This window comes from Prevotella mikamonis, from assembly GCF_055381405.1.
The window spans coordinates 1411374-1642059 of the sequence record NZ_AP035785.1 but is presented as its reverse complement, the minus strand read 5'-3'; the positions used below and the strand labels follow the sequence as shown (position 1 = coordinate 1642059).

183 protein-coding genes, 3 tRNA genes, 1 pseudogene, 1 CRISPR repeat array and 1 riboswitch (2 of these 189 only partly in view) are annotated in these 230686 nt (G+C 47.6%); of the genes and pseudogenes, 103 read left to right on the top strand and 84 right to left on the bottom strand.

Annotated features, from left to right (window positions below):
- The 4 genes from ACZ42L_RS06990 to ACZ42L_RS06975 form a co-directional block, all read left to right on the top strand.
- Positions 1 to 1034 carry the 3' portion of a RagB/SusD family nutrient uptake outer membrane protein gene (locus tag ACZ42L_RS06990; protein WP_464697676.1) on the top strand. It extends 529 nt beyond the left edge of the window, so 1034 of the gene's 1563 nt are visible here — the last part of the coding sequence; its start codon lies off the left edge, out of view; its stop codon occupies positions 1032 to 1034.
- Between the two features lie 77 nt (positions 1035 to 1111).
- Positions 1112 to 2617, top strand: coding sequence for an aryl-sulfate sulfotransferase (locus tag ACZ42L_RS06985; RefSeq protein ID WP_464715660.1), 1506 nt, complete (start codon positions 1112 to 1114; stop codon positions 2615 to 2617).
- Between the two features lie 65 nt (positions 2618 to 2682).
- The gene (locus ACZ42L_RS06980; protein WP_464715659.1) at positions 2683 to 5484 is read left to right on the top strand and encodes a SusC/RagA family TonB-linked outer membrane protein; all 2802 of its coding nucleotides are present in this window, start codon (positions 2683 to 2685) and stop codon (positions 5482 to 5484) included.
- Between the two features lie 11 nt (positions 5485 to 5495).
- Entirely contained in the window at positions 5496 to 6971 is a 1476-nt protein-coding gene (locus ACZ42L_RS06975) for a RagB/SusD family nutrient uptake outer membrane protein (protein WP_464715658.1), read from the top strand.
- A 147-nt stretch (positions 6972 to 7118) separates the two neighbouring features.
- On the opposite strand, the gene ACZ42L_RS06970 is transcribed toward ACZ42L_RS06975, so the two are convergent.
- Genes ACZ42L_RS06970 through ACZ42L_RS06950 form a run of 5 tightly spaced genes read right to left on the bottom strand, consistent with a single transcriptional unit; the run spans position 7119 to position 15454 of the window.
- Positions 7119 to 8465, bottom strand: a complete 1347-nt coding sequence (locus ACZ42L_RS06970) for a discoidin domain-containing protein (RefSeq protein WP_464697669.1) — start codon at positions 8463 to 8465, stop codon at positions 7119 to 7121.
- A gap of 16 nt (positions 8466 to 8481) precedes the next feature.
- Positions 8482 to 9606, bottom strand: a complete 1125-nt coding sequence (locus ACZ42L_RS06965; RefSeq protein WP_464715657.1) for a DUF1735 and LamG domain-containing protein — start codon at positions 9604 to 9606, stop codon at positions 8482 to 8484.
- A gap of 20 nt (positions 9607 to 9626) precedes the next feature.
- Complete coding sequence (locus ACZ42L_RS06960) at positions 9627 to 10730, bottom strand: glycoside hydrolase family 18 (protein ID WP_464715656.1); 1104 nt, start codon at positions 10728 to 10730, stop codon at positions 9627 to 9629.
- A gap of 18 nt (positions 10731 to 10748) precedes the next feature.
- Positions 10749 to 12350 (bottom strand): SusD/RagB family nutrient-binding outer membrane lipoprotein, encoded by a 1602-nt coding sequence (locus ACZ42L_RS06955; protein WP_464715655.1) that lies wholly within the window; start codon positions 12348 to 12350, stop codon positions 10749 to 10751.
- A 14-nt stretch (positions 12351 to 12364) separates the two neighbouring features.
- On the bottom strand, positions 12365 to 15454 hold the full coding sequence (locus ACZ42L_RS06950) for a SusC/RagA family TonB-linked outer membrane protein (protein ID WP_464715654.1): 3090 nt from the start codon (positions 15452 to 15454) through the stop codon (positions 12365 to 12367).
- A gap of 1241 nt (positions 15455 to 16695) precedes the next feature.
- Between ACZ42L_RS06950 and ACZ42L_RS06945 the strand changes: the two genes are divergently transcribed.
- Positions 16696 to 18102, top strand: coding sequence for a leucine-rich repeat protein (locus ACZ42L_RS06945; protein WP_464715653.1), 1407 nt, complete (start codon positions 16696 to 16698; stop codon positions 18100 to 18102).
- 4 nt (positions 18103 to 18106) lie between these two features.
- Complete coding sequence (locus ACZ42L_RS06940; protein ID WP_464702105.1) at positions 18107 to 18265, top strand: hypothetical protein; 159 nt, start codon at positions 18107 to 18109, stop codon at positions 18263 to 18265.
- Between the two features lie 400 nt (positions 18266 to 18665).
- Here the strand turns inward: ACZ42L_RS06940 and ACZ42L_RS06935 are convergent, their stop codons facing one another.
- Complete coding sequence (locus tag ACZ42L_RS06935; protein WP_464697657.1) at positions 18666 to 19082, bottom strand: putative toxin-antitoxin system toxin component, PIN family; 417 nt, start codon at positions 19080 to 19082, stop codon at positions 18666 to 18668.
- Positions 19079 to 19303: a hypothetical protein gene (locus ACZ42L_RS06930; RefSeq protein ID WP_464715652.1), complete on the bottom strand. Its 225-nt coding sequence runs from the start codon at positions 19301 to 19303 to the stop codon at positions 19079 to 19081. Before ACZ42L_RS06930 ends, ACZ42L_RS06935 begins: the two co-directional genes overlap by 4 nt.
- A gap of 844 nt (positions 19304 to 20147) precedes the next feature.
- Between ACZ42L_RS06930 and ACZ42L_RS06925 the strand changes: the two genes are divergently transcribed.
- The 11 genes from ACZ42L_RS06925 to ACZ42L_RS06875 all read left to right on the top strand — a co-directional run bounded on the left by ACZ42L_RS06925 (position 20148) and on the right by ACZ42L_RS06875 (position 35366).
- A complete protein-coding gene (locus ACZ42L_RS06925) occupies positions 20148 to 23309 on the top strand; it encodes a SusC/RagA family TonB-linked outer membrane protein (protein WP_464715651.1) in 3162 nt (1053 codons plus the stop codon).
- A gap of 13 nt (positions 23310 to 23322) precedes the next feature.
- Positions 23323 to 24948, top strand: a complete 1626-nt coding sequence (locus tag ACZ42L_RS06920; RefSeq protein ID WP_464715650.1) for a RagB/SusD family nutrient uptake outer membrane protein — start codon at positions 23323 to 23325, stop codon at positions 24946 to 24948.
- Positions 24949 to 25136: 188 nt separating this feature from the next.
- Positions 25137 to 27038 carry an LptF/LptG family permease gene (locus tag ACZ42L_RS06915; RefSeq protein WP_464715649.1) on the top strand — a complete coding sequence of 634 codons (1902 nt, stop codon included), beginning with the start codon at positions 25137 to 25139 and terminating at the stop codon, positions 27036 to 27038.
- A gap of 22 nt (positions 27039 to 27060) precedes the next feature.
- Entirely contained in the window at positions 27061 to 28272 is a 1212-nt protein-coding gene (locus tag ACZ42L_RS06910) for a bifunctional 3,4-dihydroxy-2-butanone-4-phosphate synthase/GTP cyclohydrolase II (protein WP_464697649.1), read from the top strand.
- 111 nt (positions 28273 to 28383) lie between these two features.
- Positions 28384 to 29577, top strand: coding sequence for a pyridoxal phosphate-dependent aminotransferase (locus ACZ42L_RS06905; RefSeq protein ID WP_464715648.1), 1194 nt, complete (start codon positions 28384 to 28386; stop codon positions 29575 to 29577).
- A gap of 304 nt (positions 29578 to 29881) precedes the next feature.
- Positions 29882 to 30718, top strand: coding sequence for a MotA/TolQ/ExbB proton channel family protein (locus ACZ42L_RS06900; protein WP_464697646.1), 837 nt, complete (start codon positions 29882 to 29884; stop codon positions 30716 to 30718).
- A gap of 30 nt (positions 30719 to 30748) precedes the next feature.
- Positions 30749 to 31360: an ExbD/TolR family protein gene (locus tag ACZ42L_RS06895; protein WP_464697644.1), complete on the top strand. Its 612-nt coding sequence runs from the start codon at positions 30749 to 30751 to the stop codon at positions 31358 to 31360.
- Between the two features lie 2 nt (positions 31361 to 31362).
- Positions 31363 to 32028 (top strand): ExbD/TolR family protein, encoded by a 666-nt coding sequence (locus ACZ42L_RS06890; protein WP_464697642.1) that lies wholly within the window; start codon positions 31363 to 31365, stop codon positions 32026 to 32028.
- 34 nt (positions 32029 to 32062) lie between these two features.
- Positions 32063 to 32896: an energy transducer TonB gene (locus tag ACZ42L_RS06885; protein ID WP_464697641.1), complete on the top strand. Its 834-nt coding sequence runs from the start codon at positions 32063 to 32065 to the stop codon at positions 32894 to 32896.
- A 7-nt stretch (positions 32897 to 32903) separates the two neighbouring features.
- Positions 32904 to 33866 carry a PstS family phosphate ABC transporter substrate-binding protein gene (locus ACZ42L_RS06880; protein WP_464715647.1) on the top strand — a complete coding sequence of 321 codons (963 nt, stop codon included), beginning with the start codon at positions 32904 to 32906 and terminating at the stop codon, positions 33864 to 33866.
- 87 nt (positions 33867 to 33953) lie between these two features.
- Positions 33954 to 35366, top strand: a complete 1413-nt coding sequence (locus ACZ42L_RS06875; protein WP_464702098.1) for a tetratricopeptide repeat protein — start codon at positions 33954 to 33956, stop codon at positions 35364 to 35366.
- A gap of 758 nt (positions 35367 to 36124) precedes the next feature.
- Here the strand turns inward: ACZ42L_RS06875 and ACZ42L_RS06870 are convergent.
- Both ACZ42L_RS06870 and ACZ42L_RS06865 read right to left on the bottom strand, forming a co-directional pair.
- The gene (locus tag ACZ42L_RS06870) at positions 36125 to 38293 is read right to left on the bottom strand and encodes a hypothetical protein (protein ID WP_464715646.1); all 2169 of its coding nucleotides are present in this window, start codon (positions 38291 to 38293) and stop codon (positions 36125 to 36127) included.
- On the bottom strand, positions 38268 to 39233 hold the full coding sequence (locus ACZ42L_RS06865; RefSeq protein ID WP_464715645.1) for a hypothetical protein: 966 nt from the start codon (positions 39231 to 39233) through the stop codon (positions 38268 to 38270). Before ACZ42L_RS06865 ends, ACZ42L_RS06870 begins: the two co-directional genes overlap by 26 nt.
- A 483-nt stretch (positions 39234 to 39716) precedes the next feature.
- On the opposite strand from ACZ42L_RS06865, the gene ACZ42L_RS06860 reads away from it, so the two are divergent.
- From ACZ42L_RS06860 to priA, 4 genes are all read left to right on the top strand, one after another.
- Positions 39717 to 42287: a zinc-dependent metalloprotease gene (locus tag ACZ42L_RS06860; protein WP_464715644.1), complete on the top strand. Its 2571-nt coding sequence runs from the start codon at positions 39717 to 39719 to the stop codon at positions 42285 to 42287.
- Between the two features lie 4 nt (positions 42288 to 42291).
- Positions 42292 to 45378, top strand: a complete 3087-nt coding sequence (locus ACZ42L_RS06855; RefSeq protein ID WP_464715643.1) for a SusC/RagA family TonB-linked outer membrane protein — start codon at positions 42292 to 42294, stop codon at positions 45376 to 45378.
- 28 nt (positions 45379 to 45406) lie between these two features.
- Positions 45407 to 47167: a RagB/SusD family nutrient uptake outer membrane protein gene (locus ACZ42L_RS06850; RefSeq protein ID WP_464715642.1), complete on the top strand. Its 1761-nt coding sequence runs from the start codon at positions 45407 to 45409 to the stop codon at positions 47165 to 47167.
- 328 nt (positions 47168 to 47495) lie between these two features.
- Positions 47496 to 49763, top strand: coding sequence for a replication restart helicase PriA (gene priA / locus ACZ42L_RS06845; RefSeq protein ID WP_464716988.1), 2268 nt, complete (start codon positions 47496 to 47498; stop codon positions 49761 to 49763).
- Between the two features lie 88 nt (positions 49764 to 49851).
- On the opposite strand, the gene ACZ42L_RS06840 is transcribed toward priA, so the two are convergent.
- Entirely contained in the window at positions 49852 to 51528 is a 1677-nt protein-coding gene (locus tag ACZ42L_RS06840) for an OmpP1/FadL family transporter (protein WP_464715641.1), read from the bottom strand.
- Between the two features lie 210 nt (positions 51529 to 51738).
- Positions 51739 to 53841, bottom strand: a complete 2103-nt coding sequence (locus ACZ42L_RS06835) for an HD family phosphohydrolase (RefSeq protein ID WP_464715640.1) — start codon at positions 53839 to 53841, stop codon at positions 51739 to 51741.
- 115 nt (positions 53842 to 53956) lie between these two features.
- On the opposite strand from ACZ42L_RS06835, the gene gltX reads away from it, so the two are divergent.
- From gltX to ACZ42L_RS06770, 13 genes are all read left to right on the top strand, one after another.
- Positions 53957 to 55474: a glutamate--tRNA ligase gene (gltX, locus tag ACZ42L_RS06830; RefSeq protein ID WP_464697625.1), complete on the top strand. Its 1518-nt coding sequence runs from the start codon at positions 53957 to 53959 to the stop codon at positions 55472 to 55474.
- 35 nt (positions 55475 to 55509) lie between these two features.
- Positions 55510 to 56718 (top strand): 3-deoxy-D-manno-octulosonic acid transferase, encoded by a 1209-nt coding sequence (locus ACZ42L_RS06825; protein ID WP_464715639.1) that lies wholly within the window; start codon positions 55510 to 55512, stop codon positions 56716 to 56718.
- Between the two features lie 52 nt (positions 56719 to 56770).
- Complete coding sequence (locus ACZ42L_RS06820) at positions 56771 to 59008, top strand: family 20 glycosylhydrolase (RefSeq protein ID WP_464715638.1); 2238 nt, start codon at positions 56771 to 56773, stop codon at positions 59006 to 59008.
- 377 nt (positions 59009 to 59385) lie between these two features.
- Positions 59386 to 60594: an L-serine ammonia-lyase gene (locus tag ACZ42L_RS06815; RefSeq protein WP_464697618.1), complete on the top strand. Its 1209-nt coding sequence runs from the start codon at positions 59386 to 59388 to the stop codon at positions 60592 to 60594.
- Positions 60595 to 60711: 117 nt separating this feature from the next.
- Positions 60712 to 61437 (top strand): nitroreductase family protein, encoded by a 726-nt coding sequence (locus tag ACZ42L_RS06810; RefSeq protein ID WP_464697616.1) that lies wholly within the window; start codon positions 60712 to 60714, stop codon positions 61435 to 61437.
- A 304-nt stretch (positions 61438 to 61741) separates the two neighbouring features.
- Complete coding sequence (locus tag ACZ42L_RS06805; protein WP_464715637.1) at positions 61742 to 62659, top strand: helix-turn-helix domain-containing protein; 918 nt, start codon at positions 61742 to 61744, stop codon at positions 62657 to 62659.
- A 175-nt stretch (positions 62660 to 62834) separates the two neighbouring features.
- Positions 62835 to 62909, top strand: a tRNA-Val gene (locus ACZ42L_RS06800).
- Between the two features lie 161 nt (positions 62910 to 63070).
- Positions 63071 to 63643, top strand: a complete 573-nt coding sequence (locus ACZ42L_RS06795; protein WP_464701607.1) for an RNA polymerase sigma-70 factor — start codon at positions 63071 to 63073, stop codon at positions 63641 to 63643.
- A 66-nt stretch (positions 63644 to 63709) separates the two neighbouring features.
- Positions 63710 to 64717 carry a FecR family protein gene (locus ACZ42L_RS06790; RefSeq protein ID WP_464715636.1) on the top strand — a complete coding sequence of 336 codons (1008 nt, stop codon included), beginning with the start codon at positions 63710 to 63712 and terminating at the stop codon, positions 64715 to 64717.
- 80 nt (positions 64718 to 64797) lie between these two features.
- Complete coding sequence (locus ACZ42L_RS06785; RefSeq protein ID WP_464715635.1) at positions 64798 to 68124, top strand: TonB-dependent receptor; 3327 nt, start codon at positions 64798 to 64800, stop codon at positions 68122 to 68124.
- 5 nt (positions 68125 to 68129) lie between these two features.
- On the top strand, positions 68130 to 69758 hold the full coding sequence (locus ACZ42L_RS06780; protein WP_464701604.1) for a RagB/SusD family nutrient uptake outer membrane protein: 1629 nt from the start codon (positions 68130 to 68132) through the stop codon (positions 69756 to 69758).
- Between the two features lie 12 nt (positions 69759 to 69770).
- Positions 69771 to 70898, top strand: a complete 1128-nt coding sequence (locus ACZ42L_RS06775; protein ID WP_464702081.1) for a glycoside hydrolase family 18 — start codon at positions 69771 to 69773, stop codon at positions 70896 to 70898.
- A 48-nt stretch (positions 70899 to 70946) separates the two neighbouring features.
- Positions 70947 to 72083 (top strand): DUF1735 and LamG domain-containing protein, encoded by a 1137-nt coding sequence (locus ACZ42L_RS06770; protein ID WP_464701602.1) that lies wholly within the window; start codon positions 70947 to 70949, stop codon positions 72081 to 72083.
- 70 nt (positions 72084 to 72153) lie between these two features.
- Here ACZ42L_RS06770 and ACZ42L_RS06765 read toward each other — a convergent pair whose 3' ends face one another.
- Positions 72154 to 73359 carry a S1 family peptidase gene (locus tag ACZ42L_RS06765; protein WP_464715634.1) on the bottom strand — a complete coding sequence of 402 codons (1206 nt, stop codon included), beginning with the start codon at positions 73357 to 73359 and terminating at the stop codon, positions 72154 to 72156.
- Between the two features lie 198 nt (positions 73360 to 73557).
- Here ACZ42L_RS06765 and ACZ42L_RS06760 point away from each other — a divergent pair, with 198 nt between their 5' ends.
- From ACZ42L_RS06760 to asnS, 6 genes are all read left to right on the top strand, one after another.
- Positions 73558 to 74901, top strand: a complete 1344-nt coding sequence (locus ACZ42L_RS06760) for an FAD-dependent oxidoreductase (protein WP_464715633.1) — start codon at positions 73558 to 73560, stop codon at positions 74899 to 74901.
- Between the two features lie 59 nt (positions 74902 to 74960).
- Positions 74961 to 75176 carry a hypothetical protein gene (locus ACZ42L_RS06755; RefSeq protein WP_464705557.1) on the top strand — a complete coding sequence of 72 codons (216 nt, stop codon included), beginning with the start codon at positions 74961 to 74963 and terminating at the stop codon, positions 75174 to 75176.
- A gap of 133 nt (positions 75177 to 75309) precedes the next feature.
- Positions 75310 to 75384: transfer RNA gene (locus ACZ42L_RS06750), tRNA-Val, on the top strand.
- Between the two features lie 136 nt (positions 75385 to 75520).
- Entirely contained in the window at positions 75521 to 76867 is a 1347-nt protein-coding gene (purB, locus tag ACZ42L_RS06745; protein WP_464715632.1) for an adenylosuccinate lyase, read from the top strand.
- Positions 76868 to 76962: 95 nt separating this feature from the next.
- The gene (locus ACZ42L_RS06740) at positions 76963 to 78447 is read left to right on the top strand and encodes a pseudouridine synthase (RefSeq protein ID WP_464702075.1); all 1485 of its coding nucleotides are present in this window, start codon (positions 76963 to 76965) and stop codon (positions 78445 to 78447) included.
- A gap of 30 nt (positions 78448 to 78477) precedes the next feature.
- A complete protein-coding gene (gene asnS, locus ACZ42L_RS06735) occupies positions 78478 to 79872 on the top strand; it encodes an asparagine--tRNA ligase (RefSeq protein WP_464701596.1) in 1395 nt (464 codons plus the stop codon).
- 270 nt (positions 79873 to 80142) lie between these two features.
- Here the strand turns inward: asnS and ACZ42L_RS06730 are convergent, their stop codons facing one another.
- The 6 genes from ACZ42L_RS06730 to ACZ42L_RS06705 form a co-directional block, all read right to left on the bottom strand.
- A complete protein-coding gene (locus tag ACZ42L_RS06730; RefSeq protein WP_464715631.1) occupies positions 80143 to 82794 on the bottom strand; it encodes a DUF6493 family protein in 2652 nt (883 codons plus the stop codon).
- The gene (locus ACZ42L_RS06725; RefSeq protein WP_464715630.1) at positions 82773 to 84119 is read right to left on the bottom strand and encodes an SWIM zinc finger family protein; all 1347 of its coding nucleotides are present in this window, start codon (positions 84117 to 84119) and stop codon (positions 82773 to 82775) included. The genes ACZ42L_RS06730 and ACZ42L_RS06725 overlap by 22 nt, the downstream gene beginning before the upstream one ends.
- A gap of 75 nt (positions 84120 to 84194) precedes the next feature.
- Positions 84195 to 85946 (bottom strand): DUF4091 domain-containing protein, encoded by a 1752-nt coding sequence (locus ACZ42L_RS06720; RefSeq protein ID WP_464715629.1) that lies wholly within the window; start codon positions 85944 to 85946, stop codon positions 84195 to 84197.
- 71 nt (positions 85947 to 86017) lie between these two features.
- The gene (locus ACZ42L_RS06715) at positions 86018 to 86854 is read right to left on the bottom strand and encodes a CvfB family protein (protein WP_464702071.1); all 837 of its coding nucleotides are present in this window, start codon (positions 86852 to 86854) and stop codon (positions 86018 to 86020) included.
- Positions 86847 to 87554, bottom strand: a complete 708-nt coding sequence (locus ACZ42L_RS06710) for an ABC transporter ATP-binding protein (protein WP_464716987.1) — start codon at positions 87552 to 87554, stop codon at positions 86847 to 86849. The genes ACZ42L_RS06715 and ACZ42L_RS06710 overlap by 8 nt, the downstream gene beginning before the upstream one ends.
- 11 nt (positions 87555 to 87565) lie before the next feature.
- Positions 87566 to 89695: a cation:proton antiporter domain-containing protein gene (locus ACZ42L_RS06705; protein WP_464715628.1), complete on the bottom strand. Its 2130-nt coding sequence runs from the start codon at positions 89693 to 89695 to the stop codon at positions 87566 to 87568.
- Positions 89696 to 89920: 225 nt separating this feature from the next.
- Here ACZ42L_RS06705 and ACZ42L_RS06700 point away from each other — a divergent pair, with 225 nt between their 5' ends.
- Together ACZ42L_RS06700 and ACZ42L_RS06695 are read left to right on the top strand one after the other, a co-directional pair.
- Complete coding sequence (locus tag ACZ42L_RS06700) at positions 89921 to 90835, top strand: hypothetical protein (protein WP_464715627.1); 915 nt, start codon at positions 89921 to 89923, stop codon at positions 90833 to 90835.
- Positions 90836 to 91205: 370 nt separating this feature from the next.
- A complete protein-coding gene (locus tag ACZ42L_RS06695) occupies positions 91206 to 92219 on the top strand; it encodes an aspartate-semialdehyde dehydrogenase (protein ID WP_464705549.1) in 1014 nt (337 codons plus the stop codon).
- Between the two features lie 87 nt (positions 92220 to 92306).
- On the opposite strand, the gene ACZ42L_RS06690 is transcribed toward ACZ42L_RS06695, so the two are convergent.
- Both ACZ42L_RS06690 and ilvA read right to left on the bottom strand, forming a co-directional pair.
- Positions 92307 to 92681 carry a RidA family protein gene (locus ACZ42L_RS06690; protein ID WP_464715626.1) on the bottom strand — a complete coding sequence of 125 codons (375 nt, stop codon included), beginning with the start codon at positions 92679 to 92681 and terminating at the stop codon, positions 92307 to 92309.
- A gap of 31 nt (positions 92682 to 92712) precedes the next feature.
- Positions 92713 to 93906 carry a threonine ammonia-lyase gene (ilvA, locus tag ACZ42L_RS06685; protein WP_464705548.1) on the bottom strand — a complete coding sequence of 398 codons (1194 nt, stop codon included), beginning with the start codon at positions 93904 to 93906 and terminating at the stop codon, positions 92713 to 92715.
- A gap of 715 nt (positions 93907 to 94621) precedes the next feature.
- Here ilvA and ACZ42L_RS06680 point away from each other — a divergent pair.
- Complete coding sequence (locus ACZ42L_RS06680; protein WP_464715625.1) at positions 94622 to 96436, top strand: alpha-L-fucosidase; 1815 nt, start codon at positions 94622 to 94624, stop codon at positions 96434 to 96436.
- 506 nt (positions 96437 to 96942) lie between these two features.
- Here ACZ42L_RS06680 and ACZ42L_RS06675 read toward each other — a convergent pair.
- The 5 genes from ACZ42L_RS06675 to ACZ42L_RS06655 all read right to left on the bottom strand — a co-directional run bounded on the left by ACZ42L_RS06675 (position 96943) and on the right by ACZ42L_RS06655 (position 102093).
- Entirely contained in the window at positions 96943 to 97824 is an 882-nt protein-coding gene (locus ACZ42L_RS06675; RefSeq protein ID WP_464698445.1) for an IS3 family transposase, read from the bottom strand.
- 8 nt (positions 97825 to 97832) lie between these two features.
- Positions 97833 to 98201, bottom strand: a complete 369-nt coding sequence (locus ACZ42L_RS06670) for a transposase (protein ID WP_464698446.1) — start codon at positions 98199 to 98201, stop codon at positions 97833 to 97835.
- A 109-nt stretch (positions 98202 to 98310) separates the two neighbouring features.
- Positions 98311 to 99777, bottom strand: coding sequence for an oligosaccharide flippase family protein (locus ACZ42L_RS06665; RefSeq protein ID WP_464715624.1), 1467 nt, complete (start codon positions 99775 to 99777; stop codon positions 98311 to 98313).
- A 101-nt stretch (positions 99778 to 99878) separates the two neighbouring features.
- Positions 99879 to 100547, bottom strand: coding sequence for an FKBP-type peptidyl-prolyl cis-trans isomerase (locus ACZ42L_RS06660; protein ID WP_464702064.1), 669 nt, complete (start codon positions 100545 to 100547; stop codon positions 99879 to 99881).
- 4 nt (positions 100548 to 100551) lie between these two features.
- Positions 100552 to 102093, bottom strand: a complete 1542-nt coding sequence (locus ACZ42L_RS06655; RefSeq protein ID WP_464715623.1) for a glycine--tRNA ligase — start codon at positions 102091 to 102093, stop codon at positions 100552 to 100554.
- Between the two features lie 111 nt (positions 102094 to 102204).
- Here ACZ42L_RS06655 and ACZ42L_RS06650 point away from each other — a divergent pair, with 111 nt between their 5' ends.
- Both ACZ42L_RS06650 and ACZ42L_RS06645 read left to right on the top strand, forming a co-directional pair.
- A complete protein-coding gene (locus ACZ42L_RS06650) occupies positions 102205 to 103020 on the top strand; it encodes a YaaA family protein (RefSeq protein ID WP_464715622.1) in 816 nt (271 codons plus the stop codon).
- 577 nt (positions 103021 to 103597) lie between these two features.
- Entirely contained in the window at positions 103598 to 104977 is a 1380-nt protein-coding gene (locus ACZ42L_RS06645; RefSeq protein WP_464715621.1) for an MATE family efflux transporter, read from the top strand.
- A 13-nt stretch (positions 104978 to 104990) separates the two neighbouring features.
- On the opposite strand, the gene ACZ42L_RS06640 is transcribed toward ACZ42L_RS06645, so the two are convergent.
- From ACZ42L_RS06640 to ACZ42L_RS06630, 3 genes are all read right to left on the bottom strand, one after another.
- On the bottom strand, positions 104991 to 105236 hold the full coding sequence (locus ACZ42L_RS06640) for a hypothetical protein (protein WP_464715620.1): 246 nt from the start codon (positions 105234 to 105236) through the stop codon (positions 104991 to 104993).
- Positions 105237 to 105255: 19 nt separating this feature from the next.
- Entirely contained in the window at positions 105256 to 105441 is a 186-nt protein-coding gene (locus tag ACZ42L_RS06635; RefSeq protein WP_464701579.1) for a DUF4250 domain-containing protein, read from the bottom strand.
- 152 nt (positions 105442 to 105593) lie between these two features.
- The gene (locus tag ACZ42L_RS06630; protein WP_464701578.1) at positions 105594 to 106454 is read right to left on the bottom strand and encodes an enoyl-ACP reductase FabI; all 861 of its coding nucleotides are present in this window, start codon (positions 106452 to 106454) and stop codon (positions 105594 to 105596) included.
- A 363-nt stretch (positions 106455 to 106817) separates the two neighbouring features.
- Between ACZ42L_RS06630 and ACZ42L_RS06625 the strand changes: the two genes are divergently transcribed.
- The 4 genes from ACZ42L_RS06625 to ACZ42L_RS06610 all read left to right on the top strand — a co-directional run bounded on the left by ACZ42L_RS06625 (position 106818) and on the right by ACZ42L_RS06610 (position 110948).
- Positions 106818 to 107681 (top strand): ATP-binding cassette domain-containing protein, encoded by an 864-nt coding sequence (locus ACZ42L_RS06625; RefSeq protein WP_464716986.1) that lies wholly within the window; start codon positions 106818 to 106820, stop codon positions 107679 to 107681.
- Entirely contained in the window at positions 107678 to 108403 is a 726-nt protein-coding gene (locus tag ACZ42L_RS06620) for a hypothetical protein (protein ID WP_464715619.1), read from the top strand. The genes ACZ42L_RS06625 and ACZ42L_RS06620 overlap by 4 nt, the downstream gene beginning before the upstream one ends.
- Positions 108400 to 108735 carry a GntR family transcriptional regulator gene (locus ACZ42L_RS06615; RefSeq protein ID WP_464715618.1) on the top strand — a complete coding sequence of 112 codons (336 nt, stop codon included), beginning with the start codon at positions 108400 to 108402 and terminating at the stop codon, positions 108733 to 108735. The genes ACZ42L_RS06620 and ACZ42L_RS06615 overlap by 4 nt, the downstream gene beginning before the upstream one ends.
- Positions 108736 to 108923: 188 nt before the next feature.
- On the top strand, positions 108924 to 110948 hold the full coding sequence (locus ACZ42L_RS06610; RefSeq protein WP_464715617.1) for a M13 family metallopeptidase: 2025 nt from the start codon (positions 108924 to 108926) through the stop codon (positions 110946 to 110948).
- Positions 110949 to 111094: 146 nt separating this feature from the next.
- On the opposite strand, the gene bcp is transcribed toward ACZ42L_RS06610, so the two are convergent.
- A complete protein-coding gene (gene bcp / locus ACZ42L_RS06605; RefSeq protein WP_464715616.1) occupies positions 111095 to 111544 on the bottom strand; it encodes a thioredoxin-dependent thiol peroxidase in 450 nt (149 codons plus the stop codon).
- A gap of 272 nt (positions 111545 to 111816) precedes the next feature.
- Between bcp and cas6 the strand changes: the two genes are divergently transcribed.
- From cas6 to ACZ42L_RS06555, 10 genes are all read left to right on the top strand, one after another.
- Entirely contained in the window at positions 111817 to 112584 is a 768-nt protein-coding gene (gene cas6 / locus ACZ42L_RS06600; protein WP_464715615.1) for a CRISPR-associated endoribonuclease Cas6, read from the top strand.
- 11 nt (positions 112585 to 112595) lie between these two features.
- Positions 112596 to 113168 (top strand): hypothetical protein, encoded by a 573-nt coding sequence (locus tag ACZ42L_RS06595; protein ID WP_464715614.1) that lies wholly within the window; start codon positions 112596 to 112598, stop codon positions 113166 to 113168.
- The gene (gene cas3, locus ACZ42L_RS06590) at positions 113165 to 115300 is read left to right on the top strand and encodes a CRISPR-associated helicase Cas3' (protein WP_464715613.1); all 2136 of its coding nucleotides are present in this window, start codon (positions 113165 to 113167) and stop codon (positions 115298 to 115300) included. The genes ACZ42L_RS06595 and cas3 overlap by 4 nt, the downstream gene beginning before the upstream one ends.
- Positions 115297 to 116586, top strand: coding sequence for a hypothetical protein (locus ACZ42L_RS06585; RefSeq protein ID WP_464715612.1), 1290 nt, complete (start codon positions 115297 to 115299; stop codon positions 116584 to 116586). The genes cas3 and ACZ42L_RS06585 overlap by 4 nt, the downstream gene beginning before the upstream one ends.
- Before the next feature lie 2 nt (positions 116587 to 116588).
- Positions 116589 to 117647: a CRISPR-associated protein Cas7 gene (locus ACZ42L_RS06580; RefSeq protein WP_464715611.1), complete on the top strand. Its 1059-nt coding sequence runs from the start codon at positions 116589 to 116591 to the stop codon at positions 117645 to 117647.
- A gap of 57 nt (positions 117648 to 117704) precedes the next feature.
- On the top strand, positions 117705 to 118214 hold the full coding sequence (gene cas4, locus ACZ42L_RS06575) for a CRISPR-associated protein Cas4 (protein ID WP_464715610.1): 510 nt from the start codon (positions 117705 to 117707) through the stop codon (positions 118212 to 118214).
- 2 nt (positions 118215 to 118216) lie between these two features.
- Positions 118217 to 119233, top strand: a complete 1017-nt coding sequence (gene cas1b, locus ACZ42L_RS06570; protein WP_464715609.1) for a type I-B CRISPR-associated endonuclease Cas1b — start codon at positions 118217 to 118219, stop codon at positions 119231 to 119233.
- Between the two features lie 40 nt (positions 119234 to 119273).
- On the top strand, positions 119274 to 119537 hold the full coding sequence (cas2, locus tag ACZ42L_RS06565; RefSeq protein WP_464701565.1) for a CRISPR-associated endonuclease Cas2: 264 nt from the start codon (positions 119274 to 119276) through the stop codon (positions 119535 to 119537).
- A gap of 215 nt (positions 119538 to 119752) precedes the next feature.
- Positions 119753 to 121270: a CRISPR direct-repeat array (repeat unit 30 nt; unit sequence GATGTAATTGAACCATAGAGGTATTGAAAT).
- Positions 121271 to 121385: 115 nt separating this feature from the next.
- Positions 121386 to 121559 carry a hypothetical protein gene (locus ACZ42L_RS06560; RefSeq protein WP_464715608.1) on the top strand — a complete coding sequence of 58 codons (174 nt, stop codon included), beginning with the start codon at positions 121386 to 121388 and terminating at the stop codon, positions 121557 to 121559.
- 369 nt (positions 121560 to 121928) lie between these two features.
- A complete protein-coding gene (locus tag ACZ42L_RS06555) occupies positions 121929 to 122612 on the top strand; it encodes a response regulator transcription factor (protein ID WP_464715607.1) in 684 nt (227 codons plus the stop codon).
- A gap of 79 nt (positions 122613 to 122691) precedes the next feature.
- Here the strand turns inward: ACZ42L_RS06555 and ACZ42L_RS06550 are convergent, their stop codons facing one another.
- The 3 genes from ACZ42L_RS06550 to ACZ42L_RS06540 all read right to left on the bottom strand — a co-directional run bounded on the left by ACZ42L_RS06550 (position 122692) and on the right by ACZ42L_RS06540 (position 128284).
- Entirely contained in the window at positions 122692 to 124230 is a 1539-nt protein-coding gene (locus ACZ42L_RS06550) for a hypothetical protein (protein ID WP_464715606.1), read from the bottom strand.
- Between the two features lie 32 nt (positions 124231 to 124262).
- The gene (locus ACZ42L_RS06545) at positions 124263 to 127001 is read right to left on the bottom strand and encodes a TonB-dependent receptor (RefSeq protein ID WP_464715605.1); all 2739 of its coding nucleotides are present in this window, start codon (positions 126999 to 127001) and stop codon (positions 124263 to 124265) included.
- Between the two features lie 254 nt (positions 127002 to 127255).
- Positions 127256 to 128284, bottom strand: coding sequence for a porin (locus ACZ42L_RS06540; protein WP_464715604.1), 1029 nt, complete (start codon positions 128282 to 128284; stop codon positions 127256 to 127258).
- Between the two features lie 248 nt (positions 128285 to 128532).
- On the opposite strand from ACZ42L_RS06540, the gene ACZ42L_RS06535 reads away from it, so the two are divergent.
- Complete coding sequence (locus tag ACZ42L_RS06535; protein WP_464715603.1) at positions 128533 to 128811, top strand: DUF4298 domain-containing protein; 279 nt, start codon at positions 128533 to 128535, stop codon at positions 128809 to 128811.
- Between the two features lie 205 nt (positions 128812 to 129016).
- On the opposite strand, the gene ACZ42L_RS06530 is transcribed toward ACZ42L_RS06535, so the two are convergent.
- The 14 genes and pseudogenes from ACZ42L_RS06530 to ACZ42L_RS06465 form a co-directional block, all read right to left on the bottom strand.
- Positions 129017 to 130540, bottom strand: a complete 1524-nt coding sequence (locus ACZ42L_RS06530) for an RNA-directed DNA polymerase (protein WP_464715602.1) — start codon at positions 130538 to 130540, stop codon at positions 129017 to 129019.
- Positions 130541 to 130544: 4 nt separating this feature from the next.
- The gene (locus ACZ42L_RS06525) at positions 130545 to 130904 is read right to left on the bottom strand and encodes a hypothetical protein (RefSeq protein ID WP_464715601.1); all 360 of its coding nucleotides are present in this window, start codon (positions 130902 to 130904) and stop codon (positions 130545 to 130547) included.
- A gap of 207 nt (positions 130905 to 131111) precedes the next feature.
- Positions 131112 to 131195: pseudogene (locus ACZ42L_RS06520) on the bottom strand (cell filamentation protein Fic); the annotation flags it as partial.
- A gap of 149 nt (positions 131196 to 131344) precedes the next feature.
- The gene (locus ACZ42L_RS06515; RefSeq protein WP_464715600.1) at positions 131345 to 131557 is read right to left on the bottom strand and encodes a hypothetical protein; all 213 of its coding nucleotides are present in this window, start codon (positions 131555 to 131557) and stop codon (positions 131345 to 131347) included.
- Positions 131555 to 131662, bottom strand: a riboswitch (SAM-I-IV-variant riboswitch). Its footprint overlaps the gene before it by 3 nt.
- A 164-nt stretch (positions 131663 to 131826) precedes the next feature.
- The gene (gene dnaK, locus ACZ42L_RS06510; RefSeq protein WP_464715599.1) at positions 131827 to 133752 is read right to left on the bottom strand and encodes a molecular chaperone DnaK; all 1926 of its coding nucleotides are present in this window, start codon (positions 133750 to 133752) and stop codon (positions 131827 to 131829) included.
- 372 nt (positions 133753 to 134124) lie between these two features.
- The gene (locus ACZ42L_RS06505; protein WP_464707104.1) at positions 134125 to 134880 is read right to left on the bottom strand and encodes a glycerophosphodiester phosphodiesterase family protein; all 756 of its coding nucleotides are present in this window, start codon (positions 134878 to 134880) and stop codon (positions 134125 to 134127) included.
- Positions 134881 to 135098: 218 nt separating this feature from the next.
- A tRNA-Leu gene (locus ACZ42L_RS06500) sits at positions 135099 to 135180 on the bottom strand.
- 55 nt (positions 135181 to 135235) lie between these two features.
- Positions 135236 to 136249 carry a S41 family peptidase gene (locus ACZ42L_RS06495; RefSeq protein ID WP_464715598.1) on the bottom strand — a complete coding sequence of 338 codons (1014 nt, stop codon included), beginning with the start codon at positions 136247 to 136249 and terminating at the stop codon, positions 135236 to 135238.
- The gene (locus ACZ42L_RS06490; protein ID WP_464715597.1) at positions 136246 to 137070 is read right to left on the bottom strand and encodes a DUF3316 domain-containing protein; all 825 of its coding nucleotides are present in this window, start codon (positions 137068 to 137070) and stop codon (positions 136246 to 136248) included. The genes ACZ42L_RS06495 and ACZ42L_RS06490 overlap by 4 nt, the downstream gene beginning before the upstream one ends.
- Complete coding sequence (locus tag ACZ42L_RS06485; protein ID WP_464715596.1) at positions 137054 to 139762, bottom strand: DNA gyrase/topoisomerase IV subunit A; 2709 nt, start codon at positions 139760 to 139762, stop codon at positions 137054 to 137056. Before ACZ42L_RS06485 ends, ACZ42L_RS06490 begins: the two co-directional genes overlap by 17 nt.
- Positions 139763 to 139955: 193 nt before the next feature.
- Positions 139956 to 140300 (bottom strand): HigA family addiction module antitoxin, encoded by a 345-nt coding sequence (locus tag ACZ42L_RS06480; protein WP_464701541.1) that lies wholly within the window; start codon positions 140298 to 140300, stop codon positions 139956 to 139958.
- Between the two features lie 6 nt (positions 140301 to 140306).
- Positions 140307 to 140624: a type II toxin-antitoxin system RelE/ParE family toxin gene (locus tag ACZ42L_RS06475; protein ID WP_464715595.1), complete on the bottom strand. Its 318-nt coding sequence runs from the start codon at positions 140622 to 140624 to the stop codon at positions 140307 to 140309.
- A 411-nt stretch (positions 140625 to 141035) separates the two neighbouring features.
- The gene (locus ACZ42L_RS06470; protein WP_464701664.1) at positions 141036 to 142085 is read right to left on the bottom strand and encodes a ribonucleotide-diphosphate reductase subunit beta; all 1050 of its coding nucleotides are present in this window, start codon (positions 142083 to 142085) and stop codon (positions 141036 to 141038) included.
- A 47-nt stretch (positions 142086 to 142132) separates the two neighbouring features.
- Complete coding sequence (locus ACZ42L_RS06465; protein WP_464715594.1) at positions 142133 to 144652, bottom strand: ribonucleoside-diphosphate reductase subunit alpha; 2520 nt, start codon at positions 144650 to 144652, stop codon at positions 142133 to 142135.
- A gap of 358 nt (positions 144653 to 145010) precedes the next feature.
- Between ACZ42L_RS06465 and ACZ42L_RS06460 the strand changes: the two genes are divergently transcribed.
- From ACZ42L_RS06460 to ACZ42L_RS06450, 3 genes are read left to right on the top strand one after another with little or no spacing between them, the layout of a single operon-like run.
- Positions 145011 to 145475, top strand: coding sequence for a radical SAM-associated putative lipoprotein (locus ACZ42L_RS06460; protein WP_464715593.1), 465 nt, complete (start codon positions 145011 to 145013; stop codon positions 145473 to 145475).
- A gap of 27 nt (positions 145476 to 145502) precedes the next feature.
- On the top strand, positions 145503 to 145982 hold the full coding sequence (locus tag ACZ42L_RS06455; protein ID WP_464715592.1) for a radical SAM-associated putative lipoprotein: 480 nt from the start codon (positions 145503 to 145505) through the stop codon (positions 145980 to 145982).
- Positions 145983 to 147062 carry a TIGR04133 family radical SAM/SPASM protein gene (locus tag ACZ42L_RS06450; RefSeq protein ID WP_464715591.1) on the top strand — a complete coding sequence of 360 codons (1080 nt, stop codon included), beginning with the start codon at positions 145983 to 145985 and terminating at the stop codon, positions 147060 to 147062.
- A 211-nt stretch (positions 147063 to 147273) separates the two neighbouring features.
- Here ACZ42L_RS06450 and recA read toward each other — a convergent pair whose 3' ends face one another.
- The 4 genes from recA to ACZ42L_RS06430 are packed head-to-tail and all read right to left on the bottom strand — an operon-like array spanning position 147274 to position 150541.
- Positions 147274 to 148296: a recombinase RecA gene (gene recA, locus ACZ42L_RS06445; protein WP_464715590.1), complete on the bottom strand. Its 1023-nt coding sequence runs from the start codon at positions 148294 to 148296 to the stop codon at positions 147274 to 147276.
- A 9-nt stretch (positions 148297 to 148305) separates the two neighbouring features.
- Entirely contained in the window at positions 148306 to 148629 is a 324-nt protein-coding gene (locus ACZ42L_RS06440) for a transcriptional regulator (protein WP_464701992.1), read from the bottom strand.
- Between the two features lie 19 nt (positions 148630 to 148648).
- Positions 148649 to 149887 carry a saccharopine dehydrogenase family protein gene (locus tag ACZ42L_RS06435; protein ID WP_464701533.1) on the bottom strand — a complete coding sequence of 413 codons (1239 nt, stop codon included), beginning with the start codon at positions 149885 to 149887 and terminating at the stop codon, positions 148649 to 148651.
- Positions 149888 to 149932: 45 nt separating this feature from the next.
- Positions 149933 to 150541, bottom strand: coding sequence for a DUF6621 family protein (locus ACZ42L_RS06430; RefSeq protein WP_464715589.1), 609 nt, complete (start codon positions 150539 to 150541; stop codon positions 149933 to 149935).
- Between the two features lie 487 nt (positions 150542 to 151028).
- Between ACZ42L_RS06430 and ACZ42L_RS06425 the strand changes: the two genes are divergently transcribed.
- On the top strand, positions 151029 to 151316 hold the full coding sequence (locus tag ACZ42L_RS06425; protein ID WP_464701990.1) for an RNA recognition motif domain-containing protein: 288 nt from the start codon (positions 151029 to 151031) through the stop codon (positions 151314 to 151316).
- 111 nt (positions 151317 to 151427) lie between these two features.
- On the top strand, positions 151428 to 152537 hold the full coding sequence (locus ACZ42L_RS06420) for a DEAD/DEAH box helicase (protein ID WP_464701529.1): 1110 nt from the start codon (positions 151428 to 151430) through the stop codon (positions 152535 to 152537).
- A gap of 32 nt (positions 152538 to 152569) precedes the next feature.
- Here the strand turns inward: ACZ42L_RS06420 and ACZ42L_RS06415 are convergent, their stop codons facing one another.
- Positions 152570 to 153682 carry a metallophosphoesterase gene (locus ACZ42L_RS06415; protein ID WP_464715588.1) on the bottom strand — a complete coding sequence of 371 codons (1113 nt, stop codon included), beginning with the start codon at positions 153680 to 153682 and terminating at the stop codon, positions 152570 to 152572.
- A 214-nt stretch (positions 153683 to 153896) separates the two neighbouring features.
- On the opposite strand from ACZ42L_RS06415, the gene ACZ42L_RS06410 reads away from it, so the two are divergent.
- Both ACZ42L_RS06410 and ACZ42L_RS06405 read left to right on the top strand, forming a co-directional pair.
- Positions 153897 to 154298 (top strand): FMN-binding protein, encoded by a 402-nt coding sequence (locus ACZ42L_RS06410; RefSeq protein WP_464701527.1) that lies wholly within the window; start codon positions 153897 to 153899, stop codon positions 154296 to 154298.
- A 497-nt stretch (positions 154299 to 154795) separates the two neighbouring features.
- Entirely contained in the window at positions 154796 to 156226 is a 1431-nt protein-coding gene (locus tag ACZ42L_RS06405) for a tetratricopeptide repeat protein (protein ID WP_464715587.1), read from the top strand.
- 85 nt (positions 156227 to 156311) lie between these two features.
- Here ACZ42L_RS06405 and aspA read toward each other — a convergent pair whose 3' ends face one another.
- From aspA to ACZ42L_RS06385, 4 genes are read right to left on the bottom strand one after another with little or no spacing between them, the layout of a single operon-like run.
- A complete protein-coding gene (gene aspA / locus ACZ42L_RS06400) occupies positions 156312 to 157730 on the bottom strand; it encodes an aspartate ammonia-lyase (protein WP_464701985.1) in 1419 nt (472 codons plus the stop codon).
- A 34-nt stretch (positions 157731 to 157764) separates the two neighbouring features.
- Entirely contained in the window at positions 157765 to 158976 is a 1212-nt protein-coding gene (locus ACZ42L_RS06395) for a porin (protein ID WP_464701984.1), read from the bottom strand.
- An 11-nt stretch (positions 158977 to 158987) separates the two neighbouring features.
- Positions 158988 to 160040 (bottom strand): L-asparaginase 2, encoded by a 1053-nt coding sequence (gene ansB / locus ACZ42L_RS06390; RefSeq protein WP_464701983.1) that lies wholly within the window; start codon positions 160038 to 160040, stop codon positions 158988 to 158990.
- A 52-nt stretch (positions 160041 to 160092) separates the two neighbouring features.
- Positions 160093 to 161436, bottom strand: coding sequence for an anaerobic C4-dicarboxylate transporter family protein (locus ACZ42L_RS06385; RefSeq protein ID WP_464701982.1), 1344 nt, complete (start codon positions 161434 to 161436; stop codon positions 160093 to 160095).
- Between the two features lie 155 nt (positions 161437 to 161591).
- Between ACZ42L_RS06385 and ACZ42L_RS06380 the strand changes: the two genes are divergently transcribed.
- Complete coding sequence (locus tag ACZ42L_RS06380) at positions 161592 to 162485, top strand: helix-turn-helix domain-containing protein (protein ID WP_464701521.1); 894 nt, start codon at positions 161592 to 161594, stop codon at positions 162483 to 162485.
- A gap of 18 nt (positions 162486 to 162503) precedes the next feature.
- On the top strand, positions 162504 to 164012 hold the full coding sequence (locus tag ACZ42L_RS06375; protein ID WP_464715586.1) for a ComEC/Rec2 family competence protein: 1509 nt from the start codon (positions 162504 to 162506) through the stop codon (positions 164010 to 164012).
- Positions 164013 to 164066: 54 nt separating this feature from the next.
- Here the strand turns inward: ACZ42L_RS06375 and ACZ42L_RS06370 are convergent, their stop codons facing one another.
- The gene (locus tag ACZ42L_RS06370) at positions 164067 to 164552 is read right to left on the bottom strand and encodes a hypothetical protein (RefSeq protein WP_464701519.1); all 486 of its coding nucleotides are present in this window, start codon (positions 164550 to 164552) and stop codon (positions 164067 to 164069) included.
- 466 nt (positions 164553 to 165018) lie between these two features.
- Here ACZ42L_RS06370 and ACZ42L_RS06365 point away from each other — a divergent pair, with 466 nt between their 5' ends.
- Complete coding sequence (locus ACZ42L_RS06365) at positions 165019 to 167484, top strand: transglutaminase-like domain-containing protein (protein WP_464715585.1); 2466 nt, start codon at positions 165019 to 165021, stop codon at positions 167482 to 167484.
- Between the two features lie 126 nt (positions 167485 to 167610).
- Here ACZ42L_RS06365 and ACZ42L_RS06360 read toward each other — a convergent pair whose 3' ends face one another.
- From ACZ42L_RS06360 to ACZ42L_RS06325, 8 genes are all read right to left on the bottom strand, one after another.
- Entirely contained in the window at positions 167611 to 168285 is a 675-nt protein-coding gene (locus ACZ42L_RS06360; RefSeq protein WP_464716957.1) for a copper homeostasis protein CutC, read from the bottom strand.
- A complete protein-coding gene (locus ACZ42L_RS06355; RefSeq protein ID WP_464701516.1) occupies positions 168282 to 169580 on the bottom strand; it encodes an alpha-L-fucosidase in 1299 nt (432 codons plus the stop codon). Before ACZ42L_RS06355 ends, ACZ42L_RS06360 begins: the two co-directional genes overlap by 4 nt.
- 98 nt (positions 169581 to 169678) lie before the next feature.
- Positions 169679 to 171442 carry a DUF349 domain-containing protein gene (locus ACZ42L_RS06350; protein ID WP_464716985.1) on the bottom strand — a complete coding sequence of 588 codons (1764 nt, stop codon included), beginning with the start codon at positions 171440 to 171442 and terminating at the stop codon, positions 169679 to 169681.
- 123 nt (positions 171443 to 171565) lie between these two features.
- Positions 171566 to 172492, bottom strand: a complete 927-nt coding sequence (locus ACZ42L_RS06345; RefSeq protein WP_464701662.1) for a magnesium transporter CorA family protein — start codon at positions 172490 to 172492, stop codon at positions 171566 to 171568.
- Positions 172493 to 172815: 323 nt separating this feature from the next.
- Positions 172816 to 173838 carry a helix-turn-helix transcriptional regulator gene (locus ACZ42L_RS06340; RefSeq protein ID WP_464716956.1) on the bottom strand — a complete coding sequence of 341 codons (1023 nt, stop codon included), beginning with the start codon at positions 173836 to 173838 and terminating at the stop codon, positions 172816 to 172818.
- A gap of 471 nt (positions 173839 to 174309) precedes the next feature.
- Positions 174310 to 175767: an aminoacyl-histidine dipeptidase gene (locus tag ACZ42L_RS06335; protein ID WP_464701978.1), complete on the bottom strand. Its 1458-nt coding sequence runs from the start codon at positions 175765 to 175767 to the stop codon at positions 174310 to 174312.
- A gap of 31 nt (positions 175768 to 175798) precedes the next feature.
- Complete coding sequence (locus ACZ42L_RS06330) at positions 175799 to 176788, bottom strand: lysylphosphatidylglycerol synthase transmembrane domain-containing protein (RefSeq protein WP_464701977.1); 990 nt, start codon at positions 176786 to 176788, stop codon at positions 175799 to 175801.
- A 431-nt stretch (positions 176789 to 177219) separates the two neighbouring features.
- Positions 177220 to 178089: a DMT family transporter gene (locus ACZ42L_RS06325; RefSeq protein WP_464716955.1), complete on the bottom strand. Its 870-nt coding sequence runs from the start codon at positions 178087 to 178089 to the stop codon at positions 177220 to 177222.
- A gap of 140 nt (positions 178090 to 178229) precedes the next feature.
- On the opposite strand from ACZ42L_RS06325, the gene rsmA reads away from it, so the two are divergent.
- From rsmA to ACZ42L_RS06300, 5 genes are all read left to right on the top strand, one after another.
- Positions 178230 to 179021 carry a 16S rRNA (adenine(1518)-N(6)/adenine(1519)-N(6))-dimethyltransferase RsmA gene (gene rsmA, locus ACZ42L_RS06320; RefSeq protein ID WP_464701511.1) on the top strand — a complete coding sequence of 264 codons (792 nt, stop codon included), beginning with the start codon at positions 178230 to 178232 and terminating at the stop codon, positions 179019 to 179021.
- 51 nt (positions 179022 to 179072) lie between these two features.
- Complete coding sequence (locus ACZ42L_RS06315) at positions 179073 to 179543, top strand: GAF domain-containing protein (protein WP_464716954.1); 471 nt, start codon at positions 179073 to 179075, stop codon at positions 179541 to 179543.
- Positions 179544 to 179621: 78 nt separating this feature from the next.
- Complete coding sequence (gene frr, locus ACZ42L_RS06310; protein WP_464701509.1) at positions 179622 to 180182, top strand: ribosome recycling factor; 561 nt, start codon at positions 179622 to 179624, stop codon at positions 180180 to 180182.
- An 81-nt stretch (positions 180183 to 180263) separates the two neighbouring features.
- A complete protein-coding gene (gene rsgA / locus ACZ42L_RS06305; RefSeq protein ID WP_464716953.1) occupies positions 180264 to 181196 on the top strand; it encodes a ribosome small subunit-dependent GTPase A in 933 nt (310 codons plus the stop codon).
- 43 nt (positions 181197 to 181239) lie between these two features.
- Positions 181240 to 181668: a DoxX family protein gene (locus ACZ42L_RS06300; RefSeq protein ID WP_464707079.1), complete on the top strand. Its 429-nt coding sequence runs from the start codon at positions 181240 to 181242 to the stop codon at positions 181666 to 181668.
- A gap of 20 nt (positions 181669 to 181688) precedes the next feature.
- On the opposite strand, the gene ACZ42L_RS06295 is transcribed toward ACZ42L_RS06300, so the two are convergent.
- Complete coding sequence (locus tag ACZ42L_RS06295) at positions 181689 to 182615, bottom strand: hydrogen peroxide-inducible genes activator (RefSeq protein WP_464701506.1); 927 nt, start codon at positions 182613 to 182615, stop codon at positions 181689 to 181691.
- Between the two features lie 232 nt (positions 182616 to 182847).
- Between ACZ42L_RS06295 and ahpC the strand changes: the two genes are divergently transcribed.
- On the top strand, positions 182848 to 183414 hold the full coding sequence (gene ahpC, locus ACZ42L_RS06290) for an alkyl hydroperoxide reductase subunit C (RefSeq protein ID WP_464716952.1): 567 nt from the start codon (positions 182848 to 182850) through the stop codon (positions 183412 to 183414).
- A 105-nt stretch (positions 183415 to 183519) separates the two neighbouring features.
- On the opposite strand, the gene ACZ42L_RS06285 is transcribed toward ahpC, so the two are convergent.
- The 4 genes from ACZ42L_RS06285 to ACZ42L_RS06270 form a co-directional block, all read right to left on the bottom strand.
- On the bottom strand, positions 183520 to 184533 hold the full coding sequence (locus tag ACZ42L_RS06285; protein ID WP_464716951.1) for a hypothetical protein: 1014 nt from the start codon (positions 184531 to 184533) through the stop codon (positions 183520 to 183522).
- Positions 184534 to 184539: 6 nt separating this feature from the next.
- Complete coding sequence (locus ACZ42L_RS06280) at positions 184540 to 185913, bottom strand: MBOAT family O-acyltransferase (protein ID WP_464716950.1); 1374 nt, start codon at positions 185911 to 185913, stop codon at positions 184540 to 184542.
- Between the two features lie 9 nt (positions 185914 to 185922).
- Positions 185923 to 186162 carry an acyl carrier protein gene (locus ACZ42L_RS06275; protein WP_464701502.1) on the bottom strand — a complete coding sequence of 80 codons (240 nt, stop codon included), beginning with the start codon at positions 186160 to 186162 and terminating at the stop codon, positions 185923 to 185925.
- Positions 186163 to 186232: 70 nt separating this feature from the next.
- Positions 186233 to 187705: an amino acid adenylation domain-containing protein gene (locus tag ACZ42L_RS06270; protein WP_464716949.1), complete on the bottom strand. Its 1473-nt coding sequence runs from the start codon at positions 187703 to 187705 to the stop codon at positions 186233 to 186235.
- 364 nt (positions 187706 to 188069) lie between these two features.
- Here ACZ42L_RS06270 and ACZ42L_RS06265 point away from each other — a divergent pair, with 364 nt between their 5' ends.
- Positions 188070 to 188639 carry a hypothetical protein gene (locus ACZ42L_RS06265; protein ID WP_464701500.1) on the top strand — a complete coding sequence of 190 codons (570 nt, stop codon included), beginning with the start codon at positions 188070 to 188072 and terminating at the stop codon, positions 188637 to 188639.
- A gap of 103 nt (positions 188640 to 188742) precedes the next feature.
- Here the strand turns inward: ACZ42L_RS06265 and ACZ42L_RS06260 are convergent, their stop codons facing one another.
- The 3 genes from ACZ42L_RS06260 to ACZ42L_RS06250 all read right to left on the bottom strand — a co-directional run bounded on the left by ACZ42L_RS06260 (position 188743) and on the right by ACZ42L_RS06250 (position 193034).
- Positions 188743 to 189294 carry an outer membrane beta-barrel protein gene (locus ACZ42L_RS06260; protein ID WP_464716948.1) on the bottom strand — a complete coding sequence of 184 codons (552 nt, stop codon included), beginning with the start codon at positions 189292 to 189294 and terminating at the stop codon, positions 188743 to 188745.
- Between the two features lie 224 nt (positions 189295 to 189518).
- Positions 189519 to 191912: a glycosyl hydrolase family 95 catalytic domain-containing protein gene (locus ACZ42L_RS06255; RefSeq protein ID WP_464716947.1), complete on the bottom strand. Its 2394-nt coding sequence runs from the start codon at positions 191910 to 191912 to the stop codon at positions 189519 to 189521.
- A gap of 147 nt (positions 191913 to 192059) precedes the next feature.
- Complete coding sequence (locus tag ACZ42L_RS06250) at positions 192060 to 193034, bottom strand: hypothetical protein (protein ID WP_464716946.1); 975 nt, start codon at positions 193032 to 193034, stop codon at positions 192060 to 192062.
- 161 nt (positions 193035 to 193195) lie between these two features.
- Here ACZ42L_RS06250 and ACZ42L_RS06245 point away from each other — a divergent pair, with 161 nt between their 5' ends.
- The 7 genes from ACZ42L_RS06245 (at position 193196) to porE (ending at position 203614) form a co-directional block, all read left to right on the top strand.
- The gene (locus ACZ42L_RS06245; protein ID WP_464716945.1) at positions 193196 to 194539 is read left to right on the top strand and encodes a DUF389 domain-containing protein; all 1344 of its coding nucleotides are present in this window, start codon (positions 193196 to 193198) and stop codon (positions 194537 to 194539) included.
- Between the two features lie 91 nt (positions 194540 to 194630).
- Entirely contained in the window at positions 194631 to 195707 is a 1077-nt protein-coding gene (gene mnmA / locus ACZ42L_RS06240; protein ID WP_464716944.1) for a tRNA 2-thiouridine(34) synthase MnmA, read from the top strand.
- Positions 195708 to 195874: 167 nt separating this feature from the next.
- Positions 195875 to 197614: an SGNH/GDSL hydrolase family protein gene (locus tag ACZ42L_RS06235; RefSeq protein ID WP_464716943.1), complete on the top strand. Its 1740-nt coding sequence runs from the start codon at positions 195875 to 195877 to the stop codon at positions 197612 to 197614.
- A gap of 14 nt (positions 197615 to 197628) precedes the next feature.
- Complete coding sequence (locus ACZ42L_RS06230) at positions 197629 to 198426, top strand: Cof-type HAD-IIB family hydrolase (RefSeq protein WP_464716942.1); 798 nt, start codon at positions 197629 to 197631, stop codon at positions 198424 to 198426.
- Between the two features lie 318 nt (positions 198427 to 198744).
- Positions 198745 to 199380, top strand: a complete 636-nt coding sequence (locus tag ACZ42L_RS06225; protein WP_464707065.1) for a lactate utilization protein — start codon at positions 198745 to 198747, stop codon at positions 199378 to 199380.
- A gap of 73 nt (positions 199381 to 199453) precedes the next feature.
- Entirely contained in the window at positions 199454 to 201520 is a 2067-nt protein-coding gene (locus ACZ42L_RS06220; RefSeq protein ID WP_464716941.1) for a DNA topoisomerase 3, read from the top strand.
- 36 nt (positions 201521 to 201556) lie between these two features.
- Positions 201557 to 203614, top strand: coding sequence for a PorE family type IX secretion system protein (porE, locus tag ACZ42L_RS06215; RefSeq protein ID WP_464716940.1), 2058 nt, complete (start codon positions 201557 to 201559; stop codon positions 203612 to 203614).
- Here the strand turns inward: porE and ACZ42L_RS06210 are convergent.
- Genes ACZ42L_RS06210 through ACZ42L_RS06200 form a run of 3 tightly spaced genes read right to left on the bottom strand, consistent with a single transcriptional unit; the run spans position 203611 to position 205134 of the window.
- A complete protein-coding gene (locus tag ACZ42L_RS06210; protein WP_464716939.1) occupies positions 203611 to 203961 on the bottom strand; it encodes a DUF5056 domain-containing protein in 351 nt (116 codons plus the stop codon). The two genes, porE and ACZ42L_RS06210, sit on opposite strands and share 4 nt — an antisense overlap.
- The gene (locus tag ACZ42L_RS06205; RefSeq protein ID WP_464701485.1) at positions 203942 to 204484 is read right to left on the bottom strand and encodes an RNA polymerase sigma factor; all 543 of its coding nucleotides are present in this window, start codon (positions 204482 to 204484) and stop codon (positions 203942 to 203944) included. The genes ACZ42L_RS06210 and ACZ42L_RS06205 overlap by 20 nt, the downstream gene beginning before the upstream one ends.
- Before the next feature lie 5 nt (positions 204485 to 204489).
- On the bottom strand, positions 204490 to 205134 hold the full coding sequence (locus ACZ42L_RS06200) for a DUF6249 domain-containing protein (RefSeq protein ID WP_464716938.1): 645 nt from the start codon (positions 205132 to 205134) through the stop codon (positions 204490 to 204492).
- Positions 205135 to 205257: 123 nt separating this feature from the next.
- Between ACZ42L_RS06200 and ACZ42L_RS06195 the strand changes: the two genes are divergently transcribed.
- Positions 205258 to 206652, top strand: coding sequence for a methyltransferase RsmF C-terminal domain-like protein (locus ACZ42L_RS06195; protein WP_464716937.1), 1395 nt, complete (start codon positions 205258 to 205260; stop codon positions 206650 to 206652).
- Positions 206645 to 207127, top strand: coding sequence for a dihydrofolate reductase (locus ACZ42L_RS06190; protein ID WP_464716936.1), 483 nt, complete (start codon positions 206645 to 206647; stop codon positions 207125 to 207127). Before ACZ42L_RS06195 ends, ACZ42L_RS06190 begins: the two co-directional genes overlap by 8 nt.
- A 3-nt stretch (positions 207128 to 207130) precedes the next feature.
- Here ACZ42L_RS06190 and ACZ42L_RS06185 read toward each other — a convergent pair whose 3' ends face one another.
- The 5 genes from ACZ42L_RS06185 to ACZ42L_RS06165 form a co-directional block, all read right to left on the bottom strand.
- Entirely contained in the window at positions 207131 to 207631 is a 501-nt protein-coding gene (locus ACZ42L_RS06185) for an Lrp/AsnC family transcriptional regulator (protein WP_464701481.1), read from the bottom strand.
- A gap of 93 nt (positions 207632 to 207724) precedes the next feature.
- Positions 207725 to 208189 (bottom strand): ExbD/TolR family protein, encoded by a 465-nt coding sequence (locus ACZ42L_RS06180; RefSeq protein ID WP_464716935.1) that lies wholly within the window; start codon positions 208187 to 208189, stop codon positions 207725 to 207727.
- Positions 208186 to 208719, bottom strand: a complete 534-nt coding sequence (locus ACZ42L_RS06175; RefSeq protein ID WP_464701479.1) for an ExbD/TolR family protein — start codon at positions 208717 to 208719, stop codon at positions 208186 to 208188. Before ACZ42L_RS06175 ends, ACZ42L_RS06180 begins: the two co-directional genes overlap by 4 nt.
- 2 nt (positions 208720 to 208721) lie before the next feature.
- A complete protein-coding gene (locus ACZ42L_RS06170; protein ID WP_464716934.1) occupies positions 208722 to 209243 on the bottom strand; it encodes a hypothetical protein in 522 nt (173 codons plus the stop codon).
- Positions 209240 to 210079, bottom strand: a complete 840-nt coding sequence (locus tag ACZ42L_RS06165; protein ID WP_464716933.1) for a MotA/TolQ/ExbB proton channel family protein — start codon at positions 210077 to 210079, stop codon at positions 209240 to 209242. Before ACZ42L_RS06165 ends, ACZ42L_RS06170 begins: the two co-directional genes overlap by 4 nt.
- Before the next feature lie 305 nt (positions 210080 to 210384).
- Here ACZ42L_RS06165 and ACZ42L_RS06160 point away from each other — a divergent pair, with 305 nt between their 5' ends.
- The 8 genes from ACZ42L_RS06160 (at position 210385) to cls (ending at position 219180) form a co-directional block, all read left to right on the top strand.
- A complete protein-coding gene (locus tag ACZ42L_RS06160; protein WP_464716932.1) occupies positions 210385 to 210792 on the top strand; it encodes a DUF4332 domain-containing protein in 408 nt (135 codons plus the stop codon).
- A gap of 295 nt (positions 210793 to 211087) precedes the next feature.
- Positions 211088 to 212092: an A/G-specific adenine glycosylase gene (gene mutY / locus ACZ42L_RS06155; RefSeq protein ID WP_464716931.1), complete on the top strand. Its 1005-nt coding sequence runs from the start codon at positions 211088 to 211090 to the stop codon at positions 212090 to 212092.
- A gap of 64 nt (positions 212093 to 212156) precedes the next feature.
- Positions 212157 to 212639: a hypothetical protein gene (locus tag ACZ42L_RS06150; protein WP_464716930.1), complete on the top strand. Its 483-nt coding sequence runs from the start codon at positions 212157 to 212159 to the stop codon at positions 212637 to 212639.
- Positions 212620 to 213438 carry a DUF3822 family protein gene (locus tag ACZ42L_RS06145; RefSeq protein ID WP_464701943.1) on the top strand — a complete coding sequence of 273 codons (819 nt, stop codon included), beginning with the start codon at positions 212620 to 212622 and terminating at the stop codon, positions 213436 to 213438. The genes ACZ42L_RS06150 and ACZ42L_RS06145 overlap by 20 nt, the downstream gene beginning before the upstream one ends.
- Before the next feature lie 7 nt (positions 213439 to 213445).
- Positions 213446 to 213991 (top strand): RsmD family RNA methyltransferase, encoded by a 546-nt coding sequence (locus ACZ42L_RS06140; RefSeq protein ID WP_464716929.1) that lies wholly within the window; start codon positions 213446 to 213448, stop codon positions 213989 to 213991.
- 47 nt (positions 213992 to 214038) lie between these two features.
- Positions 214039 to 215982 (top strand): DNA primase, encoded by a 1944-nt coding sequence (gene dnaG / locus ACZ42L_RS06135; protein ID WP_464716928.1) that lies wholly within the window; start codon positions 214039 to 214041, stop codon positions 215980 to 215982.
- 58 nt (positions 215983 to 216040) lie between these two features.
- Positions 216041 to 217750 (top strand): hypothetical protein, encoded by a 1710-nt coding sequence (locus tag ACZ42L_RS06130; protein WP_464716927.1) that lies wholly within the window; start codon positions 216041 to 216043, stop codon positions 217748 to 217750.
- Between the two features lie 5 nt (positions 217751 to 217755).
- Complete coding sequence (gene cls, locus ACZ42L_RS06125; protein ID WP_464716926.1) at positions 217756 to 219180, top strand: cardiolipin synthase; 1425 nt, start codon at positions 217756 to 217758, stop codon at positions 219178 to 219180.
- Between the two features lie 7 nt (positions 219181 to 219187).
- On the opposite strand, the gene xseB is transcribed toward cls, so the two are convergent.
- From xseB to ACZ42L_RS06110, 3 genes are read right to left on the bottom strand one after another with little or no spacing between them, the layout of a single operon-like run.
- Positions 219188 to 219379 (bottom strand): exodeoxyribonuclease VII small subunit, encoded by a 192-nt coding sequence (xseB, locus tag ACZ42L_RS06120; protein ID WP_464701468.1) that lies wholly within the window; start codon positions 219377 to 219379, stop codon positions 219188 to 219190.
- The gene (gene xseA, locus ACZ42L_RS06115; RefSeq protein ID WP_464716925.1) at positions 219379 to 220674 is read right to left on the bottom strand and encodes an exodeoxyribonuclease VII large subunit; all 1296 of its coding nucleotides are present in this window, start codon (positions 220672 to 220674) and stop codon (positions 219379 to 219381) included. The genes xseB and xseA overlap by 1 nt, the downstream gene beginning before the upstream one ends.
- A gap of 19 nt (positions 220675 to 220693) precedes the next feature.
- Entirely contained in the window at positions 220694 to 222091 is a 1398-nt protein-coding gene (locus ACZ42L_RS06110) for a S8 family serine peptidase (RefSeq protein ID WP_464716924.1), read from the bottom strand.
- 132 nt (positions 222092 to 222223) lie between these two features.
- Here ACZ42L_RS06110 and ACZ42L_RS06105 point away from each other — a divergent pair, with 132 nt between their 5' ends.
- Genes ACZ42L_RS06105 through ACZ42L_RS06065 form a run of 9 tightly spaced genes read left to right on the top strand, consistent with a single transcriptional unit; the run spans position 222224 to position 229930 of the window.
- A complete protein-coding gene (locus ACZ42L_RS06105) occupies positions 222224 to 223606 on the top strand; it encodes an MATE family efflux transporter (RefSeq protein ID WP_464707047.1) in 1383 nt (460 codons plus the stop codon).
- Positions 223596 to 224234 (top strand): cytidylate kinase-like family protein, encoded by a 639-nt coding sequence (locus ACZ42L_RS06100; protein WP_464716923.1) that lies wholly within the window; start codon positions 223596 to 223598, stop codon positions 224232 to 224234. The genes ACZ42L_RS06105 and ACZ42L_RS06100 overlap by 11 nt, the downstream gene beginning before the upstream one ends.
- A gap of 1 nt (position 224235) precedes the next feature.
- Positions 224236 to 224733: a metallophosphoesterase family protein gene (locus tag ACZ42L_RS06095; protein WP_464701463.1), complete on the top strand. Its 498-nt coding sequence runs from the start codon at positions 224236 to 224238 to the stop codon at positions 224731 to 224733.
- Between the two features lie 47 nt (positions 224734 to 224780).
- A complete protein-coding gene (rfbB, locus tag ACZ42L_RS06090) occupies positions 224781 to 225929 on the top strand; it encodes a dTDP-glucose 4,6-dehydratase (protein ID WP_464701462.1) in 1149 nt (382 codons plus the stop codon).
- 2 nt (positions 225930 to 225931) lie between these two features.
- A complete protein-coding gene (locus tag ACZ42L_RS06085) occupies positions 225932 to 226255 on the top strand; it encodes a histidinol dehydrogenase (RefSeq protein ID WP_464701461.1) in 324 nt (107 codons plus the stop codon).
- Positions 226256 to 226276: 21 nt separating this feature from the next.
- Entirely contained in the window at positions 226277 to 227434 is a 1158-nt protein-coding gene (purT, locus tag ACZ42L_RS06080; RefSeq protein ID WP_464701660.1) for a formate-dependent phosphoribosylglycinamide formyltransferase, read from the top strand.
- A gap of 49 nt (positions 227435 to 227483) precedes the next feature.
- Positions 227484 to 227891: a sugar 3,4-ketoisomerase gene (locus ACZ42L_RS06075; protein ID WP_464701460.1), complete on the top strand. Its 408-nt coding sequence runs from the start codon at positions 227484 to 227486 to the stop codon at positions 227889 to 227891.
- Entirely contained in the window at positions 227879 to 228817 is a 939-nt protein-coding gene (locus ACZ42L_RS06070) for a GNAT family N-acetyltransferase (RefSeq protein ID WP_464701932.1), read from the top strand. Before ACZ42L_RS06075 ends, ACZ42L_RS06070 begins: the two co-directional genes overlap by 13 nt.
- Positions 228818 to 228829: 12 nt before the next feature.
- Positions 228830 to 229930, top strand: coding sequence for a DegT/DnrJ/EryC1/StrS family aminotransferase (locus ACZ42L_RS06065; RefSeq protein WP_464707043.1), 1101 nt, complete (start codon positions 228830 to 228832; stop codon positions 229928 to 229930).
- A 249-nt stretch (positions 229931 to 230179) separates the two neighbouring features.
- Here the strand turns inward: ACZ42L_RS06065 and ACZ42L_RS06060 are convergent, their stop codons facing one another.
- A protein-coding gene (locus ACZ42L_RS06060; protein ID WP_464707042.1) for a LutC/YkgG family protein crosses the window boundary here: on the bottom strand, positions 230180 to 230686 show its 3' portion. 75 nt of this gene lie beyond the right edge of the window; 507 of the gene's 582 nt are visible here — the last part of the coding sequence; the start codon falls outside the window, past its right edge; it ends in the stop codon at positions 230180 to 230182.

Genomic DNA, 230686 nt, shown 5'->3' with positions numbered 1-230686 from the left:
AGGATATGGAGCTGACTCCGGTGAAGGATATCGTGGCGTATATTGCTAACGATTTGAAGGAATGTATCAACACATTGCCTGAGAAATGGAGCGATGCCGACCTCTCGCGTGCCACCAAGGGAGCTGCCGCAACACTGCTTGGCAAGCTCTATATGCGCGACCACGACTATGCCAATGCCAAGACTTATATCGACATGGTGCTTGCTCTGCGCGACAAGGGTGTGTATAAGCTGAACCCGGACTTTAAGAATGTGTGGTCGGAATCCAACAAGCACGACATGGGTTCTATCTTCAGTATCTTGCACGAAGCAACATCTAATGGTGGCGAAATCACCAACCACTTCGGTCCGCAAGACCATCCCGATGTGCCTAACCGTTGGCAGTATTACGCTGTATCCATCCCGTTCTGGCGCAAGTATAGCGATGCCGACCCGCGCAAGCAGTTCTTCTATTATAATTATACGGGTGTGAACAAGCGCGACGACAAGAGTAAATACGGTTTCTACTACATGATGCCGGCTGTCGGTCAGACCACTCCGCCGAACGATACCACCAAGGTATTGCAGAACGTAGCTACCAAGAAGTACTCTTACGAGATGATTAGCGACACCTATTATGATGGTCGCACCATCTCTATTTTCCGTCTTTCCGACGTGATTCTCTGCAAGGCCGAGATAGAGAATAATCTCAATGGTCCTGCTGCGGCATTGAAATATCTGAACGAGATACGCCATCGTGCCGGTGCACCTGAATATGGTAAGGATGCCAAGTTCCCTGCTCCGACCACGAAGGATGCCATGAACCAGGCGATACTCGACGAGCGTGGCTTCGAATTGGTATTCGAGTTCCAGCGTCGTGCCGACCTTATCCGCTTCGGCAAGTATGAGTCTACGGTCAATGCTTACCTGAAGTCGCTGAATCTTCCCAGCCCGACTGTAGTCACCGAGAAGCAGCGTTACTTCCCATATCCATTGGTAGACGCCAACCTGAATAAGTTCATGCGTGACGTAAATCCCGAACGTATCCCTAAATAATCGGAATACTAACCATCTCACAAAGGCGCGGGTAACACCGTGCCTTTGTGTTGATAGCTTATCCTATCTATTGTCTTATGAAACGTAAGAATATCATCATCTCGGTCGTTGCAGCGATTCTTGTTGTTTTGTCGGCCGTTCTCGGCACTATCTATTACCAAGGTCGTAATCGGATAGTCTCTATCGTGTTGACCTCACCCAACAATACGGCGATGTATAGCCGGGTGGCTGTGCAGTTGGCTAAGCCCGCTCCCATCTATGTGGAGTATGAGGAAGTGGCCACGGGCAAGCGTTTTCGCACCCGTGTGTCGGCATCTGCCATCCGTCATCAGTTGGATTTGTTGTTGTTGAAGGCCAATACCGAGTATCGTTTTCGGGTGGTGATAGACAAGTTGTTTAAGCAAAAATCGGCTTCCGAAAGCTTTACCACGGCCAAACAGGCATCCTGGTTGGTCAATCATTGGCTGGGTGACAGCCGGCCACACGATGCCTCTGCCTTGGGCGATGGCATGGTATTGGTGTGCAATGCACGCCTTCCGGGCTATATCATGATGATTGATGGGCAGGGCGAAGTGCGTTGGTATTGGCAGATAGAAGGCATCGGCGTTCGCTCGGCCATCCTCACTCCGCGTGGAACTATCTTGGCTATGCTTCGTCCTTTCAGTCGGGATGTGCGCGATAGCACAACCCATGTGTCGGGCAATGTGGCCGACGAGGAACATAAGAAACCCACTCGCCGCGGTCCGATAGGGTTTGTTGGCGGTACACAACTATGCGAAATCTCACTTACTGGCAAGTTGCTATGGCGCTTAGACCTCAAGAAAGTGGAGCGCGACAAGCAATTCCAAGTCATCCATCACGATTTCTACATGGACAAGCAAGGCTTGATACATGCGCTATATCGGCCCGATACCGTCGTAACGGTGCGTAAGAACGGTGTCGCAGTGCGCGATACGCTCAACGGAGACGGCGTGATGGTCATCGACTCTTTAGGGAAAGTACATAAGACATGGTCTGCCTGGACTCGTTGGGATATGAAGAACGATCCCTATATGGCAGAGTATGGCCACGACCGTTTCCACATGAATGGCCTGATAGAAGCTTCTGATGGCAATTATCTGTTGTCGGTGGCCATCGAAGATCAGATATGGAAGGTAAACAAGGAGACGGGAGAAATCATGTGGAAGTTTGGAAAGAAGGGAGATTTCAAGATGTCTCCGCACGATTACTTCTCGTTCCAGCACACGCCCAACATCACAAAAGACGGCGAACTGTTACTGTTCGACAACGGCTTGTACACCAAGCGGTCGGCTGTTCGTGGTTTTAAGATAGACGAAAAGAATAAGACTGCCAAGACCTCCATCAGCATCTTGTTGCCTGGTGAATTTTATTCCTCGCGCATGGGTAGCGCCTATCTGTTGCCTAACGACAATCTGTTGATATCCTGTGCCAAGACCGGTGCTATCCTGGTAACCAATCGTAAGGGCGACATCTTGTGGCAGAGTATGCTCTATTTTGCTCCTTATCGTGCTGTATATGTACCCCAGAGCGCATGGAAATCGTATTTCGTTCCACTTAATTAAGCTTGATGATTCGCCTCAGACTATTGCACCTTCTCTTTGTTGCGACATGTGTTCCCATGTGTCTGATGGCTCAAAGTGTCTCTGACAGTACGTCGAAGTACAGGCTGGAGAACATGACAGGGCGGGTACGGCAGCTCGACGAGGTGGTAATAGTGGGCTACGGGCGACAGCGTAAGGGCGATGTGTCGGGCGCGGTGACCACCGTTCGTACCGATGATATGCGCCAGGTTGCCGACGCTTCGTTCAATCGTCAGTTGGAAGGATTGGCCGCCGGCCTTCAAGTCTCCACCACATCGGGCGAGCCTGGAGGTGGTGTGAGTCTCCGAATCCGTGGCGGAAGCAGCATCGAAGGGGGAAATGAACCACTCTATGTCATTGATGGTTTCCCTGTCTACAGCACTGTTGTCAGCGCGTCTGCGGTGAGTGGCGCTCCCCTGAATCCGCTTTCCATGCTTGCTTCGGGCGATATAGCCTCCGTCACGGTACTCAAGGATGCGGCTGCCACGGCCATCTATGGTTCTCGTGCGGCCAACGGCGTCATTATTATTACCACGAAGAGTGGACAATCGGGCAAACCCAAGATTACATATCAGGCTTCCGTAGGCGTACAGACATTGGCCAAGCGTATAGATTTGCTCGATGCCAGGCAGTTTGCAAGTCTTCGCAACGAAGCCCTTTACGATGCTAACCCTGCTTTGGGTACTCATCAATACCTCTCGGCTGACGAGATAGCAGCCTTAGGTGGGGGGACAGACTGGCAGAGAGAGGCCTTTCGGTCTGCTCTGACCACCGACCATCATTTTTCGGTGAGCGGTGGAACTCGACAAACCCGGTATCATGTTTCAGGCAATTACTATCTGCAAGAGGGTATTTTGCGGCATACCGACTTCAGCCGCCTGGCTACCCGTGTCAATTTGCAGAGCCAACTTAGCAGTCGGCTGAATACAGGCATCAACCTCTCTATGGCCCAGACTGGAGGCCGGTTAGCCCCTGAAGGCATCATTACCAGTCTGCTCTTGATGCCGCCCACGGCTACTGTCTACGATAAAGTGCGTGGTGGCTACACGCTTCGCAATCCTTTTGAGAATATATTTGCCAACCCTATAGCCTCGCTTTTGGAGCAGACTAATACTTCACGTAGTTTCAAACTGCTCGGTACGGCATTTGCCGAATATACCTTTCTGTCCCAACTCAAGTTGAAAGTAATGCTCGGTGTTGACTATCAGTCGGGCCACGAGCGACGCTATATACCCTCTACCATCTACGAGGGTAAGGCAGCCGGAGGGATAGCTTCCGTCGGAACGTCGGAGCATAGGTCGTGGCTGAACGAGAATACCCTCACCTATACTGCTACCGTAGCCCGTAAACACCGCTTAGAAGCGCTCTTGGGGCTTACCCAGCAAGAGACAAAAGTAGAGTGGGTACGTACGGGTGCATCTAATTTTGTATCCGATAAGCTGTCTTACAACAACCTGGAAAGCGGTGCGGTAGTTACCACTCCCTATTCCTATGCCACTCGCAATGCCCTCATTTCCACCTTTGCCCGCTTGAATTATCAGTTCGACCATCGTTATTTTCTGACAGCATCGCTGCGTGCCGACGGCTCTTCGCGCTTCGGGGCTAAGAACAAATGGGGGTGGTTTCCGTCGGTCGGGGCATCGTGGGATGCCAGTCGTGAATCGTTCTTCGGTCCGATTTCCCATATTGTCTGCCAGTTCAAACTACGCGCCAGCTATGGTGTGACGGGCAATCAGGAGATTGGCAACGAGCAGTCTTTGGCCACCCTCTCGGCCGTAGCCTACCAGTTTGGTGGCATCCATGTGAAAGGATTTGCCCCCGACCGTGTGGGCAATGGCAGATTGGGATGGGAATCAACCTCACAGTTTGACCTTGGTCTCGACATCGGCTTGTGGAATAACCGCTTCAGTCTTTCGCTCGACTACTATCACAAGCGCACCCGCGACCTGTTGCTCAACGTAGAAATTCCTTGGACTTCGGGCTTCCAAACCTCGCTACAGAACTATGGTACGGTGGTAAACCGAGGCTTCGAACTGGCCTTGCAGAGCCATAACGAGTGGGGGAAAATGCGTTGGGATGCCGATTTCAACTTCTCTCTGAACCGTAATAAAGTAGTGCAGTTGGGTGGCAATGCCCCCCGATACATCAGCGGATTGTACTATATTCTGCAAGTGGGACAGCCACTTGGCACGTTCTACGGAGCTGCTACCGACGGCATTTTGCAGCCAGGCGAGGAGCAGGGTAGGGGCGCACTGACCGGCAATGCCAATCCTAAAGCCGGTGACAGGCTGTACCGCGATGTCAACGGAGATGGTAAATTCACCGTTTCGGCCGACCGAACCATCATCGGAAGTGCACAGCCCGATTTCATCTGTTCGCTTTCCAACCGTCTGGCCTATGGCAGTTTCGATGTGAGTTTCATGCTGACTGCCAGTGTAGGCAACGACGTCCTCAATCTCAACCGACAGGCTTTAGAGGTTTTCAGTGGACAGCAGAATGCAGCCGCTTCGGCCGCAGAGCGGTGGACAACCAGCCATCCCAGTCTTACGATGCCTCGTGCTAAGCTCGACCCTGCACCGGTTTTCTCCGACCGTTCGGTGGAAGACGGGTCTTATCTTCGGGTGCGTACCGTGACGTTGGGCTATACACTGCCCGCTGGTTTTGCCCGGAAACTCCACATTGGTGGTCTGCGCTGGTATGTCTCGGCTACCAATCTGCTTACTTTTACAGGTTATTCGGGCTACGACCCAGCTGTCACAACGGCTGCCAATGCCGTAGACCAGGGTACTGACCAGGGCGTTTATCCCTCTTCGCGCACCTGTAGTATCGGCTTTTCTGTTCAGTTCTAATCCGCCAATCCATGAAATATCTATATCTGCTCGTTGTGTTTTTCTTTGTATCATGCGTCAGTCTCGACGAAGAACCAGCCTCGCGCCAAGTGGGCGAGCGTTTCTATCGCAATGAGGCTGAGGCTCTGTCGGCCGTCAATGCCGTGTACGAATCGTTACACAACAAGGACAGCTATCTGCCTATGTCGCTATACAACGGCTTGATACATATTACCACCGAAATGGCCACCGACGACTATATAGCTGGTCCGCGTGCCCGGAATGCCCATGTACGCGCTATGGCCTCATTGACTTATGATGCTTCCAACAACCGTGTAGATGAACTTTGGCGCGAGACCTATATCACCATCAATCGGGCCAATGCCGTCATCGACCGCACGGCTACGATTCCCGAAACAGAAATCTCGGACGGTATGCGCAGCCGAATCATTAACGAAGCCAAGTTTCTGCGTGCCCTCAGCTATTTCAATTTAGTCAGATGGTACGGTAGTGTACCCCTGATATTGCATGAGGTGAACGACCTCTCTTCGTCCAATCTCTATCCAGCTAAGAGCAGTGAGGATTCAGTCTATGTTCGGATTGTGGCCGATTTGGAGGATGCCTGCCAACTGCCCGCCCCTTCGGAGTATGCTGCCGAAGATGCCGGCCGGGCCACTTCGGGGGCTGCACAGGCTCTGTTGGCCAAAGTCTATCTTACCCGTGGGCGATGGCAGCAAGCTGCCGAGACGTGCGAAAAGCTCATGTCTACGCACTGGTATAGCCTGTTTCCCGACTTCTCATCAGTATTCGACGTAGCCCATAAGAATGGGAAAGAGCATATATTCTCGGTGCAATACCAGGGAAATGCCGGTTATGTGGGCAATATGCTGGGCAGTCTGTCGGCTGCCTATGAAGTTCCGGGCATCAATGGCGACTATGCGCACGCTGTCAATCCCAAGAGTGGGCTGTATGCTGCGTTTGTTCCTGCCGACAAGCGTAGGGCTGTCACGTTTGTAACAAGCATGGTGAGTCCTGCCGACCATCAGTCCTACACCCTTTCCCAGCCCCATCTTTTCAAGTATTACGACCCCTCTGCCGAGGGAAAGCCCGGCGAGTCGTCGCGTAATTTCCCCGTTTTGCGCTATGCCGACGTGCTGTTGATGTATGCCGAAGCACTGAACGAGTGGCACGGCAGTCCTACGGCTCAGGCCTATGCCGCACTCGACAGTGTGCGAGCCAGAGCCGGCTTGCCCTCTTTGTGGGGCTCTCACCCCTCTTTGTCGCAGTCGGCTTTTCGCGACAGTGTGTTCCTGGAGCGGCGCAAGGAGTTTGTCTACGAACATCAACGATGGTTCGATCTCGTGCGTCGTGGTGCTGATTACTATGTGCAAACCCTCCATCGGGCAGGAAAGAGCAATGCCGCTGCTCGGCATATCCATCTGCCAATACCGCAGCGCGAACTCGACTTGAATCCTCAACTCAAGCAGAATCCGGCGTGGGAGAAGTAGGGGACGAATTGATAATTGACAATTGAAAGTTGATAATTGGGGGGGGGTAGGGACATCGCAGACTACACTTGCTATCATCTACAAAATAAGAGAGGGGTATGCCACGATGGCATACCCCTCTTCTTGTATCAGAAACGACGTACCAGTCTATTTGTAAACCTTAACGCCTATCAGAATATCATATCTATCTGCCGTTACATCTATCTTCAGATAACGTGTTGATACCGATTTCAAAACCGAATAGCTATTCCACTGAGTCTTCGATACAGGAATATCTCCGGACAATACCTTCCAGTTCTTATTATCGTCACTACTATAGAAAGTTACTGAATTTGGATAGGAAAAATTATATCTGCCAGTACCCAGTTGCAGCCCCTTGACAGTCTCTTTCTGGCCCATATCTACAACGATGGAGCTGACACCGGCACCAAGGTACACACTGCTTGTCCATTTTCCATCAATGAGCGACGTAGCTTTTCCGTACGAGGGCGCAGGAGTCATTGTCACTGTCCATCCTGTTGAAGGTATCAATGTACCTGTAGGAACTTCGGAAGAAGCTGCAATATAGATATCCATCACCTTGACAGGAATGAGTACCTCGCCGTTCACGAGGTTGTGCTTGCCACCCTTTTCGTCGTAGTAGACCGCGCGCATCGGCAACACATAGTCGCCAAGGGCTGTGAACTTCTCAGGATGAGAAACCGATACGGAAACATCCAAAGATGTTTTACCCTCGCATTCCACTGCCTCGGCAGTGCTGATTCCTTCGGGCGCCAACTTGGTATTGCCATCGCTCTTGAAGAGGGAGTTGTCACGTTCCAGGCCAATCTTACCCTTGTAGGCGAAATCGTCTGCCGTACTAAGTTTCACCGTAACGGCAGTCTCACCCACATAGATAGTGGGGCTGCCCAAAGATGCAACGACTCCCGTTCCACCATATGTTACAGTCCAAAGGTCTTTCGGCGTAATGACAACATAGGCATAGTCTTGTTTTACCACTTCGGGGCTTTTCAATTCATCGCCCACCGGAGCTATCTTGACCGGCACGACCGTAGGCTTCAAGATTTTAGACAAGCCCTTCACGGTAACAGGGACATCAAAATGAGAGGTCTCCGTACCCACCTCTATCGCTCCGCCATCCTTGAATTCCACCTGTGCCGCAGTGGCTACGGTGTAATCCTTATAGGTGGTTTCGAGCAGAGGAGCGTCAGTAGCCAAAGCCACCTGTACCTTGCCGGCTGTTGTCAGGTTACGGCTGAGCGTCGCACTGAACGTAAATACTTGAGAATCCTCACCTAAATGCAAATCACCGACAAAGCTGCTTGTATGTTCCGCCACCGTCGTAGAGAAATACACGAGGTTGTTGCGAGGGTCGCTTCCGCTGAAATAGCCCTTGACATCGTACTCGCCATCGTAGTTATAATCATGGCTACATGAGGCGAAAGAAGCTGCCGTAAGTGCTAACGCTATGAAATAAATATATTTTTTCATCATTGTTTCTATTTAATCGTTATTCGGGGAACTTTTGATCTTGCCACGTAATCTTGCTATGATCATACTCTGTTTTATCGCCAGAGTCTTTCGCATAAGCATGAAGTTTATGTGCTTTCTTACTGATATCTTTTACACCATGCTCCTTGGTCAACGGTGCATAGAACAGCAGATTAGGATTCTCCGGATTCTCAATATAGAGATTGTCCATGACCTGGAAAGCGGTCTGTGCCTTGTTATAGAGACGAATTTCACGCACATTGCCTTTGAATGCACCCCAACTCATATTGATTTTGGTGAATGTCTCTACTTTTGGCACGTCGAATTCATTATCCAACACACCGTTGATGTAGCATTTCACGTGCTGGCGATTGTACACCCAAGCCACGTGATACCACTTCTTGGGCTGTATCTTTGTCTTGGCAAAGGCCTTCGGGTCGTCGGTCTCACCCACCTTCATCTGTAATCCACCATCCTCTGTCAGACGTGAATAGAAGTCGGGAGAAAGTACTGCCTGGTTGGCAAAGTTATTGTCTATCTTCATACCGTACGACAAAGTCCATTCCTGCAAGTCCTGATAAGCCGGTTCAAAGTTGACTTTCAGATAGAATCCATCCTGACGCATCACCGTCGTATTGAGTACACGGTCGAGCGCGAATATCTTGGTATCGCTCGATTTCAGGATGTCAGAACCGTTAGCAGACAGCAATTTTACGGGAATTGCATACTTCACAGACGCACTCAGCTTGTCGTCAAGCGGCTTGATAGTCACGTCTACTGACCCGTTGGAAATCTCATTGGCACCAATCGTCAATGATTCCTTAGACAAAGAGTAATACTGGGCCGGCAACATCTGATAGGTTGTTCCGTACGCTTCGTTGTAGGCAGCCAGTGCCTGTTCGTCGACTGCAAACTTGACATCGACATTGCCATTGAGCAGATTGGCAGCTCTGGCTGTCAATGTTCCATGACCTCCGGCCTCATCCACTGTTATCTTGGTTACCGGAGACTCTGCAGCTCCGTCGATATAAACCGCATTGGGCAAACCGTTCTCTTCATTTACCTTGTCGTAATCAACATTGGCACACGACCATGTGAAACAGGCTAAAGAAGCTATTCCTAAAGTTTGAAATATATGTTTCATTGTCATCTCGTTTTAAAGTGTTATTTTACGGCAGGGTTCATAATCTGGATACCTTCGCGCAAGTATTTGTAAACAGGACTTGCCGCATAGTCTTTCTCCATGTGATAACTGCCTATACCAGCTTTACGGGCACCATTGGGTTGCCACATAGCCATACCTATATAGGAAGGAACTTGCTTTCCATCGCGAGTGGTATGGGTGACACCACCACCAGCAGAATAAGCTTCGAAGTTCTCTGTAACTATCAACTTCTTGGCAACTTCAGCAAAAGTCTGTTTTGGCTTAAACTTCTGATATACTCTGTTAAGTCTTCCGTCAAGGTCTGTATATGACTTACAGTTATACGCTTGCAAGATGTAATAATCAAAATAGAGAGCCATCTCTGCCGAGAACCAATACGGCTCACCGTCAACTACCAGCCACTTCTTGCGTCCTTCCTCTGTTTCTGCCTTCGGACCGATGCGCTTACCCATCGTGCGGATAAAGAGATTCATACGATCCTTCTGCCACATTTCCTTATTTGTTTGGAAAGGTTGAGGGATGTTAGGCTCTGCATCCAAGTCGTAACCATCAAGGTTGTACTTATAGATGGTATCACAAATAGCATTCGCATACTTGACGATAGCCTTGCTGATAGCATCTTCATCACCGTCGACCCATCCCCAATAAGCATGATTATAGTCCGACCATGACTCCCCTTTGTCTTTAGAAGACTGCGGTTGTTCGGGAGTAATGTTCTTACCGATGTCAAACAACAAGCTACAAGCCAATACACGTAGGCCCTTTTCTTGCTGTGCACGCTTCAGGTCGGCTTGCCTAGCTGCCGACAAATTGGTAAAGCCATCCCAAAGAGACACGAAGTCTGTACTGTCGGGAAGATTGTAAAGACAGCGCGAAGCAGGGCTTTCACCTGTCCATCCACTGAACCAACCGAAGGTCAGTTGATGGTCGGTCTGCTTATATGCACGGAGGTTTGCCAAGTAATTCTGGTGTGCTATGGACAACGTAGAGTCGGCATCAACCAGCAATTTATCTATATTCTTGTTTTCCACTTCTGTCCAATCGCTGCATCCTACACTCAGCAAGGCCATCAGCAGAAAGCTGAAAATAATATATTTTTTCATATCAGTTTGGTCTTTAAATTATTTGTTAGACTTCTTGTCCCACCACACACGTGTAGCACCATTGTCTGGTCCACCGAGCAGTTTGACTGCCTTGGTAATGTTGTCGAGGTTCTTTGTATATTCGTCATTAGAGTAAGGAATACGTGTCGGACGGTTATCTCCATTCACATCGCAATCGGTAGATACCGACACAGCCTTGAAGATACGAGGATAACCCGTGCGACGGAATTCCGACCAAGCCTCTTGTCCGTCAGGATAGATGGCCAGATACTTCTGCGTGATGATACGCTCCAGGCTCTTCTCGAAGTCACCGTCCTGCCACTTGATTGTGATGTCAGATGGCGCATCCGCACTATACTGCGAATTGATAGGGTCAACGAAGTTTACCGGTTTAGCTGTAGCGTCAGCAGCATAAGTGGCAGCTTTGTCCGTACCCAGACCGTTTTCCTCGAACGAGGTAGCAATACCTTGCTCATAGAAAGTCTTGGCACTGTTAGCACCGCCCATGTTCCAACCACGCAATGCACCCTCGGCACGGAGGAAATAAACTTCCGAAGTCTTCATGATATATACCGGAGTACCGTCCTCAACTTTCAGGAGAGAGATTTTATCTCTGTCAAGATAGTCCGTCGTACTCGGCATATTGGTACGCAAACCATAGTAGTCAGATACATTCTTTACAGTACCTTTCTGGAAATAAGAAGCCAAACGGGGATCCTTGTAACCTTTCATGTAAGAAGCAATTTCTGCTCCCATACGGGCATCGTTATAACCTGCATCATTGATAATGACCAACGGATTCTTCAGCACGACGCCTGCACCCTTGCACAAAGTAGCGCCATCGCCCATAGCCTCGAACACTCCATGAGGATTGGTGATAGCCTTCTCGGCATACTGCTTGGCCAAAGCCTCGTTGGCATAGACCACACGCATAGCCAGACGGAGCATCAGAGAATTGGCTAACTTGCACCACTTCACATAATCACCCTCATAGATAACATCGTATTTGGGGAACACATCGTGAGCTTCCTTAGCCAGTGTCTGCACAGACTCGTCCAACTCTTTGAGCATAGCCTTGTAGACATCTTCCTGCGAATCGTACTCAGCCAGTGCCGTACCTTCTATACCTGCCTTGGAATAAGGGATAGGACCGAAGGTGTCGGTAGCCTTATGTACAGCAGCAACCTTGATAATCTGAGCCACGGCGAAACCTGCCGGATCGTCCGCGGTACGCTTTTTCATATCGAGCCAGTTGCGATATGCGTTTCCGGCCATCACATTATAAGTGTATTGACTCCAAGGTTTCAGGGTGAAAGTAGGGAATCCTCTGCCCACCCACTTGTTCTGCGGAGGAGCCATATACCCTATCCAGCAAGCACCACCGAGGGTATAAGGAATCTGATAGTCATTCACATAACCTGTACCCGATGACCCTACAGGGAAGATACTCATCTCGAAGGCCGTGGCAAAACCGCCCACGTTCAGGTTGTCCATCTTGAGTTCGTCCTCCGTAGGCTGACGGTGGTCGCGATTAATATCGGCAAAGTCAGTCTGGCAAGAGGTCAGCACGGTGGCAGACATGGCCGCCATGCAAAGTATTTGATTTATTTTATTTTTCATAAAAGCCTTGTTGTTTAGAATTGAAGTTTCAAACTAAAACCGATATTACGCAAGCTCGGAGCGCTGAAATAGTCGCTTCCCTGACCATAAGTACCAGTAGACGCTGCAATCTCAGGATCGAACGGAGCTTTGTTGTAAATCATCCAGAGGTTGTTGGCAATGACACCTACAGTGACGCCGGGCCATCCCTGACCGAGCAAAGTCTTAGGCAAGGTGTAGCTGAGGCTCACGTTCTGCAAGCGAACATTCGTTGCACTGTAATAGTAATAAGCCATCAACTGCTGGTTGGCTACTACTTCGTAATACTTCTGTGGGTCTACTTTCAATCCACCGGCTACCTCTACATAACCACGGTCGCGTGCCAAAGCCGAAGACTTAGAAACACCGAACTGGTCGAGTACGGCCTGTGTGGCAGAGGTCACAACGCCACCGAAGCGGGCATTGATGAGGAACGAAAGGTTCAGGCCTTTCCAAGAAACACTGTTTTTCCAACCCATCGTGAAGTCGGGATTGGTATTACCTATCTTGATGCGCTCACCCTTTGGCAGGTCCATAGACGACAGGCTGCCATCAGGACCTACGGCAATCTGGCCGGTAGCATCACGCTTCAACACCTTCGTTACGTATACATCGCCCATGCTATCGCCCTCGCGGATGAATCCACCACCGGCTGTTGTCTCAGTAAAGTTGATAATCTGTCCGTCGACACCGGTGTCATAGTCGTGTACCAACTTCTTCACCTTATTGACGTTGCGGCTGTAAACCAATCTTGAATCGAACTCTACCTCACCAATCTTGTCGCCGTAACCCAACGACATTTCGATACCGGAGTTGGCGATGTCACCGGCCTGGATATACATGCCTGAGTAAGGAGCAGTAGCCGAAAGCTCTGCCAAGAAAGTCTGGTTATATGTATTGGAGTGATACCATGTAAGGTCGAAGTTCAAACGACTTTCAAACATACGCAGGTTTAAACCGAATTCATAGGAACGTGTACGCTCTGCTTTGAAATCGAAGAAAGGCATGATGGTACGGGTAGAAGGCACACCGTTGGCGATAGGATAGGTCAACGTGCCACGGGTAACACCGCGATAGCGGTCGGGGATAGGCGAACCAACCTCGGTGAAAGAACCTCTCACCTTCATGAACGAAATCACTTCGGGCAATTTCACCATCTTCGAGATAATGGCCGAAAGACCTACAGACGGATAGAAGAACGACGGTTCTTTGGCATTGACCAGCAACGAACTCCAGTCATTACGGCCAGTCATGGTAAGATAGAGCATGTCTTTCCAAGAAAGTTCGGCACTGGCAAAGACAGCTGTACCACGCTTGCGGAACTCAGAATCGCTGGGAATGGCCTTCACGGGGTCGAGTGCTGCCGACGAGAAGAGGTTGGGTACTTTCAGGATAGGACCGCCGAAGCCTACTGTGCTGGAGCGATAGTCTTCCAAGCTCGCACCGACATTGGCAGTCAGGCGATAGTCCTGGCCGAAGCTCTTGTCGACATTGAACATCACGTCCATATAGGTCTGCTGGTCCGAACCCTGCGAATGGTTGTAGATACCATTGCCATGAGTGCCGGCATACAGGATACCCGTACCGCTGGCATGGAATCTGCTCTCGGCCTCGGTGTATGTATTGTCCACACGCACACGGCCCGTTACATTGAGCCAAGGCAGGATGTCGTACTTCAAGCTACCCATCAACATATAGCGTTTACGCTTGGTGGGGGTCAGCATGTCGTTGACAATGAAATAGGGATTCTGCAACTGCATACCCTGGTCGCCATAAGGCCAGTACTGCACGGCAAACTTGCGGGTAGCATCGTAGCGCTTATACAGCTGAACAGCCGACCAGTCTTCGCCACGAGGGAAGAGATATACGGCCGGAAGCGGATTGTAGTATTCACCCGGACGATACATATTGTCGGTATTCTGAATGATATAGCTACCGCTGAAGTCGAGATGCAGCCTGTCGTTCAGGAAGTCGCTCGTGTTGCGGGCCGTGAAGTTATAACGGTTATAGGCATTGTTCTCCAAGATACCTGTAGCATTGGTACTGGCCACCGACACGTATGTCTTGTTGGTCTTAGTACCCGTCGTCAGCGTCACGGAGTTGATATAGCTGTGACCCGTGTTGAAGAAATCTCTGGGATTGAAGTCCGACGGGCTGGCCAAACGGTCGCCCCAACTTTCAAACGAACCGGCCTTGTTGCCGTAAGTATTCTGGAATTCGGGCATGATAAACGGATTGGAGAACTCCATGCTGCTCGAAACAGCCACGCTCACCTTACCCTCTGCACCACGACGGGTGTTAATCATGATGACACCGTTGGCTGCTGCCGAACCATAGAGGGCTGCTGCCGAAGGACCTGTCAGCACGTTGATGCTCTCGATATCGTCGGGGTTGATATCGGCAATACCTTCACCGCTGGGCTGACTTGAATATCGTCCACCGCCGATATCGCCACCGCTCTTATTGAACATAGGCACACCGTCGATTACATAAAGTACGTTGTTGCCACCGGTGATTGACTTCGTACCACGCATAACCACACGTGTAGGGCCACCGACACCCGTCGTCGAGGCATTGATATTGACTCCGGCCACAGCTCCATTAAGGCTGTTGACAAAGTTGACGTTCTTCACCTTGGTCAAATCCTCGCTCGATACCTTCTGCACGTTGTAGCTCAACGCCTTCTCCGAGCGCTTGATACCGAGGGCCGTAACAACCACTTCGTTCAGCGTCTTGCTGTCTTCTTGCAGCACTACGTCTATCGCCTTGCGATTGTTCTGCTGGATAGTCTGTGTGGTATAACCCACATAAGAGAACACCAATTTAGGATTGCTCACCGAAGTAGTGATGGAGTAGCGGCCGTCCAAGTCGGTCACAGCCAGTTGCTTTGTTCCTTCTACCACAACGCTCACGCCTATCAAAGGCTCACCCGATGCGTCTTTCACGACACCGGTTATTGTCTGAGTGCTCTTGCTTACCTGCTGTGGTTGCTGCGCAAAAGCCCACTGGGCAGGTGCTGCGACCAAACATACGGAAAAGAGCGCCCTTACAAACATAGAATCAATGTTTAATAATTGCTTCTTCATAATTAATATTTAGGTGTATTGTTATTTATACTTGATTATCATTAGCCCACGAAAACTGCATCCATGAGCATTTTAAACTCTCTACAACCCTATTATATAAATAATAAGGTACGCGAAAAGAACGAGATGTTAAAAGTCTCCGTCTAAATTTAAATACATACAGATAAAGTCGTTAGGTTTATAAGTTATGTACTCGTTTTTGTTATAGATTTGGAACGATTTACATTCGTTTCGGATCAATTACCGCAACAAAATTAATATTTTTATCTTGATAATAAAAATATTTTTAAAAACTTTTTCAAAAAGAGTTGTTTTTTGGTGAATATTTCGCCAACAGCACATTGTTTAGAACGAAAACAATATGCTATTTACACACTTTATCATGCAACTGCAACTTAAAGACTCACTAAGTAAAAAACTTAAAAACTTAGAAAATTAGAAAACTGCAACGACTTTGGAGTAATTTAATGGAAAATAGATAAGGTTAGAATGTAGGGAACTGTCAATTATTAATTTTCAATTATCACTTCTCTATTCATTTTACTGCAAAGCCTCCGCAGCAGTGCTGCAAAGGCCTGACAGCAGTGCTGCAAAGCCACGGCAGTAACGCTGCTAAGGCCTTGCAGTTTTTTGAGTTCGTGAGTTCTTGAGTTATGGGGGAGAGAATTTTATTTGCCCCCTACCATTGCTACATGGTGTGGAGTACCTGTCGGCACTCATTATCTTGTACACATATTCTCCTGTGGTTTTCGCTTTGCTTCAACCGTAGGCTATTATAAACTGTAACCGCTTTGCGGTTGGGCAACTGTTATATTAGTAAATCCCAGCGGTGAAACCGCTACAGTTTATACTAGCCGACGGTTGTCGCATGACGACGACCGTCGGTAGAAGGTGACTATGATGAGTGTTGGTATCGGAACGTATTGATGTAGCCCTGTCGATATTCGTGGCAATGCCTGTGTTGGCATTCTTGTTCTGACTCTCTTGAATTCTTGGAATTTATATATTTTAAGTATATTTACATTTTATTACCCCCCCCTGCACTAACATACAGGATATTTGACTAATTTTGCCGACGTATTTGACAATCCTTTAATAAACTGAGGGACTGACTAAAAACAAGAGAGAGTTATAAGTAGTGGCTTCCCTTTTATTCTATATGCTTTTCAAAAGAATCTGACGGACATGGATGCGAAAGAGGGACTGGCTGTATTTACTATTAAATCAATTGACAAGAAACAATGAATCAAATTAAAAGAAATTTGTTGTGGGTGTGCCTGCTCCTGATTGGGATGTCGGTACATGCAGAAGATTTTGAGGCCATCATTGACGGGCATCCTTTCCATTTCAATGTGCGCGATGCGGTGAAGCATACCGTGGAGTTGACGCAAGACCCCTTTCACCATCATTACTCAGGTACGATTATCATCCCTGAGACGGTGGTAAATCCTAATAATGGTATTGCATATACCATCGACTATCTGAAAGACAGTGCGTTCAAGGGTGAAACGGATATCACTCGTCTGGAATTTTCTGACGCATTGAGAGACTTGGGACACAATGTGTTTGAAGGTTGTACGGGGTTGAAGACCGTCGTGTTCGGTGCGAACCTGGAACATCTTTGGAAGCGTAGTTTCCTTGGCTGTTCGTCGTTGGAGACATTGGTATTCGGTAAGAGCGACAAGTTCTTCGAGATGCGTAAGTATGCCGACGACGGTCCGTTGGGCGGTATTCCCCATGTGGATGCAGTCTATTGTACAGACCCCGACCCCAAGGATGTGGCTATGACGGATATAGGTGATCACGGCGAAGTTACACCGGGTGAAGAGCCTTTCGACGTGATAGGAAAGACCGCCACACTCTATGTGCCTTTAGGTACAGCAGACGCCTATAAGACCAAGATGGGCTGGCGACAATTTGAGAATATACAGGAGTATATCTTGCTCGACGAGAATAAGGAACTGAAGCTTACCGTGCCTGTTACGGGTAAGCGCGTGGTGTTCCAGCGTACGCTCAAGAAAGACAGGTGGAACTCTTATTGCGCTCCGCTGAATCTGGATGCGACTGAAATCGCAAATGTGTTCGGTGCGGGTACTGAGGTGCTGGAGTATGATCCCAGCAGTACCAAGTCGACACTGAAGTTCAGACATGTGACCGAAATCAAGGCCAACGTGCCTTACATGCTCAAGGTTACCAAGGAGTGGGATGGCTATACTTATATGTGGCCCGCACACGATGTGGCGAAGCCTGAAGCGGTGACGGCCACTGGTGGGGCGTTTGCGTTCACAGGCAGCTACACACCGGGTAATGTGCCGCAAGGCAGTTATTTCCTGAGTGGTAGCAAGTATTATAAGGCAAAGACCAGTACAAGCAACCCCATCCTCGGTTATCGTACCTATCTCTCTTACCTGGGCAACAGTTCCAGTGCGCCGGCTGCCCCGTTCTTCCAGTTCATGGTGATGCCGCTCTCGCTGGGTGGTATGCCGACGACCGAAGTTATTTCGCTGGTCGATGAGCAGGGTGAGCAGGACGGCGATGTCTATAATCTCCAGGGACAAATGGTTTGCAAAGCTGGACAGTCGAGAGAATCGCTGCCTCAGGGTGTATATGTGGTTAATGGAAAGAAAATACTGATTAACGGGAAGTAAGACGATGAAAAAGAAAGTTATATATATTGCTCCCACAGTAGAGGCTGTACGCATGAACATAGAAAATCCGCTGATGGAGTGGAGCGATCAGCAGATAGATGGTAATGATACCCCCGACTTCGATTATGGAGGTGAAGGTGACGAAGGTATACCGGCAGATTGATTTCGGATTTACTCGTGCAAGAATAATAGGAATGGCTATTGCGTGATGATTCACGACGGTGGCCATTCACTTTTTTTACCTATCTTCGGTCAGATGATAATTGAAAATTGAGAGGTGAAGGAACTGTAGGGACGCGGCATGCCGCGTCCGAAAAGGAAATGGCCTGATACCTACCGTAGGGGCGAATTGTATTCGCCCTTTCTGATGCTCTTAGACAGAAGATAATATTTCAAGAGGGTAACGACCTGAACATACGCCACTGTAGGGACGTGGCATGCCGCGTCCGCAGGTAAGGTGAAGAATGTGTATGGAGTTTAGTCAATGTAGAGACGGAGTGTACTCCGTCTCTACCCGATGCCATATTTTTGGTGCAATATAAAAAGAAATACAGGCTTATGACTTATGCGTTCTCCACTTCATGGAGGAATTCATCAATACCAATGACATCTACTTTGGGAAAATCAATCTGTCGAAGTACATCGAAATGACGATCCTCGGTAACGATATAGCGGGCATTGGAAGTAATGGCGCAATCCACGAACTTGTTATCGTCGGGGTCGGCGTCGATAAGTTTGTATTTGAAGAACGGATCCATGAAATACGTTGTCGTATTGTTGATTATGATATTCATCACGTAGTCGGCTATATCTTTACCCCAGAACCTACTGATGATTTCCTCGTATTCCTCCAGTATCTCATTGGATACACACAGCACATATTGCCCCCTTATGATAGCTTCCCATGTTTTGTGGTATCGGCTTTTGGGTGGTAGGCTCAGTATGAGGCAGTTGGTATCAAGAACGATACGTTCTTTCATTTGTCAGCGTGTTTTCTGAGGTGCATCGTTTTGATTTCCTCCAGTTTCTCGTCAGTAATTTCTCCCTTGTCCCATAGTTCGTTCAGCCGCTTGTCGAGTTTCTTCTGATAGAAATCCATCAAGGCAGTTTTCAGTTCGGCCAGTTCTTCCTCCGTCTCGTTGAAAGAAAAGAGTTTCAGCAGGTGGAGTTGTGTCGGGTTAAAAATGGTATTTGTGTTCATTGTCTTTCCTCCTTTGTTATATTCTTTTGATGGAGCAAAGATAATGTTTTCTTTTGATAAATGCAAGTGCTGAGATTTTTCTCTCCATTTGAGGGAGAGGTCGTAATCATAGGGCGAATGCCATTCGTCCCTACAGGTGTTTTTAGACATAAGAACAGAAGAGGCATATTTAGTTTTTGAGTTCATGAGTTGTAGTCCGCAGGTAAGGTGAAGAATGTATATGGAGTTTAGTTAATGTAGAGACGGAATGTACTCCGTCTCTACCCGATGCCATATTTCTGGTGCAATATAAAAAGAAATACAGGGCAGAATATGTCTGTCTGTTTTCTGACGCGGCATGCCGCGTCCCTACAGTTCCCTACATTCTCAATCATCCATTATCAATTCTCAATGTGGATTACCTGCCGGCACTCATTATCTTGTACACATATACTTCACATCATGTAGTAATGGTAGGGCGAATTCAATCCGTTCCTACGGGTGATAATTATAGTATTCGGGCTGACAAAGGGGTAGGGTAGATACGCTGTGTACACCGTCTCCATGTTTATCTCAGCTCATAATAGTTCTTGTTATTAATTTATTTTAAGTATATTTACATTTTATTACCCCCCCCTGTTGTGCCAAATATGGAATCTAATCATTATCTTTGCTACAATAATTTTACCATTTAGAAAAACCAGTCAGTCGAAGTGTGATGAATCATGAAATGCTTAGTTTGTTGTCGTAGGCTTATCAGGTTTCTATTATAGAGGTGTACACCTTATTATATATGTGTAGCATGCCTTATAGTTTGAAAAACGACAGAAGAGAATGTTTTTTTTATCCTAATCTTTATATTATCATGAGCAAAAACAAGAATGTCTTATTCATGTTTGCCTTATCCTGCGGTTTAGGCGGCTTATTGCCAATCCATGCACAGGAAGTAAGTCAAAATCGGGATTTAGCTTATGTTTCAAATGCTAAATCGTCGGCCGTTGCAGCATTGCAGCAGCAGAAAAAGAAAGTTCAAGGTCGAGTGGTCGATGGTGCGGGTGAGCCAATCATCGGTGCTACGGTCATGGCCAAAGGTTCTACCAACGGGACAGTGACCGATCTTGATGGTAACTTCACACTGGGCGGAGTGGCAGATAATGCCACACTGACCATATCGTTTCTGGGCTACAAGACACAGAGTGTAGCCGTGGGTGGCAAGTCGAACATCGTAGTGACGCTCTCTGAAGATGTGGCTACGCTGAATGAAGTGGTTGCCATTGGTTTCGGAAGCCAGAAGAAAGCCAACCTGACGGGTTCGGTAGCCGCAGTGACCGGTAAGGATATTGCGACGCGTCCGGTAGCCAACTCGGCTGTATTGTTGCAGGGTGTGATACCCGGATTGCGTGTCAACCAGAGTCTCGGACAGCCTGGCAACGAGTCTGTGTCTTTCCGTCTGCGTGGACAGGGTACGTTCTCCAGTGCAGGTTCAGACCCGTTGATACTGATTAACGGCGTTCCAGGCTCGCTCGAAAACCTCGATCCCAACACGATTGAGGGTGTGTCGGTGCTGAAAGACGCAGCTTCGGCAGCTATCTATGGTGCGCGTGCTGCCAACGGTGTGATACTTGTAACTACGAAAGCCGGTTCGGGCGTGATGGACAAGGTGGCCATCACCTATAACGGCAACGTGGGTTTCCACTCTCCTACAAGGATGTACGACCTGGTGAACGACTCACCCAACTACATGAAGTATGCCAACATGGCCTGGGCCAACTCCAATTCGGGCAAGGCATATACGGAGGAAATGATGTCGAAGTATCGCACGCCCTCCGCACAGTATCCCAGCTTCGATTGGCTCGACTATATGTTCAACACCGCTACGGTGTGGAATCACAATCTTTCGGTAGCCGGAACGGGTAGCCGTACGACGTATAACGTCTCGCTCAACTATGTGAGCCAGCCTGGTACGATGCGTGGTTTCAAGTACGACAAGTACAATGCAACCGTCGATGTGACGACCAAAATCAACAACTTTATTAAGGTGGGTACTTATACCAACTTGATGATGGGCGACTCCAGCAGTCCGCGCCAGGGTCAGGAAGACGCCTTCCTGTCGACTCTGTCTCAGGCACCTACCTATATGCCGTGGTTGCCGGAAGACGGTACGGGCGCACGACGCTATACCAATGCTGCCTACAACATCGAGGAGCATAACAAGAACATGGCAGCCATTATGGATGCAGGCGTGAAGCGCACGCAGCGCAATTTCGACCTTAACTCGCAGATTTGGGTACAGGTAGACTTGCTGAAAGGACTGTCGTGGTATACTAAGGGTGCTGTGCGCTTGCTGGATACCAAGCAGAAGGTGTTTGTGAGCGGCGTGTTCCCCATCTATGATTATCATACAGGTGTGGCCAACGGTTCGCTCGATACCGGTACACAGGGCTTGAGTGTGGACGACGGTCGCCGCTTCTACAAGAATCTCTATTCTTACCTGAAGTACGACTTCGCGCTCAACAACAATGCCCACCGTTTCAGTGCCATGCTGGGTTACAACCGCGAGGACGAGAAATACGAGACACTGGGTGCTTATAGAAAAGAGTATGCTTTCCCATTGCCGGTGATTGATGCCGGTTCTACAGCCAACTGGTCGAACAGCGGTGGCGAGGAAAACTGGGGTATTCAGTCTTTCTTCGGACGTTTCAACTACAACTTCAAAGACCGCTATCTGTTTGAGGCCGATGCCCGTTACGACGGTACGTCGCGCATAGCACAGGATAACCGCTGGGGCTTCTTCCCCTCGTTCTCGGCTGCATGGCGTGCTACCGAAGAAAAGTTTGTGAAGGACCTGAACTGGGGCTGGCTCGACGATTTCAAGCTGAGAGCTTCTTGGGGACAGTTGGGTAACCAGAATATCGGCTTGTATCCCTACCAGGCAATGATAGCCAGTGTGTCTGACTATCCTTTCACAAAGACGGCCGACGGCACGGTGGTAGGCTATATCCAGACTGCTTATGCCAATTCCGACATCAAATGGGAGACCACCACGATAACCGATATCGGTTTCGACTTGGTAGCTTTCCGCGGTTTGAGCGTTACGTTTGACTGGTACAACAAGACTACGAGCGACATCTTGCGTAGTTCTCAGGTATCGGGCTTGCTGGGTCTGTCTGCTCCTACGGTGAACATGGGTAAGGTGAGGAACACCGGTTTCGAGCTTTCCATGACTTATAATAATGTAGTGAAGGGTGGTTTCTTCCAGGGCCTGAGGTACAATATCGGCGGTAACATTGTGCGCAACAAGAACAAGCTCGTTACCTTCGGAGCGAAGGAAATCAGCGGTTACCATGTGTATGAAGAAGGACTGCCTTACGGACAGTATTACATGCTCGACTGCATCGGTGTGTTTGCCGACAAGAACGAAGTTGATAAGTCGCCGAAACAGTTTAATGACAACACGCAGCCAGGCGACTTGAAGTATCGCGATGCCAACGGTGATAATGTGATTAACAACGACGACCGCGTGATGATTGACGGTCAGTTCCCCGCTTTCGAGTATGCTATTACGGGTAGTGCAGCATGGAAAGGCTTCGACCTGTCGTTTATTACACAGGGTGTAGCCAATAAGAAGTATTATACAGACCTTTGGGGTGTAAGACCTTTCTTCCAGGGAAGTGCACCGACATGGGAATACATCAATAACATGTGGACCGAGGAGAATCCTAACGGTGCAAAATATCCGAGACTCTACTGGAGCAATATGGGTGGTAGCAAGAACACACGTTCCAGCACATTCTATCTGAGGAACGCAAGTTTCTTCCGTCTGAAGAATATCACACTGGGTTACACCTTGCCTAAGGAGCTGACCAGAAAGGCCAAGATAGAGCGTCTGCGCTTCTATATGTCGTGCGACAATATCCTCACTCTGACCGGATATAAGGGCTTGGATCCTGAGCGTGGCGGCGACGGAAGAGATGCTCAGTATCCTCAGAACAAGATAGTTTCTTTCGGTGTAAATGTAGAATTTTAATTGAACTTGCAATATGAAAAAAATATCATATATCTTTATAGGGATCTTGGCGCTGTCGAGTTTCACGTCGTGCAGCAGCGACTTTCTGAATCAAAACCCAACATCGCAGCCTTCGCAGAGTTCCTTCTGGCAACGAAAGAGCGATTTCCAATCTGCATTGGCAGCTTGTTTCTCCAGCTATTATACCTGGCCGGGCGTGATGTCGCAGATTATTCCCTGCTACGACGGACTGACAGATAATGCGAATACGGAATACGACGAGACTACCTATGGTAGTTCCAGGACCATCGCCGTGGGCGACCTGGACCCGAATACGGGTGGCTATGTGTCGGGCATCTATTCACACTGTTACACAGTTATCGGTCGTGTGCATCAGATTTTGGAGAATCTGGAAACTTATAAAGGCTCAGACATGAGCGACGCCGAGCGCAAGGAGATGGTAGCTCAGTGCAAGGCCATGAGGGCTTATGCCTATTCCTGGCTTTATCAGAACTACCGTGAAGTGCCGTTGGTACTCCAGTCTCTGACGATGGAGAACATGTACGAACAGCCGAAAGCTACACGCGAGGCCATCAAAGCCCAGATATTGAAAGACTACGACGAAGCGTATGCAGCCATGTCGGATGGTGTCTACAAAGACGCCGACAAGAGTGGTAAGTTTACCAAGGGTGCAATCCTGGGATTGAAAGCCCGTCTGTTGCTGTTTGATGCCTACGATGACAAAGGTAATGCCGTGAAGACAAAGATGCAGGAAATTATTCCTGTATTGGAAGCTATCAAGGGGTACGGCTTGGCTAAGAGCACGAGAGAGAACTTTGTATCGAGCAAGCAGTTGGCTTCTCCGGAGATTATGTATTCCGTGCGTTACCTGGGACCTAACTACACGAACGATATGGACCTCTATTACGGCAACTGGAACGTGATGATGCCTACCCGCGATTTGGTAGACGCCTTCGAGTGTACGGATGGTAAGGCATGGAAGGATTCTCCGCTGGCAGTGCATCCCGACGAGTCGAAACTGAAAGCGAAGGGAAATGCAAGTACGCCTGAAATACAGGCAGAACGCGAGAAACTTTTCAAGAACCGCGACAGACGCTTGGCAGAAAGCATTGCACATGGGGCTTTGGCATTCACCGAATTTGCCGATAACTCTGATGCACCGGCTATCACTGCAACGTTGACGGGATTCAATATGGTGAAGCTGGTACAGCCTACCAAGACAATGCCCGACTATTCTACGGTATGCGATGTTGATGTGGTGGTGTTGAGATATGCCCATGTACTCCTGATGTTGGCCGAAGCTGAAAACGAAGTGAATGGCGCGACAGCCAAGGCGTTGAAGGCTATCAACGAGGTGCGTACACGTTCAGGACAGCCGGAAATAGCAGCCGGTATCAGTCAGGCCGGTTTGCGCGAGCGCATCCGCAACGAGTGGCGTGTAGAGACCTGTTTTGAAGGCTTGCGCTACTATCAGTTGAAGCGTTGGCACTTGCTGGAGCAGAAAGTGAACGGATTTGAAGATCCTGCCAATCCGGGATATAAGAAGGTGGTGAAACCAGCGTTCTATTTCTTCCCGATTCCACAAGGCGAAATTGATAAGGCCGGCGGTAAGTTGGTACAAGATTCGAATTACAAGTAAGATAGTCGTATGATGATGGAGGGTGTGCATGAAACTATAGAATGCACACCCTCCTTTTTATTTGGCAGCATGCTGCAACGGCAGTTGAAGTGAGATGTGAGGAATAAAAAAACGAAAAAGACAGAGAATCTAACAAATTTATACTAATTTTGTAATCAAATCAATACGGTCACGACGAACAGTCAGTAATGTTTCGCATTAAGAAATTAGATATATTCATAGCCAAGCAGTTTGGTATGCTCTTTCTGGGTACGTTCTTTATCAGCCAGTTTGTGCTGATGATGCAGTTTCTCTGGAGGTATATCGACGAGCTGATTGGTAAGGGATTGTCTATGGAAGTGATGGCGCAATTCTTCTGGTACATGGGGTTGATGCTCGTGCCACAGGCGTTGCCCTTGGCTATCTTGCTGTCTTCGCTGATAGCTTTCGGCAATTTGGGAGAGAGCAGTGAGCTGACAGCCATCAAGGCAGCAGGAATCTCTCTGATGCAGGCGTTTCGTTCGTTGATTTTCATATCGGTGCTTATCTGTCTTGGCTCGTTTTATTTCCAAAACAATGTAGGTCCGACGGCCAACCTGAAGATAGCGCAGCTGCTGATTTCGATGAAGCAGAAGAGTCCGGAACTGGAGATTCCGGAAGGTGTATTCTACGACGGTATTCCTAATAGCAACCTATTTGTACAGAAAAAGGACTTGGAGACGGGCAAGCTCTATGGGATCATGATTTACCGCATGACGGGAAGCTATGAAGACCAGGCCATCATCTTGGCCGATTCCGGTATGTTGCAGGCCACGGCAGAGAAGAAACATTTGCTGCTGACGCTGTGGAGTGGGGAATGGTTTGAGAATATGCAGTCTGACGAGTTCGGCAATTCGGCGGCTGTTCCCTATCGTCGGGAGAGCTTTATACAGAAGCGCATCGTGATAGATTATGATGGCGACTTCAATATGACCGACGCTACTTCGCTGTCGAATAATGCTCGCGGAAAGAGTCTGGGAGAAATCAACAGGGCGATGGACTCGCTGAATGCCAGGTATGACAGCATCGGCAGGATGTATTATCAAGACGAGAAGCGGGGAGAATACAGCTTGACCACGCTGTCGAGGAAAGACTCGCTGGCAGCCGTGAAGCTGGCGACGACCCGTAGTGTGGATATAGATACAGTGTTCGGCCGGCTATCTCTGGACAAGAAGCAGCAGGCCGTGATGACGGCTTTGAGTAAGGTGCAGTCGAAGGTGAGCGATTTGAATTTCAAGAGTCTGGTAACGAGCGATGGAGATTACTTCATCAGGCAGCACGAGATAGAAGCTATCAACAAGTTTACGCTGGCTCTGTCATGCTTGATATTCTTCTTTATCGGTGCACCGCTCGGCGCGATTATCCGAAAGGGCGGATTGGGGATACCAGTCATTATATCGGTGCTGGTGTTTATTATCTACTACATTCTGGATAATTCGGGCTATCGCATGGCTCGTGGAGGTATGTGGGCAGTATGGTTTGGCAAGGGATTGGCACCGGCTGTATTATTGCCGGTGGCTGTGTTTGTAACTTACAAAGCCAACAAAGACTCGGTGGTATTCAATCTGGACCTGTACATAGACTTCTTCAGAAGGTTGTTGGGACTGCGTGTGAAGCGTCATGTGTTTGCCAAGGAGGTGATTATCACAGATCCCGATTACGGAAAAGATGAAGAGCAGCTGCGCCAAATCAGCAGGGAGGCATCGGGTTATTCCCTGAGCCACAACCTGCGTTCAGCGCCCCATGTGGCGAACGTGTTCTTCAAATATCAGCCCGACCATGAGATAGAACGTATCAGCGAAGAGTTGGAACGAGTGATAGACGACCTGTCTAATACGCGGGACAAGCATATCCTGAGTGCCATCGGTACTTATCCGGTACTCTCGGTGAAGGCGCATACACGCCCATTCGAGCGGAAATGGATGAATATAGTAGCTGCTGTCATCTTCCCGGTGGGTATTGTACTCTACCTGAGGATGTGGCGATTCCGTCTGCGTTTGTTGCGCGACCTGAAACTCATCATGCGGACCAACCAACTGGTGGTAAGCAGAATCAGGGATTTGAAAAAATAGAATCACATATATACATAATAATATGGAAGACTTCAAACTGAGTAGCATCCAAGATGCTGTACAAGATTTCAAGGATGGCAAATTTGTCATTGTTGTAGACGATGAAGATCGCGAGAACGAAGGCGACTTGATTATAGCTGCTGAAAAGATAACGCCTGAGAAGGTAAACTTCATGTTGAAGAATGCACGGGGTGTGCTGTGTGCGCCTATCACATTGCAGCGTTGTGACGAGCTGGACTTGCCGCGCCAGGTGACAGATAATACATCGGTGCTGGGAACACCGTTCACGGTGACGGTAGACAAGTTGGAAGGGTGCTCTACGGGTGTTTCTACGCACGACAGGGCAGAGACTATCAAGGCTTTGGCCGACCCGAATTCGACACCGCAGACGTTTGGCCGTCCGGGACATATCAATCCGCTGTATGCTCAGGACAATGGCGTGTTGCGCCGTAGTGGGCATACCGAGGCTGCCGTAGACCTCTGTAGGTTGGCCGGACTATACCCCGCAGGCGCGCTGATGGAAATCATGGAGGAAGACGGTAGCATGGCTCGTATGCCGAGTTTGCAGCAGAAGGCCAAGGAGTGGGGATTGAAGATTATCACCATCAAAGACCTGATAGCTTACCGACTGGAGAAAGAGTCCAGCATCGAAGTGGGGGAGGAGGTGGATATGCCCACCGTTCACGGTCATTTCCGCCTGATACCTTTCCGCCAGACCAGCAACGGACTCGAACACATGGCCCTGATTAAGGGCGAGTGGAAGGAAGATGAGGCCGTATTGGTGCGTGTTCACTCTTCCTGTGCTACGGGCGATATTCTAGGCAGCAGGCGTTGTGATTGTGGCGAACAACTGCACAAGGCTATGGAGATGATAGAAAAAGAAGGCAAGGGCGTAATCGTCTACATGCAGCAGGAAGGGCGTGGCATTGGGCTGATGAACAAGATGGCTGCCTATAAATTGCAGGAAGAAGGCTACGATACGGTAGATGCCAATATACATCTTGGATTTAAGCCCGATGAACGCGATTACGGTTGCGGTGCTCAGATGTTGCGCCATCTCGGTATCCATAAGATGAGACTGATGACGAACAATCCTACCAAGCGTGTAGGATTGGAGGCTTACGGTTTGGAAATCGTAGAGAATGTGCCTATTGAGGTAGAACCCAACGAGAACGATTTGAGATATTTGAAAACCAAACGTGACAGAATGGGACATACGCTCCATATAAAATAACAAATGAAGCTTTTCTGAAGGTAAAACTATAGAAAAGTGTCATGGAAACTTCGTTGGGACGAATAATATGCGTATTTTTGTAGCGTAATGACTAAACTCTAGAATTGAATTATGGCACAATTATCTAATCGTTTGAATCGCCTCGCGCCATCGGCAACGCTTGCCATGTCGCAAAAGAGCAGTGAGATGAAAGCTCAAGGCATTGATGTTATTAATATGAGCGTGGGAGAACCTGATTTCAACACGCCCGACCACATCAAGAATGCAGCCAAGAAAGCTATTGATGAGAACTACTCCAGATATTCTCCTGTTCCAGGTTATGCCGACTTGCGTAAGGCTATCGTGGCTAAGCTGAAGAATGAGAACGGATTGGATTATACGGTCAATGAGGTGTTGGTAAGCAACGGCGCGAAGCAGAGTGTTTGCAATACGCTGATGGCATTGATCAACGATGGGGATGAGGTGATTATCCCGGCCCCATATTGGGTGAGCTATCCCCAGATGGTGAAGTTGGCAGGTGGAGAGCCTGTAATCGTGAATGCCGGTTTTGACCAGAATTTCAAGATGATGCCTGAACAGTTGGAAGCAGCCATTACGCCTAAGACGCGTATGCTGATACTCTGTTCACCCAGCAATCCTACGGGTAGTGTGTACTCGCAGGAAGAGTTGGAGGCATTGGCGACTGTCATTAAGAGCCATGAAGACTTGTTCGTGTTGGCCGATGAAATCTATGAGCATATTAATTATATAGGTGAGCATGCGAGCATCGCTAAGGTTGAGGGCATGAAAGAGCGCACCATTGTTGTAAACGGGGTGTCGAAAGCTTATGCCATGACAGGTTGGCGTATAGGATATATTGCTGCTCCGGAGTGGATTGTCAAGGGCTGTAACAAGTTGCAGGGACAATATACTTCCGGTCCATGTTCGGTAAGCCAGAAGGCTGCTGAGGCTGCTTATACCTTGGAGCAAGGCTGTGTGGAAGAGATGCGTCAGGCATTTGAACGCCGTCGTGACTTGATAGTGGAATTGGCCAAAGATATTCCGGGGCTGGAGGTGAATGTGCCGCAAGGGGCTTTCTATCTGTTCCCGAAATGCAGTAGCTTCTATGGGAAGACCGATGGAGAGCGTACAATACAGAATTCTACAGACTTGGCCATGTACTTGCTCGAAGTGGGACATGTGGCAACGGTGGGTGGCGATGCCTTTGGAGACCCGGAATGTTTCCGTATGAGCTATGCTACCAGCGATGAAAAGATTCGTGAAGCCATGAGTAGAATCAAGGCTGTATTGGGCAGATTAAAGTAAAAATACATTCTGAGTTAAGAAATGTTATAACAAAGGCCTTTTATGGGTACTTCCCTAATATGTAAAGGTGATAAAGTCGCGGGATTTTGGGCTAAATTCTTGCCAACTTAGTGTGAATGGAAACATTTAATGTAGTATCTTGTTAAAACTTCTTAATTAGGTTTGTAGTTATTCATAAATGATTATCTTTGCGATGCGAAAAAGGGGTATTCCCACGTGTTTATCCGTAATTTGCTAACCATTGACAACTAAATCGAACAAACATTATAAATTTTCAATAACTAAAAATTAATTTTTAAAAATTATGGCAACTACACAAAAAACAGCCAGCCCTAAGAAAAGCCAGGGCTTCCAAGGTATCAGAGCAGCGTTCTGGATCATCGTAGCATGTTTCATTATCGCTATTTGTATCTTCAATTTCGTTCTCGGTAATCCTGCAAACTTCGTGAATAACGATCCAAGCGCAGAGGTTTTGAACGGTAACCTTCTTGGTACTATCTACAAGGGTGGTATGGTCGTGCCAATTATCCACACATTGTTGCTCACCGTTCTTGCTCTTTCTGTAGAGCGTTGGTTGGCTCTCCGCACCGCTTTCGGTAAGGGTTCTTTGACCAAGTTCGTTGCCAATATCAAGGCTGCTTTGAACGCTGGTGATTTTGCAAAGGCTCAGCAGGTATGCGACAAGCAGAAAGGTTCTGTAGCTAACGTTGTTGCTGCTTCTCTGAATGCTTACAAGGAAATGGAAGCTGCTTCTGGTTTGAAGAAAGAGCAGAAGGTTGCAAAGATTCAGCAGGCTCATGAAGAAGCAACTCAGTTGGAGATGCCTACTCTTCAGATGAACCTTCCTATGATTGCTACAATCGTAACATTGGGTACTCTGACAGGTCTTCTCGGTACTGTAACCGGTATGATCAAGTCGTTCGCCGCTCTTGCAGCAGGTGGTGGTGGTGACTCTCTTGCTTTGTCAACAGGTATTTCTGAGGCCTTGATTAATACCGCATTCGGTATTTTGACATCTTGGTTTGCAGTTATTTCTTACAACTTCTTCACAAACAAGATTGATAAGTTGACATACGCACTCGACGAAGTTGGTTACTCTATCGCTCAGACATACGAAGCAAACCACACAGAAGAGGCTTAATTTTTGCTAACCCTTTAAAAATTTATCGCTATGGGTAAAGTAAAAATTAAGAAGAGTGACGTCTGGATTGACATGACTCCTATGTCGGACGTGATGGTGCTTTTGCTGACATTCTTTATGTTGACATCAACATTTGTTAAGAATGAGCCAGTGAAAGTAGTAACACCAGGTTCGGTATCAGAGATAAAGGTTCCAGAGAAGGATGTACTCAATATCTTGGTCAATCCTGACGGAAAGGTATTTATGAGTATGGATAACCAGACACAAATGATGGATGTGCTTTCGGGCATGACCTCACAGTTTGGTGTGTCATTGAATGGAGTGCAGCAAAAGAATTTTCAACAAGATGCAATGTGGGGTGTTCCCATGGATAAGTTGGCTGCTTATCTGAGCTTGGAGACAAGTCAGATGGCTGCTGAGCTTCCTAAGTTAGGTATTCCTACAGACAGCATCGAAGGCAAGAAGAGCGAATTTCAAATGTGGGTAGAGCAGGCTCGTACTGCAAACTCAGATATTAAAATTGCAATTAAGGCCGACGAAAAGACACCTTATAAGGTTATCAAGAAGGTAATGTCTGAACTTCAAGATATGAGTGAGAACCGTTACTATTTAATCACATCGTATAAAAAAGTGGAGGATTAATAATGGACGTGGATTTGAGTTCAGGAAAGAAAGGCAGCAGCAAGCAGAAGAGAATGTCTACCCGTGTGGACTTTACACCTATGGTGGACATGATGATGTTGCTTATCACTTTCTTTATGCTATGTACGTCTTTGGCTAAGCCTCAGACGATGGAATTAAGTATGCCAAGTAACGATAAGAACATTCAAGATGAAGATAAATCGGTTACCAAGGCTTCTCAGACGATTACCATTTATGTGGGTAGCGGCGACAAAATCTACTATGTAGAGGGTATGCCTAACTACAGTGATCCCAATACGTTGAAAGAAACAACGTGGGGTGCAAAGGGTATTCGTAGCGTGCTCATCAATCATGAGACTGAAGATGGTAGTATTCCAGTTCAGGCTATTATGCGTGCCAAGGCTAAACTCGACGCTAAGAAGTTGAATGAGCCTAAGAAGTATACTCAGGAAGTTTATGACAAGGAACTTGCTAAGTTGAAAGCTGGTGAAATTGATGGTGAGAAGATTCCTACTTTGACCGTTATCATCCGTGCTACCGACGGTGCTTCTTATAAGAACTTGGTAGATGTTCTTGATGAAATGCAGATTTGCAGTATTGGTAAGTACGTAATAGACAAAATCAACCCCCAAGACAAGGAATTGCTTGACAAGAAGGGTGTGAAGTAAGTCTTTTACGCAAATGATTTAAAACAAAAAGAAAATGTCAAAAATAGATTTAATATCTGGTGAATGGACCGACTTGGTCTTCGCTGGTAGAAACCAGGCTTACGGTGCGTACAAGCTTCGTAAGGGTACTGCCAAGAGAAACCTTATCGCCATCACTGCCGTTTTCATTCTTGCCATCGTTGGATTCTCTGCTATTGCTATTAAGAATATCGTAGATGAGAATGCTCGCAAGGTGGCTGCTACGCAGGTCAATGAGCTTTCTGCTTTGAATCAGCCTAAAAAACAGGCCGAAGTAAAGAAGAAGAAAATTGAAGTTGAACCTGAAAAGGTAGTTGAGCGCGTTAAGAGTTCTATTAAGTTTACTCCTCCTGTGATTAAGAAAGACTCTGAGGTGAAACCCGAAGAGGAATTGAAGACTCAGGATCAGTTGATGCAGACTAAGACGGCCATCGGTTCGTTCGAGGTTAAAGGTAACGATGATGTGGGTGGAGAAGTCTTGAAGGCTAAGGAAGTAATTGCTCAGCCTGAACCTCCTAAGCAGGAAGAAGAGAAAGTCTTCGAAGTTGTAGAACAGATGCCTATGTTCCCTGGTGGACCTACCGCATTACTTCAGTACCTTAGCAGCAACGTGAAGTATCCCGTAGTTGCACAGGAGAATGGTGTTCAAGGACGTGTCGTTGTTTCTTTCGTTGTAGAGAGAGACGGTTCTATCACTGATGTACGTGTTGTACGTTCGGTAGACCCATCACTTGACAAGGAAGCACAGCGTGTTGTACGCAGTATGCCTCGTTGGACTCCTGGTAAGCAGAATGGTTCAGCTGTACGTGTGAAGTACAATGTTCCTGTATCGTTCAAGTTGCAGAACTAATAAGTAAATGAAGAAAAGAGTATCTTACATATTCGTAGGATTAACACTACTGTCTGTCAGCCTTCTTGCTTCTTGTGGACAAAAGAAGCATAAAGGCGGCAGAACAGACACATATTCGTCAGGGGTGATTAGCTTCGCCTCTGACGAAAGTTTTAGTCCCATTATCGAGGAAGAGCGACAGATATTTGAGACTATTTATAATCAGGCAAAGGTAAAGCCCATTTATACCAACGAGTCAGACGGTATAAATATGCTGCTGAAAAATAAGGTTTGTCTGGTTATCACAGCTCGCGACTATAAGAAGTTGGAATTAAAAAATCTAAGAGATCGCACTTTTATGCCTAAGGCTCTCAAGATAGCTTATGACGGATTGGCGTTGATAGTTAATAAGTCTAATCTTGATACCTGCATAACAGTGAAAGATATAGCCCGTATTTTAACTGGTAAGGTGACACAATGGAATCAGATTCATCCTGGTTCTAAGAATGGACAGATTACTCTTGTCTTTGACAATCGTAAGTCCAGTGCAGTACACTTTGCCGAAGACTCCATCTTAGGTGGTAAGCCCATTGCTAGTCCGAATGTGTTTGCAACACAGAAAACAGCAGATGTTATCAGCTATGTGGAGAAGACTCCCGGTGCCATTGGTATCATCGGAAGTAATTGGCTGAATGATAGCCGAGACACTACCAATCTCACTTTTAACAAGAATATTCGTTTAATGTCGGTAAGTCGCAAAGACAAGGCTACTCCTATGAATAGCTGGAAACCTTACCAATATTATATATATAACGGAAACTATCCCCTTATCCGTACCGTTTATGCTTTGTTGAACGACCCTATTAACGGACTGCCGTGGGGATTCGCCCATTTCTTGGCATCTCCCAAAGGGCAGATGATTATTTTGAAATCGGGCTTGTTGCCTGTGCAAGGAAACATTACGATAAGAGATGTTAATGTAAGCGAATAATGATAGAATTGATGTTACATTTAGTATTGTTACACGTCTAATAGATAGTATTCAGCACTTAGATTTATAACAATTAAAGTAGAAATTATGAAAGCAATTAAATACTTATTGGTTGGAGCATTGATGATAGGCACTGGTGCTCCTGTGATGGCTCAGAATGAGAAAGCTGCCATTGAGCAAGTGAACAAACTTCTTCAGTCTAACAGCCCTGATAAGGCTAAGCAGTTGAAGGATATTGTAAAGACGTACAAGAAGAATCCGGAGGTTCTTGTAGGTATTGGTCGTGCATATCTTGACATTCAGGATACTGCCAATGCCCAAGTCTATGCTGATATGGCTCTGAAGCGTGACATGAAATATGGTCCAGCTTTCATCTTGTGTGGTGATATCCAAGTGCTCAAGGACAATGGTGGTGCTGCTTCTTCTTGGTATGAGCAGGCAACATTCGTAGACCCCAAGAATCCGGAAGGTTATCGTAAGTATGCACAGATCAACAGCAAGGTAAGTCCTTCTTCTTCTGTGGCGATGTTGAACAAGTTGCATGAAAATTTGCCGGATTATCCTGTAGATCTTATTTCTGCACAGATTTACGATAAAGCCGGAAACCTTAGCAAAGCTATTGAGTATTATGATAAGGTCGATAAGAGCAAGATGGAAGCTACCGATCTGGTGAGCTATTCTTTGAATAATTTCCTGAAGGGTGATTTCGAGAAGAGTTTGTCTATTTCTCAGTTCGGTAACAATAAGTTCCCACGCCATCCGGCTTTGAACCGTATCTCTTTCTTCAATCTTACCAACCTGAAGCGTTACCCAGAGGCTCTTACTTATGCAGATCGTCTGTTCAATCAGAGCGACTCTACCAAGATTACAGAGAGCGATTACCTCTACTATGGCTATGCTTATCAAGGCAATAAGGAATATCAGAAAGCTATTGATATGTTCAAGCAGTCTTTGGCTAACAACAAAGACAACGATGCTGACAAGTCTGATGCTTTGAAGAATATTGCCAGTGCTTACTCAGAAATGGGCGATATAGCCAATGCTACCAAGACTTATGATGAATATCTGAAGAGTTTGAAGCAGATTACAGCTATCGACTATAATACTTTGGCTAATATGTATATGAGTCAGGCTAGCAAGACTACTGGCGCAGAGCAGAAGGAAGCCTATGCCAATGCCGACCGTGTATTCGGAGAGATGGCTGAGAAGTTTGCCAGTGCAGCAGACTTTGCTACCTATCAGCGTGCTCACATCGGTTATGCTCTTGACCCTGAAACTAAGACGGGTGCAGCTAAACCTCACTATGAGAAGCTGATTGAAATCATTAAAAGCCATACCGAGAAGGGTGACCGTGACGATGCTCGTCTGTTGGAAGCTTACCAGTATTTAGGCTATTACTACACGTTGAAGAGCGATAAGGCTACTGCTGATACTTATTGGAGCAAGATGTTGGAGATTGATCCTAACAACGAAACAGCCAAGCAAGCTCTTGGTAAGTAATTGAATTTATTTAGAAAAGACAGATATGTCCTCAAAGGCAGCAATGCTTTTGAGGACTTTTTTTATGCTGCCGATGAGGTTAGTGAATTTCCTTACTCTGCAATAAAATGAGAGCTACACGTGTGTGTATTGGGGATTAGTCTGATGATGCTATTAGTGGACAGCAGCCATCCCAGTGCAGAGTAAATCATCCTCTGCACGAAAGTGGGGAATAGCTGATAGGAAAGAAGGTAATCAGGTTTGACTTGTTTGCTTCTTTCTTTATGATAGTTCGATGTTTTCCCGTAATAAATAGAGTAGCTTTGCGTTATTCGTGTATGGCAATCGTGGAATGTATTTGATGATACATGATGATAATATTATATTCAGACTTTATGTACCGATAGGCATTATGATTCTATTGGTGGGCATGCTGCATTTTCACAGGCGACATGTTTTCAGATACTTATACCTTACCAATATTTTTTGCTTGCTGACGGGCGTGTGTTCCTATTTTGTTTTAATAAATTATCCGGTAGGAGAAGAATCCGTCAGCTCTTGGATGAATACCATTCCATTCGTATGGCTATTTGGAATCTTTGGAGGCTATTTCCTTTCTATATTGTCTGTTTCAGCTTTTGTGATAGAATATGCGCAGAGAGAATTATGGGCAAGACTGATTATTAGAATTGCCGGTGTGATACTTGCTTTACTATGTATATGGTGGGGCTATCTTTTTGTATTGGGAATTCTGTCACTGAAGAGTGGATAATATTCTATTACGGTTCTTGCATGAATTGACGTAACACATCGCAGCGTGTGATGGTCGGGTCTAGGAAGAGCGTACTTTGCCGCCAGAAATCAGCTAATTGTGTATAGACATCACGCAAGTCGGGATATTTGAAAATATCATCTTTGTCAATCCAAAATAAGCTGGGCGACTTTGCATGCACGTTCAGCAATACGAAAGCCTTGGCATAGAGTGCCTGCTGTTTCATTTGGAAATCGTCGTGGGCATAATGTAGACACACATCGAGCCACCGAAGCGTCTCCTGTGCAAAGTCTTTCTCGTAAGTTTTGGCACTGTCATAGGCACTCCAAGTGTCACGTGTAAGATACCAACAATCCCCATACGCCGATGCCTGGAAATACCGTTTGGCCAGTTCGTAACTCTGCTTGCAGCGGTCGGCATCAGTTCCGGCGAGTCTGTATCGGCTTTGCAGTTGCAACATGTCTTCGCAATATGCCACCTTGTAATTCTTGGCCAAGGCCGGAATCTCGTAATATTCAAACTGGTTGCCGTCTCGTTGGCGCACAAACCAGCGTGGGGCAGCGAAGTCGCGATGCCATAACAGATAGTTGCTCTGTGGGCTATTGATGTAGAGCATGGACAGTTTTCTTAGATAAGGCAGTGCTTCGGCAAACCGTCCTTCGCGTAAAAACTTGCTTCCAATCAAGTCGTTATAGTATTCCCGATCGTGTGTAGCATTGTTTACAGCATACTGTCCCAGTGCATCTTTGGGATGCGAATACACAAACTTGGCATAAGATATTGCCTCGCTGGCTGTCAGAGAGTCTATTTGATTTTTTTCTTCTATCCACGGCGTATGTGGTGAATTGTATGTATAGGCTATAGGTTCAAACACAGATTTCTCCTTGTAGGGTATTCCCATCAGTGCAGTCTGCATATTCTTGTTGCCCATCGCTTTGTATCGCGGCACCAGTATGGTATAAATCAATCGGTCTTTCACCCTCTGGAAGTAGTCATCCCAGCGGTTATAGCTTCCCACCAGCTCTGATTTTCTATCCAGCCATTTGATTTCCTGGGCTATAAATTCTGTTCCATCGCCATGCAGAGGCAACAGCCTTGCTCTGGCCATGAGTCTGATGGAGCGCGCCACATCGTGCGACCGTGGCATGCCACGAAGCATCATAGCCCGCTCGGCTACATCGCCGGCTCGCCGATAGTTGCCCATGATGTAGTGCAGCATGGCATTGGCCGCTTGCCAGAGACATGGGGCTTTCACCTTGCCTTCGCGCAAAACGCGGTTTGACAGCTCGATGAACTGCTCCATTTCCGACGTGTATGTAGGCACGTAGCCTACCCATTCCACCGCATCTTTGTCTCCTTCGCTGTCGGCGGTCTCCTGTGCTCCGTTCACAAACTCCTGTATCAGATAGATGAGCGAGGGTGAGTTAGGCGTCTCGCTATATATTTTTCGGATGCCGGCCACGTTTCGATATTGCTGCAATCGCCATGTCATGCTCTGTAAATCACCCTGTTCGGCATAGATGTCGAGCGCCATCTGCATGTGCTTGGCAGCCTGTTTGTCGTTTGGCAGATTGTATAATGCGTTGGCGTAGATGTTCCGACAGAAGTCGCGATATACCCCTTTGGGCAGTCCATTGCCCGTCTCCTCCCATATGCGTATATTGTCGGCATACCGCTTCATGGTCATGTTGGCCCGCATCAGTAGCAGGCAATACTGCGCTTTCAGTCGTCCGTGCAGCCGTTGGGTTGCCGTGTTGACCATGCGCGTAAGCGTTTGGTTGGTGTGTTCTATGGTCTCCTGTGTGGGATACGACCACTGGTTATATAGGTCGCCACTTACTTTGCTGTATTCGGCTATGAGGCGAATGTAAGCCATCATGTCTTTGTCGCCCTTCTTGCGTGCTGCCTCCATGAGGAAAGCGCAGTCTTCGTCGAAGAAAAGATCGCTATACGAATATTTGTTGGGGTAATGGTTGTATAGTTCGTTTTCCTCGTACGCCACTCCCGTATACTGCTTCCAGTATTCAAAAAGTTGGTCGTCGAACGAGAAATAGCTGTATTTTGCAGCGTACACGTCGAACAGGTAGTAGTTGTGCACAGGCATCATCGGACCGCAAGCCGTGACTCTCCCGACGGCGAATAGCAATAGACTAATGAGTATAAATTTCTTCATCATGGCGGTTGTTGCGTTTTAAGTCGAAGATAATGATTTCGTCGTTGATGTCGCTGCGTTTCTGCTCCAGTGCATGCTTGGTCTTCAGCACTTGTTCGAGCGCCGACTGGCGCACAATGATGGTGTCGCCTGCCAACATCGGGTATTCGTTGTCGTGATGCACGATGCCCACGTATTTCTTTCCACGAAACAGGAGGTGGTAGGCAAAGTTGGGATAAGCAGCCGAGAGAGGCAGCTTGTAGCCGGCTATATAGCGCAGATATGGCTTCACGTCCTGATAGTTCAGGATGGGGTGTTGGTTGTGTATATCGGTGAAATCGCCCGTGTTGTATACCATCAGTACACCGCGGTCGGCCGGTGGCGGAGTCTGTGCCAGTTGGTGCAGTCGGATGGTCGACGAGAGTCGGATGCCTTGTCCGTTCAGTATTTTCCTGAGTTTCTCCATGAAACCATAGTATGCCTTGCGCGTGGTCTTGGTCCAGTCGCAGTCTATCTGTATCTCTCTGGCAGCTGCAATCCCATTGGTCTTGTTCATTTGCAAGATGCGCTGTGCTATATTCTCAGCCAGTCCATCCACATTGTTCCTCATCACATCGTTGACAATGAACACCACCGGCACTACTTCCACCGTCTTGGGTGGTGTCTGTCTGAAACTGATGGTGGCGTTGGGCATGCCTTGTCCGTTGTCTGCTTTCACCACGTCGAAATAGCGGATGTATAGTTTGGCGATATGATGCCGGGCGATGTAAGCCGTGTCAACAGCAAAGGTGGTGCTCCAGTAGTAGGCCGAGCGCAGTTTGGCAGGCGCAGGATGTTGGCTACAGGCGGTCAATGCAAAATACGGGAATATCGACATGAATGTATACATGCACGCCTTATACAGTATCTCCTTTGTGCCATAAACATGAGGCGACCCTAATCTTGTGCGTGTGAATCTTCTCATAAGTCTTGGAATTAGATTTCGCGTTTCGAACTCCTACAAAGATACAATATTTTCTGAATATGCAATGTGTTTATGATTTTACACTTCAATATAGTGCTCACTCCGTCAACTTGTAATCTCGTCAACTTGTCTGCTGAAAACTGCAAGGCCTTGGCAGTATCGCTGCAAAGGCCGGACAGCAATGCTGCAAAGCCCGAACAGCAACGCTGCCGAAGCCTTGCAGTAATTCAATGAAAATTGGTAATGGACGACAGTTCATTGATAGGGTGGGATAAGAGTTTGGTGTGAGAGGACGAGTATATCGTGAGTCGTGATGATAAAGGGAGAGCCTGGTGGTATGGAAAATATTTGGTTTATGTAAAAAATAGTTTCATAAAAACTATTAAAATCGTTATTTTTTATTATATTTGCAAATTCATAGGTCATAATGCCATTTCTCCGGAAAGACGAAAAAACTTACATAACCATAATAAACATAACTGTATGAATAGAATTCTGTTCGTTTTGCTTTTGGCAGGTGCTGTGATTGCACAACCTGCAATGGCAAAGAAAAAGTCTAAAGTGAAAGTAGACTCATTGCTGACAGCCAAGGATAAGCCCGGCAAATCGTCTGTAGCCGATTTCAACAAGGCTGTGAAAGACGCCAAACTTGTCAAAGGTATGTTTGATACCTATCTTACCAAAGATGGAAAGTTGTATTTCAGCATTGCCGATTCGGCTTTCGCCCGCAATTATATCCTCTCCAACCGCGTGTCGTCTACCAGCAATACCAATGATTATGTGGCCGGACAGATGGTAGACGGGCCTCGCCTGATTCGCTTCTCTACCGACAGCGTGCGTGTATATCTGCATTTGGTGCAGAATACCAATGTGGTGAAAAAAGGCGATCCGATAACGGCTTCGTTCAAGACAAACTTTGCCGACCCCATCTTGAAAGCTTTCAAGATAGTGGGAAAGAAAGACCATAAGGTGCTCATCGACATGACTTCGTTTTTCGGAGGCAATGAGAAGAGCCTGAGTCCCATGAAACCCGATAATCCCCTGTCGGTGCTTTTCGGTGGCAGCCGCAATCTGAAAGGGTCGTTTATTTCCGATGCTTCGGGCGTAACCGAAGTAAAAGCATTCCCCCGCAACATCGAAATTATCAGTTCGTTGAGTTTCGACCTGTCTAAGGAAAACATGCCTTACACCGTGGTGATGCACCGCTCGCTCTTCATGGCGCCCGAAAATCCGATGCCTATGCGACTGCAAGACAATCGGGTGGGATTCTTCAGCACCGACAAGAAAATCTATTCTTCATCGGCTGACCGCGTGGAGAAGAAGACGTACATACACCGTTGGCGCTTAGAACCTAAGGACGAAGACCGCGAACGCTACTTCCGTGGCGAACTGGTAGAGCCAAAGAAACCTATCGTCTTTTACGTGGATTCGGCTTTCCCTGATAAGTGGCGCAGCACTGTGAAGCAGGGTATAGAAGACTGGAACAAGGCTTTCGAGGCAGCAGGATTCAAGAATGCCATCAAGGCGAAGGACTATCCGAAGAACGATTCGACGTTCGACCCTGCCGACATGCGCTATAATTGTATTAAATATGCCGTAACGGAGACTGCTAACGCGATGGGGCCAAGCTACGTTGACCCTCGGACGGGCGAGATACTGACGGCCGATGTCATTTGGTATCATAACGTTATATCATTGTTGCACAACTGGCGATTTGTTCAGACGGGTGCTGTCGATGCCCGAACTCATAAGGCTGTGTTCGACGACGACCTTATGAAAGAGTCCGTGCGCTATGTGGCTGCCCACGAAGTGGGTCATACATTGGGTTTGATGCACAATATGGGCGCTAGCTATTCGTTCCCTGTAGACTCGTTGCGCAGCCCCTCGTTCACACAGAAATATGGTACGACGCCGAGTATCATGGACTATGCCCGCAACAACTTCATTGCCCAGCCAGGCGACTTGGAGCGTGGTGTCAAACTTACTCCGCCTGTCCTGGGTGTGGAAGATATCTATGCCATCAACTGGGGCTATCGCCTTATCAAGGACGCTGATACTCCGGAGAAAGAGAAACCAACCCTCGACGCATGGATTAAGGCCAAGAGTGGCGACCCCATGTACGAATTCGGAGCACAGCAGTTCATGGGTACGATAGACCCTACTGACCAGTCGGAAGACTTGGGTAACGACCATATCAAGGCCGGCAACTATGCCATCAGCAATCTGAAGATTATCATGCGCAATCTGGAGAAGTGGGTTTATAAGCCCGGTGATACCTATGAGGCTGTGGAAGATATGTACAAGCAGGTCGTATCTCAATACACTCGCCATCTCTTCCATGTGATGCCTTACATCGGAGGTGTGCGTTTCGAAGAAATCAGACAGGGCGATAACAAGGGAGCTGCACGTCATTATATGGACCGTGCTACCCAGAAGCGTGCCATGCAATGGCTTATCGGGCAGGTTCGTAGTTACGATTCATGGTTGTCGCCACAGAGCCTTCTGAACAAACTCGACTTGCCTTCCAATGTCAACGAGAGGTTGCAGACATCGGTGGTGGGTGCGCTTTATGCCGGAACTCGCTTGTTCAGTATCAGCGAAGGCTACAAGATAGACCCTGTCAAGAATTACAGTCTTGACCAGTATATCAACGATGTGTTCAATACCTTGTTTGCGCCAACGATGCAGGGGCGTGCATTGAGCGAAGCCGACCTGAGATTGCAGTCGGGCGTCATCAATTTGTTCAAGCTCACCAGTGGCTTGCAACCCAAACCAGAAAAGAAGGGATTGTCACTGTTGACAGGCGAAGAGTCCGACAAGCTGATGGTTGAAACGACCGAATTGGCTTGCTGCAAGGCTCATCAGGGACAGTCGTTCATGCGTATTATCTATGGTTTGCCCTCATTGTCTACCGATGTTATGGCCCCATTGATGCTGAATCAGCTGAAGAAAGTGCGCAGTCTGTACGGTCAGAAGCGCGCTACAGGCGACAGTAAGACTCGCAATTTCTACGAGTATCAGATATTGATGATAGATAAACTCTTAAAGAAGTAAATGTATGAGGAGACTTAGTTGTTTATTGTTTTTGCTGTCTCTCTTCTTCTCCGGCAGTATTTCGGCTCAGGAATTGAAGGTCAGCGGAAAGGTGGTAGACTCCACCGGAGAGCCTGTTATCGGGGCAAATGTGAAAGTAGAAGGCGGTAAACTGGGTGTCATGACCGACAAAGATGGTAACTTCACCATCACTATGCCCAGCGGAAAGTCTAATTTGGTGGTTTCCTATATTGGATATAAGGCATCTATCGTGCGTGCTGTCTTGGGCAAATGGTTGAACGTTAAGCTCGATGAAGACGCCCAGAACCTCGACGAACTCGTGGTAGTAGGTTACGGTACGCAGAAGAAATCCAACCTCACCTCGTCTATCGAAGTGGTGAAGGGTACTGATTTGGCTCGCATCCCCACGCCTAATCTTGACGAGGCTTTGAATGGCCAAGTGGCTGGTTTGCAGGTGATGTCGATGTCGGGCGACCCCGGTACGGCTCGCGAAGCCAATCTTCGCATCCGCGCTGTCACCGGTGCTTCGTCGTCACCCTTGCTTGTTATCGACGGTGTTCCGCGTTTCTCGGAGAATACCAGTGATGGGGAGCAGCGCTTGTCCGACCTGAATCCCGATGATATTGAGAGCATCTCCATCCTCAAGGATGCTGCCGCAGCTGCCGTTTACGGTGTGCGTGCTGCCAACGGAGTCATTCTGGTGAAGACCAAGCGTTCGCAAGGCGATTCCAAACTACGTATTAACTATCGCGGCCAGTATAATATCCAGAAGGCAACGCAGTTCCCTAAATTCCTGAACGGCTATGAATTTGCCAAGCTTTACAACAAGGCTGTGGAGGGAGAAGCCAATGTCAATCCCTATACCGACGAAGAGTTGGAGATGATTCGTACCCAGTCGAATCCTAACAAGTTTGCCGATACCAATATCATTGACTACCTGAACAGTCATGGATATTCCACTACGCACAGTGTTTCGCTCTCTGGTGGAAATCACTTCCTGCGTTATTATATCTCCGGTTCGTACAGCAAGACATCCGGTTTGTACAGCGGAGTGGGGCGCGACCGCTTCAACTATGCTGCCAAACTGGATGCTACGCTGGCCAAGGGACTCGTTCTCTCGCTCGACTTCAATGGTGTTCGCTCCGGTTATAAGAACACCAGCTTCACTACGGTGGATGCTGCTTACAGCTATTCTCCCGTCCAACCATTCATTCTGACCAACGGAGAACTGGCCAGTATCAATGGCGGTAACCCGCTGATTAACATCCGAGGGCTTGGTGGCTATACCCGCAATCGCGTGAAGATGAATACCATCACAGCCAACCTGAACTGGGATATTCCTTGGGTAAAGGGACTGTCGGTATATGGTAAGGTGACGATGGACAACAACAATACAATCCGTAATGAGTTCGACTCGCCTGTTGCCCTTTACACTTACGACGATGCTACCAAGGACATCAAGGTAGACGAGACCACTGTCTATCCGAAAGCGAAGATTTCCATGTACCAGATGGACCAGTTTGTAGACAATACCTTGCTGGAGGCTGGTATCAACTATGCCCAGACCTTCAAGGAAAAGCATAGCGTGACAGGAATGGTGGTGGCCAATTATCAGATGTATAAGAACAAATACATGGATGGCCGAAACAGCGATTTGCCAGGTATATATCCTGAGTTTATCGGTTCTACGGAAGTAGGTTCTCTTCATGGGAAGGAAAGCGAGATACAGCGTGCGTCGTTGATAGGTCGTACCACCTATGCTTATGAGAATCGCTATTTCGCGGAGTTCAGCTTCCGTGTGGACGGTTCTGCCAAGTTTCATCCCGACCACAGATGGGGATTCTTCCCCACGGTGTCTGCTTCGTGGATGCTGTCTAACGAGAAGTTCTTCAAAAACTGGAAGCAACGCGTCATCAGTAATGTGAAGTTCCGTGCGTCGACCGGTATTCTCGGCCGTGACGGAGGTGTGCAGGACTACGCTTACCTGCTTACCTATATCTACTCACCTGTCAACGGTTACAACATCGGTGGGTTGTTGAAGCCCGGTGTGGTAGTCAATACCGGTAACTATCCTAATACGAAGCTGAAGTGGGAAAAGAGCCGTGACTATAACTTCGGTCTTGACCTTGGTTTCTGGAACAATCGGTTCGGCATCACTTACGAGTATTATCTGCGCTATAAGACCGACATGCTTTCAGACGCTCCCGACTATATGTATCCTCCTTCGACGGGTACAAACGGTGCTGTACCCTACATGAACTATGGTAAGGTAAAGGCTTGGGGATGGGATTTGACCCTCACTCATCGCAACTCGATTGGCAAGTTCCGCTACGATGCTTCGTTCATGTTGTCGCTTGGAAGAGACAAAGTGCTCGACTTCGGAGACGAAACCAATCAGTTGGAAAATCTCCGTCGTAAAGGCCATAGTGTCGGAACATCATGGATGTACGAATCGCTGGGCCTCTTCCAGACCCAGGAAGAAATTGACAACTGGAAGCTGAATCAGGATGGAAGCTACAATGGAAAGAACAAGACTGTGAAGCCCGGTGATATCAAGTATAAGGATCAGAACGATGACGGCGTACTCGATAAGAAGGATGAAGTGGCTTTCAAAAGCTCGGCTTATCCCGATTTCACGGGTAGTTTGAAACTGGGAGCCAGCTACAAGGGTGTGTTTGTCAATCTGATGTTCCAAGGAGTGGCCGGTTACAAGCAGTACATCACCGAGGCCTATACGCTCGAACGCAGCAGCTTGCAGCGTTTCCAGGACTATCATCTCACCGAAACCTGGACTCCGGAGAATCCCAATGCCGAGTATCCCCGTATCAAGTTGTCTACTTCCATTGATAACAACCGTCTGGCTTCTTCGTTCTGGTTGCGTGATAATAGTTTCATTCGTCTGAAGTCGCTCAACATCGGTTACAGTCTGCCGGCGTCTACCCTGAAGAGTCTGAAGCTCACTTCGCTCACGATTACCCTGATGGGTGGCAACCTGTTTACATGGAGCAAGCTGAAGCACATGGACCCCGAATCACGTCGCGGATACCCTATCCAGCGCACGTATGGTCTCAGTTGTAACATCGGTATTTAATCGTTTTACTCTAAATAATTGTACGACAATGAACAAAATACGAACATATTTACTGAATGCAGCCAGTCTGTTGACACTCGCAACGGGCTTTACCGGTTGCGACAACCTGTTTCACGACGCACCTGTAGACAAGTTGGCTGAGCCTAGTATATGGAAAAGTCCGTTGCTGCTCGATGAATATACGATGCCTTGGTATCGCAACATGCACACGGGCTTCAACATCTTCATGTCTACCAGTTGGCTGTTGCGTAGCATGTCACAGCCATTCCCGGCTTGGTACAGCGACCAGCTTACCTACTCAATGTCTACCTGGGGACGTACAGGATTTGCCGACGAGCAGGCTGGAAAAGAAACAGCCATCACCCGTACCGGCAGTAGTACGTGGGGCAGTTGCTACGAGATGATACAGCATATCAACCGTTTGCTGGCCAACCAGTCGGGGATAGTCGACGGAGCTTCCAAGCAACGCATCCTGGGTGAGGCTCATTTCTTCCGTGGCTACTATTATTATATGCTGTTGAGACGCTTCGGTGCGCCCATGCTTATCGACCATCTCTACGACCCACTTAATGATAACGAGAAGTTTCCTCGCTCGTCTTACGAGAAGATGGCAGAGTTTATTGCTTCCGAAGCACAACAGGCTGCCGACCTGTTACCCGCAAAGTACGAGTCGCAGGATGTGGGCCGTGTCACCAAGGGAGCTGCCATGATGCTCAAGGCTAAAGTCTATTTCTGGGTAGGTTCGCCGCAGTTCCAGAACAAGGACAAGGAATATTACGGATTTTCCGGCGACCGTTCCAAGGAAATGATGCAGAAGGCAGCCGCTGCCTACGAGCAGTTGGTGAAGTCGGGGCTTTACAGTCTCATGCCCGTCACAGGTAGTACGGAGACTGCTATTGCCGACAGCTACAACAAGATATTCCTGACCAAGAACAGCGCTGAGTCTATCATGGAAGTACACCACAGCGATGCCGGCATCGTAGAAGAGTTCGGGCATCGCCTGGATGAGGATGCCGCACCTCCTTTCCTCAATGGTACGCGTTGCGCCTATGTACCTACACAGAACCATGTCGACGAGTATGGCATGCGCGACGGGAAAACCTTAGACCCTCAACATCCTTTCGATAACCGCGACTATCGTTTTTATGCCAACATCTTGTACGATGGTTCGTCTTTCCGCAATCATGTGATGGATATCCATTACACGATGGATGGAAAGAAGAAAGTGGCAGGTGTCGACCTCACCAAGTACGGTACTGACCGCAATGCCGGCGTTACGCGCACAGGATATTACATGCGTAAGTTCCTCGACCCTACCACTTCGCTCTTCGGCGACAGCAAGTATGGCAGTAAGCAGAACTACATTATCTGGCGTTATGCAGAGGCATTGCTCGATTATGCCGAAGCATCCTTCCGCACAGGCAATACGACCTTGGCCCTCAATCTGGTCAATCAGGTGCGCAAGCGTGTACACATGTCCGAACTGACAGGTATCACGCTTGAGCAGATACTCAACGAGCGTCGTGTAGAGTTGGCTTTCGAGGAGACTACGTATTGGGATTATCTGCGTCTGGGTACAGCTGTTGACAAGCTCAACGGTGCGAATAATCCTTTGCGGGGTATGGAGATAGTAGAGGCTGCCGACGGCACAAAGACCTACAAGGTGTCCGACCTGAAGTCGCAAAAGACCGAGCGTGTGTTCAGGTCCAGCCAGAATTATTATCCTATTCCTTGGTCGGAAGTGCGCTATCATGGCTTCGACCAGAATGCCGACTGGAACGAGAAATAACCTGTTGGCTACATATTTACAATGCTTCCCCTTCTTGTCGATGACACAGGAAGGGGATTTTTTGTTGGGCGTCTTTCTGCCCTGTGTGTAGTGCAGAGGCTCGGCAGCATTGCTGCAGAGCCTTTTCAGCAGTCTTGCAGAGCCTAGGCAGCAATGCTGCCAAGGCCTTGCAGTTTTTTAAAGTTGATGAGTTTTTAGGTTTTCGAGTTTCCGGTTGTGTGCCAATAGTGGTTTTCCGCACATCATATAGAGAATGGAGTGGAGATAAAAGAGTGGGTTTTATTTTGAAATCAAGCCAACTTACATTAACTTTGTGTGCCGAATGCAGATGTATGTCGATGTGATATTGCCCCTGCCTCTGGAGGGATTTTTCACCTATTCCGTGCCTGAAGAATTAGCACAGCGAGTAGGTGAGGGAATACGTGTGCAAGTGCCGCTGGGCAAGAGCAAGCGATATACGGCGATGGTGGCGAAGGTCCACACGGTGAAACCCGACTTCGAGACGCGCCCTATCATAGCCGTTCTCGACGAATCAAGAATGCTGCTGCCACAACAGTTGAAGTTGTGGCAATGGATAGCCGACTATTATCTGTCACCGATAGGCGAAATTTACAAGGCTGCCCTGCCATCGGGGCTGAAAGCCGAAGATGGTTACCGGCCTAAGACAGAGGTATATGTGGGACTGGCCGAGAGTTATCGCTCGGAGCAAGCCCTGCATGTGGCCCTCAATATATTGGCTCGCGCCACCAAGCAGGCCCATGCCTTTGCGGTATTTCTGGCATTGAGTCACTGGGATTCGTTACAGGCTGAAACGCTTCGGCATCCGATAGTCGAGATTACGCGCGAAGAACTGATGAACGAGGCCCATGCCACGTTGGCCCATGTACGCGCACTCATAGACCGGAAGATACTCTATCTCTATGAGAAGGAAGTGGGCCGACTGAACAGCGGTGCTCGCCCTGCTCCGGAAAACATGAAGCCGCTCAACGAGACACAGACCGTGGCATACCGCGACATAGCCGCCCAGTTTGCAAAGCGACAGGTGGTCTTGCTGCATGGAGTGACGTCGAGCGGGAAGACCGAAATCTATATTCATCTGATACAAGAGGCCATCGACCGTGGCGAACAGGTGTTGTATCTGTTGCCGGAGATAGCTCTGACGGTGCAGATGACCGAAAGGCTGCAACGGGTTTTTGGTGGGCGATTGGGTATCTATCATAGTAAATACAGCGATGCCGAGCGTGTTGAGATTTGGCAGAAACAGCTTTCGGACCATCCCTATGACGTGGTTCTGGGAGCGCGTAGTGCCGTTTTCCTGCCGTTCCGGAGGTTGGGGCTTGTCATTATTGACGAAGAACACGAGACAAGTTTCAAACAGCAAGACCCTGCACCGCGCTACCATGCGCGCAGTGCAGCCATCGTCTTGGCACAGATGTACGGTGCGAAGACGCTGCTAGGCACTGCCACCCCCTCTATGGAGAGCTATTACAATGCCCAGATGGGCAAGTATGGGTTGGTAACGCTGCAAACACGCTATCAGGGAATACAGTTGCCTGAGATACAGGTGGTAGACGTGAAAGACCTACGACGGCGGAAAATCATGCGCGGCTCGTTCTCGCCCGCGCTGTTGAAGGCAATACGGGAGGCCCTGGAAGCCGACCAACAGGTGATACTGTTCCAAAACAGGCGTGGCTTTGCGCCGATGATAGAGTGCAAGGTGTGTGGATGGGTGCCTAAATGCAATAATTGTGACGTGTCGCTTACATTGCATAAGAACATGAACCAACTGACGTGCCACTATTGTGGATTTACCTATTCCGTACCCGATGCCTGTCCAAATTGCGGCAATACCGATTTGCATGGGCGCGGCTATGGCACAGAGAAGATAGAGAGTCTGATTAGTGAGGAGTTTCCGCAAGCCCGTGTGGCCCGTATGGACCTTGATACCACGCGCACGAAGAATGCCTACGAGCGCATCATACGCGAGTTTGCTGCGGGGCGCACCAATCTCCTGATAGGTACGCAGATGGTGACCAAGGGATTGGATTTCGACCGTGTCAGTGTGGTGGGAATTCTGGATGCCGACTCTATGCTGAACTATCCCGACTTCAGGGCCTACGAATATGCCTTCATGATGATGGCACAGGTGAGTGGAAGAGCGGGGCGCAAGGGAGCGCGTGGACGAGTGATTCTACAGACGAAGAATCCGGATTTGCCGGTCATCAATCAGGTGGTGCATCATGACTTTAACAGTTTCTATAAGGATTTGTTGGACGAGCGCCGTTTGTTCCGCTATCCTCCTTTCTTCCGTCTGGTGTATGTCTACCTGAAACATCGCAATGCCGATGTGGTGGAGTCGGCCGGACTGGAACTTGGTGGGCGCTTGCGCCAGTATTTCGGCGACCGGGTGTTAGGGCCTGATAAGCCGGCTGTAGCTCGCATCAAGCAACTTCATATTCGCAAGTTGATGCTGAAGCTGGAGAATGGTATCGACCAGAAGAAGGTGCGCGAGGTGTTGAGGTGGGTGCAAGGCGAACTGATGAAAGACAAACGCTATGCGCTCTTGCAGATATACTATGATGTAGACCCTATGTGAAAAGTCCATCGCTCAGACAGAGCAATGGACTTTTGCATAGTGAATAGTTGTGATATGATAGTTATAAATGATGAGAGTGCGAGGTTGGCTAGAAGTCTATATCTAGTCCGATACCGAATACCCGGTTGGTACGGGTGAAACTGTCAGTTCCGTAGAGCAAGCTCTGACCATTGCTTTGCGGTGTGGTGAGCAGAGCCTGGGTGGTCTGTAGAGCTGCTTTGACCTTTGTCTCGTCCATGCCCAGTGCACCGCCCAGCTTGCCAACGATGCCACCTGCCATATTTGAAAGGTTGTTGTAGTTGTTGGTGTTGCGCTTGTAGTGCTGGTAATTGGTTTGGAAGTAAGCAAGGTTCAGAGTCATCTTCTTATTGAGATGGATGCCCACGCCAAATCCGAAAGAGTAGCTGTTTACGTTGAAGCTGATATCTTCCATGTACGCATCTGTCATCTGATAGCGTGTCAGCTGCGTACCGCCACTTACGGTAAACGTCTTGTTGATGTCGTATTCTGCCCCGAAGAGATATTCGTTGGTATCGCCACCGAGCAATTTCTGCTTGTTGTTGTAGAGGTGGGCATTCTTATCGAAATAGTGATGCCAGCCTGCATTGAGACGCAGTGTGGGGATTACCGACCACTGAGCACCTACAGAGAGCAGCCCCGGAGTATCTTCTTCTACCGTATTGCCGTCTGCAAACTTGGCCAGCTGTGCCAGATTCTTGGCACTCTCGCTATTGGCCGATTTGTTCTTCAGGCGCATGCGGGTCTTGAATTCGTATTTGGCTGCAAAGTTGAAGTCGCCGGTCTTGTAGTCGATACCCAGGATAGGGGCGATTCCCCAGCCTGTTTGGTCGCAGTTGAGAGCCACGTCTTGTGTAGCGATGCCGAGCGCACCGAGGCTCGCACCTTTGATTTTATATTCTTTGGCCGATGCGGCGGCTGCACTGGCTGCTGCTGTATTGCCTGACTTTGCGTAGAGTTCGGCTGCTGCGGCATACTTGCCTGCGGCTTCAAATGCAGCTGCCGACTGAGCGGTAAAGGTGGTCGGAGCATTGACAAACTCGGTAGAGCCGGCTGTACGTACTTTGATATTCTTGACGTAGCCATAGTAGTTGGAATTGCCGTAGAGCAGACGGAGTCCGCCGTAGACGGAGAGGTTGTCATTAATTTTGTATGCTGTACCCAGGGTGAATCCAAAGTAATACTGGCGACCGCGCATGTAAGTGTCCATGTCGTATTGCTCGATGGTGGGCAGTCCGAGAGCACCCAAGCCAAGCTTGGTGGTCAGAGCGTCGAGATGGCCGGAGAGAAGTGGCAGCATGGCAACACTGCTTTCGAATGAGCCTAGACCTTGTGAGAATTCTGCCTTGCCACCTCCGCCGGTAACGGCAAAGTTGAACTGGAAGCTCCATTTGCCTTTGTTATAGGCTGCCTGTAGTGAGGGCAGGATGGGAGCGTCGGCAACACCTTTAAAAGTCTTTGTGGTTTTGCCCTCATTCTTAGCTCCGTATGCAAAGGCGTTGAAGCTCGATGTGACGCTTCTGGTTTGATGTGCGTTCTGCAAATTGATGGAGAGATGCCATCCGTCGTTTAGGAATGCTACACCGGCAGGATTGAAATAAGTACCATCAATGCCGATGGCTGCGTTGCGCGCAGGATTGCGCAGAAAGGCAACACTTTGATTGGTATTGGTCAATAGACCACCTGCCCAAGCAGACTGAGACGATAATAAAATTGCAAGAACAATTATGAATTTTAACTTATTCATCTTAAATAGTTGTAAAGTATATGTCTGCAAAGGTATAAAGAATGTTCTAAAAATCCTTTATGCGGTTTGTTTTATTTAGTTATGTTAACGTTGTAAACAAAAGAGTCTGCACAAATCTTTTTATTTGTGCAGACTCTTGGATATGCTGTGGATACAGGTTATGGTACACTCACGGCAGATATGCTATATAATATGGTATGCGCGAGAGGCTTATTCTGCAATAGCGGCAGTATCGGCAGCTGGCTTCGGCATGTCCTGGAGTTCTTTCTTGAGTTCCGGATAGGAGATGCGAGTGTGGTAAATGGATTTGAGTCGCTCGATGGCTACTTGCTTTGCCTGACTGATATCGCGGAAGGTAATGGGGCATTCGGTGAAGAATCCTTCGGCCACTTGGGCGTCGATGAGTCGGTTTACGAGTGCACTGATGCTCTCGGCTGTGTATTCGGGCAACGAACGCGAGGCCGCTTCGACGGTGTCGGCCATCATCAGAATGGCCTGTTCGCGCGTGAATGGGTTTGGTCCAGGATAAGTGAAGGCTTTCATGTCAATATCTTCGTCAGGATGAGTATTCTTGTAATTGACATAGAAATATTTGGCCACACCACAGCCATGATGCGTTACGATGAAGTCTTTGATGAATGATGGCAGGTTGTTCTTTTCTGCCATCTTGACTCCTTCGGGTACATGATTGATGATAATCTGTGCACTCTCTTTCGGAGTCATCTTGTCATGGGGATTCACACCGGCCTGGTTCTCGGTAAAGAAAACGGGATTTTCCATCTTCCCGATGTCGTGATAGAGCGCTCCGGTACGCACAAGCAAGCTGTTGGCACCAATCTTGTTGGCTATCTCGGCAGCCAGATTACCTACCGTGATGGAGTGTTGGAAAGTGCCGGGAGCAATCTCGCTCATGTCGCGTAAGAGTCCCTTGTTGGTATTGGATAGCTCGAAGAGCGTCACATCACTCGTAAATCCAAACGTCTTCTCGATGAGATACATCATCGGATAGGTGAGTAATAGGAAGATTCCGTTGGCGATGAAATGGATATACATATCTTGATTCAGCTTCGACATATCTTCGTTTTGCATCATCTGGAGGGCAAAGTAGACGATGAATGTACCGACGGTTACCAGCAGGGCCGTCTTGAAGAGCTGCGCACGCTTGGACAGTTCGCGCAGCGAATAGATGGCAATGAGGCCTGCTACTAATTGTATGATGATGAATTCGTACTGGTATTTTACCGCGGCAGCACTGATAAGAATCATCGTGCAGTGGGCTGTGAAGGCTGTTCGGGAATCCATAAACACCCGAATGAAGATAGGCACCATCGCAAAAGGCAGGATGTAGACGCTGAAGATGTTGTGGCTCATCATTAGGGATACAAGGATGGGGAAGATGGTGATGAGCGAATAGAGCATCATAATGCTTCGCTGGTCGCGGAAATAGTCGCGCCGGAAGAGAGCCAGATAGGTCGTGAAGAGCGTGATAAGCACAAAGACGAAGATACATTGTCCGATGGCTGTATAGGTCATTTCTTGCTCGCTGGCATTGCGTCGGGACATTTCGCGCTCGAAAGAGTTAAGCACCCGATAGGCATAGTCGTCTACAATCTCGCCGCGGTCGATGATTTTCTGTCCGCTCATCACCATTCCGCTGGCGATGGGAATACCGCTCAGCATGTCGTTCTTCTCTGTCTCGCTGCGTTCGCTGTCGTATTCCAGATTCGCGACAATGTAGTTGTTGAGATTCAGGCGTTGCAAGATAGGTCGCTGTAGAGCCAACTGTTCGTCTTGGAACAGTTGTTCATAGGCGGTCATGGTGGAGTAGATGCAGTTGATTTGTACACCTGTGGCTTTCTTTCCGCTGACGATTCTGAGGAGGTTGGTGGAGTCTTTTGCCAACACATTATACTCCGGCATCTTCATGATACCGGCCTGATAGAGTCTGTGCAGACGGTCCAGAATCAGCACTTTGTAATCATCAGTGAGTCCCGGTAAGCCATTGGCAAAGTCTTTGTTGAACTTAGCTACTTGCTGCTTTTCCACATAGCTGTTATAATTGTAGTAAGGCTGGAATAGCTGCATCATCGAGTCTTGCTCGGATTTCAGTATCTCGTCGGTCTTATAGATGGGGAAATCAAACTTGGCGATGAACGAGCCATACATCCAAGGCTTGCCCACATCGTAGCGGAAATGCTGTACTTCGTTGCGTGGCAAGAACCACACAATGGCTGCCACCGTGATGGATATGAGGGCTAGCCGGCTGAAAAGATTCCGCCAGTAATACTTTGATGTCTTGTCTGAATATCTCATTATAAACGGTGTTTATATCTATTACTATGCGAAAATACAAAAAAAGAACGGCATTACTGGAAAAAATATATTAATTTTGCAAGAAATATTGATATCTTATCTACATTTATCAAGGATGGCAGAAAGAAAAGTAAGGGTGCGTTTCGCGCCCAGTCCTACAGGAGCATTGCATATCGGCGGTGTACGCACGGCATTGTATAATTATCTCTTCGCACGCCAGCATGGTGGCGAACTCGTCTTCAGAATAGAGGATACAGACTCTCATCGGTTTGTTCCCGGAGCCGAAGAGTATATCATAGAATCCTTCCGTTGGTTGGGAATCCATTTCGACGAGGGTGTCAGTTTCGGTGGACAGCATGGTCCATATCGCCAAAGTGAGCGTCGGGAAATCTATAAGGAGTATGTCAAGCAGTTGCTCGACAACGGTAAAGCCTATATAGCTTTCGACACACCGGAGGAACTTGAGGCTAAACATCAGGAGATAGCCAACTTCCAATATGATGCACGTACGCGTATGCAGATGCGTAATTCGCTCACATTGTCGCAGGAAGAAGTAGACCAACTCATTGAGGACGGCAAGCAATACACCGTTCGTTTCAAGATTGAACCGGGCACAGACGTACATGTTCATGACCTGATTCGCGGTGAAGTGATCATCAAGAGCGACATCCTTGACGACAAAGTGCTTTATAAGAGTGCCGACGAATTACCTACTTATCATCTCGCCAACATCGTCGACGACCATCTGATGGAGATTACCCACGTCATCCGTGGCGAGGAGTGGTTGCCCAGTGCACCGCTTCATGTATTGTTGTACGAGGCTTTCGGATGGGCCGATACGATGCCGCAGTTTGCTCATTTGCCATTGCTGTTGAAGCCCGAAGGCAAAGGAAAGCTCAGCAAGCGCGACGGAGACCGTCTCGGTTTCCCCGTATTCCCATTGGAATGGCACGACCCAAAGACCGGAGAAGTGTCTTCCGGATACCGTGAGAGTGGCTATTTCCCCGAAGCAGTGGTCAACTTCCTGGCTTTGTTGGGATGGAATCCCGGTACAGAGCAAGAGCTGTTTACGCTTGACGAACTTGTTCAGGCGTTTGATATTACGAAGTGTTCCAAGAGTGGTGCTAAGTTCGATTACCAGAAAGGCATGTGGTTCAACCATGAGTATATCCTGCGTAAGAGCGATGACGAGATAGCCAAATTGTTTGCTCCGATTGTAGCCAATAATGGGGTAGAGGAGACGATGGAACGCGTTACTCAGGTGGTTCACATGATGAAAGACCGTGTGAGCTTCGTGAAAGAGTTGTGGCCCTTGTGTTCTTTCTTCTTCATCGCACCTACAGAGTACGATGAAAAGACGGCCCGTAAGCGTTGGAAAGAATATTCTGCCCAGCAAATGGCAGAACTGGCCGACGTGATTGAAGGCATTTCCGACTTCTCAATAGAGAATCAGGAAGCTGTAGTCTTCAAATGGGTGGAAGATAAGGAATATAAGTTGGGCGACGTGATGAATGCTTTCCGTCTGGCATTGGTGGGCATCGGCAAGGGTCCTGGCATGTTCGATATTACCGCATTCTTGGGTAAAGAGGAAACATTGACACGTCTTCGTCGCGCTATCGAAGTGTTAAAATAAGTCTGTATCGGTATCTAACAGGAAATTCCTCAGTCGTGTATCAAGTCATCATATACCTGTATCTGGTCGGGGTAGCTATTGCCAGCCTTTTCAATAAGAAGGTCAAGAAGATGTGGAAGGGCGAGCGTCAAGCCATTGCCCTGCTGCGTGAGCGAGTTGATCCTACGGCGAAGTATGTTTGGTTTCATGCAGCTTCGCTCGGCGAGTTCGAACAGGGACGCCCTTTAATGGAACGTATGCGCGAAGAACATCCTGAATATAAGATACTGCTTACATTTTTTTCTCCCTCCGGCTATGAGGTGCGAAAAGACTACGAGGGTGCAGATATCGTTTGCTATCTGCCCCTTGATACCATTCGCAATGCCCGTCGTTTCCTGCGGACGGTGCGTCCTGTCATGGCCTTTTTCATCAAATACGAATTTTGGTACAATTATCTGCACATCTTGAAACATCGAGGTGTGCCGGCATACAGCGTGTCAAGCATCTTCCACGAAGACCAAGTCTTCTTCAAATGGTATGGCCGTGGGTATGCCAATGTGCTGAAATGCTTCAAGCGTTTCTTTGTGCAGAACGATGAGAGTAAGGCTCTCTTGGCCCAGATAGGTATCACCGACGTCGATGTTGTGGGCGATACGCGTTTCGACCGTGTGCTCCAAATCAAGGAAGCCAGCAAGCGTCTGCCGCTGGTTGAGGCTTTCAAGCAGGACCGCCCTGTATTTGTTGTCGGATCCAGTTGGTCTCCCGACGAAGAAATATTCATTCCTTATTTCAATGAACATAAGGAGTGGAAACTGATTATTGCACCCCATGTGATAGGCGAAGACCACTTGAAGCAAATTCTTTCCCGCCTCAATCTCAAAGCCGTTCGCTATACCCAGGCCACTCCTGAAGAAGCTGCCGCTGCCGAATGTCTCATTATCGATTGTTTCGGTTTGCTGTCGTCCATCTATCATTATGGCGAAGTGTCGTATGTAGGTGGTGGCTTTGGTGTGGGCATCCACAATGTTTTGGAGGCTGCCGTGTGGAATATCCCTGTGATATTCGGTCCTAACAACAAGCATTTCCAGGAAGCCCAGGGCCTTTTGGCAGCCCGTGGAGGCTTCGAAATTTCCAATGCTGCCGACTTCAATAGTTTGATGTCACAGTTAGCCCAAACCGATTTCCTTCAAAAGAGCGGTGATGCTGCCGGCCTGTTTGTTGCCGGTTTCACGGGTGCTACCGGTAAGGTACTCAGCCATTTGTAGGCCTGTCGTTTGGGTATACTTGGACAATACGATAACTTATAAACCCAAAATCATGTTTAAATTCAGCAGGATACTATTTGTACTATTATTACTAGTCACAGTCTCAGCGGTTCGTGCGCAGCTCATCCCACAACCCTCCAGCGTGCAATGGGGACAAGGAGGCTATACACTCACCTCTGGAACGACCATCAGTTGCGATAATGCTTCGTTGCGTCCGGCAGCAGCCTATCTGTCAAAACTGTTGGCTACGCCTACCGGTTTCCCCTTCCGTCAAAAACAGCGTAAGGGTTCTATCCGCCTTATGTTGACAAATACGGGCATCAGCGGCAGCTATCAACTGTCGGCAAATGCACGCGGTATCACCATTAAGGGGGCTGACTATCGGGGGGTGGTGAATGGTATTGCCACGCTTAGGCAGTTGCTTCCCACGCAGATAGAGTCGCGTGGAGTCGTGAAACGCGTGTGGACTGTGCCGGCAGTGACCATCACCGATACGCCCAAATATTCTTGGCGCGGTATGGAACTGGACTGCTCACGCCACTTCTTTACGCGCGATGAGGTCATGGAATTGCTCGATGTGCTGGCACTTTACAAGATAAACAAGTTTCACTGGCACTTGACCGACGACCAAGGATGGCGCATCGAAATCAAGAAATATCCGTTGCTGACCCAGAACGGTGCTTGGCGCACCTTTAATAATCAAGACACAGTCTGCATTAATCGTGCCCGCGAAGAGGATAATCCTGCCATGATTCCGGCTGCCAAGAATGTGCGTAGCGACGGCAAATACGGTGGCTTCTACACGCAAGACGACATTCGTGCCATAGTATCCTATGCCCGCGACCGCGGCATCGATGTGATTCCGGAAATCGACATGCCCGGCCATAGTCTGGCAGCCATTGCCAATTACAAAGGGCTTTCGTGTTTCGAGCAGACCGGTTGGGGCAAGTTGTTCACCACGCCGATGTGTCCCGGCAAAGACCGTATGCTCGATTTTTGCAAGGATATATGGCGCGAAGTATTCTCACTCTTCCCCAGCGAATATGTGCATATAGGTGGTGACGAGGTCGACCATAAGAATTGGAAGACCTGTCCCGACTGTCAGCGCCGCATCAAAGACCACCATCTGAAAGACGAACACGGACTACAGGCCTGGTTCTTGCACGAGATGGAGAAGTTTATCAACGCCAACGGGCGCAAGATGATAGGCTGGGACGAGATTATCGAGGGTGGACTTTCGGCCACTTCTACGGTGATGTGGTGGCGCAACTGGAAGCCTACAGCTCCGCAACAGGCCACGGCTCACGGCAATTCCGTGATTCTTACGCCGAACACGGAGTTCTATCTTGATTACGATGAAGATGCTTCCAGTCTGCAGAAAATATATGGTTACAACATGTGTCCACGTGGTGTGACGGAGGAAAACAGCCGTCTGATACTTGGTGTGCAGGGCAACCTGTGGACCGAATGGGTGCCCACGCGCGAGCGGATGTACTTCCAGGCATTCCCCCGAATGCTGGCTGTGGCCGAGTTGGGATGGAATGGTACGGGTAAGGATTGGGATGGTTTCAACCGTCGGGTGACAGCTCATTACTCCCGTTTGCAGCAGTTGGGCGTGACCTATCGCATTCCTGAACTCACAGGATTCAACCGCGTGAATGTATTTACCGACGAAGCCACGGTAAAGGTGGCTTGCCAAGACCCCTCTGCTGTGATTCGCTACACCACCGATGGCAGTATTCCGCAAGCCTCTTCGCAGCGTTATACCGAGCCGCTGCGCATAGCTTCTACCACCGATTTCGCCTTCCGCCTCTTCGGTGTCGATGGTCGTAAAGACAATACTGCGCGTTTCCGTTATGTGAAAGAAGATTTTGCCCCGGCTGTATCTGTAAAAGATACGAAAGTCGGACTGCAAGCTGTATGGCATGAATATGCAGGACCTAACTGTACGGATATAGAGAAAGCTCCGGTCAATACCACCTATACGATAGACGAGGTGTCGATTCCGAAAGAGGTGAGTGGCAATATCGGTTTGATTATAACAGGGTATATCGACGTTCCCGAAGACGGTATCTATACGTTCGCCCTGCTGTCCGACGACGGCAGTTGGCTGAAGATAGACGGACAGATGGTCGTTGACAACGACGGCGAGCATTCGCCCCGTGAAATCAAGGGACAACATGCCATGCGCAAAGGGCTGCATCCGTTGGAGGTAAGATTCTTCGATCATAACGGCGGACAGCTGAGACTCAAGGTCTCCGGTGGCGGACAAGTGAGCTATCGACACTAGTTTCTATATGTAAGTGCGACTATACGGGTCGGCCTGTGGAAGTGTTTCCGCAGGTCGGCCTGTCTGTTTTGATTCGTATGCCCATCGACTTCCCAGCCCGTCACTGCTTCAATTATCATAGCTTAGCGATTAACTGCTGTCTGTTATACGCCATTTAAGGAAACAGCTCGTCTGACAGTATCTTGTCAACTCACCAAACTCAAAAAACTGCAGAGGCTTGGCAGTAGTGCTGCAAAGGCTCGACAGCACTGCTGCAAGGTGCGTGCAGCGACGCTGCAAAGCCTTTGCAGTAAAACGATGGTGAATATTTGGGTATTCCATACTTATTTATTACTTTTGCTTAGTAATCGCATGGAGCGAATGAGACTATAAAACCTATGAAATCAATTAGAGAAATATACAAGATTGGAATAGGTCCTTCGAGCAGTCATACGATGGGACCTCACAGGGCTTCCAAGATGTTTGTGGAACGCCATGAAAACGCAACTCGCTTTGAAGTAACCCTTTATGGCAGCCTTGCTGCGACCGGTAAAGGACACATGACCGACATAGCCATCGAGGAGGTGCTTACTCCTGTTGCCCCCGTGACTATCCATTGGCAGCCGACAGTCTTCCTGCCTTATCATCCGAACGGCATGAAGTTTGCAGCTTTTGATACTGAAGGAAGGGTGATGGAAGAGTGGACGGTGTATAGCATAGGTGGTGGAAACCTGTCTGAAGGAATAGAAGACACACTGGCCGATACTGCTGACACCTACCAGCTGAACACACTCACAGAGATTCAGGCGTGGTGCGAGAACCACGGTATGAGCTTCTGGGAGTATGTGGAGCATTGCGAAGGCAAGGATATATGGGAGTTTCTGGCCGAGGTTTGGCAGGTGATGGAAGATGCTGTGAGGCGTGGAATCGAGACCGAAGGTGTGTTGCCGGGCGTGCTTCATCTGCCGCGTAAGGCTTCTACCTACTACGTGAAGGCTCAAGGTTTCCGACAGTCGTTGCAGTCGCGTGGACTGGTCTATGCCTACGCATTGGCCGTGAGCGAGGAGAATGCGTCGGGTGGAACGGTGGTCACAGCGCCCACCTGTGGTGCTTGCGGAGTCATTCCTGCGGTGCTTTATCATCTGCGCCATGCCCACAATTTCAGCGAGACAAAGATTCTGCATGCCTTGGCTACGGCCGGCTTGTTTGGCAATATCGTGAAGCAGAACGCCTCTATATCGGGTGCCGATGTGGGATGTCAGGGTGAGGTCGGGGTGGCTTGCGCCATGGCTTCGGCTGCTTCATGCCAGTTGTTTGGCGGTACTCCGGCGCAAGTAGAGTATGCAGCCGAGATGGGACTGGAACATCACTTGGGCATGACCTGCGACCCTGTATGCGGACTGGTACAGATTCCGTGTATCGAACGTAATGCTTTTGCCGCTGCCCGTGCCCTCGATGCCAATCTCTATTCCACATTCTCTGATGGCAAGCACCGTGTTTCGTTCGACCATGTGGTAGAGGTGATGAAGCAAACCGGTCATGACCTGCCGTCGGTATATAAGGAAACGAGCGAGGGCGGATTGGCCAGGGCGTATCGTAGGAATTAGAAACCTCAGCCCCAATCTCTCTCCCAAGAAGGGGAGTGCAAAAACAGATTGCTGAAAACAAGCTCCTGCCGACTCTCCCCTCTTTGGGAAGGGTGGGGGAGGTTAACATAGAGACTCATGACTTTACAGGAAATACTGAATCATCGAAGGGCCGTTCGCCATTATGACCCTGCGCAACCGCTCGACGTAGAGCGTGTACGCCAATGTATAGAAATGGCTACGCTAGCACCCACCAGTTCCAATATGCAACTGTGGGAAGCCTATCATGTAACGGATAAAGAAATGCTGAAACGGCTGGCGCATGCCTGTCTGGACCAGCTGACGGCTACAACGGCCCAGCAGATGGTGGTGTTTGTGACGCGGCAGGATTTATATAAGAAACATGCCAAGGCCAATCTGGACTTCGCTACGGAAGACGTGAAGCGTAATAGTCCGGCAGAGAAGCACGAGAAGCGTACCAAGCGTTGGGAATTGTATTATGGCAAGTTGATGCCTTTCCAGTATGCCCGCTGTATGGGAATGTTGGGACTGCTCCGCAAGCTGTTGGCACAAACCATCGGATTGTTCCGCCCCATCGTTCGCCAGGTGAGCGAGCAAGATGTCAGGGTGGTTGTCCATAAGAGTTGTGCACTGGCTGTCCAGACTTTCATGTTGGGCATGAGCGAGGCCGGCTACGACACTTGCCCGGTCGAAGGCTTTGACAGTGCGCTTGTCAAGAAAGCCCTGCGCTTGCCCTGTGGTACGGAGGTGAATATGATTATAACCTGTGGTATGCGTCTGCCCGACGGTGTATGGGGTGAGCGTTTCCGCCTGCCTTTCGACCAGCAGTATCATCGTGTCTGACCAATAGGCTGGCGGTGCTGTCTGTGCTTAGCCGTGAAGAAGGGGTTCAGTCTTCTTTCGCATTCTTATTTTCACATTCCCTCCTGTCGTTGGTATTGGCAGGAACGACTTTGCCATCGCTATGCTTTGCCTTGTAGGCAAGGCACTGTTGGAATTGGAAAATATATAGATGTTCTTTTTGGGAAGCAACTGGGCGTATAAAAGGAAGAAAAGCTAAATAGATGGTAAATATGTCTGAACAGGATATTGTATTTCCCTTTTTAATGCTATTTTTGTATTCAGATAAGAGTATATGAGAAGCGAAATGGGACAAAAAAGCAGAGTGAGAGACCTCAGACAGGCAGTTGCAGATGTTCAGGATGAATCGACTATAGAAATAGGATATTCCGATTCGGACATTATGCTGATAGATAATATACGCGCTCTGTCTGAACCCGACCCCATACGGGTCGATATGAATGCTATTGCCTTTTGCAAGCAGGGACGCATGCAGGGACTACTGGACGGTGTACCCGTGACAATCGGGAGGGGAGAAGCGATAATCTGTGCTCCCAATGCGATGATAGACAATGTCATGGTGAGTCCTGATTTTGAGTGTGCCGCCCTGTGTATCACGACCAATGGGTTGCGCAACATCCTGCATAGCAACATGAACGTATGGACACAGGCTGTCTACGTGAACAGGATTTCCAAGGTGAAGCTGAGCGAGCAAGACGATATGTTCTATCAGCAATTCTACAATCTGTTGGGACTTTGCATAGATGCAGGTGCGCAGAGTACGGCATGGAAACCGTTCAGGGGCGAACTGGTGCAGACACTTATCAAGTGTGCGCTGCTCGGACTATGCACGTTGCTTACCAGCAGTATGGATAACGTGCCTGAAAAACATCAGGCTACCGACAGTATCTTCAGTCGTTTTATCTCTCTCTTGCAGAATAGTGAGATAAAGCATCGGCCGGTAGAGGAGTATGCCCAGGAACTGTTTATCAGTCCGAAGTATCTGACGGTAATCTGTAAGAAGCAATCTGGTAAGACGGCAAACGACTGGATACGGGAATATACGCTGGCCGATATTAATTATTATCTGCGTTCGACAGACTTCTCGGCAAAAGAGATTGCTCATAAGACGGGTTTTCTCAATGTCTCATTCTTTGGGAAATACGTGAAAGAGCATTGTGGAATGCCACCTATGAAGTATCGGGAAATGTTGCGGAAAACATGATTCTGAACGGCTAACGTATATCGGTAGCTTCCGCAAATATACCTGTAGACGTAGGCAGAAAGCTATCAATGAGTGGCTGAAAACAAAAAAATAGCGGTCTGAATGAAAAAACTTTCATAAAAAGTTGGCAGTATACAAAAAGTGTTCTACCTTTGCAATCGCTTTACAAGAGTAAGGGCGTTTAGCTCAGCTGGTTTAGAGCATCTGCCTTACAAGCAGAGGGTCGGCGGTTCGAATCCGTCAACGCCCACACAAGAATCCCTGCGGTACATTGTTATCGTAGGGATTTTTCCTTTTATAGGGATTTCATCTGCGTGAACTCTAAAATGCGTTAATTTAGTGACAGATACGATGTTGTTGGGCTTTTTTATATTATTTTTGCGTTTGTAATTAACATAACCTTATTTAATCATGTTGGAATTTGACGCTGATGCAATGCTCTCGATAGCGTTGAGGCATGACGAAAGAAAAGCTTTCGACATCATCTTTACACGCTATTATTCACGAGTGAAGCAATTTGTTCGTGGGTTTTGCGGCGACGAATACGAGGCGGAGAATATTACACAGGATATCTTCATGAAACTGTGGGTGCAGCGTGACAGGATTCCTGCTATCGAAACACTCGATGCCTATGTCTACATGATGGCCAAAAACGCAGCTCTCAATGCTTTGAAACGTATGGTAAGGGAACGCCGGGGCATGGCAGAAAGTATGGAAGTCGCAGATAAGGCGAATATGGAAGAGGCATTGTACAGTAAAGAACTGATGGAGATAGTCCATCGGCATATAGAGCAAATGCCACCACAGCGGCGTAGGGTATTCACGATGAGTCGTATAGATGGACTGAAGAATGAAGAGATTGCCGAGCGTTTGAATATCAGTAAGCGCACCGTAGAAACTCATATTTCCGCTGCTTTGAGCGAATTAAGACGATTAATGTTGTTGGCTGTGGTCGAGATACTGGTGCATCATCTGTTGAATTAGGTATTTAAGGTATTTTAACTACGTGCGTTCCGTGTTTGCATTGTCTTTTCAGCAAACAACGAAACCATGGATAAGCAATCAGCATATCAAATAATTAGATTATTCATCGACGGACTCATTGAGCGTCGCCACGTGTTGAGCGTGGCCCGCTGGATAGCAAATGGTGAAGATGATGAGTCCAAGGAAGCTGCTTTCAAGTCAGTTTGGGAAGAACCGGTAGCCGAGGATGATGCAAAACTTTCTCAGGCACTAGAACAGTTCAGAGCCAATCGGGATGCCTATGAAGACGCCCTGAAAACAAAGAAATTGCGTCTCCGCGTCATGAAATATGCGGCTTTGTTTATTCTTCCCCTTGCACTGGGAGCTTCCGTATGGTTTTTAGCCTCGTCCTATTATGCCCGTTCGAGCGAAATGGTACAGTGTTATGTGGCTAATGGTACTACTGATAGTCTGCTGCTCTCTGATGGCACGAAGGTAAGGCTCAATGCCGGTTCTACCATCTTCTATCCTAAGTCGTTCAACAGCTATGCTTCCAAGCGTGAAGTCTATCTGGAAGGTGAGGCGCATTTTGATGTGTCAAAAGACACCGGACATCCTTTTGTCGTGCATGCGGGCAATCTCAGCATCAAAGTACTCGGCACTCATTTCAACGTGAAGGCTTATCCCAATGACGAAATGATTACTACGACTCTGGAAGAAGGACGGGTGAAGGTGATGGGTATGAGCCGTTCGGCAGTGTTAGAGCCTAATGAGCAGTTGCTCTACAATCGTTTCAGTGGCACGATGCGTAAACTTTCGGTCGATAGCGAAAAATACAAAGTGTGGATGAATGGCGGTCTTAACTTTGAACAGCAGCCTTTACGTAGTATACTTACAGAACTCGGACGTAGGTACAACGTTACGTTCAATGTTGCGCCATCGGTCGATATGAGGCGGGCTTACACCATGAATTTCAAGAACGATGAGAGCATAGACGACGTCATGACGGTACTCACGAAAATATCTGGTAATTTAGTATTTTATCATAATCAACAATCTATAACCCTCAGCACAAAGAAAGGAGGTCGCCGATAGAAAAAGAAAAACCTAAAATAACCTATCCTACTATTAACAGTAAGTTACTCCCCCTATCAAATTTTATCTGATACTACATCATGAAACAATTAATTAAAAAATGTACAAGGTCAATAATGGCAAGACCGAAAATCGTTTCCGTAGCTGCCTTATTGATTCTATCATCGTCTGTCTGGAGTCAAAACCAGAAGATAAAGTTGCAGGAAAAGAAGCCGACCATGAAAAGTCTGATTACTGCAATCGAAAAACAAACAGCCAAATCAGTAGATTACGAACAGAATACAATCAATCTGAAGAAAACAGTCAATGTTAGTTCGCAAGACATTACGCTGTCCGATTTGTTAAAGGAAATGCTCCACGGCTCGAATCTGGAGTATACCATTACCGACAGGCATGTCATTATTATGCCTAAAAACAAGCAGAAAGAACACGCCGAAGCCGTTTCACAGGTTGCTGGTAAGGTGGCAGGGCAGGTAGTAGATGCCAATGGCGAACCGCTCCCAGGCGTGTCTGTAAGAGTGAAAGGTTCGAAGCGTGCCACTGTGACCGATATTGATGGTAATTTTACAATTAATGCCGGGTCGGCCGATGTGCTGGAACTTACCTATGTAGGTTTTGCTACCCGTGAGGTGAAAGCATCGAACGTAGGTCACCAACTTACCCTTACAGAAGATTCTAAAGTTCTCAACGAAGTTGTCGTGACGGCCTTGGGTATCAAGCGTGCAGAGAAAGCGTTGAGCTATAATGTGCAGAAAGTGTCGAGCGAAGAGCTCACCCGTAACAAGGATGCCAACTTTGTCAACTCACTGAATGGTAAGGTAGCCGGTGTCAGCATTGCAAAAAGCGGCAGCGGTGTGGGTGGTGCTACCCGTGTTATCATGCGTGGTGCCAAGTCGATTGAGGGCGACAACAATGTACTCTACGTCATCGACGGTATGCCTCTGTTCAATTTCAGTGGTGGAAAGGACAGTGGTATCATGGGCGAGGGACGTGTGAGCAGTGAAGGCATTGCTGACTTCAACCCGGAGGATATTGAGAGTATCAATGTCTTGGCAGGTCCTTCGGCAGCTGCTCTCTATGGTAGTAATGCCGCCAATGGTGCGATTCTCATCACCACGAAGAAGGGAAAGGAAGGCCGTCTGGAAATCGCATTCTCTTCATCGGCCGATTTCAGTCGTCCGTTTATGATGCCGGAGTTCCAGAATACTTATGGCAATAAGGCTGGTTCTTACGAAAGTTGGGGCGAGAAACTGGCCAAGCCGAGTAGCTATGACCCTGCGAAAGACTTCTTCCGCACAGGAACGAACTTTATCAATGCGCTGACCATTAACACCGGAAATGAGTTCAACCAGACTTTTGCGTCTATTGCTTCTACCAATTCCAAGGGTATAGTGCCCAATAATACCTACGACAGGTATAACTTCACCATCCGTAACACGTCGAAACTTTTCAAGGGAAAAGTACAGCTTGACTTAGGAGCTTCCTACGTAAAGCAGAAAGACAACAACATGGTTTCGCAAGGTGAATATTGGAATCCAATAGTGGCAGCCTATCTCTTCCCCCGTGGAGAGTCGTTCGAAGATATTAAAACATTTGAGCGTTTTGATAATGTACGCAATTTCCCACTTCAGTATTGGCCGATAAAAGAAGGGCGTTTCGCCAATCAGAACCCTTACTGGACAGCTTACCGCAACTTAGCTCCCGACAATAAGGATCGATACATGTTCAACGCAGGGCTTACGTATAACATCTTCGATTGGTTGAGCGTGGCTGGTCGTGTGCGTTTCGACAAGTCGTTTATGACCAGTGAGCGCAAGGTGTATGCTTCATCCTACGAATATTTTGCCAAAGCCAAAGGCTTCTATGAGTATTACAATTACAAGGACCATCAGACCTATATCGACGCCATTGCCAATATCAACAAGCGTTTCGGCGACTTTAGCTTGGCGGCCAACTTAGGTTATAGCTATTCTGATTACGGTTCGCTCACACGTGGCTATGGTGGCAACTTGGTATTGGTACCGAATAAGTTCTCTGTGACCAACATTGACCCTTCTGACAGCAAGACCCGTGAATCGGGTGGCGACTCCAAAGTACGCAATGTGGCAGCTTTTGCCAGTGCCGAATTGGGTTGGAAAAGTATGGTTTACTTGACATTGACCGGACGTAATGACTGGAATTCACGCCTTGTCAACTCTTCCGAGGAATCATTCTTCTATCCGTCTGTAGGTTTATCTGGTATTGTTTCCGAAATGGTGAAGCTGCCATCTTTCATTTCTTTCCTCAAAGTGAGAGGTTCATACACAGAAGTAGGCTCTCCCGTTTCTAAGTCGGGAATGACTCCCGGCACTATTACGACTCCTATTGTCGGCGGTAGCTTGAATTCTACCAATATTTATCCATTTACCGATTATAAGGCCGAGCGTACCAAGTCTTATGAGTTAGGTTTGACAGCGCGCTTCTTCAAGAAGCTGTCGTTGGAACTTACATGGTATAAATCTAACACTTATAACCAGACATTTATCGGCGAATTGCCCGAAAGCTCTGGTTACAAAGCCGTTTACTTGCAGGCTGGTAATGTAGAAAACCGTGGTATGGAAATGACTCTTGGTTACAACGATAACTTCGGTGGCTTACAGTGGAACTCATCGTTGACCTATTCAAAGAATGTGAACGAAATCAAGGAGATGGTCAAGGATTATCATCATCCCAAGAGTCCGAAACCAATTAACATTCCTGAAGTGCAGAAAGACAATGGACGTGTGATACTAAAAGTCGGTGGAACTATCAATGATATCTATGCCAATAAGGTTTTGGCTAAAGACAATCAGGGCTATGTCAACGTGACACCTTCAGGCGGTATTGGTCTGGAAACGGTTACCCCCATCTACTTAGGCAAGACAACACCCGATTTTACAATGGGGTGGAACAACGCTTTCAGCTATAAGAATTTTGGTCTTAGTTTCTTGTTTAATGCCCGTTTTGGTGGTGTTGTCACCTCTTCTACCCAGGCTTTGCTCGATCGTTTCGGCGTCTCAAAGTCTTCTGCCGATGCTCGTGAAGCCGGTGGTGTGATGATTCCTAATCAAGGACTCTTCGATGCTAAGAAGTATTATACGCTGATAGCTACAGGAGAAACAGGTCTGGCCGGTTACTATACCTATAGTGCCACCAACGTTCGTTTGCAGGAATTGACCGTAAGTTATAAATTCAATCCTAGTTGGTTCAACCATGTGCTGCGCGATTTGACATTGTCGTTTGTAGCTACCAATCCATTGATGATTTATTGCAAAGCTCCTTTCGATCCGGAGTTGACTTCTTCTACCGGCACTTATGGACAGGGCAACGACTATTTCATGCAACCCAGTCTGAAAAGTTATGGATTCAGTGTCAAGTTTAAATTCTGAAAACGATGAAAAAGAAAAGATATCAATATATACTAGGTGTATTTGTTCTGTCACTGTTAGCAGCTTGTGACTTTCAGAAAATCAACACCAATGAGTTTGAAATGCTTCCCGAAGAGGGGTTGATGGATGGTATTAGCATCGGAGGCCCTATTACTGCCATGCAGAAATGTGTGGTACCACTGGGTACACAAGCCGATGGAACCAATGTTGTCAATCGCTATCAGACAGCTTATAACTTGGCTGCCGACTGCTGGAGCGGTTACTTCGGACAAAATAATAACTGGGGAGGAACTAATAACCTGAATTACTTCCTGAAAGACGGTTGGATTTCTTCGTCTTATACGGAGGCTTACTCAACGATGGTTCCTTTGTGGCAGGAGGTTAAAAGTAAGACGGAGACTACTTATCCAGAGGCTTTTGCCTTAGCCCAGATTATCAAGATATCAGCTTGGCACAAAGCTACCGATATGTTTGGTCCTATACCTTACAAGGAAGCTGGTAAAGGCTTGATTACCGTACCCTACGACAGTCAGGAGGAAGTCTATAAGACGATGTTTGCTGAGCTGACGACTTCAATCGCTGTGTTGTCTAAGTATCTGGAACAGGGAACTACGACCTTGTTGGCCGATGCCGATGCTGTTTATAGCGGTGATGTTAGGAAATGGATAGTCTATGCCAATTCGTTGATGTTGCGTTTAGCCATGCGTGTGTACTATGCAGATAGCAATTTGTCGCAGAAATATGCCCTCCAGGCTGTCAACAATCCTTATGGGGTGATGAAGAACATGGCTGATGAAGCCAAGATGGAGAAGGGGGCTGGTCTTGTTTTCAAGAACAATTTTGATGATTTGATTAACCAGTACAACGAATGTCGCATGGGTTCATCAATCTTGGCTTACATGGCTGGATATGAAGATCCGCGTTTGCCCAAATACTTCACTACGTCTAAGAACGCTAAGTCTGTGGAAGTGGGTGACTATGGCAGATTCTTTGCTGTGCCGACAGGACATGACAAAGGTCCTAACTTTACATTCAGAGATGCTTCAAGACCTAATATCAAGAACGCTACTCCTACCTATTGGATGCGTGCTTCTGAAGTATATTTCCTCTTGGCTGAGGCCGCTTTGCGCAAATGGCCTGTAGGTGGTACTGCCAAAGACTTTTATAAGAAAGGTATTGCTATGTCTTTTGAGGAGAATGGCATATCGACCTCTGAAGTGGAAGAGTATATGGAGTCTGATTATACACCGCTTGAATATACGCTGAATATTTACGATCCGAGAGTAAACGTTTCAGAAAAGTCGCCTACGGATGCTACCGTTAGTTGGGGTGGAAGCATGGAACAACAGCTCGAAAAGATTATCATTCAGAAGTGGATTGCCCTCTATCCGAATGGTCAGGAAGCGTGGAGTGAATATCGTCGCACGGGATATCCGAAGCTGCATAAGGTTATCAAAAACTTTAGCAATGGCGAAGTGGATTCCCAAAAAGGTATACGCCGCATGCGCTATCCAGCTAATAAAGCTACTTCGCAAGAAGAAATAGAGAACCTTGACAAAGCCCGCAAACTGTTGCGTGATGGTCAGGATAAGGCCGGAACACGTCTGTGGTGGGACAATAAAAAGGATATTTAAAATGTAATGACAATGAAAAACTTCAAATATTATACACTACTCCTTACCTTGTCGGTTGGATTTGCGCTTACATCTTGTTCTGGTATGACAGACGTTGAGGCACAGGAGTTCGACCACATTGGTGGATACAACACACTCAATAATGAGAAAAGCGAGAAATACTATGCTGACTTGCGTGCTTACAAGCAGTCGGCAGTGAACTATGGTCGCCCTGTAGCCTTTGGTTGGTATTCCAACTGGTCTCCGGCTGGTACTTATCGCCGTGGCTATCTCTCGTCAATGCCCGACAGTATGGATATCGTTTCGATGTGGAGTGGAGCACCCAGTCGTTATGAACTGACGCCAGAACAGAAAGCTGATAAGGAATTTGTGCAGAAAGTTAAAGGGACCAAACTTCTGGAAGTGACACTTTTGTCGTATATCGGTAAGGGTAGAACACCCGCATCTGTCTATGAAGAAGTAGAGAAGCGTGCCGAAAAAGAGGGATGGGCCAAAGATGCACAGCGATTGAGCCGTGAAAAGATATTGGCTCGATGGAAATTTTGGGGCTTCGATGGTAAGGTTGGCTCTGAAAGTCATAAGCAGGCGCTGTCTAAATTTGCCAAAGCACTCTGCGACTCCTTGGAGGCGAACGACTGGGATGGATATGATATTGACTGGGAGATTGGCAGTGGTGTGTTCGATATGGATGGCACATTGTCTACCGACGAGCAGTTGGTATTCCTCATCAAGGAGATGAATAAGTATATCGGTCCTAAGAGCGATCCCGAAGGAAAGGGGCATAAGCTGATTTGTATTGACGGACATTTCGATGATTTGACAGATGTGCTGGACGGATATGTAGATTACTGGATTGCTCAGTCTTACGGGTATTTGCCACGATTGGAATATGTAGACTTCGATCCGCGCAAACTCATTATCACGGAAAACTTCGAGTTGTCTTTCGGTAAGGGAGGGTATCTGTTGCAACAGGCAGCCGCTATGCCCTTAGATAGTTATAAAGGTGGTGTAGGAGCTTATCGCTTCGACAACGACTATGACAATACACCTAGCTACAAGTGGATGCGTAAGGCCATTCAAATTAACCAACAGGTGTTTAATGACTGGAAAGCTCAGCAGAAAGGACAGGGCAAAAAGTGAATGGTGTAAGCAAAAATATCAATCATCTTTATTTAAATGAAACATAAAATGAAAAAACACATATTCAAGTATATGGCGGCGGCGCTTACACTTGCTTTGGTTGCAGCCTGCAATGACAGTGAGAGCGATTTGCTGAAGCCCAAGGTGTATTTTGAAAACAAAGAACACAGTGTGGAACTGAAGGAAGGACGGGAAACGATGGACGTGGAACTCACGTCACGTCTCTCCAATGCCCACTCTTCAGAAGTCAATGTGGCTTATGCCATTGCTGATTCTTCTGTTGTAAAAGAGTATAATGCCAAGTATGGTACAGACTATTTGCCCTTTGACGCGGCAAATGCTAAAATAGATCAGTCAACGGCTACGATAGAGAAAGGTGGCATTTATGCCGGAAAGGTGAAACTGACACTTTCTAATCTAGGCAAGCTGAAGGATGGTAAGTCCTATGTCTTGCCAGTGAAACTGAGTTCGGGTGATGTTCCGGCTATATCGGGTACGGATATTGAGTATGTCATCGTGGCCAAACCACTCAGAGTGACTACGGCTGGTGCATTCTCATCGCATTTCATTTCTGTGAAATTCCCTACCGGAACTTTCTTCAAGTCGTTTACTTATGAGGCTTTGATCTATGCTAAGGACTTCGGTACGAGTAATACGATTCTTGGAACGGAGGGAGTGATGATTCTCCGCATAGGTGACACTGGTGGTGGAATAGCTCGTGGTATTTTGCAGGTAGCTGGTCGCCAGCACTATGAGGCTCCGGATGTATTGCAGTTGAATAAATGGTATCATGTGGCTCTGACATTCGACAGCAATTCCGGTAAGACAGTCATGTATGTCAATGGTACGAAGTGGGCCGAGTCTGCATGGAATATTCAGGGTTTTGACCCCAATGCTGATATCGGTTTCAAGATAGGTAAGCTACAGGGATTCCAATGGGGAGCACGTCCATTTGTGGGCTACATGGGTGAACTCCGTGTATGGAGTGTGGCACGTACCGAGAACCAGATTCAGCAAAACATGATGGGTGTAGATCCTAAGTCGGACGGCTTGGAACTCTATTATAAGCTCAATGGCTCTGAAAAAGTAGAAAATGGAAAGATAAAAGATTCCGCCAAGGGTATTGAAGGTATAACCCAAGGTATTCCTTTTGAAACGCTTCCAAATCCTGTCGTTATAGAATAGACAGAAACACACTTAGGCATAATTGCTTTGTAACATCCTACCGGACTACTGTTCGGCAGGATGTTCTTTTTTATAAAGTCTTCCGATAGCCCATGAATTTCCTGATTTTTTGGATGGGAATACCGAAATTGAAGTTGTCGGAAACCGCAAGTTTGGCGAAATTCACAGCTAATACATCGCCGTCTTCGTTGATAACAGGGCTGCCACTGGAACCTTGTACGGTGGGAATACTGTAGAGCAGACGTACCCCGTCGGTGGTCTGTGTGATTTTCCCACTTGTCAACTGTGCTTGGATACGTTGGTCGTTGCCGGCCAATGTCGGACCGGCATTGTAGCCAATCATGTAGAGTTGTTGGTCAATCTTTAAATCCTTGCTACTCTTTTCCTTCTTCAGGAAATCGAGAATGGATGTGTCCTGCGGTTGGTCACCGATGAAGTGGAATACGTAAGCAGACTCCGGTGTCATATTGTTGCTCAGTCTGATGATGGCTAGGTCGGCATCATCTGGATTTTGGCACGCTGCATTAATTTCGTATTTATCCATACCTTTTACTCGCATACGATCATGATAGCTGGTCGATATATTCACAAGTCTGCATGGATTCTTGTTGATGAGCCCATAAGGATTGCTCACATTGTCGCCATTATAGGCTACACCTAATTGAACGGCGACTTTGATTTTCACATGGTTAATGTCTACTCCGCCACCGGTCAAATACGCGATGAGGCCTTGTAATTGGTTGTATTTATTACTGAGTTCAGCCTGTTGTGTTTCTATCTCGGCGTTCTGTTGTTCCGAAGTCGTGGTCTCGTTTCCCCATATATCAGTTTCTAGATTGTAACTTTTGGATGCTTCCAACTGGTCGTATTGTGTCTGGAGTTCGCCGGCATACTGTTGATAGTAATATGCCAGTTGTTCGATAGCGCGCGATAATCCTTGCTTGACGGCATTCTCGTCTATATCCGTACCTACCACATGTCGATTCGTGAGAAGTGTTCCTTGCTTGTCGATGAAGAAGCCCGTCCCCGTAAGCATGCCCTCTTTTCCTTTAATGTCGGCAAGTTGGGCTGTTACATTGGCCAGATTGCCATTTTCATCGAGTCCAGTGAAATAGAGTTTCTCGCCGTTGCTCATCTCTATTTCGTAGTAGAAACGATTGATGACCATTACTACTCCCGATTTGTCTTGTTCGAAAAGCTCTTCGGCTGTTTTTTGGGTATTGCATGAGCTGAAGAACAATGCAATCAGTAGCAATAGGTATAATGTTTTTCTCATGACATGTATTGTTTAATATATGGCAAAGGTAGTCAATTTCCAGAAATAATTTGCAAGTATGAATAGATGTTTGTAATTTTGGAATCGTACTTGGAATGGGTAGATATCTGTGTGTTCTTTTCAGGTAGAAAGAATTGCAGAACTGCCAAAATAAAAAGCAGAATATTATTTTTTCAATCTGATTGGTAAAATACATTGATGATGGAATCGAAGAAAATACAGATACAAAACCTTATTATAGGTTTTGGCAAGGCTGGCAAGACATTGGCAGCCGAACTTGCAAAAAATGGGCAGAAAGTAATCTTGGCAGAGCGCAGCGACCGGATGTATGGTGGAACTTGCATCAATATAGGGTGTATTCCTTCCAAGCGATTGCTTACGGAAGCTGAGCGTCTGAGGGATACTGACGACAAGTTAGCAGCCTTTCCCCTTATCATGCAGCGCAAGGAGATGCTGACAGGCGCTCTGCGACAGGCAAACCTCAATAAACTTACTTCGCTGGAGAACATTCAGGTAATTAATGCCGAGGCACGTTTCCTCAGTCCCGATACCGTCTGTCTGACCGGACCTGACCGTGAATACGAGGTAAAGGCCGAGCGTATCTTCATCAATACCGGTGCTCATGCCGCTCATCTCAGCATTCCCGGCAGTGATGGGAAACGCATTTACGACAGCACCGGTTTCCTTGCTTTAGATGAGCTTCCGCATCGGGTTGTCATCGTTGGTGGTGGATATATCTCTCTGGAGTTTGCCAGCATGTATACAGCCTTGGGCAGTAAAGTTGTCATTCTCGAAGCGGGAAGCACTTTCTTGGCTCGTGAGGACAGAGACATTGCCGAAGAGATGCAACGTATTCTCCTTGCACGCGGTGTTGAGATTGTGCTGAATGCACAGACCATCGCCTTTGAGGAAAGTGCCGATGATACTACCGTTATCACGTCGCAGGGTAACTTCCCAGCCGATGCTGTACTCATCGGAATTGGCAGACGACCTAACACTGTCGGTCTCGATTTGCAGAAAGCAGGTATTACCCCTGATGTGCGTGGCTTCATTCCTGTTGACGAGCATCTTCAGGCTGCGCCCAATATTTGGGCAATGGGCGATGTGGCCGGCTCACCACAGTTCACCTATATGTCGCTCGACGACTACCGTATAGTCCGTGACCAGCTTTTTGGCGATGGTAAACGGCATCGTAACGACCGTCAGCCAATCCCGACAACCGTCTTCACATTCCCGCCGCTCTCCCATATCGGAATGACCGAGACACAGGCAACTCAACAGGGACTGGATGTGACAGTGAAGAAGCTCCCGGCCAATGCCATACCGAAAGCAAAGGTTCTTGGACAGACCGATGGTCTTCTCAAAGCTGTGATAGACAACAAGACCGGGGTGATTTTGGGCGCAACGCTCTTCTGTGCCGAGTCACATGAATTAATCAATCTCATCAAAATGGCTATTGACAATCATATTCCGGCCTCGTATCTCCGCAATCAGATTTTTACACACCCGACGATGGCTGAGGCTCTGAACGACTTGTTTTAAGATGAGAAAGTGATAACTGGCATCGCCCGACTTTACACGTTTTAAATAGAAAGGACAGTATGCAGAACCATAAAAACAAGATAGCCATTACGATATGTCTCATGGTGATAGCTTTCGCCACGGTGTTTAGTCTTGTCAATCAGCCACAGAACGAAGCTGCGAAGGTCTTTCTGGCTGTTGTTATTGTGGGGTTTGTGGTGTGTGCTGTATTGGTTGTCTTTCTGATAGTGTATCTGGTAGCGTGGGTAATGGATATGATAAGGAAGAAAAAGTGATTTGGCCTCTCCATGCAGGCGGTTCTTCTTGTTTCAGGAAATATAAAAGTTGAGCATGTTTTGAAAAATATCGGCGAAAAATTTGGTAGTGTCAAAAAAGTCCTTTACCTTTGCACTCGCTTTACAGAAGTAAGGGCGTTTAGCTCAGCTGGTTTAGAGCATCTGCCTTACAAGCAGAGGGTCGGCGGTTCGAATCCGTCAACGCCCACATCAAAGAGTCCTATAATCGAAATGATTATAGGACTCTTTTCTTTTTAGATTATTTTATCAGTTTGTCTTCGTCTGTTCTTTGGCAAAGCAGTACCTTTGCAGCATCATATATTATTTATAAAATACGTATTAGTATGAGTCTTGATCAGTTGACGGCCATTTCTCCAGTAGACGGTCGTTATAGAGGGAAAACCGAACCACTAGCGAACTATTTTTCAGAGTATGCGTTGATACGCTATCGTGTACGTGTTGAGATAGAGTATTTCATTTCACTTTGCGAGCTTCCTTTACCACAGTTGGCTTCTTTCGACCATACACTGTTTGACCGTCTGCGCGACATCTATCGACTGTTCGACGAGACTTGCGCCCAGCGTGTGAAAGACATCGAGAAGGTGACGAATCATGATGTAAAGGCTGTAGAATATTTTATCAAAGAAGAATTCGACAAGATTGGCGGACTGGAAGAGTATAAGGAGTTCGTTCATTTCGGACTTACCTCACAAGACATCAATAATACGAGCGTGCCACTGTCTATTAAAGAAGCTTTGGCAGATGTGTTCTATCCGCAGGTAGAAGAACTCATATCGCAGTTGGAAGCTTATGCTGAAGAGTGGAAAGACGTGTCTATGCTGGCCAAGACACACGGTCAGCCTGCATCGCCCACACGCCTTGGTAAGGAGATAGAAGTATTTGCCTATCGACTGAAGGAGCAACTGGAGATGGTGAAGATATGCAAGATTACAGCTAAATTCGGTGGTGCTACCGGTAATTACAATGCCCATCATGTGGCTTATCCTGCTTACGATTGGAAAGACTTTGGCAATCGTTTTGTAAAAGAGAAACTAGGTCTGGAGCGCGAACAGTTCACCACCCAGATTAGTAACTACGACTATATGGGTGCCCTTTTTGATGGTATCCGTCGCATCAATACGATTATTATTGACTTGGACCGTGACTTCTGGATGTATATATCAATGGATTATTTCAAGCAGAAGATTAAGGCCGGCGAAGTCGGTTCAAGTGCAATGCCGCACAAGGTAAATCCCATAGATTTTGAAAACAGCGAGGGCAATCTCGGTATTGCCAATGCTTTGTTGCAATTCCTGGCCCAGAAGCTGCCGGTAAGTCGCTTGCAGCGCGACCTGACCGACTCTACCGTGCTTCGCAATGTGGGTGTACCCGTAGGCCATACCGTGATTGCTGTTCAGAGCACATTGAAGGGATTGCGCAAGCTCATCTTGCATGAAGAGAAGCTGACCGAGGACCTTGACAATACATGGGCAGTGGTGGCCGAGGCTATCCAGACCATTCTGCGCCGAGAGGCATATCCGCATCCTTATGAAGCATTGAAAGCATTGACGCGTACCAACCAGAAGATGACGGAACAGACCATTCATGAATTCATTGCAGGACTGAATGTCAGCGGGAGCGTAAAGGCCGAGTTGATGGCTATTACACCGCAGAACTATACCGGAATATAAGCAAACCAGGGAAAAAGAGTTATTTATTAATTGTCATTATATAATTTATTTCAACGACTTATTAACCGCCGTGAGGCTTAACAAAAGAGAAGAAAATGGAATTTGAAAACGAAAACAACAATCAGAATCTGTCGTCAGAGCAGAACGAGAGTGGCCGAGAAGGCTACGGATCACAAGGAAGTTATTCTAGAGACTATCATTCTACAGGACGTTCACAGCGCCCCCGCATTCATACACAGCGCGCTTATAGCAGTGATCGGGGTAGCATGAACGGTGGCAATTCGGAAGGTGGATTCCGCCCTGAAGGTTTTGGTATGGGGTTGCAAGGCAATGCTCAAGGTGGGCAGCAGCGTCCCTATCAGCCCCGTCAGCAGCAGGGTGGCTATCGTCCTCGTTACAATAATAATGGTGAAGGTGGTTACCAGCCTCGTCAACAGGGTGGCTATCGTCCTCGCTATAACAACAATGGTGAGGGTGGCTATCAGCCCCGTCAGCAGCAGGGTGGCTATCGTCCTCGTTACAATAACAATGGCGAAGGTGGTTATCAGCCTCGTCAGCAGGGTGGTTATCAGCCCCGATACAACAACAATGGTGAAGAGGGTGGCTACCAGCCGCGCCAGCAAGGTGGTTATAACAATCGCGGTGGCTACAATAATAACCGTGGTGGCTATGGAAACAATCGTGGCGGATACGGTTATAACAACCGCGGTGGCTATGGCAACAACAATCATGGCGGTTACAATAATCGCGGTGGTTATGGCAATCAGGGTGGCTATCGCCAGCATACACCGGGCTATGATCCTAATGCTAAGTACAGCCTGAAGAAGCGTATTGAGTACAAAGAAGAGCATATAGACCCGAACGAGCCGATTCGTCTGAATAAGTTCCTGGCCAATGCCGGCGTTTGTAGCCGTCGCGAAGCCGATGAATTTATCCAGGCAGGCGTGGTAACAGTGAACGGAAATGTTGTTACTGAGCTGGGTACAAAGGTGCTCCGTACCGACGAAGTGAAGTTCCACGACCAGAACGTATCTTTGGAAAAGAAGGTATATGTATTGCTCAACAAGCCTAAGGACACTGTAACGACGAGCGATGACCCACAGCAGCGCAAGACAGTTATGGACCTTGTAAAGGATGCTTGTCCCGAACGTATCTATCCGGTAGGCCGTCTGGACCGTAATACGACAGGTGTATTGCTTCTTACCAATGATGGAGATTTGGCCAGTAAGTTGACTCATCCTAAGTTCTTGAAGAAGAAAGTATATCACGTATACCTTGACAAGAACGTCACAGCACACGATATTCAGCAGATTGCCGACGGCATAGAGCTGGAAGACGGAGAAGTGCATGCAGACGCAATTGAATATGCCGATGAGCGCGACAAGAGTCAGATAGGCATTGAAATCCACAGCGGAAAGAACCGTATCGTGCGCCGTATTTTCGAAAGTCTGGGTTATCGTGTGGTCAAACTCGACCGTGTGCAGTTTGCAGGATTGACAAAGAAGAACCTACGCCGTGGCGATTGGCGTTTCTTGACAGAGAAAGAAGTGGAGATGCTTCGCATGGGTGCATTCGAATAAGTAGAATTTTAAAGAATCTAGCATTACAATATGAAACGAACTAAAGTCGTCGATGCGTTGCAAAGCACCGACTTTGGACGAGACATTACAGTGAAGGGATGGGTGCGTACCCATCGTAGTAGCAAGGCAGTAGACTTCATTGCGCTGAACGACGGTTCTACCATTAACAACATACAGGTGGTGGTAGACCCCACGACGGTGGATGCCGACATGCTCAAGAGCATCACTACCGGCGCTTGTCTCAGCGTCACCGGTACCTTGGTTGAGAGCCAGGGACAGGGGCAGAGTGTTGAGGTGCAGTGCCGCGAGATTGAGGTTTACGGTCTTTGTGCAAGCGATTATCCTATGCAGAAGAAAGGGCAGTCGTTCGAATACATGCGTCAGCATGCCCATCTTCGTCTGCGTACGAACACTTTTGGGGCTGTGATGCGCATCCGCCACAATATGGCTATTGCCATCCATCAGTATTTCCACGAACATGGTTTCTACTATTTCAACACGCCACTGATTACTGCGAGCGATGCAGAGGGGGCAGGACAGATGTTCCAGGTGACTACAAAGAACCTGTATCGGCTGGAGAAAGATGAGAATGGAAAAATCAAGTACGACGATGATTTCTTCGGAAAGATGACTTCGCTCACGGTGAGCGGACAGCTCGAAGGCGAGCTTGGAGCTACGGCTTTGGGCCAGATTTACACCTTTGGTCCGACTTTCCGTGCCGAGAACAGCAACACACCTCGCCACTTGGCAGAGTTCTGGATGATTGAACCGGAGGTGGCTTTCATCGACATGAACGACCTCATGGATTTGGAAGAAGACTTCATCAAGTATTGCGTGAAGTGGGCGTTGGATAACTGCAAGGACGATTTGGCTTTCCTCAATAAGATGATTGACAAGACGCTGTTGGAACGCTTGCAAGGCATTCTGAAAGACAGTTTCGTACGTTTGCCTTATACCGAGGGTGTGAAGATACTCGAAGAGGCTGTGAAGAATGGCAAGAAATTCGAGTTCCCTGTGTCTTGGGGCATGGATTTGGCGAGCGAACACGAGCGTTATCTCGTCGAAGAGCACTTCAAGAAGCCTGTCATCATGACCGATTATCCGAAGGAAATCAAGGCTTTCTACATGAAAATCAACGAGGATGGCAAGACTGTTCAGGGTACGGACGTGCTGTTCCCGCAGATTGGCGAAATCATTGGTGGTTCTGTGCGTGAAGAGAATTACGAGAAGCTTATAGGCGAGATAGAAGAGCGCCACATCCCTATGAAGGATATGTGGTGGTATCTCGATACCCGAAAATACGGCACATGCCCTCATGGCGGTTTCGGTCTGGGCTTCGAGCGTCTTATCCTTTTTGTTACAGGTATGCAGAATATTCGCGACGTGATACCTTTCCCACGTACACCGAAGTCAGCAGAATTCTAAATCATACGATACAGATAAGTAAGTCCGGTTTATCCTTTGGCGAGGATAGACCGGACTTTTTTTGTTGGTTTAGGAGGCTTGTCAGCGCTCTTTCCTATTGTTTGTAACCTCTAGTTTCCTACCTTTTACTTCTTATCTCTTACCTCTTGTTTTTCTGCAGGGCCTTGGCAGCAATGCTGAAGAGCCTTTGCAGGTTTGCTGCCAAGGCTTTGCAGTGGTGCTGTTGAGCCTTTGCAGTGAACAGAGGTAGAAAGGCTTGCGTCGCTCTGCTTATGAGTTCAGTGTGCCAGCCAGTTCTCTGATGCCTTTTGCTCCCGTCATCTTATCAGGCAGAGTAGCAAGTATGGGGGCGAAGAACTGACGTAGCGCGTCGTCGTGGAGGGTACTGCGATGACGCATGCTGTCTGCCATGATGGTCTGTAGACGGCGTAGTGGAAATGCTTTCAGGGCGATGAGTCTGGCTGTCTGCAAGCCTAATGCGTGGTTGTCGATAGTGCCTAGTAGGGTGGCTGTAGCCCATATCTCGGCCGCGTAGGTACGGACAGTACTGTCGTAATGCACCAAGGCGGTGGCGAGGAAGAGCACCCCCACTTCAGTCCATGCCTCCTGATAATCCATGAGCCATTGCAAGGCGTTCATATACGAGTTGGTATAGAAACTTTGCTTGTTGTCGAACACTGCACATTGTCGCAGTATCTGTGCCAATACGATGGTGGGATGGTGGGGAAATACGGTGAGATGGAGGGCGATATAGGGGCTGTTATACCAGTCTGTACGGAACTCCCATATTATCTCTTGCCACAGCATGGGCTGCGTAGGTGCATGCAATGTGGCTTCGTCGTAGTCGAATTGTAATTGCTTGAAGTGCGGATTGGGTACTAATTCAGATGCCAGTGCGAGTGTACCCGTCCATAGTGGCCATGCCCGGTGGTTGAAATAGAAGTCGGCAAACTCCCGTCGCATGGCTTCGGGATGATTGCGTAGATTCACGGCCAGCCACGCTTCGGGATATTGATAGTGTTTGCAAGGTTCGAATCGGTCGTGAATCAGATACTCCATGAGTTGTTTTAATTCGCCCGAAAGAGGTATGTCGACAGATTTTGCCGGATTCCATGTGCATCGGTTCAAGGCCACTTGCAGATCGAAGGGCGACGGTCTGTGTCCTGTGCGTTCGTATTCGGCAAGGCGATGAACGAGTGTTTCGGCGTCGATGTAGCCCGGCCGATGTGTCGGGACGGACAGGACGACCGTGTTTCCTGCTTTTATCATGCCGAGTAGTTCCAGCAAGAACTGCTTGAATCCTTCTATATGTCCGGCGAGCGTGGCGTAGCCGTTAAAGTCGGCAAGGGGAGTGAAGTGTGTCTGGTGGACAGTCTTGAGGTTGAGTATGCTCTTTTTCAGCATGTCCATCATCTGTCTGCCTTTGCTGGGCTTGGTTTCAAACCGTTGTTGCAGGCATAGGCTGAACTCCAATATATAGGTGGCCAGGAGTGCAGGCAGATAATTGTCGGCCATCTGTGGCAGTTGGGCAGCACGGGCAAAGATGGACTCCAGTCGGGGCTGGTCGGCTGCTTCGAGTCGTGGAAACCATTCGGCTGTGGCCGAAACGACGGTCCACTGTTCCAGTGGGTCGGTGGTGTCGAAGAGTCGGCTCAGCCTGAAGATGAATTCATCCTTGTTGTCTATTGCTGCCAGACGGTTGGCTTCTGTGCAGTAAGGTTGCGGTCTGAGGGGTTGTAAAGTTGGGATTTCAGGTGTCGAAGTATCTATTTGCTGCTGAATTTCAGCTAGTTTGTTGCCTCCGTAGGTGGCTATCAGTTTGTTGGCACGACGCTTGACGGTGTCATTTTTGTGTACTATCAGCTGTCCCAGAATTTCACAAATGGAAGTGCGGTAGGCATGATGTTTTTTCATGAGTGCCTCGTATGTGGAACAGATGACGGTAAGACTGTTGGCCGGCAGACTGAAAAGCAGTGATTGGCTGGTGTCGATATAGGGTTGGATGAGGAAGCCCTCGGCCGTCGCCACTTGTTTCAGCAGTTTCAAGATGGTGTTTTGTGCGCGTGATTTGACGGTATAGAGTGCTTGTAAGAACAGCGCTTGACGTTCCAGTATTTCTTCGCTCGTGGGTTGGTAGGCGCTCAACAGGTCGGTAAGCCATCCTTCTGTCTGTATGTGTAGGCTTCGATTCAGCCCCTCGATGGTCTTGTCGAGCAGTTTCCCACTGCTGATTCGGCCTGTCCGGGCACACGTTATGAGCAGGGCCGAGATGCTTTCGTCTTTCGCGGTCCGGCCCTCTGCGAAGGCAGCTCTGGCCCTCTGGTCGTGATAGGCGATGGACGTGGGATATTCGAAGAGATACCACACATGCTCATCGAGGGTGATGGGCAACTGCAATAGTTGGCTGCTGTCGAAACTGATGTCGTTGTTTTCCAATCTGATTTCATGAGCCTCGGCTACCAAGTCGGCTATCCGCTCCGGCTTTGGCTGCTTGATGTAGCCGTCTGTTGCCAGTTTCAGTATGTTGTGATAGCCGTAACGGAGCGACTCAAATGGGTTTTTATCCAGCTGTTTGTCGAGCCATTTGGGCTTGTGGATGTCGAGAATGCTGCGAAGCAGGTCGACGTCGTTGTCTCTCAAAGCGTAGGAATTGTAATTTTTACCATCGCTGGTGAGGACTGAGGTGGCATCGAGGAAGACGGCACGGTCGTGACTGCACGAAGTCCAACTGTCGCCTATGGAGGTCTTGGTGTGATTCCAATACAGTTCTTGGTTCGTTTTTGCCAGTTCATGCCGCTCTTTCTCGGTCATAGCGGCCAACTCCTTGATATACGGCAGGAGTTTCTCTTGTCGGTTTTCGTGACTGTCCTTATATTCTTTGGCGAGCTTGGTAAATCGCTTTATGCGTTCTTCTTTTTCCATCCTACAAGTTTTCTAACGGCTAAAACATGTTTGCACGCGCCTCGTTCGCCTTGATGCTTGCTGTACCATTGGCAGGTGCAACGTTCTTGATTCTTATCTAATACTATGGTATGGCGCACTCCGCTGTCGCCCATGACCAATGCCTCTACGCGGTCGCTTGATACGGAAACCAACTGAATGCGGTCTTCGTTGATGAGGTTCATGGCGTTGGCAGCGCGTGGATTCAGGCTCATGATACGCTCTAATTTGAATGGTAACCGCCGATAGTAGTAGCTGTTCTCGTCTAAGTCGAATCCTAGCAAGCCCATAGCGGCGAGCCGGGTGGTCAGTTGGTCGGTCAGCCTGCGGTCTATACCATGCTCTATGGCGAAGAGGTCGGCATTGAATTGCTGATTGGAGAAACAGTAGTTGTCTATGGCCGATATCCATTCTTCGGGTACATCGTCCATGAGTGAGTCGAGTGCAGCGCCTTCGCCGGAGAAGCCGCGGTAGCAGTCGCGCGACAGGGAGAGGCTGAATTTCAGCGTTCCGAAGTAGAAGGTGAATATCGTTATCTGGTCATTGGGATGTGCAAAGACGTGCAGCTCGTCGGCTAAGGGTAGTAGTGGTTCGAGCAGTCGTAGCCGGTGTATGCCTCCGATACAGATGGCATCGGTCGACGGGATAGGCGAGAAGACGGGCCTGCCATTTCGTATCTGTAAGTAGAAATCGGTTTTGAGTGTCCCTTTGGGCATTGACTGGAAGAGCTGTAGCAGTTGCATTCGGGAGAAACGATACCTGAGAACGGCTTGCGACTGGTAAATTTGTACGGTGGTCAGTCCCTTAATCCATTTTGTGGGCAAAGGTACTTTGCGCTCCACAGCTTTGGCTTTTTCAGTGTAGACTTCCATCTCTTTTGCTCCCACTGATATTGTCAGTCGGTCGTTTTGCCCCGTCATGTTCAGGGCATTGAGCATGGGTTGGTTGAAATCGACGTTGGTTGTGCCGTTGTCGAGAAATTCTCCTGTATGTCCATCGGGCATCACGTCGACCCTGGCATAGACACCAGCACAGCCGGAGAAACCCTCGAAGCGTAGTCGGTCGTTGCCTGCCGTGACGATAGGGTCGCGTACTGCGGCCCAGTTGACGGTAAAAGAAGACTGCACAACCTTGGATAATGTCACCAAGCAGCGGGCTAGGATAAAAGGTTGGACGATGTTGCCGTAGAAGAAACATGGCACTTGGTTGCGCCTTATCTCGCTGTATTCGGCAAGAAACAGCTGCTCGTCGTTGCCGGTTTTGGTGAATAATGAGGGAGCAGCATAGTGATAGGTGGCAGTAGACATAGGCTGGAGAAAGGGATTGATGGAAACGAAAAGAAGTTAATGGGAGTGAGTAGATACTCCCATTAACTTCATGTTTTATAGCCGATTGATTTCAGCTCTTGCCTTGTTTACGATTTTTGCAGCACCTTCCTTGGGTATGCGATGTTCGTCGAAAGAAGTCAGAATCTGGTTGATTTTCTTCAGTTTGGCAGGGCTGTTCTTAAACTCTTCGCGTAGCAGACGCACCTTCTCATAAGCCTGGATGCCTGCCTTGAGACGCTCGAAGCGGATGCTTGAACGTGCGCCGGGGTAAATCATGTAGGTGTCTCCGGCTGCCCAGTTGTCGAAGCGGCTGTCTTGCAGTGGATTCTCTACCCAACTCCAGATAGACCAACGCAGGTATCCGTCGAGGTTTTCCTTGGCTGCATACCATCCCAGAAATTCGGCTTCGGCGGGTGGAGAGAAGGTGAATGTGTTGGGATAAGGCTCTGTACAGCAGGTGTAATAAGTGGTGAGCTTGCCTTGTGCCTTGCGTTCGCGCTTCATTTCTTCGGTATATTTGTCTCTCAGCGAAACACAGAAATCGCTTAATTCGCTGGAGATGCCATTCTTGAGCGAGCCTGCCAAGGATATTTTGAAGTTGGGGTCGGCCTCACGAATCAGGGCTATGGTCTTCTTCATCACGTCCAGTTCGCGCTCGTCCATGGAGAGATAAGTGTGGTCGAACCATCCTTTAGCCTTCAAATGTGCTGCAAAGTCTCTCAGTAACTTGCCCCAAACTTCGGTGTATAGGGCGCTTCCCGGTTCCATATTCAGATACTTGAACTCGTCGGAAGCCTGGTCGAAATAGCGGAACGACAATGCCCACGGTATCATGGAGTAGCAATAGATATTGCCCTTGATGCCTTCGGTACGCATGAATTCCACCAGTTTGTCGAAGACGGTGAAGTCGAACGACCACGTACCGTCTACTTTCTTGGTCCATGTAATCATGCTTCTGAATGGGTCGTAGGTCTGTCCGTTCCACGGGCGGTGCATGATAGAACAGGTGATACTGCGTCCGCCAGCCTCGCGATAGAGTTGTACATAGGGCTTCATCGCTTCGAGGTGTGCATCGCTCCAAGGCTCTACGCCGTGGTAGCGGGCGATGGCAAAGGGATTCTGCCATAGGTCTAAGTGGAACATTTGGTTGTCAGCAGTGGGCAGAGTGTGCTTGATGACGTTGATACGGAGCGTGAGTTTCTTCAGTACAGTGTTGCCGTCGTTCACGGTTGCAGTAGCCGTATAGAGTCCGGGAACTGCCGTTTGTGGCACATCAATGCCTATCCACACAGCTTGGGTGGTCTTCTGGCTCACGGCTATGGTACTGTTGAGATGATCGATGGCGTCGGCCACGAGCGACGAATCATAAATGGAATGGTCGGGACGCACGCCACATCCGCCCTGTCCGTCTTTGTTAAGACCGTCTGTCATGACGTATCTGACAAAGCCTTTGAGCGCCTTTTGTGTAGAAATGGTATTACCCTTACTCGATTTGAGGTCGCTCAATTCGATGCGAAGTTGCTTGATGGGGGTGGCAGCAGAGACCACTAATTGTTGCGAGATACGCTCTCCACGCCATGCGGTCTGTGTGATTGTGCCTGCGACAGAGCCGGAGAAAGGTGCTTCTTTCTTGTATCTGACGTCCGTGCTTCCCCAACTTATCACATTGTTCTGCACAGATTGCCATGCGGCGGTAGCGGGTTTGGGGTTGGGTAGTTCGTTGTAAACGGTAATAGGTTGTTGTGCCCATAGTGCCGTCGACATCAGTGAGAGCACTAACAAACTTGTCATTTTGAGGTGTTTCATGTGTTTATATAAATGGTTAGTATGATGTTTCTCGGTAAATGTAACCCTTGCGGAGGGGCAGACAGATTGGATTATACCAATCTGATTCCCCCTTCTTCGATGGTAATGAGTCTTCTTCGGTAGAGATCTCCGATGGCTTTCTTGTATGTTTTCTTGCTTACTTGAAAACGATATTTGATGTCCTCGGCATCGCTCTTGTCTCCCAGGTCGCAATATCCATTGTGTTCCTGGAGATAGGTGAGCAGTTGGTCGGCGAATTCTACGGTCTCCTTGCGTCCTGTCTGTTGCAATATGATATCAAGTTTCCCGTCTGGTCGCACATTGTTGACGTATCCTTTTAATCGGTCGCCGGAATGAATGAGCTTGAATACTTGGTTCTCGTACACCAGGCCAGGGAAGAGATTGTCGACAATGACCTTGAATCCGAGGTCGGTCTTCTGCCATACAAGTACATCGACCTCGGCTCCCTGCTGGTATTCCGGTTTCGATTTATCCAGATAACGGTCTATCTTAGCCGAAGCCACAATGCGATAGCTGTCGCGGTCTATGTAGACGAATACGAGATAGCTTTTCCCTTTCTCCATGCGCATCTTCTGTTCGCGGAAAGGGCAGAAAAGGTCTTTCATGAGTCCCCATGACAGGAATGCGCCGTATTCGTTGACCCATGTGCACTCCAGATAAGCGAAATCGCCCACCTTGGCTAGTGGATGTTCGGTGGTGGCAATGAGTCGTTCGTCTTGGTCGAGATATAGGAAAACTTCCAGTTCCTGACCTATTTCAAATGTTTCGGGTACATACCGGTTGGGCAATAATATTTCTCCTTCGTCTCCGCCGTCAAGGTATAGGCCGAAATCTACTTGTTTTACAATTTTCAAGCGGTTGTAGTCGCCGAGTCTAAGTTCATTCATTTTCTGTTGTGGTTGGTTGTTCCTGGGGTGTAGGTGTGGCATTGGTTTCGCGCTCTATCATTCCGTCTTTCAGATGAATGGTGCGGTCGGTGATGGCAGCGAGTCCTTCGTCGTGTGTCACAATCACGAATGTCTGTCCGAATCTGTCGCGTAATTGGAAGAAGAGTTGGTGCAGTTCTTCCTTGTTCTTGCTGTCCAATGAGCCTGAAGGCTCGTCGGCCATGATGACGACAGGATTGTTAACGAGTGCCCTGGCCACCGCTACGCGCTGCTTCTCACCACCCGAAAGTTCGTTAGGTTTATGTTGGGCACGCTCCGAGAGATTCATGAATTCGAGCAGTTCCATAGCTCTCTGCTTCGCTTCATTGCGCCCCATGCCGGCAATGAAAGCAGGAATCATGATGTTTTCCAGTGCGCTAAACTCTGGTAGCAACTGATGAAATTGGAACACAAAGCCTATATGGCGGTTGCGGAAATCGCTCAGTTTGTTGGTAGAGAGGCCACTTATGTTGACTCCGTCAAACTCAATGCTGCCACTATCCGGTTTATCCAGTGTTCCCATGATTTGCAGCAGAGTGGTCTTGCCTGCTCCCGACGGCCCTACGATGCTCACGATTTCTCCTTTCTCGATATGCAGGTCGATGCCTTTGAGCACCCGTAGCGAGCCGAAACTCTTGGTAATTCCTTTGATGTCTATCATATTGATGATACTTAATTTCGTCTGATACCCTTTTTCATCCATTCTCTCAGACTCTCGTATGCACTCTTCACTTCTGTGTGTTGAGGCTGTGCAAAAGTCATACTATCTATCGGTGCGCCGTGCTGGTCGGGGAAGATGATGAGCAGATTCTGCCCATGAAAGTAGCGCGTGATTTCTTCCGGGAGATACTCTTGGGCATTCTTGTACGACACAGTTCCCTTACGTGCGGTCACCACAGCAAACAGATGGTCATGACCGATGGTGCTGGCCAGTTGTGGAATCTCGTTCCAATGGGGCATGGAGTGGAACTCTGCACGGATATGAGGGTGACGGTTATGCACATATTGCTGGATAAGACTCAGGGTGTCGTTGCGTCCGTGGAAGAGGATGCGGCACTCCAGATTCTCTGCCAACCGCGACAACCGTTCGAGCCAGCGATAGAATCCCGGCTCGTATTCTGCTCTCGACGGCACGGCCACCTGAATCCTGCGGATGGTATTGAGGGGCTGTTTCAGTCGTGCAAAGAATATCTGTCGATGGAGTCCATTGAACAGACTCTGCTGGAACTGTCCCCAGAATCGGCTCGAAAGCTCCTTGTGCATGTGGATGCCGATAATGATTTCGCTGGCTCGGAATTCGGTGAAGGCATGCTTGATACCATTGGCTATGTTGGCTGCCACGCGCACTTGGGTAGTCATTTGCACATCGGCGGCGGCAGCAAAGCGTGTCAGTTTGTCGAGAAGCTGGTGTCCTTCCTCCATGTTGCGGTGCATGTCTATGTCGTCGTACACCACATTTAGCCCCACCAGGTCGCGATGCAGCTTCGGGTTACGCATCAATACGGCCATGTTGACCAGTTGCTCTGCATATTCGGGATACTTCACCGGTATGAGTATATGTTCGTCGTCGGCATCCTGATTTCCCTCTTGGGGCAATTCCTTATTGCGCAGGATGATGGCCTGGGCCGACCGTTCGGTGACGAGCGTAGAGATGATACACGTGAAAAGTATCATGATGACCACGGCATTCAGTATGCTGTCGTCTACCAAGTAATGCCCCGGTGAGGTCTCCAACGTACGCCCCACCATCACCATGGCAATAGCACCGGCGGCATGAGCCGATGTCAAGCCGAACATCATGTGGCCCGATGCCCAGGGCAGTCGGAGTCCCATGCAGGTCAGGTAGGCTGCCAAGGCTTTGCCCACCGTGCCGAATATCGTCAGGCAAGCCACCACCCACAGGACATTGCCGCCCTCGAAGAGCAGTCTGACATTGATAATCATGCCCACACCCATCAGGAAATAGGGGATGAAGAGGGCATTGCCGATAAACTCGATGCGGTTCATCAGTGGCGAGACGTGGGGAATATATCGACTCAGGATAAGGCCGCAGAGGAATGCGCCGAAGATTCCTTCCAGTCCGACGATGCTGCTGAGGGCCGCTGAGAGCACCATCATGGACATCACAAAGATAAACTGCATCACGGCATCGCTGTATCTACGCAGAAACCAGCGGGTCAGTCGGGGGAGTACCAAGACCATGCCCAGGCAGAAAACGGCGAACTTCAGGGCGAACAGCAGCCAAAATCCGATGCCGGAGTTGTTTCTGTGTGAGGCCACGATGGCAGCCAGTACAATCAGTGCCAACAGCAGTGAAATCATCGTCGAACCTACACTGAGCATCACGCTAGGCTTGCGTTGCAGTCCGTATCGGCTCACGATGGGGTAGGCCACGAGCGTATTGCTCGACATGATGCAGCCGAGAATCAGGCCTCCGGCTGCCGAATATCCCAGCATGCCGACACCCATGAAGTAGGTCAAGGCAAAAGGAATGGAGAATGTTATCAGTCCGAAGATGAGTATCTGCGTCTTGTTTCGCCGCATGGCTTCGGTGTCCATTTCAAGTGCAGCCAGGAACATGATGTAGTAAAGCCCCACTTTTCCGAATATCTCGAACGAGGAGTCGCGGCTCAGGATGTTGAGTCCGTACTGCCCGATAAGCACGCCGGCCAGTACCATTCCTATGATATGGGGGATGCGCAGCTTGCCCATGATGATGGGGGCAAGCAGAATGATGACCAGGACGACGAAGAAAATCAGTGTCGGGTCGATTATTGGAAAGTATTGAGATAAATTCAACATATTTGTCGGGACACGACTTATCTTATGCAAAGATAACGGAAACTCGCCAAAAGACAAAGGAAACAGATTGTTTTCTTTACCTTATATAATCGTAGTCTGTTGAGTCAAATGTGGATGTCGGCGGATGTTGTGTCTAAAATGTATATCTCCGGTGTTTGCAGGATAGAGAAATATCTTTATCTTTGTAACAGTCTGTTTTGATAATGTCATTTAATTTATGAGCTTATGAAATGGTTGTATAGGATTCTTTTCTTGCTGCTGGTTACAGCTTCATGTCGGCAACCGAAGGTTACTCGTGCGGTGAAAGTTCACCAGTCCGATTCTATTGCCGTGTATCAGACGTCGGGATTTCTGCTGTCTTCAGAGCATCATACGTGGATTATTTATCCTGACAGCACGGTCAGGCATCGTGTAGTCGGGCGTTTTGCAGGGCGTGACTCCGTGGGCGAGCAACCTGTACCGAAGCGTGTGGCCCGGCAGTTATATGCCCTTACACGGCAACTCTTCGTCACCCATGAGACTCCTGATATTGTCAGAGTCAAGACAGAAGCAGTTGAGACCGACCAACCTTATTTGACGGTAGAAGTATACGATGGGGCGCAAAGCATTGCGTACGATTACTATCTGGGCTATCCTGATGTGGTGTATTCGCAGGCCTTACAGCGGTTAATGAAATTTGTGACTACGCAGAAGATGCCGGCAGACACGCCACTTCCTCAGGAATCGGCTGTCGATACATTGGCCATTAAGTCTGTCAGTATCAATATGACGGATGCCAGGATTCCAAGCAGACAGATAGACAAGACGTTGGAGATAGACAGCGAGGGTAAGCATACGGCTATCAATGATACCGTCTGGTATGATAAGGATGGGAATGAGACCGCAATGCGAAGTTCGGGTTGGCATCCGTTGTCGCATGCAAAATGGTATAAGATACAGCCGCTCGCCTTCTCCATGTTTAAGAAAATACCTGCCGACGTGGTTCGGCGGAATGTGTATGGACGGAAAAAGAAGAAGGGAAGCAGTTGCCATATATTTGTGGATTTTGAACAACGGAGCGTCGCTTATCACATGGATTTGTCCCATCAAGACGTGGTTTACAGTGCCGACTTCCAACGCCTGTTGGATTATCTGCGCTGAACTGCATGCTCACCTTGTAGCTAATATCTCGTTTACTGAATAACTCATCAATTTAAGAACTCACAAACTAAAAAAACTGCAAGGCCTTGGCAGTGTTGCTGCCTGGGCTTTGCAGCAGTGCTGTTTGGCCCTTGCAGCGATGCTGCTAAGGCCTTGCAGTAAATCGAGGGTGGCGAAGCGGAGGTGAGAACTGGTGAAAATCGTAAGGTAATCGTCAGGGAGTGGCGGAGCGAAGAAGTTGTGCGGGAATACTTCCTGTTGATAAAATGACAGATTAGAATAGAAAAATACGACAGTTTGTGTGTGCTGTTACGTAGAAAATTGTAATTTTGCAAATGAGATTAAATATTCATTTAAACAAGTATCGATTATGAAAGTAGCAATTGTAGGAGCAAGTGGTGCTGTGGGACAGGAATTCCTTCGCATTCTTGCCGAGAGAAACTTCCCGATGGATGAGTTAGTTCTTTTTGGTTCAGAACGTAGTGCCGGCCGAAAGTACGAGTTCAAGGGTAAGCAGTACGAAGTGAAACTATTGCAGCATAACGATGATTTTAAGGATATTGACATCGCTTTCGTGTCTGCCGGCGGCGGTACTTCGAAAGACTTTGCAGAGACGATAACCAAGTATGGCACGGTGATGATAGACAACTCCAGTGCTTTCCGTATGGATGCAGACGTGCCATTGGTAGTGCCGGAAGTGAATGCGGCCGACGCGTTGAATCGTCCGCGTGGCATCATAGCCAACCCCAACTGTACCACAATCATGATGGTCGTAGTGTTGAAACCCATCGACGACCTGAGCCATATCAGGAAGATTCACGTGTCATCCTATCAAAGTGCCAGTGGCGCGGGAGCTGCTGCCATGGCCGAATTGCAACAGCAGTATAAGGAAATCGTGGAGACCGGCGAGGTGAAGACCATTCAGAAGTTCCCTCATCAGTTGGCTTACAACGTAATTCCGCAAATCGACGTGATGACGCCGACCGACTATACGAAGGAGGAAATGAAGATGTATCATGAGACACAGAAGATTATGCACAGCGATGTGCGTACGTCGGCTACCTGTGTACGTGTGTCTTCCTTGCGCTCGCATTCAGAGAGTGTGTGGTTTGAAACCGAGCGTCCGTTGAGCGTAGAGGAAATCCGCGAGGCGTTGACGGCTGCTCCCGGTGTGACGCTGAAAGACGATGCACAGAACTATGTGTATCCCATGCCGCTCGAAAGTGCGGGACATGACGACGTGTATGTAGGTCGTGTGCGTAAGGATTTGGCCGATGACAACGGCAACACACTGTGGCTCACGGGCGACCAGATACGTAAGGGTGCAGCGCTGAATGCCGTTCAGATAGCCGAGTATCTGATAGAAGTGGGCAACGTGAAATAAGACTTGAGAGAGCGAGACCGTCGGATAAATCGCACGGTTTATCCGGAAAACATAAGAAAGGGAAGCGATTGTCGCTTCCCTTTCTTGTTATTTGACAGCAATACATTCAACCTCTACCAAAGCCCCTTTGGGCAAATCTTTTACCGCTACGGCCGAACGTGCGGGGTAGGGCTGGCTGAAGAATTCGGCATAAACCTCGTTCATGGCAGCAAAGTTGGTCATGTCCGACAGGAAAACGGTGGTCTTGACCACGTGTGCAAGGTCGGTTCCGGCTGCCTTCATGATGTTGGCTGCATTGGTAAGACACTGGCGTGTCTGCTCCTGAATGCCTCCTTCGACGAAGTTTCCGGTCTCTGGCACGATAGGAATCTGTCCTGATGCGTAAACGAAACCGTTGACTTCGATAGCCTGACTGTACGGTCCGATGGCCGCAGGAGCATTGTCTGTATGAATAGCTTTCATATTGTATAGATGTTTTAAGATGTTAGTATGCTTAAATCAGTTTGTATCCTCGCTCGCTGAGTGCACTCTTGATGCGCTCTATCTGCTCGTGGTTGCGGGTCTCGATAGTCACGCGCAGGATGCAGGCATTCACTTGCTGGCGATTGATGGAGCGGTCGTGCTGAACGCCGGTGACGTTAGCACCGAGGTTGGCGATGATAGATGACACCTCTACCAATTTGCCCGGTTGGTCGTCGAGTTCTATATCGAGTGTGCAGAGACGGCCGGTCTTTACCTGCCCACGGTAGATGACGCGGTTCAGGATAGTCAGGTCTATATTGCCACCGCTGACGATACAGATGGTCTTCTTGCCTTTCACCGGTACTTTGTCATACATCACGGCAGCCACGCTCACAGCTCCTGCTCCCTCGGCTACGAGCTTTTCGCGCTCGATGAGGTGCAGGATGGCAGCACATATCTCGTCTTCGTTGACGGTGACGACGTCGTCTACATATTTCGAGCAGATGTCGAATGTGAGCGAACCGGGTTCTTTCACGGCGATACCATCGGCCACGGTAGCCACCGATGCCAACCGTTCGGGTTTGTGGTCGTGCAGGCTTTGTACCATGCTGGCAGCTCCCTCGGCCTGTACACCATAGACTTTGACGTCGGGACGGAGGGACTTCACGGCATAGGCGATGCCTGAAATAAGGCCTCCACCGCCTACAGGAACGACCACAGCTTCCACATCGGGCAGCTGGTCGAGAATCTCCAGACCTACCGTTCCCTGCCCGGCTATCACGTTCTCGTCGTTGAATGGATGCACGAATGTATAGCCCAGTTCGTCGCGAAGTTGCAAGGCGCGTTGGTAGGCGTCGTCGTATACGCCTGGTACGAGACATATCTCAGCTCCCATCTGGCGTGTGGCTTCGACCTTGCTGAAAGGTGCTCCCTCTGGCAGACAGATGAGAGACTTGACGCCCATGGCCGATGCGCCGAGTACAACTCCCTGTGCGTGGTTGCCGGCCGAGCAGGATATGACACCTTTACGACGCTCCGCTTCGCTGAGTTGAGATATCATGTAGTAAGCTCCGCGAACCTTGAAAGAGCCTGTTTTCTGCAAGCATTCGGGTTTCAGATACACGTCGCATTCGGGATTTACATTGTAGGCATGCACGAGATTGGTCGGGCGAATGACTTCGCTCAGCACTTGTCTGGCTTTTCGGAAGTTCTCCAGTTCTAGCATTTTTGTTGTTGTATGATTTTTGGAAAGAGACAGCCATCGCATATCTCTGTTATTCTTGTTGTGCAAAAATACTCATTTTTGTTGTTTCTCAGCTATGTTTGCTTGCACTTTTTGAGAAATATTGCAGTGAGAGTGAATGATGGTTGGCAAGCTGTAATCTTATTATCGTAGGCCTATGCGCCTTCAAGTTATATGTTTTTCGTTGTTGGGAGCGGAGAAAATGAATATGTCCAGATAGATTGGAATGGCAAAATTTCACTTCATTTTCTAGTCGTAAATACCTAGCTGGTGCTTTTATTGATGGATGACAATGACTATATGTAGCCGTTGTATCACTTCTTTTGTCGCATGTTTTATCTTATTTATTACCGATTTTTTCTATAATGTCTCTCTTTAACTATTCGCAAATATTCTTATAAATTAAGGATGCAAATATACGAAAAATCCTTTTTATTGTTCTAAAATCTTGTTTATTTTTGGAAAATTTACACTTGTTATTGTTTGTTACGGTTGGTTTGTATGGCTATTCCTCTATATTGTGAAGTCGGAATATGACATCTGTATTTGTGAAAAAAACTCTTGTTTTTTTTACGTCCATCACTCATTTGTTATCTATAAAATGATTATATTTGTAACAGAAATATTGATGTCGGCTGACAGAAATAACATGATACACTAGGAATCGTAATCAAAATTATTAATCATACCAATCACTATGAACTTTAAACATCTGATATTGAGTGCACTGTTGCTGTCTTCAGTGGGCATCAAGGCACAGGTAGAAGCTCCTGCTCCCATTGCTCCGCTGCCCGAAGCCAGGCAAGTGGCATGGCAGAAGATGGAGACTTATGCCTTCATTCATTTTGGTCCTAACACGTTCGGCGACCGCGAATGGGGCTTTGGAGATGCCGATCCGAAGTCTTTTAATCCCACGAAGCTCGATTGTGAGCAGTGGGCCCGCATCCTTAAAAAAGGTGGCATGAAAGGTGTTATCATCACTGCCAAGCATCATGACGGCTTCTGTCTGTGGCCAACGATGTACACCGACTACAGTGTGCGCAACTCTCCTTACAAGGACGGAAAAGGAGATATTGTCGGCGAACTGGCTACTGCCTGCCGCAAGTACGGCTTGAAATTCGGTGTATATCTGTCTCCTTGGGATCGTCATCAGGGATTCTATGCTACTCCTATCTACCGCGAATACTTCCATGCACAGCTGCATGAACTCCTGACCAAGTACGGCGACCTGTTCGAAGTATGGTTCGACGGGGCGAACGGTGGCGACGGATGGTATGGCGGAGCTAAGGAAACGCGCAAGATAGATGCCAATACCTATTATGATTTCCCTCGTGCCTGGGCAGCCGTGGATAGTCTGCAACCCAATGCAGTCATCTTTTCCGACGATGGTCCTGGCTGTCGTTGGGTGGGCAATGAGCGTGGTTTCGCCATGGCGACCAACTGGTCTTTCATCACACCTTTCTCTATGCCGTCAGGTGCTGCCAAGCATTTTATGCTGCAACAGGGGCAGCCCGACGGAACGAAGTGGATACCTGCCGAGTGCGATGTGTCCATTCGTCCGGGATGGTTCTACCATGAACGCGAGAATAGCAAAGTGAAGACGCCCGACCAACTGGTCGATTTGTACTATCGCAATGTGGGGCATAATAGTACGTTCCTGCTCAATGTGCCTGTCGATAGGGAAGGATTGATTCATCCGGCCGACTCTGCCAGCTTGATAGATTTCAGTAAAAGGATAGCGAAGGAGTTTGCCTATAATCTCCTGAAGGGTACTTCCGTTTCGGTAGATGGAGCGCGTGGCAAGGCTTTCGGTGCGAAGATGCTGACCGATGGCAACTATGACAGCTACTGGGCAACGGCAGATGATGTGGTTTCGGGTACGATTCATATCAATTTCAAGCGTCCGACGAAGGTCAATCGCATGATGCTACAAGAGTATATCCCACTGGGTCAGCGTGTCCGTTCATTTGTTGTCGAATACCTCAACGGCAAGACTTGGCAGCCTGTCAAGATGAGTGAGGAAACTACCACCATCGGTTACAAGCGCCTGCTCCGTTTCAAGGAGATTGCAGCGAAGCGCATGCGTGTACGTATTCTCGACGCTCGCGGTCCGCTGTGTATCAACGAGATAGGTGCCTACTACGTGCCTGGAGCAAAAGAAAGTTTCATGGAACAGGATGCCGTGGTAGAGAGTTTGCCTTATACGGTAGAGAAGAAAGCCGATGAGGTGATGCTAGACCTGGGTGAGGTGCAGCCTGTGAAAGCTTTGTTCTACGTGCCTTCGCAAGCGAATGGCAATCCCGGACTCATCGACAAATATGAGATTTACACCGGTAACACACCGGATAATCTGAAGAAAGTGGCTGAAGGAGAGTTCTCAAATATTCGTAACAATCCGATTATGCAAGAAGTATTCTTCACTCCGCAGCGGGCACGTTACATTCGTTTGAAAGCTGTCCGCATGGTTCGCGAAGGTGAATCGGTAGCTTATGAAAATCTAGCTGTGCAGTAACAGCATGTTGTTGATAGGGTCAGACTTGTCTTGCAGGAGCAGGCAAGTCTGACTTTTGTTTTCCCCTTTCCATGAGCTGACGATAGCTAAGGTTGCCTTTGCTGTGCTCAACTCATCATTAGTCTCTCGTCGATCTGTCTACTTCAAAAAACTGCAAAGCCACGGCAGCTTTTGTGCCTAGGCTTTGCAGCATTGCTGTTTGGGCCTTGCAGCGATGTTGCCAAGCCTCTGCAGTAAATTGAGATTGATGTGTACTGGTTTTAGTTGACAGCTTTTGTTTTTAAATTGATTATCTGTTGACACCTGCGATTCTTATTTTCCATGCAGGTTGTCACCTCTTTCTCCAAAGTTCATTTCTGGTTGACAGCTGTCGTCGAAGTGCAAAGTTAATGTTTCTTCATTGTCCGTCCAAAGGTTGACCTCTTTTTTTATGATGGATGGACTCTATGGAGAATACCGGGGGAGTCCTGGCGTCGGGGGCTTGCATCCTCCCCGGAGCGAATCCCCTAGGCTGCACGGCCCAGGAGCCTGAGCAGTTCCTGCTGCGGTGTCCGCATCTCCAGGCTCTGGTGCGGGCGTACGGTGTTGTATAGCCTCACGGCCTTGGCCACGAGTTGACTGACCTCCTCAAAGCTCTTGTCATGGGTATCGAAGAGCCAGCCGTTCTTGACGGTGTTGTTCATCCTCTCGGCCAGGGCATTGTGGAGCGGGTCTCCGGTCTGGGTCATGCTGATACGGATGCCGGAACGCTCCAGGAGGGAGACGTACTCATGGCAGCAATACTGTACACCGCGGTCTGAATGGTGAATCAGGAGGGTCAGGTCCACACCGTACTCCCTGTAGCATCCCATGGCCATCTGCATGGCCTGGATGGGGCCTTCCCTGGCCAGTGTGGGGTGCAGGGCCCAGCCGAGGATCACCCGTGAGGCGGCATCGGTGACCAGCGACAGGTAGGCCCAGCCCGAAGACGTGGCGACATAGGTGATGTCTGCCACGCAAAGTTCGCCCAGGCGGTGGGGACGCAGCTTGGGAGTGGTGTTGACCAGGTCGCCGTAGATGAAGTAGCCGTGGTTGGAGAAGGTTGTCCGGGGACGCTTGCGACGGCGTTGGCACAGGCCGTTGGAGCGGAAAAGGGCATAGCACTGGTCGCGGCCGAGGGTGAACTTGGGACCGAACTTCCTACGGCACAGTGCATAGAGTTCGCGCATGCCCGCCTTGGGCATGTCCTTGAGGACCTCGCCGGCATACAGCACGATGCTCGTGCGAAGGACGTCCACATCCATGGAGCGCTCTACGTGGCGGTAATAGCCTTGCCTGCTGATGCCAAGATAACCGCAGAGGAAGGAGACGCAACCCTTGAGCCGGCAGCATTCCTCCCCCTGAGACAAGGTACTGATTACTTGGCATCGGAGTTTTTTCGGATACGGATGTTGAACTTCTTCTCGGCAAGGTCTATCATCGTGGAGTTGGCAAGGCTGCGAACCTGCTCCTGGGCAAGGGCATGCTTGAGACGCTTGAGTTCCTCGGCGTGGGCCTTACGCTCACGGGCCAGCTGGGCCTGGAGTTCCTCGACGGTGGTGGGAATCTGTGCTTGTTTCATCAGCTCGGATATGGATGAGGTGTCCGGATGACCGTAGCAACGCAGGATGTGGCGGAACGTGGTGTAGGGAATACCGCGACTCCCGGCGAAATGGTAGGCATCAAGGCCACTGGTGATGTACTGACTTAATAACAAGAGTTTCTCCGTTTCATTGTACTTAATCATGACGGTTTACATTTTTTAATTAATACGTGGATACTGTCAACTTATTCAGTACACTACAGATAGAGGTAAGAGGTGATGAGGTAGGGTTGGTAAGCAGATGAATCTTCCTTTAGGGAGTGGGGGAAGTGTCTCCTGTCTTCTGTCGTAAGATGCGCCATGAGAAAGCGGCACTGATAAGAAAGAATATGAATCCGGCTGCCCAGTAGGTCCAATCTTGTGTGGTAGTTGCCACGGAATAGGTGCATAGGAGTAACAGGAAATGGAAGATGGTGTAACCGATGTTGCTCCGATTCATGCGGTAACCATATCGACGGAAGGCTACGGTGGTCAAGACGAAGAAGTCGGCCAGGCCGGCCACGAGAATACCGAAGCCAGCTCCGGTGAGTCCCCAATGGGTGAATCCGAAGCCGACGGCCACGATGATGGCTACGGCGGAGAGTCCTTCTGTTATTAAATAGGTGGAAGAGTCGCCACGCGCGAGGGGGATATAGCAGAGTGGGAGGGTAAGGGCTCGCAGGTACATGGCCAATACGGCCGGTTGCACCATGCCAAGTGCGGGTAGGAACTTGCTGCTATAGAGCAGTGGGAGAATGATGGGCATGCCTGACAGAAAGGCAATGAGCAGTGGAGCTAGCAGCAGTAGCGATACTTCTATCTGTCGATTGATGAGCCGGTTTTGCTGCTTGGTGTCGTTGCCTATGGCCGACAAGCGTGGGAAATAATCGGTTTCCAAGGCAGTGAATACCATTCCGGCATAGGTCATGGTCATCATGAAGCCTGCATTATAGAGTCCCACGTCGTCGAGATTGCCACGGGTGTTCAGAAACAATCGGATAACGAACTCAGCCCCGCTGCCCATCATGGCTGCCAGCATAAAGGCGATGCCGAGTCGGATGGTGCTATTGCCCTGCGTGAGGATATCGGGTTGCAGCGACAGGTGGAGCGGATGGTAGCGGTAAGAATAACCGATGGTGAGCAGCATTTGGCTCAATGCCACGAGCAGCAGTGAAGGAATGATGGCTGCCTGCTGCCAGAGTAGGAACAAAGGAACGGATATGATGAGGGCCAGCACGACCTGGAAAAGCGAGATAAGGGCCAGTGGGCGGAGGCGGCGTGTGCCTTTGAGTATAGCAAGTTCACCTCCCGTGATGGCCGACAGCGCTACGATGGGGGCGAGAAGCATGAAGTGCAGCGTGTGGTTACCCCAGTTGAAAGTCCACGAATTGAGCAGAGGACTGAGCGCAACGCAGAGTATCATGCCCACAATGCCGGTTACCAGGCTCCATGAGCGGAGGAGCTTGATGTGATGGGCGAGGCTCTCCTGGTCGTTGTGTTCATAGGCATAAGAGATTTTCCGAACCCCACTGACAGGCAGGCCGAGCTGGCTTGTGTCGCCGAGCAGTCGGATGGTGGAATTGAACAGTGACATGAGTCCCACACCGTCTGGTCCGAGTATCAGCGCTACCAATTTAGTACGGATGATTCCAACCAGGATGCTAAGCCCCTGCATACTGCCGAATAGTCCGGTGTATTTTAGGATATGAGCGTAACTGTCTGTCTGTTTTGATTCTTTCATGCGATGGTGCTTCCATGTGGACGAGAACGAAAAAAGAGGTAAGAGACGGATGGATATTCCTGTCTTTTACCTCTTGTTATTTGTGTTAGAAGTCCTTTGTCTTATTCAATCCATCCCGGTGCTTTCTTGGCAGAGCTTAGCCTGTAGGGCGGGATGACTTGGCCTGCTCGGTAGATGCCCACGAGCGTGATGTCGAAGACGAGCGTGGAGTAGGCCGGAATGGCCGAGGTGGCACTTGTGCCATATCCCAGTTGGTAGGGAATGTAGACCGTCCAGCGGTCTCCTAGGTGCATGTGCATCAATGCAGTGGAGAATCCGTCGACCAAATCAGAGGTGAGCATCTTAATCGGAACCATAGTTTTGAGGTCGTACTCGTAACCACTTACCCATGATTGGTCGAAGATATAGCCGTCTGAATAGCTGGTCGAAGGCAACAGACGTCCTTGATAATGTATGCGGACAGAGTCGGTATAGAGGGGGGAAACCGTCCCCGTCCCTGCCTTTTGTACCTTGACTACGATATGGTCTTTGGCATCGTTGTGCGTGTTGTCGGCAAACGTGTAACTCTTGAACACCTTCCAGGATGTATCGCCGGAGGCTGCTGCCTCTTTAGCTTTCTGATAGATGGTATTGAAATAAGTAGTGTTGGTGGTTTCCCAGTTGGGGAATTCCTCTACTTTGTTGTCGTCTCCCTCTTTGCAGGATGTGAGTCCGAAGACCACAGCAAGCAACAACAGCACTGTATAGTCGGCCAGTTTTCTCATTTCCATTGGTTTACTGAAGTTTCTTGAGAAGGCTTGTAATGCTCACGCGGTCCTCGATGATGTTGCGCAGTTCGGCTATGTCGACGCGCTCCTGAGTCATGGTGTCGCGGAAACGGAGTGTTACCTTGTTGTCGTTTAACGTATCGTGGTCTACCGTTACACAGAAAGGTGTGCCGATAGCGTCCTGTCGGCGATAGCGTTTGCCGATAGAGTCTTTCTCTTCGTAGTGTGTATTGAAGTGGAATTTCAGTAGGTCTACAATCTCGCGGGCCTTTTCCGGAAGTCCGTCTTTCTTTATCAATGGAAGCACAGCACACTTGACTGGGGCCAAGGCTTCGGGCAGACGGAGAACCACGCGGGTCTCTCCATTCTCCAGTTGTTCCTCGGTGTAGCTGTGACACATGACGCTCAGGAACATGCGGTCTACGCCGATAGAGGTCTCAACAACGTAAGGTACGTAGCTTTCATTGGTTTCCGGGTCGAAGTATTTAATCTGTCGGCCAGAGAATTTCTCATGCTGTGAGAGGTCGAAATTGGTGCGTGAGTGGATTCCCTCCACCTCCTTGAAGCCGAAAGGCATCTTGAATTCCACGTCGGTAGCGGCATTGGCATAGTGCGCCAGCTTCTCGTGGTCGTGGTAACGGTAGTTTTCATTGCCCATGCCGAGACCTTCGTGCCATGCCAGACGAGCTTTCTTCCAGTATTCAAACCACTTCATTTCTGTACCCGGCTGGCAGAAGAATTGCATTTCCATCTGCTCGAATTCGCGCATACGGAACACGAACTGGCGGGCAACAATCTCGTTGCGGAATGCCTTGCCTATCTGTGCTATACCGAAAGGCAGCTTCATACGCCCGGTCTTCTGAACATTCAGGTAGTTCACGAAGATACCCTGTGCGGTTTCAGGGCGCAGGTATATCTTGTTGGCAGCGTCTGAGAGAGAACCCATTTCGGTAGAGAACATCAAGTTGAATTGGCGTACGTCGGTCCAGTTCTTGGTTCCTGATATGGGGTCTACAATCTCTTCGTCGAGTATTATCTGCTTGAGTTCCTCCAAATCCGGACCTTGCATAGCCTTGGCATAGCGTTCGTGGAGAGCGTCATGTTTCTGCTGGTGTTCGAGAACGCGGGGATTTGTCTCGCGGAACTTAGCCTCGTCGAAGCTGTCGCCAAAGCGTTTGCGAGCCTTGGCTATCTCTTTTTCAATCTTTTCTTCGTACTTGCCCAACTGGTCTTCGATGAGATTGTCGGCGCGGTAACGCTTCTTGGAGTCGCGGTTGTCTATCAACGGGTCGTTGAAAGCGTCTACGTGGCCACTTGCTTTCCATATCGTCGGGTGCATGAAGATGGCGGAGTCGATACCTACGATATTCTCGTGGAGCAACACCATGCTCTTCCACCAATACTCCTTGATGTTGTTTTTCAGCTCAACGCCGTTCTGTCCGTAATCGTAGACAGCGGCGAGGCCATCGTAAATATCACTACTTGGGAAGACAAACCCATATTCCTTACAATGGGAAACTATCTTCTTGAAAACATCTTCTTGTGCCATGATTTATTTTTAGTTTACCTAATTTAACCCGACAAAGGTACACATTATTTCTGACAGACTGTCTATTAGAAATGCAAAAACTTCATAAAGAGCCGGTAAAGCGAGTTGTAGATGTGCGACTTTACAGGCATTATGCTTACCTTTGTAGGAAACTATCAGACGATGCAGATACTTTTATCATGCGCCAAGGATATGACTTCAGAGCGCATATACGATAGCCATAAGGGTACGATTCCCAAGTTTCAGCAACAGGCCGAAAGCCTGGCAGCACAGATGATGCGCTATAGTGCCGAGGATTTGTCGGCCATGTTGAAAATCAATCAGCAGTTGGCCGCACTCAATAAGTTGCGCTATACTGCCTTTCTAGAACCTGAACCCAAGATGGAAGCTGTATACTCGTATACCGGAATCGCTTATAAATATCTGCGGGCAGGCCATTTCTCGGATACAGAGCTGACGTATGCGCAGGCTCATCTGTGGATTACGTCGTTCCTATACGGTCTGTTGCGCCCTCTGGATATGATTAAGAACTATCGTTTGGAAGGCTCTGTCTATCTGGGCAAGAATGGTGGTCAGCGTATGTTCGACTATTGGAAACCCTTCTTGACGGATGTGCTGATTGACGCGGTGAAGCAAGACGACGGTGTGTTATTGAATGTGGCGAGTGCCGAAATGAAACATCTGTTCGACTGGAAGCGTGTCCGTCGCGAGGTACAGGTGATAGAGCCGGAGTTCATGGTTAGTAAAGACGGTAAGTTGAAGAGCATTGTGGTGTATTGCAAGATGTGTCGTGGAGCCATGGCTAACTATGTGATTACGCATCAGGTCGAGACCCTTGAACAGCTCAGGGACTTCGAGTTTGAAGGCTTTGCCTGCCATCATGATACCGAAGACGAGGGGCGTCTGCTTTTTGTGATGGAGGGGTAGTCTGCCTGCATGTGTGACATAGGTAAGTAACCGTGTATCTGTGTACGGACACATCATCTTGATTTATGTCAAGAATTAGGCAAAAACAGAAAAAAGGTGTGGCTTTCTTGAAATGTAATTCTGGGATAGCTTATATCTTTGCAGCATCAAATTTGAACGAAATAAATGTGCGAAAAGTAAATAGATAATAAGATGATAATGAATGGAAATCTCAATACGGTATCAGGCTTGAGGTAAAAAGATCAGGAGACATGATGACAGTGCCGATGCACTGGAAATAGAAAGCAATCCGGTCTTGATAGGTATTAGAAAGGTAAGAGATAAACGACAGGTCGAAAGACTGCGCCAAATTCAGGTTGACACAGACAAAACTGACAAGAAATATTTGAGAGATTGGCGTGCCGAGTGGCACGTATAGAGAAAGGTAATGGAAATAAGAATAAGGGAGAGGTGGTTTCTGCTCGGTGCAGAAATCACTTTTTTTCTGTTTTTATAGTTGTCTCCTTGCCATTTTAATAGTCACTATATTTGGGTAAGCGATAGGATTATACTAATTTTGCACATACAATATTGATTTATGTTTAGCAGCAAACAAACCGACGCATTGTTGGAACGGATTCGTCTGGGAGCAGCGATGACGAATCGTGAGAAGCTCAATCTCATCGTCGAATTGAGTATTCCGTCTATCTTGTCACAGATTACATCGGTACTGATGTTCTTCATTGATGCCTCAATGGTGGGACAGCTCGGCGCACGTCCGTCTGCTGCCATCGGTTTGGTAGAGAGTACTACGTGGCTGCTGGGGGCTTTTACGTATGCCTCGTCGATGGGATTCTCGGTACAGGTGGCACATTTTATCGGCGCTAACGACTTTGTCAAGGCCCGCCAGGTGTTCCGTCATGGACTGATATGCACGTTTTTCCTCAGTCTGTTGGTGGCTTTCTGCGGTTTCCTGGTCTATCGACCGTTGCCTTATTGGTTGGGTGGCGGTGCTGATATTGCGCACGACGCATCCCTCTATTTCCTGATTTATGCCCTGGCCATGCCCTTCTTTCAGCTCGGCAATCTGTCCGGTGCGATGCTTAAAAGTTCGGGAAACATGCGTGTACCGAGTATTGTCAATGTGGCCATGTGTGCACTCGACGTGCTTTTCAACTATATCTTTATCTTCGAGTTCGGGCTTGGTGTCGTCGGGGCAGCCATCGGAACGGCCCTCGCCATCATGTGCGGTGCATTCTCGCAAGCCTATTTCGCCATCTTTCGCAGCAAGATATTGGCACTCCGTCTCGATACCGATTCGTTCCGCTGGGTATGGGACTATGTGCGTAATGCAGTGAAGATCGGTGCTCCGATGGCCGCTCAGTCTATCCTGATGAGTACGGCCCAGATAGTCAGTACCATCATCGTTGCACCGTTGGGCAACTTCGCTATTGCAGCCAACACCTTTGCCATCACGGCCGAGAGCCTTTGCTATATGCCCGGTTATGGTATTGCCGACGCGGCCACCACGCTTGTGGGGCAGAGCAAAGGGGCAGGCCGACTCGATCTTTGTCGTAGTTTTGCCTATATGACTGTGGGACTTGGTATGGCTGTCATGGCTTTCATGGGCGCCATCATGTATGTCTTTGCTCCCGAAATGATAGGCGTGCTCACTCCTGTCGAGGCTATCCGCGAACTTGGTATCGAGGCTCTTCGCATTGAAGCCTTTGCCGAACCCTTCTTTGCTGCGGCCATCGTGGCCTACAGCGTATGTGTGGGAGCGGGCGACACCTTGCGTCCGGCACTCATCAATCTGGGCAGTATGTGGTGCTTGCGCCTTACTGCTGCTGCCTTGCTGGCACCCCATTACGGATTGAAAGGAGTCTGGACAGCTATGGCAGCAGAACTTACGTTTCGCGGTTGCATGTTCCTGTGGCGACTGTATCGTGGCAAGTGGCTGCAAGCCAAGCTAGGCTAGGAATCTAAGCCTGTTACAACATCTTTTCCAGCCGTTCCACTGCCAACGACAGGTCGGCATCAAACGTGGTGTGGTCGAGCAGATATGAACTGCGCCCATTGGCCAACAGGGCATACAAGTCTTTGTTCATATCGGCTACATACGACCCTATGGCATATTCTATATCGTCTTTCTGCCAGTCGAGTGTAGAATACTGGTACACGCGGTATTTCTGATGAAAGAAACTGTAGGCCGACTCTATGCTGTCTTTTGTAATCATGTAGATAGATGTTTGCGGTTTACCAGAATCGTTTCTCGGTCTCCGAATAGCGGAAACCGGCCTTTGCCATGCGCGCTTCCAGTTCCTTTCTGTCTACATTGAAGTGGTAGCATATCTGGTCGAGATTGTCAAACTCCTCGTCGCGCAGCAGGAAGTTGATGGCCGAAACGAGCATAGGCGTATCATTTTGTGGTAAGTGGTCCATGTCTGTAATCAGTATTTGATGTGCTCGATGAGCAGACCTAAACAAGAAGGAGGCGGTGCATGCACCGTCTCCTTCTGTTATTTATTCCTGCTCAATACAGTCTGTGGCTCACAGGAAAGTGCGTTCCCGGACCGCAGCTGTATAAAGCTGTATTATCCGTAGATGATGTTTCCGTTTTCGTCGGTATATTCGTCGGCGATACCTTTCTCGTAGGCTGTCATGGCACGCAGGCTCATACCCATGCTTGAGAAGCCGCCGTCGTGGAAGAGGTTCTGCATGGTCACCTTGCGGGTGAGGTCGGAGAACATTACGATGCAATAGTCGGCACACTCGTCGGCAGTGGCATTGCCCAGTGGCGACATGCGGTTGGCAAAGTCGTACAGGCGGTCCATGCCCTTAATACCGGCACCGGCAGTTGTCATGGTGGGCGACTGCGAGATGGTATTCACACGCACGTTGTGTTCGCGACCGTAGATGTAGCCGAAGCTGCGGGCGATAGATTCGAGCAGTGCCTTGGCATCTGCCATGTCGTTGTAGCCCAGGAAGGTGCGCTGTGCAGCCACATAGGTGAGGGCTACAACAGAACCGTATTCTGCGATGGCGTCGAGTTTCTTGGCTGCCTGAATCATCTTGTGGAAAGAGATGGCCGAAATGTCGAGCGTCTGTCCGAGCATCTTGTAATCGAGGTCGTCGTAAGTTCTCTTCTTGCGCACGTTGGGCGACATACCGATAGAGTGGAGTACGAAGTCCACCGGACCACCGAGAACTTCCATAGCTCTCTTGAATACGTTTTCAAGGTCTTCTACGTTGGTAGCGTCGGCAGCTATTACCTCTGCGCCGGTTTGCTTGGCCAGAGCATCTACTTCGCCCATGCGGATGGCCATAGGCGTATTGGATAGCACGATTTGCGCACCTTCCTCTACTGCCTTTACGGCAACCTTCCAAGCAATTGATTTATCGTTCAATGCCCCGAAAACAATACCCTTTTTACCTTTTAAAAGATTGTAACTCATCGTTTATTTTGTTTCTATGTAATGATTTGAGCTTGCAAAGGTAGGCGTTTTTTGTCGGTATGCCAACCGAATTGTCCTATTTCTTACCCATTATTGCTCACATGGGGTCGTATTGTGCATTTATCTTGTTCCACTGCAAAGCCTCGGCAGCGTTACTGTTTGGCCTTTGCAGCATTGCTGTTCGGGCTTTGCAGCAATGCTGCCGAAGCCTTGCAGTAAATGGAGGGTGATGCCCCCGTTTTTCAAGGAAATTGCATTGGGTACTAAAAAATATTGGAAAAAGTTTGCAAGAGAGAAAACAATGATATACTTTTGCAGTGTACTATTATAGCAGTACACTTGTTTGACTTAAAAAATATGAGTATGATAGAAATTCAGAACATGACATTCGGCTATGATAGGAGAGAAGAACCGGTGTTCAGAGACTTCTCGCTCTCGCTGCCTGAGAATTGCATCTATGGTCTGTTGGGCAAGAATGGGATGGGCAAGAGTACACTGCTCAAGCTCGTTTGCGGTTTGCTGCGACCCCAGCAAGGGCGGGTTTGCATTGACGGCGTAGATGTGAGCGCGCGTCGGGTAGAGATGTTGCAGGATGTGTATATCGTTCCTGAAGTGTTTGACATGCCACGCATGAGCATGATGAAGTGTATTGAGATGCACCGCGACTTTTATCCTCGCTTCTCTGACGAGGTGTTGATTAAATGCTTGTCGGAGTTTGAACTGCCCGAAGTGAAGAGGATGCAGGAACTCTCTATGGGCCAAAAGAAGAAGGTGTATATGTGTCTGGCATTGGCTTCGGGTACGCGTCTGCTGTTGATGGACGAGCCGACCAACGGTCTGGACATACCTTCGAAGAGCCTTTTCCGTAAGATTATAGCCAGCAATATGACCGAAGAGCGTACCATGATTATCTCTACCCACCAGGTACATGATGTGGAGTCGCTGCTCGACCATATTTTGCTGCTCGACCACTCGCAATTATTGCTCAATGCTTCGGTGAGCGATTTGACCGAAAAATACACTTTCGGCTATCGTCGGCAGAGCGAGATGGACGACTCGGTTGTCTATTTCGAGCCGGCACTGCAAGGCAATGCCGTGATGTGCAGACGCCAAGCGGGCGATGGAGATACGCAGTTGAACCTGGAACTGCTGTTCAATGCGATGGTGAATGGGGTAGAGGTTGCTGATTGGGAAAGACACGAAAAGAACAGAATGGAGGAAATATGATGGAAACATTTAGTATGCAGAGATTTGGAAAACTGTTGAAGTGGCGTCTCCACACCGCTTTCTTGCACTCTTGGCCGGGTATCTTGGGCGCTTCGTTGGGTGCTGGGTTGATATACATGGTGATTCCCATTATTTCAATAAATAGTGTAGGGCAGAGTGGAGTTATGCGGTTGAGTCATATATTGGTAAATGTGGCAATGATTTTTGCGGTGTTTTCGGGTATGGGAATACTGATAGATATGAAGAAACCTCATGATACCCTGGCAGAGCTGATGTTGCCCGGTTCGCAGCTGGAGAAGTTCTTATCGCGCTATATCGTAGGGCTATTGTATTTCTTAGCGATGATTTTAGGTTTCTGGATATGTACGGAGCTGTTCTACTATATATTGAATCTCATCGTGCCGTCTGACTCGTATCGTATGATTACGCCATACGTATGGCAGGCTCTTTGCCAAGCTGACCGTCTTTTCACTTGGCAGAATCTGTGGCTGCACACCGTCTTTTTGGTGATGGCACTCCTGTTTCGCAGGGTGGGGGCATTGGTAGCTATCCTCGTCATGGGCATCGTGCTTGGGGGGATGTATTGGATAGGTACACTCCCTGAGCCGGTTCAGTTGCTGGTGAATATGTGTTACATCTCCTTTGCGATAGTCAATGTGCTAGGCGCTTACTGGGCGTATAGGCATATTCAGTTGAAGGACGGAAAACTCTTACGCGTATGATGTTCAGTAACGACAAAGCCATCTATGTGCAGATGGCCGACCGATTGTGCGACGACATTCTGGCCGGGATGTATCGGGATGACGACCGAATACCTAGCGTGAGGGAATACGCCGTGATGCTGGAAGTGAATACCAATACGGCCGTGAAGGCTTACGAGTTGCTGGCACGCGACGAGATTATCTACAACAAGCGTGGTTTGGGCTATTTCGTGAGTGCCGGTGCGCGTGACAAGATACTGTCGCAGCGTCGCCGGGAGTTTCGCGAAGTGACGTGGCCGGAGGTGCTTCGACAGATGAAACTATTGGGCTTGACGTGGGAAGATATGGAATAAATCTCTCGTATGTTTGGTAGTAAGCGAGATTACCTATACCTTTGAACTGCGAAAAGAAGAGATGCGGATGAGTCGTTGTAAGCTAATATGATGTATACCCCGTTGTTACAGCGAGTGGCGAGATATGTAGAAAGCAATATTGCGAAATGGATATCAGGGCAATGATAATTAAATTTATAATAGAGAAGATGAAAACAAAAGTAATGATGATGGCTCTGTCGATGGTGGCAGGGACAAGTTTTGCCCAGAACCTGGCGTCGGGTGTGGACAAGGCTAACATGAACCTGAGCGTGAAGCCGGGTAATGATTTCTATGAATATGCCGCCGGCGGATGGCTGAAATCGCATCCACTGGATGCCGAGCATACGGATAACGGTGCATTCACCGACCTGTATGAGCAGAATCAAAAGCAGATACAGGAACTGATAGCAGAGTATGCTTCAAAGCCCCAACAGCAAGGTTCGTTGGGGCAGAAGATAGGTTCGCTCTATAATCTGATGATGGACAGTGTACGACTGAACCGCGAAGGATGGAGTCCTATCAAGCTTACATTGGATAAGATTGCTGCGATTAAGTCGCGCAAGGAGTATCAGGTGGTGACGGCACAGCTTGATGGGCGTGGCGAAAATACGATGATGTTCGGCGTAGGAGTAGGTGCCGACTTGCGCGATGCTGCCATGAATATCGTGGGAGTGTCGCAGGGTGGACTCGAACTCGGCTTGCGCGACTACTATCTGAACAACGATGAACAGACGGTGAAGATTCGTGAGGCTTACAAGGCTTACATGAAGAAGCTGTTTGAGTTGACAGGTAATGATGCCACTACGGCCGAGAAGAAGATGCAGGCCGTATTGGCCATTGAGACGCGGATAGCCAAAGCCAGCTATGGCATGGTGCAGTTGCGCGACATCAATGCCAACTACCACAAGATGACCTACAATGAATTGGTGGAAAAGTTTCCGGGAATAGATTGGGGTAACACTTTCTTGCAACAGGGATTTCCTGCTTTCGCACACGTAGACGTGGGGCAGCCTGAGCCTATTCATGAGGTGGAAAAGATATTGGCAGATAGTCCCTTGGATGACCTGAAGGCTTATGCAGCCATCAAGGTAATCAGTGGCGCAAGCAGTCAGTTGAGCGATGAATTCCGTCAAGTGGCTTTCGAGTTTAATAAGGTACAGAGCGGTGTGCAGCAAGACCGTCCGCGATGGAAGCGTGCCGTGAGTCTGGTCAGTGGCGTGCTGGGCGAAGCTATCGGCAAACTGTATGTGGAGAAGTACTTCCCGCAGAGCAGCAAAGACCGCATGCTGGCATTGGTGGGCAACTTACAGAAAGCTCTGGGACAGCGCATACAGGAAGCCACATGGATGAGTGCCGATACGAAAGCTCGCGCAATAGATAAGTTGACCCACTTCATCGTCAAGATTGGGTATCCGGATAAGTGGAAAGATTACGACGGATTGCAGGTTTCCGACTCGCTCTCGCTGTATGAGAATTTGGGCAATGTGTCTGCCTTCTTGTCGAAAGACGAGCTAAACCGCAAGGTGAACAAGCCGGTGGATAAGACGGAATGGGGTATGACACCGCAGACTATCAATGCGTATTACAATCCTACTACGAATGAAATATGTTTCCCGGCAGGTATTCTGCAACCTCCTTTCTTTGATCCACAAGCCGATGATGCAGCCAACTATGGTGCTATCGGAGGTGTGATAGGCCATGAGATGAGTCATGGTTTCGACGACCAAGGTTCACAGTTTGACAAGGATGGTAATCAGAATGACTGGTGGACAGCTGCTGACAAGAAGAATTACGAGGCCCGTACCAAGGTGTTGGAGAGCTATTTCAATGGGGTGGATGCCGTGAACGGTAAGAAGATTAACGGTAAGCAGACGCTTGGGGAGAATATCGGAGACAATGGTGGACTGAATATTGCGTTCCGTGCATTGCAGAATGCAATGAAAGAGAATCCACTCCCGGAGAAAGACGGATTCACGCCCGAACAGCGCTTCTTCCTCTCTTGGGCTCGTGTATGGGCCAGCAACATGCGTCCGGAATATATCGACTATATTGTAACATCGGATGTTCACTCGCCCAATTTCGCACGTGTGAATGCAGCTTTACCACATATTGATGCGTGGTACGATGCTTTCAAGGTGAAGAAGGGTGATAAGTTGTTTATTCCGAAGAACAAGAGAGCGCATATCTGGTAAGCGTCTTGACCCATAAAAAATCAGCCATCCCTCATTATCAAGGGATGGCTGATTTTGGTTTTCAGGCAGAATGTCTGTTCGGTATGGGGGCGTTCTGCGTTATTGTATGTTCTTGTGATGAATAGATGGGGATAGAAGTAGAATGCCTATCCTAAAATCTGTTTGGCGTGTTCCTTCACTTTTATTTCTTTTGGGGTGAAGATGCGCTCCACGATTCCCTCTTCATTGATGATGAAGGTGGTACGGAATGTACCGAAATACTTTCGGCCATACATGCTCTTTTCGCCCCATACGCCGAATGCTTGGTTCAAGGTTTTCTCTGTATCGGCAATGAGCGGGAAGGGCAATTCGTTTTTGTCAATGAACTTCTGGTGCGACTTCTCGTCCTGCACGCTTACACCTACGACTGCATAGCCGGCTTTGCGCAATTCAGAATAGTTGTCGCGCAGATTGCAAGCCTCTGTAGTACAGCCGGATGTACTATCTTTGGGATAGAAATATAATACCAGTTTCTGACCTTTAAAGTCGCTCAGTTTGATTTCATTACCTTTCTCGTCACGTCCCAAAATTTCAGGTGCTTTGTCTCCTACTTCCATAGTTAAATGCGTTTAGTTGTTGTTATTTGCTGGCACAAAGATAATGAAAATTCATGGATAAATGAGACACCCATCCACATTTGAGTTATTTGTTTGATAAACATTAAGCTCCATTTTAAGGAAAATTAGACTAAGATGGAATCAGGTGGTTGATATTTATTTGTATATTTGTGAATAGATACATTTATAAATTTTGCCATGATAAAGACACTGGTTAGTATTTGTATTGCATCATGAAAACAGCATTAGAGGATACATTCTAAATTTAAGATATGAAATTCAAGATACGCTTGGAAGTGTTGCGACATCGTTTTGGTAATGTCTTACCAATTAATTATCAGTATGAGTTGTCTTCGGCAATCTATCATATATTGTCGGAAGCTGATACCGAGTATTCTACGTGGCTGCATGAGAATGGGTTTGAAAGCCAGTCGGATGGTAAGAGGTTCAAACTTTTTTGCTTCTCAAATCTCAATGTGCCAAATTTCAGAATTCAGCGCGATAGGTTGATTATTGAGAGTCAATATGTAGATTGGTATCTCTCTTTCTTGCCGGAGAATAGTACGCAGAAGTTTATAGAGGGAGTATTCCGTAATCAGATTTTTCAAATAGGTGATATCTATTCTACGGTAGAGTTTGCTGTGCGTGATATCCAGATATTGCAGGCGATAGCGTATGAACCGGAAATGAGCTTCGGCACACTATCTCCCATCTGTGTGGGTTATCACGAGTTGGATACTACAACCACCTACCTGTCACCTCAGTCGTCCAATTATGAAGAAGCACTGTTAGCAGGGCTTGTCTCTCGTTATGAAGCCTTTTATGGGAAACCATACACAGGTGAACGCTATTGCAGACTTCGGCTGTTGTCAGCTCCTAAATCAAAGTTGGTAGTTATCAAAGCGCATACTCCCCAGCAGATAAAAGTGAGAGGATATAGTTATGCGTTTACGTTGGCTCTTCCCGAACCTTTGATGCACATCGCCTATGAAAGTGGATTGGGAGAGAAAACGAGTATGGGATTTGGAATGATAAAATAAAAGTAAATAATATGTTTGTTGTAAGATACGAGGGTAAATTTGGCTTTATCAAACCGTGGACTTCAGTTCGTGACGGTATGACCTATACGCAGCAGTTTCTCACCCCTTCTATCATAGAAGGTATAGAAAAGAAACTGTTTCCAGAGATGCTGGCTATACAGGGTGTTATCAGCAAAATTCTTAGATATAAGTTGCGCTATGACGCGGTAGACATACAAAAAGAAAAAACTCAAGCACGAGGATGGGAATATAAGAAAAAGGAAAAATTGATGATTCGTAATCAATCAGTGTTGGAAAGAGGCGTGATGATTAACCCTATATTATATCTTGGTTTCGATACAGAAGATTCTGCCAACCGTGCATCTAAGCAGCATATCTGCCTATGTCGTAATGAGGATTTGATGTTCCCGATGTCTGAAGTGGTATATATGTCGGAGGAAGAATTTAATCAAATAGAAGGCTTTGAACTTAGGTTTGGAGAGTCTGAACAGTCTTTTTTGGTAGGTTATAATCGTTTTGCGAATAATGCTCCTATGTATGGATGGTTAGAAATAAGTGGTAATCCTGTGTCGGGTATAAAATGAGGAAGTTCGACCATATAATAGCAAAACATGAGGCTTCTGGCTTGATACCTCTATCGCAGCATCTTATGAATGTAGCAGAGGCAGCAGTCGTTATAGCTCAAAAGATGGGCGTAGATGTAGAAGTTGCCCGTAAAGGCGCTGTCTTACATGATATAGGAAAGGTTAGTCCGCTGTTTCAAAGGCAGATGAGAAGTGGTTATGTGCGCCAACCTAATTTTGTTTTTCGCCATGAAATTGCATCACTATTTTTTCTATCTTTATTGGAGGAAGGAGAAAAGGATGCTGTAATAGAAATGGTTTCGGCCCATCATAAATCCATCTATGAAGATATTGGGCGGAAGGGGCTACTAGACTTAGACGAAAACAAAGATAGTTTTGGTATTCATATCAGTGGATTTGATTCTTGGAGTAAAGATGCTTTAAATATCTTGTCTGAGTTTGGCTTTAAAACACATGCCATCAGTATAGAGGAAGCACGTGGAAATTATGAGTATGCAGTGAGCTATTGCTGGGGGCTGGATGATGGGTGGTCTGAATGGAAAGGAATATTGATGGCTGCTGATCATTATGCTTCTGCGCTAAATGAAGGTACTGAAAATAGTCTGAGAAACTTGTTTGTCAAACCTGATTTGTTCTTTTATAATCGTAGACATGACCTGTATCCACTATCACAAATAACAACGGATGACCATAGGAAACATACTATGGTGACAGCACCTACGGGTGCAGGAAAAACGGATTTCTTATTGAGGCGATGCCGTGGACGAGTGTTTTACACATTGCCTTTTCAAGCTTCTATCAATGCTATGTATGACCGTATCAAGAGTGATTTAAGCAATACTGATGCAATAGTGTCTTTACTTCACGCTTCTTCGGGGTTGAAGTTAGAGGAAAACCTGTTAGAAGAAAGAGTGTTGCAGCGTCATATTGGGGCGTCAGTAAAAGTCTTGACGCCACACCAGATGGCATCTATTGTCTTTGGAATTAAAGGATATGAGGCGATGGCAGTTGATTTAAAAGGGTGTGATATTATTCTTGATGAGATTCATACTTATTCGGGGGCTATACAGTCTATAGTCTTGCGGATTATAGAAGTATTATTGTCTTTAGACTGCCGAATACATGTAGGCACAGCAACTATGCCAACTATGCTATACAATGAAGTGATGAAAATACTTGGTGGTGAGCGTCATGTTTACGAAGTGAAACTTGATGAACGCCAATTACATTTGTTCAATCGTCATATTATATATAAGGTAAAGGATTGGATGCAATGCGGAACAATAATAGCGAATGCTGTTTCAGATGGTAGAAGAATATTATTGGTATGCAATCAAGTGAGACGTGCACAGGATTTATATATGCGACTTGTTGATAGATATCCATATGTGGAAAAGATGCTTATACATAGTAGATTTAAGCGGATGGATAGACAGAGATTGGAAACAGAGTTGAAAGAAAGATTTAACAATAGTTCTGCTGCGTGTATAGTTGTTTCAACCCAGATTGTAGAAGTAAGTCTTGATATCAGTTTTGATATGATGATAACAGAATGTGCTCCTATAGATGCCTTGATACAGAGGTTTGGAAGAATTAATCGTAAGAGAACACAGGAATCGATAGGGAAATATAAACCTATATACGTATTGCAACCATCTGAAAAGGATGGGGATGTATTGCCATATTCCAAGGAAATGCTCCTGCGTAGTTATGCCATACTTCCTGATGGTGAGATATTTCAAGAAGCGAATGTGCAAAGTATGCTTGATAATGTCTATCCGAAAATAGAGATAAGCAATATAGATTACAGTGGAGCAACCTTTGTCAATGGTGAGTGGCAAATACAAAAACTCCGTCATATGAGTAAATCGGCATTGTTGGATGTTCTTGATATAGAGTCGACAATATGTGTTACGGAAAAGGACCGTGAAGAGTATGAGTCTGGTTTTTATGTAGATAGGTCGAAATTGGAAATTCCTGTCAGCTATCGTTCAGTGGCATATAGGCATTTGGAGCAAGCTAAACAAGGGCTTCTTCCATTTCTTGTGCCTGACAAATCTTATTCGCCTGAAATAGGGCTTTTAATGGATTATGTGAAACCAGAATATTATAACTCATTTGAAATATTATGATAACAACGAATATTGGTAAAATCTTCTTAAAGGCATACAATGAGAAGTATGATAAAGATTATTCTGCACGAGATTTTTTTGATGAGATTTTGTATCCGTTGGTATTTGATGGAACAAAATACTTACAGTGGGTACAAAACTCGCCATTTGTTCAGATGAAGGGGAAACAGAAAGTAGAGAATCTTACCAAAGAAGAGCGATTGAAGAAACTGGCAGAGTTTCATGCCAAAGTAGAAGAAGGGTATACTGATGCCAGTGTGGCACTTGGTTATGCTGCTTCTGAAGAAAAAGAATTTGCAACGACATCCGGACAGGTAACAAATATGAAATTGGTAATCTCGCATGAAGATATCTATTTATCATGGATAGGAGCCTGTCTAGGATTAGGAGTGAAGGGTGGATTTTATATTCTTTTTACAGAATCAAGCTTGCTTTTAGATGTGTTTGAGGGGTGGAAATACTATCGTTGTGTAGTAGATACCAATGAAATGCTCAAAGGGAATCAATTAGTTTCAGCATGGAATGCTCAATGGTTAGCGCATAGGTATTCTAAACATTATCGTTCAAATAAGGAGTTGGCTAATTTTGATCCTTTTACTACCAAAGATGGCGAGATGGGGATTGAGCCTATTTCGTGGACTCGTTTGTTGATTAGTATTTGTCAAAACTTCACACGTGTTCAGATGATGGGATATGTATATAGTTTAGGGAAAACCAATACGACAATAGGTTTTATACCCTTTTTCCTTTATCAGATTCGACGCCCGTATGAATTTTATCAGAAATTGTTTGCAATGGCAGATGAAGTAGAAGAATTATGGGGAACAGCTTTTGGATTTGGACGGGCATGCCAACAAGGGTGTATTGGTGTACGTGCGATGGAGCCAAGAGGCTTAAAAGATTATATAGAAGGCAAAAAAATGCCTAAATATAAAAATGATAGATTACAAAATGTTTTATTTAATACATATTTAAGTTGGTTGATAGCTATGCTGAACAATGAAGAATTATGGGTAAAAGCCCAAAACTTTGCTGAAGTATTGCAACAATATTCAGCAGATGAGAGTAAAGGAAAGACAGGGAAGTCTAGGAAAGTAGAAGAGGTAATGAAAGCCTCGTATAAAAAAGCTTTTATGGAGGCTTTGGTAGAAATAGTAAAAGAAGTAAAGGATACTTCTGCTATTACAGAGATTGCCTCTCTTGTAAATAAGATGCCAACAGACAATGTTCCTTATTTCCTTACACTGGTGAAATTTCATTATGCAAAAATAAATAATACAAAGTAATTATGAATCCTTACATCTATTTGAGAGCGTTAAAGCACGCTGACCATACAGTATTCTGTGTTTCTGATGGTCAAAAAACTTATTATGATGCACAGTTTGGTAGATATGTCCCTTTTTCTAGTGGGCAACAGGTAAAGCGTTCTGTGCTGGAAAGTCTTACTGATGAATTGAATGTTCCGGTGGCACCAATTACATTCAATTATAACATCAATAAGAAGCAAGAGTTAGAATATAAAGAACCTTGGTCTCCTTGTGACCCCTCGTATGTTGACCAATTAATTGGAGGATGGATGAAAGCAGATGGAAAAGGACCTACGTTGAAACGCCGTAGCCCATTGTCTATTTCGGCAATGCGAGCTTTACATCCTTTGTTGGCTGGTACGAATCAGGAGAATCTAACTTTTGATCGTAGCGATAAACCAGATTATCATCCTGTTGTTGTAAGAATGTCAGATGGTAATAAAGAATTAAACGAAGAAGAGATTGAGGCATTTCTGTTTAATAATAAGCGGACTTTGCCTCGTCGCAATATAATTTTTGATAGCAAGCGTGCCAGTGGGCTCTTTGTGTCTGATATAGCCATTGACATGCGTACCTTATTCTGTGTTTCTATTAATCAGCATGAGCCAGAATTGACAAAAAATAAGATAGAGGAACTAAAAAGTCAAGGATGGATAGAAAGCGAAAACGTATTTGGCAGATGCTTGATTTTGCCAAGAGAAAAACGTGAGAAAATTATTCCTGCTTTGGCACACGCTCTCCTGAATTGGCGTATAACTTCTAATCAGGCACGTACTTTTAGTTTTATGGAAACGCTGGCAGTTGCGATAAGTGATAATGCTAATATTGTTCCAGCTGCAATTAGGGCCAAATTGGTAACTAACGGTGAGCATGCTAAAGCTACACCAATTATAGATGAAACTGTAGGTGCAAATCTTTTTGTGACTTTGCCTTGCGCTGCTTATGTGGAGACAGAGATAGAAACGGCCGACGCATTGAAGAAGGCTGAGGAGAAATTGGTAGAGATGATGTTGGCGTTTGACTACGAGCATCAAGTTTAGTGTGTTTTCTTGTAAATCCTCGAATTTCGAGGATTTACAAGAATTATCTTTTGTATTATGCAAATCACAGGTACTCATTTTAATTATTATCGGATATGCCATCGGAAATTGTGGCTGTTTGCCAATGGTATCACGATGGAACATGGGTCAGAATTGGTGCATGTCGGTAAATTAATACACGAAAGTAGTTATCCGCAACGCTCTGCCAAATATGAAGAGGTGGAAATCGATGGAATAAAGGTAGACTATTATGATGCCAAGAACAAGGTAATACATGAAATCAAGAAGTCGAACAAACTGGATGAGGCTCATGTGTGGCAGTTGAAATATTATATGTCTGTATTTGAGCGACATGGCATTGCTGGTGTGAAAGGAGTGTTGGAGTATCCTGAACTTCGCATGAAGCAAGATGTAATATTGACAGATGATGATAGAAAAGAGATAGAGAAGGTGTTAGAGCGTATATCTGCTATTATAGATAGTGAGGAATGTCCTTCGCTGTGTAAGAAGGGATATTGCAAGAACTGTAGCTATTATGAACTTTGCTTTGCCAGTGAGGAGGAATAGATATGAAAAGAAGTTTTTATTTGTTTAATCCAGGTATTATGGAGCGTAGAGATAATACGTTGAAGTTTACGCCTGTCAGTATTGATGAAGAAGGTATTGAGCACTGCCAACAGCCACGCTTTATACCGGTGGAAGATGTTTCAGAATTATATGCTTTTGGAAGTCTTCGAGCCAACAGTGCATTCTATAATTTCTTGGGTCAGAAGGACATACCTGTTCATTTCTTCGATTATTATGAGAATTACACAGGTAGTTTTATGCCACGTGACAGTCTGTTGTCGGGTAAGGCCTTGTTGGCTCAAGCTAAAGCTTATCAAAATAAAAAACGAAGAACGGATATTGCTAGAAAGTTTATTCAAGGTGCGGCCTGGAATATGATAATGAATTTAAATTATTATAATCGCCGAGGTAAAGACTTGCAATCGGTTATAGATGGTATCAATAGTTTTATGGATGCACTTGCAGAGACAAAAGATGTAGACGAAATTATGGGTATAGAGGGAAATATCCGGCGTATATATTATTCTGGATTTGATACCATCATTGATGATTTTCAGATGGAAGCACGTACTAAGCAACCACCACAGAATGAGGTGAATGCGTTGATTTCATTTGGGAATATGATGTGTTATACCGAAACACTGAAGGCTATACATCAGACACAACTTAATCCTACCATTAGTTTTCTGCATACCCCTGGCGAGCGGCGCTACTCTTTATGTCTTGATATATCAGAGATATTTAAGCCAATCGTAGTCGATCGCGTTATCTTCAAGTTACTAAATAAGCGAGCCTTGCAAGTACATCATTTTGACAAGAAACTTAATAGATGCCTATTGAACGAAAAGGGCAAGATGATATTTGTAAAGGCTATGGAAGAACGATATACTGAAACTTTCAGGCATCGCTCTCTTGGTCGCAATGTCAGTTATCGTCATCTTATCAAGTTAGAATGCTATAAGCTTATGAAAGATGTGCTGGGTATGGAAGAATATAAACCTTTCAGAATGTATTGGTAGCATATTGTCAGACAGATGTTGTTTCTTAAAAAGATAAATTATGTATGTGATTTTGGTATATGATATTGGGGAGAAGCGAGTAGCTAAGATGTTGAAACTATGTCGTCAATATCTTTACTGGATTCAAAATTCTGTTTTTGAAGGTGAGATTAGTGAAGCTAAGCTTAAAGAGTTAATTCTCAGAGCCAAAGCTATAATGAATACAGAAGAAGACAGTATTATCGTATTTATGGGTAAGATGGGAAATTACATGAATAAACAAATCATAGGGCAAGAGCGTATGTCGACTGATAATTTTCTATAAGATAGTTGTCGATGTCTTTTTCTTTGTCATTTTATAATTAAGATTAAAGGCGACTTTATTGTGAAAAATATCTTATTATCCTTGTTTATGCAGATATTGTCGATGTCTTAAGAAAAATATATTTTTGTACATCGACATGTTTTTCTTTGATTTTTTGTATTTTTGCTGTCAAGGAAGTCCTATGTATAAAGTGTCCCTGTGATTTTAAGTAATGGGATGTAATTGAACCATAGAGGTATTGAAATTTCTTCGAAATGTTTAGAATAGAATGTATATATAGATGTAATTGAACCATAGAGGTATTGAAATGAAGAATTAGCAACCACACGACCATTATTAGCAAGGATGTAATTGAACCATAGAGGTATTGAAATTAACAGAAAGCTGCTTCTTATTCAAATCCGTTTGTGATGTAATTGAACCATAGAGGTATTGAAATTTTTTCAACGACTATGGCGAGCAGACCACTCCTCGATGTAATTGAACCATAGAGGTATTGAAATGAGGAAGCCAAAGCCGCTAAAGTAACGATGACAAAGATGTAATTGAACCATAGAGGTATTGAAATCCGATATTATACCTAATCAGGAAATCACCACCGACGATGTAATTGAACCATAGAGGTATTGAAATACGTTTTATGTTCTTTTCAAGGTGGGCGATTTTCCGATGTAATTGAACCATAGAGGTATTGAAATCCGGCTACAAGGTCGGCAACTTGTCGGCGTGTAAGGATGTAATTGAACCATAGAGGTATTGAAATCAGTAATTCGATACGTCGATACAGAGCGTCTACCGATGTAATTGAACCATAGAGGTATTGAAATGCGGTTATACATTTATTTTTTTATTTCTGATGCAAGATGTAATTGAACCATAGAGGTATTGAAATCAGTGAATTAGAGGGCACGAAGAAAAAATGAAAAGATGTAATTGAACCATAGAGGTATTGAAATGACTGGATATTAGATAAAGCCATGAAAGGATTTATAGATGTAATTGAACCATAGAGGTATTGAAATTGATAATGCGCACGATACGTCCTTGGGCCGTACTGATGTAATTGAACCATAGAGGTATTGAAATACAGACCGTTTCTGACCACAAGCGACAAGCTGCTGGATGTAATTGAACCATAGAGGTATTGAAATATCGTCATACCATTACCGGTAAGAGGATCAAGGATGATGTAATTGAACCATAGAGGTATTGAAATACAGACCGTTTCTGACCACAAGCGACAAGCTGCTGGATGTAATTGAACCATAGAGGTATTGAAATATCGTCATACCATTACCGGTAAGAGGATCAAGGATGATGTAATTGAACCATAGAGGTATTGAAATGGGGCATATCGGCTGAAGGTGGAGAAATCTTTGAGATGTAATTGAACCATAGAGGTATTGAAATAGAGTATCAGCCTGTAACTTCAAAATATTAGCAGCGATGTAATTGAACCATAGAGGTATTGAAATATGATAAATGGTAGGCGCACCATCGTTGTAGAGAGATGTAATTGAACCATAGAGGTATTGAAATAAATACGGGCTGACAAAATATCTGTTTGTGTGAAAGGATGTAATTGAACCATAGAGGTATTGAAATAACAAAAATGGTAGGTATTTAACTCTTAGTAAAAGATGTAATTGAACCATAGAGGTATTGAAATAAGCTGGACTCTCAAGAATAGACTGGGACAACTGGATGTAATTGAACCATAGAGGTATTAAAGCAAATATTTGATGTGTTTCTTCTCCAATACTGGGCTGATTTTTTGATAAAATACTTTTCGTGTTTTTTTATTATTTGCAGAAACTCTTTATCTTTGTGTTATAAACTTGTATACCCATGGAAAACAAGTATATTATTCCGGAAGTTGTCTTGGTTAAGATTGAAATTGAAAACGAGATAGCTGCAAGCATCATAGTCCCTGTCACTGATAATGATGCTCCGGAGGGAGCTGTTGCAGATGGTAAAGAGTATGGATGGGGAGAAATTGATTTCTGTCTTTGGGAAAAGTAAATGCTATGGATAGCAATGTATTACTCCATGCTGTTGGTGTTGGGCGATATATCGTATACTTTTTTGTATTTATAACTCACTGCAAGGGCTTTGCAGCGTTGCTGCCTAGGCCCTGCAATATTGCTGTTCGGCCTTTGCAGTGATGCTGCGGAGGCTTTGCAGTTTTCGGACTGTTTTCTGCCGTGTCGGTCTGTGTATGTCTTATGGAGTATGGTTGGGTTGTAAGCCACTTGGAGAAGGGGGGCAGAGTGGAGGGTAGGCGGTGTGTGTTTCAATCAAATGACAATGCGGTTAAAGTCTTATTTCCCTATTTCGTGGCGACGAATGTTTCAATAACTTTGTAATGTGTAAACAAAGTTATTAAAAAAGATGGATACTGCCAGGATTCTTGTTGTCGATGACGAACAGGATATTTGTGAAATTCTGAAGTTCAATTTGGAGTGTGACGGATATGATGTCACGATGGCGAATAGTGCCGAGGAAGCACTTGCCCTGCCGATGGAGCAATTCAATTTGATACTTCTGGATGTTATGATGGGCGGGATGTCTGGTTTTGCCATGGCGCGGAAGTTGAAGCAGACTCCGCAGTGGGCAATGATTCCTATTATATTTCTTACTGCGCGTGATTCGGAAAACGATACGCTGACGGGGTTGGGCCTGGGAGCTGACGATTATATAGCCAAACCATTCTCTATCCGTGAGGTGATTCTCAGGGTGAATGCGGTGCTTCATCGGACTCAGACTGCTACGTCGCCCCGGTCTTCAAGACTCTGTTACGATTCCCTGGTGCTGGACCTGGAGAGCAAGACGGTAACGATTGCAGGGAGTGAGGTGGGATTTACAAAAACAGAATTCGAGATTCTCAGCCTCTTGCTTGAGAAGAAGGGGTTTCTCTTCAGCCGTCAGGAAATCATCAATCGGGTGTGGCCGCGAGACGTAATCGTGGTCGACCGTACGGTGGATGTGAACATGACTCGTATGAGAAAGAAACTTGGGCCGTATGCTAATCATATTATAACCAGGCAGGGATTTGGATATTATTTTATGGACTGACCCCTATATGGAAAAGCCACCAAGGCATTCTGACCTTGGTGGCTTTCTGTATAAGGTTCTTATGGGTTCTGTTGCCTGTTTAGTATGCGGTATTCTCTGGATTGAAGTTGGTCCAACCGTCAGTCCAGTTATCGTTGGAACGGAAAGCGCCTACATAGTCTACCTTGTCGAACCCGCTTGCAAGCATCTTGTCGAGGAAACTGGCAGCAGAGGGCAGAGGACTGGAAGCCTGCGGACGATATTGTGTGTCGAGCAGTAATGTGGCCGGGTCTTGTACAACCTTGTTGCCTTCTTGTTTCTCGAAGAAGGTGGCGGTGAACGACTTCTGCTTACTGTCGGTTACAGGCTTGGAATTGCTGTCGTATCCGCTGACGAGTACATTGTCGAAGAGTTTGTTGGCATCGCTGCCCGTGATGTCCATTCCTGCCAGCCAGATATTCTTCAGGTTCAGCAGTCCCTTGGTAGCAGAGCCTTGAGTGTCTCCCTTCTGATTGTCGAGCAACAGACCGATGGGGAATCCCACTGCCACGGAGTTGAAACAGTTTAATCGGGAATTGCGGCGAATCTGTATGGCCGACTGGAACTTACCCAGGGCCGAGCCGTTGTTGGGATTCATCTGTCCGCCGGTGATGTAGCTCTTGTCGTTGTTGAAAGATGGGTTGCCGTATTTGGGGCCGATGATGGTGATGTTGGAGAAGGTAGCAGTGGTCCAGGGCGACACCGTAGCTCCGTCGGCGCAGTTATCGCTTTCGAAACTGTTGCTCATGGAGTTGTCGGCTATCTTCGGGTCGCGCACGGAGAGACCGAACTGCACGTTGCCTGAATAGCCGTTGTCGGTATCGAAGTCGTCATCCCAGCCCTTGAAAGCGATGAGATACTTGCAGTTGACCGTACCACCGAACCACTCATAGGAGTCGTCGTTGCTGTGAGACACCTGAATATGGTCGAGTTTAGTACCGCTGCCTACGGAAGCCAGGGTTAGCCCGTTGATTTCCTGATCTTTCTGGAAGGGATAGCCTGCAAATTCGATGCGTACATAGCTCAGTATACCTGAGTTGTCGCTGTCTGTCTCGCCACCGTGCTTCGTGCGTGGACCTCCTTCAATCTGCATTTCCTTCTGGTTGTTTCGTGCCTTTCCGCAGAGGATGATGCCTCCCCAGTCGCCGGGTTTGCGACTGCCTGCTGCCTGTGCCGACGTGAATACTATCGGAGCTGTAGCCGTGCCTTGGGCTAGGATTTTACCTCCACGCTCGACGATGAGCGAAGCCTTGGTATTCTTGTCGCCCTTGATGACAGTTCCCGGCTCGATGGTGAGTTCTGCTCCGTTGGCTATATAGACCCATCCTTTGAGGATGTATGTACCCTTCTTGATAGTCTGCTTGCCCGTAAAAACAAACTCCTGGTCACCGTTTCCGATGTCGGTGCCGTCAGGGGCTTCCTTGCCATTGTTGAAAAGTATCTGATTGCAGGCTTTCAAACCACCGTCTTTACTCCACTGGTAAGCAGTCGTGGGCTGTTCTTTCTTGTTGTCCACTCCGTCATTTTCGCTGCTGCATGCACTCATCAGGGTGATGACAGCCATGATGCCGAGGCATCCGGTTAAAACTTTCTTGTTCATCTTTTGTTTGTTGATTTGAAGTATATGATTACTTAAAACGTGTAAGTCAGGCTAAAGCCGATGTTGCGGCCGGGACGATATTGGCGCGTCATTTCTTCTACTTGACGTATTGTTCCATCGGCGTAGGTGACGTCGGCAAACTGCTTGTAGGAAACCTTCTGTCCCAATAGGTCGCGCAGATGGCATCTCAGCTCCAGATGTTGCCCCCAGCTTTTAGATACCGTGAGGTCGATGGCGTCTCGTGGCATCTCGTAGCTGTCGGGTACTCTGGCGTTTTCTTCGTTTCCGGTTGTACCCTGGTTTCGCCCTATACCGATGATTCGCTTTCCTATCCGGTTGTAGAGTAAGGATATGTTCAGCTTGTTGGTGGGGTTGCTGTAGAAGATTCCGGTGTTGATGAGGTAGGGTGACTGTCCTTGCATGGGACGGTTTTTCTCGTGAGAACCTGTAGGGAATGAGACACGGCTCTTGATGAGAGAACCGTTGAATGACCAACTGAAATTCTTCAGGCCGATAAAGTCGAGAGTTTTCTTGATATCCAGCTCGATTCCGTAGTTGTTGGCCGAGAGGGCATTCTGGTAAGAGTAGATGAGATTAGTACCGCCGGCCACGGTATAGGTCCACTCTATGGGGTTGTCGAAGCGTTTATAGAAAGCTGCTACGGTGATTTGTTCTCCTTGGCTGGGATAGAATTCATAGCGCAGGTCGGCATTGTCGATGGTACAATTACGAAGCTCTGTATTTCCCTGGACGCTTGATGCGAGGTCGAAGTCGTAGTATACCGAGGGCGATATCTCTCTGAATTCGGGTCGGTTGACACTCCGCCCGTAGCAGAGTCGCAACTGGTGGTGTTCGTTGAATTTATATACAGCGTTGACCGACGGGAAGAAGTCGCGATTGATATAGCTGCGTTTGACAGGGCTGTCTTCCAAATCTTGTGTATTGGATGTCAGTTGCATCCGGTCGTATTCGAAGCGTATGCCGGCATAGATGTTGAGCTTGCCGAATGGGAGGGCGGCTGAGGCGAATGCAGCTCCATTGATTCCGTTACCACTGTAGTTGTTGCGTTTCTGTACCAGTTCGATGAGATAGAGCTTGTCGTCTCCGTAGTAATCTTCATTGCTGAGCAACTTTGGTAGCTCCATAATCTGAAAATCGTTGGGCAGTCGATTCGATTCGGCGTTCCAGTTATAGATGAAGTTACGGGTGGTATAGTTCCTGGTTCGGTAAGTTCCGAAGAGACCATATCGTAGGGTGGGTGACCATTTGCCGAATGCCAAATCGCGCTTGTTACTGATGTTGGCAGAGATGATATGCTCGTTGAGTGAGGTCCATTCGCGCGAGACGTCGTTGCCCGATGCGAGCATCATCTTTCCGCTCTCTAAGGCATCCGACAGAAGGTAGCGACGACGGTCGGGTAGGTGGCGATTGGCATAGGCGTAGCCAACATTCCATTCCAGAAGGTCTTTGGGCAGGGTGTGTTTTCCTGTCAGCTGAGTATTGTATGTCGTACGGCTGCGATAGTAGTATTCTGCCGAATTCTCCTGATCAGCCTGGGCACTGACTCCTTCGCGCCAAGTGTAACGGCTTGTACCGAGCTGGTTGAAAATATTCTTCCATTGGTATTTGTGATTGCCGTCTTTGGAGAGTATGGTCAGATTGGCGAGCATGCCAAGGCGTGCTTCGTGATTGTACTGGTCGTCTACCGAATGGCGGAGATAGTTGGGACGGTCGTTCTGGGCATCATAGATGCCGAACAGGTTGTTTTCCATGTTTGCATAGGTACGACTTCCGAGGGTATAGTTCATGGCTGCAATGAGTCCCATCGTTCTGTCGGCTGCCTTCCATCGGCGACTGATGGAGGCCGTGAGTTTGAGATCGCCCAGTGGGTTGGCAGTCTTCGTAGTCCAGTCGTGCTTCCCAGGCAGTGATCGTTGTCCGCTGTCAAAGCCCAGGAAATCGGTTGCCGAGCCTTTGGCATACCTGAAATTACGGAAGTGGGAAGTATCGTTCCAGTTTCCTCCCAGTGTCACCGAGACGCTGTTCTGTAGCGGTATGTCTTTGGTGTTGATGAGGATGAAACCACCGCTGTAGTCGGCTGGATATTCCGGAGCCTGAGTCTTGATGATTTCCATGTTGTCAATCTGCGAACTGGGGATAATGTCGAAGGAGAAAGCCCTGGAGTCGGCCTCTGTACTTGGCACAGCCCCGCCGTTAATCCATACGTTGTTATAACGTTGTGAGAGTCCTCTCACCATGACAAACTTATCTTCTATAATGCTTACTCCCGGTACTCGTCGGATAACTTCGCCGGCATTGGAGTCTTGTGTCTTCTTAATTTCCTGTGCCGATACGTTGGTCATGACCAGTTGGCTGCTCTTGGCGAGTTTCACCATGGCCACTTCGTTGTTTTGTTGCATAGTACCCACTACCTGAACTCCTTGGAGAACCTGCTCACTGGGTGTCAACTGAATATATAAGGTGTCTTTTGATGCTTCCGATGAAACCTTCACACCTTTGATAGAACGGTCTTGATACGCGATGTATCTTACGGAGAGTTCGTAGAGTCCGTCGGCCAGTCCGTCGAAGGTGAAGTTTCCGTCCACATCTGCTACGGTGCGGAAATTTGTGTTGACCACTTCGATGGTTGCTCCGGTCAGTGGTTCGTGTGTCTTTTGATCTGTTACTTTTCCTTTAAGTGAGCCTGCGGATGCTGCCAGTACTGAAGCCGAGAGCATTAGGATTGCTACTAAATTTCTTTTTTTCCTCATTTTCTTTTTTCGTCAATCATGTCTTTTTTCAGTGGCAAAATTAATTGGTTGGTGTTTCACCCATGCTGCTAAACTTTAAAAGAGCGGTGACGATTCGATAACAATTCTGTTACTGTCGAAACATTGTTGAGACAAACTGTTTTGGTGAAAGTCTGACAGCTGTGTGGGGGAATATGACTATATGAAATGAGAATTCCCCTGACGTCGTGGGAAAGTAAGACGTCAGGGGAACACATGGAAGGTGTATCAACCTTTTAGAAACGTGTCATAAATTCGATAACGAATTTATCTTTTTCCGAGGTTTTGGCTACGCCGTTGTGACCATAGAAGTATTTTTCGTAGTTGATGCGGATGTCGGAGAGGAAAGATTTGTCCATACTTAATGTGACTCCACCGGTGATTCGGCTTCGCTTGCAGTCGTTGACGATGAGGCTGCCTTTGCTGTCCTCTTTACCGTTGAGGTAGTGTTTTCCGTCGCTGTGGTCGCTCATATAGTCGTATCTGATGAGTGGTGATGCCTTTTTGAACAGGCCCTTTTTGAAAGGTATATCGTAAGAAACGAAACTATTGAAAGCCTTTACGGACTGAAAAGAGTGGTTGCCATAATGCTTGTAGAGGAATTCGGCTTCTGCGATGAAACCGTTACGGTGATAGGTAGCTCCGATGTCATACATGTAGATGTCTGTATGTTCGGGTTTTATCTTCTGCACACTCAGTTCCACATCCAGATCTATGGGTAGCATGGCGATGACTCTTGATGAGAAGTTGATGTTGTTGGTCCAGAAATCTTTTTGATTGGTCAATCCCGATCCATTGAAGATTCCTACACGTAATTGTACGGGGAATCCTAGTCGGAACTTGTATTCTATCTCTGCTCCCACATCTCTGATGTTGCCCACCTGCTTGGCTATGAAGCTACGGTTGGCAAAGTATTGTTCGGAAGGGGAGCGATGGGCGTCGATGGTGAAGGGAACACGTTTCTGTCCGATAGAAAATTTGAGTGCATCGGTGAGTGTAAGCCTTGTATATGCGTCTAGCATCTTGATTTTTCCTTCATCGCATAAGTCAATCTCCGCCTTGTAGTCTACCTTGCTGTTGAGTTTGCCCGATACGTTGATACGTGCTGTCCGCACTTGGAATCTCCCTTGTCCCTCTTCAGTCTGATACTCGTATTTTCCACGGATGACACCGCCCACTTTGACTTCTTTCATGGTATTGGTTTGGGCAAAAGCTCCCATGATACTTGTCATTGCGACGGTGCAGACTATAATGATTCTTTTCATTGTCATTCAGCTAATTCACGTTTCTGATTACAAAGGTAAGATAAATATGTTTCTCTTTGTTTACAGACATATAACAATGGTGTTACAATTAATAAAATCTGAAGGGTTACGTTTTCATAAAAGTAGTTGTAGCCAGCAGACTTCAAAATATTCATGATATTTTGTTCCTTTACCACTGCCGAATGAGTATCTTTGCATCACCAAGTATCAATGCAAGTCTTATGGAGAAATACAGACACATAACGGATATGGAAAATATCTTGGACAGTCACAGTCGCAAGATGCAAGAACTGAATGAACTGTTAGAATCTCTGAAAAGTAGTAAGGAAGATTACGACAGATTGATGGAGTATTATTATTCAGACCGTCGTAATCAGGATTTGGAAGACGACCGGAACGGATTGATTGATAAAAACCTGAAACGAGGAGTGCTCTCCGAGGATGCCATATACGACTTGATGTCTGATAACTATCAGTGCTGCATGAAGATGCTGGAACTGGCTGTGGACTATCTTAAGCGTGAATGACATTCTTTTTAACGGGAAATGGCTGGATAGGAACTCTACCTAACCAGCCTTTTTCCTCCTCAAATATATCCTGTACTGATTATCAATAAGTTATATTTGTATGGTGCAAAAATGCTTCTTTAATTTGAGTAGTATTGATTAGAAAAACGTTTTGAATGTTATCATCTTGTTGATTGTGAATATTTCTTTTGCTAATGATTATTTTTTAATATATGTCGAACAAACTAACTTCATCAATTTTAATTATTGGAGTAATACTATCCCTTATCTTTTTAATACAAATTTCATATTGTGGGAAATCATTTTTGTAAGCATCGTCTACCCAATCATTATTCCATAGCTCAACACCAACTTCGTTGTTCACGATTTTACATATATCCTCAGTATATGCAATAGGGTGAGGCAAATCGAAAGAAATGCGTTGCATCCAGATTTGAATTTCACCGATATTTGGAAATCTCTGAAATTTCATATAAATATCATTGATAATTTTTTCTCTCTCACTAGGCGTTTGAATCTTTTCAATAAGTGTGCTGACTATGGCCAAAGCAATCTTATACACTTTTGGGCTAAATAGGGCAATATCTGTGAAAATGGATATTAAGACATGTGTATTAGTGCTATCTGCAACTTTATTAGCTAATCTATACGCAAATGTTGTTAATAGTTTTGTAAGTGTACCGCTATTGGGATACTTCTTTGAAAACAGATGAATATAAAGAGCCTCTTGTTGAAGATTCGACATTGTGGAATATATTCTCTTCTGCGTTTTTCTATACATAGGTATTCCTGAAATATATGCTACCTTGTCTGGTTTTATAGATTCGGTTATTACCTCTTCTGTCAAATATGTCTTTTTAGCATTTAATTGGAAATTGAGTTCGGTAAGAACTTCTTGAAGACAGAAGGCGATACGTTCTATTTCCTCTTTTGAATTACAAAAAATGCGGTAATCATCCCTGTATCGTAAAATACGATAGTTATTTATACCTTCTGCATCTAATCTATCACCAAGTTGCTTATCTGCATATGCAAGTACCACTTCTGCTATAAAGTCAGACAACACACTCCCCTGTGGAATACCATTAGTTTGACCATATTGCATATACCGCATATAGTCATCTATCAAATTACCTAATAATCCATGTTTGTAACGCTCTTGTTTAGCTTCTTCCTTCCCCATCATAGCCCACGCTATGGTGTGAGTATATATCGCACCATAGCAATTTGTAATATCGGTAACAAACATATACCTATACGATAATGCCAATTCAAGACTTCTTTGTTCTATGTTGTCCCACCAAGAGCTTACCGATGCAGATAAATGCGATTTACCTGTCTTTCCTTTAATTTTTGGAATGCTCGCAACTTCTATATTAGTCACTTTCAGTGTTGTGAATCTTTCTTTTATCTCCTTCCAACTACCCTTGTTTGTCATTGCTTTGATAAGGAGGTAATATAGATAAGGATTTATCAACTGAATTGGTCTATACGAATACGGTGCATCCTTTTTTATTAATATCTTGTGATTGACATTCTCAAAAGAGGAAGGAGGACTTTTAGAATCTTTAAGAATATCTTTAAGTTCTTTTGTATCTACAACCGTTTGGACATAATCTAACACTGGTTTAAAGTTGATATAAACAGGTAATTGCATATTACAGTAATTCTCTGATTCCAAGAAATACCGTCTGGCTTTTATATGTGAAAGATCTAAAATTGTTTGCATATTCTTACTTTTGTTTTCTTCTCACATTCGTTATCTTTCCCAAATGATATTTACCTTGCCAAACAACCAGTCCGTTTCCTTTCTGTCGTGATACGCTGAAAGTGACATGGGTTATCTCTGCCATGCAACTGTCACCGAAAGGACCTACTGAAAGGCGCATAAGCTTGTAAGGGCGTGCCACAAACGGGAAATACCCGTCGTTGTATTCGTCGGGATGATAGATACGCCCCTTGACCGTATGCTTAGGGTCGCAGAGCGGCGTGCCCTGCATATCGGTGGCAAGATATTTTTGGGCTGTATAGGCATTGAATATCTCGCGGTATTCCGTTTTCTTCGTTCCTGCTACTATCTGGTTAAAGAACACCTGCTTTATACTCTACTTCAGCGTATCACTGCCTTTGTAAGTGTTGGAATCTTCTTCCTCCACGGGTATCAGGTCGTGTCCCCCTCTCTACAATAGAAACATCACTATCGTCAAAGCGAAGCCGTGGCAAACGCTCTACAATATCTACAGTCTGTAGGCTCAGGTTCATCACCGACAACAGCAGGGCGAGGATGTATCGTGGTTTACCATGCTCTTTGTACGTATCTGTCCCGCGAAGTTGTACAATCTTTCAAAGAGATAGGCATGTATCTGTTGCAAATACTTAATGTTGCAAAATCTTGGATAGTTGTGTATGCTATTGGTTAGATTTTATATCAATATATTATTATTTGCAAATATACGAAATATTCTGGTATGAGGAACTAAAAAGAGAGGAGAAAAACTCCTCTCTTTTTTAGTCCATGGGCTTAATATTCAACTCACCAACAATATTCAACATTCCTCTTCTGGCATATCTTTCTGAGTGCTGCCAGAAAATAACTGCGTTGGCTGCACCATCCTTGGTTATTACGTTCCCGCTTGACAATGTCGGCTAGTTGGTCGTCAGTGAGCTTACGCAAATAGCGATAATACTTGAATGTTTCATACTCTCCCCGTAGGATAGTTTTTGAGAAAATGTTTTTAATGTTCATAAAGATACATTTTTAAGTTAAACTTACACATCTATTTACCACCGTGACTATCTTCATGATTTGTTCGGTTGGTGCGTCTAAATGAGACGACTCTTGATGTTCTGGTTGCAAAGGTACGGAAAATATTCAGAATTCTTATAGAATCTCAACTTTCTTATTTTTTTCTTCTTTTGGTATAATGATACATACTGTCTTTTATACGCAAAACCAAAGAGCCTTGGTTGTCGTAATAACAACCAAGGCTCTTAATCATAAATATTTGTTTATCCTTATTTCACTTCCTCAAAGTCGGCATCTTGGATGTCGCTGGCATTGCCACCTTGTGATTGTTGACCACCTTGTGTACCGCCGTTGAAGCCTTGTGCAGCGTCAGGGCCGGGCTGAGCACCCTGTGTTCCCTGATACATCTGTGCGCTGGCAGCCTGCATCACTTGGTTCAGATTGTTGATGGCTGTGTCGATAGCAGCTACATCAGCATTCTTATGAGCATCGCGGAGCTGTTGCAGAGCGCTCTCGATACCAGGCTTCTGGTCGGCCGGAATCTTGTCGCCATTGTCTTTCAAGAAGTTCTCGGTGGTGAAAATCATGGAGTCTGCCTGATTCATCTTGTCCACTTTCTCGCGTTCCTTCTTGTCAGCCTCGGCATTGCTTTCAGCTTCTGCCTTCATACGGTCGATTTCCTCCTTGCTCAGGCCGCTTGATGCTTCGATGCGGATATTCTGTTCCTTGCCTGTAGCTTTGTCTTTGGCGCTTACGTTCAAGATACCGTTGGCGTCGATGTCGAATGTAACTTCAATCTGTGGGACACCGCGACGTGCAGGTGCAATACCTTCCAGATTGAACTGACCGATGCTCTTGTTCTGTGAAGCCATCGGACGTTCGCCTTGCAATACGTGGATGGTAACGGCTGTCTGATTGTCTACTGCTGTAGAGAACACCTCACTCTTCTTGGCAGGGATGGTGGTGTTGGCTTCAATCAACTTGGTCATCACGCCGCCCATTGTCTCGATACCGAGGGTCAGCGGAGTCACGTCGAGCAATACGATGTCACCCACACCGCTCTCTTTGTTCAAGATAGCACCCTGTATAGCAGCACCTACAGCTACCACTTCGTCGGGATTTACGCCCTTTGAAGGCTCTTTGCCGAAGTAGTTCTTTACCAATGTCTGTACGGCTGGGATACGGCTGGAACCACCCACAAGGATTACTTCGTCGATGTCTGAAGTCTGCAACTTAGCGTCGCGTATAGCGTTCTGGCAGGGGATGAGACAAGCCTGGATGAGTTCGTGAGCCAACTGCTCGAACTGTGCACGGGTCAGTGTCTTCACCAAGTGCTTGGGCACGCCACCTTCAGCCGAGATGTAAGGCAGGTTGATTTCGGTGGATGTAGAGCTTGATAATTCTATCTTTGCCTTTTCGGCAGCCTCTTTCAGACGCTGCATAGCCATGGGGTCTTTGGTCAAGTCGATGCCCTCGTCGGCTTTGAAACCGTCGGCCAACCACTTGATGATAACTTGGTCGAAGTCGTCGCCACCGAGGTGGGTGTCACCGTTGGTAGACAATACTTCGAATACACCGCCACCAAATTCCAGGATAGAGATATCAAACGTACCGCCACCAAGGTCGAACACGGCAATCTTCATATCCTTATTGGCCTTGTCTACACCGTAAGCGAGTGCAGCTGCGGTCGGTTCGTTAACGATACGGCGAACGTTCAGACCGGCTATCTGGCCGGCTTCCTTGGTTGCCTGACGCTGTGAGTCGGAGAAGTATGCAGGCACTGTAATTACAGCGTCGGTCACTTCCTGGCCTAAGTAGTCTTCAGCGGTCTTCTTCATCTTCTGTAACACCATGGCAGAGATTTCCTGCGGAGTATATTTACGTCCTTCGATGTCTACGCGTGGGAATCCGTTCTCGTCGACAACCTTGTAAGGCATACTGGTGGCTTCCTTGCGCGACTGGTCGTAAGTTTCGCCCATGAAACGCTTGATGGAATATACAGTGTTGGTCGGGTTGGTGATAGCCTGACGCTTAGCGGGGTCGCCCACCTTGCGCTCGCCATCTTTTACAAATCCGATAACCGAAGGCGTTGTGCGCTTGCCTTCGCTGTTTGCTATCACAACAGGTTCGTTACCTTCAAATACGGAAACGCAGCTGTTGGTTGTTCCTAAGTCGATTCCAATAATCTTTCCCATAATCTTATATATTTATTTTTGTTATTATCTAATTTTAAGCGGACACCAACGTCCGCCATCTTATTAACAAACGATGTGCCAAGTGACAGGGTGTGACAGAATGACATAGGAAGATGGTGGCGGAGGTATTTCCGTCTGCGCGAGCCATAAGCATGGGTATGCAACTGGCCTTTGATGGGATTGTTTTGCGAAACAGGCTGTTTTGGCTTACTGCAAGGGCTTGGCAGCAATGGTGCAAAGGCCTGACAGCAGTGCTGCCAAGCCTTTGCAGTAGAGCGTGTGTAATATATTGTAAATCAGAACTTTATAATTTGTAGTGTGAGGGCGGCGTTTTTGAGGGTTGACGCCGTCACTCCATGTCTTGCAGTGTACTTATTTCATGGCTTCTGTAGGATTGTTGGTCGTGATGAAGTCTACTCCTGCATCGCTCATCGCCTTGATGTCTGCCGGCTTATCTACGGTCCACACGTTGACGGTCAGTCCCAATTCGTGTGCCCTGCGTATCCATTCGGGGTGCTGACGGAGTGTGCCATAGTGGTAATCGAGACCTGTGAAGTGAAGCCGGTGCAATTCATCGGGCGAGAGTTCTCCGTTGAGATAGGCTACTTTGGCGTGCCGGTCCAATCGTATGAGTTCGCGGCATACATCTAGACTGAACGATATGTATTCTACTCTGTCGGCCAAGCCGTATCTCGCCACTTCACCCAAAGTCTTCTGTGCAGCCACTCTGTTTCGTTCGGGTGTGGCGTGTGGCTTGATTTCTATGATGAGCTTGGTGGGACTTTTACTCTTTTTGAGCATCTTGAGTAAGTCTCTCAGCTGTGGCATGCGTTCGCCGTTGTCGAGCATGAGTTGTCGGCACTCCTTGTAAGTGGCAGTCTGTAGGGTGACTCCTTTGAATACCGGGTCGTGGTTTACCATCAGCCGACCGTCGGCCGTAAGCCATATATCGGTCTCCGACCCATAGATTTGCAGGGCCAGGGCATTCTGTAGTGATGTACGGGAGTTCTGTGCTGCGCCTTCCACTTTCCAGTGGCCACGGTGCGCAATCACCTTGTGTCCGGCTAGGACTAGGGTGGGGATGGTCAGCAATGCGACTGCAATCAGGTTTCGTAGTTTTGTTTCCATTATCAGATTTTTATTGGGTATGGCTGTCGGTTAGCATCTCTTTCGGGATGACATGCCAAATATACATATTATCAGGCATATAATATATGGTGTCGATGATAAAATATGTAAATCGGAATCAGAATCATTGCGCGGTCTGTAGGGGATAAGGCAGGGTGTTATGATGCTATAACGACAAAAGCCGAACACTCTATTGAGCATTCGGCTTTTATTCTCTGTGCGCCTGATAGGACTCGAACCTACACAGCGTGAACTACTAGATCCTAAGTCTAGCGCGTCTACCAATTCCGCCACAAGCGCATTTGCGGATGCAAAGATACATATTAATATTCAGAATCTGCAATATCCTGCTGATTTATTTTGCCAACAGTCGGCGGGCATACTCGATGATGGTGTCGCGTCCGCGTGCGAAATCTGCTGCCGATAGTTGTACTCGATGGTCTGGTTCAATGCCAAACTCGGTATCTTGTTTGTCTCTGTCGTACATAGGACAGGCGCTGAACCGCACCCCCCAACCGTTGGGCATCTCGCTGGAGAAGGGCAGCCCGGCACCGCCACCGGTCTTGTCTCCCACCACTACGGCGTTGGGACAGCACTTCATGTATTTCACGAATTCATTGGCAGCACTATATACCGACCGATTCGTAAGCACCACCACGGGCTTCTGCCATCGCACACCGTTGCTCGGCATGAGTGTCTGTTCGGTCATTGGCGAGAACTGATTATGGCCCGGTCCGGTCTTGTGCTGTATGTACCCAACGGGTATCTTCTCGTTGGTAAATCGTGCCGCCAACTCCTTGGCACTCGTCATCATGCCCCCGCCATTGTTTCTTACGTCGACGATGAGTCCACGGCATGTAATCAATGCCGACAGGATGTTGTCGAGGTTTCCGCTTCCGAAGTCGTATTCGAAGGTGGGGCAGCGCACATATCCCACGTTGTCGTCGAGCATGCGATAGCTCATTCCGTTGGAAATCTTGTAATCTTTGCCCAGATAGATGGCCAGTAATGAGTCGCTGAAGTTTTTGGGATGGTCTTCGTGCCAGCTCCAGTTGCGTGCCAGGTCGAAGGCTGTATAGAGATTCACATGGCCGTCGCGCAATTCGGCCAGCATATTGGCCAACACTTCAAAGAGCTGCGTCTGCGTCATGTTGTTGTCTATCTGTGCTGCGTAACGATGGTGTACCTCGTTCCAATCCACCCTCTTGTAATCAAAAAAACAGTAGTGTTCGTCCATGATTTTCCACAGTGCTTCGAAGTTACCTTGTGGAGTCTCGGCAAATTCTTCTTCATCTATGCACGACGAAAAGCAAAACATCAGGCACAGGCATGATAACAGAAGGGATATGGCAAAGCGTGGATTCTTCATTTCTTGGCAAAGGAGAAGTGTTTGACAAAACCCACAATGAAGGCGTGGGTATAGATATGTGTCTTCAGATTGTTGACATGCGACTGCTGGAAATCGCCCAGATAACCGACACGTACAGTGGTCTTTCGGAGCTTATAGTCGAGAGTCAGCATCTGTCGCAGGGAGGGAGTGGAGACCGTTGTGGTCGGTACGACGTTGTGGTCGTAATTATCTTCCACGAAAATCTCGTAATAAGCCTGTCCGTAGGCGGGACTGAACATGAGTCCGACCAGCGGAACGGCCACCTCATAGCGCACAAAGGCAGGCCGCCCATGCAATGTAAAATGATAACCAACGACGGCCGATGGTTGCAGATGAATGTAGGCACGGGCCTGTGCCGGGTTGTTTCCGTTGCGGTTGTTATAGATGAATCCCAGGTTGGTGTCTATCATGCCGCCCAGCTTGAGGTTCAGTCTGCGGTTGGCCAGATACCAATTATAATGCCACGCATAGCCGAAGTTATACATTCCGGCAATCTCTGTTCCGTTGCCGGCCCGATTACCTGCAAACGCCACATTGCCCTGCACAGTGATTTCTCGCGACCATCTGCTGTAGTCAGGCTCGCGTACCGACTGCCACATCAGCCTGAATTCAGTACCTCGATACTTCTCCGGCGAGAGATAGGTGTCTAGTATATTGGTCGCACCTATGCTCGCCATGAAGGCGTTGCTCACCCTCATGGTGTCGCTTTGTGCCTGCATGTCGATGGCCCATAGACCATTTATCAGGCACAGCGCAACCCATCTGACCGTGCGGTACAGGCTGTTACACATCCTCATCATTAAACAAACTCAACTGTCCGGTAATCTCGTCTCTCACCTGTTGCTCGCTCTTTCCGGCGTCAGGGTCCAGGTTTTCTTCCTCATCTTCGGTGCTGTCCGCATCCTGGGTTTCCGTATCTTGCGGTTCGGGGAAGCGCAGTGGCTCTAATTCCTTGATAGCTTCCACCTGCCAGGTGGCCATGCGCTTGCCCTTGGCCTTTACTCCCTTGACGCCCACAAACTGCTCTGCGTCTATCTCAAGCGGGGCGCGTGAGCCGTCAGCACCGCCGAACACCACTTGCACGCGGGGATATACCGTATCGGTGAGCAGCACTTCTTTCGAGTCAGGATTCTCACCCAGATAAGTCTGCCTGCGCTTCGTAGCTTCCAGCATGAAACGTTTCAGGTAGGGATAGTTCTGATTGTCGGCATCGAATATCACGGCTGTCCATATCTTCTCCGGCATATATTTCTCGATGATGCGGATGTTATCTTCGTAGTGATTGTTGGCATCGAAGTCGGTAATGTAGTATTCGCCATTGTCGAGAACGACGAGAATGCTGTCGTCGTCGTTGAATTCGCCGAGGAAACGACCATGCTCATCGTAGTTGATACGGTTCACGTCGGGGTCGAACCATACCTTTCGGCCACCCAAAGTGGAGTGTCCGCGATTCTTCAGACCGATGCGATGCACTTCTTCTTTCACCAGCAGATTGCCACGCGAAGCACGTCCTTTGATTTTTACCTCAGCAAAATCTTTTTCGCGGAACAGGCGTGTACGCACTTTCTTCTCATTCGGTTCGAGTGTAATCTTGATGACTTCGGCTTCGCCGTTGGGGTTGGCAGTCATATACATGACCTTTGAGCCTGGCGTACCGGCAGTCAAATCATACTCTCGGTCGCGCGTTACGCCCATTACGTTGAATCGTTTGATGTAGTAATAGCCTTTCTTACCGTCGCGATAGACGACGTTGTAGACCGTTCGGCGGTCGTTGCGTTTGAACACTTGCAGATGGATGATGCCTTTGCCCACGAACATCTTGTCGCTCACTTTGGTGATGCGATACTTACCGTCCTTAAAGAATATGATGATGTCGTCGATGTCGGAGCAGTTGCAGACAAACTCGTCTTTCTTCAAGCCCGTACCCACGAAGCCCTCCTGGCGGTTGATGTAGAGTTTCTCGTTAGCCTCGACCACCTTGGCAGCCTCAATGGTATCGAACGAGCGAATCTCTGTCTTGCGCAGATGCTCCTTGCCATATTTCTGTTTGATGAATTCAAACCAGTTAATCGTGACATCGGTCATGTGGGCCAAGTCGTGCTCTATATCTTTGATTTCGCCTTGCATCTTGGCTATCAGCTCGTCGGCTTTGTCTTTGCTGAACTTCAGGATGCGCTGCATCTTAATCTCCATCAGTCGCATGATGTCGTCGTGTGTCACTTCGCGGATGAACGTGGGCTTGAAAGGTTCGAGCCGTTTGTCGATATGCTTCACGGCCGCATCCATGTTCTTAGCCTCCTCGAAAGCCTTGTCTTTGTAGATGCGTTCTTCGATGAAAATCTTTTCCAGCGAGGCGAAGAACAGCATGCCTAGCAGCTCGTCACGGCGAATTTGCAGTTCGCGGCGCAACAGTCCCATCGTCGAGTCTACGCTATGGCGCAGCACGTCGCTTACGGTGAGGAAGCAAGGTTTGTTGTCTTCTATCACACAGCAGTTGGGCGAGATGTTCACTTCGCAGTCGCTGAAGGCGTAAAGGGCATCTATCGTCTTGTCGGAAGAGACGCCAGGAGCCAGATGCACCTGTATCTCTACATCGGCAGCTGTGTTGTCGTCTACCTTCTTAGCCTTGATTTTGCCTTTCTCGATGGCTTTCAGTATAGAGTCGATGAGGCTGCTCGTGGTCTTGCTGAATGGTATTTCCTTGATGACGAGCGTCTTGCTGTCGAGCTTTTCTATCTTGGCTCTCACCTTCAGCACACCGCCACGCTGCCCGTCGTTGTACTTGCTCACGTCGATAGCGCCTCCAGTGGGGAAGTCGGGATAGAGCTGGAAACTCTCTCCGCGCAGATAGCTGACGGCAGCATCGCATATCTCGTTGAGGTTGTGGGGTAGCAGTTTGCTGCTCAAGCCGACGGCTATGCCCTCGGCACCTTGTGCCAACAGCAACGGAAATTTGACTGGCAGCGTGATAGGTTCCTTGTTACGCCCGTCGTAGGAGAGTTGCCACTCGGTGGTCTTCGGGTTGAAAACCACGTCGAGCGCAAACTTGGATAGGCGGGCTTCTATGTATCGCGACGCTGCGGCACGGTCGCCGGTGAGGATGTTTCCCCAGTTTCCCTGTGTGTCGATGAGCAGGTCTTTCTGTCCCATCTGCACCAGTGCGTCAGCGATAGAGGCATCCCCGTGAGGATGAAACTGCATGGTATGTCCCACGATGTTGGCCACCTTGTTGTACCGCCCGTCGTCCATGCGCTTCATAGAGTGCAGGATGCGTCGCTGTACGGGTTTCAATCCGTCTTCTATATGGGGTACGGCACGCTCCAGAATGACATAGGAAGCATAGTCGAGAAACCAGTTCTTATACATGCCACTCAGGTGGTGTACGGCAGAAGCATCAAACCTGTCGGCAGGTTTGTAGTCGTTTCCACTCTCCACCACGAGTTCTTCTTCCGAGTTCTCCGGTAGTGTGTTGTCTCTTATCTCGTCGTCCATAGAAATATGTTTTCCTTATAATTATAGCGTCAAAGTTACGAAAAAAAACTCAGAAACAAGAAAATATCAATGGCAGTAGGGATGATTTGATGGGTTTGTGGGGGTGCCGGTTGCGTCCATAGATTCCTGCGGAGTCTCCGTTGTTGCTGCTTTGCTCTTCCACCTTATTTCCGTCTAGCATCCCGTCTTGCTGTTATAGCAAGGCAGCATACTTTCTCACATGTTTCAATCGTTGTAAGAAAGCCTTGTCCTGATGTGCTTTCTGCTTATCGTAGTCAGCTTGCAATCGAATCCAAATATCGGCATCAATGCCGAGTGCAGCCTCTATCAGCAGCGCATACTCTGTCGTAACGGAGCGTTTACCGTTCAGTACCTCATTCAATACAGAGGTGGTGATGCCCGTTATCTCGGAAAGTTTCTTTTGGGTGATGCCTCGGCTTCTGATTTCATCTTTAATCATTTCGCCCGGATGAATCAAGTTTGATGACTCCAAATTGTTTGCTATCATTTTGGGGTCAATGCCCTCTAGTGTTATCATATCCGTCTATTTATAATGATTTGACAAATCTGTTATATTGCATATCGTTAGGATTGGCATATCTAGATTCTCATCAATAGTGAATTCAATGCAATACTTGTCGTTGGCCCGTATTGAAAACAAACCTTGCTTATCACCCTTCAGAGCTTCGAAGTTCAGGGAGTTGATACGTCTAAGGTCGTCAGGTCTTTTGGCCATTTCCATGTATTTTACACCTTTTTGGAATCCTCTGATCACTTGTGGTTGATACCGATGCTTCTTGTCGGTAGTTGTTCCTTGCTCATAGAGATGCTGGAGGTAGGGTTCTTCAAGTGTTACTATCATACCAATACCATTACTGGAAGCAAAGATATGAATAAATTTTGAAATTCGCAAAAATGAGAATAAAGTTTCATGTAAGTTTAAAACATGTCGTCGGCAAATTCGTCTGTAAATGTCCCTGTTTGTCAATCGCAAAAGTGCAGGGGCTTGGCAGTGGTGCTGCAAAGCCCGGACAGCACTGCTGCAAAGGCCAAACAGCGATGCTGCCGCAGCTTTGCAGTTTTTTGAGTTTTTGAGTTTTAAGTTTATGAGTTGATAGGTTGAATTTTAAAGTAGACGAGTCGACGAAATGCAAGTAAACGGGTTGAGTTGTAAGTGTGTGAGTTGTTGATAGATAAGAGGTAATAGATGATGGGTAAGAGTTGATGTGAGGGTATCAAAAAGGGCAAGCCGTCAGGCTTGCCCCCAGTCTTGTTACAGGTCGTCTATGAGTGCCGTACTCTTGGCATAGGCCGTACTCTTGGCCTCGAAGAAGTCGGTCTTTACCTTGTTGGCATTGGAATATTGTGCCACCCACTGCATATCTGCCGGCTCAGCACGGTTGTCCTCGAACAGGTAGCCGAATCCCAGACTGTGCCAGCGTAGGTTACCCAGATAGCGTATGTAGTCGGATACCATCTGCTGGGTGAGTCCCTGTATGTTGTCGCCTATGACGTATTGTCCCCAGGCAATTTCTTGCCTGATACCTTCGCGCATCATTTCTTCGTACACAGCCATCTTCTCCGGTGAGAAAAGTTCGGGTTCTTCCTGTTTCAGTTCGACGATGATGTTGCGGAAGAGCCATAGGTGGGTGTTCTCGTCGCGGTTGATGTAGCGTATTTCCTGGGCCGACCCCGACATCTTGCCATTGCGGCTGAGATTGTAGAAGAACATGAAGCCGCTGTAGAAATAGATGCCTTCGAGTATGAAGTTGGCCATACATGCCTTCATGAGTCGGAACTTGTCGCGGTGTGCCTGGAACTCGTTGTAGCAGTCGCCGATGAATGTGTTGCGCCTGAGCAGATGCTCATCGGTCTTCCACTGGTAGAGTATATCGTTTCGTTCTTCGGGTGAACAAATGGTATCGAGCATGTAGCTGTAGCTCTGACTGTGCACACATTCCTGGAAAGTCTGTATGTGTAGACAGAGATTTACCTCGTTGGCAGTGATGTACTCGCTGATGGTGGGCAGGTTGTTGCTCTGGAGTGAGTCGAGAAATACGAGGAAACTCAATATCTTGTCGTATGCCGTGCGCTCGGCCTGTGGCAAGTTGGGATAGTCTTTGGTGTCTTGTGTGAGGTTGATTTCTTCCGGAATCCAGAAGTTGTTCATCGCCTGGCGATACCAGTCGCTCACCCACGGATAGCGCATGTTGTTGAAATCGTTGAGATTGGTGGAGTTTCCGCCTATCATACGGCGTAGTCTGAGGTCGGTATCTCCTTCGGGATTGAAGAGCGCATTGCGCTGTAATTGGTTGTTGTCCATATCGTGTAATGAATCTATGAGGGTTATGGATCGATGTGTGAAAGGGATTATGAGGCGCAGCTTTCGCATTCCTCAACTTCCAATGATTTGCTGCGCACGTAGTAGAGGGTCTTGACGCCGCTCTTCCATGCCAGCAGATAGAGGTCGAGTACCTGTCGCATGGTGTAGTCGTTGGTGATATAGAGATTCATGCTTTGGGCCTGATCTATATGGCGTTGGCGGATACCGGCGGCGCGTACGCTCCATTGCTGGTTGATGTGGTAAGCCCCTTTGTAGAGCCAGTAGGTCTGGTCGGACAGGGCAGGAGCTACGCGTGGGAGCATGGCCCCCTTCTTCTCTTCGAGGAAAAACCGCTGCATGATAGGGTCGAGTCCGGCTGTCGTGCCGGCCAGAATGCTCGTGCTGCTGGTCGGAGCAATGGCCAGCAGATAGGCATTGCGCATGCCCTGCCTGGCAACCTTCTGCCTGAGACGCATCCAGTCTTCCGACTTATAGTCGCGTTTGTCGAAGTATGCCCCTGTCTGCCAGTCGCTCCCTTCGAAGTATTGATACTGCCCTTTCTCCTTGGCCAGGTCGGCGCTGGCAGAGATGGCCGCATAGTTAATGGTCTCAAACACGCGGTCCATGAACTCCAGGTGGCGTTCGCTTTCCCATTTGATGCCTCTGGTGGCCAGCGCATGATGGTAGCCGCTCACGCCGAGACCTATGCTGCGATAGCGATGGTTGGTAATCTGGGCATAGGGTATGGGATAGAAATTGAGCTGGATGACGTTGTCGAGGGCGCGGACTACGGTTGCCACTTTGTCGCACATGGCTTCCTTGTCTTCCAAGGGCAGTCGGCCGAGCGACAGGCTGGCCAGGTTGCACACCACGAATTCGCCCGGTTTGACGGTCGTTACCACCACCGTCTCGCCGTTCTCGGTTTGTATCTCCCTGCTCACTTCGTCGATAGCGGCCATGTTTTGGGCAATCTCGGTACATAGATTGGAGCAGTATATGACGCCCTTATGCGGATTGGGGTTGGCCCTGTTCACGATGTCGCGATTGAAAGTGAAGGGAGTTCCGGTCTCTACGGCAGAGCGGAGAATGAGCCTGACAAGGTCTTTGATGGTGATGAGGCGACGGGAGAGACGCGTGTCGTCTATACATTCCTGGTATCGGCGTTCCCATTCTTCGCCGTAATAGTCTTCGAGTGAGTAGCCTTTGAGGCGCATGATTTCGTTTGGACAGAACAGATACCAGTTTTGGTCGAGACTCTCTTCGGCCATCCGCCAGAACAAGTCTGGATAGCAGATGGCCGGGAATATGTCGTGGGCTTTCATGCGGTCGTCGCCATTATTGGTGCGTAGTTGCAGAAACTCCGGTATGTCTTTGTGCCAGACATCCAGATATACGGCCACAGCCCCTTGCCGCATGCCCAGCTGGTCTACTGCTACGGCGGTGTCGTTGACCAGTTTCATCCATCTGATGACACCCCCGGCCACTCCCTTGAAACCACGGATGCTGCCGCCGGTGGCTCTCACTTTGCCGAAATACATGCCCATGCCACCGCCGAATTTGCTTACCTGTGCAAAGTTGTCGATGCTGCGATAGATGCCCGTAAGACTGTCGGGCACGGTGTCGATGAAGCAACTGGAGAGTTGATGGTTGGGTTTGCGGGCGTTGGAGAGGGTGGGGGTGGCCATCGTTACTTCCAGTTTGCTGAGCAAGTGGTATATCTTCTCAACCCACATCATGCGCTCCGATTTCTCCGGCATGGCCAGATGGAGGGCTATGCCCATATACATCTCTTGCACACGCTCGATGATACGGCCGTCGTAGGTGCGGATAAGATAACGCTTGGCCAGCAAGTCGAGACCACTATAATTGAATAGGTAGTTGCGTGAATGGTCGATGAAGCCCTCTGCCATCGCAATTTCTTCCTTTGAATAATTGGCCAGTATGTAGCTGCCATAGAGTCCCTCGTCGGTCAGGTAGCGCAGCTTCTCGTAGAAAGTAGTGATACCCAGCTTCCTTTCCTCTTCTTCTATGCTGCGGTTTGTCTGGAAACTGAGCAGTCTGGCAGATATCATTTCCCACATCGGACTTTCTGCCGTGGTGAGTTCTACGGCAGCTTTGATGAGTGCATTGAGTTTCTCTTTCTGGCTCATCAGCGGTTTGGAGAAACTCACAAACTTGTCTGACAGGAGTGTGACGCTGTATTCGGCCTCGCGGAAGTCCTGCCGAATGCCGTTGAGTACTTCCTCGATACCGTTGTCGCCGATGTTGAATGCTATATTCCGAATGTATTTACGCTGTTCGTTTCGCTGCCATCTGAAGAGGATATAACTTTTGGCTTCATCATAGAAACCATGCTCCATCAACGTCTTTTCTACCTTGTCCTGGATGTTCTCTACATCCCGCTTGTCTTCATGTTGGTTGAGAAAATGTTCCACTTCATTGGCCATCGCTTCAATTTCCTGTTGATGTCCAGGATTATTTGTGCTGTCGAAGCTTTTCTTAATCGCTGATATTATTTTCTGTAAATCGTATATCTCGATATTTCCATTCCTTTTCTTGATTTCCATTTTTGCTGTTATGATATAAATTACTGATGTTTAGTTGGTTATGATATAAATGTGTTGATGAAATAACTTTGTTATTGAGGGTAAAGTTTTTTGTTTTGTGTAACTTTGAACAAAGGTAACTAAAAAAAGTTGTCCAACTATGAAAACTATTGAAAAGTTTTGGAATCATTACATTTTTGTTTTTCGATAGTTAGGCTGTATGATTTTCTTCTGTTTGTCTTCTGGTGAAGAAGGCGATAGAGACTCTTTGTTTTTCAACATGGTTAAAAAAGTGTAAATAGCAGAATAAAGTGAGCATACAGATGCAAGATTTGCTATTTTTATAGTTGTTAGGATAGAAAACTTTAATCGAATAGGCATGAAAATAAAATTGAATCGTTGGTATTATGCGCTGTTGGCATCGTTGCTTGCGATGCTTGGATTTGAATCTTGCGACTTCACAGGTGCTGATGAATATGGTACGCCTATTGTTTCTTACCAGGTCAAAGGAAATGTGAAGGGCGATGCAGGTGCACTCAAGGGAATCCGGGTGATTGCTAAGACCAGGAATCCGTATGATGTGCAACGGCGAGATACGGTATATACCGATGCCAATGGTCATTTTTCGACTAAGAAGTTGCAGGGTTTCAGCTCATCTGTATTGAAAGAAGAACTTGTCATCGTATATGAAGATGTCGATGGAGAGGCCAATGGCGGCATGTTTGAAAAGGATTCCCTGAAGGGTACGGAAGTCACTATCACTCAAAAGGAAAAAGGCTCAGGATGGTATGAAGGCCATTTTGAGGTGACAGCCGATAAGAAATTGAACAAGAAAATCAAGTAGATTCTTGTTATATTAAGTCTGTTAGTTATGAAAGTGAAGCTTACAAAGTGGTATCATATGCTGCTTGCAGCATTGTTTACCCTGTTAGGATTCGAATCTTGTAGTGGTTCTCTGAATGAGGACACAACTCCTGTGGAGTATGGAACTCCGAACATTTCATTCCAGGTAAAGGGACGTGTAAGAGCGGAAAATGGTGCTAATCTTAAAGGCATTCGGGTCACTACAAAGCTCAATAGAAGTTCTTGGGATGGTCGAGATACCGTTTATACAGATGCAGAAGGGAAATATGCTACTAAAAAATTGCGTGGCTTTAATGAAAAATATCTAAAAGAAGACCTTGTCATCACCTTTGAAGATGTCGATGGAGTGGCCAATGGCGGGGTATTTGAAAAAGACTCTTTGAAGGGAATGGAAGCCATTGTTCATCAGAAAGGAAAAGGGTCAGGATGGTATGATGGTGATTTCGAGGTGACAGCCGATAAGAAGTTGAAGAAAACAGATATCTAAATGAAACCTACACCCCTATCGTTTCGCCGAAAAGTGGCGCTCGAATTATGGCGCAAAATGCTCAATCAGAAGATAGAAGAGCATCCGTTGCGCCAGTTGTTTTGGGAATGTACGCTGCGCTGTAATCTTCATTGTCGCCACTGTGGGAGCGACTGTAAAGTGAAAATGGAAGCGAAGGATATGCCGAAGGAGGATTTCTTGCGCGTATTGGATGGCATTGCTGCCAAGCAAGATCCGCACCAGGTGTTCGTTGTTGTGACGGGGGGAGAACCTTTGATGCGCGATGATTTGGAGGAATGTTGTGCTGCTATCTATGAGAAGGGATTCCCTTGGGGCATGGTGACCAATGGATTGTACCTGACACAGGAGCGTTTCAATAGACTGCTGGATGCTGGATTGCATTCTATCACCGTGAGTATGGATGGGTTGGAGGAAGACCATAATTGGATGAGGGGACACAAACATAGCTTCGAGCGAGTGTCGCAAGCTATTGATATGATGGTGGCTGCCGATTCATTGGTGTTTGATGTGGTGACCTGCGCCAACCGTCAGAACTATCAGAAATTGAATGATATCAAGGAGTTCTTGATTAGTAAAGGTGTCAAACGCTGGCGTTTGTTCAGCGTATTCCCCGTTGGTCGGGCTGCCGACGACCCTATGATGCGACTCATGAATGAGGAATTTCGCGGTTTGTTTGAATTCATCAAGCAGACAAGAGCAGAAGGACGCATCCAAGTAAGTTATGGTTGCGAAGGCTTTTTGGGCAATTATGAGGGCGATGTGCGCGATAATTTCTTCTTCTGCAATGCCGGTATTACGACAGGCTCGGTACTGGTGGACGGCTCAATCTCGGCGTGTCCCAGCATCCGTGCCGACTATCATCAAGGCAATATCTACGAAGATGACTTTATGGAAGTGTGGGAAAATAGATTCCAACCTTATCGCGATAGAGAATGGATGCGCAAGGATGAATGTGCCGATTGCAAATATTTCCGTTATTGCAGAGGCAACGGAATGCACTTACGCGATGGTGATGGCAAGTTGTTGCTATGCCATTTGAAACGTCTGCAAGCGGTATAAGCCTTTTGCAGGTGTTATAATATACGGTGCTGTAGTTTCCTTTACTCTGTTTACAGTCGTCTTTGTCCCAACTGCTATATGGTCCATGATTAGCTGGATGCTGTAAAGTAAAGATTGTTGTTAGACAGTTTTCACCTTATTATATATGGTAGGAATGAAAAATGGCAACCATGCTTTTACGCTTGGTTGCCATTTTTTTTATGTTGTGAGGTTATTGTTTTTCTGCAATAGCCTGCTTGATGAGGCCTTCCAATTCCTCGCACAGCTCCGGGTTGTCACGGAGCAATGCCTTCGTTCCATCTCGACCCTGTGCCAGTTTCGAACCGTTGTAGCTGTACCAGCTACCACTCTTCTGCACAATACCATATTCCACGCCGAGGTCTACAATCTCTCCAATCTTGCTAATACCCTCGCCGAACATGATTTCGAACTCGGCCTTGCGGAATGGAGGAGCAACTTTGTTCTTCACCACCTTTACGCGTACCTCGTTACCTATCTGCTGGTCGCCATCCTTGATAGCTGTGCTGCGACGGATGTCGAGACGCACTGAGGCATAAAATTTCAGCGCATTACCACCCGTCGTGGTCTCAGGATTGCCGAACATCACACCAATCTTCTCGCGCAGCTGGTTGATGAAGATACACGTGGTGTTTGTCTTGCTGATGGTAGCAGTGAGTTTACGCAGTGCTTGACTCATCAGTCGGGCCTGCAACCCCACCTTGTTTTCTCCCATATCCCCTTCGATTTCCGATTTGGGAGTAAGTGCAGCTACCGAGTCAACGACCAGGATGTCGATGGCCGATGAACGTATCAGCTGGTCGGCAATCTCAAGTGCCTGTTCTCCATTGTCGGGTTGCGAAATCCAAAGGTTTTCTATATCCACTCCCAACTTCTCTGCATAGAAGCGGTCGAATGCGTGCTCGGCATCAATGAATGCTGCAATGCCGCCGGCTTTCTGTGCTTCGGCAATGGCATGGATGGCCAGTGTGGTCTTACCGGAACTCTCCGGTCCGTAGATTTCGATGATTCGTCCGCGCGGATAGCCACCTACACCAAGGGCCACGTCGAGACCGATACTGCCTGTTGGTATGACTTCGACATGCTCTACCTGCTGGTCTCCCATGCGCATGATAGTGCCTTTGCCAAAATCTTTCTCTATCTTTGACATCGCAGCCTGAAGTGCTTTCAGTTTTCCCTCTGCTGCCGACAAGTTGTTGTTTTCTTCTTTTGCCATAATACTTGTTTATTGTTTCTTTTTCTTTTTGCTTTTTGGAAAAGGCAGACACTTCTCCAATATAGATACCACTGCTACTGCATGGTTTGTGTTACCAACGTCTAAAATATAGTGCTCTTTAGCTCCTTCGTAGGGAAATCCTCTCTCTGCATCGTGCATCAGGTGTTCTATCTCCGGCAATATCTTGATATAAGCCACGTTGTCGCAGGCGGTGATGACCGGCTTGTCGTTGGCATATATTATGTAGTCGCCGAACATCTTGCGCGCCCTGATGTCGCCAACAGGCGCTATCTGCATGCAGACGAAGTCGATAAAATCCAGTGTGCAAGCCATATTGATATAGACATTGTTCCTACAGTTCCAGGTCGCCGCCGAACACTTCGTGCCAAGGCAGTCCGCATTCGTTGAGTTTCTCCATGAATGGATCGGGGTCGAAGTTCTCTACATTCCACACACCGGGCTTGCGCCATAGTCCCTTGAAGAACATCATTGCACCAATCATGGCCGGTACGCCCGTCGTGTAGCTGACGCCCTGCATCCCCGTTTCCTTGTAAGCCTCTTGGTGCTTACAGTTGTTGTAGACGTAGTAGGTAAGCTCCTTGCCGTCCTTGATACCGCGAATGCGGCAGCCGATGCTGGTCTCGCCGTCGTAGTTCTCGCCGAGGTCTTGCGGATTGGGCAGCACGGCCTTGAGGAATTGCAGGGGTACAATCTTCACTTTCGCAGTCTTGCCGGAACCGTCTGCCAGCGGAGCTTCGTATTCTATTTCGTCGATTCGGCTCATGCCCAGGTTCTGAATGCAGTCCAGATAGGTAAGGTACTGCTGTCCGAAGGTCATCCAGAAGCGTGCCTGCTTGATGGTGGGATAGTTCAGCACCAGGCTCTCCAGCTCTTCGTGGTGCATCAGGTAGCTCTCGCGTGGACCGATATTCGGATAGGTCAGTGCCTTGTGCACAGCCAGTGGTTCGGTCTCTATCCACTGCCCGTCTTTGTAGTAGAGTCCCTTCTGTGTAATCTCGCGGATGTTGATTTCCGGATTGAAGTTGGTTGCGAAGGCCTTATGATGGTTTCCGGCGTTGCAGTCGACGATGTCAAGTGTGTGGATTTCGTCGAAGTGATGCTTGGCTGCATAAGCCGTATAGATACCGCTCACGCCCGGATCGAATCCGCAACCCAGGATGGCCGTGAGTCCGGCCTTCTCGAATTTGTCCTTATAGGCCCACTGCCATGAATACTCAAAGTGAGCTTCGTCCTTCGGTTCATAGTTGGCCGTGTCGAGATAGTTCACCCCACAGGCCAGACAAGCGTCCATGATGGTGAGGTCTTGATAGGGCAGAGCCAGGTTGATGACCAGCTCCGGCTTGAAGCTGTTGAAGAGTGCTTTGAGCTGTTCCACGTCGTCGGCGTCTACCTGAGCCGTCTCTATGGGCATGTCCCATCCTGCTTTGTGGATGTCTTCTACTATTTTGTCGCACTTCTCCTTACGCCGGCTGGCAATCATGAAGTCGGTAAATACATCGGCATTCTGTGCTATCTTGAATGCTGCCACGGTAGCCACGCCACCTGCTCCTATCATTAATACTCTTGACATAGTGTTTATTTTGTTGTTTTTATAATTCTTGTTGACTGTTCTGTTTTAGTAGCTGTTCACCTCGTCGGCACTGATTCCCAGTGCACTCATCAGGCTGTAGCCTAATATCTCCTGCCTGAAGTTGCCTCCCTCCATCGGTTGCATGGCAAAGACCGTGATGCGCTTCTCGTCATCCACTTGGCGCAATGTCTGTCGGATGGTGGCATAGAGGTCGCCTTGCTCGCTGTTGGGAATGACCATGATGCGCTTCACTTCCGGACGCTCCAGTGCCAGGCATAGCACGTCCAGTATTGCCTCGTCCTTCGAAGTCATCTTGCCTGTGGCAATGGTGTTGATGCTGAACTCGCCCAGTTTCTCGTCTTTGAAAGCCTGGCCATCCAGTTCCTTGGCGTAGTCTGCCGGTTGGAAGTTATCCATTTGCCGACGGTCTTCGTCGTGGACGAGCACCATCTGTGTCTCATGCTGCTCAGGTCTCACCCCTCCGTCCAATGCTATACATACGCCCCATTGGCTCATGTCGGCCTTCGGGATGCGTCGCCCTATCATTCGCTCGAAGTTCACGGTGAGATTGAAGGCCACGCTGTCGATGTAATCGGCATCGGCAATAATCACGTTTTCACTCCATTTGATGCTGTTAGTCTCTTGTGGATTCATATTTTGCAAAGATAATGTAAACCCGTGGAAAAGCAAAGGAAAGCATCGTTTATTTTGATTCTGCTCGTCAGGGCGAATGTGATTCGCCCCTGCTGTCTATGTCGTTGATTTACTGCAAAGCCTCGGCAGCATTGCTGACTGGGCTTTGCAGTATTGCTGTTCGGCCTTTGCAGCGATGCTGCGGAGGCCTTGCAGTTTTTTGAGTGTGGGCAGACTGGTAGCCCGTGGGGCAGGTCTCTGTGTGCAAGTAGGCCGACGGAAACTGCTTGCAAGGGGGCTGCTAAACATAAAAAAGGTTATTTTTGTGTAGAAAACAGGGCGGTTATGGTGGGTTATTGATTATTTGCCATATCTTTGTCTCGAATTTGAGTTTCGGCTTATTATCGTAACGCTCTTCCTTTTACCAGTTAAATAGTAAGCAGCAGCTCCCTTAATGATTCTCTTAACTCCGATTTCCAGTATTTATTTAAAACATCATTTATTAAAAATGAACATTTACATTTCAGGCCTTAGCTACGGTACAGACGAAGCAGCATTGGCCAACCGTTTTTCAGAGTTTGGAGAAATTACATCAGCAAGAGTTATTACTGATCGTGAATCAGGACGTTCCAGAGGCTTCGGCTTCATAGAGATGTCTAACGATGACGATGCCCGTAAGGCCATCGACGCACTTAACGAGACCGAATTTGAGGGTCGTACCATCTACGTGAAAGAAGCTATGCCACGTGAGGAGCGTCCCCGTCGTAGTTTCAACAACGACAGGAGAAGATATTAAATAAGTTTATGGGTTTATAAGTTTTTGAGTTTTTGGGTGTGTGTATATATCATGCCATGCTAAAACTCAAGGACTTATAAACTCAAAAACTTATGAACTTAAAAACTTACAATGACATTTCAGGATTTAAAGATTGTAGAGCCTATATTGCAGGCCATTTCAGAAAAAGGATATACAGAACCTACTCCGATTCAGGAGAAAGCCATACCGGTAGCATTACAAGGGCGCGATATATTAGGATGCGCGCAGACCGGAACCGGAAAAACAGCGGCATTTGCCATTCCTCTTATTCAGCATATCAGCCAGACTCCGCAGAGAAGCAAGGGTATCAGTGCGCTTATATTGACGCCGACCCGTGAGTTGGCACTCCAGATAGAGGAGTGCCTGACGGACTATGCCTGCCATACCCAGGTGCGGCATGGTGTCATCTTTGGTGGAGTGGGGCAGAAACCGCAGGTAGACATGTTGCGCAGAGGCATTGATATACTGGTGGCTACACCTGGCCGACTGCTCGATCTCAAGGCGCAGGGATTGCTCCGACTGGACAGCATACGCTATTTCGTGCTCGATGAGGCCGACCGTATGCTCGATATGGGATTTATCCACGACATCAGAAAACTGTTGCCGATGTTGCCGGCAAAGAAGCAGACCATGCTTTTCTCGGCCACCATGCCACAGGAAATACAGGAAATTACGCGCAAAATATTGCATAATCCGGCTCGCGTAGAGGTGACGCCGGTGTCTTCTACCGTCGATACCATCGACCAACGTCTCTACTACGTGGAGAAACAAGAGAAGACCGCACTGCTCATTTCGCTGCTCCATGAGCGCGACGAGCGCTCGGTGCTTGTGTTCTCTCGTACCAAACACCGTGCCGACAATATTGTCAGGAAACTCGTAAAGGCTGGTATCAAGAGTCAGGCCATTCATGGAAACAAGAGTCAGTCGGCCCGACAATCGGCGCTGGGCAACTTCAAAAGCGGTAAGACACGTGTGATGGTAGCTACCGATATTGCTGCCCGTGGCATCGACATCAGCGAACTTCCGCTGGTCATCAATTATGATATACCCGATGTTCCTGAAACCTACGTTCATCGTATCGGCCGTACCGGTCGTGCAGGGCACGAAGGTCTGGCCCTCAGCTTCTGTTGCGATGACGAGAAAAAGCAGTTGAAAGATATTCAGAAGCTGACAGGTAAGCGAATCAGTGTGGCCCAATAATGGCCGCACCTTTACCTTGTGCCTCTTCTTTTTTAACATTTAGTACCTCTAAGTTCTAAAAGATTTACTTCGGGCCATGCCCCCAGGCGGAATGGCATCGTCCCCCCTAAGCCCAGCGATACGTAGAGTGTCTGCTGGGCTTCTTTGTATATGCCGCCCCATTCGCGATAGGCAAATCGGGCTGGCGAGAACCTTCCTATCTTTACTTGGCCTGCATGGGTGTGTCCGCTCAGTGTGAGTGCGATGTCTGTCTGGCCCACAATGCTGCGTCGCCAGTGCGTAGGGTCGTGGCTTAGCAGTATCTTGTACGCGCCGTCGGGTATTCCCTGCATGGCTTTTGTAAGGTCTCCATAGGTGGGGAATGGCGGTTTGCTGATGTTCTCTACACCGATAAGGGCTATCTTGTCGGTCTCTTTCTCCAGCCATACATGCTCATTGAGCAGCAAATGCCAGCCCATTTTCTCTTCCATGTAGCGCAGCATGTGCTGATGGCGCACTATGTTCTGTAGCGTATGGTCCTTGCCATACTCGCAATAATCGTGGTTGCCCAGAATCGAATAGACACCGTATGGGGCATGCAACTGACGCAGATAACGCGTAAACGGTACTATCTCGTCGGCACTGACATTGACCAAATCGCCTGTAAAGACGATGAGATCGGGTTGCAGATGGTTGATTTCCTCTACGAGTTTCTTGATGAATGAGTGGCTTTTGAGGAAAGTTCCGGCATGTAAATCGGAAAACTGGAGGATGCGAAAACCATCGAACGCCGATGGGAGAAGATGCGAAAAACAGGTAGCTCTACGTACAACGAGGTGTCGCCAACCCGCGATGAAGCCATAGGCGATGCTAGCTACCAAGGCCAAAGCGATGGCAAGTGCCAGCCAAGTGGGCAAAAGGAGTGACAGAATCGTAAAGACAAATTTAGGCAACACCACGCAGAGAGTCAGCGAAAAGAAGATGCGCAGGCATGTGTTGTGATAGAATCCCAGGTTGGCAGCGACGAAAGAGCCGATTAAGACCACGGTAGGCAGAGCGTAGAGCAACGTCACCCACCATGCAGCATCCGTACCGATGAAGTGATACCAGATGTAAATGTCGGGGACCACGAGTGCTGTCAGGAATGCTATGAAGGCTTTGAACATAGGCTGTCGAGTGGTTTTTCTTTTACAAAGAAAGTGCAAACGAGCGCAATGAAAACTTGTTTTCTTATTGCCGAGTGCCGCCTTTCTTCTACAAAGATACAGATTTCTTTGGTAAAAAAAACATAAAGCGACATGTTTTATGACTGTGTTTTGGATATATTCCATTAACTTTGCAATCTAGATTTAATTTAAATAAGTATTAATTTTGATGGACATGAAGAAGCAAAAGACTACATGGATAACCTCTGCAGTGGCAGTGATAGCAGTGACAGTATTGGTAAGTGCCATGCCGGGCAGCGATATTATTACGCAGGATAAGGATACGGCGATTGTCAATACAGAACAGTTGGGTAAGCATGTGAAAGGGTTCAGGAACGCGACACCCGTTAAAATTTTCATTCATAAGAACAAGGTAGTGAAGATAGAAGCCCTCCCTAATCAGGAGAGTCCTAAATTTTTCAATCGGGCCAAGGCTTTGTTGACTAGCTATACGGGCAAGAGTGTCGGCAAGGCTGCCAAGATGGAGGTCGACGGAGTGTCGGGTGCTACCTATTCTTCCAATGCTTTGAAGAAGAACGTACAGCTCGGCCTGAATTACTACAAGCAACGTCAATAACCTCATTCGGGCAGCAACGCCGGCTCAGGCGTGCATGTCTGAATACCTGCCGACAGACTATCGAATTCCCCATGCTATGAGATGAGCTTATTGGCATGGGGAATATTGTTTTCATACATGTCGGTCTGTTTCTTGAACTGTAGAAAAATATTGCGTAAAAGGTTTTGAGTATTCATCGCTTTACGCTATATTTGTGGTGATAGTTGTGGACACTATGCCGGCTGTATTTATTTGGAATACCTTACCATGAAGCATCGGTTTTATCTCGTTATGGCCTTGGTCGTATCCACGCTTTTTCATCTGGTTTGGCTGCAAGGGCTTGGCAGTGTTGCTGACTGGGCTTTGCAGCATAACTGTTTGTACTTTGCAGCAACGCTGCTAAGCCTTTGCAGTAATTTGAGGGGTTTGGTATTCGGTAGAAAAGGGTGATACACTGGAAGAAATAAACAGCCAACCCCACTATTGGTTTCGTATGAATCATTAACTAAAAAATAATCATGAATAAAGAATTAAGACAGCAGATTGACATCTGGACAGAAGCTGATGAACACCAAAAGGTGATTGATGCGTTAGAAAACATTGCTCCTGAAAAGAGAGACTTTGAAGAAATTGGCTTGTTGGCACGAGCTTATAATTATATTGATGAGTATGATACGGCATTGACTTTGCTCCAATCCATTCAGGAAGAGGGCAAGGATGATACCAACTGGAATTTCCGTATGGGGTATGCGCTGTATTATCTGGACAGGAATCAGGAAGCACTTTCCTATTTCACGAAAGCTAATGAATTGACGCCCGACGACGAAGACACGATAGATTTCATTCGCTGTTGCAATAAGGAAATGCCATTCAGGGCGAGGGTGGATGCTTTCTGGCAATGGTTTTTACAGAACGAAGCGGAGCTTTCGGAGCTGGTAGAAAAGCGCGACGAGTATGATTCTGACCAGGTGCTCGGCCTCATTGACCAGGGCCTAGGCTTGATTTCGGAAGATATACACTTCAATATGGGCGGCGACTATGAGTTTACATTCTCCATAGAGGGAAATGAATATCTGTTCTATCTCTATCCCTACCTTATATCCCGAATGCCGGAACAGTTGAAGGGGAAATGGCATTTCTCGCCTTATAACCAAGGTGCAGATGCTCCATTTAGTTTTCAGATGTATGGGGCGCAAATAGATATGCAGGATGTATATGTGCATGCCCATTACGATGAGCAGCACAATGATTTTGCCATTTCGTTTTATGAAGAGCATCTATGCTCCCTGCCCGAAGCGCAAGCATATAATGCTTTTTATATCATGATGGAACTCATGCTGGGCGAAGGACTTTCTTATCAGTACATTGCGAATGTAAAGCGCGCGGAGAAGCAGGAAGAAGAGATGTTCCCCTTGCCTGAACTTCGCAGCTATATCACGGAAACCCTGAAGGCAAATGGCAAGCAAGTATTTGAAAATCCTAAGGATGTCTTTATCTCATATAGACTGGAACCGAAGGAAAATGAGGAGTTACGATATGATGTGGCGATAGGTACTACACGCTTTTCCCACCTGATTTCACAATATTATGAAGGCGATACCGGTCTGTTTGATAAGCTCAATCAGTTTGGGGTGCAGGCTGTGTTCTTGGCATTTCCATACGATAATATCGGGGCAGAGGAAAGAAAAGCCGTCTTGGATTTCCGCTATAAACTGGAGGACAGAATTGAGAAAGAGATTCTGAATCAGGATGGATTGGGCCTTCTGCTGGGTGGTGCATCGGGTACGGGGAGTTGCTATATAGACCTGCTGTTGTACGATGTAAACGCTTTCTTAGACAAGGTAGTGCCTGTATTGCGTGAGTATTCGGAATATAGTTTTTATCTTTCCGATTTCCGTCAGCACTGTATGCTGACAAGATTGTCTGCACCGACAGAGGACGATGAGTAACAAAAAATCCCCGATAAAGAATTTTCAAAGTCATCTTTATCGGGGTTGGCTTCGCAGAGAAGCCGTTTCATAATCAACTTACATTTTATTTTTTAGGCAATTCAAACTTGTGTGGTTTGAGCATCTCCTTCGGGTCAAGAGCCAAGTCGAGCTGCTCCTTGGTCATGATACCCTGCTCCAATACGATGTCGTAGACCGAACGATTGGTTTCGAGCGCTTCTTTGGCCACCTTGGTACTGGTCTTGTAGCCGATGTAGGGGTTCAGCGCCGTGACGATACCGATACTGTTCTTGACCATTTCGTAGCAGCGTTCGCGGTTCACAGTGATGCCGAGCACGCACTCTTCGGTCAATGTATCGATGGCATTGCGCAACCACCAGAGGCTTTCGAACAGGCATTCGGTGATAACCGGTTCCATGACGTTCAACTCTAACTGACCGGCTTCGGCTGCGAACGAGACGGCGGTGTCGTTACCGATGACCTTGAAGCATACTTGGTTGGTCACTTCGGGAATGACAGGGTTCACCTTTCCGGGCATGATAGAAGAACCGGGAGCTTTGGCTGGTAGGTTGATTTCGTGCAGACCACAGCGTGGTCCGGATGCCATGAGACGGAAATCGTTGCATATCTTGGACAGTTTCACGGCCAGACGTTTCAGTGCCGACGAATAGCTGACGTATGCTCCGGTGTCGGGAGTGGCTTCTACGAGGTCGGATGCAGAGATGAATGTCTCGCCGGTGAGCTTGCTCAGGTTGGCAGCACAAAGTTTTGCGAAGCCGGGAACGGCATTCAGACCTGTGCCGATGGCCGTACCGCCCATGTTGATTTCGTGCAGTAGCTTCACGTTACGCTCCAGATTCAGGATTTCTTCTTCCAGATTGTTGGCATAGGCATTGAATTCCTGGCCCGCCGTCATAGGTACTGCGTCCTGCAACTGTGTGCGTCCCATCTTGATGGCATCCTTGTATTCGTCGCCCTTGTAGCGCAATGCGCTGATGAGTCCGGTGAGACTGGCTACCAAGCTCTTGTTCATACGGATGATGGCCAGGCGAATGGTGGTGGGATAAACGTCGTTGGTAGACTGTCCGCAGTTGCAGTGGTCGTTGGGATAGCAGTATTGGTATTCACCCTTCTTGTGTCCCATAATCTCCAAAGCGCGATTGGCAATCACCTCATTGGCATTCATGTTGACCGATGTTCCGGCACCTCCCTGCATCATGTCGATGGGGAAGTTCTCGTGCCACTTGCCGTCTATGAGTTCGCGACAGGCTTGTGAGATAGCTCCGGCAATCTCGTCGTTGATGACACCGAGGCTGTGGTTGGTCTGCACGGCAGCCAGCTTCACGTATGCAATGGCGATGATGTAGTCGGGATAGTCGCGCATTTTCTTGCGCGAGATATGGTAGTTGTTGATGCCCCGTTGCGTTTGTACGCCATAGTAGGCATCTGCCGGCACTTTCAGTTCGCCTAAAAGGTCGGACTCTACTCTGAATTTTTCTTCCATATAATTATTATTTGATGTTAGAGTTATAGGCTTATTAGAAACATTTGATTCTATACATGAAGCCCAGTTCTATACGATTGGTGTTGTAATCTTTCAAGCCCGACTTTTCACTATAATCGAACTTACGGCCAATGTAAGCCAGGAACAGGCGGAAATCCTGCTGCTTGACGGGGTAATACTCGACAGCTCCCATGTAGCCAAACGACTTGCGATAGTCCTTGAATTCTTCTATCTTGGAGATGCTGGCAGTCTCGTACATGCCCTTGAGCATGAGATTCCACTGTGGCGCAAACTGCCAGTTGATTTTGCTGATGAACGAGTTGTAATGCACATCACTGAAGTATCCTGCGTTGGCATGGATGGTTTCAAGCTGGCCACCCAGCTCGCTACTGGCAATACGAAGGCGATCCAAGCCGTCGAATGCACCCATATAGTCGAAGTACCATTGGAATTTGGGGAGATTCAACCGCTGTCCCAGGGTAATCATGCGCGAATACTTGTGGCGTGCCTGAGTCTGTATGCCCCATGCCCATCGGGTCTGTAACACGTCGTTGAAGAAACTTCCGTTCCAGTTGACGATGTAGGTGAGGGGATTTCTGCTGCCCGTAACGGCTTTCAATTCGCGCAATGAAGGGCCTGCCGTAGCCACGACGTTGCTGCCATAGTAATCGGCAAAATTGTCGTTGTCGGCGTCTGAAACCTCCACGGCAATCTCTTGTGTGGGCACAGGTTTATACGATAGCACCACGCCGGCCATGAAGTTGTCCATGTTGTCGACCATGTCGGAGTATTGATAGATATACATCGGGTTCTCATCGAATTCGAATCCACCCCATATCTGGCACATCTTACCAGCCTGAACGGTCAGTTTGTCGTTGAAACTGTAGCCCACCATCATAATATCGGTGGCTTTAGCGAAGTTGTCTTTGCTCTTAGCTGTATTGTTTTTGTTCAAGCGATGACGGAAGCGATAGAACAACTTGTCGGTGATGTTACCCTTGATTTCCAGACGCAACTGCTTGTTGGCAAAGCCTGTTCCCCATACACCGTCGGTCTCGGTGGCACTACCTGATGCTGCATAGTTGAAATATACGTTGAAAGCATCGGTCTTCTTTTCCAGTTTCAGCACTCGTTCGGCCAGTGACTGGTAGTTGCCGTCCTGTCCGCCCATGCCTATATTGTTGCCTTGAGCTGCCGCACCCATTGAGATGCAAAGGGCAGCTACGATTGATAGATATTGTTTCATAAGGTATCAGATTAATATTTTTGGAAGTATTCTTGAATCTTCTGCCAGTCTTTGGTTTTTGTCAAAGCAAGCATCAGGAGTACGCGTGCCTTCTGAGGATTGAGCGTCAGGGAAGCTACGAAGTGGTATTTGGAGTCGTCTACCTCACCATTCAGACAGGTAGGACCGGTGGGAACACGAGATGAGCGTACGATGTTGATACCTTTGGCGCGTGCCTTCAATGCTACGTCGAACACGTCCTTATAGAAGTTACCGTCGCCTACACCAGCCAAGACGATACCGTCGAAATTGGCATCCACGAATGCCTGCATGGGCAGTGGAGAGCAGTTGGCATAGCCATAGACGATACCTACCTGTGGCAACTTGTCGAGATTGTCTACGCTGAACTCGCTCTTCGTGGTGTGAAGATTGTCCATGGAGCGGTTGTAGATGGCTTCACCATTGTAGATATAACCCACCTTGCCATAGTTGGCAGCTTGGAATGTAGCTAGATCGGTGGTGTGGGTCTTGATGACTTCCTTTGCATCGAGCAGCAGATTGTTCATGCAGCACATCACACCGCGGCCTTTGGAATTGGGGCTTGCAGCCGCAGCTACACCGGCATAGAGGTTACCGGGACCGTCGGCACTGATGCCTGTAGAGGGGCGCATAGACCCAACGAGGATGACAGGCTTGTCGCTGTGCACGGTAAGATTCAGGAAATAAGCAGTCTCTTCCATCGTGTCTGTTCCGTGAGTCACTACTACACCGTCGTAACCTTCATTGTTTAACAACTGATTGATACGCTTGGCGAGCTTCAACCATACCTGGTCATTCATGTCTTGAGAACCGATATTGACCAGTTGTTCGCCGCTTACGTCGGCCAAATCGAGCATCTGTGGAACGGCCTGGATGAGTGTCTGAACGCCCACTTGTCCTGCACTGTAAGCTGATGAAGTGGCCGACGCGCTGACACCGGCAATCGTTCCGCCCGTTGCAATGATGCGAATCTTAGGCTTTGCAGCCATTGATAAACTGATGAACAGTGCAAAAAGCACTACCAACGCATAAAATTTCTTTGTCATAATGATTAGAATTTGTGGCTTAACGCCGGGTTAGTAAAGTATTAAGATTGCATTATAGCATTTGCATGATGAGGTAACCTACGCCTATGGATACGAAGGTGGTGATGAAACCCGATAGCTGGAACGAGTGGTTGAGTACGTATCTGCCGATGCGGGTAGTTCCTGTCTGGTCGAAATTGATGGCTGCCACCTCGGTAGGATAGTTGGGGATGAAGAAGTAACCATTCACTGCCGGAAACATCGCTACCAATGCCAACGGATTGATACCGAGTCCGATGCCGAGCGGATAAAGTGTCCTGACGGTGGCTGCCTGCGAGAAGAGCATGATAGACATCAAAAACAGGGCGATGGCAAAGAGGAATGGGTACTGCGTAACCACATCGGCTATGTGGGATTTGAAGAACTCCAGGTTGCCGTTGAAGAAAGTATCGCCCATCCACGCAATACCGAATATAGACACCATGGCGTTCATTCCGGCGGCAAACACGTTGCCACCGACAGCCTTCTTGATGTCGGCCTTACCGATTAGCAGGATGAGTGCGGCGACAGCCATCATGATAATCTCGATGGTTTCGGGCATGCCGAGCGTGGTCTTTACGCCATCTACCATGAACGAGGGGCGCAATGAAGGAGCTGAACCGAATACGACGACGAGTACAACACCCAATAAGAATGCCCATACAGAGCGACGTGCATACTTCGAGGGGTGGCTCTCCATTTCCTCCATCTTACGTAAATCCTCTTCAGGATTGATGATACCCTCGCGCACCCTGCGTTGGTATTCGGGATCGTCTTCCAACTCCTTGCCTACGAAATTCTGCACAAAGGCTGATACCAGAATGGCTATGAGTGAGGCTGGAATACAGATAATCAGTATGTCTTTGAGTTCGATGCCACGTCCACCCAGCAAGTCGGTACTGATGACGGCTGCCGTTGCGGCCGAAACAGGACTGCCGGTGATTCCCAGCGATGCCGCGATGGCGGCCACGCTCAGTGGTCGTTCGGGGCGAATCTTGGAATTCTTGGCTATCTCAGAGATGATGGGGAGCAGCGAATAGGAAGTATGTGCCGTGCCGGCCACAAGACAGAAGAGCCACGTAGTGAGCGGTCCGTAGTATGTAATCTGCTGTGGATGCTTGCGTAGAAAGCGTGCGGCTACTCCCACGAGATAGTCTAGTCCGCCGGCAGCTTGCAGCGATGCGGCAGCCGTTATGACCGATACGATGATGAGCATCACGTCGATGGGCAGTTTGCCCGGTTTCAGTCCGAAGATAAAAACGAGTATGAACACGCCTACCATGCCGTAGATTCCGAGTCCGATGCTGCCCACACGCGCACCGATAAATATCAGGGCCAGCACGATAGCGAGCTGTAATAATACCATTGTTGTTATCATAGGTTTTTCGTTTTGAATTCCTAAAGGTCGTGTCAAAAAGTAAATCTATGGCAAAGATAATGTAAAAAACAGTGTCGGAATTTACAAAAATCTGCCCATTTTTTGTAAATATCGAAACAATTTGTAATTTTGCGACAAACACGTACTATGTAAAAATGGTTTTAAAGCATGTTTTAGGCTTGTCGGAAATAGCGGAGCAATACCATGTTTCCGATGTTTATGGAGAGCATGTGGCTGCATTTTCAACGGCTGCATCGCCCGATTGTACGATGGCATTCTTTGAGGGAAGAATCAGTTTCTATCTTTTGCTGTTGCTGAAAGAGGGTAGACTGTCGGTCGAGATAGGCGACAACAGCGTCGAACTGCATACCGGAGACCTGCTGATTCTGTCTCCTTTCCAACTCATTCATTGTCAGTCCGACGATTCGGGCATTGCCTTGGAAGGGCTGATGATAGACAGTTCGCTCTATGCGAGCATGCGCTCGGTCAGCAATGATTCCGACGTGATGATGCCTGAGACCTTCCTGTCGCAAGCACCGGTGTATCATCTGGACAGCCAAAAGGCTACCGATTTGGGGGGATTGTTCCATCAGGTGCGCACAGCCATCAGATATTCTCATTTGTATAAGGCCGAAATCATCCGTTCGTTGGTGCATGTCTGTCTGCTCTTTATCGTGGAATTACCTTACGACAGCAAACTCTTTACGCACGACTTCAAGCATAAGGAGAACATATTTAAAATCTTCATGCACCTGGCCACCATGAATTTTCGGGAAGAGCGCCAGGTGGTTTTCTATGCCGACAAGCTGAATATGACGCCCACCTACCTTTCGCGCACCGTGCGCGAAATATCCGGTGCGACGGTGAGCGAGCATCTCTCGCAACTCGCTTACAAAGAGGCTTGTAACCTATTGCGTAGTTCCGACCTCACGATGGGGGAGATTTCAGATATGCTCCATTTTCACGACCAGTCGGCTTTTACCAATTTCTTCAAGGCCAAGGCCGGCATGACGCCGCAGGGATATAGAAACCAAGGCGACGCCCACTAGCCTGAACAATCCTACCGCATGAACCATTTGCCCGACCTGCAATCTATACCTTTAGTCCGCATAGCCGCTTTCTTGATTTTCGGAATCCTCGTCGGCAACCGGTGGGGCGATGTGTTTTCTTTGCGCCTTTGGACGGTTGCAGGGCTGATACTGGTATTGTCGGCATGGTGGATGCGCCACCGTGTGGGACAGACATTCCTGATTTTGCTCGCTACGGCAGTTGTCGGCATTTGGCTGATAACCCATCAGAACAATCGGCTTCATCCGCCTCTGCCTGTAGGAACATGCCACATGGAAGCTGTGATAACCAGTCCTCCGACCCCTCATGGGCGTGTCGTGATGTGCGACATGGCTGTCAATGCCATAGAGGGGCATGCTCTGCGGCATGCACTCAAGGTGCGGGCGTCTCTCTATGGCGACAGTTTGCGTAGCACGAAATTGGCTGTTGGTCAGCGGGTAGAGTGGGTGTCGCAGCTGAAAGAGCTGACAGCTTTCCCCGTTGCCGGTCGTTTTGATTATGAGCGATGGATGAGGGTGCATGGCTATGTGGCCACGGCTTTTGTGCCGATGAGGCTGTTGCGTACACTACCTGGACACGGAGGAGGCGGATTTAAGGACATGCTCTTACGATGGCGGCAGCTGCTGACTGCCCGATACGCGGCTTCGGGGATGGAGCAGGATGCCTTGGCCGTGGTGGCAGCCATGACACTGGGCGACAAGTCAATGCTCAGCCGACAGCTGAAAGATGACTATTCAGTGGCAGGGACGTCGCATATTCTGGCCCTTTCGGGTCTCCACCTGTCTATCATCTTTATGGTGCTGACACTGCTTTTCGGGCGTTCGCTGATAGGTCGCCTGTCAGCGCTTGTGGCTATTTGGATGTATGCCATGCTGGTAGGGTTGCCCCCTTCGGTGGTTCGTGCAGCCACGATGATGACTCTCTATTCGTTGGCTACCTTGCTGCACCGTAGCCATATTTCGCTCAACACGCTTGCCTTGGCAGCCATTATCATGCTCGCTGCCAATCCACTTTGCCTTTGGGATGTGGGCTTCCAGCTCTCTTTCTGCGCCGTGGCAGCTATTCTATGCCTGTATCGGCCACTCTCTGATTGGCTCAATCCGACAAACGCCGTGCTGCGATGGACGTGGACAATGACGTGTACATCGGTTGCTGCCCAGATAGGTACAGCTCCGTTGGTGGCTTACTATTTCGGACGATTCTCGTGTTATTTCCTCCTGACCAATCTCGTCGTGATTCCCTGTGCCATGCTCTTGCTCTATATGGCTTGCTTGCTGTTGCTGATGGGGTGGCTGCCTATTTGTGCTCAGGTGCTGGGATGGGCGGTTGGCATCGTAGCTGGGTTGATGAACAGTGTGGTAAGTGGTATTGCCCGTTGGCCCGGAGCAAGCATCGAGCCTGTCTATATAGGCGGTGTGCGCCTGTTGCTACTCTATATCGTTATCGTGTGCGTATGCCTGTTGGTCTCGTTCCGTCCTTTGCGCCCCATAGGGAATAATGATGTTTAGGAGGGGAAAGGATGAGATATGGTTGTTGAGAAGTGTAGCTGTTCTGTCTGTTGCTTAATCAAAATAATACTGTTCCTTGAAAAAGTTCTCTATGTCGCTTACCAATGTAGGATGACTAGACAGTTTTTGACTGTTTATGAGCAAGTATGCGCTTTTGTCTTTATTCTCCTTATGAAAGAAATACTGGTCGCTAAAATATGTAGCAACGATGGTAGAATAGACTTTGTATCTCTTGGTTTCTCTATTTCCTTCGTTGATTCTGCTTGCTCCGATAAAACCAAATGAGGCATCTTGATATTGCTCATAAATGCTGAGCATTACGTTGATGCAGGTATTGATGATTCTTCTTGGTTCGTTTGTGTTTGTAAGTTTTTGGTATTTGTACTTAGAGTTCGTCCACTTCTTGGGGTAAAACTTGACAGCAAAGACATGATGCTGGTATTGCTCTACGATTACAATGTACCACAGATTCGACTTTGTCGATTTAAACTTATACAAAAGATTTCGTACATGCCCATTCTGATGGATGTTTTTATTCATGATATGACGGAATGGGTATGAATTAGGAATGCTGTTCACAACAGATAATTATATACGGATATTCTTCTCTTTTGAAGTTCATCCTTAGACACATCTGACAGCACAAAGGAGTCTTTATTCCCCTGCGTATCGTCCTGCCGTTTTAACCTAAGGTTGTTTCCCATAACTATTTCGTTATTCTTAATATTGCAAAAGTACACATAAGTAGTATTATATCCAAATAAATCTAACTAAAATATGTAAACTATTTGTCTGAAAGATAGAGATTGGCAAATCAGGGGATAAAAGGTTCGTTTACTGCAAAGCCTTGGCAGCGTTGCTGTCCGGGCTTTGCAGCATTGCTGTTTGGCCTTTGCAGTGATACTGCGGAGGCCTTGCAGTTTTTTGATATTTACTATCTTTTACGCCGATTAGGTTTGCATAAGCTCTGAAAATCATGTATCTTTGTGGAAAATAATCTTACGATATGAACAGAAACACTCTAATTTTATTGGCTATGGCCACTGTCACTACTGCGGGAAGCATGCAGGGCGTGGAGTGCCAGGCCGCTCCTTTGATGGCCGTTCAGGCTGCCAATCAGGACGAAACGAAGTACATGGACTTCTTGTATCGCTATATGTCGTTGCCCGACAAGGCCGATTATACGCGCGAGTTTTATCGCGAAAACGTAGATATGTCGTTGCAGGCACGGCGCGAAATGCCGTGGGGCAAGACCATTCCGGAGCGTGAATTCAAGCATTTCGTCATCCCGGTGCGTGTGAACAATGAGAATCTGGACCATAGCCGCAAGGTGTTTTACGGCGAATTGAAAGATCGTGTGAAAGGCTTGTCGATGAAAGATGCCATCTTGGAGGTGAATCATTGGTGTCATGAGAAGGTGACTTATCGTCCTTCGGATTCGCGTACGAGTAGTCCGCTGGCATCGGTCTGTACGGCTTACGGGCGCTGTGGTGAGGAGAGTACATTCCTGGTTGCGGCCTTGAGGGCTGTGGGGATACCGGCTCGACAGGTTTATACGCCGCGTTGGGCGCATACGGACGACAACCATGCGTGGGTAGAAGCATGGGCAGACGGCAAGTGGTATTTCCTCGGAGCATGCGAGCCTGAGCCTGTATTGAATCTGGGATGGTTCAACGAGAGTGCCTCGCGTGGCATGTTGATGCACACCAAGGTGTTTGGCGACTACGACGGTCCGGAAGAAGTGATGAGCCGTACTCCCAACTACACAGAAATCAACGTGATAGACCACTATGCGCCGACGGCTGAGGTAAAGGTGAATGTGGTTGATGCCAAGGGCAACCGCGTATCTGGTGCGAAGGTGGAGTTCAAGGTGTATAATTATGCCGAATTCTATACCGTGGCTACGAAGCAGACCGATGCACAGGGCAAGACGTCGCTCACAGCCGGTAAGGGCGATATGCTCTTGTGGGTGTCGAAAGGCGGTAAGGTGGCCGTACAGCAGATTTCGTTCGGCAAGACGCCGGAGGTGAATATCGTGTTGGAGCGCACGCAGTTGCCTGAAAAATTGGATTTGGATATGGTTCCACCTGTATCGAGCGGTCGTCTGCCAGAGGTGACGGATGCACAGCGGGCAGAGAATACTCGTCGTATGGCCGAGGAAGATGCGATTCGCCAGGCTTATGAGGCTACGATGAAGGACGAGTCGCGTGGCAATCATGCTACGATAGATGCCTTCCTTGCCGGTGCGAAGAACAAGGTGATGGCGCAGAAACTGCTGAAGGTGATTTCGAAGAAAGACTTGCGCGACGTGCCTTTGGATGTGTTGCGCGACCATGAGGTAGAACAGACTGATACGTCGGATATCTATTGTCGCTACGTGATGAATCCGCGCGTGGAAAATGAGTGGCTCACGCCTTACAAGCATTTCTTGCGCGAGAAAATGGCGAATGTGAAGAGTGTTACGCAGTTGGTGGCTTGGGTGAAGAAGAATATCCGCATAGACGAGGCCCACAACCCACAGGGACTGCGTATGCAGCCGATGAGTGTGTGGCGTGATAAGCTGACCGATAAGTTAGGACGCGACATCTTCTTCGTGTCTGCGGCACGCAGTCTAGGATGGCCGGCTCGTATCAATGAGGTTAACGGTAAGTTGCAGTACTATGCAGGGAATAACTGGATAGACGTGGAATTTGGCAGTAAGAGTGATGCGGTGGCAGCTCCGAGAGGGCGGTTGGTGCTTGATTATCAGGCTTCAAAGTTTAATGATAATCCGAAATACTATATCCACTTCACGCTGAGTCGGATAGAGAATGGCGAGGCGCAATTACTCACTTATCCTGAAGAGGCAACGTGGAAGGGCGATTTTGCCAGTGGTGTCGATTTGGACGAGGGTGAATATATGCTGACTACGGGGTCGAGAATGGCTAGCGGTGCAGTGCTGGCCCATACGGAAGTGTTCCGCATCAAGAAGGGCGGAACGACAAAGTTGAGCTTTGCCCTGCGAGAGAGCAGCGATGATATACAGGTAATAGGTAGTCTGAATGCGGAGGATATCTACCATGACAAGGCTACGGATACGGACAAGAGTCTGCTTTCTACCGTTGGTCGTGGATATTATATGGTGGGTATTGTAGCTCCTAATCAGGAACCGACCAATCATACGCTACGCGATATCAGTGCTTACAAGGAGCAGTTTGAAAAGTGGGGACGCAAGATGGTGTTGCTGTTTCAGGATGCCGACCACATGAATCGCTTCAATTTCAAGGAGTTCGACCGTCTGCCTTCTACCGTAGTGTGGGGTACAGATGTGGATGGTAAGATATTGAAAGAGGTGCGTGAACAGCTGAAACTGCGCACGTCTTCGCTGCCAATCTTCGTGATTTGCGACAGCTTCAATCGCGTGGTATATGTTCAGCAGGGGTATACCATCAACATCGGTGAGCAGATATTGAAGGTGATAGGAAAGTTGTAAGGTCTGCTTGTCGGCGTGGCCGACAACAAAAAAAGAGGGATTATGGTTGAGAGCGTCATCGCAATCTCCATAATCCCTCTTCTTTGTGTTGCTATATTTTGTTCTTCTCCGCTTCGATAGATAGAGCTAGATGAGCTGTCTCACAGTCTCTGCCTGCGTCTCTTTTCGCCCGTTTGGCGATATACCGGAAGCAGAACCATGTATCTCTGTAGCGCCGGTTTCGTAGATAATACGATGAACGTTGGCCGGAGTAACGCCACCGCCGGGGAGGATAATCATTTTTCCGGCAGTGTGATGGATGTATTCGCGCAACTGAGGAATACCCTTCTCGGCCGTAGATTGTTGTCCGGAAGTAAGTATGCGTGTGCATCCTAGCTCCATCAACTGGTCGAGTGCCTGTATCGGATTTCTGCATACATCGAACGCACGATGATAGGTAAACGGTTTACCTTGAGCTGCCAAGATGAGTCGGCGAGTGGTCTCGATGTCTATATCTCCCTCAGTTGTGAGCGCACCACCAACGATGGCATCCACGTAGGGAAGCAAGGCTGCTATGTCGCGTTCCATCACTTGCACCTCTTCTTCGCTGTAGACGAAATCGCCTTCGCGCGAACGGATGAGGGCATGGATGGTGAGTTGGGGGAATAATGTGCGTACGGTCTGTACAAGTCCTAGCGATGGAGTAAGCCCGTCAAGGCTGAGTGCCGAGCAAAGTTCTATTCGCTTAGCACCGCCTTCGACGGCATTGATGACGCTTTGAAGACTGCCTGTGCAGACTTCCAAGGTGTAATTTAAGTTCATTTTATGAGTTCTATAACGTAATCGGGAGTGGTATCGGCTGTGAATGTAACCGTAGCCTGCTTGGTCTTCTTGTCATATTGGCAAGCCAATGGACGACGGGTTACGAAGTCGATGACCTTCTTGGGTTTCTTGTTGATAGCGAATGTGATTTTCGACTGGGAAGCATCAAACACGTGCAGATAGATTTTGTTGTCTTTGGCAGTACTCGTACCCCATTTTGCTTCACCTACTTCGCTTGCTTGTGTGCCATAAACGGTTTCGCCATACTGCTTCATCCATTTGCCAAGACCTTGTAGACGGTCGAGTGCCAAGGCCGGAAGCTCACCGTTAGGTTGCGGGCCTATGTTCAGAAGGAGGTTAGCTCCCTTGCCGGCAGAGCGCACCAGGAGTTCTACGAGTTGGTTGGTGGTCTTGTAATTTTGGTCAGCAACCTTGTAGCCCCACATGCCATTCATGGTTTCGCAAGTCTCCAATGGCAGCTTACTGATGTCTTGTCCCGATAGTCCGGCCTTGTTCTCGCCGGGTAGGTCGCGCTCAAACATCTGGAAGTCTTCACCGTCGATGGGGGTGATATGGTGATTGTTGCCCACAAGGCACGATGGCTGAATGCTGTGAATGTAGCGATAGAATTCTTCCATACGCCAGTTGAAAGGGATGCTGTCACTGTCATGATCCCAGTAACCATCGAGCCAGATTGCACCTACTTTGCCGTAGTTGGTGAGAATTTCGCGTATCTGATTTTTCATGAAAGTAAAGTAAGTATCGTAGTTGGGAGTCAGATTACGCCCTGTGTGCAGACCGGTACGACCTATAGGATAGTCTTCACGAATCCAGTCGAGGATGGAATAGTAGACGTGAAGACGCATGTCTTGCTGCTCACAAGCCGTAGACAACTCTTTCAGGACATCGCGCTTGAAAGGCGTAGCATCTACTATGTTGTACTTGGATTCGGCAGTATGGAACATGGAGAAGCTGTCGTGGTGGCGTGAAGTAAACGTGATGTATTTGGCACCAGACTCTTTGATGGCCTTTACCCAGGCGTTTGCATCGAAGTTAAGGGGATAGAAACAGGAAGCAACTTTGGCATATTCGTCTTTGTTGATGCGGCTGTTGAGATACCATTCGCCCTGTGCAAACTCACTATAGATGCCCCAGTGCAGGAATATTCCAAAGCGGAAACCTTCAAATTCCTTCCTGGCTTCCAGGTTTTCAGGGGTAGGTACATACTTCTGCTCGGCTTGCGTAGGCAGTAGGCATAGCAATAATAAAAACGCGATGATTGATAATTTCTTCATGGGTTATTTGAGTTTAATTATTAGATGTGATTTCGTGATTTACTAAAAAAAACCGAACCAGACGCTTGTTGGTTCGGCTTTTCTCTATGATATGAATCTTATTCCTTGTTTTCAGCATCAATAGCTTTAATCTTTTGCTTCACCAATTCGAGATCATCTTTCAGCTTTTGCACCTTCCGATTCATCTCGTCGATGAGACTATTGCCCTTTTTACTGGTGCTATTGAGGAATCCCAAGTTGTTCTCGTAGGTGATAATCTCTTGCTTCAAAGCTTCGTAGCGGTGCATCAGGCGGCTACGCTCGTTACCCAGCGCATCTTCTCCACGTTTCGCTATATTCTTGATGTTGCTGCGGAAATTATCCAGTCGCTTACGAGCTGTGGTGATGTTCAGTTCTTTATAGAGCTTATCGAGCACATCATGATACTCCTTGTATACCTTATCTTTATCCTTAAAAGGTACGTGTCCAATTTTGTTGTACTCGTCAACAAGATTTTGTACGCTCTCCTGTATATTGTCTGATGCCTCTTCACACAATGCTTTGAGCTGTTCTATGATACCGCGCTTCTTGTCCAGATTGGCGTGTTCTTCGTTGCGAGTGCCGGAGTTTGCAGCGTTACGTGCTTCAAAGAATTTGTTGCATGCACCGAGGAATTCAGCCCATAGTTGGTCGCCAAGCTTCCTGGGAACCATTCCAATGGTCTTCCATTCCTTCTGTAGAGCAATCAGTTTGTCGCTAGTCGACTTCCAGTCTGTACTGTCTTGCAGTGATTTGGCTTTCTCAACAAGTGCTTTTTTCTTCTCTGTATTCTCGGCAAACTGTGATTTCAGTGTCTTGAAATATTCAGCCTTGGCATTGAAGAATGTATCGCAAGCTGTGCGGAAACGCTCGAAAATCTTCACATTCATCTTCTGTGGAGCAAACCCAATAGTCTTCCATTCTGCCTGAATAGCCATGATTTCCTTAGTGTGTTTCTCCCAGTCTGCGACACCCTTATTCTCTTGTTGGCAGATTTCTTCTGTCTTTTCACAGAGGGCAGTCTTCTTATTTAGATTTTCTTCTTCTTTGGAACGCAGTTCTTCAAAGTGCTGCTGATGGCGCTTGTTGATAACCGTAGAGGCTGTCTTGAAGCGTGTCCATATCTCTTCGCGCAGTTCCTTTGCCACCGGCCCAATCTCTCTGTATTCCTGATGTAATTCCTGTAGTTGGTGGAAAGCACTTACAACATCAGTCTCTTCAGCTAATTTCTCGGCTGCTTCACACAATTTCGTCTTCAATTCCAAGTTTTTCTTGAAATCGTATTCGCGTGCTTCGATATTCAGTTTCAGCAAATCATAGAATTGTTCCACATAGAGTTGGTAGTTGCGCCACAATTCATTGGCTTTGTCAGCCGGTACAGCTTTGATGTCCTTCCACTGCTGCTGTAGTTCTTTGAATTCCTGATATGATTTATTGGCTTCATCGGGTGATGTAGCCATATTCTTGATTTTTTCGATGATGTCAAGTTTCTTCTCCAGATTAGCTTGCTTCTCTTCTTCCTGTTGTTTGAAGAGTTCTGCTCTCCGTTCTTTGATGACACTCATCTCTGCCTTAAACACTTCTTCGGTTTCATCGGGTAGAACCTGATATTTCTCCGGGTCTCCTCCGTCTTCCAAATATGCTTTTTGCTGGGCATCTCGTTCAGCAATGTGCAGTTTGTAAAATGTTGTTTTAAGGTAATCCAGTTCGTCCTTGGTAGGATTTTCGTTGTTGCCAACAATTTCTTTCAGCCGGTCTACCACCTCTTGTTTGGTGTTATAGGCTTTCATTGCAACTTTTTCTTCTAGTCTTCCCACTTCAAGGGCATTTTCTTGAGAGTCCATCATGTCGCTATTAAGTTGATGAGATACAGTTAGTATAGTGTCTCATAGTGAGACATATATCATGCAAACTTATATAAAATATTTGTAATTTCCTAACAGATTTGATATTTTTTAACTACAATCTCACAGCAAACGCTTGAAGCGGAGAATCCACCAGGAGAGTCCCGATACGAAGAACGAGATGAAAAGTGCTATACCGAAGCCCCATCGGCTGGTCTCCATACCATTGATAAGGTTCATTCCGAAGAGCGAAGCAATGAGTGTCGGGAACATCATAATGATTGACACCGAGGTCAATGTACGCATTGTGGTGTTCATATTGTTGTTGATGATGCTGGAATATGTATCCATCGTCGATTCCAAGATATCCGAGTAGATGGCAGTGGTCTCGCGTGCCTGTGTCATCTCAATGTTTACATCTTCGATGAGGTCGGCATCCAATTCGTCCACCTGCAACTTGAATTTCAACTTTGACAGCAAGTTCTCGTTACCCCGGATAGACGTGGTGAAGTATGTAAGTGAGTCCTGCAATCTGCTCAGTCCTATCAGGCTCTCGTTGTTCACCCCTTGGTCCAGATTGTGCTTTGCCTTTTCTATGAGCGCATTGATTTGTTTCAGACGCTTCAGATACCATACTGCCGAAGACAAGAACAGCCGGAAAATCATGTCTACATAGTCGGTAAATCCCTCACTTCGCTTTTGTTGATAGCTCACGAAATCAATCATCATATTGGTCTCGTAGAAGCAAACCGTGATGGTGACATCTTTTTTATGGATGATACCTAAGGGTACTGTGGTGTACGGTGTACGCGATCGTATTTCCTTCACGTAGGGTATACGCAGGATGATGAGCATCCACCCGTCGTCGTACTCGTAACGGGCACGCTCGTCGGTATCGCTGATGTCTGATAGAAAGTAGTCGGGTATGTTGAATTCCTCTTCCAACAATTGTTGGTCTTCGTCTGTTGGACACGTCACTTGTATCCAGCAGTTGGGTTGCCATTCTTTAATGGCGGTCAAGTTGTCTGTAATGTTCCAGTAGGTTCTCATGTCTGCCAATCTCCACATTAAATAATAATCGGTGTGGGGATTTGCATCTAGCTAAATCCTCACGCCTATGACTTCAAGTTTTCCGCGTGATAATCGTCCATAGAAAATTGTACTTTGATTTAACTTTGCAAAGATAGTGTAAAACGCCCGCATTTCAAAGGAAACGCCGATATTTTTTCGACACGATGGTCTTTACTACCTCGTTTCTGTTGGAATAGAAGGTGGCTCGTAATGCTTGAAAAGGATAGAGTTAAGCCTATTGCGTACAAGGCTCGTGTGTATGTATTGGGTAGTGTGCTTATCTGTGCTGTCATCAGCCCACCTCAGGGGTTGTCCGTGATGGTTACAGACACTTCTCCGTTTCTTATCTGTGTTGGTGTGCCGTGTAAATGTTGCTTGCAGAAAGTCGACATGCTTTGTTGCGAGGAGAATCGAAGTCGCTCTGCCAATTCAGGGAAGGATTCATCGCTGCGTAGCAGGCTTTTTAGTAATGCGTCGGAGCGTAGGCGTACTAGCCATTTATTGGGTGATTCCTTGAAATAGGTCTTGAACTGTCTGATGAATGTTGAACGACTCATGCATAGCCGTTCAGACATTTGTTCGATGGTAAGATATTCTTCGACGATGGAAAGAACCTTACCGGGAAAGTCGCTGCTTCCCAGTTGCAGTGGGGCAAAGAATGCGGCAAGTTTTTCGGCAGGATAATATAGTTGTAAGATAGCTGCAAGCTCTTCTTGCTTTATTCTGTGCACGTTGTAGCAGAATAATCCGTCATGCAGATATTGTGTCATGAGATTGGTAAACTGCTGAACCACAGGGTTAATATCGAGTGTAGTTATTTGTTTGAAATGCAGATGCTGCTCTTTCTCTAGTTGATTGCTCAGGAGTCGTGGGCAGAAGTTCATTTTTCCACCTATTATATATAAGTATAAAACTTCAGAAGATTCGAGACTCGTGATGTTGTGTTCCGAATCTGCGGGTATAGGACACATCTGATTTGCCTTTACAGAGATAGTCTCCATGCCTTGTACCACTATTTTGAGTTGTCCGTGTCGAAGCAGTATCAAGGAAGAAAATCGCTTGTCTAAAGCTAATTCCTCTTCTTTCTTTAATGTTCTTATACGAAAGCCGGTAGGGGTGTCCGCAATATATTGAGGACATACATCAGGTTTACTGAGATAGTAGGTTTTCATATCGGGGCTATTTTTGTTTTTTACTGATTTTGTCTGGCTGGTCTTGGCAGGATAGGAATATCCTCTGAAACCGTATTTATCGCATATTTCTGTTTCGTGCGTCTGGATATTTGGCTTGTTATTTCTGTCTTTGCATAGAATAGAAACAAACATATAGTTGTTCTTTTCGCATGAAAAAGTGTTCTAAATTACTTTATTTTTTTCTGGTTTATCTCTATTTTTTTTTTTTTTTTTTTTTTTTTTTGATAATTTTGGCATGGTTTGTAGTGGTTTTTTCTGTAATAGGTCTGTCGTTTTGAAAGTTATTTCATCTTTGAACGGATTATAGAAAAAATCGAAACGAAAGGGTGAGTTGGGATTGCTGTTAAGTCTTTACCTTTGCAGTTATCAATATGGAGGGATTTATATATATGCGAAATTATTTCCCTTATTTTCCATTATGACTATTTTATTGAGCCTGCATGGACGTCTGGTGTCCGTGCAGGTCTTTTCTTCTGGACAAGTCCTTATGACGCGTATATGATAAAAGCCAGGATGAAGTATCTGCTCCATCCTGGCTTTTATATGTTGATAGGTGCTGTCAGGATATTATACACAGCACATCGGAGTATGACAGTACCGTACTTATTTCTTTCCTACTTGCTTCAGTGCTTCTTTCAGCAGATTCCAGTAAGGCTCTACAGTAGCTATCTCGCAACGCTCGGTAGCGGTGTGCGGACTGCGCAATGTCGGGCCCATACTTACCACGTCGAGGTGTGGATACTTGCCTAGGATGACCGAGCATTCCAATCCTGCATGGTCTACCTGTACGATCCCGTCTACACCGTTTTGCTCTTTATATATCTGTAGCAGCATGTTGAGTGTCTCGCTTTCCGGATTTGGATCCCATCCACTGTAACTTCCGCTCATGGTCACCTTCATGCCGGCCATGTTGAAACAGCTTTCCAGTGTCTCGGCTATACATTCCTTCATCTCGTCGTTGGAGCTGCGGGCCAGGATTTTGAACGATGCGTTGCCACCACCGATGTTGATAATGGCAAGGTTGGACGAGGTCTCTACCACTTCGGGGATGGCCGGAATCATACGCATCACGCCGTTGTGGCAAGCGTAGATAGCGTCTATCAGGTTGTCGCTAATCTCTACAGGCACTTCCATTTCGGGTGTTTCCACGTCTTCGGCCACAAAGAGGATGTCTTTTTCGATACCTTTATATTCCTCATTGAACTCTTCGCACCAGTCGTTTACGAGTTCTTTCAGTGCTTCTACGTTTTCCTTCGGCAATGTCAATACTACTTCTGCCTTGAACGGGATGGCGTTGCGCATGTTGCCACCTTCCCATGTTGCCAGGTGGGCGTCGCATTCGCTGATGGCAGAACGCACGAAACGTACCATCATTTTGTTGGCATTGCCACGGCCTTCGTGTATCTCCAGACCGGAGTGACCGCCACGCAGGCCGCTCAGTGTCACTTTGACGGCAGCGTCGTTCTTGTCTGTAGCCACTTCCTGATAACCCATCTCGGCTGTCACGTCGATACCGCCGGCACTGCCGATGACGAATTTTCCCCACGACTCAGAGTCCAGATTCAGCAGTATGTCGCCGTTCAGTATGCCGGGCTTCAAGTCGTTTGCCCCGAACATGCCGGTCTCTTCGTCGGCGGTAATAAGTCCCTCTACCGGTCCGTGCTGCAAGTCTTTAGCCTCCATCACGGCCATGATGGTTGCCACGCCCATACCGTTGTCAGAGCCAAGGGTGGTATTGTTGGCATATACCCATCCGTCTATGATACGTGTCTCGATAGGGTCGGTCTCGAAGTTATGGTTGCTTTCGGGTGCTTTCTGTGGCACCATATCCATGTGAGCCTGCAAGATGATTCCCTTTCGGTCTTCCATTCCGGGAGTGGCTGGCTTACGCATGATGATGTTCCCTGCCTCGTCTTGGAATGCCTCTACGCCGGCGCGTTTGGCAAAATCGAGCAGGAAAGCCTGGATTTTGTCCAGATGTCCAGATGGACGTGGAACTTGTGTCAGGGCATAGAAGTTCTCCCAAATACACTTAGGGTCTAGATTTCTGATTTCGCTCATAGTCTTTATGTTTTTAAATGAATAATATCGGTTATGCGGCGTGACGTCTCTTGGTGAACGATAGTGCCAGCCATGCGTATATACCCAGTGCCACCACGAGCAGTGTCTGGATGGAATGCACGATGATGACGAAGCTCAGTGCATCGACAGCCTGCACACCATAGAGTATCAGCATGGTCTTCACGGCAAAGTGCCAAGGCCCTGCCCCGTTGGGAGTGGGTACGATGACGGCGATGCTTCCTACGATAAATGTTACCAGGGCGCACGATAACCCCAGCTGGGCTGTGCTCTCGAAACAGAAGAATGTGAGATAGTAGTGTAGGAAGTAGCTGCCCCAAATGGCCAGTGTGAAGAAGATGAACAGGGGCAGGTTGCGCACCTTGCGCAGCGACATGATGCCCTGTTTGATGCCGTCTACCGTCTCTTTCACCTTATTAAATATACTGAGTTTCTTCAGGAGGACTATTCCCAATGCCAGCACAGCCACCAGGCAGATGCCCGTAACCAGCCATCCTGTACCTGTAAAGTTGTGGATGAGCAGGTCTATGCTTGTACCCGTCTTCAAGAAGAACGTGTCGAAGGTTCGAATCTGGAAGATAAGGGTGAGCGCGGTTATCAGCATGACGAGCAGGGAGTCTATGGCCCGCTCTGTAACCACTGTTCCCAGGGCTTTGGGAAATGATGTCCCGTCGTAGCGATGCAGCACGCCGCAACGCGCAAACTCGCCGATACGTGGCACTACAAGGCTCACGGCGTAGGATAGGAATACCGAGTTGAGCAGTGTCGACATGCGGGGGTGCTCGTCTACAGGGGCTAGTGTCTGTCGCCAACGCCAACCGCGAAAGGCTTGCGCCAAGATGCCGAAAGGGAAAGAGAGAAGCATCCATCCCCAGTTCATCCGATGCAAGAGTACGTCTTCCACGGCCTGGAAGTCGAACCCGCGATACATCCAATAGAGAATAGCTCCACCCAATACCAGCGACAATGCCACCTTGGAGAGATTTCCTATTATCTTTTTCAAGCCGTTTGCGTTTTCTTAGTTACTATTAGCTACAAAGTTAAGAGAATTCGGTCTAAGTACAAAGAAAATACTGCCCTAATTTCCTGAAATCATCTTAAAAGCTATGAGTTTGTGAGTTATTGAGTTTATGAGTTTTTGAGTTGTAGGGGCGAATTGCATTCACCCTGTGGATAGGGATGGTACTTCACATCACAAGTGAGTTGCTAAGTTGTATGGACGCGGCATGTCGCATCCATACAATATCCTAAACTATTACCTAATTAATTTCAACTCTCAATTCATAAAAAAAACTGCAAGGGCTTGGCAGGGGTGCTGCAAAGGCCGAACAGCAATGCTGCAAGGCCCAAACAGTGATACTGCCAAGCCTTTGCAGTAAATGGAGGGTGGCGGACTTGGCGTGAGAAGTGGGGAATGGGGAGAAGAAGGCGAGACTATCCTTTCTGTCTGATAATGACGATAACACCGCTCAGAATGAGCAGGATGCCGAAGACGAGGCGCGCGGTCAGGCTCTCATGAAACAGGCATACGCCGATGATGACGGCCGTGACAGGTTCCAGGGCGCCCATGATGGCCGAGGGGGTAGAACCTATTTTGGCAATGGCGATGTTCATGAAGAAGAGCGAAAGTACGGTAGGCAGCAGGGCCAGCAGGAATGCGAATGCCCAGTCTTTGGCTGTATGGAGCATCTGTATGGGTGCGCCGGCCATCAGACTGAATGCGTAGACGGCTATAAATCCGAACAGGACTACCCAGAATGTGTATTTCAGAGGTGGAATGTCTGCATGCCAACGGTTCACGGAAACGATGTACACGGCATAGAGCAACGACGAGAACATGACGAGCAGAAAGCCGACAGTGTTGAGTTTCCCGTCTCCGCCACCGTGGTAGAGTAGTGCCACGCCGCTTAGCGCGAGCAGGATAGAGAGGGTAGAACCCCACGTGACGTGTTCGTGGAAGAGCAATGCCATGAGCATGGCTGTCATGATGGGGTAGACGAAAAGCAGTGTGGAGGCAATGCCGGCAGCCATATAGTGAAAGCTCAGGAAGAGCGTCATGGACGACAGGGCAAAGACAGTGCCGAGCAAAGCCAGTCGGATGGCGTGGCCAGGTTTGATGCGGAAGCTCACGCCGCGTACCAGCATGATAGCGGCAAAGATAAGTACGGCGAGTCCATAGCGGTACATCACCACCGTGTAAGAGTTGATACCGTCGGCATACAGTGGTAATGCGCCGAGCGGATTTGTGCCATAGCAGATGGCAGCCATCGTTGCTGCCAGAAATCCTTTAACGTTGTTGCTCATCGTTCAGAGATAATAACAGGGTGCAAAGATACGGTAAATAAATCAGAACGAAGACACGATTCCGACTGTAATAAATGTGGATTCTGCGCGGATTATCGCATAGTTTTTGTATTTTTGCAGACGTATCAAACCATAGACAGATGAAACTAGTCAAACCAAAGAAGAATCTGGGGCAGCATTTCCTGACCGACCTCGGCATCGCCAAGCGCATTGCGGATACCGTGGATGCGTGTCCGGACATTCCTGTGCTGGAAATCGGACCGGGTATGGGAGTCCTTACGCAGTATCTGGTAGAGAAGCCCCGTGAGGTGAAGGCGGTCGAGATAGACAGTGAGTCGGTGGCCTTCCTGTACGAGAAGTTCCCCTCGCTGCACGAGAATATCATCGGCGAAGACTTCCTGCGTATGGATTTGAACGACATTTTCGGTGGCCGGCAGTTTGTGCTGACGGGTAATTATCCCTACGACATCTCTTCGCAGATATTCTTCAAGATGCTGGATTACAAAGACTTGATACCCTGTTGTACGGGCATGATACAGCGTGAGGTGGCACTGCGCATGGCTTCGGCGCCGGGCAGCAAAGCCTATGGTATCCTGTCGGTGCTTATCCAGGCGTGGTACGATGTGGAGTATTTGTTCACCGTCGATGAGCATGTGTTCAATCCGCCCCCCAAGGTCAAGAGTGCCGTTATCAGGATGACGCGCAATCAGGTGACCGACCTGGGCTGCGACGAAAAGCTGTTCAAGCGACTGGTGAAGACGGTGTTCAACCAGCGTCGTAAGATGTTGCGCGTGAGTATCAAGCAGATGTTCAGTGGCGAAAAGCCTGGACAGGATTTCTTCGAGCAGGAAATCATGACCAAGCGGCCTGAACAATTAAGTATAGCTGAGTTTGTGGAGCTGACCAATCAGCTGAGCCGGCTGGCATTATAATTCGGTCAGGCAATGAATCGGATGAACGAAAATACATAGAACAGCATTTTTATGAACCCACAATATACTACGCTCTGTCAACAAATCAAGAGTCTGATTGCCAATGAGACCAACGTGACAGGTGTGTTGGCCAATGTGTCGGCCGCATTACGTGAGGCCTTTCCCGACCGTTTTTTCTGGGTAGGTTTCTATCTACAACAGGGAGGTAATATGCTGCGGCTCGGCCCGTTCCAAGGCTCGGTGGCCTGTTACACCATTCCATACGGTAAGGGGGTATGCGGCACGGCGTGGAAAGAGGGGCACACACTCATTGTCCCCGATGTGGAAGAGTTTCCCGGACACATAGCTTGCAGCAGTCTGTCGCGTAGCGAAATCGTAGTACCCATGTACAGTTCCGGCAACCGATTCTGCGGAGTTCTGGATATAGACAGTACCTCGCTTGGCGATTTCGATGAGCAAGACCAAGAGGGCTTGGAAGCCATCGTGGCTTTGCTGATGGACGGGATAGGCGACTTGTTGTGAAAAAAATAAGCATCTAACCTTGTAAATATCCGAATTAATGCCTAATTTTGTGAAACAGAAACTTTACAATACGATAATATGATTGACGTACAAGCAACATTACAAGATGCGGGAGAGCGCATGGAGATGGCAGCAATGTATCTCGAAGACCAACTCTCACACATTCGTGCAGGCAGAGCCAACGTAGCTATTCTCGATGGAATCCGCGTAGAGTCTTACGGACAGCGTGTTCCCTTGAATCAGGTAGCCAATGTGTCGACGCCCGATGCACGTACTATTGCGATTAAACCTTGGGATCGTAAGGCTATCCGGGATATTGAAAAGGCCATCATGGATTCTGATGTGGGCATTACTCCGGAGAACAATGGCGAGATTATCCGATTGGGAATACCGCAGCCTACGGGCGAGCGTCGTAAGGAACTGGTGAAACAATGCAACAAGATTGGCGAGAAGACGAAGGTCGAGGTACGCAATGTACGTTCCGATTTCAAGGATAAATTGAAGAAGGCTATCAAAGACGGACTGTCTGAAGATAACGAGAAGGACGCTGAAGCCAGTCTGCAAAAAATCCACGATAAATATATTAAGCGCATCGACGATGCTTTGGCCGAGAAGACCAAAGAGATTATGACGGTGTAGTTATAGATAGGTGAAGACTGATAGGCGATGGATTAGAGTTGATAATCTCCCGGCTATCGGTTCTCACCTTTTATTATTTGCATGCACGGACTAGTCATCAAGAACACGGGCAGTTGGTACACCGTGAAGACAGATGATGGGAACATCATCGAAAGTAAGATAAAAGGAAACTTCCGGCTGAAGGGTATTCGGACCACCAACCCTGTAGCTGTGGGCGACTATGTAGAGCTGATTACCAATCAGGAGGGTACGGCCTTTATCTCAGCTATAGACGATCGGCGTAACTATATCATCCGGAAATCGCCTAATCTCTCTAAGCAAAGCCAGATTATCGCATCCAACCTGGATTTGGCTATGCTCATCGTAACCATCAATTATCCCATTACTTCCACCACATTCATTGACCGATTCCTCGCTATAGCAGAAGCCTACCGCGTGCCGGTGGTGTTGGTATTCAACAAGCAAGACCTTTTGAACGAGGAAGAGTTGCATTATCAGCAGATGATGATGACCCTTTACGATTCTGTGGGCTATCAATGTGTGGCGGTATCGGCCGAAAGCGGTGAGGGAATAGACGGTTTGCGACCCTTGCTGCAAGGTAAGGTGACACTGCTGAGTGGCAATAGTGGAGTGGGGAAGTCGACGCTTATCAATCGGTTGATACCCGGAGCCAGACAGCGGACAGCTGAAATAAGCGACGCTCACAATACGGGAATGCACACCACTACGTTCAGTGAAATGCTCGAAGTGCCCAGCGGTGGCTATGTCATAGATACGCCGGGAGTGAAAGGGTTCGGCACGTTTGATGTGGAAAAGGAAGAGTTGACGAGTTATTTCAAGGAGATATTCCGCTTCTCGCAAGACTGCCGTTTCTCTAACTGTACGCATACTCACGAGCCGGGATGTGCTGTGCTGAAGGCTGTCGAAGACCATTATATCTCGGTCAGCAGATATCAAAGCTATCTTAGTATGCTGGAAGATAAGGACGAGAATAAGTATAGGGAGGCCTTCTAGGGCTTACCTACTTCTACGAATAACAAAGGAAAGAGTTATAGAAATGAAAAAGTTGATGAGTTTTTTGTTTCCTTCTGACAAGGAAACACCGCAGGTGTCAATCGTATTAGCGTTGGCACGAGTTGTCTTCGGTCTCTTGCTGGCCAGTCATGGATGGCAGAAGCTGATGGGATTTAGTGCCATGTCGACACAGTTTCCCGACCCTATAGGCTTGGGAAGTGAGTTCTCTCTGGCACTCGCTATCTTCGGCGAGTTGGTATGTTCCGTTGCCTTTGTCTTCGGTTTCTTATCGCGTCTGGTGGTTATCCCGATGATTTTCACCATGTTGGTGGCCTTTGCAACGGTGCATCACTTCTCTGTTTCGGAGGGCGAATTGGCCTTTGTCTATCTCATGGTCTATCTTCTGTTACTGCTTACAGGTCCTGGCCAATTATCGATTGATGGTTGGATAGGGCGGAGACTGAATCGTTGATAATCAAGAATACAGGCCAGTTAAATGGCCTGCATGCCTACACGCAGTTTCAACATCTCTGTTGGAACTGCTTTTTGTATGTGTTCTACGAGGGTGCTGCGGAGTGTCTTCCGAATGAAGTCCTTGCCTGTAATCATGACGATGTGGCGGGTAGGCACTGGTAGGGCGAACGGACGGACGAGCCTGTTTTGCTCCGGAGTGAGTTGAGACAGTGCCAGTTCGGGAATAAAGGTGACTCCCTTGCCACTCTCGACCATGCGCATGAAGGTCTCGATACTGCCCAGACTGTAGGCTTTCTTGCTACGATTGGCCGCTTTGAGCTCGCAGAATTTCACCAGTTGGTCGCGGAAACAGTGGCCTTCGTCAAGCAACCAGAGGTATTCTCCCGCCAGATCGGAGGTCTTGATGAGTTGATTATCGAAGAGCTTATCGTCTTTAGCCACGTAGGCAAAGAATTTTTCATAGAATAATGAGGTCACATCAAAATCACTCATCGTGTCCAGTTGTGCCACGATTCCGGCATCAATGTCACCGTGCATCAATGCCTTTTGCAGCTCTTCGGTCTTCATCTCCGTGATACGGACGTCCATATCGGGATGTTCGCTCATGAGTTGAGGGAAGAAACGAGGTATCAGGTAGGGGGCGATAGTGGGCAAAATGCCGATGTTGAAAGTTCCCAACAGCGAGTTACGTTCTTCTTCTACTGTTTCTTTCAGCCGTCGAGCCTGCACCAATACGTGCCAGGCATGCTCTATTACGGGCATTCCCTGGGTGGTAGGAACGATGGGTTGCTTGCGCCTTTCGAATATTTTCAGGCCCAACTCTTCTTCCAGTTTCTGGACCATTGAGCTGAGAGTAGGTTGTGTAACGTTGCAGGCATCGGCCGCTTTTGCAAAGTGTTTGTGCCGATAGACGGCTATTACGTATTCCAGTTGTTGTAATGTCATATTGTATCACTGTCTGTGTTGGTCAATGACAAAGTTACATATTTAATTTCAACTGATGGTATGCAACTTCTAAAAATATAATCATTTGATAATGAATGTATTATAAATGATGATAGTTTTTATCTATCGGCTGATAGATTTTATCTGTTTGGATGGTCGTATAGAATAGTTATCTTTGCATCAAAACGAAGAGAAACCAACACAATTAACACAAAATATAAAATAATAAAGTATGACACCAATTATCAATACACAAGTTCCTGAGTTCAAAGTAGAGGCATACCAGAGCGGTAGCTTCAAGACTGTATCAAACGAAGACATCAAAGGCAAATGGGCAGTATTCTTCTTTTATCCTGCCGACTTTACATTCGTATGTCCTACAGAGCTTGAAGATTTGCAGGAGAAGTATCAGTATCTCAAGTCAATAGGTGTGGAGGTGTATTCCGTTAGTACCGATACCCACTTCGTACACAAGGCTTGGCACGATGAATCTCCAAGTATCAAGACCATCGAATATCCTATGTTGGGCGACCCCCGTGGTGTGCTGACACGTGGTTTCGGTGTATATAAAGAAGATGAAGGAGTTGCCTACCGTGCTACATTCCTCGTAAATCCAGAGGGACTCATCAAGATTGCAGAAGTACAGGATAACAATATCGGGCGTAATGCAGCCGAATTGGTTCGCAAGATAGAAGCTGCCCAGTTTGTAGCTACCCACGACGGCGAGGTTTGTCCGGCTCGTTGGATGAAGGGCGACAAGACCCTGAAGCCCGGAATCGACCTTGTCGGCAAAATCTAAGTGCCGATTCTGGTTGACCAACACAAAATCTATTAGATATATTTATTCAAATGTTACCCATGCAAGTTGCTGTCAGAAGCAACTGCATGGGTATTTTGTTTACAGTCATCTGGTAGCAGAAACCTTGTCTGCATACATCAAATCTATGATGTGCTGGCCCAGAGAAATGGTGAAATGTGCACCGTCGTAGAAGTTATGATAGTCAGTCCAGGCTAGATATGAGCGTGAAGCGAAGTTGTAGACATTCTCCTTGCCGAAGATGTCTTGCAATATCTTGACGTCGGAAGGATTGGTCAGCAATTTGTCCGGGCGTGGCCCTATGACCAGACGTATCTCCGTCTGGTGGCGTCGGCAGATAGACTTGATGCGTCGCAGACATTCCATTTGCTGACCATATATATATTGTGGCGACATACGTGGCGTGTGGTTGTGAGTCGGGACAACCATTCCCGGCCCCTCGGTCCAATATTTTTCGCCCATTTCCTTCATTTGCTTGTCGGCTTTGATGATGGCATCATTGGTGTAGGTGGTGCGGGTGGGCATGTCCGGCTCGATGATTCCTTTCATCTTGCGGGTCATCCGATGCGTGAACTGATACTGCAAGTAGGGGAACAGGAACTGCGGTGAGCAGAACGATTGGAAGAATGCAGCCTGGAAACTACCCTCGCTCTTGCCCGATACTTCAGGCGGAACAGCGTGCATTATGCCTGCCTGTGGCACGGGGGTATATAGGCTGTTGGGTTCGAGTACGATGAGCAGATGCCTGATTTTCTGGTCTTTCTGCCGGTCGAGTGCTTCCAGTTTCAGTGCTATGTCGCCTATTCCCTCCGAGTTGCCGAACATTCTGAACGGGCTTCCTTGTATATATTTCTGCCAATAAGTCGTCGGGAATGACATCGTGGTCGATGTTCCCATGATGAACGAGTCGTAATGTTGCTGTGCGCGATAGCGCTTGTATTTCAGCCATGCAATCGTTCCCTCGCTCTGATATACCTCCGAATGGTCGTAATCTGTGTATGGACGCAGCACCATGAAGGGGTCTTTTGCCACGTAATATCCTGCCAGTGACAAGAAGGGCAGGGCTATCAGCAAACTTTTTATATAGAATCTTTTCAGCATGATAGGTCAGAATTGTATATAGATGAAATTGTCTACACCGAACGCACCGAAGATGAATATGAGTACGAGTAGGGCATAGTAGCATGTCCAGCGTACCAGTGGGTGCTGTCGGGCGGTCCACTCGATGAGGTTGCAACGCTCGTGATGGATGTATTCTACGGTCAGCATGACCACCGTTGCTACGCCCAGATAAATCCAATATCGGTCGGCCATGCCCAGTTGCAGTTCTTTGGCTGAGCTGTTGATGCCGTCGAACATGTGGCGATAGGCGTATAGTGTGTCGTTTAAGGTGGCGATGCGGAACAGCAGGAGTGACAAGGCGAACAGGATATAGGTACGCAGAATCATGACGGTAGTCCATAGCCAAGAGGGGAAAAACTGTCTGACGTACTCTCTCACGTTATGGGCTGCGGTCTCGTAGATGATGATGAGACCTTGGAAGAATCCGTAGAGTGCGAATGTCCAGCCTGCTCCATGCCATACGCCGATGGTGACAAAGGTCACCAGCAGAGAGAAGTAGATGCCGGCTTTCTTCCATTGTCGGCAACTGGCAGAGAGTGGCATGTAGATGTAATCGCGTACCCAGAATGAGAGAGACATGTGCCAACGCCGCCATAATTCGCCCGTAGAGGTAGATGCAAACGGACGGTTGAAATTGGGGGATAGGCTAAAACCCAGCATCAGTGCGAGTCCGATGGCCATGTTGGTGTAGCCGGCAAAGTCGGCATAGAGCTGGATAGGATAGATGAGGGTGGCTTGCAGAATCTGCATACCCGACGCTTCGCGCACGTTGTCAAAGACTGTGTTAAGCGATGGGGCTACGCGGTCGGCCACCACCAGTTTCATGAATGCACCCCATGCGAGCAGTTTTGCTCCTGCTACCACCTTGTCGTAACAGAACGTGCGGACGCCTTTGAGCTGTGGGATGAATTCCTGTGCACGCTCGATAGGACCTGACAGGAATTTCATGAAAAGTAGCATGTAGAGCGTGAAGTCCAACCAATCTTCCTCGTCGTCTTCTCCCCAATAGATTTCTATGAGGTAAGAGATGGCCTGGAAGGTGTAGAACGAGATGCCTAACGGGAACACGGGAAGCCAGTAACGGCTCACGAGCCATGTGCCGACAAGCACAGCCAATCCTCCTATGAAGATGTACGATGCCTGCCTGGTGTCTGCTTTGCGATGCAGCCAGCGCCCCCATACGAAGGTGACGAGACTCATGGCAACGGCGAAAATCAGGTAGACGATGTGGTAATAACCTATGAAAATGCAACTGGAAAGGAGCAATACACCCCTTTGCCACTGCCGTTCGGCCCTCGCATAATACAGGATGAAGACCACGAGCATGCAGCAGAAAAACGGTATCGAAAGAAATTCCATGAGTCTGTCTTAGCTGTTGCGGATGATGACGTCGCACATATCGCCTACATTCTTCGATTTGATGATGTCGCGCATCTTGAAATGTACGCCGAAGAGAGCTTCTATTTCGCTGATAATGGTCATGTTGGTGATAGAGTCCCAGTTGTCTATGTCGTTGGTCGACATGTCGAAACCGAGCTGCAATTCCGGTTCGTTCAGTACGTTTCTGAAAATACTCTGTAATTGTTCTAATACCTCGTTTCTTTCCATTTCTATATCTGTCTATGATTTGACATCCTGTCTTTGCTCCCTCGCATGGGGCGAAAGAGGGGATTGTTTTTTATATTTCTTCTTTCAGTTTCTTCCTGTCAATCTTGTTGTTCGCGTTGAGTGGGAATTTGGAGCGGTGGTGTATCTTGGCAGGAACCATGTAGCTGGGCAATTTCTTTTTCAGTCTGGCCATTAATTCTGTTGCCGAAGTAGCATCAGCCGACTCCACCACAAGCTCAATTCTGTTTATCCCCCGCTCGTCGCCCATAGGCAATGCCACCACGGCTGTACTGTTGTCGAAGTAGTCGCGGGCCACGCATTCTATCTCACTGAGTTCGATGCGGAATCCTTGTATCTTGATTTGAGAATCTTTTCTGCCGTAATACATGATGTCGCCATCTTCGTCCATAGTGCAGATGTCGCCTGTGCGATAATATCGCTTGCCGTCTTTCATGAAGAAAGCCTCGCGGTTTTTCTCCTCGTTGCGCCAGTATCCCGGCGTCAGTTGGGCACCGGCCAGACACAGCTCACCCTTCTCGCCCACGACAACAGGGTGTCCTGCTTCGTCGGCTATGAATGTATCGACGCCCTGCATGGCCCGTCCGATACTCACAATACCGTTTACCGTTTTGTTGCTCTGTCCTGGATGATAGTCGTAGTAGGTGCAGATGATGGTGTCTTCGGTCGGCCCATAGGTGTTCATGATGCGTGCATTGGGCACACAGGCAGCCCATGCTGCAAGGTCGTCGTCCATCAGTGCCTCGCCGGCAAAGAGGGCATAGCGCAGATGGGGCAGGTTGAGCTCGTCGACATAGGGGCGCAGATAATGTATCACCGAGGGTACCATCATGAAGAAGGTGATGGGGTAAGTGTCGAGAAGTTCGAATGCAGCCATGTATTTCACGTGCTTATAAGACACGGTATAGACGCATCCGCCGACCAAAAGCGGCAGCAGGTACGACATGACGGAGAGGTCGAAGGTGAGGTCGAACATCTGCATACCCTTGTCTTTTGCCGTCAGTGTGATGCCCATAGCGAAGAATGCGTCGACAAACGCCTGTAGGTTGCCACGTGTGAGGGGTACACCCTTGGGTCTGCCCGTGCTGCCCGACGTGAACAGGATGTAGGCCAATTCATTGTCGGCGTACGTTGCCGGTTGTTCCATCGTACCGTCCGTGCAGTCCAGTCGTGCTGTCATGATGACGTCGACATGCTGATAACGTGTCTCGGTACTGGAGTCCAAGACGAGTGTCATGTCCATTTGCCCGATGATGTCGAGGCATCGTTCGAGCGGTTGTCCGGGATGCAGGGGAATATAGCACTTACCTTCCATCCACAGGGCGAGGATGGATGCGTAGGTTTGTAAATCGTCGTTGGCCACCAATCCGACATTTTTCTCTGTCCTGTGGCGTAGCTCCCGGCGGATAGCGGCAGTGGTCTCTGCCAGCTGTCGGTACGAATAGTAAGTATGTTCGATGCAGAATGCCGGACGTTCCTGTTGAGTCTGTAATACCTTAAAGAGTTGGGCGATTACTTGTTCCATAAGTCTTTTATCGCTTTAAAACGTAGTTTTATTACCTGTTTGTTCGCTATTGAAACGCAGAAAAACCTAAAAACCCCCTCTGATATTTTTGTTTTTACGAATCGTTAACGCTATTATAACTTTTTTGGCTGACCAGCATTGATTTACTGCAAGGCCGTGGCAGTGCTGCTGTTTGGGCTTTGCAGCATTACTGTTTGGCCTTTGCAGCGATGCTGTTGCGGCCTTGCAGTTTCTTAGTTAAAACATTTGAAGATGATTTAAATTTCTGATTGGCTGTTAAACGTAGGAAGGATAGGCACGTCATAAGGTTAGATGCAGCCCGTGGGGCATGTCGATAAATCATATTTATTAGAGAGAAAATCGTATGAAGAATTTTAAGATGTTAGTGGCAGCATTGCTGCTTTCGGTTTCGGCCACAGCGATGGCTGCCGACAAAAGTGAGATGGACAGACCGTCACAGAAACAGCGTATCGGACTGAAGTGGAAGCAGGTTGCTGCCAGGCTGATGCTTTCGGACGAGCAGACAGAGAAGTTGGCCTCTACTTATGCAGATTTCTGCAAAGAGATGAGAGCGTTAAGCCCACAGCGCATGGGGGAAAACGGTGGGAAGAAGGAGTCTCTGAACGGCAGAAAGGTTTTGGGTAAGCGCGCCATGAAACGTGGTTTTCAGGCAAAGGGACGACTGACCGATACGCAGATAGCCAAACTGACGAAGCAAAGGCTGGAAAATCAGCGTCGCCGGATAGATATACAAGAGAAGTATTTCGATAAATTCAGCAAGGTGTTGACTGCCCGTCAGGCAGCCTATCTCATCAACCATGCAGGTCGGCCACACGGTATGCGCCGTGCAGAGGTGATGCGCCGCCGGCCGATGAGGACCGATTCGATGGGACATCGACAGATGTTCAGTCGTCAGAACGACAAACAAGGTTAAACATGATAGATTGAAGGAAAGGATTGCAGGATAACAGGAGCGGGACACAAACTTCATGTTTGTGTCCCGCTTATTCGTATTTGATAATTCTTGGATGTTCTAATTAGAAGTTATAGTAGAAGCCCAGTGTGACGTTGTTGCCATCTAGATTGGCTCCCCAGGCATTGCTGCTCTTGCCAGCACCATCGAATTTCTCAGATTTCCAACCGAAGAATCCTACGTGAGCCACAAAGCTGAACTTCGGATTCAGGTTTAATGCCACTCCCGGTCTTACACCGGCATTCCACTCGTTGACAGAAGGTGAAGAAGTCCCGGCATTGTTATAGTGTGTGTAACCGAAACCACCATCGGCGAATACGTTGATTAATTTGCTGTGGAAGAATGTATAGCGTGCGTAAGGAGATACGGTGATATAGTTTCTGCTGTTGCCTTCAATAGAGACAGGATTGCCCTTTCCGAATCCGACTGTAGTACCGACAGCCCAATCTTTGTTGAGGCTATAACCGATTTCCGGCAGGACAGCATACGTCGTTACACTCTTGCCACCTGCTCCCTTGGAAGATGCAATGCCGAAATTTCCGCCTAAATACACTTGTGCGTTTGCTGAAACAGCTACCAATGCAGCTGCAAAAGCCATCATCATTTTCTTTTTCATAATCTTAAATATTAATCCTGTAAATTGTAAATACTGTCTACAAGACGATGGAAAAGGAATGGATGTTACACGAGAATTATGTTTTTTAACATAAAAAATGTGTTATGACAACAGTCCACCTTATTATATTAATAGAGTATGGTTACAAAAATTAACAGAAAGAAAAATCTCTCCGAGCGTGAAGTTGTATCCACGTTCGGAGAGATTTGATGCTGTGTGTTGCCCTAGTTTGCCAGCTTTTGTGTTTCTACTTGCTTATACGCATCATTGACAAATAGCTTTATCTTTTTGGGAGACGGCGAAAGTAGTTGCCATGAAGTAACCTTGCCTTTTTCCCATTTCATGTTGACAGTGATGTTTCCGCGTGCTTTGATGCCCTTAACAGAGCCGTCGGGCCATTTCTTGCAGAGTGCTGGCAGCAGGCGAATAGTTTGTCCATCGCTCTGTACGAGCATCTCTATCATGGCTGCTCCCAGACCATAGTTTCCGTCTATCTGCAACGGAATATGGTGTGTGGTGAAAAGGTTGTCGAGCATATTGTATGTTATCAGCTTTTCCAGCATTTCATGCGCCCGCTCTCCTTCGGCAAGGCGAGACCATAGGCAGCTTCTCCAGACCCAAGCCCATGAGCGGTGACTGTCTCCCGAATTCTTTCGGAAAAGGAGTGATTTCTTGGCAGCTTCTGCCAAACGTGGTGTATGTTCGACAGAAATAGTGGAACCGGGATATACGCCGAAGAGGTGCGATGTATGCCGATGGTCGGTTTCAGGGTCACGGTCAATCATCCATTCCATCAGATTTCCCTTTCGTCCTATTTGTGGAGTGTACATGTTGTTGACTATCTGCTCCAGTTCGGCAATCCATTGCGGATTTTCTCCGACAATGCGTGCCGCTTTCATTGTATTCAGGAATAGTTCCTTGACAATCTGTTGATCATGAGTGACTCCGTCTTCTCCTCGTGGTCCGTGTTCAGGCGACCAACCTGTAGGAACGACAAGTGTACCCTCTTTCACGTTTTTCAACTCCGGGTATTGACTGATGTCGACCGGCTTGTAGTTGCTCATAAATCCTGCACCCCCCTGTCCAAGTCGCTTTAGATGCGCTTTCCAGTATTCGCTCAGTTCTTTCAGCATGGGGTATGCTTTCTTTTTTAGATAGACCGTATCTTCGGTAAAGGCAAAGTGTTCCCAGATATGTAATCCATACCAGGCCGACCCTGGTAGGTTGACTTGCCATCCATTTCCGCCGAAAGGATTATGGGATGTATAGACTATCCAACCATCCGAATCATTGGCCTTGGAATCGTTGATGGCTTTCAGATATTCGCGGGTGGCTTCTTTGTTGGGCTCTCTTATGGCATATAAATAGTCGATGAGAGGCAAGTGGCATTCCGATAGATTACCGACTTCGGGCAGCCAGTAGACCATTTGCATATTGATATTGCTGTGATAGTCGTTTCCCCAAGGTGCATGTATCATTCCATTCCAGATGCCCTGTAGTCCTGCGGGCAATGCACCGGGACGGGATGTGCATATCATCAGATAGCGGCTGAAATTGAATAAGGTCTCTTCTAAGCCGCGGTCATTGGGGTTTTGCCGATAAGCCGCGAGTCTTTCAGGTGTCGGGACAGTACTGAACTTCTCTTGGTCGGTGCAGATATTGAAAGCTACGCGATTGAACAGCGAGCTATAATCGGCTCTGTGTCTCTCATATAGTTCCCGATAGCTTTTGCCTTGGAGCGCATTTACTCTTTCGTTCACTCTTTCCGCTGCTCTCTTCCCTCTGAAAGCGTGCGTATAGTCCATTGCATAGTTGGTCTCCTGTATGACGAGCAAGGTGAAATCTGTGATGTTTTTCAGTTCCATGTAGTCGGTATGTGCAATCACTTCTCCATCTGAATGAAGCACCTGTACCTTGGTTTGTTCCTCCATACCGTTCTTCAGCCGGCAATTCAATATCAGCTCTTGGGCTGTAGATAGGGCAGAATCTTCAGGTCGTTGCGTGGCAAATGATAATCGGCAATTTAAGCTTTTGGGCTTGTCTGCCTTGTAATGGACGACCATCACCTGGTCGGGATAGCTGCAAAAAGCAGTAGTCTGTACCGTTATCCCATTGCGGCTACAGGCAGAATATACCGTTCCCTCGTCCAAACGGATTTCACGGATAAACGTTCCTTTCTCAGCAGGCGCATGAAAATCGACTATCAAATCGCCTATCGGCTGTTGTCCTCCGAACTGCTCTGCGGTCGCTTCCGGGCCGTCTTCTCCGTTATACGATTTGTCTCCTTTGCTATTGATAACTCCCTTGTTCTGTCCACCCGACCAGAAAGACATATCTGCCAAGGCAAATCGGTCGCGCCCACTGCCGTTGAAGACGGAGGCAGCAATCCGTCCGTTGCCTATGGGATATGGTTCTCCTTCCCATATCCTGACCGGATTAGGATATTTCCCTTTTGTAATCTTGTTGGTTTCTGTGAGCAGATAATCCGTTCCTTCGCCCGATTGCCATTCCTTGACAGGTTGTAGTTGCTTGACTTTCGGGAGAATGTTTTTCCCTTCTCCTTGCCATTTCCCATCATACGCTTCGGAAGTAGCTCCTCTCTCGTTCTGGTTTTCCATTACTTGAGTGTATGCGGGCATAAGCGACCAGACTGTTTTTGTGTTTTTTCGGGGGCTGTTTGTTCCCACAACGACAGTGGCATGTAGCAATAATGCTGTCGCAAATAAAGTTCTATTGTTTATCATGTAATCTAAAAGATTATACGTTTAATACATGTCTTTGAAGACTTCGATTCCCCACAAACCTTTGGCACGCGTCACAGTGCAGGTGTCTCCGGGACGGAAGCGTATGGTGTCTACATCGCCTTGTTTGCAGAAAGTGCTGTTGTCGTCGAGAAATCTCAGATCAATATATTTGCTCGTATGTTTTCCTGTGGTCACTCCTACCTCTTCTATGCGTGCTTTCGACTGATAATCAGGACTTGTTATCCAATAATTCGGGATGTATAGCAGGCATAGGAAGCCTACGAATAGATAGTATAAGGAGATGGCGTGTTTGGCCTTGTATAATAAGTAATGGGCTAAAAGAGCTAGGCCTCCACCGCCAACCAAAACTTTCCAAAAAGGGAATGGCAGTATCGTGGAGTTGTCTAAGCGTAGTGTATAGAGAAACAATGCGGTAGAAATAAGGACTCCTAAGCACCCCGGAGAGTCTCCGTCTATGATAAAATCTTTGTATGTTTTGGCGAGGCATGTTCCTGCTGAAGGCTTTTCTTTAGTTACTTGATAGCGACTTTCTCCGACTATTTCGTCCATCGGGAATCGTGGATAGGGTCGATATGTGCCGGTACGGTCGCTAGGTACGAGAATTGTCTCTTCTGTATTATCGTCCTGCACATACACTCTGCCTTGCTCGTCGATGCCTTCCGGTTCCTCTTCTTCGCCTATATAGAGCATCATGGGGGCAGTGTCGGGCTTTGAATCCATCTTCCAGTAACCTCTTATATCTTGGTTTTGAGGTTCGTCTGCCTCGAAATAAAGTGCATAAATCAGCTCAAAAAAGAGTTCGAAGGACATATCTCCTTCATAGAAAATGCCGTAACCGTCAGGTCTTGCCGACTTGATGATGAGTGTAAATTCCTCTTCATATCCACTTTCCGTATCGGCATAGGATTGCAGACAAGTCTGGATGTCTTCGAGCGACAATCCACCAGGAATGATGCAGTTGTTCTTATTCATCATGGATAGGTTTAGGTATGGGGCAAAGATACGAAATATAGGTGATATGTAGATGAGGGATAAAGCAGATTTTTGCTTATTGCCTGCATAAATAGATAATAGGACAACGAATCGTAAGTTATCAGATGAAAAACTATTATCTTTGCAATATAATATTGTACGACATGAATATTCAAGACTATTTTAATTTGAAAGACGACCTGAGCAGTCGCGAAGAGACCATCGAACGAATTTCTGGAGGGGCTACTTTTAAGGGCGCATCGCTTTGGATTCTTATCTGTGCCATCTTCATTGCATCGTTGGGACTCAATGTCAATTCCACTGCGGTCATCATCGGAGCTATGCTTATTTCCCCATTGATGGGTCCTATCATTGCAATGGGGTTGGCCGTGGGCATTCGCGATTTGGCGTTGTTGCGCCGGTCGTTCAAGAATTATCTGGTCGCTACGGTCATTAGTATTGCTACAGCCAGCATTTATTTCATATTGTCGCCTTATCATGAAGCACAGTCGGAGCTGTTGGCGCGCACCTCTCCCACATTGTACGATGTATTGATAGCTTTTGTAGGTGGTGTGGCCGGGGTGATAGCGCTGAGTATCAAAGACAAAGGGAACGTGATACCTGGCGTTGCCATTGCCACAGCCTTGATGCCTCCGCTTTGTACAGCCGGTTTTGGTATTGCTTCGGGCAATCTTGCTTATTTTGCCGGGGCTTTCTTCTTGTATTTCATCAATACTGTCTTCATTGCGTCGGCTACATGGATTGGCGTGCATTTTATGAAGTTCCCGCCCCGTACATTCGATAACGATCATCGTGCCATCATCGTACAGAGATGGATTATTGGAATCGTCGTTGTGACGATGATACCTGCTGCTTTCATGACATGGAACATCGTTAAGGAGAGTTATTTCAAGACGCAAGTCAACATGTTTGTTCACGACCGGTTGCATTGGGATGGTTCACAGGTGGTCACCAGCAATGTGGGAGCTGACAGTACCCTGCGTGTCGTGGTGGTCGGCAAGACTTTGAGCGACTCTGCGATAGCTGTAGCCCGGCACTCGATGATAGCCTATCCGGCTTTAACGGGATATAAACTGAAGTTGATTCAGGGTAGTGTCTCTGATAGTTTGAGGGCGATTGCAGGTCTGCAGACGGCTGATACAGGCTCGGATAAGGTGCAGTTGCTTGAGAAGCAGACGCAGGAAAATGCGGTTTTGTCACGACAGTTGGATCAGTATACACGATACGAGCGCCTGAGCAGACAGATGTGCAGCGAAGTGCATATCCTGTTTCCGGAGATCAATACTTTGAGTATGTCTGCCGCTTTAGAGGTAAGTGCCGATACGGTCAAGCCCCAACGGGTGATTATGGCGGTTGTCGGAACGACCAGACGGTTGCCCGATGCAAGTAAGGAAAAGCTGAAAAGTTGGATGGAGAACAGGATAGGGAAGACCGTTTCGGGTAGTCCGACCGCTACAGGAGTGAGCTTGAAAGTGATTTACCAATAGCTATGAGAAAGGCAAGTGGTTTGTTGCTGCCCCTATATGGAATTTAGAAATCCAGATAATAGAAGTCTGTGGAATTTAGTAACTTTGCACGATGAATTTATCAGAACTCAAAGATAAGCGGATAGCTGTACTGCTTTCGGGTGGTGTAGACAGCAGTGTGGTGGTCCATGAATTAGCCAGCCAGGGATTGAAGCCTGATTGTTTTTATATCAAAATAGGTCCTGAAGAGCAGGAAGAATGGGACTGTTCGTCGGAAGAAGACCTGGAAATGGCGACGGCAGTAGCTACCCGTTACGGTCTGAAGTTAGAGGTTATCGACTGCCATCATGAGTATTGGAGCCAGGTAACCAAGTACACGATGGATAAGGTGAAGGCTGGCTATACGCCTAATCCTGATGTGATGTGCAACCGATTGATAAAGTTTGGTGCTTTCGATGAGAAACGAGGGCATGACTACGACCTCATTGCGACGGGGCATTATGCGCAGACCGAAATCATAGATGGCGAGAAATGGCTTGTTACAAGTCCCGACCCAGTGAAAGACCAAACCGATTTTCTGGCTCAGATATACGATTGGCAACTGAAGAAAGCCATCTTTCCTATCGGGCATTATATGAAAGATGAGGTGAGAGAAGTGGCTGAGCGTGAGCATCTGATTAATGCCAAGAGGAAAGATTCTCAAGGCATCTGTTTCCTGGGCCAGATAGATTACAATGAATATTTGCGCCGTTATCTAGGCGAAAATCAAGGAGTTGTACTCGAACTGGAGACTGGAAAGAAGATAGGAACGCACCGCGGCCTATGGTTTCATACCATCGGTCAGCGTCATGGATTGGGCTTTGGGGGCGGCCCTTGGTTCGTTGTCAAGAAGGATGTGGAGCAAAATATACTCTATGTCAGCAAAGGTTACGATCCCAAGACTGCCTATAAGCAAGAATTCTACGTGCATGATTTCCATTTCCTGACAAAGCCGGTAGACTTACAGAAGGTTACGTTTAAAATCAGGCATACTCCCGAATACCATCCTGCCACTATCGAAAAGACGGCCGACGGCAGATACTTGGTGCATGCCGAGAAACCTATTCACGGTGTAGCTCCCGGTCAGTTCTGTGTGATCTACGACGAAAACCACCATCGTTGTTTCGGCAGTGGAGAGATAACGGTGTAGTGAGTTTGTGAGTTTTTAAGTTCATGAGTTTTTGAGTCTATGGCAATTTCTAAAACTTTTCAACTCAATAATTCAAAAACTGACGAACTTATAAACTCATCAACTCATCCATTTGTGTATCAACTGGAAAAGCCGTATCTTTGTGGTGTTGAAAATAAATATTACTCATGAAAAGATTCTTTATTTTAATCGTCTGTTTGATTCTCTTTGCTTTGTCGGGAATTGCTCAGACCAAATGGTATTCACCTGTTAGCGGTGACACTCTCTTAGTTAGAGGGCGTGCATGGAATGCTGAAATCGGCAAAAGTTATCAGCGCATACCTAATCGTTTCAAACCTTCGTTGCGCAAACCATTGTGGGATTTGTCACAAAACAGTGCTGGACTCTACATAGAATTCATCACCGACGCTCCTGAAATCAATATTCATTATAAAGTGTTTGGGCCGTTATATTTACCAAATGTAGTGCCTATGGCTAAGAGTGGTGTTGATCTTTATGCTTTCGATGTTGATGGTAATCCTCTTCCCTGTTCTGGTAATTATACATTTTCTACTGGGGTGGTAAACTTTCATTATGGCAGACTTACCTATCCTGGCAAACAATGGCGAGAGTACCGTCTGTATCTCCCGCTTTACAACACTGTCGACTCATTGCAGATTGGTGTGCCGCAGAATAGTAAGTTCGAATTTATGCCCGCATCGCTCGAACGCCCCATTGTCGTGTATGGAACATCCATCGCACAGGGTGCATCGGCTTCGCGTCCGGGTATGGCTTGGACGAATATATTGCAACGTAAACTTGATGCTCCGGTCTATAATCTTGGCCATTCGGGCAATGGCCGTCTGGAGAAAGCGATGTTCAATGCGCTTTCGGAAATCAATGCCCGCCTCTTTATCGTCGATTGTATGCCCAATATGTCGGTCAAGGACTCGATTGCAAGTCTTTTGCGCGAGGGGGTGAATATACTTCGTAGCAAATCAGATGCGCCCATCCTGCTCGTCGAGCATTGCGGCTACAACAACTATCTGACAGTAAATTCGGAAAAGACGAAGGTAGACCTGCTGAACAGCCGTCTGAAGGCTGCCTACCAGCAGTTGCAGCGCGAGGGTGTGAAGGGGCTGTATTATCTGACCAAGGATGAGCTGGGTGTCAATTCAGACCTTGATTCCCAGATTGATGGAGTACATGCCACAGACATCGGTATGCGCTCTTATGCAGAGGCATACATGAAGAAAATTGCTGAGATACTGGATTTCCATCCGATGAAGAAGTTTATGCCTGTGCGCCAGACTCGCGACCAGGCTTTCTACAACTGGTCTCTGCGTCATCATGAAATCATGCAGCGCAACCGCCAAGTAAATCCTGATGTAGTGATGATAGGCAACTCCATTACGCATTATTGGGCTGGAGAACCGGCCGCTCCGATACATCGTGGTGATAAGGCCTGGAAGAAGTTGTTCGGCAAACGTAAGGTGACGAATATGGGGTATGGCTGGGATCGTATCGAAAATATTTTCTGGCGACTCTATCATGGTGAGTTGGATGGCATCTCGCCGCGCCATATCTTCATGATGGCTGGCACGAACAATGTAGGTAGCAACACCGACGAAGAGATTGTAGACGGTATAGAAGGATTGGTCAAACTGATTCAGAAGTTGCAGCCACAGGCTTGTATTCATGTCGTAAAAATATATCCGCGCCGTGGTCAGGAGCAGCGTTTGCAACATCTTAACACCTTGCTACAGGACCGATTGGCCCGTTACACGGATGTCGATGTGGTCGATGTGACCAAGCAACTCACTACGCCCGATGGGCGTGTAGACGAATCTCTGTTCGTAGACGGACTTCATCCCAATGCCCAGGGCTATGAACGTATTGCACGTGTCTATCAGAATTATTTGAAATAAGATAGTTATCCACATTGAATAAAACGACAGATCAATATGCCATCTTCTCCGATATAGATGGCACACTCGTGAGTTTTACTACTCACGAGATACCCCGTTCGGCGATAGATGCCATTGAGTCGGCCCGTAACAATGGCCATCGGTTCTATATATCTACCGGTCGCCCTGTGCCCATCATTACCAATCTACGTGCTATCAGCCATTTGATAGACGGCTATATCACCACCAATGGTGCCCATTGTTTCGTGGCCGACAAGCTTGTGAATCTCGATGCGATAGCCGAAGAGGATGTGCGCACGCAGCTCGCCGATGCCGACCGACACGACTATGCAGTCATCATGGTTAGCCAGCGGGCACTGGTTGTCTATAACAACAAGCCGGCCGTGAAGCGCATTTTCTGTGATGATTTGAAGGTCGATACTTTGGATTTCAATCTTACGATGGATGATATCAAAGGCGAACCCATCTTACAGATGACGCCGTTTGTCAGTGTAGAGCAAGAAGCTGGACTGATTCCGAAGCTCAAGAGTTGTGAGGCTGGGCGTTGGCATCCAGAATTTATCGACATCACGGCAGGCCATATAGACAAGGGGTACGGTCTGGAGCGCATGGCAGAGAGCGAAGGTTTCGATATAGCGCATACTGTGGCGCTAGGCGATGGTGGCAATGATATTCCGATACTACGGCGTGCCGGCATCGGTGTAGCTATGGGTAATGCAGCCGATTATGTGAAGGCCGAGGCCCAATATGTTACAGCTCATGTCGACGACGATGGCTTTGCAAAGGCTCTTATACACTTAGGATTGGTTTAGTCTGTTTGCTTTTACATCCGCAGATAGTCACCTTGTCTACCGTACTGTTTTTCCATTGATTTACTGCGGGGGCTTAGCAGCATTGCTGCCGAGTCTCCGCAGTTTTTCTGTTTGGTGCTTGCAGCGATGCTGCCAAGCCCTTGCAGTAATTTGGGTTTGAGTTGTTGAATTTGTAAGTTTATTGAGTTAGATGGGCTGGTAGGGTTGATGATATGTCTATTCGTAAATTCGTTGACTCGCCCATTTATTTTGCCGATGAATAGACTGCGACTTTCCCACCAAATGATTAACTTTGTTGCCAATATCAAATACAAAAACATGACAGCTCAAGAATTAAGAAACCAGCGGTTAGCCGACAAGCTAATCAAAAATCTGCAACGTCGTCATTACGACGCATATTATTGTGCCGATCGCGAAAGCCTGTTGCAACAGGTGCGCCGACTCATTCCCGAAGGCAGTTCTATATCATGGGGTGGCTCAATGTCTATTCGCGATACGGGTATCACGTCGATGCTTAAAAGTGGGCATTACGAAGTGTACGACCGAGACGACGTGACTACTTTGGAAGATAAGATGCACATATATCGCAAGGCTTTTGAGTGTGATTTCTATCTGGCCAGTGTCAATGCCATGAGCGAAGACGGCGTGATAATCAATGTAGACGGCAATGGCAACCGCGTGGCAGCTATCACATGGGGACCAGACCGCGTTATTCTGGTGGTGAGTCTGAATAAGGTTTGTCAAGATGTAGACGCTGCGATAAAGCGAGCCAGGTCTACGGCTGCACCCATCAATATGGCCCGTTTCGATTTCAAGACGCCTTGCCAGACTGATGGCATGTGCCACGATTGCAAATCGCCCGATTCCATCTGTAATTATATTACGATTCAGCGCATGTCGCATCCGGCCCACCGACACATCGTATTGCTGACTCCCGAACCTGTCGGTTATTGAAACATGGGTGGAGACCATCGGTCTTTTCGGATTTTCTTTGTATCTTTGCCTGACAATTCCATAACGAAAAAGCATGATTGTTTGTATAGCAGAGAAACCCAGTGTGGCTAGAGACATTGCCCGAATCCTTGGCGCCAACTCTTCTAAAGATGGCTACATGGAGGGGAATGGCTATCAGGTAACGTGGACTTTCGGCCACTTGTGTGAGCTGAAACAGCCCAATGACTACCATGAAAATTGGAAACATTGGAGTTTGGCTGCACTCCCCATGATACCAGAGCGATTTGGCATAAAAGTTATAGAAGATGATGGCATTCGCAAACAATTTAAGGTTGTGGAGCAACTTTACCGACAGGCAGACGAGATTATCAACTGCGGCGACGCCGGACAAGAGGGAGAATTGATACAAAGATGGGTGATGCAGAAAGCCGGAGTGAAGTGTCCGGTGAAGCGATTGTGGATTTCCTCGATGACCGACGAGGCTATCAGGCAGGGATTTGCCGATTTGAAAGACCAGCAACTCTATCAACCACTCTATCTGGCAGGGCTTTCGCGCGCTATAGGAGACTGGTTGTTGGGCATGAATGCAACCCGACTATATACGCTGAAGTATGGGCAGAATCGTCAGGTGTTGAGCATTGGGAGGGTGCAGACGCCGACTTTGGCACTGATTGTGAACCGCCAGAAGGAAATAGATAACTTCAAGCCAGAGCCTTATTGGGTTCTGGCTACGATTTATAGAGATACACAATTTACTGCTACCAAAGGTAAGTTTACCTCTAAAGAAGAGGGCGAACGGGCTTTTTCTGTTATAGATGGGAAGTTGTTCGCAATTACTGATGTTACAAAAAAGAAAGGTTCGGAAGCTCCACCCCATTTGTTTGACCTGACTTCTTTGCAAGTAGAGTGTAATCGTAAGTTCAGTTATTCGGCCGAGATGACACTCAATCTCATCCAGAGTCTGTATGAGAAGAAATACACTACTTATCCGCGTGTAGATACTCAATATTTAAGCGACGACATCTATCCAAAGTGTCCGAGTATCCTGAATGGGCTTTATCAGACAAAGATAGACTCCCAACCTGTCTATGCACCGCTGATAAAACCTATCGGAGGACAGAAACTGTTGAAGTCGAAGAAGGTGTTTGATACATCGAAGGTGACCGACCATCACGCTATCATTCCGACCGGGGTAGTGCCGACGGGGCTTACCCAGTTGGAACAAAATGTATATGATCTTATAGCGAAACGCTTTATCAGTGTGTTTTATCCAGACTGCAAGTTTTCTACGACGACGGTATTGGGTAAGGTAGACGACATAGAATTCAAGACGACGGGTAAGGAAATCCTCTCACCGGGATGGCGTGCGGTATATGCAAAGGATGTACAGACGGTGGACGACGACGAGAGTAAGAAGGCTGACGAGGAACGTACGCTGCCTACATTTGTGAAAGGCGAGAGCGGAACGCATACACCCACGCTGACGGAAAAGTCGACTACGCCTCCACCATATTATAATGAGGCGTCGCTGTTGAGAGCGATGGAGACTGCTGGGAAATTTGTGGAAGATGAGGAATTGCGTGCTGCGCTGAAAGAGAATGGTATCGGGCGTCCTTCATCGCGAGCTGGAATCATCGAAACCCTGTTCAAGCGCCACTACATAAGGAGGGAGCGCAAACGCTTGTTGGCAACGCCTACGGGTATTGAGCTGATTGATACGATTCATGAAGAGTTGCTGAAGAGCTGTGAATTGACGGGTATCTGGGAGAAGAAGTTGCGCGATATTGAGCATCAGAAATACGATGCTGCTCAGTTTATCAGCGAATTGAAAGAACAGATATCGGCTATTGTCTACAATGTGTTGTGCGATAACAGCATGAGGCGAGTAACCGTGACGGTAGACGAAAAACCTGCCAAGAAAGCCTCGGCTGGCAAGAAAGGTGAAGCCAAACCTAGGGTGAAGCGTGCTTTGAAGAAAGAACCTGCTGTGCAACAAGCCAAGATGAAGGCCGATGACAGCATCATCGGACAGGTTTGTCCTGTGTGTGGAAAGGGGCAAATTATGAAAGGGAAGACGGCTTATGGATGTAGTAACTGGAAGAGCGGATGTACTTTCCGCCTGCCCTTTGACAATAAATAAGCCGTTGTTGCGTTGATGTTGTTGATGGCCGTCAACATGATAAGAAAGATTTTTCCATATATATTATTCCTCTCTGCCCTGTGCCTGTCGTGTGGGGTAGACCGCAACATGCGCCGAGGGGAAACCTATTTGGCTTTGGGCGAGTACCATGATGCTGCCAGAGAGTTTCGGGCGGCTTACCAGAAGACTCCTCCGAAAGAGCGGAGCAATCGTGGGGAACGGGCATTGAAGATGGCGGCGTGCTATGATAAAATCAATGAGGCGTCGCGGGCAGCATCGGCTTATCGCAATGCGCTGCGCTATGGGAGAGGCAATATGAATACGCATTTATCCTTAGCGCGCCAACTGATGAAGCTGGGAGATTACAAGGTGGCAGCCACGGAGTTTCAGATGGTAATCGACTCGTTACCCGACGACGTGTTGGCACGTAATGGTCTGTACTCGGCACAGCATGCCTTGCAATGGAAAAAAGACGGGAGCAGATATCGGGTACGTCGTATGGACCTGTTCAATTCGCGTCGTGACGACTATTCTCCCATGCTCTTTGGCGACGACTTCAACCAACTGTATTTCACATCTACGCGCAGTGATGCTGTGGGAAATGAGCTGAGTGGTATCACGGGGACGAAGCCCGGCGACATATTCTTTTCACAGAAAGACGATAAAGGAAAATGGAGTAAGCCCGAAGTGGTGAGTGGCAGTTTGAATACTGCGTACGATGAAGGAGCTTGTTGCTTCTCTCCTGACGGGCGGACAATGTATCTTACACAGTGTACGACGAGTGCATCGTCGCCTCGCTATGCGCAGATTGTCATTTCGAACCGTTCTGATGCCAACTGGAGCAAGGCTGAAATCCTGAATATCAGTAGGGATACACTGTCGGCTTTTGCCCATCCAGCCGTCTCTCCCGATGGCGAATGGCTCTATTTCGCATCTGATATGCCGGGCGGAAAGGGCGGACTTGACATTTGGCGTGTGCGCCTGTCGGCTAACGGACTGGGTGGTGTGGAGAATTTGGGTGCGCCTGTCAATACACCGGGTAATGAGGAGTTTCCTACTTTCAGACCCAATGGCGACTTGTATTTTTCGTCGGATGGCCATCCGGGCATGGGTGGACTGGATATTTATATCGCTCATCCCGATGGGCAGAAAGGATATGTACTCGAACATCCGGGCTATCCGCTGAACAGTCAGGGTGATGATTTCGGAATGACGTTCGAGGGGAAGCACAACCGTGGCTATTTCTCTTCTAATCGTAATGACGGACATGGATGGGATCATATCTACTCGTTTGAGAACCCGGAAATCACCCAGACGTTGAGAGGATGGGTATATGAAATGGATGGATATGAGCTGCCTGCTGCACAAGTCTACTTGGTAGGAAATGACGGAACGAACAAGAAACTGAGTTTAAAGGGGGATGGTTCGTTCACGGAGGTATTGAAACCAAATGTAGCCTATGTGATGTTGGCGACGTGCAAAGGATATCTGAATCATCAGGAATCACTGAGTACAGGTACTGTGGAAGAGTCCAGAGAGTACACGTTGCAGTTTCCCCTGGCTTCGATTACGGCTCCCGTCCTTATCGACAATATCTTCTATGATCTGGATAAGGCTACACTTCGGCCCGAATCGTCAAAGGCTTTGGATGAACTGGTGATGCTGTTGAATCAGAATCCCCATGTTACCATAGAGTTGGCAGCGCATTGTGATTACCGTGGCAGTGCTGAGTATAACAAGGATTTGTCGCAACGTAGGGCGCAGACGGTGGTCGATTATCTCATTGGTCACGGCATTGCTAAAGACCGATTGACAGCTGTTGGCTATGGGAAATCGCAGCCCAAGAGCATTAAAAAGAAGAATACAGAGAAATATACATGGCTGAAAGTGGGTGATATACTGACTGAAGACTTTATCAAAATGCAAGATAAAGCACAGCAAGAGATATGTAATCAACTCAATAGGCGCACGGAATTCCGTGTGCTGAGAACCACTTACGGCCTGTTGGATGAGTATGGAAGGCTCAAGAAAGAAGCCGAAAAGAATATGAAGAAAGCCGCGGAAAAGACCGCGGATGACGATTTCTATTTCTAATTTTCGCTGGCGACAGCATTGTAGCAACCCACAATGATGAGAGTCAAAATGCCGATGTAGGCATACAACGGTGATATGCTTGTCGACGTATAGAGCGATACGAAGCTGCCCGAAAGGTCGCCGGTGAGGTTAGTGACGAATGTCTTGAACCACTTGAATCCATCGGCATGGATGAAGAAAGCAACTCCGGCCAATGACCAAAATGCTGTCCATATACGGTTGAACCAAAGCGAAAGCTTCGGTATTTGTCTCATGATGCGTTTCGAAAAACCTCTGTCTTCAATTTCTTCGCGGTTTTCTTCGAAAAACTGTATGAGTAGTCTGTCATCATTTTCCATCATATCCATTCTGTTTAAGATAAGTTGTTAGTTTCTGTTTCCCGCGTGATAGGTGAGATTTGACAGTGCCTTCGGCCATTCCTGAAATCTTGGCTATCTGCTCAATGCTTTGTCCTTCCATCAGTTGCAAGGTAATGCAGGACCGCTCGGCAGGCGAAAGAATGGACAAGGCTTGATAAATATCCATCTTTAAATGATTGTTCATCGACTCAGAGTTGTGCTTGTTGACACTTGGAATATCCAATTCTTCTGTCGGTTTATTGCGTCTTACGTAGTCGTAGAACGTGTTGTAGGCAATGCGGTAGAGCCATGTCGAAAAGTTGGCTGTACCTTGGAACTGTGTAATATGTGTATAGGCTTTCAAGAAAGTATCTTGTGCCAGGTCGTCGCTTAGCTGACTGTCTCCCATCGTTTGGTTCAGAAAGAACCGCCGTATAGGTGACTGATATTTCACAACGAGCTTGTCGAAAGCTCTACGATTGTGGAAAACAGCCACCTGAGTAACGAGAGAAATGTCGTCAAACGCCTTCACTGGTCCTACAAAGATTGGTCTCCAGAATGATTGTCTTGGTCCTTTCTGGCGTGAGTACGGGCCATGATCATTTGTCCGGCCCCCATACACAGAATCAGAAATCCTATTCCTATCAGTTCTTCTGCACCCAAGAAAGCGAAGAGAAGAACCACTCCCAAGCCGATAGAACAGTTGCGTATGCCCCGTTGCCACTGATATTCAGTGTTTGTTTTGGATGCTGTACGTATGAGGTCTGGCAGTGGTTGCCCCATGCTCATGGATTTTTCTGCCAATGCAACCTTGTCGTTATGTCGCTTGATGAGGAAATAGATGACCCATGCAATGAGCAGTATGGGTGCTATTGCTATTAGGAATATAAGGAAAATAGCAGGAATAATAATCCAAGGTTTGGTAAAAGTGCGCTCAAAGGGAGAGAGGATATTGTCATCATCGCCCTCTGGAGAAGGAACGACAGAATAGTAGCTGTCTGTCGAATCTGTTGTAGCTTCGGCCGAAGAAGTCGTATCCGAGTATGCTTCGATGCCTTGTTGGACACTGTCATTGGGTGTAATGGCTGTAGACTGATGCTGATGTCGATGTTTGGGAGCGGCCGGAAGTGTGGCAGTACCCACTGCTAACATCATTGTAAGTGCGATAAGATACTTTTTCATATTGCTTTTTTATTCTTTTTCTGATAGTTAGACGGCGGAACAAATCTTTTGGTTGCAAAGTAATAAAAAAAGTTGGTAATGCGGGAAATTATATTTATTTTCGCACGAAAAGACGCATAGAGAATGAATTTACCTCATGATTTTGAGCAGCAGACGCAAGCTTTGATGGGAGAAGAACTGTTTCAGACACTCCGAAAGGGGCTTGAAGAAACTCCTCCGACGAGCATCCGTTTGAATCCATTGAAGACCGCAGGCCACAAGGTTTCTATTCCGTTAGCCGATGGACGAGTGCCTTGGTGTGAGCAAGGAATGTATCTGCAATCACGCCCCAACTTTACTTTCGACCCGTTGCTTCATTCGGGAGCTTACTATGTACAGGAAGCTGGCTCTATGTTTCTGGACCATGTGATGCGTCAGTATGTTCATCATCCGGTTATCATGCTTGATCTTTGTGCTGCTCCGGGGGGGAAATCGACGGCCGCCAGAGCTGCTTTGCCTGCTGGGAGTGTACTTTTCAGCAACGAGCCGATACATGTGCGGGCTAACGTCTTGGCTGAGAATATACAGAAATTTGGCCACCCCGACTGCATTGTTACCAATAACTATCCTCGCGATTATTGCAAGGCCGGCATCTTGTTCGATGTTGTTTTGGCCGATGTGCCGTGTTCCGGCGAGGGAATGTTCCGCAAAGACGAAGGGGCAATCAGTGAATGGAGCATGCAGAATGTGGCTCAATGCCAGGCCTTGCAGCTTGATATTATCCGCGATATATGGCCCTGCCTGCGACCAGGAGGACTGCTCATCTATTCCACCTGCACCTTTAACAGTCGTGAAGATGAGGAAAATGTGAACACCATCATCGCCGAGTTGGGGGCAGAAATACTTCCTGTAGCGATTGAAGACGGTTGGAATATCACCGGTTCTTTGCTGGATGAGCGTCCTGTGTATCGCTTTATTCCTGGTAAAACACGCAGTGAAGGTCTCTTTATGGCCGTGCTTCGTAAGCCTGGCGAGGCAGAAGAAACGGGCAGGAAACCGCAAAAAGCATCAAGGAAGAGTGATGCTGTCAAGGGAATGGAACATTGGTTGCAGGGCGATTTCACTTTCTTAGAGAACAAAGGGCTAATTCGTGCCGTCCCGACAGTATGGTATGGAGTCTATGCGATGGCTGTCAAAGCTTTAAAAGTTATCCATGCCGGCGTGGCGATAGGTACACAAAAGGGGCGTGACATCATCCCCGACCAGTCGTTGGCATTAAGCATTGCGCTTCATGAAGATGCTTTTCCACGTATTGAGATTGATGAATTTACTGCCTTGGCCTATCTCCGTAAAGAGGCCATTATGCTGCCAGCCGAAGCTCCCAGAGGTTTTGTACTGCTCACTTACCAGCAACTTCCGCTTGGATTTGTCAAGAACATAGGCAACCGTGCCAACAATCTTTATCCACAGGAGTGGCGTATCAAGAGCAGTCACATTCCCGAAGAGAATACCCATGCTATCTGTTTGCACGATGATTAGTCTTATAGCTTGTCTCTCAAAAAACAGGGCCATTGGACTGAATAACCAATTGCTCTACCATATCAAGGCCGATATGGCCCGGTTTAGGCAGCTTACTATAGGGCATACCATCCTCATGGGGCGTCGTACTTATGACTCGTTGCCCCACGGTGCATTGCCGGGACGTCGCAATATCGTGCTGAGTAGACTGGCTTTGACTTTGCCCGATTGCGAGGTTTATTCTTCACTTGAAGAGGCTTTGAAACATTGTGCGACCGATGAGTCCATATATATAATAGGTGGGGCAGAGCTTTATGAGCAGACTATTGGCATGGCCCAGCGACTCTATCTCACCGTCGTCGACGACTTTCCTGCATGTGCCGATGCCTTTTTCCCTCCGTTTGAGGCTGATTTCAAGCTCATTTCTATCTCTCAATACGAAAAAAGCGAAGACAGTTGTTATGCCTTCGCTTTCTTGGATTATATCCGCAAATAATCTTTATTCGTCTTCTTCTTCGTCGTCATCTGCCGTGTGTGGCAAATCCAATATCGGCAACTGACGGTCTATGGATGCGCTGAACGAAATCGTAGTTTCGCTGCGTGCCAAGCCCAGAGGTTGCAGTTTGTCGTGGATAATCTGCATCAGGTGATGATTGTTGTGTGCATACAGCTTGATAAACAAGTCCATAGCTCCTGTGGTAGCATGACATTCCACTACTTCGGGTATCTTCTTTAATGCGGCGATAACTTTGTCGTGCGACTCCGGGTCTTTCAGATATAAGCCTACGTAAGCGCAGGTCTCGTACCCTATTTTCTCTGGGTCGATGATGTACTGTGAGCCCTTCAATACGCCAACATTGGCAAGCTTTTGCATACGTTGATGAATAGCTGCTCCACTGACGTTGCATGCACGCGCTACCTCTAAGAAAGGTATGCGGGCATCTTCAGCAACAAGACGAAGGATTTTCTTGTCTAATGAGTCCAAATGATGATGTGACATTGATTATATTTTGATTTGCTTGCAAAATTAATACGAATGTGTGAATTTTGCAACATTAATTACGGTTTTGTTTTAAATTGTTATGCTTTTTAATTATTTACGGCTTTTTTCTGTTGCCGAATAGTTGATTTTTGAAATTCCTGCCTGCCTTAATGCCTGCTTAACGTCCGATATGATGCGCATAGGAGTATCTCTGTCGGCACGCAGCGACACTGTCATGAGTGCACGGTCTTCGGCCGACATCCGGTCTTTATCAGCCGAAAGATAGTCCACGATTTCCTTCATCGAAACCACCTTGTCATTCAGTTGCAGCCGTATGCCCTGCCCTGTGGTCAACCCGTCGGCCGATACCGGTCGGCCAATGTAGATAGTGCTGACGGCCGATTTCTTCGTCAGTCGGGTCAGTTCCGTTCCCTGTGGCACCCTGTATTTCACTCTCACGGTCACCTTTCTCATGTGTGTCACAATCATGAAGAAGAACAAGACGGTGAATATCAGGTCGGGCAGTGAGGCCGTGTTCAGTCCCGGAATACTGTGGTTGTGCCTGCGATAAATCATGGCTCTGCTCCTTTCTCGGCATTGGCAGCGTGTTCTGTTTCTACGATGCGTTGCGGACAGAGGGTGCGTATCTGTGTTTTTTGCTCTGCCGAACACTGCTCGTAGCTTTTTTTATACACGCGCCAAGCTGCCCTGTTGCGCCATATACGGTAGGCAGCCACCAGTTCATTCTGTATGTTGAAATAGATATTGTAATTGGCTGCCGGATCAACATCCAACGAGATAAGATGCTTCCGTTCTCGGGTAGTGAGGAAGTCTTCCACTCGCTGGCGCAGTGTACCCACGTCGGCAGGTTTCCCGTCTATGAGTAGCTGGTTGGCTGCCGTCACCTTCAGTGCCATCAGCGTCTTGCTGTCCACGTTGGTTTCTATGGTCTCGGTCTGTTTGTCCATCGGTGGAAGTATGCGCGAAATCCCCTTGCTCACGTCCATTGACGAAGCCACGAGGAAGAATATCAGCAGCATGAACGATATGTCGGCCGTCGATGTGGTATTCAGTTCCGGGACTTTATGTTTGCGATGGCTGAACATGTTTACTTTAATTGATTCTCCCGACGGTAGCGCGTCATGCCGAAGATGACTGCGCCGATGGCTGCGACCAGTAGGAATAGCGATGTGTAAATCATCAGGTCGGCCACTCGGAGTGCTATATAGTCATCGAATACATGGCCGTTGATGGTCAGTGGATTACCCGAACTCAATGGTAACGACAGCGCAATGACCACGCCCAGTGCTATCATTCCGTAGCGGCGGATACGTCCCACGGGTATATTGTTTACCACTTTGTTTTCCGACGCACGCATCATCTTGACCGTTTTTATCATGGCCAGCGTGGCCAGCAACAGCGTTCCTATGAGCAATGTCGTGGCATATACCATGAGTAAATCGGTGAACAGGGGAGCATTGAAGTTGGAATCGTCGGCGTAAGGGCGGTCAAATCCTATCAGATAGAACAATCCGAATACCACGACAGTCAATCCTGTCAGTATGTATAGTACACGCTGCGAAATCCGCTCCGTGTTCATCGTCTTGATATCATTCCACTTCCACTTCATTTCTTCAGCTTGTATTTCATCACGGCGTCAAGCAGTGTGATGGCCGACTCTTCCATCTGAGCCGTCAGGTGTTCTATTTTCGAAAGGATATAGTTGTAGAATATCTGCAGAATCAGCGCTACGATGATACCGAAGATGGTCGTTATCAGCGCCACCTTCATGCCCGATGCCACGATGGTGGGACTGATGTCGCCTGCCATTTGTATCTGGTCGAAAGCCATCACCATGCCGATAACCGTTCCAAGGAAGCCCAACGAGGGGGCTATGGCAATGAACAGTGTAATCCAGGAGCATCCTTTTTCGAGGTTCGCAGCCTGTACCGAGCCATACGAAGCGACCGAGCGTTCCACATTCCCTATGCTTTCGTCGATACGCTCCAGGCCCTGATAGCAGATGGAAGCCACAGGGCCGCGCGTGTCTCGGCAGAGCTTCTTGGCCTCTTCTATCTTCTCTTCGGCAATGAGGGCATCAAGGTCGGCCATAAATTTCTTGGCGTTGATTTCCGACAGGCTCAGATAGATGATGCGCTCGATGCAGAAAGCCAGACCTATGACCAGGGCCAAAGCCACGAGCGACATGAATCCCGCGTTGCCCTCGATGAATTTTGTTTTCAGCATCTGGTGCAGTCCCTGAGACGTTTCCTCTATCATTGTCGGGTCGGTCATGATTTCGCTTTCGTCCATTAGGCTGTCCGTCGCGCTCGCTATCGAGTCCGTTACGAAGGCGGTCGTATCAGTCTTTCCTGTTACCTTTGCACGAGTATCGGCACTTGCAGTGTTGCCGAAGCCCCCTGCCATCAGAATGCAAATGAATATTTTTGCTATCAGTTCTTTCATCTTTCTAAATGTTTGTCAATCGCGATAGAAGCAGTTTCCGACCTTTGCCGTCTCCTTGCCGGTGAGTCAATATGCGTTTTCCGATGCCCTCTGAATCGCGATTCAAAGGTACGTATTTTGATATAGACATACAAGGCGAGCTGTCATAAATATGTTTAAAAACTTTCTTGAATGCCGGTAGCTTCTGTTTTACGCAAAAAATAGTAACAAAAGATTTGCACGATATTGAAAAATAGTCTATATTTGCGAAAAAGTCTAGTATCATTATCATTATACAGATTGTTTAATCCATTAACATTTAGAATATGAGTTATAAAATTGAAGACATTGAAGGAGTAGGTGCTGTTTATGCCGAGAAACTTGTTGCTGCCGGAATCAAGACGGTGGAGCAGTTGCTGGAGAAGTGTACGAAACCGGCAGGACGCAAGGCTTTGGCCGAGGAGACGGGTATATCAGATAAATTAATATTGAAGTGGACCAACCATGCCGACCTCTTCCGTATCAACGGCGTAGGTCCTCAGTTTGCCGAATTGCTCGAAGCCGCAGGTGTAGACACCGTAAAAGAGTTCCGTCATCGGGTAGCTGAGAATCTGCAACCGAAATTGGAAGCAACCAATAATGAGAAAAATCTGTGCAACCGTGTACCCTCGGTTGGCGAATTGCAGAAAATGATAAATCAGGCCAAGGAGTTGCCTGTAACACTGGAATACTAGGGTATTAGCTTGGGGGTGTGCCGAGATGTCAAGATGTGAACATCGTTCTGGGTGCACCCCTTTTTTTATTTCCGTTTGCTGCAAAGGCTCGGCAGTTTTGCTGCCGGGCCTTTGCAGTTTTGCTGACTGGGCTTGTCAGCAACGCTGCCGAGGCCTTGCAGTAAAATAAGTGTGCTTTTATAGGTTGTAGGGTGAATTATATTTGCCCCTGCAACCCAATGTCTCATAAACTTACAAACTCATAAACTCAAAGACTTATCGGCTCATTTCAAAAGAAAATGATACTTTTGTGTGCATGGAACAACAACACGCTTTTGCCCATGCCATGTTACAATGGTATTGGGAGAATGGGCGCTCGCTTCCTTGGCGAGAGACACAGGATGCCTATGCTATCTGGCTGAATGAGGTGATTTTACAGCAGACACGTATTCAACAAGGGTTGGATTACTGGTTGCGGTTTATGCACCGGTTTCCCACTGTAGACGATTTGGCAGCTGCCGATGAAGATGAGGTTTTACGGCTATGGCAGGGACTGGGCTATTACAGTAGGGCCCGAAACCTGCATGCGGCTGCCAAACAGATAGTAGCGTTAGGTCATTTCCCCGATACCCTGGAGGATATCAAGCGCCTGAAAGGAGTTGGAGATTATACGGCAGCAGCCATCGGGTCGATAGCTTTCGGGCTGCCAGTGGCTGTGGTCGATGGCAATGTGTATCGCGTGTTGTCCCGATATTTCGGCATATCTGTCCCCATCAACTCTACCGAAGGCAAGAAGGTGTTTGCCGCATTGGCGCAGGAATTGCTGCCTGCCGGCCAAGCTGCCGCCTACAATCAGGCCCTTATGGACTTTGGGGCTATCCAGTGTACCCCGCAATCGCCCCGCTGCTTGCTCTGTCCTGTCGGTGAATTGTGCGACGCCTTGCACACAGGAAGGGTAGAGGCGTTGCCCGTGAAGCTGAAGACGGTCAAGGTGACAGAGCGGCAGATGAGTTATGTCTACCTGCGCTGTCAGGGGCAGACATGTATTCGCCGACGTGGCAAGGGCGATATATGGCAAGGTTTGTGGGAACCGCCAACGGCCGAGGTGGTGCAGGCTGCCGGTCTGCCATTGGGCAAACAACTGCGCAAACAGGTGAAACACGTACTTACACATCGTGTACTTTATGCCGATTTCTATCTGTTGGAAGTAGACTTGCAGCCACGACTGCCCGCCGAGTATAAATGGATTGACGAGTCGGACATCGAACAGTATGCCTTGCCTCGGCTCATCGAAATCCTCTTCGAGTCGATAGACGGGTGACGGATGGAAGTAATTTGAAATAAATTTCCGTTTGTCTTTGTTTTCCACTACCTTTGCATACAAGATGAAACCGAAAGTCAAGAGCAACTATATATTGGTGTGTTGCGTGCTGGTGTTGGCCGTGTTATGCTTCCTAAGCGTGAACACCCCCATCCGATTCAAGCGCGAACAGCAGCGGCGTGAGCTTGTCGTGAAGCAGCGACTCTTGAAAATAAGGAAGGCCGAGATGCAGTATCGTCGTCTGTATGGCGTATATACAGGGAGCTTTGGGAAACTTGCCGATGCCGGCTTGCTGGCCGACAGTCTCTCTTACATCCCTTTCGCCGGAGGGCAACGCTTTGATTTGACGGTCTCGACGTCGCTCGGTAAGAGCGGTCGGCAGATTCCGCTCATGGAGTGTGGGGCTACGTATGGACAGTATCTGCAAGGGCTTGATGCCAACAGTATAACCAATTTAACCGAAGAAGCCAATGCTGCGGGGCGCTATCCCGGACTGAAGATTGGCGACATCACAACCGATAACAACAATGCTGGAAACTGGGAATAACCATCCAAACGTCACCGGTCGGGTGACATTGCGCATCACCAGGCACTCACTGTCGATAGCTGTGGTCGATGCGAAGGCTACAGACAAATTGGTGTATGAACCCTATATCATGCGCAGTGGCATATCCACGGCAGCCAATCTGCGTGAGGCTTTCCGCGAAAATGCGATTCTGGAGCAAGGATATAGGAAGGCTCAGGTGATGATAGGCACTCCCGTCCTGATGATACCCTTGGAAGAATTCCGGGAAGAGTCAATGGAGTCGCTCTATCACTATACCTTTATGAATAGCGACAACGACTGCGTGTTGCACAGTGTGTTGCCCGTCATCAATGCCGTGGCACTCTATTCCATCAACAAAGACTTGAAGCTGGTGCTCGACGACCACTTTGCCGACATTCGCTATATGCCCATTGTGCAGCCCATGTGGAGCTACTTGTACCGTCGCAGTCAGACCGGTGCATGGCGTAAGCTCTATGGATATTTCCACGATGGAAGTCTCGATGTATTCAGTTTTGCCCAGGGACGTTTCAAGTTCTGTAACTCCTTTGATGCCGGAAACTCGCGCGACTCGGCATATTTCCTGTTATATGCGTGGCAGCAGATGGGGTTTGATGTGCGTAGCGATGAGCTGTTGCTGATGGGGGGAATACCCGACCAAGACGACTTGTTGTCCAATCTGCGCCGCTATCTGCAGAAGGTACATGTGATGACGGCATCGGCCGAATTCAACCGCGCACCCATTACGAAAATCAAGGGCATACCGCTCGATATGGCAGTATTGTTCTTAAAAGGAAGATAAAAAGACTATGAGAATCATCACTGGAATCTATAAAGGTCGTCATTTTGAAATACCACGCTCGTTCAAAGCGCGTCCTACGACCGACTTTGCCAAGGAGAATATCTTTAATGTGATGCAGGGATACCTGGATTTTGAAGACGCCTTCGCCCTGGACTTGTTTGCCGGAACGGGCAGTATATCGTTGGAATTAGTCTCGCGTGGCTGTCGTCAGGTGGTCAGCGTGGAGGCCGACCGCGACCATGTCAATTTTATTCGCCAGTGTTTTCAGAAATTGGGTACGGATAAGAATATCCTGGTGCGTGGAGATGTGTTCCGATTTGTGAAGAAATGTCATCAGCAATTCGACTTTATCTTTGCCGACCCACCTTACAGTCTGCCCGATTTGGAGACTATTCCCGACCTGGTGTTGCAGCAGGATTTGCTGGCCGAGGGAGGAATATTCGTGTTCGAACATGGCAAGCACAATGATTTCTCTGCCCATCCTTGTTTCATCGACCATCGGGCTTATGGCAGTGTGAACTTCTCTATCTTCAGGAGAAAGGGCGAAAAGTAAGGAACTTGGTAGATTGATGAGTTTTCCTACATTTGTATATCCAAAACATGATAGACAGACAGACAGTAGAAAGAATCAAGGATGCTGCGAATATCGTAGACGTAGTATCTGAATTTGTGACGTTGCGTAAGAGTGGGAGCAACTTTAAAGGGTTATGTCCGTTCCACAACGAGAAAACCCCTTCGTTCTATGTGTCGCCGTCGCGTGGGACATGTCATTGCTTCGGATGCGGTAAGGGGGGCAACTCTGTGAGCTTTATCATGGAGCATGAGCAGATGACCTACCCTGAAGCACTGCGCTGGTTGGCTAAGAAATTCCATATCGAGATACAGGAACGGGAACTCTCTGATGAAGAAAAGCGGGAGCAAAGTCAACGCGAGAGTATGTTTATTGTGAACGAATGGGCAGCCGGATATTTCCACGATGTGCTGCACAACCATGTAGACGGTGTGGCTATCGGCATGCAATATTTCCGTAGCCGCGGTTTCCGAGACGACATCATAGAGAAGTTTCAACTGGGCTACGACATCAACGACCGGCATGCACTGGCTGCGGCTGCCCGCACCAAAGGTTATCGTGAGGAGTTCTTGTTGAGTACCGGTATCTGCTATCGCAACGATCGGGGCGAACTTATTGACCGCTATTCCGGTCGTGTAATCTTCCCCTGGGTGGGTGTGAATGGTAAGATTGTGGGGTTTGGAGGGCGTGTGCTGGATTCCAGAACCAAGGGGGTGAATCAGAAATACGTCAATTCGCCGGAGTCGGATATCTACCATAAAGACCACGAACTCTATGGTATCTATCAGGCCAAGAAAGCTATAGCCAAGGAAGACAGAGTATATATGGTGGAGGGCTACACCGATGTTATTTCCATGCACCAATGCGGTATAGAGAACGTAGTGGCCAATTCGGGTACGGCTCTCAGTGTTCACCAGATTCATACGCTGCATCGCTTTACGTCGAACATCACCTTATTGTATGATGGCGACGCTGCCGGTATTCATGCCGCATTGCGCGGTACGGACATGTTGTTGGCCGAGGGCATGAACCTGAAAGTGCTTCTGCTGCCCGGCGGAGAAGATCCCGACAGCTTTGCCCGGAAGCATACGGCGACCGATTTCCACGACTATATCGTGAAGCACCAGACGGACTTCATCCAGTTTAAGACCGACTTGTTGTTGAAAAACGAAACCGATCCGCAGAAACGGTCGGAAGCTATCAACTCTATTGTGAAGAGTATATCGGTGATTCAAAACCAGATACTACGCGATACCTATCTGCACGATTGTGCACAACGCATGGGTATCAATGAAGTGACGCTCATCAACACGATGAATCGTTTTATTCTGGAAGACCGAGACGAGCAGAAGAAAGAAGTAGAACGACAGCGTAGACGGGAAGAAGGCGATGTGCAGATGGTATCGCCTACGCCCGTTGTTTCAGTCAATCATCCGCAAACTACGAAGGTGGAGCAGATGTTGATGCAGTTAATCGTGAGATATGGTGAGCGGATTATCTATAATAATGTGGAAGATGAAGAAGGGCATGTACACGATTTATCGCTATCGCAGTTTGTAGACTACAACTTGTCGGAAGATGGGTTGAAGTTCAATGCCGACCTGTTCAACCGTATGTTGGCAGAAGCTGTGGAACACCAATCGGAAGAAGGATTCAAGGCAGAACCTTATTTCGTGCATCATCATGACATCAATATCAGTCGCATAGCTACTGATATGAGCGAAGACAAGGTGATATTGTCGAAGAGTCATAAGGTGGAAGAAGACGAAGAGAGTCTTCGGCAGAAGGTGTTGCATCTGATACTTGATTTCCGTATGGACTTTGTGGAGCAGAGGCTGCAAGATCTGAAGCGCGAGATAGCCACTGTGGGCAATGACACCGAGCGTATGATGAAGTTGCTCGCTGAATATAAAGACATGCAGGAGATACGCAACGCATTGGCCCGTCAGCTGGGAAATAACATCATCTTATAACATTTTAACGCTGATAACTTGCTGTCAGGTGTTATAAAATGTATATTTGTAATTGCGTATGACAGACATATTATATCTTCTCTTCTTCTGGGGAATACTGTATATCATAGCTTTTGTATTCTATCCGATATGGCGTAAAAGGCGCGATGCCGGCAGGGGATTGTTTGTAAAACACGATGGAGATAACAAAATAACGGTGACAAATGCACTGAAGAAGCTGAATTGTCACTTCACCTGGATGCAGGAGCAAGGCAAGGAAATTGTGAAATACGATTTCCAGAAAGGTCATTTCCGTATCGAGATAGAGCAGGGAACGCCCTATATTCAACTGTCTTATTTGTTTTTCTATACCACCAAGACGGAGTATCTGGACTTGGTAAGGGCTTTGATGAATCAGTGTAATCTGAATACCGAAACGCTCAAGATAGTTTATTCGCTCGATGAGAAAGAGCATTCGGTGAACTTGCACATGACTGCTGGACTGCTCATTAACGAACAGACATCGGTAGAAATACTCTCACGGGCCATGACAGATATGTTCAGATGGCAGACCAACTACGTGGGCCGAATCAGTAAGATGATTGAAGAAAGCAACAAAGCTATGGGGCTTGACTTCGAGCGTAAGCATGCAGAACTTACCAGGGAGATATTCCTCATTCGGGAACAAGAAATCCTGCATCAGGTGGCAGGAACCGAATGGCGGCAGACGGAAGAGCAGTCTATCACATTGGACCATCTCTTAACTTCTGTATTGGGGTTAGTTGACTTTGTTCCCATGTCTCTTTGTGTCTTTAGCGAACGGGAAACGAGAACCATCAATGATACTGAGGAGATAAGAAACTTTGTTCCGGCATCTGTTGTTATCGGTGGCAATGACTTCTTACAAGATGAGGCCTTGCTGTCTGTAACATTGATAACGACGGGCCAACTCGTAACCGAACGTACGGTCAATATTCATATTCAGTCGGAAAAAAAGGCAGATGAGTCGCTCTATTTCCGTATGACCGTGACCTTGATACCGCTCTCTATAGCGGAAGACGTGAAGCCTGGAAGCGACAGTAATACTCCCCAAGTGGTATCGGTATTGGCTGCCTACGACCTGTCAGCCCCTAAGAAACGGCTCGACGAGTTCCGATATATGTGGAAGGAGGCTATGGAAAAGAACAAACGGGGAGATACTGCTGACCTGTCGGAAGAACAGAAACTGATAGCCAAATGTATGGAACCTGCTCTTGCTCTCAATGCGTATCGAGGTAGAATACTTTTCAGTAGGAAGCGATTCTGCGAAGCGTTGTTCTTCCTGGAATCTGTCTATACGGTATTGAGTCGGCAGTTCGACACATTGGAAGGTGGTACACGTGAGGCCTTTTTTGAGGTTTGCTACCTCATTGGCTTCTGCTATGGCGAATTGAAGCAGTATCAACGGGCATGCTATTATCTGGAGATGACATTGACACAACAGCGCATTACCTATACGGAAGAGTATATCAACTGTCTGGTCAACGGCAAGGACTTCAGGGCATTGCACGTGATAGACAGTTTGTTGGAGGATGTGGTGCAGACCCGGAAGGTGGATGAAGGGACATGTAGCGAGATGGAGACTTCTTTTATCAGTTTCCTTTATCGTCGGAAAGCTTATGTCTACATAGACAAACAACGTTATGACGAGGCTGAGAAACTCCTTCGCAAGATGCTTGACGACCCGGAAAATAGCGACTTTGCCATAAGTGAGTTGGCCTATATCCAAAAGATGAAGACAGGAGGATAGATGGTATGATTTATATACATTGGGCTTTCCTGGCCATCTACACGGTTGTAGTGGTGGCTGCTATGGTAAAGGTATTGATGGATAATCGGCAACCTGTCAAGACGATGGCGTGGATGTTGGTGCTTTCCTTTATGCCCATTGTGGGAATTATACTTTATTTTTTCCTCGGCCAGAATACACGCAAGGAGCGTATGATCAGTCAGCGGAGCTTAGATCAGTTGACTAAACGCTCAATGCTGGAGTTTGCTGAACAGCGCGATTTGCGCTTGCCAAAGTCATATCGGGCATTGATTAAGTTGTTTACCAACCAAAGTCTGTCACTACCTTTTAAAGATAATGAGGTAGATATTTGTACAGATGGTTATCAGTTCTTTTTATCTCTATTAAAAGATATAGGTACTGCCGAACATCACATTCACTTGGATACGTATATCATAGAGGACGACCCACTGGGCAATCTCATAGCCGATGCGCTGATAGACAAGGCCCGGCAAGGGGTAGAAGTACGTCTGGTCTACGACGATATGGGGTGCTGGAAGACGAGGAATCGTTTCTTTGAACGAATGCGTGAGGCTGGGATAGATACCAGGGCGTTTATGCCAGTGAAGTTTATGTCATTTTTCAGCAGTAAAGTAAATTATCGAAACCATCGCAAGCTCTGTATCATTGATGGTCGGGTGGGCTACATCGGAGGCATGAACATAGCGCTCCGCTACGTCAAGGGAAACAAGATGCCGTGGCGGGATACTCATTTGAGGATTGTGGGGGGGGCAGTCTATGCTATTCAAAAGGCATTCTTGATAGACTGGTATTTTGTAGATCGCACATTGATAACTGACCATGCGTATTATCCTGAGCCAGATTCACGCATTGACAACAACTGTTTGGCACAGATAGTAACCAGCAGTCCTGTGCAGCCGTGGCCCGATATTATGCAAGGATATGTGCGCATACTGCTCGAAGCGCGTCAGTATGTGTATATGGAAACCCCCTATTTCCTACCTACCGAGCCGATTCTTTTTGCCATGCGAACGGCAGCTTTGGCCGGAGTAGACGTCAGGTTGATGATTCCGATGCACACCGATGCGAAGTTGGTGGAGTGGGCCAGTATCTCATACGTGATGGAAACGATAGAGGCCGGTGTTAAGGTATATCTCTATGAGGGGGGCTTCAACCATTCCAAACTCTTGGTCAGCGATGATTTTCTATGCAGTTGTGGTAGTTCAAATATCGATTTCCGTAGCTTTGAGAACAATTTCGAATCGAATGCTTTCTTCTATGACAGCGCATTGGCATTGCGTATGAAGAAAGTATTCTTGGACGATTTGCAGCAGTGTGTACCTATCGAGAAAGTACGGCGATTGATGCACCGTCCCTTCCTTTTACGACTTTGGGAATCCATTATCCGCTTATTGTCTCCGCTGTTGTAGGCTATCCTTATTTTTCTAGAACTTTCTTGATTTCGGCATCGGTCTTGGTAAGTTTGTCTTTACACAATTTAATGAGCTTCTGAGCCTGTTTGAGTTGCTCGGTCATGTGGTCAATGTCGAGTTCGTTATTTTCCATGCGAGCTACAATCTGTTCTAATTGCCGCACTGCTTCTTCGTATTTAATTTCTTCTTTAGCCATTATTTGATGATTGATTTGATGGTTCCTTGATAGAGTCGGGTCTCTATTTGGTCGCCCGACTTTAATGTTTTGGCATTGCAAACGGCACGGCCGTCGTGGACCGTAATGCTGTAGCCGCGCTTTAATAATAACATGGGGTCGAGGACTTCGGTCCGTTGTGTCAGCATATCCAGCCGATGCCGTTCTTGCAGGAGTTTACGTTCTGCACCGGGATTGAGTCGCAAGGCCAGTCGCTCTATGCGGTGGTTGGCTGCAATGAGAGACTGTTCCATGAGTTGTGACAGATGCTGATAGAGTCGGTCGAGACGTGCTGATTGGTGGGTACTGGCGAGGGAGAAGAGTATGGGTATCTTGTCTGTGAGTCGACTGAGTCTTACTTGTTCCATTTCCATGCGTCGTTCAACAACCTTTAGTATTGTTTGTTCGGCATCTTCTATCCGGATAAGCACCTCGGCCAGATGATGGATGAGAAAGGTCGCAGCTGCCGTCGGTGTCTTGACACGAGTATGTGAAATCATGTCGAGTACAGACTCATCGCGTTCATGCCCAATGCCGGTAATGACAGGGAGGGGAAAGTTGGCTACATTTTCAGCTAACGCCAATGTGTCGAAACCGCTTAAATCGCTCGTAGCTCCACCACCTCGGATGATGACAACGACGTCGAATTCGTCTAGACGGCGATAGACGAGGTTGAGGGCTGCGATGATACTAGTCTCGACTTCCTCGCCCTGCATGGTTGCAGCAAATAGGGTGGGATAGAAAGCTAGTCCGTACTCGTTGTCGGCTAACTGATGGCAGAAGTCGCCATAGCCTGCTGCTCCGGCGCTGGAAATAACGGCTATGCGTTGCAGAAACATGGGTAAACGTAACTCACGTTGCAAGTTGAAAACGCCTTCCAGCTGTAGCTGGCGGATAATCTCTTGACGTTTGCGTGCCATATCGCCCATGGTGTACTCCGGATTGATGTCGGTAACAATCCATGAAAAACCGTATGCCTCGTGAAAATTAGCATAGACTTTGAGCAAAACCTTCATGCCGGCGTGTAATTGTTGTCCGGTGATACGCTCGAAGTGTGGACGCACATAGGCCCAAGTGTTTTTCCAGCATTTGGCAGAAGCTTTGGCTATGGGGGTGTTGGTAGCGTAGTCTTTCTGTATGAGTTCCATGTAGCAATGGCCACGAACCTCACGTGCCTCGGAAAGTTCAGCTTCTACCCAATACTCACGTGAGAGAGTGGTCTCGATAGTCTCGCGTACTAGTAGATTGAGTTCGTATAAACTGAGTGTATGCTGCATAGAGAGAGGGGGTGGGTGATTATTTGCCAGCTTGGAAAGCCTTCCAGAAATCGGGTACACCGTATCCCATAATGGTATTGGGATGAAGGGAATTATTACCACTCTTACGTATCAAGTCAATGATTTCAAGCGCAGTCTTATCGGGGAGTGCTTGCCATAGACAAGCTGTCATGCCTGCAATGAGTGGCGCTGAGAAAGAAGTGCCCATGTCGTTGATGATAGTTCCGCGACCTGATATGACGGTAGTGGGACTTCCGTAAGCCATAACGTCGGGTTTGATGCGACCGTCTGCCGTCGGGCCTACGGCACTGAAAGCCGCATTAAGACCATTGGGACTGATAGAACCCACGGTTAATATATCTGTTGCATCGGCAGGGAAATTAATCTTCTTCCATGTTCCCATACCGTCGTTCCCCGCGCTGTTGACAAGGACTATACCCTTGCCGGCCAGCATGGATGCAGTATGTGAGATGAGTGTTTGTTGTCCGTCAAGTTCCTGGTAAGTATGATTGGTGGTGCGATCGTCAAAATCATGAAAGCCCAACGAAGAGTTGATGACGTCTACACCGGCCGAGTCGGCATATTCGACAGCTTGCGCCCAATAGTCTTCTTCGGCCAGACTCTCTGTATATTGGTCTTCACAACGAATTAGTATATACGATGCGTCGGGGGCAGTACCCTTGTATGCGCCGGCTTGATTGGCTGCCATGGTCGATAAGACCATAGTTCCATGATCCAGTTCTGAGAATATATCTCGGCTTCGAGGAACAACAAAGTCGGCTAATCCTGCTAGTTTTATACCATGGAGCACAGGAATTTTGTCTACGTTCATGAAGCCGGCATCAAGCACTGCTATTACTTTGCCCTTACCTGTATAGCCAGCTCGGTGCATCTGGATGCCGTTCAGCGCCTTGATTTGGTCCTCGGCCATTCCGTAAGGATTGTGCGAAAGGGTATCCCATCGGTTGAAATCTTTTTTGAAATTGACGCGTTGGGATGGTTCGATGGAGTCGGGCGAGGAGAATACATGACGTATGTCGCGAATGAAAGGAAGACCTTTCAGACAATCAATCTGCGATACCTTGTCGCATCGTACAAGCACCGAATTGTTCCATTTGCTCTTACCGACGATTTCAAGCCTGTGTTTTCGAAGTGCTTGAATGTAGACCTGACTCACTGGGAGGTCGGTAGAGTCGATGGCAATGTGCTGCCGTTGGCGGCGCATGATAGCCCGTGGAGAGAGAAAATCTTCTGGATGATGAATGGTAAATTGTGTTCCCTGTTTATCTGTAAATGAAACTCGGAACATAAAACATTTACCGCCGGGATAGGAAACTTTATGTGATTCGTAGCCTTTTGCAGCTGTCTGTAGGCTCGTTATCATCATGATAACCATTAGCGATAAATACTTTCTCATGCCGAATTTACTGATATTTAGACTTGCAAAAATAATTAAAACCATTTGAAACACAAAAGAATATATTGCTTTTTCAATAAAAACGCATGAGGGCGATAGTACGTGTGTTATTTTTTTTGTAACTTTGCAACTATGACAATCGGTACAGATAATAAGTCAGCAACCCTTGAATTAGGCACTCAGCCGGTGGGGAAACTTCTTTGGCAATATGCTTTGCCCGCCATTATAGCGATGACGGCAGCGTCGTTGTACAACATTATCGACCGTATATTTATAGGGCAAGTGGTTGGACCTATGGCCATTTCGGGCCTTGCCATCACGTTCCCGTTTATGAATCTATCGGCTGCTTTCGGTGCAGCGGTGGGCATAGGCTCGTCTACGGCAGTCTCGGTGAAGTTGGGACAAAGAGACTATGAGTCGGCAGAGAATATCCTTGGCAACACAGTAACGCTGAATTTGTTGGTCGGTTGTTTCCTGACGGTCGTGTGTCTGCTATTCCTAGATCCGATACTCCGATTCTTTGGGGCTAGTGACCAGACCCTCCCTTACGCGCGGAGCTTCATGCAAATCATTCTGTTGGGAAACGTATTTACGCACATGTACTTTGGTATGAATGCCATGTTGCGTGCAGCCAGTAAACCCAAGGTAGCCATGATGGCCACTATTATGACGGTGGTGATGAACGTGTTGTTGGATGTCGTCTTCATCTGGTGGTGGCATTGGGGAATTCGTGGTGCTGCTTTAGCCACGATACTGTCACAGGCCACGGTACTGGTGTGGCAGCTGAAGCTGTTTAGTAACAAGAATGAACTGTTGCACTTGAAGCGTGGTATCTATCGATTGAAGGCCGACTTGGTGAGGAATATCATCGGCATCGGTATTTCTCCATTTCTGATGAATGTATGTACTTGCATCATTGTCATCTTCATGAACAATCAGTTTGTCCGCTATGGGGGCGATATGGCGGTAGGTGCGTACGGCATAGCTAACAGTGTTGAAACTGTATTTGTGATGTTTGTCATGGGTATCAACCAAGGTATGCAGCCTATTGCAGGATATAACTACGGTTCACTACAGTTCGACAGGATGCTGCGCGTGTTGAAGCTCTCGGTATTGGGAGCTACTGCCATCACCTTTGTGGGATGGGTAGTGGCCATGTTCTTGCCCCAGATGTGTGCCCGTTTGTTTACGGCAGATGTCACCCTGATAGATAAGGCGGTCCATGGTTTGCGTATCACGATGTTGGTATTCCCGATTATAGGATACCAAATGGTGGTGACGACATTCTTCCAATGTATCGGCAAAGTGAAGATTAGTATTTTCCTTTCGTTATCCCGACAATTATTATTCCTGCTACCTTTGTTGGCTGTATTGCCACCATTCTATGGCATCGACGGTGTGTGGGCATCGCTACCTGCATCCGATTTCATTGCAGCGGTTGTGGCTGCCTGGATTATGATAGTCTACATGGGGAAATTCAAGAAGCAATTTAACGACTCTATACATGAAAAATAAGCATCTCATCATCAATATAGGACGCCAGGTTGGAAGCGGTGGTCGCATCATAGCCGACCTTTTGGCCAAGGAATTTGAATGTACGCTCTATGATAAGGGAATCCTGAATCTGGCTGCAAAGGAGAGTGGGTTCTGCGAGAAGTTCTTTGAACAGAATGATGAGCAGAAAGGCTTTATGCGAGCATTGTTTCATAGTCATGTACCGATTTTAGGAGAAAGTAACTTCTATCGGAACAATATTTCGCAAGAAAGTCTGTTTCAATTTCAGAGCGATGCCATCAGAAAGGCGGCCGAGCAAGGCAGCTGTGTGTTTGTAGGACGTTGTGCCGACTATGTATTGCGAGACCGCGAAAATACGGTCAATGTCTTTATTACAGCCGACATGGACGAGCGGGTGCAGCGTGTATGCGACCGTAAGAATATAACGAAGGGAGAAGCCCGCAAGCTGATAGAGTATAAAGAGAGCGAACGGGCATCGTACTACAATTACTATACAGGTAAGAAGTGGGGGCATAGCACTTGTTACGACCTATGTGTCAACTCATCTCTGTTGGGGATAGATGCTACCGTGGAGTTGATTGCCCACTATATTCGCAAACGTTTCAACCTCTCTGAGACAGCAGAATAGCATGAAGAAGATAGGAATTATCAGCGATACACATGGCTATTGGGACGAACAGTACTTGAAGTATTTCGAACCTTGTGATGAGATATGGCATGCCGGCGATATTGGCACAACGGAGATAGCCGACCGATTGGCTGCATTCCGTCCTCTGAGAGCTGTTTGTGGCAATATAGATGGTGGAGATTTGCGATTGATGTTTCGCGAAACACTCCGTTTCAAATGCGAAGATGTGGATGTGCTGATGAAGCATATAGGGGGATATCCCGGCAATTATGACTGGTCAATTCGTAAAGTTATCTACGCTTCACCGCCCCAACTGTTTATCAGCGGACACTCGCATATCCTGAAAGTGAAGTTCGACAAGTCGCTGAATCTGTTGCATATTAATCCCGGAGCAGCCGGAATGCAAGGGTGGCATCACGACCGTACCCTCGTAAGGCTCACCATTGAGGGTAGTAAGTTCACCGATTGCGAAGTGGTGACGTTGGGAACTAAAGGTTGAATATAGAAACAATAAAATCATTATATAATCATTTAAAAATTAGGATTATGAAAACTTATCTCGTTACCGGTGCCGCAGGTTTCATAGGAGCAAACTTTATTAAATACCTGCTTGACAAGAAGTACAAGGAAGAGGAAATTAAGATTATTGTCTTGGATGCCCTGACCTATGCCGGGAATTTGGGTACGATTAAGGATAATATAGATAATAAGCGATGCTTCTTTGTGCGTGGTGACATCCGCGACAGGGAATTGGCTGACAAGCTGTTTGCCGAAAACGACATCGACTATGTTGTCAATTTTGCTGCCGAAAGTCATGTCGACCGTTCTATTGAAGACCCACAGCTTTTCCTTTCTGTCAATATTCTCGGCACACAGAACTTGCTTGACGCAGCTCGTCGGGCTTGGGTTACGGGGAAAGACGAGCAGGGTTATCCTGTCTGGAAACCCGGTAAGCGTTTCCATCAGGTAGCTACCGACGAGGTGTATGGTTCTCTCGGTGCCGAAGGATTCTTCACAGAAGAGACACCGCTTTGCCCCCATAGTCCCTATAGTGCCTCAAAAACGAGTGCCGACCTCTTTGTCATGGCTTATCATGACACCTATCACATGCCAGTGACCATCACTCGTTGTTCTAATAATTACGGTCCTTATCATTTCCCGGAGAAACTGATTCCATTAATCATCAACAATATATTGGAAGGCAAGCAGCTACCTGTCTATGGTAAGGGCGATAATGTACGCGACTGGTTGTACGTAGAAGACCATTGCAAGGCTATCGACATGGTTGTGCGTGAGGGACGCGACGGCGAGGTCTACAATGTGGGTGGACACAATGAAATGAAGAATATCGACATTGTGAAGTTGACTATTAAGACTATCCACGATATGATGGCGGAAGATAAGAATCTTCGTCAGGTGCTGAAGAAGCAGGAGCTTGATGAGAACGGCGAGATTCGTATAGATTGGATTAACGATGATTTGATTACGTTTGTGTCCGACCGTCTGGGGCACGACCAGCGTTATGCCATTGACCCAACCAAGATTAAGAACGAGTTGGGGTGGTATCCTGAGACCATGTTTGCACAGGGAATTGTGAAGACTATCAAGTGGAATCTGGAGAATCAGCAATGGATTCAGGAGGTGACTAGCGGCGATTATCAGAAGTACTACGAACAAATGTACGGCAATAGATAACGATGGCAACAGACAATCAGGCTATAGATGCGGTAGGGGCAGAGCTTCATGCCTTCCTTATTCAGTTGGGGAAAAATCCCGATTGTGTCAGTCATAAAACGGCACACTACGTGGAACACATTCTCCACCTGCTGAATATAGACGATGAAGAAATCTTGCTCCACTTCTATGGACTCTTCAATCATCGGCAGGAAACCCTGAAAGCGTTGGCCGACGAGCGTAAGATGCCGATGGAAGAATTGGCTGCACAGATAGCAAGTCATCTGCGACGGTTGGCTATTACGCCTGAGTGGCAAATGGTGAAGAATCTGATACATCCTCAATAACCTATATATAACGTCATGACAATGAAGAAGATTATGTTGCTAGGTTCTGGAGAACTAGGCAAGGAATTTACGATTGCGGCCAAACGTGCCGGTCAATATGTGATAGCATGCGATAAGTACGACAATGCGCCGGCCATGCAGGTAGCCGATGAGCGCGAAGTGTTTAGCATGCTCGATGGCGATGCCTTGGCTGCCATAGTAGCTAAACATCGTCCCGACATCATTGTACCGGAGATAGAAGCTATCCGCACCGAGCGGCTATTCGACTTCGAGGCGCAGGGCATACAAGTCGTGCCTAGTGCGCGTGCCGTCAACTTTACGATGAATCGTAAGGCTATTCGCGACCTTGCTGCCCAGGAGTTAGGCATCCGTACAGCCAGATATTTCTATGCGACGACCTACGATGAGTTTAAGAAAGCTGCCGATGAGATAGGTTTCCCCTGTGTCGTCAAGCCGCTGATGTCGTCAAGTGGGCATGGCCAGAGCATCGTTCGGAGTGCCGATGAGCTGGATGCTGCCTTTCACAATGCGATGGAGGGGAGTCGTGGCGACGTTAAGGAAATCATCGTAGAGGAGTTTATACACTTTGAAAGCGAGTTTACCCTGCTTACCGTCACCCAGAAAGATGGGCCGACATTGTTCTGTCCTCCTATCGGGCATGTACAGCAGAGTGGCGATTATCGCGAGAGCTGGCAGCCTTATGCCATTCCCGATGAAGCTCTGAAAGCTGCCGAGGAGATGGCCGACAAAGTGACTAAAGCACTGACGGGAGCAGGAATCTGGGGCGTGGAGTTTTTCCTGACCAAGGACAAAGAGGTTATATTCTCAGAATTGTCGCCTCGTCCGCACGATACCGGTATGGTAACATTGGGACATACCACTAATTTGAGCGAGTTTGAATTGCATTTCCGTGCAGTCATGGGGCTTCCTATTGCAGGTATACATCTGGAACATTACGGTTGCTCGGCTGTGGTTTTGGCAAAGGAAGAGGCCGACCATGCACCGGAGTTCAATCTTGTAGATGCGTTGAAAGAAGACTATACACGCGTCCGAATCTTTGGAAAACCCGACCAGCATGTAGGGCGTCGTATGGGGGTAGTGCTCTGCTACGGCGAGATAGGCTGCGACATGGATGCCCTGCGTAGTAAAGCCAAGCGTCTGGCTGCAACGATTTTATGATTCTTTCCCACTTCTCTCCTGTGGGGAAGCAGATTTAAAACAGTTTTTAATGGAAATAGGTAAACTCATCAATTTACAGAAAATCAGAGACCTCCGTGGGAATCTTACTGTGGCACAAAAGGGCGACATTCTCCCTTTTGTGCCACAGCGCGTTTATTGGGTTTACGATATTCCGAGTGGCGGATGCCGCGGTGGACACGCCCACAAGCAGTGTCAGGAAGTCATCATAGCCGTGAGTGGTTCGTTCGAAGTGTCGCTCGACAACGGGAAGGAACAACAATCTTATTTCCTGAACAATCCCAATCAAGGTTTATTGGTCGATACCGATATCTGGCGCACACTCGAAAAATTTTCTTCGGGAGCCGTTTGTCTGGTCTTGGCGTCAGACCCTTTTGACGAAACTGACTACATTCGGGAATACGATGAATATATCAATTACGTGAAATGTTTGAAATAAAGCGATACAGTCCGGCAATGAAAGAGGTGTGGGATGGTTTTGTCAAGGCGTCCCGCCAAGGCACATTCTTGTTTCTGCGCGATTATATGGACTATCATCGTAATCGTTTCTCCGATTTTTCTTTGATGGTTTATTCAAAAAAACGACTCTTTGCCGTGCTGCCGGCTAATCGCGATGGCAACACGCTTTATTCTCATCAAGGACTTACCTATGGCGGTCTGCTCACACAATATCAGGCCACTGCACAATCCGTTTGCGATGTTTTTCAGTCTGCCAATGACTATTTGCAGCGCGAGGGTATTTGCCGTGTCGTCTACAAAGTCATTCCGTGGATTTATCATCAGATACCTTCAGAAGAAGATTTGTATGCCCTGATTCATGTCTGCAAGGCGCAGTTGATAGCCCGTGATATATCCAGTACCCTGTTTCCATCTGCCAATCTCAGGTTTGCAGAATTGCGACGTCGGGGTTGCCGTAAGGCTTTGCAACATCAACTGGCGATAGAAGAGACCTCTGATTTCGCCCCATTTTGGGATGTTCTCAATGCCAATTTGCAATCAAAGTATCACACCGCACCTGTACATACGTTGGAGGAGATGGGCCGACTCAGGGAATCTTTTCCTCAGAACATCCGCCTTTTTGTAGCCAGGGAGGCTGGCGAAACACTTGCCGGAGTGCTTGTCTATGTCTCTTCTCAGGTGGTTCATGTACAATATATTTCTGCTTCTCCGCGTGGCAAGGCCCTGGGTGCACTGGATTTATTATTCGATGTGCTCATTCACCACACTTTCAAAGATATGCCTTATTTCGATTTCGGTAAGTCTACAGAGCAGCTTGGCAACTATCTGAATACCAATCTCATTTTTCAGAAAGAAGGATTTGGTGGTCGTGGTGTCTGCTACGACTGGTATGAGTGGCAACTTTAAACGAATGGAAGTATGATACCGTTTCTCAGTTACAAAGAAGTGAATGCACCCTATGAGGCTGAAATCCGACAGGCTATTGACCGTGTGGTCGAGAGCGGATGGTACTTGCAAGGTGCGGCTACACGACGATTTGAAGAGCAATATGCCGAGTACATCGGGAGTCGGTATGCTATCGGCTGTGGCAACGGACTGGATGCGTTGACACTCATATTCCGTGCCTATATCGAATTGGGACTGCTACGCGAAGGCGACGAGGTCATCGTGCCGGCCAATACTTATATCGCTTCTATTTTGTCTGTTTCGCGTTGCCGGCTCAAACCTGTATTGGTAGAGCCAGATATAGAGACATTGCAGATAGACGGAACGACAGCCGAGCATGCCATTACGCCCCGTACGCGTGCCATTCTCATCGTCCATCTGTATGGGCGTTGTGCTTATACAGAGCAAATCGGAGAACTTTGTCGAAAGCATCCTCTGTTGTTGATAGAAGACAATGCCCAGGCTCACGGCTGTATGTGGCATGGTAGGAAGACAGGCACATTCGGCCATGCAGCTGCCCACAGCTTCTATCCCGGCAAGAATCTTGGTGCTTTGGGTGATGCCGGTGCTGTTACGACCGATAACGAAACTCTGGCCGACTGTGTCAGGACACTCGGCAATTACGGCAGTAGTCGCAAGTATGTGTTTGACTGGCAAGGGGTGAACAGTCGTATGGACGAGATTCAAGCTGCTGTTCTGTCAGTCAAACTGAGATATCTGGATGAGACGAATGCCCGACGCAAGACCATCGGCCATTTCTACGAAACCCATATCGACCATCCGAAAATCCATATTCCGCGCACACAGGCTGACAATGTATATCATCTCTTCCCCATATTGTGCGAAGAGCGCGATGCCCTACAAGAATATTTGCTGGCTCATGGCGTGGGTACGATGATTCATTATCCCATTCCTCCGCATCGGCAGAAATGTTACTCGGCTTGGAATCAGCTCAGTTTCCCCGTCACCGAGCAAATCCATAGGCAAGAGTTAAGTCTGCCCCTTCATCCTGCTTTGACCGATGAAGAAGTGGAAGAAGTGGTTAGGGTGGTCAATTCCTACCCTCGCGAGTGACAGGGAAAGAATAGGAAAATTGCCCGATGTGAGCGGAAAATCTTCGATTATAAGAATGACGAAAGCCCACCAAAGGAGACAGGTTATACTCCTTTGGTGGGCTTGTTCATACACCTTGATTTACTGCCGTGGCTTTGCAGCGTTGGTGCTGAGCCTTTGCAGCGTTGCTGTTAGGCTTGGTCAGTAATGTTGAATGGGCCTTGCAGTAAATCGAGGAAGCTGCCTGGGTGATGCCAGATAGATACTATTTTAATCTAAGATGACTACCGTCACGCTGCGGGCTGCCTGTGCTCCCATGACAAGAGACTGCTCGATGTCGGCCGTCTTGGACGGTCCGCTGATGAAAGTACCGAAGTTGTACTGCTCGTTCATCTTGATACGCTTGTAGGCATCGTGCATGTTGTTGACGATATTTTGGCGGTCCAACACAATGACCAGGTTTTCGGAGATAAACATGATGGACTTCTCTTTCATAGTCTGGGGTATCCATACACACGCATTCTCGGCTACGCCTATCTCTCCTTGGATGATGCCGACGTCAGTACCGTTGAGATCTGCTGCCTCGGCAGCGGTGTCGGGATTCTTCTGGGCGATGGTGATAGCCGGCAGATTACTGGCAAATACCTTGGCTTCGGGATAGGCCCGACGTACGATTTCATTCAGGTCGTCGGTCTTCTTGGCTTCAACCACCTTTCCACCCACGGTGATGGTCATGTCGATAAACTGCTTGACGGTATCCTCGTAGCGGATGCCGTC

Excerpts from the sequence above, each read along its gene's own strand:
- ACZ42L_RS06985 (WP_464715660.1), top strand. The coding sequence starts at position 1,112 with ATGAAACGTAAGAATATCATCATCTCGGTCGTTGCAGCGATTCTTGTT.
- ACZ42L_RS06870 (WP_464715646.1), bottom strand. The coding sequence starts at position 38,293 with ATGATGAAGAAATTTATACTCATTAGTCTATTGCTATTCGCCGTCGGG.
- ACZ42L_RS06335 (WP_464701978.1), bottom strand. The coding sequence starts at position 175,767 with ATGAGCGAAATCAGAAATCTAGACCCTAAGTGTATTTGGGAGAACTTC.
- cas2 (WP_464701565.1), top strand. The coding sequence starts at position 119,274 with ATGTATGTGATTTTGGTATATGATATTGGGGAGAAGCGAGTAGCTAAG.
- ACZ42L_RS06950 (WP_464715654.1), bottom strand. The coding sequence starts at position 15,454 with ATGAAGAAGCAATTATTAAACATTGATTCTATGTTTGTAAGGGCGCTC.
- cas3 (WP_464715613.1), top strand. The coding sequence starts at position 113,165 with ATGAGGAAGTTCGACCATATAATAGCAAAACATGAGGCTTCTGGCTTG.
- ACZ42L_RS06345 (WP_464701662.1), bottom strand. The coding sequence starts at position 172,492 with ATGAGAACCTACTGGAACATTACAGACAACTTGACCGCCATTAAAGAA.
- ACZ42L_RS06715 (WP_464702071.1), bottom strand. The coding sequence starts at position 86,854 with ATGAATGAACTTAGACTCGGCGACTACAACCGCTTGAAAATTGTAAAA.
- ACZ42L_RS06935 (WP_464697657.1), bottom strand. The coding sequence starts at position 19,082 with ATGAAAGAACGTATCGTTCTTGATACCAACTGCCTCATACTGAGCCTA.
- ACZ42L_RS06960 (WP_464715656.1), bottom strand. The coding sequence starts at position 10,730 with ATGAAAAAATATATTATTTTCAGCTTTCTGCTGATGGCCTTGCTGAGT.
- ACZ42L_RS06415 (WP_464715588.1), bottom strand. The coding sequence starts at position 153,682 with ATGTTCAAAGCCTTCATAGCATTCCTGACAGCACTCGTGGTCCCCGAC.
- ACZ42L_RS06660 (WP_464702064.1), bottom strand. The coding sequence starts at position 100,547 with ATGGAAATGAGAAAACTGGCCGACTATACAGTGCTGTTGTTGCTTGCT.
- ACZ42L_RS06315 (WP_464716954.1), top strand. The coding sequence starts at position 179,073 with ATGAACCCACAATATACTACGCTCTGTCAACAAATCAAGAGTCTGATT.
- ACZ42L_RS06655 (WP_464715623.1), bottom strand. The coding sequence starts at position 102,093 with ATGGCACAAGAAGATGTTTTCAAGAAGATAGTTTCCCATTGTAAGGAA.
- ACZ42L_RS06460 (WP_464715593.1), top strand. The coding sequence starts at position 145,011 with ATGAAAATAAAATTGAATCGTTGGTATTATGCGCTGTTGGCATCGTTG.
- ACZ42L_RS06490 (WP_464715597.1), bottom strand. The coding sequence starts at position 137,070 with ATGATGAGGATGTGTAACAGCCTGTACCGCACGGTCAGATGGGTTGCG.
- ACZ42L_RS06820 (WP_464715638.1), top strand. The coding sequence starts at position 56,771 with ATGTTTAAATTCAGCAGGATACTATTTGTACTATTATTACTAGTCACA.
- cas1b (WP_464715609.1), top strand. The coding sequence starts at position 118,217 with ATGAAAAGAAGTTTTTATTTGTTTAATCCAGGTATTATGGAGCGTAGA.
- ACZ42L_RS06365 (WP_464715585.1), top strand. The coding sequence starts at position 165,019 with ATGAACAGAAACACTCTAATTTTATTGGCTATGGCCACTGTCACTACT.
- ACZ42L_RS06485 (WP_464715596.1), bottom strand. The coding sequence starts at position 139,762 with ATGGACGACGAGATAAGAGACAACACACTACCGGAGAACTCGGAAGAA.
- ACZ42L_RS06555 (WP_464715607.1), top strand. The coding sequence starts at position 121,929 with ATGGATACTGCCAGGATTCTTGTTGTCGATGACGAACAGGATATTTGT.
- ACZ42L_RS06940 (WP_464702105.1), top strand. The coding sequence starts at position 18,107 with ATGAAAAAGAAAGTTATATATATTGCTCCCACAGTAGAGGCTGTACGC.
- ACZ42L_RS06710 (WP_464716987.1), bottom strand. The coding sequence starts at position 87,554 with ATGATAGACATCAAAGGAATTACCAAGAGTTTCGGCTCGCTACGGGTG.
- ACZ42L_RS06405 (WP_464715587.1), top strand. The coding sequence starts at position 154,796 with ATGAATAAAGAATTAAGACAGCAGATTGACATCTGGACAGAAGCTGAT.
- ACZ42L_RS06175 (WP_464701479.1), bottom strand. The coding sequence starts at position 208,719 with ATGTTCAGCCATCGCAAACATAAAGTCCCGGAACTGAATACCACATCG.
- ACZ42L_RS06475 (WP_464715595.1), bottom strand. The coding sequence starts at position 140,624 with ATGATAGTAACACTTGAAGAACCCTACCTCCAGCATCTCTATGAGCAA.
- ACZ42L_RS06180 (WP_464716935.1), bottom strand. The coding sequence starts at position 208,189 with ATGATTTATCGCAGGCACAACCACAGTATTCCGGGACTGAACACGGCC.
- ACZ42L_RS06430 (WP_464715589.1), bottom strand. The coding sequence starts at position 150,541 with ATGAATCCACAAGAGACTAACAGCATCAAATGGAGTGAAAACGTGATT.
- ACZ42L_RS06360 (WP_464716957.1), bottom strand. The coding sequence starts at position 168,285 with ATGAACTTAAATTACACCTTGGAAGTCTGCACAGGCAGTCTTCAAAGC.
- ACZ42L_RS06185 (WP_464701481.1), bottom strand. The coding sequence starts at position 207,631 with ATGTCACATCATCATTTGGACTCATTAGACAAGAAAATCCTTCGTCTT.
- ACZ42L_RS06545 (WP_464715605.1), bottom strand. The coding sequence starts at position 127,001 with ATGAGGAAAAAAAGAAATTTAGTAGCAATCCTAATGCTCTCGGCTTCA.
- ACZ42L_RS06850 (WP_464715642.1), top strand. The coding sequence starts at position 45,407 with ATGAACAAAATACGAACATATTTACTGAATGCAGCCAGTCTGTTGACA.
- ACZ42L_RS06385 (WP_464701982.1), bottom strand. The coding sequence starts at position 161,436 with ATGATAACAACAATGGTATTATTACAGCTCGCTATCGTGCTGGCCCTG.
- dnaK (WP_464715599.1), bottom strand. The coding sequence starts at position 133,752 with ATGGGAAAGATTATTGGAATCGACTTAGGAACAACCAACAGCTGCGTT.
- ACZ42L_RS06275 (WP_464701502.1), bottom strand. The coding sequence starts at position 186,162 with ATGGAAAGAAACGAGGTATTAGAACAATTACAGAGTATTTTCAGAAAC.
- ACZ42L_RS06930 (WP_464715652.1), bottom strand. The coding sequence starts at position 19,303 with ATGAACACAAATACCATTTTTAACCCGACACAACTCCACCTGCTGAAA.
- ACZ42L_RS06890 (WP_464697642.1), top strand. The coding sequence starts at position 31,363 with ATGGACGTGGATTTGAGTTCAGGAAAGAAAGGCAGCAGCAAGCAGAAG.
- ACZ42L_RS06970 (WP_464697669.1), bottom strand. The coding sequence starts at position 8,465 with ATGATGAAAAAATATATTTATTTCATAGCGTTAGCACTTACGGCAGCT.
- ACZ42L_RS06975 (WP_464715658.1), top strand. The coding sequence starts at position 5,496 with ATGAAATATCTATATCTGCTCGTTGTGTTTTTCTTTGTATCATGCGTC.
- ACZ42L_RS06980 (WP_464715659.1), top strand. The coding sequence starts at position 2,683 with ATGGCTCAAAGTGTCTCTGACAGTACGTCGAAGTACAGGCTGGAGAAC.
- ACZ42L_RS06495 (WP_464715598.1), bottom strand. The coding sequence starts at position 136,249 with ATGAAGAATCCACGCTTTGCCATATCCCTTCTGTTATCATGCCTGTGC.
- ACZ42L_RS06260 (WP_464716948.1), bottom strand. The coding sequence starts at position 189,294 with ATGAAAAAGAAAATGATGATGGCTTTTGCAGCTGCATTGGTAGCTGTT.
- ACZ42L_RS06650 (WP_464715622.1), top strand. The coding sequence starts at position 102,205 with ATGTGCGACTTTACAGGCATTATGCTTACCTTTGTAGGAAACTATCAG.
- ACZ42L_RS06925 (WP_464715651.1), top strand. The coding sequence starts at position 20,148 with ATGAGCAAAAACAAGAATGTCTTATTCATGTTTGCCTTATCCTGCGGT.
- aspA (WP_464701985.1), bottom strand. The coding sequence starts at position 157,730 with ATGGAAGAAAAATTCAGAGTAGAGTCCGACCTTTTAGGCGAACTGAAA.
- ACZ42L_RS06255 (WP_464716947.1), bottom strand. The coding sequence starts at position 191,912 with ATGGAAAACCAGAACGAGAGAGGAGCTACTTCCGAAGCGTATGATGGG.
- ACZ42L_RS06810 (WP_464697616.1), top strand. The coding sequence starts at position 60,712 with ATGACTTTACAGGAAATACTGAATCATCGAAGGGCCGTTCGCCATTAT.
- ACZ42L_RS06370 (WP_464701519.1), bottom strand. The coding sequence starts at position 164,552 with ATGAATAAAAACATCCATCAGAATGGGCATGTACGAAATCTTTTGTAT.
- ACZ42L_RS06920 (WP_464715650.1), top strand. The coding sequence starts at position 23,323 with ATGAAAAAAATATCATATATCTTTATAGGGATCTTGGCGCTGTCGAGT.
- xseB (WP_464701468.1), bottom strand. The coding sequence starts at position 219,379 with ATGGCTAAAGAAGAAATTAAATACGAAGAAGCAGTGCGGCAATTAGAA.
- ACZ42L_RS06250 (WP_464716946.1), bottom strand. The coding sequence starts at position 193,034 with ATGATGAATAAGAACAACTGCATCATTCCTGGTGGATTGTCGCTCGAA.
- ACZ42L_RS06610 (WP_464715617.1), top strand. The coding sequence starts at position 108,924 with ATGAAAACAAAAGTAATGATGATGGCTCTGTCGATGGTGGCAGGGACA.
- ACZ42L_RS06905 (WP_464715648.1), top strand. The coding sequence starts at position 28,384 with ATGGCACAATTATCTAATCGTTTGAATCGCCTCGCGCCATCGGCAACG.
- ACZ42L_RS06085 (WP_464701461.1), top strand. The coding sequence starts at position 225,932 with ATGGCAACAGACAATCAGGCTATAGATGCGGTAGGGGCAGAGCTTCAT.
- recA (WP_464715590.1), bottom strand. The coding sequence starts at position 148,296 with ATGGCAAAAGAAGAAAACAACAACTTGTCGGCAGCAGAGGGAAAACTG.
- ACZ42L_RS06235 (WP_464716943.1), top strand. The coding sequence starts at position 195,875 with ATGAAAAGATTCTTTATTTTAATCGTCTGTTTGATTCTCTTTGCTTTG.
- ACZ42L_RS06585 (WP_464715612.1), top strand. The coding sequence starts at position 115,297 with ATGATAACAACGAATATTGGTAAAATCTTCTTAAAGGCATACAATGAG.
- mutY (WP_464716931.1), top strand. The coding sequence starts at position 211,088 with ATGGAACAACAACACGCTTTTGCCCATGCCATGTTACAATGGTATTGG.
- ACZ42L_RS06375 (WP_464715586.1), top strand. The coding sequence starts at position 162,504 with ATGAACCATTTGCCCGACCTGCAATCTATACCTTTAGTCCGCATAGCC.
- ACZ42L_RS06805 (WP_464715637.1), top strand. The coding sequence starts at position 61,742 with ATGGGACAAAAAAGCAGAGTGAGAGACCTCAGACAGGCAGTTGCAGAT.
- ACZ42L_RS06105 (WP_464707047.1), top strand. The coding sequence starts at position 222,224 with ATGACAATCGGTACAGATAATAAGTCAGCAACCCTTGAATTAGGCACT.
- ACZ42L_RS06700 (WP_464715627.1), top strand. The coding sequence starts at position 89,921 with ATGAAATGGTTGTATAGGATTCTTTTCTTGCTGCTGGTTACAGCTTCA.
- ACZ42L_RS06515 (WP_464715600.1), bottom strand. The coding sequence starts at position 131,557 with ATGAACATTAAAAACATTTTCTCAAAAACTATCCTACGGGGAGAGTAT.
- ACZ42L_RS06945 (WP_464715653.1), top strand. The coding sequence starts at position 16,696 with ATGAATCAAATTAAAAGAAATTTGTTGTGGGTGTGCCTGCTCCTGATT.
- ACZ42L_RS06095 (WP_464701463.1), top strand. The coding sequence starts at position 224,236 with ATGAAGAAGATAGGAATTATCAGCGATACACATGGCTATTGGGACGAA.
- ACZ42L_RS06350 (WP_464716985.1), bottom strand. The coding sequence starts at position 171,442 with ATGGACTCTCAAGAAAATGCCCTTGAAGTGGGAAGACTAGAAGAAAAA.
- cls (WP_464716926.1), top strand. The coding sequence starts at position 217,756 with ATGATTTATATACATTGGGCTTTCCTGGCCATCTACACGGTTGTAGTG.
- priA (WP_464716988.1), top strand. The coding sequence starts at position 47,496 with ATGTATGTCGATGTGATATTGCCCCTGCCTCTGGAGGGATTTTTCACC.
- dnaG (WP_464716928.1), top strand. The coding sequence starts at position 214,039 with ATGATAGACAGACAGACAGTAGAAAGAATCAAGGATGCTGCGAATATC.
- ACZ42L_RS06665 (WP_464715624.1), bottom strand. The coding sequence starts at position 99,777 with ATGAAAGAATCAAAACAGACAGACAGTTACGCTCATATCCTAAAATAC.
- ACZ42L_RS06645 (WP_464715621.1), top strand. The coding sequence starts at position 103,598 with ATGTTTAGCAGCAAACAAACCGACGCATTGTTGGAACGGATTCGTCTG.
- bcp (WP_464715616.1), bottom strand. The coding sequence starts at position 111,544 with ATGGAAGTAGGAGACAAAGCACCTGAAATTTTGGGACGTGACGAGAAA.
- ACZ42L_RS06480 (WP_464701541.1), bottom strand. The coding sequence starts at position 140,300 with ATGATAACACTAGAGGGCATTGACCCCAAAATGATAGCAAACAATTTG.
- rfbB (WP_464701462.1), top strand. The coding sequence starts at position 224,781 with ATGAAAACTTATCTCGTTACCGGTGCCGCAGGTTTCATAGGAGCAAAC.
- purB (WP_464715632.1), top strand. The coding sequence starts at position 75,521 with ATGAGTCTTGATCAGTTGACGGCCATTTCTCCAGTAGACGGTCGTTAT.
- ACZ42L_RS06725 (WP_464715630.1), bottom strand. The coding sequence starts at position 84,119 with ATGTCTACTGCCACCTATCACTATGCTGCTCCCTCATTATTCACCAAA.
- ACZ42L_RS06705 (WP_464715628.1), bottom strand. The coding sequence starts at position 89,695 with ATGTTGAATTTATCTCAATACTTTCCAATAATCGACCCGACACTGATT.
- ACZ42L_RS06835 (WP_464715640.1), bottom strand. The coding sequence starts at position 53,841 with ATGAGATATTCAGACAAGACATCAAAGTATTACTGGCGGAATCTTTTC.
- ACZ42L_RS06690 (WP_464715626.1), bottom strand. The coding sequence starts at position 92,681 with ATGAAAGCTATTCATACAGACAATGCTCCTGCGGCCATCGGACCGTAC.
- ACZ42L_RS06160 (WP_464716932.1), top strand. The coding sequence starts at position 210,385 with ATGAGTTATAAAATTGAAGACATTGAAGGAGTAGGTGCTGTTTATGCC.
- ACZ42L_RS06775 (WP_464702081.1), top strand. The coding sequence starts at position 69,771 with ATGAAAAACTTCAAATATTATACACTACTCCTTACCTTGTCGGTTGGA.
- ACZ42L_RS06885 (WP_464697641.1), top strand. The coding sequence starts at position 32,063 with ATGTCAAAAATAGATTTAATATCTGGTGAATGGACCGACTTGGTCTTC.
- ACZ42L_RS06730 (WP_464715631.1), bottom strand. The coding sequence starts at position 82,794 with ATGGAAAAAGAAGAACGCATAAAGCGATTTACCAAGCTCGCCAAAGAA.
- ACZ42L_RS06550 (WP_464715606.1), bottom strand. The coding sequence starts at position 124,230 with ATGAACAAGAAAGTTTTAACCGGATGCCTCGGCATCATGGCTGTCATC.
- ACZ42L_RS06065 (WP_464707043.1), top strand. The coding sequence starts at position 228,830 with ATGATACCGTTTCTCAGTTACAAAGAAGTGAATGCACCCTATGAGGCT.
- ACZ42L_RS06435 (WP_464701533.1), bottom strand. The coding sequence starts at position 149,887 with ATGTCAAGAGTATTAATGATAGGAGCAGGTGGCGTGGCTACCGTGGCA.
- ACZ42L_RS06410 (WP_464701527.1), top strand. The coding sequence starts at position 153,897 with ATGAAGAAGCAAAAGACTACATGGATAACCTCTGCAGTGGCAGTGATA.
- xseA (WP_464716925.1), bottom strand. The coding sequence starts at position 220,674 with ATGCAGCATACACTCAGTTTATACGAACTCAATCTACTAGTACGCGAG.
- ACZ42L_RS06595 (WP_464715614.1), top strand. The coding sequence starts at position 112,596 with ATGTTTGTTGTAAGATACGAGGGTAAATTTGGCTTTATCAAACCGTGG.
- ACZ42L_RS06620 (WP_464715619.1), top strand. The coding sequence starts at position 107,678 with ATGATGGAAACATTTAGTATGCAGAGATTTGGAAAACTGTTGAAGTGG.
- ACZ42L_RS06865 (WP_464715645.1), bottom strand. The coding sequence starts at position 39,233 with ATGAGAAGATTCACACGCACAAGATTAGGGTCGCCTCATGTTTATGGC.
- porE (WP_464716940.1), top strand. The coding sequence starts at position 201,557 with ATGATAAGAAAGATTTTTCCATATATATTATTCCTCTCTGCCCTGTGC.
- ACZ42L_RS06860 (WP_464715644.1), top strand. The coding sequence starts at position 39,717 with ATGAATAGAATTCTGTTCGTTTTGCTTTTGGCAGGTGCTGTGATTGCA.
- ACZ42L_RS06395 (WP_464701984.1), bottom strand. The coding sequence starts at position 158,976 with ATGAAACAATATCTATCAATCGTAGCTGCCCTTTGCATCTCAATGGGT.
- ACZ42L_RS06740 (WP_464702075.1), top strand. The coding sequence starts at position 76,963 with ATGGAATTTGAAAACGAAAACAACAATCAGAATCTGTCGTCAGAGCAG.
- ACZ42L_RS06140 (WP_464716929.1), top strand. The coding sequence starts at position 213,446 with ATGAGAATCATCACTGGAATCTATAAAGGTCGTCATTTTGAAATACCA.
- ACZ42L_RS06795 (WP_464701607.1), top strand. The coding sequence starts at position 63,071 with ATGTTGGAATTTGACGCTGATGCAATGCTCTCGATAGCGTTGAGGCAT.
- ACZ42L_RS06190 (WP_464716936.1), top strand. The coding sequence starts at position 206,645 with ATGATTAGTCTTATAGCTTGTCTCTCAAAAAACAGGGCCATTGGACTG.
- frr (WP_464701509.1), top strand. The coding sequence starts at position 179,622 with ATGATTGACGTACAAGCAACATTACAAGATGCGGGAGAGCGCATGGAG.
- ACZ42L_RS06355 (WP_464701516.1), bottom strand. The coding sequence starts at position 169,580 with ATGAAGAAATTATCAATCATCGCGTTTTTATTATTGCTATGCCTACTG.
- ACZ42L_RS06880 (WP_464715647.1), top strand. The coding sequence starts at position 32,904 with ATGAAGAAAAGAGTATCTTACATATTCGTAGGATTAACACTACTGTCT.
- ansB (WP_464701983.1), bottom strand. The coding sequence starts at position 160,040 with ATGACAAAGAAATTTTATGCGTTGGTAGTGCTTTTTGCACTGTTCATC.
- ACZ42L_RS06755 (WP_464705557.1), top strand. The coding sequence starts at position 74,961 with ATGCAGAACCATAAAAACAAGATAGCCATTACGATATGTCTCATGGTG.
- gltX (WP_464697625.1), top strand. The coding sequence starts at position 53,957 with ATGGCAGAAAGAAAAGTAAGGGTGCGTTTCGCGCCCAGTCCTACAGGA.
- ACZ42L_RS06455 (WP_464715592.1), top strand. The coding sequence starts at position 145,503 with ATGAAAGTGAAGCTTACAAAGTGGTATCATATGCTGCTTGCAGCATTG.
- ACZ42L_RS06875 (WP_464702098.1), top strand. The coding sequence starts at position 33,954 with ATGAAAGCAATTAAATACTTATTGGTTGGAGCATTGATGATAGGCACT.
- ACZ42L_RS06535 (WP_464715603.1), top strand. The coding sequence starts at position 128,533 with ATGGAAAATATCTTGGACAGTCACAGTCGCAAGATGCAAGAACTGAAT.
- ACZ42L_RS06790 (WP_464715636.1), top strand. The coding sequence starts at position 63,710 with ATGGATAAGCAATCAGCATATCAAATAATTAGATTATTCATCGACGGA.
- ACZ42L_RS06225 (WP_464707065.1), top strand. The coding sequence starts at position 198,745 with ATGACAGCTCAAGAATTAAGAAACCAGCGGTTAGCCGACAAGCTAATC.
- rsgA (WP_464716953.1), top strand. The coding sequence starts at position 180,264 with ATGCACGGACTAGTCATCAAGAACACGGGCAGTTGGTACACCGTGAAG.
- ACZ42L_RS06420 (WP_464701529.1), top strand. The coding sequence starts at position 151,428 with ATGACATTTCAGGATTTAAAGATTGTAGAGCCTATATTGCAGGCCATT.
- ACZ42L_RS06110 (WP_464716924.1), bottom strand. The coding sequence starts at position 222,091 with ATGAGAAAGTATTTATCGCTAATGGTTATCATGATGATAACGAGCCTA.
- ahpC (WP_464716952.1), top strand. The coding sequence starts at position 182,848 with ATGACACCAATTATCAATACACAAGTTCCTGAGTTCAAAGTAGAGGCA.
- ACZ42L_RS06895 (WP_464697644.1), top strand. The coding sequence starts at position 30,749 with ATGGGTAAAGTAAAAATTAAGAAGAGTGACGTCTGGATTGACATGACT.
- purT (WP_464701660.1), top strand. The coding sequence starts at position 226,277 with ATGAAGAAGATTATGTTGCTAGGTTCTGGAGAACTAGGCAAGGAATTT.
- ACZ42L_RS06270 (WP_464716949.1), bottom strand. The coding sequence starts at position 187,705 with ATGGAACAAGTAATCGCCCAACTCTTTAAGGTATTACAGACTCAACAG.
- rsmA (WP_464701511.1), top strand. The coding sequence starts at position 178,230 with ATGAAACTAGTCAAACCAAAGAAGAATCTGGGGCAGCATTTCCTGACC.
- ACZ42L_RS06910 (WP_464697649.1), top strand. The coding sequence starts at position 27,061 with ATGGAAGACTTCAAACTGAGTAGCATCCAAGATGCTGTACAAGATTTC.
- ACZ42L_RS06770 (WP_464701602.1), top strand. The coding sequence starts at position 70,947 with ATGAAAAAACACATATTCAAGTATATGGCGGCGGCGCTTACACTTGCT.
- ACZ42L_RS06840 (WP_464715641.1), bottom strand. The coding sequence starts at position 51,528 with ATGAATAAGTTAAAATTCATAATTGTTCTTGCAATTTTATTATCGTCT.
- ACZ42L_RS06680 (WP_464715625.1), top strand. The coding sequence starts at position 94,622 with ATGAACTTTAAACATCTGATATTGAGTGCACTGTTGCTGTCTTCAGTG.
- ACZ42L_RS06915 (WP_464715649.1), top strand. The coding sequence starts at position 25,137 with ATGTTTCGCATTAAGAAATTAGATATATTCATAGCCAAGCAGTTTGGT.
- ACZ42L_RS06780 (WP_464701604.1), top strand. The coding sequence starts at position 68,130 with ATGAAAAAGAAAAGATATCAATATATACTAGGTGTATTTGTTCTGTCA.
- ACZ42L_RS06450 (WP_464715591.1), top strand. The coding sequence starts at position 145,983 with ATGAAACCTACACCCCTATCGTTTCGCCGAAAAGTGGCGCTCGAATTA.
- ACZ42L_RS06635 (WP_464701579.1), bottom strand. The coding sequence starts at position 105,441 with ATGGACCACTTACCACAAAATGATACGCCTATGCTCGTTTCGGCCATC.
- ACZ42L_RS06325 (WP_464716955.1), bottom strand. The coding sequence starts at position 178,089 with ATGAGCAACAACGTTAAAGGATTTCTGGCAGCAACGATGGCTGCCATC.
- ACZ42L_RS06425 (WP_464701990.1), top strand. The coding sequence starts at position 151,029 with ATGAACATTTACATTTCAGGCCTTAGCTACGGTACAGACGAAGCAGCA.
- ACZ42L_RS06285 (WP_464716951.1), bottom strand. The coding sequence starts at position 184,533 with ATGCTGAAAAGATTCTATATAAAAAGTTTGCTGATAGCCCTGCCCTTC.
- ilvA (WP_464705548.1), bottom strand. The coding sequence starts at position 93,906 with ATGCTAGAACTGGAGAACTTCCGAAAAGCCAGACAAGTGCTGAGCGAA.
- ACZ42L_RS06280 (WP_464716950.1), bottom strand. The coding sequence starts at position 185,913 with ATGGAATTTCTTTCGATACCGTTTTTCTGCTGCATGCTCGTGGTCTTC.
- ACZ42L_RS06470 (WP_464701664.1), bottom strand. The coding sequence starts at position 142,085 with ATGGACAACAACCAATTACAGCGCAATGCGCTCTTCAATCCCGAAGGA.
- ACZ42L_RS06900 (WP_464697646.1), top strand. The coding sequence starts at position 29,882 with ATGGCAACTACACAAAAAACAGCCAGCCCTAAGAAAAGCCAGGGCTTC.
- ACZ42L_RS06695 (WP_464705549.1), top strand. The coding sequence starts at position 91,206 with ATGAAAGTAGCAATTGTAGGAGCAAGTGGTGCTGTGGGACAGGAATTC.
- ACZ42L_RS06505 (WP_464707104.1), bottom strand. The coding sequence starts at position 134,880 with ATGGAAACAAAACTACGAAACCTGATTGCAGTCGCATTGCTGACCATC.
- ACZ42L_RS06465 (WP_464715594.1), bottom strand. The coding sequence starts at position 144,652 with ATGGAAATCAAGAAAAGGAATGGAAATATCGAGATATACGATTTACAG.
- asnS (WP_464701596.1), top strand. The coding sequence starts at position 78,478 with ATGAAACGAACTAAAGTCGTCGATGCGTTGCAAAGCACCGACTTTGGA.
- ACZ42L_RS06630 (WP_464701578.1), bottom strand. The coding sequence starts at position 106,454 with ATGAGTTACAATCTTTTAAAAGGTAAAAAGGGTATTGTTTTCGGGGCA.
- ACZ42L_RS06220 (WP_464716941.1), top strand. The coding sequence starts at position 199,454 with ATGATTGTTTGTATAGCAGAGAAACCCAGTGTGGCTAGAGACATTGCC.
- ACZ42L_RS06785 (WP_464715635.1), top strand. The coding sequence starts at position 64,798 with ATGAAACAATTAATTAAAAAATGTACAAGGTCAATAATGGCAAGACCG.
- ACZ42L_RS06540 (WP_464715604.1), bottom strand. The coding sequence starts at position 128,284 with ATGAAAAGAATCATTATAGTCTGCACCGTCGCAATGACAAGTATCATG.
- ACZ42L_RS06670 (WP_464698446.1), bottom strand. The coding sequence starts at position 98,201 with ATGATTAAGTACAATGAAACGGAGAAACTCTTGTTATTAAGTCAGTAC.
- ACZ42L_RS06340 (WP_464716956.1), bottom strand. The coding sequence starts at position 173,838 with ATGTTTGTTTCTATTCTATGCAAAGACAGAAATAACAAGCCAAATATC.
- ACZ42L_RS06760 (WP_464715633.1), top strand. The coding sequence starts at position 73,558 with ATGATGGAATCGAAGAAAATACAGATACAAAACCTTATTATAGGTTTT.
- ACZ42L_RS06855 (WP_464715643.1), top strand. The coding sequence starts at position 42,292 with ATGAGGAGACTTAGTTGTTTATTGTTTTTGCTGTCTCTCTTCTTCTCC.
- ACZ42L_RS06530 (WP_464715602.1), bottom strand. The coding sequence starts at position 130,540 with ATGCAAACAATTTTAGATCTTTCACATATAAAAGCCAGACGGTATTTC.
- ACZ42L_RS06265 (WP_464701500.1), top strand. The coding sequence starts at position 188,070 with ATGAAGAATTTTAAGATGTTAGTGGCAGCATTGCTGCTTTCGGTTTCG.
- ACZ42L_RS06615 (WP_464715618.1), top strand. The coding sequence starts at position 108,400 with ATGATGTTCAGTAACGACAAAGCCATCTATGTGCAGATGGCCGACCGA.
- ACZ42L_RS06130 (WP_464716927.1), top strand. The coding sequence starts at position 216,041 with ATGACAGACATATTATATCTTCTCTTCTTCTGGGGAATACTGTATATC.
- ACZ42L_RS06200 (WP_464716938.1), bottom strand. The coding sequence starts at position 205,134 with ATGAAAAAGTATCTTATCGCACTTACAATGATGTTAGCAGTGGGTACT.
- cas6 (WP_464715615.1), top strand. The coding sequence starts at position 111,817 with ATGAAATTCAAGATACGCTTGGAAGTGTTGCGACATCGTTTTGGTAAT.
- ACZ42L_RS06145 (WP_464701943.1), top strand. The coding sequence starts at position 212,620 with ATGCTGGAAACTGGGAATAACCATCCAAACGTCACCGGTCGGGTGACA.
- ACZ42L_RS06070 (WP_464701932.1), top strand. The coding sequence starts at position 227,879 with ATGTTTGAAATAAAGCGATACAGTCCGGCAATGAAAGAGGTGTGGGAT.
- ACZ42L_RS06075 (WP_464701460.1), top strand. The coding sequence starts at position 227,484 with ATGGAAATAGGTAAACTCATCAATTTACAGAAAATCAGAGACCTCCGT.
- ACZ42L_RS06195 (WP_464716937.1), top strand. The coding sequence starts at position 205,258 with ATGAATTTACCTCATGATTTTGAGCAGCAGACGCAAGCTTTGATGGGA.
- ACZ42L_RS06245 (WP_464716945.1), top strand. The coding sequence starts at position 193,196 with ATGAATATTCAAGACTATTTTAATTTGAAAGACGACCTGAGCAGTCGC.
- ACZ42L_RS06295 (WP_464701506.1), bottom strand. The coding sequence starts at position 182,615 with ATGACATTACAACAACTGGAATACGTAATAGCCGTCTATCGGCACAAA.
- ACZ42L_RS06170 (WP_464716934.1), bottom strand. The coding sequence starts at position 209,243 with ATGAAGTGGAAGTGGAATGATATCAAGACGATGAACACGGAGCGGATT.
- ACZ42L_RS06210 (WP_464716939.1), bottom strand. The coding sequence starts at position 203,961 with ATGGATATGATGGAAAATGATGACAGACTACTCATACAGTTTTTCGAA.
- cas4 (WP_464715610.1), top strand. The coding sequence starts at position 117,705 with ATGCAAATCACAGGTACTCATTTTAATTATTATCGGATATGCCATCGG.
- ACZ42L_RS06720 (WP_464715629.1), bottom strand. The coding sequence starts at position 85,946 with ATGAAACACCTCAAAATGACAAGTTTGTTAGTGCTCTCACTGATGTCG.
- ACZ42L_RS06955 (WP_464715655.1), bottom strand. The coding sequence starts at position 12,350 with ATGAAAAATAAAATAAATCAAATACTTTGCATGGCGGCCATGTCTGCC.
- ACZ42L_RS06640 (WP_464715620.1), bottom strand. The coding sequence starts at position 105,236 with ATGATTACAAAAGACAGCATAGAGTCGGCCTACAGTTTCTTTCATCAG.
- ACZ42L_RS06580 (WP_464715611.1), top strand. The coding sequence starts at position 116,589 with ATGAATCCTTACATCTATTTGAGAGCGTTAAAGCACGCTGACCATACA.
- ACZ42L_RS06560 (WP_464715608.1), top strand. The coding sequence starts at position 121,386 with ATGGAAAACAAGTATATTATTCCGGAAGTTGTCTTGGTTAAGATTGAA.
- ACZ42L_RS06150 (WP_464716930.1), top strand. The coding sequence starts at position 212,157 with ATGAAACCGAAAGTCAAGAGCAACTATATATTGGTGTGTTGCGTGCTG.
- ACZ42L_RS06815 (WP_464697618.1), top strand. The coding sequence starts at position 59,386 with ATGAAATCAATTAGAGAAATATACAAGATTGGAATAGGTCCTTCGAGC.
- ACZ42L_RS06100 (WP_464716923.1), top strand. The coding sequence starts at position 223,596 with ATGAAAAATAAGCATCTCATCATCAATATAGGACGCCAGGTTGGAAGC.
- ACZ42L_RS06625 (WP_464716986.1), top strand. The coding sequence starts at position 106,818 with ATGATAGAAATTCAGAACATGACATTCGGCTATGATAGGAGAGAAGAA.
- ACZ42L_RS06380 (WP_464701521.1), top strand. The coding sequence starts at position 161,592 with ATGGTTTTAAAGCATGTTTTAGGCTTGTCGGAAATAGCGGAGCAATAC.
- ACZ42L_RS06440 (WP_464701992.1), bottom strand. The coding sequence starts at position 148,629 with ATGGCTTGCACACTGGATTTTATCGACTTCGTCTGCATGCAGATAGCG.
- ACZ42L_RS06965 (WP_464715657.1), bottom strand. The coding sequence starts at position 9,606 with ATGAAACATATATTTCAAACTTTAGGAATAGCTTCTTTAGCCTGTTTC.
- ACZ42L_RS06765 (WP_464715634.1), bottom strand. The coding sequence starts at position 73,359 with ATGAGAAAAACATTATACCTATTGCTACTGATTGCATTGTTCTTCAGC.
- mnmA (WP_464716944.1), top strand. The coding sequence starts at position 194,631 with ATGAATTTATCAGAACTCAAAGATAAGCGGATAGCTGTACTGCTTTCG.
- ACZ42L_RS06165 (WP_464716933.1), bottom strand. The coding sequence starts at position 210,079 with ATGAAAGAACTGATAGCAAAAATATTCATTTGCATTCTGATGGCAGGG.
- ACZ42L_RS06300 (WP_464707079.1), top strand. The coding sequence starts at position 181,240 with ATGAAAAAGTTGATGAGTTTTTTGTTTCCTTCTGACAAGGAAACACCG.